At 43.5% G+C, this 230,686-nt stretch carries 203 protein-coding genes, 1 tRNA gene and 3 riboswitches (1 of these 207 running past the window's edge); of the genes, 94 read left to right on the forward strand and 110 right to left on the reverse strand.

Features of this window, described 5'->3' with window-relative positions; genetic code table 11:
• The 6 genes from ABD894_RS01415 to ABD894_RS01440 all read left to right on the forward strand — a co-directional run.
• On the forward strand, positions 1–279 hold the 3' portion of the coding sequence (locus ABD894_RS01415) for a cupin domain-containing protein (RefSeq protein ID WP_345209189.1). The gene continues 72 nt to the left of window position 1, outside the view; only the last 279 of its 351 coding nucleotides appear in the window; the start codon falls outside the window, past its left edge; its stop codon occupies positions 277–279.
• 29 nt (positions 280–308) lie between these two features.
• Entirely contained in the window at positions 309–1,346 is a 1,038-nt protein-coding gene (argC, locus tag ABD894_RS01420; RefSeq protein ID WP_345209190.1) for an N-acetyl-gamma-glutamyl-phosphate reductase, read from the forward strand.
• 73 nt (positions 1,347–1,419) lie between these two features.
• Positions 1,420–1,776 (forward strand): four helix bundle protein, encoded by a 357-nt coding sequence (locus ABD894_RS01425; protein WP_345209191.1) that lies wholly within the window; start codon positions 1,420–1,422, stop codon positions 1,774–1,776.
• A gap of 42 nt (positions 1,777–1,818) precedes the next feature.
• Positions 1,819–2,946, forward strand: coding sequence for an aspartate aminotransferase family protein (locus tag ABD894_RS01430; protein ID WP_345209192.1), 1,128 nt, complete (start codon positions 1,819–1,821; stop codon positions 2,944–2,946).
• Positions 2,947–3,031: 85 nt separating this feature from the next.
• A complete protein-coding gene (locus ABD894_RS01435; RefSeq protein ID WP_345209193.1) occupies positions 3,032–3,979 on the forward strand; it encodes an N-acetylornithine carbamoyltransferase in 948 nt (315 codons plus the stop codon).
• A gap of 1 nt (position 3,980) precedes the next feature.
• A complete protein-coding gene (locus tag ABD894_RS01440; protein ID WP_345209194.1) occupies positions 3,981–4,595 on the forward strand; it encodes an FMN-binding negative transcriptional regulator in 615 nt (204 codons plus the stop codon).
• Positions 4,596–4,598: 3 nt separating this feature from the next.
• On the opposite strand, the gene ABD894_RS01445 is transcribed toward ABD894_RS01440, so the two are convergent.
• Together ABD894_RS01445 and ABD894_RS01450 are read right to left on the reverse strand one after the other, a co-directional pair.
• On the reverse strand, positions 4,599–5,843 hold the full coding sequence (locus ABD894_RS01445) for a cation:proton antiporter (protein ID WP_345209195.1): 1,245 nt from the start codon (positions 5,841–5,843) through the stop codon (positions 4,599–4,601).
• A 25-nt stretch (positions 5,844–5,868) separates the two neighbouring features.
• Positions 5,869–7,173, reverse strand: a complete 1,305-nt coding sequence (locus ABD894_RS01450) for an NAD(P)/FAD-dependent oxidoreductase (RefSeq protein ID WP_345209196.1) — start codon at positions 7,171–7,173, stop codon at positions 5,869–5,871.
• Between the two features lie 154 nt (positions 7,174–7,327).
• Between ABD894_RS01450 and argB the strand changes: the two genes are divergently transcribed.
• Together argB and proC are read left to right on the forward strand one after the other, a co-directional pair.
• Positions 7,328–8,164: an acetylglutamate kinase gene (gene argB, locus ABD894_RS01455; protein ID WP_345209197.1), complete on the forward strand. Its 837-nt coding sequence runs from the start codon at positions 7,328–7,330 to the stop codon at positions 8,162–8,164.
• Positions 8,161–8,982, forward strand: a complete 822-nt coding sequence (proC, locus tag ABD894_RS01460) for a pyrroline-5-carboxylate reductase (protein WP_345209198.1) — start codon at positions 8,161–8,163, stop codon at positions 8,980–8,982. Before argB ends, proC begins: the two co-directional genes overlap by 4 nt.
• Positions 8,983–9,106: 124 nt before the next feature.
• On the opposite strand, the gene gpmA is transcribed toward proC, so the two are convergent.
• Entirely contained in the window at positions 9,107–9,796 is a 690-nt protein-coding gene (gpmA, locus tag ABD894_RS01465; RefSeq protein WP_345209199.1) for a 2,3-diphosphoglycerate-dependent phosphoglycerate mutase, read from the reverse strand.
• Positions 9,797–9,902: 106 nt separating this feature from the next.
• Between gpmA and ABD894_RS01470 the strand changes: the two genes are divergently transcribed.
• Together ABD894_RS01470 and ABD894_RS01475 are read left to right on the forward strand one after the other, a co-directional pair.
• Positions 9,903–10,496: an acetate uptake transporter gene (locus tag ABD894_RS01470; protein WP_345209200.1), complete on the forward strand. Its 594-nt coding sequence runs from the start codon at positions 9,903–9,905 to the stop codon at positions 10,494–10,496.
• A gap of 23 nt (positions 10,497–10,519) precedes the next feature.
• Positions 10,520–10,903 carry an SRPBCC domain-containing protein gene (locus ABD894_RS01475; protein ID WP_345209201.1) on the forward strand — a complete coding sequence of 128 codons (384 nt, stop codon included), beginning with the start codon at positions 10,520–10,522 and terminating at the stop codon, positions 10,901–10,903.
• Between the two features lie 67 nt (positions 10,904–10,970).
• On the opposite strand, the gene ABD894_RS01480 is transcribed toward ABD894_RS01475, so the two are convergent.
• The 5 genes from ABD894_RS01480 to ABD894_RS01500 all read right to left on the reverse strand — a co-directional run bounded on the left by ABD894_RS01480 (position 10,971) and on the right by ABD894_RS01500 (position 16,128).
• Complete coding sequence (locus ABD894_RS01480) at positions 10,971–11,960, reverse strand: hypothetical protein (protein WP_345209202.1); 990 nt, start codon at positions 11,958–11,960, stop codon at positions 10,971–10,973.
• Positions 11,961–12,020: 60 nt separating this feature from the next.
• Entirely contained in the window at positions 12,021–14,177 is a 2,157-nt protein-coding gene (locus ABD894_RS01485) for a peptidase associated/transthyretin-like domain-containing protein (protein WP_345209203.1), read from the reverse strand.
• An 11-nt stretch (positions 14,178–14,188) separates the two neighbouring features.
• Positions 14,189–15,175, reverse strand: coding sequence for a FecR family protein (locus tag ABD894_RS01490; protein ID WP_345209204.1), 987 nt, complete (start codon positions 15,173–15,175; stop codon positions 14,189–14,191).
• Positions 15,172–15,753: an RNA polymerase sigma-70 factor gene (locus ABD894_RS01495; RefSeq protein WP_345209205.1), complete on the reverse strand. Its 582-nt coding sequence runs from the start codon at positions 15,751–15,753 to the stop codon at positions 15,172–15,174. Before ABD894_RS01495 ends, ABD894_RS01490 begins: the two co-directional genes overlap by 4 nt.
• 168 nt (positions 15,754–15,921) lie before the next feature.
• A complete protein-coding gene (locus ABD894_RS01500; RefSeq protein WP_345209206.1) occupies positions 15,922–16,128 on the reverse strand; it encodes a hypothetical protein in 207 nt (68 codons plus the stop codon).
• Positions 16,129–16,328: 200 nt separating this feature from the next.
• Here ABD894_RS01500 and ABD894_RS01505 point away from each other — a divergent pair, with 200 nt between their 5' ends.
• From ABD894_RS01505 to ABD894_RS01520, 4 genes are read left to right on the forward strand one after another with little or no spacing between them, the layout of a single operon-like run.
• The gene (locus ABD894_RS01505; protein ID WP_345209207.1) at positions 16,329–16,817 is read left to right on the forward strand and encodes a DUF4442 domain-containing protein; all 489 of its coding nucleotides are present in this window, start codon (positions 16,329–16,331) and stop codon (positions 16,815–16,817) included.
• A complete protein-coding gene (locus tag ABD894_RS01510; RefSeq protein WP_345209208.1) occupies positions 16,814–17,269 on the forward strand; it encodes a GNAT family N-acetyltransferase in 456 nt (151 codons plus the stop codon). Before ABD894_RS01505 ends, ABD894_RS01510 begins: the two co-directional genes overlap by 4 nt.
• A gap of 5 nt (positions 17,270–17,274) precedes the next feature.
• Positions 17,275–17,907, forward strand: a complete 633-nt coding sequence (locus tag ABD894_RS01515; protein WP_345209209.1) for an AlbA family DNA-binding domain-containing protein — start codon at positions 17,275–17,277, stop codon at positions 17,905–17,907.
• Positions 17,908–17,959: 52 nt separating this feature from the next.
• The gene (locus ABD894_RS01520) at positions 17,960–19,309 is read left to right on the forward strand and encodes an MATE family efflux transporter (RefSeq protein WP_345209210.1); all 1,350 of its coding nucleotides are present in this window, start codon (positions 17,960–17,962) and stop codon (positions 19,307–19,309) included.
• 11 nt (positions 19,310–19,320) lie between these two features.
• Here the strand turns inward: ABD894_RS01520 and ABD894_RS01525 are convergent, their stop codons facing one another.
• From ABD894_RS01525 to ABD894_RS01550, 6 genes are read right to left on the reverse strand one after another with little or no spacing between them, the layout of a single operon-like run.
• Positions 19,321–20,223: a histone deacetylase family protein gene (locus tag ABD894_RS01525; RefSeq protein WP_345209211.1), complete on the reverse strand. Its 903-nt coding sequence runs from the start codon at positions 20,221–20,223 to the stop codon at positions 19,321–19,323.
• On the reverse strand, positions 20,223–21,077 hold the full coding sequence (locus ABD894_RS01530) for a bestrophin family protein (protein WP_345209212.1): 855 nt from the start codon (positions 21,075–21,077) through the stop codon (positions 20,223–20,225). Before ABD894_RS01530 ends, ABD894_RS01525 begins: the two co-directional genes overlap by 1 nt.
• A gap of 13 nt (positions 21,078–21,090) precedes the next feature.
• On the reverse strand, positions 21,091–22,371 hold the full coding sequence (kynU, locus tag ABD894_RS01535; RefSeq protein WP_345209213.1) for a kynureninase: 1,281 nt from the start codon (positions 22,369–22,371) through the stop codon (positions 21,091–21,093).
• A gap of 44 nt (positions 22,372–22,415) precedes the next feature.
• Positions 22,416–23,018, reverse strand: a complete 603-nt coding sequence (locus tag ABD894_RS01540; protein WP_345209214.1) for a DNA-3-methyladenine glycosylase — start codon at positions 23,016–23,018, stop codon at positions 22,416–22,418.
• The gene (locus tag ABD894_RS01545) at positions 23,019–23,663 is read right to left on the reverse strand and encodes an alpha/beta hydrolase (protein WP_345209215.1); all 645 of its coding nucleotides are present in this window, start codon (positions 23,661–23,663) and stop codon (positions 23,019–23,021) included.
• The gene (locus tag ABD894_RS01550; protein ID WP_345209216.1) at positions 23,663–24,139 is read right to left on the reverse strand and encodes a GAF domain-containing protein; all 477 of its coding nucleotides are present in this window, start codon (positions 24,137–24,139) and stop codon (positions 23,663–23,665) included. The genes ABD894_RS01545 and ABD894_RS01550 overlap by 1 nt, the downstream gene beginning before the upstream one ends.
• A gap of 72 nt (positions 24,140–24,211) precedes the next feature.
• On the opposite strand from ABD894_RS01550, the gene ABD894_RS01555 reads away from it, so the two are divergent.
• Positions 24,212–24,910, forward strand: a complete 699-nt coding sequence (locus tag ABD894_RS01555) for a DUF3291 domain-containing protein (protein ID WP_345209217.1) — start codon at positions 24,212–24,214, stop codon at positions 24,908–24,910.
• 9 nt (positions 24,911–24,919) lie between these two features.
• Entirely contained in the window at positions 24,920–25,168 is a 249-nt protein-coding gene (locus tag ABD894_RS01560; protein ID WP_345209218.1) for a hypothetical protein, read from the forward strand.
• A gap of 156 nt (positions 25,169–25,324) precedes the next feature.
• On the opposite strand, the gene ABD894_RS01565 is transcribed toward ABD894_RS01560, so the two are convergent.
• The 4 genes from ABD894_RS01565 to ABD894_RS01580 form a co-directional block, all read right to left on the reverse strand.
• The gene (locus ABD894_RS01565; protein ID WP_345209219.1) at positions 25,325–26,029 is read right to left on the reverse strand and encodes an SIR2 family NAD-dependent protein deacylase; all 705 of its coding nucleotides are present in this window, start codon (positions 26,027–26,029) and stop codon (positions 25,325–25,327) included.
• Between the two features lie 78 nt (positions 26,030–26,107).
• A complete protein-coding gene (locus ABD894_RS01570) occupies positions 26,108–26,680 on the reverse strand; it encodes a DUF6580 family putative transport protein (RefSeq protein ID WP_345209220.1) in 573 nt (190 codons plus the stop codon).
• A gap of 59 nt (positions 26,681–26,739) precedes the next feature.
• Entirely contained in the window at positions 26,740–27,813 is a 1,074-nt protein-coding gene (locus tag ABD894_RS01575; RefSeq protein ID WP_345209221.1) for a DUF5074 domain-containing protein, read from the reverse strand.
• A gap of 14 nt (positions 27,814–27,827) precedes the next feature.
• Positions 27,828–29,840, reverse strand: coding sequence for a TonB-dependent receptor plug domain-containing protein (locus tag ABD894_RS01580; RefSeq protein ID WP_345209222.1), 2,013 nt, complete (start codon positions 29,838–29,840; stop codon positions 27,828–27,830).
• A gap of 92 nt (positions 29,841–29,932) precedes the next feature.
• A riboswitch (cobalamin riboswitch) is annotated at positions 29,933–30,138 on the reverse strand.
• Positions 30,139–30,270: 132 nt separating this feature from the next.
• On the opposite strand from ABD894_RS01580, the gene ABD894_RS01585 reads away from it, so the two are divergent.
• Both ABD894_RS01585 and ABD894_RS01590 read left to right on the forward strand, forming a co-directional pair.
• Complete coding sequence (locus ABD894_RS01585; protein ID WP_345209223.1) at positions 30,271–30,717, forward strand: DUF1572 family protein; 447 nt, start codon at positions 30,271–30,273, stop codon at positions 30,715–30,717.
• A 106-nt stretch (positions 30,718–30,823) separates the two neighbouring features.
• The gene (locus ABD894_RS01590; RefSeq protein ID WP_345209224.1) at positions 30,824–31,573 is read left to right on the forward strand and encodes an SRPBCC family protein; all 750 of its coding nucleotides are present in this window, start codon (positions 30,824–30,826) and stop codon (positions 31,571–31,573) included.
• A 53-nt stretch (positions 31,574–31,626) separates the two neighbouring features.
• Here ABD894_RS01590 and ABD894_RS01595 read toward each other — a convergent pair whose 3' ends face one another.
• The 5 genes from ABD894_RS01595 to thrS all read right to left on the reverse strand — a co-directional run bounded on the left by ABD894_RS01595 (position 31,627) and on the right by thrS (position 35,819).
• Complete coding sequence (locus ABD894_RS01595; RefSeq protein ID WP_345209225.1) at positions 31,627–32,295, reverse strand: response regulator transcription factor; 669 nt, start codon at positions 32,293–32,295, stop codon at positions 31,627–31,629.
• A gap of 272 nt (positions 32,296–32,567) precedes the next feature.
• On the reverse strand, positions 32,568–32,912 hold the full coding sequence (rplT, locus tag ABD894_RS01600) for a 50S ribosomal protein L20 (RefSeq protein WP_345209226.1): 345 nt from the start codon (positions 32,910–32,912) through the stop codon (positions 32,568–32,570).
• A gap of 77 nt (positions 32,913–32,989) precedes the next feature.
• Positions 32,990–33,190, reverse strand: a complete 201-nt coding sequence (rpmI, locus tag ABD894_RS01605; protein ID WP_114003955.1) for a 50S ribosomal protein L35 — start codon at positions 33,188–33,190, stop codon at positions 32,990–32,992.
• Positions 33,191–33,325: 135 nt separating this feature from the next.
• Positions 33,326–33,892 (reverse strand): translation initiation factor IF-3, encoded by a 567-nt coding sequence (gene infC, locus ABD894_RS01610; protein ID WP_345209227.1) that lies wholly within the window; start codon positions 33,890–33,892, stop codon positions 33,326–33,328.
• 1 nt (position 33,893) lies between these two features.
• Positions 33,894–35,819 (reverse strand): threonine--tRNA ligase, encoded by a 1,926-nt coding sequence (gene thrS, locus ABD894_RS01615; RefSeq protein WP_345209228.1) that lies wholly within the window; start codon positions 35,817–35,819, stop codon positions 33,894–33,896.
• Positions 35,820–36,159: 340 nt separating this feature from the next.
• Here thrS and ABD894_RS01620 point away from each other — a divergent pair, with 340 nt between their 5' ends.
• Positions 36,160–38,484, forward strand: a complete 2,325-nt coding sequence (locus tag ABD894_RS01620; RefSeq protein ID WP_345209229.1) for a GH92 family glycosyl hydrolase — start codon at positions 36,160–36,162, stop codon at positions 38,482–38,484.
• Between the two features lie 157 nt (positions 38,485–38,641).
• Here the strand turns inward: ABD894_RS01620 and msrA are convergent, their stop codons facing one another.
• The 4 genes from msrA to ABD894_RS01640 all read right to left on the reverse strand — a co-directional run bounded on the left by msrA (position 38,642) and on the right by ABD894_RS01640 (position 41,921).
• Positions 38,642–39,133 (reverse strand): peptide-methionine (S)-S-oxide reductase MsrA, encoded by a 492-nt coding sequence (gene msrA / locus ABD894_RS01625; protein WP_345209230.1) that lies wholly within the window; start codon positions 39,131–39,133, stop codon positions 38,642–38,644.
• Between the two features lie 158 nt (positions 39,134–39,291).
• The gene (locus ABD894_RS01630) at positions 39,292–39,729 is read right to left on the reverse strand and encodes a c-type cytochrome (protein ID WP_345209231.1); all 438 of its coding nucleotides are present in this window, start codon (positions 39,727–39,729) and stop codon (positions 39,292–39,294) included.
• A 59-nt stretch (positions 39,730–39,788) separates the two neighbouring features.
• Complete coding sequence (locus ABD894_RS01635; protein ID WP_345209232.1) at positions 39,789–40,673, reverse strand: SDR family NAD(P)-dependent oxidoreductase; 885 nt, start codon at positions 40,671–40,673, stop codon at positions 39,789–39,791.
• Between the two features lie 162 nt (positions 40,674–40,835).
• Entirely contained in the window at positions 40,836–41,921 is a 1,086-nt protein-coding gene (locus tag ABD894_RS01640) for a DNA topoisomerase IB (protein ID WP_345209233.1), read from the reverse strand.
• 76 nt (positions 41,922–41,997) lie between these two features.
• Here ABD894_RS01640 and ABD894_RS01645 point away from each other — a divergent pair, with 76 nt between their 5' ends.
• Both ABD894_RS01645 and ABD894_RS01650 read left to right on the forward strand, forming a co-directional pair.
• A complete protein-coding gene (locus ABD894_RS01645) occupies positions 41,998–42,579 on the forward strand; it encodes a hypothetical protein (RefSeq protein WP_345209234.1) in 582 nt (193 codons plus the stop codon).
• Positions 42,580–42,675: 96 nt separating this feature from the next.
• Positions 42,676–43,680 (forward strand): aldo/keto reductase, encoded by a 1,005-nt coding sequence (locus tag ABD894_RS01650; protein ID WP_345209235.1) that lies wholly within the window; start codon positions 42,676–42,678, stop codon positions 43,678–43,680.
• Between the two features lie 103 nt (positions 43,681–43,783).
• On the opposite strand, the gene ABD894_RS01655 is transcribed toward ABD894_RS01650, so the two are convergent.
• A complete protein-coding gene (locus tag ABD894_RS01655) occupies positions 43,784–44,800 on the reverse strand; it encodes a threonine aldolase family protein (RefSeq protein WP_345209236.1) in 1,017 nt (338 codons plus the stop codon).
• A 171-nt stretch (positions 44,801–44,971) separates the two neighbouring features.
• Here ABD894_RS01655 and ABD894_RS01660 point away from each other — a divergent pair, with 171 nt between their 5' ends.
• On the forward strand, positions 44,972–45,655 hold the full coding sequence (locus ABD894_RS01660) for a hypothetical protein (RefSeq protein ID WP_345209237.1): 684 nt from the start codon (positions 44,972–44,974) through the stop codon (positions 45,653–45,655).
• A gap of 548 nt (positions 45,656–46,203) precedes the next feature.
• Here the strand turns inward: ABD894_RS01660 and ABD894_RS01665 are convergent.
• The 9 genes from ABD894_RS01665 to ABD894_RS01705 form a co-directional block, all read right to left on the reverse strand.
• A complete protein-coding gene (locus ABD894_RS01665) occupies positions 46,204–47,178 on the reverse strand; it encodes a polyprenyl synthetase family protein (protein WP_345209238.1) in 975 nt (324 codons plus the stop codon).
• Positions 47,179–47,198: 20 nt separating this feature from the next.
• Positions 47,199–49,337, reverse strand: coding sequence for a ribonuclease R (gene rnr / locus ABD894_RS01670; protein WP_345209239.1), 2,139 nt, complete (start codon positions 49,335–49,337; stop codon positions 47,199–47,201).
• A 127-nt stretch (positions 49,338–49,464) separates the two neighbouring features.
• Positions 49,465–51,162 (reverse strand): ABC transporter ATP-binding protein, encoded by a 1,698-nt coding sequence (locus ABD894_RS01675; protein WP_425562917.1) that lies wholly within the window; start codon positions 51,160–51,162, stop codon positions 49,465–49,467.
• On the reverse strand, positions 51,162–51,869 hold the full coding sequence (locus ABD894_RS01680) for a 3'-5' exonuclease (protein WP_345209240.1): 708 nt from the start codon (positions 51,867–51,869) through the stop codon (positions 51,162–51,164). Before ABD894_RS01680 ends, ABD894_RS01675 begins: the two co-directional genes overlap by 1 nt.
• Positions 51,870–51,920: 51 nt before the next feature.
• Positions 51,921–54,317, reverse strand: coding sequence for a penicillin-binding protein 1C (gene pbpC / locus ABD894_RS01685; RefSeq protein ID WP_345209241.1), 2,397 nt, complete (start codon positions 54,315–54,317; stop codon positions 51,921–51,923).
• A gap of 35 nt (positions 54,318–54,352) precedes the next feature.
• Positions 54,353–54,475: a hypothetical protein gene (locus ABD894_RS01690; RefSeq protein WP_345209242.1), complete on the reverse strand. Its 123-nt coding sequence runs from the start codon at positions 54,473–54,475 to the stop codon at positions 54,353–54,355.
• Between the two features lie 30 nt (positions 54,476–54,505).
• Positions 54,506–55,147: a C40 family peptidase gene (locus ABD894_RS01695; protein ID WP_345209243.1), complete on the reverse strand. Its 642-nt coding sequence runs from the start codon at positions 55,145–55,147 to the stop codon at positions 54,506–54,508.
• A 75-nt stretch (positions 55,148–55,222) separates the two neighbouring features.
• The gene (gene mutS, locus ABD894_RS01700) at positions 55,223–57,832 is read right to left on the reverse strand and encodes a DNA mismatch repair protein MutS (RefSeq protein ID WP_345209244.1); all 2,610 of its coding nucleotides are present in this window, start codon (positions 57,830–57,832) and stop codon (positions 55,223–55,225) included.
• Between the two features lie 260 nt (positions 57,833–58,092).
• Positions 58,093–59,307, reverse strand: coding sequence for a BaiN/RdsA family NAD(P)/FAD-dependent oxidoreductase (locus ABD894_RS01705; RefSeq protein WP_345209245.1), 1,215 nt, complete (start codon positions 59,305–59,307; stop codon positions 58,093–58,095).
• Here ABD894_RS01705 and ABD894_RS01710 point away from each other — a divergent pair.
• A complete protein-coding gene (locus tag ABD894_RS01710; protein WP_345209246.1) occupies positions 59,306–59,929 on the forward strand; it encodes an NADH-quinone oxidoreductase subunit A in 624 nt (207 codons plus the stop codon). The two genes, ABD894_RS01705 and ABD894_RS01710, sit on opposite strands and share 2 nt — an antisense overlap.
• Positions 59,919–60,401 carry an NADH-quinone oxidoreductase subunit B gene (locus ABD894_RS01715; RefSeq protein ID WP_345209247.1) on the forward strand — a complete coding sequence of 161 codons (483 nt, stop codon included), beginning with the start codon at positions 59,919–59,921 and terminating at the stop codon, positions 60,399–60,401. Before ABD894_RS01710 ends, ABD894_RS01715 begins: the two co-directional genes overlap by 11 nt.
• A 31-nt stretch (positions 60,402–60,432) precedes the next feature.
• On the opposite strand, the gene ABD894_RS01720 is transcribed toward ABD894_RS01715, so the two are convergent.
• Both ABD894_RS01720 and ABD894_RS01725 read right to left on the reverse strand, forming a co-directional pair.
• Positions 60,433–61,038: a hypothetical protein gene (locus ABD894_RS01720; RefSeq protein ID WP_345209248.1), complete on the reverse strand. Its 606-nt coding sequence runs from the start codon at positions 61,036–61,038 to the stop codon at positions 60,433–60,435.
• Between the two features lie 88 nt (positions 61,039–61,126).
• On the reverse strand, positions 61,127–62,587 hold the full coding sequence (locus tag ABD894_RS01725) for an NADP-dependent isocitrate dehydrogenase (protein ID WP_345209249.1): 1,461 nt from the start codon (positions 62,585–62,587) through the stop codon (positions 61,127–61,129).
• Positions 62,588–62,712: 125 nt separating this feature from the next.
• Here ABD894_RS01725 and ABD894_RS01730 point away from each other — a divergent pair, with 125 nt between their 5' ends.
• Together ABD894_RS01730 and purE are read left to right on the forward strand one after the other, a co-directional pair.
• Positions 62,713–63,852 carry a 5-(carboxyamino)imidazole ribonucleotide synthase gene (locus tag ABD894_RS01730; RefSeq protein ID WP_345209250.1) on the forward strand — a complete coding sequence of 380 codons (1,140 nt, stop codon included), beginning with the start codon at positions 62,713–62,715 and terminating at the stop codon, positions 63,850–63,852.
• Positions 63,853–63,987: 135 nt separating this feature from the next.
• Positions 63,988–64,482, forward strand: coding sequence for a 5-(carboxyamino)imidazole ribonucleotide mutase (purE, locus tag ABD894_RS01735; RefSeq protein WP_345209251.1), 495 nt, complete (start codon positions 63,988–63,990; stop codon positions 64,480–64,482).
• A gap of 96 nt (positions 64,483–64,578) precedes the next feature.
• On the opposite strand, the gene ABD894_RS01740 is transcribed toward purE, so the two are convergent.
• On the reverse strand, positions 64,579–65,088 hold the full coding sequence (locus tag ABD894_RS01740) for a YqgE/AlgH family protein (protein ID WP_345209252.1): 510 nt from the start codon (positions 65,086–65,088) through the stop codon (positions 64,579–64,581).
• Between the two features lie 164 nt (positions 65,089–65,252).
• Between ABD894_RS01740 and pdxH the strand changes: the two genes are divergently transcribed.
• From pdxH to ABD894_RS01760, 4 genes are all read left to right on the forward strand, one after another.
• Positions 65,253–65,900 carry a pyridoxamine 5'-phosphate oxidase gene (pdxH, locus tag ABD894_RS01745; RefSeq protein WP_345209253.1) on the forward strand — a complete coding sequence of 216 codons (648 nt, stop codon included), beginning with the start codon at positions 65,253–65,255 and terminating at the stop codon, positions 65,898–65,900.
• A complete protein-coding gene (locus ABD894_RS01750; protein ID WP_345209254.1) occupies positions 65,897–66,394 on the forward strand; it encodes an NADH-quinone oxidoreductase subunit C in 498 nt (165 codons plus the stop codon). The genes pdxH and ABD894_RS01750 overlap by 4 nt, the downstream gene beginning before the upstream one ends.
• 224 nt (positions 66,395–66,618) lie before the next feature.
• The gene (locus tag ABD894_RS01755; RefSeq protein WP_345209590.1) at positions 66,619–67,743 is read left to right on the forward strand and encodes an NADH-quinone oxidoreductase subunit D; all 1,125 of its coding nucleotides are present in this window, start codon (positions 66,619–66,621) and stop codon (positions 67,741–67,743) included.
• Positions 67,744–67,773: 30 nt separating this feature from the next.
• Entirely contained in the window at positions 67,774–68,640 is an 867-nt protein-coding gene (locus ABD894_RS01760) for a hypothetical protein (protein ID WP_345209255.1), read from the forward strand.
• A gap of 268 nt (positions 68,641–68,908) precedes the next feature.
• On the opposite strand, the gene xylA is transcribed toward ABD894_RS01760, so the two are convergent.
• Positions 68,909–70,237: a xylose isomerase gene (gene xylA / locus ABD894_RS01765; protein ID WP_345209256.1), complete on the reverse strand. Its 1,329-nt coding sequence runs from the start codon at positions 70,235–70,237 to the stop codon at positions 68,909–68,911.
• Between the two features lie 34 nt (positions 70,238–70,271).
• A complete protein-coding gene (locus ABD894_RS01770; protein ID WP_345209257.1) occupies positions 70,272–71,768 on the reverse strand; it encodes a xylulokinase in 1,497 nt (498 codons plus the stop codon).
• Positions 71,769–71,874: 106 nt separating this feature from the next.
• Here ABD894_RS01770 and ABD894_RS01775 point away from each other — a divergent pair, with 106 nt between their 5' ends.
• Positions 71,875–72,912 (forward strand): LacI family DNA-binding transcriptional regulator, encoded by a 1,038-nt coding sequence (locus ABD894_RS01775; RefSeq protein ID WP_345209258.1) that lies wholly within the window; start codon positions 71,875–71,877, stop codon positions 72,910–72,912.
• Here the strand turns inward: ABD894_RS01775 and ABD894_RS01780 are convergent.
• Positions 72,905–73,798 (reverse strand): SMP-30/gluconolactonase/LRE family protein, encoded by an 894-nt coding sequence (locus ABD894_RS01780; RefSeq protein ID WP_345209259.1) that lies wholly within the window; start codon positions 73,796–73,798, stop codon positions 72,905–72,907. The genes ABD894_RS01775 and ABD894_RS01780 overlap by 8 nt on opposite strands.
• A gap of 10 nt (positions 73,799–73,808) precedes the next feature.
• Positions 73,809–75,287 carry an alpha-L-fucosidase gene (locus tag ABD894_RS01785; protein WP_345209260.1) on the reverse strand — a complete coding sequence of 493 codons (1,479 nt, stop codon included), beginning with the start codon at positions 75,285–75,287 and terminating at the stop codon, positions 73,809–73,811.
• A 77-nt stretch (positions 75,288–75,364) separates the two neighbouring features.
• On the opposite strand from ABD894_RS01785, the gene ABD894_RS01790 reads away from it, so the two are divergent.
• Positions 75,365–76,570 (forward strand): DUF763 domain-containing protein, encoded by a 1,206-nt coding sequence (locus tag ABD894_RS01790; RefSeq protein ID WP_345209261.1) that lies wholly within the window; start codon positions 75,365–75,367, stop codon positions 76,568–76,570.
• On the opposite strand, the gene ABD894_RS01795 is transcribed toward ABD894_RS01790, so the two are convergent.
• Together ABD894_RS01795 and ABD894_RS01800 are read right to left on the reverse strand one after the other, a co-directional pair.
• Positions 76,562–77,092 carry a DUF4142 domain-containing protein gene (locus ABD894_RS01795; RefSeq protein WP_345209262.1) on the reverse strand — a complete coding sequence of 177 codons (531 nt, stop codon included), beginning with the start codon at positions 77,090–77,092 and terminating at the stop codon, positions 76,562–76,564. The genes ABD894_RS01790 and ABD894_RS01795 overlap by 9 nt on opposite strands.
• Before the next feature lie 100 nt (positions 77,093–77,192).
• Entirely contained in the window at positions 77,193–79,769 is a 2,577-nt protein-coding gene (locus ABD894_RS01800) for a phosphoenolpyruvate carboxylase (protein WP_345209263.1), read from the reverse strand.
• A 197-nt stretch (positions 79,770–79,966) separates the two neighbouring features.
• Between ABD894_RS01800 and ABD894_RS01805 the strand changes: the two genes are divergently transcribed.
• Positions 79,967–82,111, forward strand: coding sequence for an FUSC family protein (locus ABD894_RS01805; RefSeq protein WP_345209264.1), 2,145 nt, complete (start codon positions 79,967–79,969; stop codon positions 82,109–82,111).
• Here ABD894_RS01805 and ABD894_RS01810 read toward each other — a convergent pair.
• Positions 82,103–83,452, reverse strand: coding sequence for a PhoH family protein (locus ABD894_RS01810; protein WP_345209265.1), 1,350 nt, complete (start codon positions 83,450–83,452; stop codon positions 82,103–82,105). The two genes, ABD894_RS01805 and ABD894_RS01810, sit on opposite strands and share 9 nt — an antisense overlap.
• Positions 83,453–83,674: 222 nt before the next feature.
• Between ABD894_RS01810 and ABD894_RS01815 the strand changes: the two genes are divergently transcribed.
• On the forward strand, positions 83,675–84,538 hold the full coding sequence (locus ABD894_RS01815) for a 3-keto-disaccharide hydrolase (protein ID WP_345209266.1): 864 nt from the start codon (positions 83,675–83,677) through the stop codon (positions 84,536–84,538).
• Between the two features lie 80 nt (positions 84,539–84,618).
• On the opposite strand, the gene ABD894_RS01820 is transcribed toward ABD894_RS01815, so the two are convergent.
• The 3 genes from ABD894_RS01820 to ABD894_RS01830 all read right to left on the reverse strand — a co-directional run bounded on the left by ABD894_RS01820 (position 84,619) and on the right by ABD894_RS01830 (position 87,010).
• The gene (locus tag ABD894_RS01820) at positions 84,619–85,743 is read right to left on the reverse strand and encodes a M20 family metallo-hydrolase (protein ID WP_345209267.1); all 1,125 of its coding nucleotides are present in this window, start codon (positions 85,741–85,743) and stop codon (positions 84,619–84,621) included.
• Between the two features lie 11 nt (positions 85,744–85,754).
• Positions 85,755–86,300 carry a GNAT family N-acetyltransferase gene (locus ABD894_RS01825; protein WP_345209268.1) on the reverse strand — a complete coding sequence of 182 codons (546 nt, stop codon included), beginning with the start codon at positions 86,298–86,300 and terminating at the stop codon, positions 85,755–85,757.
• A 212-nt stretch (positions 86,301–86,512) separates the two neighbouring features.
• Positions 86,513–87,010, reverse strand: a complete 498-nt coding sequence (locus ABD894_RS01830; protein ID WP_345209269.1) for a hypothetical protein — start codon at positions 87,008–87,010, stop codon at positions 86,513–86,515.
• A 316-nt stretch (positions 87,011–87,326) separates the two neighbouring features.
• Here ABD894_RS01830 and ABD894_RS01835 point away from each other — a divergent pair, with 316 nt between their 5' ends.
• Genes ABD894_RS01835 through ABD894_RS01845 form a run of 3 tightly spaced genes read left to right on the forward strand, consistent with a single transcriptional unit; the run spans position 87,327 to position 89,286 of the window.
• On the forward strand, positions 87,327–87,734 hold the full coding sequence (locus ABD894_RS01835; protein WP_345209270.1) for a ribosomal maturation YjgA family protein: 408 nt from the start codon (positions 87,327–87,329) through the stop codon (positions 87,732–87,734).
• Positions 87,722–88,480, forward strand: coding sequence for an oxygenase MpaB family protein (locus tag ABD894_RS01840; RefSeq protein WP_345209271.1), 759 nt, complete (start codon positions 87,722–87,724; stop codon positions 88,478–88,480). Before ABD894_RS01835 ends, ABD894_RS01840 begins: the two co-directional genes overlap by 13 nt.
• Entirely contained in the window at positions 88,477–89,286 is an 810-nt protein-coding gene (locus tag ABD894_RS01845) for a DUF817 domain-containing protein (protein WP_345209272.1), read from the forward strand. Before ABD894_RS01840 ends, ABD894_RS01845 begins: the two co-directional genes overlap by 4 nt.
• A 3-nt stretch (positions 89,287–89,289) precedes the next feature.
• Here the strand turns inward: ABD894_RS01845 and ABD894_RS01850 are convergent, their stop codons facing one another.
• The gene (locus ABD894_RS01850; protein WP_345209273.1) at positions 89,290–89,433 is read right to left on the reverse strand and encodes a hypothetical protein; all 144 of its coding nucleotides are present in this window, start codon (positions 89,431–89,433) and stop codon (positions 89,290–89,292) included.
• A gap of 150 nt (positions 89,434–89,583) precedes the next feature.
• On the opposite strand from ABD894_RS01850, the gene ppnP reads away from it, so the two are divergent.
• A complete protein-coding gene (gene ppnP / locus ABD894_RS01855) occupies positions 89,584–89,865 on the forward strand; it encodes a pyrimidine/purine nucleoside phosphorylase (protein ID WP_345209274.1) in 282 nt (93 codons plus the stop codon).
• A gap of 55 nt (positions 89,866–89,920) precedes the next feature.
• On the opposite strand, the gene ABD894_RS01860 is transcribed toward ppnP, so the two are convergent.
• Positions 89,921–90,715: an SDR family NAD(P)-dependent oxidoreductase gene (locus tag ABD894_RS01860; protein WP_345209275.1), complete on the reverse strand. Its 795-nt coding sequence runs from the start codon at positions 90,713–90,715 to the stop codon at positions 89,921–89,923.
• A 173-nt stretch (positions 90,716–90,888) separates the two neighbouring features.
• Complete coding sequence (locus ABD894_RS01865; RefSeq protein WP_345209276.1) at positions 90,889–91,365, reverse strand: hypothetical protein; 477 nt, start codon at positions 91,363–91,365, stop codon at positions 90,889–90,891.
• 178 nt (positions 91,366–91,543) lie between these two features.
• Here ABD894_RS01865 and ABD894_RS01870 point away from each other — a divergent pair, with 178 nt between their 5' ends.
• Positions 91,544–91,972 (forward strand): hypothetical protein, encoded by a 429-nt coding sequence (locus ABD894_RS01870; RefSeq protein WP_345209277.1) that lies wholly within the window; start codon positions 91,544–91,546, stop codon positions 91,970–91,972.
• A gap of 255 nt (positions 91,973–92,227) precedes the next feature.
• A complete protein-coding gene (locus ABD894_RS01875) occupies positions 92,228–92,452 on the forward strand; it encodes a hypothetical protein (RefSeq protein ID WP_345209278.1) in 225 nt (74 codons plus the stop codon).
• Between the two features lie 815 nt (positions 92,453–93,267).
• On the opposite strand, the gene ABD894_RS01880 is transcribed toward ABD894_RS01875, so the two are convergent.
• The 3 genes from ABD894_RS01880 to proS all read right to left on the reverse strand — a co-directional run bounded on the left by ABD894_RS01880 (position 93,268) and on the right by proS (position 96,934).
• Entirely contained in the window at positions 93,268–94,083 is an 816-nt protein-coding gene (locus tag ABD894_RS01880) for a TIGR02757 family protein (RefSeq protein WP_345209279.1), read from the reverse strand.
• Between the two features lie 100 nt (positions 94,084–94,183).
• On the reverse strand, positions 94,184–95,323 hold the full coding sequence (locus tag ABD894_RS01885; protein ID WP_345209280.1) for a cystathionine gamma-synthase: 1,140 nt from the start codon (positions 95,321–95,323) through the stop codon (positions 94,184–94,186).
• Between the two features lie 138 nt (positions 95,324–95,461).
• Positions 95,462–96,934, reverse strand: a complete 1,473-nt coding sequence (proS, locus tag ABD894_RS01890) for a proline--tRNA ligase (protein WP_345209281.1) — start codon at positions 96,932–96,934, stop codon at positions 95,462–95,464.
• A gap of 103 nt (positions 96,935–97,037) precedes the next feature.
• Here proS and ABD894_RS01895 point away from each other — a divergent pair, with 103 nt between their 5' ends.
• The 12 genes from ABD894_RS01895 to ABD894_RS01950 all read left to right on the forward strand — a co-directional run bounded on the left by ABD894_RS01895 (position 97,038) and on the right by ABD894_RS01950 (position 111,822).
• Entirely contained in the window at positions 97,038–97,958 is a 921-nt protein-coding gene (locus tag ABD894_RS01895) for a hypothetical protein (RefSeq protein WP_345209282.1), read from the forward strand.
• 30 nt (positions 97,959–97,988) lie between these two features.
• On the forward strand, positions 97,989–99,467 hold the full coding sequence (locus ABD894_RS01900) for an OmpP1/FadL family transporter (protein WP_345209283.1): 1,479 nt from the start codon (positions 97,989–97,991) through the stop codon (positions 99,465–99,467).
• Between the two features lie 131 nt (positions 99,468–99,598).
• Positions 99,599–99,815, forward strand: a riboswitch (cobalamin riboswitch).
• Positions 99,816–99,989: 174 nt separating this feature from the next.
• The gene (gene metE / locus ABD894_RS01905) at positions 99,990–102,296 is read left to right on the forward strand and encodes a 5-methyltetrahydropteroyltriglutamate--homocysteine S-methyltransferase (protein ID WP_345209284.1); all 2,307 of its coding nucleotides are present in this window, start codon (positions 99,990–99,992) and stop codon (positions 102,294–102,296) included.
• A 50-nt stretch (positions 102,297–102,346) separates the two neighbouring features.
• A complete protein-coding gene (locus tag ABD894_RS01910) occupies positions 102,347–102,730 on the forward strand; it encodes an acyl-CoA thioesterase (RefSeq protein WP_345209285.1) in 384 nt (127 codons plus the stop codon).
• A gap of 82 nt (positions 102,731–102,812) precedes the next feature.
• Complete coding sequence (locus ABD894_RS01915) at positions 102,813–103,652, forward strand: MOSC domain-containing protein (RefSeq protein ID WP_345209286.1); 840 nt, start codon at positions 102,813–102,815, stop codon at positions 103,650–103,652.
• A 102-nt stretch (positions 103,653–103,754) separates the two neighbouring features.
• On the forward strand, positions 103,755–104,192 hold the full coding sequence (locus ABD894_RS01920; RefSeq protein WP_345209287.1) for an RrF2 family transcriptional regulator: 438 nt from the start codon (positions 103,755–103,757) through the stop codon (positions 104,190–104,192).
• Between the two features lie 246 nt (positions 104,193–104,438).
• Positions 104,439–106,529 carry a nitrite reductase gene (locus ABD894_RS01925; RefSeq protein ID WP_345209288.1) on the forward strand — a complete coding sequence of 697 codons (2,091 nt, stop codon included), beginning with the start codon at positions 104,439–104,441 and terminating at the stop codon, positions 106,527–106,529.
• Positions 106,529–107,311, forward strand: coding sequence for a uroporphyrinogen-III C-methyltransferase (gene cobA, locus ABD894_RS01930; RefSeq protein WP_345209289.1), 783 nt, complete (start codon positions 106,529–106,531; stop codon positions 107,309–107,311). The genes ABD894_RS01925 and cobA overlap by 1 nt, the downstream gene beginning before the upstream one ends.
• A complete protein-coding gene (locus ABD894_RS01935; RefSeq protein WP_345209290.1) occupies positions 107,295–108,806 on the forward strand; it encodes a TSUP family transporter in 1,512 nt (503 codons plus the stop codon). Before cobA ends, ABD894_RS01935 begins: the two co-directional genes overlap by 17 nt.
• Before the next feature lie 4 nt (positions 108,807–108,810).
• The gene (locus ABD894_RS01940) at positions 108,811–109,515 is read left to right on the forward strand and encodes a phosphoadenylyl-sulfate reductase (RefSeq protein ID WP_345209291.1); all 705 of its coding nucleotides are present in this window, start codon (positions 108,811–108,813) and stop codon (positions 109,513–109,515) included.
• A gap of 7 nt (positions 109,516–109,522) precedes the next feature.
• Positions 109,523–110,431, forward strand: a complete 909-nt coding sequence (gene cysD, locus ABD894_RS01945) for a sulfate adenylyltransferase subunit CysD (RefSeq protein WP_345209292.1) — start codon at positions 109,523–109,525, stop codon at positions 110,429–110,431.
• Positions 110,432–110,571: 140 nt separating this feature from the next.
• Complete coding sequence (locus ABD894_RS01950; protein WP_345209293.1) at positions 110,572–111,822, forward strand: sulfate adenylyltransferase subunit 1; 1,251 nt, start codon at positions 110,572–110,574, stop codon at positions 111,820–111,822.
• 280 nt (positions 111,823–112,102) lie between these two features.
• On the opposite strand, the gene ABD894_RS01955 is transcribed toward ABD894_RS01950, so the two are convergent.
• The 5 genes from ABD894_RS01955 to ABD894_RS01975 all read right to left on the reverse strand — a co-directional run bounded on the left by ABD894_RS01955 (position 112,103) and on the right by ABD894_RS01975 (position 115,990).
• Entirely contained in the window at positions 112,103–112,561 is a 459-nt protein-coding gene (locus tag ABD894_RS01955; protein WP_345209294.1) for a hypothetical protein, read from the reverse strand.
• Positions 112,562–112,846: 285 nt separating this feature from the next.
• Positions 112,847–113,596: a menaquinone biosynthetic enzyme MqnA/MqnD family protein gene (locus tag ABD894_RS01960; protein WP_345209295.1), complete on the reverse strand. Its 750-nt coding sequence runs from the start codon at positions 113,594–113,596 to the stop codon at positions 112,847–112,849.
• Positions 113,597–113,607: 11 nt separating this feature from the next.
• Positions 113,608–114,228 carry a histidine phosphatase family protein gene (locus ABD894_RS01965; protein WP_345209296.1) on the reverse strand — a complete coding sequence of 207 codons (621 nt, stop codon included), beginning with the start codon at positions 114,226–114,228 and terminating at the stop codon, positions 113,608–113,610.
• A 95-nt stretch (positions 114,229–114,323) separates the two neighbouring features.
• Complete coding sequence (mqnE, locus tag ABD894_RS01970) at positions 114,324–115,517, reverse strand: aminofutalosine synthase MqnE (RefSeq protein WP_345209297.1); 1,194 nt, start codon at positions 115,515–115,517, stop codon at positions 114,324–114,326.
• A gap of 59 nt (positions 115,518–115,576) precedes the next feature.
• On the reverse strand, positions 115,577–115,990 hold the full coding sequence (locus ABD894_RS01975) for a hypothetical protein (RefSeq protein ID WP_345209298.1): 414 nt from the start codon (positions 115,988–115,990) through the stop codon (positions 115,577–115,579).
• A 110-nt stretch (positions 115,991–116,100) separates the two neighbouring features.
• Between ABD894_RS01975 and ABD894_RS01980 the strand changes: the two genes are divergently transcribed.
• The 4 genes from ABD894_RS01980 to ABD894_RS01995 all read left to right on the forward strand — a co-directional run bounded on the left by ABD894_RS01980 (position 116,101) and on the right by ABD894_RS01995 (position 121,360).
• On the forward strand, positions 116,101–117,222 hold the full coding sequence (locus ABD894_RS01980) for a trans-sulfuration enzyme family protein (RefSeq protein ID WP_345209299.1): 1,122 nt from the start codon (positions 116,101–116,103) through the stop codon (positions 117,220–117,222).
• Between the two features lie 106 nt (positions 117,223–117,328).
• A riboswitch (SAM riboswitch) is annotated at positions 117,329–117,439 on the forward strand.
• A 238-nt stretch (positions 117,440–117,677) separates the two neighbouring features.
• Positions 117,678–119,003 (forward strand): O-acetylhomoserine aminocarboxypropyltransferase/cysteine synthase family protein, encoded by a 1,326-nt coding sequence (locus ABD894_RS01985; protein WP_345209300.1) that lies wholly within the window; start codon positions 117,678–117,680, stop codon positions 119,001–119,003.
• A 66-nt stretch (positions 119,004–119,069) separates the two neighbouring features.
• A complete protein-coding gene (locus ABD894_RS01990; protein ID WP_345209301.1) occupies positions 119,070–120,125 on the forward strand; it encodes a homoserine O-acetyltransferase family protein in 1,056 nt (351 codons plus the stop codon).
• A complete protein-coding gene (locus tag ABD894_RS01995) occupies positions 120,125–121,360 on the forward strand; it encodes a homoserine dehydrogenase (protein ID WP_345209302.1) in 1,236 nt (411 codons plus the stop codon). The genes ABD894_RS01990 and ABD894_RS01995 overlap by 1 nt, the downstream gene beginning before the upstream one ends.
• An 82-nt stretch (positions 121,361–121,442) precedes the next feature.
• On the opposite strand, the gene ABD894_RS02000 is transcribed toward ABD894_RS01995, so the two are convergent.
• The 3 genes from ABD894_RS02000 to ABD894_RS02010 are packed head-to-tail and all read right to left on the reverse strand — an operon-like array spanning position 121,443 to position 126,963.
• Positions 121,443–122,882, reverse strand: coding sequence for a dihydrolipoamide acetyltransferase family protein (locus ABD894_RS02000; protein WP_345209303.1), 1,440 nt, complete (start codon positions 122,880–122,882; stop codon positions 121,443–121,445).
• Positions 122,883–122,934: 52 nt separating this feature from the next.
• Complete coding sequence (locus tag ABD894_RS02005) at positions 122,935–124,176, reverse strand: competence/damage-inducible protein A (protein ID WP_345209304.1); 1,242 nt, start codon at positions 124,174–124,176, stop codon at positions 122,935–122,937.
• Between the two features lie 3 nt (positions 124,177–124,179).
• The gene (locus ABD894_RS02010) at positions 124,180–126,963 is read right to left on the reverse strand and encodes a putative LPS assembly protein LptD (RefSeq protein WP_345209305.1); all 2,784 of its coding nucleotides are present in this window, start codon (positions 126,961–126,963) and stop codon (positions 124,180–124,182) included.
• Positions 126,964–127,061: 98 nt separating this feature from the next.
• Between ABD894_RS02010 and ABD894_RS02015 the strand changes: the two genes are divergently transcribed.
• A complete protein-coding gene (locus ABD894_RS02015) occupies positions 127,062–127,964 on the forward strand; it encodes an N-acetylmuramoyl-L-alanine amidase family protein (RefSeq protein ID WP_345209306.1) in 903 nt (300 codons plus the stop codon).
• A 34-nt stretch (positions 127,965–127,998) separates the two neighbouring features.
• Positions 127,999–128,940 (forward strand): MlaD family protein, encoded by a 942-nt coding sequence (locus ABD894_RS02020; RefSeq protein WP_345209307.1) that lies wholly within the window; start codon positions 127,999–128,001, stop codon positions 128,938–128,940.
• A 110-nt stretch (positions 128,941–129,050) separates the two neighbouring features.
• Here ABD894_RS02020 and ABD894_RS02025 read toward each other — a convergent pair whose 3' ends face one another.
• The 4 genes from ABD894_RS02025 to ABD894_RS02040 all read right to left on the reverse strand — a co-directional run bounded on the left by ABD894_RS02025 (position 129,051) and on the right by ABD894_RS02040 (position 132,408).
• Positions 129,051–129,968 (reverse strand): ribonuclease Z, encoded by a 918-nt coding sequence (locus ABD894_RS02025; protein WP_345209308.1) that lies wholly within the window; start codon positions 129,966–129,968, stop codon positions 129,051–129,053.
• A 21-nt stretch (positions 129,969–129,989) separates the two neighbouring features.
• Positions 129,990–130,367 carry an STAS domain-containing protein gene (locus ABD894_RS02030; RefSeq protein ID WP_345209309.1) on the reverse strand — a complete coding sequence of 126 codons (378 nt, stop codon included), beginning with the start codon at positions 130,365–130,367 and terminating at the stop codon, positions 129,990–129,992.
• 52 nt (positions 130,368–130,419) lie between these two features.
• On the reverse strand, positions 130,420–131,364 hold the full coding sequence (locus ABD894_RS02035) for a phosphoribosylaminoimidazolesuccinocarboxamide synthase (protein ID WP_345209310.1): 945 nt from the start codon (positions 131,362–131,364) through the stop codon (positions 130,420–130,422).
• A gap of 84 nt (positions 131,365–131,448) precedes the next feature.
• On the reverse strand, positions 131,449–132,408 hold the full coding sequence (locus ABD894_RS02040; protein WP_345209311.1) for a PhoH family protein: 960 nt from the start codon (positions 132,406–132,408) through the stop codon (positions 131,449–131,451).
• Between the two features lie 99 nt (positions 132,409–132,507).
• Here ABD894_RS02040 and ABD894_RS02045 point away from each other — a divergent pair, with 99 nt between their 5' ends.
• Both ABD894_RS02045 and ABD894_RS02050 read left to right on the forward strand, forming a co-directional pair.
• Positions 132,508–133,290, forward strand: coding sequence for an SAM hydrolase/SAM-dependent halogenase family protein (locus ABD894_RS02045; protein ID WP_345209312.1), 783 nt, complete (start codon positions 132,508–132,510; stop codon positions 133,288–133,290).
• A 110-nt stretch (positions 133,291–133,400) separates the two neighbouring features.
• Positions 133,401–134,798: an MBL fold metallo-hydrolase gene (locus tag ABD894_RS02050; protein WP_345209313.1), complete on the forward strand. Its 1,398-nt coding sequence runs from the start codon at positions 133,401–133,403 to the stop codon at positions 134,796–134,798.
• A gap of 151 nt (positions 134,799–134,949) precedes the next feature.
• Here ABD894_RS02050 and ABD894_RS02055 read toward each other — a convergent pair whose 3' ends face one another.
• From ABD894_RS02055 to ABD894_RS02090, 8 genes are all read right to left on the reverse strand, one after another.
• Entirely contained in the window at positions 134,950–135,903 is a 954-nt protein-coding gene (locus ABD894_RS02055) for a D-2-hydroxyacid dehydrogenase (RefSeq protein WP_345209314.1), read from the reverse strand.
• Between the two features lie 114 nt (positions 135,904–136,017).
• Entirely contained in the window at positions 136,018–137,085 is a 1,068-nt protein-coding gene (gene serC, locus ABD894_RS02060) for a 3-phosphoserine/phosphohydroxythreonine transaminase (protein ID WP_345209315.1), read from the reverse strand.
• A gap of 162 nt (positions 137,086–137,247) precedes the next feature.
• Positions 137,248–137,916, reverse strand: coding sequence for a ribulose-phosphate 3-epimerase (gene rpe / locus ABD894_RS02065; RefSeq protein ID WP_345209316.1), 669 nt, complete (start codon positions 137,914–137,916; stop codon positions 137,248–137,250).
• A gap of 111 nt (positions 137,917–138,027) precedes the next feature.
• On the reverse strand, positions 138,028–138,300 hold the full coding sequence (locus ABD894_RS02070) for a hypothetical protein (RefSeq protein ID WP_345209317.1): 273 nt from the start codon (positions 138,298–138,300) through the stop codon (positions 138,028–138,030).
• A gap of 178 nt (positions 138,301–138,478) precedes the next feature.
• A complete protein-coding gene (locus ABD894_RS02075; protein WP_345209318.1) occupies positions 138,479–140,605 on the reverse strand; it encodes a polyribonucleotide nucleotidyltransferase in 2,127 nt (708 codons plus the stop codon).
• A gap of 130 nt (positions 140,606–140,735) precedes the next feature.
• The gene (gene rpsO / locus ABD894_RS02080) at positions 140,736–141,014 is read right to left on the reverse strand and encodes a 30S ribosomal protein S15 (protein ID WP_345209319.1); all 279 of its coding nucleotides are present in this window, start codon (positions 141,012–141,014) and stop codon (positions 140,736–140,738) included.
• 127 nt (positions 141,015–141,141) lie between these two features.
• Complete coding sequence (locus ABD894_RS02085; RefSeq protein ID WP_345209320.1) at positions 141,142–142,545, reverse strand: sulfatase-like hydrolase/transferase; 1,404 nt, start codon at positions 142,543–142,545, stop codon at positions 141,142–141,144.
• A 118-nt stretch (positions 142,546–142,663) separates the two neighbouring features.
• Positions 142,664–143,617, reverse strand: a complete 954-nt coding sequence (locus ABD894_RS02090; RefSeq protein ID WP_345209321.1) for an adenylyltransferase/cytidyltransferase family protein — start codon at positions 143,615–143,617, stop codon at positions 142,664–142,666.
• 74 nt (positions 143,618–143,691) lie between these two features.
• Here ABD894_RS02090 and ABD894_RS02095 point away from each other — a divergent pair, with 74 nt between their 5' ends.
• Positions 143,692–144,111 carry an acyl-CoA thioesterase gene (locus ABD894_RS02095; protein ID WP_345209322.1) on the forward strand — a complete coding sequence of 140 codons (420 nt, stop codon included), beginning with the start codon at positions 143,692–143,694 and terminating at the stop codon, positions 144,109–144,111.
• Between the two features lie 153 nt (positions 144,112–144,264).
• Here the strand turns inward: ABD894_RS02095 and ABD894_RS02100 are convergent, their stop codons facing one another.
• Complete coding sequence (locus ABD894_RS02100) at positions 144,265–145,248, reverse strand: D-alanine--D-alanine ligase (protein WP_345209323.1); 984 nt, start codon at positions 145,246–145,248, stop codon at positions 144,265–144,267.
• Positions 145,249–145,410: 162 nt separating this feature from the next.
• On the opposite strand from ABD894_RS02100, the gene ABD894_RS02105 reads away from it, so the two are divergent.
• The 7 genes from ABD894_RS02105 to ABD894_RS02135 all read left to right on the forward strand — a co-directional run bounded on the left by ABD894_RS02105 (position 145,411) and on the right by ABD894_RS02135 (position 149,902).
• The gene (locus ABD894_RS02105) at positions 145,411–146,208 is read left to right on the forward strand and encodes a PASTA domain-containing protein (protein ID WP_345209324.1); all 798 of its coding nucleotides are present in this window, start codon (positions 145,411–145,413) and stop codon (positions 146,206–146,208) included.
• A complete protein-coding gene (locus ABD894_RS02110) occupies positions 146,195–146,494 on the forward strand; it encodes a rhodanese-like domain-containing protein (RefSeq protein WP_345209325.1) in 300 nt (99 codons plus the stop codon). Before ABD894_RS02105 ends, ABD894_RS02110 begins: the two co-directional genes overlap by 14 nt.
• A gap of 15 nt (positions 146,495–146,509) precedes the next feature.
• Positions 146,510–147,565, forward strand: coding sequence for an endolytic transglycosylase MltG (mltG, locus tag ABD894_RS02115; protein ID WP_345209326.1), 1,056 nt, complete (start codon positions 146,510–146,512; stop codon positions 147,563–147,565).
• Positions 147,565–147,972 (forward strand): acyl-CoA thioesterase, encoded by a 408-nt coding sequence (locus tag ABD894_RS02120; RefSeq protein ID WP_345209327.1) that lies wholly within the window; start codon positions 147,565–147,567, stop codon positions 147,970–147,972. Before mltG ends, ABD894_RS02120 begins: the two co-directional genes overlap by 1 nt.
• A gap of 11 nt (positions 147,973–147,983) precedes the next feature.
• A complete protein-coding gene (locus ABD894_RS02125; RefSeq protein ID WP_345209328.1) occupies positions 147,984–148,964 on the forward strand; it encodes a YihY/virulence factor BrkB family protein in 981 nt (326 codons plus the stop codon).
• A 97-nt stretch (positions 148,965–149,061) separates the two neighbouring features.
• Positions 149,062–149,146 (forward strand) — tRNA-Ser (locus ABD894_RS02130).
• 258 nt (positions 149,147–149,404) lie between these two features.
• Positions 149,405–149,902 (forward strand): Arm DNA-binding domain-containing protein, encoded by a 498-nt coding sequence (locus tag ABD894_RS02135; RefSeq protein ID WP_345209329.1) that lies wholly within the window; start codon positions 149,405–149,407, stop codon positions 149,900–149,902.
• A gap of 49 nt (positions 149,903–149,951) precedes the next feature.
• On the opposite strand, the gene ABD894_RS02140 is transcribed toward ABD894_RS02135, so the two are convergent.
• Entirely contained in the window at positions 149,952–152,042 is a 2,091-nt protein-coding gene (locus ABD894_RS02140) for a hybrid sensor histidine kinase/response regulator transcription factor (RefSeq protein WP_345209330.1), read from the reverse strand.
• Positions 151,967–154,051: a ligand-binding sensor domain-containing protein gene (locus ABD894_RS02145; RefSeq protein ID WP_345209331.1), complete on the reverse strand. Its 2,085-nt coding sequence runs from the start codon at positions 154,049–154,051 to the stop codon at positions 151,967–151,969. The genes ABD894_RS02140 and ABD894_RS02145 overlap by 76 nt, the downstream gene beginning before the upstream one ends.
• Positions 154,052–154,242: 191 nt before the next feature.
• On the opposite strand from ABD894_RS02145, the gene ABD894_RS02150 reads away from it, so the two are divergent.
• The 4 genes from ABD894_RS02150 (at position 154,243) to ABD894_RS02165 (ending at position 157,523) form a co-directional block, all read left to right on the forward strand.
• Positions 154,243–154,950, forward strand: coding sequence for a hypothetical protein (locus ABD894_RS02150; protein ID WP_345209332.1), 708 nt, complete (start codon positions 154,243–154,245; stop codon positions 154,948–154,950).
• A 212-nt stretch (positions 154,951–155,162) separates the two neighbouring features.
• Positions 155,163–155,759 (forward strand): GNAT family N-acetyltransferase, encoded by a 597-nt coding sequence (locus tag ABD894_RS02155; protein WP_345209333.1) that lies wholly within the window; start codon positions 155,163–155,165, stop codon positions 155,757–155,759.
• A 107-nt stretch (positions 155,760–155,866) separates the two neighbouring features.
• Positions 155,867–156,853 carry a DarT ssDNA thymidine ADP-ribosyltransferase family protein gene (locus ABD894_RS02160; protein ID WP_345209591.1) on the forward strand — a complete coding sequence of 329 codons (987 nt, stop codon included), beginning with the start codon at positions 155,867–155,869 and terminating at the stop codon, positions 156,851–156,853.
• Positions 156,834–157,523 carry a macro domain-containing protein gene (locus ABD894_RS02165; protein ID WP_345209334.1) on the forward strand — a complete coding sequence of 230 codons (690 nt, stop codon included), beginning with the start codon at positions 156,834–156,836 and terminating at the stop codon, positions 157,521–157,523. Before ABD894_RS02160 ends, ABD894_RS02165 begins: the two co-directional genes overlap by 20 nt.
• Positions 157,524–157,834: 311 nt before the next feature.
• Here ABD894_RS02165 and ABD894_RS02170 read toward each other — a convergent pair whose 3' ends face one another.
• Positions 157,835–158,167, reverse strand: a complete 333-nt coding sequence (locus ABD894_RS02170; RefSeq protein ID WP_345209335.1) for a hypothetical protein — start codon at positions 158,165–158,167, stop codon at positions 157,835–157,837.
• A gap of 145 nt (positions 158,168–158,312) precedes the next feature.
• Positions 158,313–158,645, reverse strand: a complete 333-nt coding sequence (locus ABD894_RS02175) for a hypothetical protein (RefSeq protein ID WP_345209336.1) — start codon at positions 158,643–158,645, stop codon at positions 158,313–158,315.
• 578 nt (positions 158,646–159,223) lie between these two features.
• Between ABD894_RS02175 and ABD894_RS02180 the strand changes: the two genes are divergently transcribed.
• The 3 genes from ABD894_RS02180 to ABD894_RS02190 all read left to right on the forward strand — a co-directional run bounded on the left by ABD894_RS02180 (position 159,224) and on the right by ABD894_RS02190 (position 167,430).
• Positions 159,224–161,281, forward strand: coding sequence for an AAA family ATPase (locus tag ABD894_RS02180; protein WP_345209337.1), 2,058 nt, complete (start codon positions 159,224–159,226; stop codon positions 161,279–161,281).
• A 793-nt stretch (positions 161,282–162,074) separates the two neighbouring features.
• Positions 162,075–163,682 carry an ATP-binding protein gene (locus tag ABD894_RS02185; protein ID WP_345209338.1) on the forward strand — a complete coding sequence of 536 codons (1,608 nt, stop codon included), beginning with the start codon at positions 162,075–162,077 and terminating at the stop codon, positions 163,680–163,682.
• Between the two features lie 55 nt (positions 163,683–163,737).
• Positions 163,738–167,430, forward strand: coding sequence for an ATP-binding protein (locus tag ABD894_RS02190; RefSeq protein WP_345209339.1), 3,693 nt, complete (start codon positions 163,738–163,740; stop codon positions 167,428–167,430).
• A gap of 119 nt (positions 167,431–167,549) precedes the next feature.
• On the opposite strand, the gene ABD894_RS02195 is transcribed toward ABD894_RS02190, so the two are convergent.
• From ABD894_RS02195 to ABD894_RS02205, 3 genes are all read right to left on the reverse strand, one after another.
• Positions 167,550–168,005 (reverse strand): ferritin-like domain-containing protein, encoded by a 456-nt coding sequence (locus ABD894_RS02195; RefSeq protein ID WP_345209340.1) that lies wholly within the window; start codon positions 168,003–168,005, stop codon positions 167,550–167,552.
• 245 nt (positions 168,006–168,250) lie between these two features.
• Positions 168,251–168,646 carry an ester cyclase gene (locus ABD894_RS02200; RefSeq protein WP_345209341.1) on the reverse strand — a complete coding sequence of 132 codons (396 nt, stop codon included), beginning with the start codon at positions 168,644–168,646 and terminating at the stop codon, positions 168,251–168,253.
• Between the two features lie 24 nt (positions 168,647–168,670).
• Positions 168,671–169,570: an alpha/beta fold hydrolase gene (locus ABD894_RS02205; RefSeq protein WP_345209342.1), complete on the reverse strand. Its 900-nt coding sequence runs from the start codon at positions 169,568–169,570 to the stop codon at positions 168,671–168,673.
• 22 nt (positions 169,571–169,592) lie between these two features.
• On the opposite strand from ABD894_RS02205, the gene ABD894_RS02210 reads away from it, so the two are divergent.
• Complete coding sequence (locus ABD894_RS02210; RefSeq protein WP_345209343.1) at positions 169,593–169,811, forward strand: hypothetical protein; 219 nt, start codon at positions 169,593–169,595, stop codon at positions 169,809–169,811.
• Positions 169,812–169,822: 11 nt separating this feature from the next.
• Here ABD894_RS02210 and ABD894_RS02215 read toward each other — a convergent pair whose 3' ends face one another.
• A complete protein-coding gene (locus tag ABD894_RS02215) occupies positions 169,823–171,376 on the reverse strand; it encodes a TonB-dependent receptor (protein ID WP_345209344.1) in 1,554 nt (517 codons plus the stop codon).
• A 23-nt stretch (positions 171,377–171,399) separates the two neighbouring features.
• On the opposite strand from ABD894_RS02215, the gene ABD894_RS02220 reads away from it, so the two are divergent.
• The 3 genes from ABD894_RS02220 to ABD894_RS02230 all read left to right on the forward strand — a co-directional run bounded on the left by ABD894_RS02220 (position 171,400) and on the right by ABD894_RS02230 (position 173,469).
• Positions 171,400–171,525, forward strand: a complete 126-nt coding sequence (locus ABD894_RS02220; protein WP_345209345.1) for a hypothetical protein — start codon at positions 171,400–171,402, stop codon at positions 171,523–171,525.
• 85 nt (positions 171,526–171,610) lie between these two features.
• Positions 171,611–172,702: a sensor histidine kinase gene (locus ABD894_RS02225; protein WP_345209346.1), complete on the forward strand. Its 1,092-nt coding sequence runs from the start codon at positions 171,611–171,613 to the stop codon at positions 172,700–172,702.
• Complete coding sequence (locus ABD894_RS02230) at positions 172,699–173,469, forward strand: LytR/AlgR family response regulator transcription factor (protein ID WP_345209347.1); 771 nt, start codon at positions 172,699–172,701, stop codon at positions 173,467–173,469. Before ABD894_RS02225 ends, ABD894_RS02230 begins: the two co-directional genes overlap by 4 nt.
• A 534-nt stretch (positions 173,470–174,003) precedes the next feature.
• Here ABD894_RS02230 and ABD894_RS02235 read toward each other — a convergent pair.
• The 5 genes from ABD894_RS02235 to ABD894_RS02255 all read right to left on the reverse strand — a co-directional run bounded on the left by ABD894_RS02235 (position 174,004) and on the right by ABD894_RS02255 (position 182,652).
• On the reverse strand, positions 174,004–174,918 hold the full coding sequence (locus ABD894_RS02235; RefSeq protein WP_345209348.1) for a helix-turn-helix domain-containing protein: 915 nt from the start codon (positions 174,916–174,918) through the stop codon (positions 174,004–174,006).
• Between the two features lie 70 nt (positions 174,919–174,988).
• Entirely contained in the window at positions 174,989–175,789 is an 801-nt protein-coding gene (locus ABD894_RS02240) for an SDR family oxidoreductase (RefSeq protein WP_345209349.1), read from the reverse strand.
• Positions 175,790–176,399: 610 nt separating this feature from the next.
• On the reverse strand, positions 176,400–178,298 hold the full coding sequence (locus tag ABD894_RS02245) for a CocE/NonD family hydrolase (RefSeq protein WP_345209350.1): 1,899 nt from the start codon (positions 178,296–178,298) through the stop codon (positions 176,400–176,402).
• A gap of 3 nt (positions 178,299–178,301) precedes the next feature.
• Entirely contained in the window at positions 178,302–179,654 is a 1,353-nt protein-coding gene (locus ABD894_RS02250; RefSeq protein WP_345209351.1) for a RagB/SusD family nutrient uptake outer membrane protein, read from the reverse strand.
• Positions 179,655–179,688: 34 nt separating this feature from the next.
• A complete protein-coding gene (locus ABD894_RS02255) occupies positions 179,689–182,652 on the reverse strand; it encodes a SusC/RagA family TonB-linked outer membrane protein (protein WP_345209352.1) in 2,964 nt (987 codons plus the stop codon).
• A 394-nt stretch (positions 182,653–183,046) separates the two neighbouring features.
• Between ABD894_RS02255 and ABD894_RS02260 the strand changes: the two genes are divergently transcribed.
• From ABD894_RS02260 to metQ, 5 genes are all read left to right on the forward strand, one after another.
• Positions 183,047–185,203: a S9 family peptidase gene (locus tag ABD894_RS02260; RefSeq protein WP_345209353.1), complete on the forward strand. Its 2,157-nt coding sequence runs from the start codon at positions 183,047–183,049 to the stop codon at positions 185,201–185,203.
• A 1-nt stretch (position 185,204) separates the two neighbouring features.
• Positions 185,205–186,332 carry an N-methyl-L-tryptophan oxidase gene (solA, locus tag ABD894_RS02265; protein ID WP_345209354.1) on the forward strand — a complete coding sequence of 376 codons (1,128 nt, stop codon included), beginning with the start codon at positions 185,205–185,207 and terminating at the stop codon, positions 186,330–186,332.
• 107 nt (positions 186,333–186,439) lie between these two features.
• Positions 186,440–187,471, forward strand: coding sequence for a methionine ABC transporter ATP-binding protein MetN (metN, locus tag ABD894_RS02270; RefSeq protein WP_345209355.1), 1,032 nt, complete (start codon positions 186,440–186,442; stop codon positions 187,469–187,471).
• Positions 187,464–188,120 (forward strand): methionine ABC transporter permease MetI, encoded by a 657-nt coding sequence (gene metI / locus ABD894_RS02275; RefSeq protein ID WP_345209356.1) that lies wholly within the window; start codon positions 187,464–187,466, stop codon positions 188,118–188,120. Before metN ends, metI begins: the two co-directional genes overlap by 8 nt.
• Before the next feature lie 21 nt (positions 188,121–188,141).
• Entirely contained in the window at positions 188,142–188,960 is an 819-nt protein-coding gene (gene metQ / locus ABD894_RS02280; RefSeq protein ID WP_345209357.1) for a methionine ABC transporter substrate-binding lipoprotein MetQ, read from the forward strand.
• A gap of 118 nt (positions 188,961–189,078) precedes the next feature.
• Here metQ and ABD894_RS02285 read toward each other — a convergent pair whose 3' ends face one another.
• A complete protein-coding gene (locus ABD894_RS02285; protein WP_345209358.1) occupies positions 189,079–189,258 on the reverse strand; it encodes a DUF3606 domain-containing protein in 180 nt (59 codons plus the stop codon).
• 177 nt (positions 189,259–189,435) lie between these two features.
• On the opposite strand from ABD894_RS02285, the gene ABD894_RS02290 reads away from it, so the two are divergent.
• Together ABD894_RS02290 and ABD894_RS02295 are read left to right on the forward strand one after the other, a co-directional pair.
• Entirely contained in the window at positions 189,436–189,837 is a 402-nt protein-coding gene (locus ABD894_RS02290; protein WP_345209359.1) for a PIG-L family deacetylase, read from the forward strand.
• 125 nt (positions 189,838–189,962) lie between these two features.
• Positions 189,963–190,310: a hypothetical protein gene (locus tag ABD894_RS02295; RefSeq protein WP_345209360.1), complete on the forward strand. Its 348-nt coding sequence runs from the start codon at positions 189,963–189,965 to the stop codon at positions 190,308–190,310.
• A gap of 38 nt (positions 190,311–190,348) precedes the next feature.
• On the opposite strand, the gene ABD894_RS02300 is transcribed toward ABD894_RS02295, so the two are convergent.
• Positions 190,349–190,717: a winged helix-turn-helix transcriptional regulator gene (locus ABD894_RS02300; protein ID WP_345209361.1), complete on the reverse strand. Its 369-nt coding sequence runs from the start codon at positions 190,715–190,717 to the stop codon at positions 190,349–190,351.
• Positions 190,718–190,809: 92 nt separating this feature from the next.
• On the opposite strand from ABD894_RS02300, the gene ABD894_RS02305 reads away from it, so the two are divergent.
• Positions 190,810–191,898, forward strand: a complete 1,089-nt coding sequence (locus ABD894_RS02305; RefSeq protein ID WP_345209362.1) for a quinone oxidoreductase family protein — start codon at positions 190,810–190,812, stop codon at positions 191,896–191,898.
• 201 nt (positions 191,899–192,099) lie between these two features.
• Positions 192,100–194,196 carry an LruC domain-containing protein gene (locus tag ABD894_RS02310; protein WP_345209363.1) on the forward strand — a complete coding sequence of 699 codons (2,097 nt, stop codon included), beginning with the start codon at positions 192,100–192,102 and terminating at the stop codon, positions 194,194–194,196.
• A 342-nt stretch (positions 194,197–194,538) separates the two neighbouring features.
• On the opposite strand, the gene ABD894_RS02315 is transcribed toward ABD894_RS02310, so the two are convergent.
• Positions 194,539–195,405 carry a DUF808 domain-containing protein gene (locus ABD894_RS02315; RefSeq protein WP_345209364.1) on the reverse strand — a complete coding sequence of 289 codons (867 nt, stop codon included), beginning with the start codon at positions 195,403–195,405 and terminating at the stop codon, positions 194,539–194,541.
• A gap of 197 nt (positions 195,406–195,602) precedes the next feature.
• Between ABD894_RS02315 and ABD894_RS02320 the strand changes: the two genes are divergently transcribed.
• Positions 195,603–196,100 carry a hypothetical protein gene (locus ABD894_RS02320; protein ID WP_345209365.1) on the forward strand — a complete coding sequence of 166 codons (498 nt, stop codon included), beginning with the start codon at positions 195,603–195,605 and terminating at the stop codon, positions 196,098–196,100.
• Positions 196,101–196,113: 13 nt separating this feature from the next.
• Here ABD894_RS02320 and treY read toward each other — a convergent pair whose 3' ends face one another.
• The 16 genes from treY to ABD894_RS02400 all read right to left on the reverse strand — a co-directional run bounded on the left by treY (position 196,114) and on the right by ABD894_RS02400 (position 220,591).
• Complete coding sequence (gene treY / locus ABD894_RS02325) at positions 196,114–200,328, reverse strand: malto-oligosyltrehalose synthase (protein WP_345209366.1); 4,215 nt, start codon at positions 200,326–200,328, stop codon at positions 196,114–196,116.
• Positions 200,321–202,168, reverse strand: a complete 1,848-nt coding sequence (gene treZ / locus ABD894_RS02330; RefSeq protein ID WP_345209367.1) for a malto-oligosyltrehalose trehalohydrolase — start codon at positions 202,166–202,168, stop codon at positions 200,321–200,323. Before treZ ends, treY begins: the two co-directional genes overlap by 8 nt.
• A complete protein-coding gene (gene glgX, locus ABD894_RS02335) occupies positions 202,152–204,293 on the reverse strand; it encodes a glycogen debranching protein GlgX (protein WP_345209368.1) in 2,142 nt (713 codons plus the stop codon). The genes treZ and glgX overlap by 17 nt, the downstream gene beginning before the upstream one ends.
• Before the next feature lie 129 nt (positions 204,294–204,422).
• A complete protein-coding gene (locus tag ABD894_RS02340) occupies positions 204,423–205,109 on the reverse strand; it encodes a sulfite exporter TauE/SafE family protein (RefSeq protein ID WP_345209369.1) in 687 nt (228 codons plus the stop codon).
• The gene (locus ABD894_RS02345; RefSeq protein WP_345209370.1) at positions 205,106–205,534 is read right to left on the reverse strand and encodes a FixH family protein; all 429 of its coding nucleotides are present in this window, start codon (positions 205,532–205,534) and stop codon (positions 205,106–205,108) included. Before ABD894_RS02345 ends, ABD894_RS02340 begins: the two co-directional genes overlap by 4 nt.
• Positions 205,531–206,931 carry a cytochrome c oxidase accessory protein CcoG gene (ccoG, locus tag ABD894_RS02350; protein WP_345209371.1) on the reverse strand — a complete coding sequence of 467 codons (1,401 nt, stop codon included), beginning with the start codon at positions 206,929–206,931 and terminating at the stop codon, positions 205,531–205,533. The genes ABD894_RS02345 and ccoG overlap by 4 nt, the downstream gene beginning before the upstream one ends.
• 1 nt (position 206,932) lies before the next feature.
• Positions 206,933–207,841, reverse strand: coding sequence for a cbb3-type cytochrome c oxidase N-terminal domain-containing protein (locus tag ABD894_RS02355; protein ID WP_345209372.1), 909 nt, complete (start codon positions 207,839–207,841; stop codon positions 206,933–206,935).
• Complete coding sequence (locus ABD894_RS02360) at positions 207,838–208,026, reverse strand: hypothetical protein (protein WP_345209373.1); 189 nt, start codon at positions 208,024–208,026, stop codon at positions 207,838–207,840. Before ABD894_RS02360 ends, ABD894_RS02355 begins: the two co-directional genes overlap by 4 nt.
• Before the next feature lie 5 nt (positions 208,027–208,031).
• Positions 208,032–210,161, reverse strand: coding sequence for a cytochrome-c oxidase, cbb3-type subunit I (gene ccoN / locus ABD894_RS02365; RefSeq protein WP_345209374.1), 2,130 nt, complete (start codon positions 210,159–210,161; stop codon positions 208,032–208,034).
• A gap of 93 nt (positions 210,162–210,254) precedes the next feature.
• Entirely contained in the window at positions 210,255–210,416 is a 162-nt protein-coding gene (gene ccoS / locus ABD894_RS02370; RefSeq protein WP_345209375.1) for a cbb3-type cytochrome oxidase assembly protein CcoS, read from the reverse strand.
• On the reverse strand, positions 210,413–212,797 hold the full coding sequence (locus ABD894_RS02375) for a heavy metal translocating P-type ATPase (RefSeq protein ID WP_345209376.1): 2,385 nt from the start codon (positions 212,795–212,797) through the stop codon (positions 210,413–210,415). Before ABD894_RS02375 ends, ccoS begins: the two co-directional genes overlap by 4 nt.
• Positions 212,798–213,077: 280 nt before the next feature.
• Positions 213,078–213,962, reverse strand: coding sequence for a metallophosphoesterase family protein (locus tag ABD894_RS02380; protein ID WP_345209377.1), 885 nt, complete (start codon positions 213,960–213,962; stop codon positions 213,078–213,080).
• An 18-nt stretch (positions 213,963–213,980) separates the two neighbouring features.
• Entirely contained in the window at positions 213,981–214,259 is a 279-nt protein-coding gene (locus ABD894_RS02385) for a CBU_0592 family membrane protein (RefSeq protein WP_345209378.1), read from the reverse strand.
• Positions 214,260–214,272: 13 nt separating this feature from the next.
• A complete protein-coding gene (locus tag ABD894_RS02390) occupies positions 214,273–215,502 on the reverse strand; it encodes an alkaline phosphatase family protein (RefSeq protein WP_345209379.1) in 1,230 nt (409 codons plus the stop codon).
• 23 nt (positions 215,503–215,525) lie between these two features.
• Positions 215,526–217,343 carry a RagB/SusD family nutrient uptake outer membrane protein gene (locus ABD894_RS02395; RefSeq protein WP_345209380.1) on the reverse strand — a complete coding sequence of 606 codons (1,818 nt, stop codon included), beginning with the start codon at positions 217,341–217,343 and terminating at the stop codon, positions 215,526–215,528.
• A 14-nt stretch (positions 217,344–217,357) separates the two neighbouring features.
• Entirely contained in the window at positions 217,358–220,591 is a 3,234-nt protein-coding gene (locus ABD894_RS02400; RefSeq protein WP_345209381.1) for a SusC/RagA family TonB-linked outer membrane protein, read from the reverse strand.
• A 136-nt stretch (positions 220,592–220,727) separates the two neighbouring features.
• On the opposite strand from ABD894_RS02400, the gene ABD894_RS02405 reads away from it, so the two are divergent.
• The 5 genes from ABD894_RS02405 to ABD894_RS02425 all read left to right on the forward strand — a co-directional run bounded on the left by ABD894_RS02405 (position 220,728) and on the right by ABD894_RS02425 (position 228,143).
• Positions 220,728–221,333, forward strand: a complete 606-nt coding sequence (locus ABD894_RS02405) for a TetR family transcriptional regulator (RefSeq protein WP_345209382.1) — start codon at positions 220,728–220,730, stop codon at positions 221,331–221,333.
• Positions 221,334–221,414: 81 nt separating this feature from the next.
• Positions 221,415–222,017 carry an RNA polymerase sigma factor gene (locus ABD894_RS02410; RefSeq protein WP_345209383.1) on the forward strand — a complete coding sequence of 201 codons (603 nt, stop codon included), beginning with the start codon at positions 221,415–221,417 and terminating at the stop codon, positions 222,015–222,017.
• A 70-nt stretch (positions 222,018–222,087) separates the two neighbouring features.
• Complete coding sequence (locus ABD894_RS02415; RefSeq protein ID WP_345209384.1) at positions 222,088–223,044, forward strand: FecR family protein; 957 nt, start codon at positions 222,088–222,090, stop codon at positions 223,042–223,044.
• A 192-nt stretch (positions 223,045–223,236) separates the two neighbouring features.
• A complete protein-coding gene (locus ABD894_RS02420) occupies positions 223,237–226,485 on the forward strand; it encodes a SusC/RagA family TonB-linked outer membrane protein (RefSeq protein WP_345209385.1) in 3,249 nt (1,082 codons plus the stop codon).
• A 32-nt stretch (positions 226,486–226,517) separates the two neighbouring features.
• The gene (locus ABD894_RS02425; RefSeq protein ID WP_345209386.1) at positions 226,518–228,143 is read left to right on the forward strand and encodes a RagB/SusD family nutrient uptake outer membrane protein; all 1,626 of its coding nucleotides are present in this window, start codon (positions 226,518–226,520) and stop codon (positions 228,141–228,143) included.
• Positions 228,144–228,204: 61 nt separating this feature from the next.
• Here ABD894_RS02425 and ABD894_RS02430 read toward each other — a convergent pair whose 3' ends face one another.
• Complete coding sequence (locus ABD894_RS02430) at positions 228,205–230,583, reverse strand: ABC transporter permease (RefSeq protein WP_345209387.1); 2,379 nt, start codon at positions 230,581–230,583, stop codon at positions 228,205–228,207.
• Positions 230,584–230,686 lie beyond the last annotated feature (103 nt).

Here is a 230,686-nt window from a genome sequence, read left to right on the forward strand (position 1 = left end):
ACATTCATAGAAACGGATGCCCTGTCTGTTAAGCAGGAACTGATGCCGCCTGATACAGCCGAACAATTGCACTATCATGAAAAGGCCAAACAGGTGTTTTTTATACTGAAAGGGCGTGCCACATTTATAATTGACGGCGTAGAGCATTTGTTACGTGAGCAGCAAGGTATAGAGATACAGCCGCTGCAAAAGCACTACATAAGTAACAAAGGCGAAAACGACCTTGAGTTCATTTTGTACTCCTATCCAACTACAAAGAATGACAGAATAACCCCCTAACCCCCTGAAGGGGGAATTACAAATACGTCATGAGCGAGATAAATAAAAATATTGATATAAACCCAACTCCCCCTTCAGGGGGTTGGGGGGTAATAAAAGCAGGTATTGTAGGCGGTGCCGGGTATACCGGCGGCGAAATGCTGCGGATCCTGATCAATCACCCTAATGTTGAAATTGCTTTTGTACATAGCAACAGCAACGCGGGTAATTATATTTACGAGGTACACACCGATCTGTTTGGTGATACCGATCTGAAATTCGCGGCCGAGCTATCAAACGAGATCGATGTGCTGTTTTTATGTGTTGGCCATGGCGACGCGAAGAAATTTTTAGCTGCCAACCCGATACCCGATACTATCAGGATCATCGATCTTAGCCAGGATTTCAGGTTGAATCAAAATGCCGAATTCGGTAGCAAAAAGTTTGTCTACGGTTTGCCCGAGCTAAACCGTGATGCCATCAAACAAGCGCAAAACATAGCCAATCCGGGTTGTTTTGCAACTTGTTTACAATTGGGTATGCTGCCATTAGCTTCAAAAGGCTTACTGACTGCCGAAGTAAATATTACTGCTACCACAGGTTCTACCGGCGCTGGCCAAAGTTTATCCCAAACATCGCACTTTACATGGCGTAATGATAACCTGTCTGTGTACAAGGCCTTTGATCATCAGCACCTGAACGAGATCGGCGAATCGCTAAAGCAATTACAGGGTGACGGCGTGGGCGCAATTAACTTTATCCCTTATCGTGGCGATTATACCCGTGGCATCATCGCTTCTATTTATACCGATAGCGATTTAACTGAAGAGGAAGCATTGGCATTGTATACAGCGTATTACGAAGAGCACCCGTTCACGCATGTAACCAATCGTAATATCGATCTGAAACAGATTGTGAATACCAATAAGTGTTTTTTACAAGTAAAGAAACACGGGAATAAATTATTGATAATAAGCATTATGGACAATTTACTTAAAGGCGCGTCGGGCCAGGCAGTTCAAAACATGAACTTGCTTTTTGGTCTGGATGAACGCGCCGGCTTACGATTAAAAGCAACCGCGTTCTAAGCGGAAAGCTTAAAGCGGAAAGTCTAAAGCTTTCGAGCATTTAGGAAAAAGAAATTCAATACGCTAAACGCTAATGAGAGATTATAAGAAACTACAGGTATGGAACAAGTCGCATGAACTTAACCTATTCGTTTACAAGTACCTGTTACCCAAACTGCCTAAAAATGAGCAGTTCGATCTTACCAGTCAAACAAAGAGAGCAGCGTATTCGATTCCTTTGAATATTGTAGAAGGCAGTGGAAGAAATACAGAAAAGGATTTCGCACATTTTTTAGACATAGCTTTAGGTTCTGTTCACGAATTAGAATACTGTTGCCTATTATGTAAAGACTTGAGTTATATAGAAATTGAATTATATAGCTTAGTAAATCAACAACTTAACGAAGTAAAAGCCATGTTAATCGGCTTAATCAAAATATTGCGAAAATAGAAGCTTTCAGCTTTAGACTTTTCGCTTTTAGCTTACAAAGAAATGAACTTATTCGACGTATATCCTATCAATAATATAAATATAGTTAAAGGTGTAGGCAGCCTTGTTTATGATGACAAGGGCACTGAATACCTTGACCTGTATGGTGGCCATGCGGTTATATCAATTGGTCATACCAATCCGCATTATGTGGCGCGTTTGGAGAAACAATTGCATCAGATTGGTTTCTACTCAAATTCCATCGAGATCCCTTTACAAAAAGAACTGGCCGAAAAACTGGGCCATGTTTCGGGTAAAGAGGATTATCAGTTGTTCCTGTGTAATTCGGGTGCCGAAGCTAATGAGAATGCCCTTAAACTGGCTTCTTTTTATAATGGTAAAAAGAAAATTATCGCTTTCAAAAAAGCATTCCACGGTCGTACTTCGTTGGCGGTTGCCGCTACCGACAACCCTAAAATTGTCGCTCCGGTAAACGAAACCGATAACGTGATATTTTTACCTTGGTGCGATGAAGCAGCTTTAGAACAGGCTTTTGCCGAAAACGAAATTTCATCGGTAATTATTGAAGGCATACAGGGCGTAGGCGGTATACAGGTAGCTACCGAAAGCTTTCTGCAAAAAATACGCACTTTGTGCGACGAGCATAACGCGGTTTACATTGCCGATTCGGTACAGTGTGGTTATGGCCGTACCGGTAAATTCTTCTCGCATGATTTTGCCGGTGTTAATGCCGATATATATACTATGGCTAAAGGCATGGGTAATGGCTTCCCTATTGGTGGGATCATTATTGCGCCAAAAATAAAACCTGCTTACGGAATGCTGGGTACTACCTTCGGTGGTAACCACTTAGCCTGCGCGGCAGGTTTAGCGGTGCTGGAAGAGATTGAAAGCAATAATCTGATGCAAAACGCGGCCGAAGTTGGCGCTTACTTGATCAGCGAGTTAAAGAAATTTGAGCAGGTAAAAGAAGTTAGGGGCCGTGGTCTGATGATCGGTATTGAACTGCCCGAAGAACTGGCCAACGTGCGTAAGGACCTGCTATTCAAACACCATATATTTACGGGCGAAGCTAAGCCAAACGTGATCAGGTTGTTGCCTGCTTTAAATTTGACAAAAGCGCATGCCGATAGATTTTTGGAAGCGTTTAAATTAACATTAGCCCCCTAACCCCCTGAAGGGGGAACTTAATGGGCGTATTATAAAACATATTTAAATTATCGCCTCCCCTTCAGGGGAGGTTTGGAGGGGTTATATGAAACTATTTTCTTCTGTACACGATGTTACTGATATTAACGCGCTGGTTGCCGAAGCTTTAAAGCTGAAGCAAGATCCGTACGCGCATCAGCATTTGGGTAAAAACAAAACGCTGGGCCTGGTTTTTCTTAACCCAAGCTTGCGTACCCGTATGAGCACCCAAAAGGCAGGCCTTAATTTAGGTATGAACGTAATGGTGCTTAACATTGATAAAGAAGGCTGGGCCCTTGAACTACAGGATGGCGCTATAATGAACGGCACAACCGTTGAGCATATCCGCGAAGCGGCAGCCGTAATGGGTCAGTATGCCGATATTATAGGCGTGCGCTCATTCCCTGGCCTTAAAGATCGTGAGGAAGATTATAGTGAAGCCATATTCAACAAATTCGTTAAGTTCTGCGGTGTTCCGGTGGTAAGTCTTGAATCGGCTACACGTCACCCGCTGCAAAGCCTGGCCGATTTAGTGACCATTCAGGAATTAAAAACTACAGCCCGCCCTAAAGTAGTGCTTACCTGGGCGCCGCATATTAAAGCGCTTCCGCAGGCTGTACCTAATTCTTTTGCCGAATGGATGTGCAAGGCTGATGTCGACTTTACCATCGCCCATCCGGAAGGTTACGCTTTAAGTAGCGATTTTACCAGCGGTGCTACTATTACCCACAACCAGGATGAAGCATTGAAAGATGCCGATTTTATATATGTAAAAAATTGGTCGGCTTATGAGCCTTACGGGCAAATTACCGGTGGCAATGAAGACTGGATGCTAACCAACGAAAAATTAGCGCCAACCAACAATGCCAAGGTAATGCATTGCCTGCCTGTTCGCCGTAACCTGGAACTGTCTGACGAAATACTCGACGGACCAAACTCTATTGTGGTGCACGAAGCAGGTAACCGTGTTTGGGCAGCGCAAGCGGTGTTGAAACAAATGCTGGAAAGCTTATAATATGTACACGCCGGCAAACAATCGTATTGATAATCTAAACGAAGCTGTAATGTTTATGCAGCGTTACAGCTTCGCTACTATAATTAACGTGATTGATGGCAAACCTGAAGCTACACATCTCCCATTTTTAATTGAGCAGCGTGATGGTAAGATCACACTGTCCTCACATTTCGCTAAGGCAAACCCGCAGGCCAAAGCGATTGATGGCAGCGAAGTACTGGTGATATTTACCGAACCACATGCTTATATTTCGCCATCGCATTACGAAAAAGAAACCAACGTGCCTACGTGGAATTATTTGGCTGTACATGCTTATGGTAAAGCAAAAGAATTGGCAGAAGTCGCCGATAAATTCAGATTACTGGCCCATACCATCAACCAGTATGAAGCAGCCTACATGCAACAATGGGAAAGTCTGCCGGATATCTATCGCGATGGTTTGATAAAAGGGATAACAGCTTTTGAGATTGAAGTAACAAACCTTCAGGCTAAAAAGAAACTGAGCCAGAATAAAACCGAATTGGAGCGTAACAATATCATCAACGCGCTAAAAAATAGCGCAGATACCAATGAGCGTGATATTGCAGCTTACATGCAAGCCCTCGATAAAAAGTGATCGCTATTTATCTTTACGGTACGAGGCATTGATCACCTTGTTTAAGGTAAGCCCCTGCACAATAATAGAGAAGATCACCACAAAATAACAAGCCGATAAGATGAGGTACCGATATTTTGATTCGGGTAGTGAAAGTGCCAATGCTATTGAAATCCCTCCCCTTACTCCTGCCCAGGTTAAAATATTAATGGTACCATAGTTGATATTCAGCGTGCGCCTTAACAGTGTTACCGGCAATAAAATACTCAACCATCGCGATAGCAAAATAATACAGATGGCCAATATACCGGTAAGCCAATAGTTATTAATGTAGGGTACCACGATCATCTGCAAGCCTATCATCACAAACAATATGGTATTAAGCATTTCGTCGATCAGCTCCCAAAATTTTTCTAAAGCCTCGTGCGAATGCTCTTTGTTATCCCTGTTGATAGAACGGTTACCCGCAAATAATCCCGCCGTAACTACTGATAATGGAATTGACAAATGCAGAAATGACGCTACCAATGAATTGGTAAGTACTAACGCCAACGATACCAGTACGATGGTTTGAAAATCGGTGATAGATCTCATTAATCGATATGCCAGGTAGCCTGTAAATGCCCCCAAAGCAATCCCCCCAAATACTTCCTGTGCAAACAAAACAGCCGTTTTAGCTACATCAATATTATCTACACCGGCATTTACTACTTCAAGTATCACGATGAAAAGCAACAGGCCGATCCCGTCGTTAAACAAAGATTCGCCCGAAATAATGGTTTCTAAATGCTGCGGCAAGTTTGAACCTTTTATAATGGCCGATACCGCCACCGGGTCTGTTGGTGAAACCAACGCGCCGAACAAAAAGCAATAAACAAGCGGTAGCCTGATATCGAAAAAGCCGGTGATCCAGTAAAAAAGAAAACCGAATATAGTAGTAGAGAGGATAACACCCAGCGTACTTAATATAAATACCGGCCGCATGGCCTTTTTCAACTTATTGGTATCCAGATTAAACGCGCTGGCAACCAACAGAAAACCCAGCATTACATTGAGTACCGTACGCGAAAAGTTGATGCTTTTTGCCAATGCCGTCAGGTGCTTAGCCATACCGGGGTTGGTATTATTGATAACAATAATGGCTACCGACCCTAAAATAGCAATACTGATTACCCCTATGGTACCCGGCAACTTAATAAAGCGGGCATTGATATAGGAATAAACGGCGCTCAAAATAACGAGCAATGCTATTATTACAAAAAGATCCATATTGGTTTATATTGACAGCCTGATGCTACTTTGCAACCGGCTCTGTCATCATGGTTTTAATATTAAAAAATCGAATAATCAAGCGGTTATCGCTATTACGGCTAAAATAACCTATCGACCAGTTCAAGAATACGATGGCCTTATTGGTGAATCCGGCTAACGACATAACGTGCACCACCATCCACAGCAGCCAGGCAAAAAAGCCCTGAAAACGCATTTTACCAATGTCTGCCACAGCCTTATTAAGGCCAATGGTAGCCATAGTGCCCTTATCAGTATATTTAAAAGGCACAACAGCCTCGCCATTGATAATACGGACAAGGTTTTTAGCCAACTGCTGCCCTTGCTGTACTGCAACCGGCGCGACACCGGGATAACCATTCGGCGCGAGCGGAGTTACCATTGATGAGACATCGCCAATGGCGAATATATTTTGAAAGCCTTTTACTTTGCTAAACTCATCCGTTTCAATACGGTAGCCACTACTGATGATCTCTTTGGGTATGCCTTCGGGTACTTCGCCCATTACACCGGCCGTCCAAAATACGTTGCGTGTTTTTAACGTAGTACCGTCGTTTATGGAGAGTGTAAGGCCATCATAACCCAGCACCCTGATACCGTTAGATACGTGAACGTGCATATCCGTCAAAAATCTTTTTGCCGCGGCTGATGCCTGCTCCGTCATGGCGGCAATAAGGCGAGGCTTACTTTCTATCAGGTAAACCTTCATCTCATCATTATCCAACTTCGGAAAATCTTTATGTAAAATATACTTACGAAAATCAGCTAATGCACCTGAAAGCTCTACACCCGTAGGGCCGCCGCCTACTATAACAAAAGTGAGCAATGCCCGGCGTTCTTCGGCATCAGTAGTAATGTTCGCTGTTTCGAGGTTTTGAAGGATGAGGCTGCGCAGGTTCAACGCTTCAGGAACATTCTTCATCGGCATGGTACAGCTCTCCAATTCCTTATTGCCAAAGAAGTTGGTATTTGAGCCTGTGGCTATTACCAGGTAATCATATTTAATATCGCCCGTACTGGTGATAACCGTATTGTTTTCCGCATCTATCTTTTGTACTTCGGTAAGCCTGAAGCTGAAGTTCTTTTGCCCGGTGAAGATCCGCCGGATCGGGAAGCCAACGGAATCGGCCTCTAATGTACCGGTAGCTACCTGGTATAGCAGCGGCTGAAAGGTATGATAGTTATGCTTATCGAGCATTAAAACCTCAACAGGTGCTGATTTTAAACGCTTTGCAACCTGTATGCCGCCAAAGCCGCCGCCTATAATAACCACAAGTGGTTTGGCGGTAGTATTTTCGTTGCTCATCATATGTTATAATAGACAACTAATTAAGTGCTTTTTTGTTGAGCCAGTGTTTAAAAATTGTAATTTAATAACGATTTAACACCGTAATATTAAATAAATGCCGCTTATTTGCTAATTTTGAATCATATTTATCAAAAACAGGGCGTTAATTCACCAAATGGGCATTGATAAGAAGTATTTAAAGACTACTAACAAGGTGAATAAACTATATATTATTAAAATTGGCGGCAATGTGATAGATAATTCTGAAAATTTGCATAATTTTCTTCAGGATTTTAGCTCACTTGACGGCCACAAGATTTTGGTACACGGGGGCGGAAAAGTAGCCACCCAGCTTTCGGCCACATTAGGCATTGAAGCAAAATTAGTTGACGGCAGGCGCATTACAGATATTGAAACGTTACGTGTGGTAACCATGGTTTATGGTGGACTGATCAACAAGAACATTGTGGCCCAGCTACAGCGTTTTGGCACTAACGCGATAGGCTTAACAGGTGCCGACGGGAATTTTATCCGCACTAAGAAACGCCCCGTTAAAACTATTGATTACGGTTTTGTTGGTGATATAGATGAAAATTCTATTAACCCGGAAAACATACAGCGATTGCTTGAGGCAGGCTTTACCCCCGCTTTTTGCGCGATAACCCACGATGGCGAAGGGCAGTTATTAAATACCAATGCCGATACCATTGCTTCGGCCCTTGCGGTATCGTTATCAAAACTGTACGAAACCACGCTGATATACTGCTTTGAGAAAAAAGGCGTTTTGCACGATATAAATGATGAGGAATCGGTAATACGAGATATCGATCCGAAGCGTTATGAAGAATTGAAAAAACAGGAAATTATACACAGCGGCATGCTGCCAAAACTGGATAACGCTTTTACGGCAATTGCCTGCGGCGTTAAATCGGTGATCATTGGCCGGTCTGACGATTTGGGAAATATTAAGGGACAACAACCATTTGGGACACGCTTAAGCAACAATATATGAATGCACAGCAAAACATTGCCATTTTAGGCAGCGGTAATATAGGTTTATCATTAGCAAAGGGATTAGTGGCGGCTAATATATGTAAGCCCAATCAGGTTATACTTACCCGCAGAAACGTTGCTGCGCTTGATGAGTATGCCGAGCAGGGTTATCAAACCACCTCTGTAAACACAAAGGCAGTTAAAAAGGCTGATATTGTTGTACTGGCAGTTTTGCCGCAGCAGCTTAACAAACTGCTCGATGAAATTAAGCCTGTAATAAAATCAGAAAAACAACTGCTGGTATCGGTTATATCGGGTGTTAGCTGCGAGGATATTCGCAAACATTTAGAGGTAAATGTACAGGTGATAAGGGCCATGCCTAATACCGCTATAGCTATTGGGCAATCGATGACATGTATTGCTACTGATAACGGTACACAGAAGAACATCAACTTAGTAAGATCATTATTTGATACGGTAGGTGTAAGTATACAGATCAATGAAGAACTCATGACATCGGCCACCGCGCTTTGCGCCTGTGGTATCGCGTTCTTCCTGCGTTCTATCCGTGCGGCATCGCAAGGCGGTACCGAGATCGGCTTCCATGCGCACGATGCATTGCGTATGGCCGCGCAAACTGCTAAAGGCGCAGCAGATCTTCTACTGCAACTATCATCGCACCCCGAACAGGAAATTGATAAGGTAACTTCACCAAAAGGCTGTACCATAGCAGGTTTGAACGAAATGGAACATAATGGCTTTAGTTCGGCTATGATAAAAGGTATTAAATTTTCGGCCCAAAAAGCCGGGGAATTGTATCCGAACGACGAGGCGTAAACGCATATTAGCTTAGACAACTTTTAAAAAGTTGTCTAAGCTTTTTCAATATAGATTGTCGACTCACATTACGAAGAAGATTTCTCTTCGTACCTCATCGAAATGACAATGTGGGTGCAATGTATTATTCCAGGTAATAATGTCTGATGGTATTCAGTCCCTCATCCAGTTCATAAATCCAGGGTGTAGCTGTAGGGATATCGAGATTAGTCACATCCTCATCACTAAGCAGATCCATATATTTTATAAGTGCCCGCAGGCTGTTACCATGCGCGCAGATGATCACTTTTTGGTTTTGGCGCATGGCCTTCACAATCACTTCACTCCAAAAGGGTAATACCCTCTCCATGGTTTCGCTAAGGTTTTCGGTAACGGGTATTTCGCGCTGGGTAAGGTCTTTGTAGCGGATGTCGTGACCGGGATAGCATTCGTCATCGTGTGTTACTTCAGGCGGATGCTCGTTGGGGTCGCGCCGCCATTTGTGCACCTGCTCCTCGCCGTATTTAGCTATAGTTTCATCTTTGTTCAATCCTTGTAAGGCACCATAAAACCGTTCGTTCAAACGCCATGATTTGGTTACGGGGATCCAAAGGTGATCCAACTCTTCCAGCACAAAGTGCAATGTTTTTATTGATCGTTTTAATACCGATGTAAAGCCGGCATCAAAGTTATAACCATGCTTATCTAACAGCTTACCAGCCCTGCTGGCCTGTTCAAATCCTTCGGGCGATAGGTCAACATCTGTCCAACCGGTAAAGCGGTTCTCCTGGTTCCAAACACTTTCGCCATGCCGTAGTAATACTAATTTCTGCATATATAAATGGTTAACGCCAAATGTTGTAGCGGGTTTTTAAATTTACTTGTAATTTGTTTTTAAAAAAATTTACATTGCAGGTAAATCCAATTAAACCAAAACAATTATGACTGTAGTTACTACTCCCGTTCTGGTATCGGACGGCATCGCTAACCCTGCTCCTCTCGGTTTGTGTGCCTTCGGCATGACCACCGTACTGCTCAACATCCACAACGCCGGTTTCTTCGAACTTAACTCCATGATACTGGCCATGGGCCTTTTTTATGGCGGATTGGCGCAGGTGATTGCCGGAATTATAGAAGCTAAAAAGAACAACACATTCGGCTTAACGGCCTTTACGTCTTACGGTTTCTTTTGGTTATCGTTAGTTGGCCTGATACTGTTACCCAAATGGGGATTGGCCGAAAAAACATCAGAAGGTGCCATGTGCGCTTACCTCGGCATCTGGGGGTTATTTACGCTGTTTCTGTTTTTCGGTACGCTGCGTTTAAACCGTGCTTTGCAATTTGTATTTGGTTCGCTGGTTATATTGTTTGGTTTGCTGGTGGCAGGCGATGCTACCGGGAACAAAGCAATCACGCATTTAGCCGGATATGAAGGTATCATCTGCGGAGCATCGGCCATTTATACCGGCATTGCCAATGTGCTGAACGAGGTATACGGCAAAACAGTTTTACCTATAGGGCCTGTGGCTAAGTAAAATATTTGCGCTAAATTGCACCCGTGAAAGATTACAAAAAATATTATATAATACCGGCCACGCCCGAAGAGATCTACATGGCGCTTACCAACCCGGTTACCATACAATTATGGACAGGTGACCCGGCCGAAATGTCAACCGAACCCGGATCGGAATTTTCATTGTGGGAAGGCAGCATTGTAGGTAAGAATATCGAATTTGAGCCCAACAAAAAGGTAGTTCAGCAATGGTATTTTGACGGCCAAACCGAAGAATCAATAGTGACCATTAAATTACACGATGATAAACACGGCACTTCTGTTGAGTTAAGGCATACCAACATTCCCGATGAAGCTTATGAAGATATAACCGACGGCTGGGATAATGTATATTTTGGCAGCCTTGAAGATTTCTTTGACGTTAACTAAGTTCAATATACTTTCAATCAACAAAAAAGCAGCGCTCAACACGCTGCTTTTTTGTTTCGGTATGTAATTAAAGCTTTAGGAGATAACGTAAACGAAGCGCAAGCACATCAGCGATGTTATGACCGCTATAGGCCTCGTACTTAATACCGGCATCAATACCGTTTTTAAATTGCAAGCCTATTGATGGCGAATAAACAAACTGACTGCCGCCTTTGGTAGCAAAGCCTATACCCGCCTCTCCGCCTACATAGAATTTTTTACCGGCAAATAACCTTAACCCGGCTTTCAGCGGGATAACGTTGCTTGTGGTAGTATCGGTACGGAAACTGTAGGCAACAGTCGACTGATCAACATAGTAATTAGGATAGGTAGAAAAATAGTGTGTGATACCACCGGATAATGACGCGTCAAGGTTGCTGGTTAAACGATGATGCAGGCTTAGTTCGCCACCAAGGGTAAAGCCATTGGAACCTTCGGTTGTTTGTCCGGGCGATACTGCTAAACCTAACAGCCAGCCTTCGGGAGCATCAGCTTTTTTATGTACACTTAGCTTTTTCAAACTAAAGCCATAAGCTATGCACAGGGCAAGCGTTCTGGTGATACTGCTACGGGTATAATCCTCATATTTAACACTCATATCGAGCCCGTTACTAAACGTTAAACCTACCGATGGCGACCATAAGAACGAGTTCCCCCATTGCTCAAACCCAAAACCAACACCGGCCTCGCCGCCTACATATAATTTATTGGCCACAAAGTACTTGATACCGGCCTTAACAGGGATTACATTGTATGGGCTGCCATATTGGTTAAAGCCAGTAAAATGATCTTTCTCAAAAAAGTGGGTGAATCCGGCGGTTAGCGTACCCGATACGCGGTTGTTAAAATCTCTTTGCAGCCTGATATCGCCGCCTAAAGTATATTGAAAAGGATCTTTAGTGGCCAAACCCGGATCGACACCGAAACCGATACGCCATTTGCTTTGCGCGTTAACCGACAGCGAGCCAAATAGTAATATAGATGCTGCTGCTGCCTTGATAAATGTATTTTTTAACATAGTGATATATTTTTGCAGGTATGACAACAACATTACGCCTCGCCCCTACGCCCCAATATTTTAATTTAATTTAAGGCGATAGCCCAATCTCAAACCGAACTGTTTGATGCCTGCAAAGCGTACATAATCTTCAAACTTGATACCTGTTTCCAGACCGTTATTGAAGCGGTACCCCATGGAAATAGCGTAGAGTGCCGATTTTTTGATACCTGTACCTTCTTCTGTAAAATTACCATCGCCGGAAGTGGCACGGTGCAAGGCAGGATAACCTATGCCGAATGCCATCCCCAGTTCACCACCGAAGAACCAGTGTTTGCCCGAATAGCTGCGGATACCCGCCTTAACCGGTATCGCCTTAAAATCATTTATAAATATCTGATCCGAAGCCCCGTTAGGAATACCGGAATAAAACGTTTCAATATGATCGGCACTGTGGTAGGTGTAACCTACGGTAAATGTACCAGCGCTGTGGCTGCCCAAATCACGTTGAAGGAACAGTTCTGTTCCGTATACATTCTTGTATGGCCTATCCCAGCCGATACCACCGGTAAATGCCGTACCTAAATACCAGAACCGGGAGTTGTCAGTCTTAGTTTTTTCTTCCTGCTTGCTGAATGTAGAGTTAAAGGCTATACCGGCTTCCCAGCTTATCCATCGTTTCACGGGATTACGACCATAATATTCAAGAGGCACCCTGAACCGTGTTTGGTAACCCGGCTGACTGCCCGTATAAGAATATTTATTGTAGGTTGGTCCGGCAAAAAGGCTTACATGTTTTGATAGTTGCATGTTGAGCAGCAATTTCCCCTGCGCCCACCTGTCATCCCACGCCCCGGTATTGGCAAACTGGTAATCGGCTTCGGCAGATAAGTAAACGGACGGACTAAACATAAAATCGTGGCCTACACCCAAACCGAATGAATACATTTTATTATTGCCAGAGATGTTTACACCCGTTAGCAAGGTGCTGTAGAAAGCATGCGTACCCGTTTTTAAGGAAATATTGGTATTAGTAAGAGTATTGGCAGATAAGCTCACTTTATAAAAGCCGTTGCGGATAATATTCAGCAAACCAATGCTGATGCCCTCGGAAGTATCTGCGCTGTTTACCAATCCTATCTGTACGCCTTTCAATTTGTGAGCATCATTACGCAGGGTAGTTAATTGCAAACCGTATACAGGGCCCTCGCTCCTGTTTATAAACCCTGCTACCTGCACACCTTTAACCGTATCCAGCACCTGGTTATTTACACCCGCCAATTGCAAACCATTTAGCGTACCGCCTACTAAATTGAAGATGCCTGCCATTTGTAAATAACGGCTATCGCGCTTGTTAATGTTGAATAAACCACCTACCTCCAATCCGTTTACCCCGGCGGTATAGCCTCCAACCAAATTCACCGAAAACTTATTTACCACCTGCGGACTAAACATGCCATGCGAACTCAAACCGGGTGTAAGTGACACCTGAAATGGCCGGTGAGCAAAAAAATCGGGAATGTTTAAACTTTGGATCATTTGCCGGGTGGAGATAAACAGCCTGCCCAATCCGGTGCGTTCCACCCTGTTGCCTTTATCTGCGGCACTGTAATAATCGGCCAAACGGTTGCGCTGGCTAACAGATATAGTTTGTAAAAAGGTGATAGAAGTATCTTTGTATGATCTTTTACTTGCGGTAATACTGATGGTTTGAGGGTTGCCCGCCCTGAATTTAAGCCTGAAATAACCGTGCTCATCCGTTAATGCCGATACCAGTTGCTGCTTTTCGTACACGCTGGCATTCATTAAACGCTCACCATTACGCTCGTCGACCACAAAACCACTTACCGAATAGGTATTGTCATCATTGGTCATATCGGTATTAATGAGCGATAATCTCGGCAAGGCCGGAGTAATTATAATGTAGCCGTTTTGTTCGGCATATTCGTATTTCTGGTTAAACAGCAGCCGTAATACCTCAATTACCAATTTATTATTGGCATTGATTGTCACAAGGCTATCCTTTCGCAAAATTTCGCCGTTGTAAGAAAAATAGAAGCCACCCTGTTTGCTGATTTCGTTAAGCACGACGGCCAATTTTTCGTGGTTTGCGTTGATCGAAACCGGCTTACTCAATAAATATTGGGCTTGTACCCGGTTACTTATAACAAGTGATAACAGTATAAAAGTAAATAGCAGCCTAACCTTTTTTGATGAACGTAGTAAAGTAAAATTCATTTAACAGGCAGCTATTTAAGTATGATCTGGTTATTCTTCTTTTCCACAGTGATGTTAAACGTACGGGTGATCACCTTCAACACGCTATCTAATGGTTCATTTTTGAATGTGGTGTTCAGCGGCAGGTTCCTCAACTCCTTACGGCCAATAATGATGCGGCTATCGTAAGCCTCATTCAATACCTCCACTATGCGCCATAAGGGTGTATCATCAGCAACAAATTCCTTGCTCCTGTAATAATTATATAGCTGATCGGTATTTTTCTGTTTTACCAATTCCTTTTCCAGTTTCTTTACCACCGCTTTTTCGCCGGGTTTAAGCGAGAGCATTTTACCGCTGTTGCTTACCTCTACTATTCCGGTTTCTACAATTACCTCAATATTGCTGTTCCTATTTTTCACGTTGAACGATGTACCTACCACCTTAATAACGGTACCGCTGCTGTTAATTATAAATGGTTTACTTTTATCGGGGGTAATACTAAAAAAGGCCTCGCCCCTCACCAGCGTAACCTTTCGTTTGTTTCCGCTAAAGGTTTCGGGGTATTGCAATAAGCTGTTTTTGTTAAGGGTGATAACAGAACCGTCGGACAAGGTATCTATCCTGACCGCCTTATCGGTAGCGAAGTCCACATCTTTGGCAGGGTTTTTATTTATCATATACAACCACACGCCCCCTGCAAAGGCCAGCAATACGGCAGCTATACGTAACCAGTTATAACTGCGCGGCAGTATTACTTCTTTACCCTTATCGGCTTTTTGTATGGCTATTTTTTGCTTCAGCCTGCCTAAAGATTCCTGGGCATCTGCCTGCCCGGTAAATTTGAGTTTATCGCTTGCCTCCCATACCTGTGCAAATTGCATGTAGTGTCGCTCATTGGCGGCATCATCTTTGCGCCATTCGGTTACCTGTGCCACTTGTTCGGCTGATGCTTCGCCCAACAGGCAACTGATCAGCAGATCGTCGTTCATTTCCATGTTTTCAGCGTTTAAATTCATCGCATCATATTTATTAGTATCCACAATAAAAAAGGCAGGTAATCTGCCAATTGCAGCCTTAGCCTTTTCAGTGCCTTGTTCATCTGGTTTTCTACCGTTTTGGTGCTTATGCCCAATTTGGCGGCTATCTCTGCATATTTAAGTTCTTCAAAACGCCGCATCTGGAATATGGTACGGCATTGCTCGGGCAGTTCGTTAATGGCTTTTAACAGCCGCTGTTCCAGTTCGCGGTACTGTAAACCACCCGATGTATTTTCGCTTTGATTATCCATTTCGTAACCGGCATGGTTTAAATAGCTTTGTTTTACCTTTTGGTGCTTGATATAATTAAGGCACTCATTATGCACCGAGCGATACAGGTATGCTTTTAGCGAAGTGTGGATGCTGATGGGATCTTTACGTTCCAATAGCTTCAAAAAAACATCATGCACCATTTCATCAGCCAAAGCACCATCATTAAGCATGGTATAGGCATAATGATGCAGCGCCGTATAATGATCAAGGTAGATACTGTCGAAATCGGCGCTATCGGCATTGAGCTGTAATTGAAATGCTGTATGTATATTATCTGTTTGCAAACCCGTAAGGCTTTAAATGTAATAATTAACCTTAATATACACAGCAGACAACCTGAGGTGCATGTCCCCCCACGCTGAAATCAATTTTTTTTTTGAAGCTACGATAAAACAAAAAAGGCCTGGCCAGCATAATGCTGACCAGGCCTTTTTATGTTAGTGCAAAAGAGATTACATTTTTTTAGTAGTATCTGTTGCAGCGGGGCTATCAGGTGTTTTGGTTGTGTCAGATTTTGCAGTAGTATCAGTTGTAGTTACAGCTGCTGAATCTGCTGCTGAAGTGTCTGAACTGCTTGCTTTTTCTTGTGAACTGCATCCTGTTACAATAGCACCGATCATGGTCGTCGCTAATGCTAATGTTAAAATGTGCTTTTTCATAAAGTATCAGATTAAATGTTTATCAATTTCTATTAATTATCACAACAACGCTGCCAAAACTTTATTGTTTAAACTTTTTTGCAGAAAAATGTAAATCGTACAAAAATAAATGCCTTTATCATAACCTTTTATACAGATTGGCACCTTGTAACCAAATTTTTAACTATCCATATATTTCCAATTTTATATATTTATACATTATGAGGGTAAGCGAAAACAGGCTAAAATGGATCATGCGCTTGTATCCGCCTATGCTGTTTCAGCGTATTTGGGTTGTAAAGTTCGAGCCCGGTTTCAGGGGGGTAACGGTTCGTGTTAAGAAGAGCTTTCTGAATAAAAACTACAACAAATCAATTTTTGGCGGCACCATATTTTCGGCTGCCGACCCATTTTACCCGGTACTTTTTCACCAGATATTCAGTAATAAAGGCTATCGGATCATCGTTTGGTTAAAGGCTTGCGATATCAGGTATATTAAACCGGCACGCACCACACTTAGCTTTACCATTCAGCTAAGCGACAACGATATAACCGAGGCCGAAAACAATTTAAACCGTATTGGCAAAAACGTAAAGGCCTACCCCATTGAAATGATTGACGAGAACGGTATTTTGTGCGCTTCGTTGTTAAGCGAAGTGTATATGCGCAATCTCGATTATGTTGACAACAAACAAACGGCCGCTGTATGACTGTGTTTATGAATGATGATGCCTTTCTGAAAAAGGGCTATACCATATCAACCGATAAAGAATTAATTGATATTGATACCGTTTATAATTATCTTGACAAGGAATCATATTGGGCAAAAGGTATCCCGCGTGAAAAACTGCTAAGGGCCATTGAACACTCCCTGTGCTTCGGCATTTATCATAATGGCAGGCAGGCGGGCTTTGCAAGGGTGGTTACCGACGAGGCTACGTTCGCGTATTTATGCGATGTATTTGTATTGAACGAGCACCGCAAACAAGGGCTTTCGAAATGGCTGGTACAAACAATTATGAACTGGCCCGGTTTACAAGGTTTGAGAAGATGGTCGTTAGCGACATCAGATGCCCATGGTTTGTACAGCCAGTTTGGCTTTACACCAATTAACAACCCCGAAAGATGGATGGGGATTTTTACACCTTACACTAAAGATTAAGCGCAGTGAACAGAGCAATTATAAAAAAGCTGATTTTTGAAGGAGAAGGTGTATCGTTAGATTTTAAAAAGACAATTACCCGTTACGAAAAAATAGCCAAAACCATGGTATCCTTCGCCAATAACAAGGGCGGTATGCTGCTGGTTGGCGTTGCAGATAATGGTACTATACTGGGCGTAAAATCTGAAGAGGAAGAAAAGTTTATGCTCACCAAGGCTGCGCACTTTTATTGCCGCCCCGCGCTCGACCCTGTTTTTGAAGAAGTTTATATTGACGACAAAGTTGTTTTAGTGGCCGAAATACCACCCAGCAACGATAAACCCCACTACGCCCTTGCCGAAGACGGTAAATGGTGGGTATACATCAGGGTGAAGGATAAAAGCGTATTGGCCAGCAAAATTGTGGTTGACGTGCTTAAACGATCGGCTGATGATACGGGGGTATTGATAGAATACTCGTCAAAAGAAAAAGCATTGCTGGAGTATCTCGAAAAAATGCAGCGCATCACCGTAAAACAGCTTTGTGATCTGCTGAATATCGGTCGCCGAAGGGCGCAGCGTATACTGGTTGACCTGGTGCTTTCGGGCGTGATACTGGTGCACACCACCGAGAAGGAAGAATTTTATACTGCCTGCTAAGCCTTCGTTCTCTCCCGTTTTCCTATTTTTGCGACCTTAATTTGTCGCGATCATGAAACGTATCTACTTAAAATATAAACCCCATTACCGCGACACGTTAACCTTAGCCACGCCTGTTATTATTTCGCAGGTGGGGCATATAGCCGTGCAGGTGTCGGATAGTATTATGGTTGGCCATTTCGCGGGCACCGTATCGCTGGCAGCCGTTTCTTTGGTAGGTAGTTTGTTTATATTACCCATGCTGATTGGCCTGGGTATTTCTTATGGATTGACACCGCTCATCTCTCAAGAGAACGGCCGCGGCAATTATGAAGAATGCGGCAGATTGTTATCAAACAGCTTTTTCCTGAACATACTTACAAGCATCATACTTTTCCTGGCCATGTATTTTGGCTCGGTTTACGTACTCGATCATCTTAATCAATCGCCCGAAGTGGTAAAGCAGGCCAAGCCCTTTTTTATTCTGATGGGTTTTTCAATCATCCCGCTATTAGTATTTAATACCTTTAAGCAATTTGCCGAAGGCTTAGGCTTTACCAAACAGGCCATGATGATATCGATATGGGGTAACGTGATCAACATTTGCCTCGGCATTATTTTCATTAAGGGTTATTTTGGCATCCCGCCGATGGGTATAAAAGGCGTAGGCTATAGTACGCTGATAGATCGCTGCCTGATGGCCGTTGCCATGTCGATCTACGTTTTCCGGTCGAAAAACTTTAAGAAATACCTCGTTAGTTTTGCATTTGCGCAGATTGATAAGATAAGGAGAATAAAGATCTTAAAGATAGGGATACCTGTTGCTTTGCAAGGCACTTTTGAATTAAGCGCATTCAGCGGGGCCAACATAATGATAGGTACTATAAGTGCCACTCACCAAGCCGCACATCAGGTGGCCATTAATATGGCAGCCATAACATTCATGATAGCCAGTGGTTTATCATCTGCATCAGCTATAAAATCGGGTAATAACTTTGGCGCAAAAGATCATACCAATCTGCGCTATTCGGCACTATCAAGTTACCATATCGTCATCGCTTTCATGACTTGCACCGCGCTCGTTTTTATCGTCGCGCATAATTGGTTGCCTTGGATCATCACCTCAGATGCCCAGGTAGTGGCCATAGCGGGTCAATTATTGATCATCGCGGCCGTATTTCAAATATTCGATGGCGTGCAGGTGGTTGGGCTTGGCGTATTGCGGGGTATGGGCGATGTTAATGTGCCCACCATCATCACCTTTATATCCTACTGGTTAATAGGTTTGCCAATTGGCTATTATATGGGGATCATCCTCGACTTAGGCGCACAAGGCGTTTGGTATGGCCTGGTATGTGGATTGGCGGCAGCCGCGATAATGCTATATATCCGGTTTAATAAGATCAGTAATAAATTGCTGTAATCCACTGTATTTTAAAAGAATATATCAGCAGCAGCTTTATAAGTGTTGCAATGTGCTTCAACAATATCTTTGATGTTTGGCGAATACCCACCGCCCATGCTTACCTGTACCGGGATATTGTTTTGATGGCATTGCTGTAACACGAACTCGTCGCGCGCTCGGCAGCCTTCGCGGGTTAAGGAGAGTTTACCCAGTTTATCGGTAGCCAAAACATCTACCCCCGAAAGGTAAAATATAAAATCGGGCTGTTGCTGCGCGATCAATTTGGGAAGCGTTTGATAGAGCGTATTCAAAAATTCCTCATCACCCGTATCATCCGGAAACGGAATATCCAGATCGGAAATCTCTTTGCGGTAAGGAAAATTATTGGCTCCGTGAGTGGAAAAGGTAAATACCCGCGGCTCATTTTCAAAGATCTGCGCAGTGCCATTCCCCTGGTGTACATCTAAATCAATTATTAAGATAGATTTAGTTAAATTATTATTTAATAAATAGTTAGCAGCGATAGCCTGATCGTTCAGCAAGCAAAAACCTTCGCCCCAATTACTGCCCGCGTGGTGCGTACCACCGGCAACGTTAAAGGCTACGCCATGTTCAAAAGCATAATGGCAACCATCAATAGTGCCCTTTGCAATACGTATTTCGCGCTCCACCAATTTAGGCGACAATGGGAACCCCGTCCGCCGGATCTCTTTTGCTGAAAGGGTTTGATCACGCAGCTGCTCCCAGTAATGCTTGTCGTGCGTCCATAAGATAATCTCCTCATCTAAGGGCTCCGGCGAAAACAGGTTATCCTCAGTGATCACACCTTCGTGCAGTAGCTGTGCCGGGATCAACTCGTATTTCAGCATCGGGAAGCGATGCCCTTCGGGCAAGGGGTGCGCATAGATAGGGTCATAAGCTATCTTCAGCATCAGGACAGGATTTCGCCTACGTGTTTATCGATATTCTCGCAGATGTTATCAAGTGGCAAATCATTGGCATCATGGCCGAAGGGGTCTTCGATTTCCTCGGCAATCAACTCGATACTGGCAAATACGAATAACACAAAGGCGATAACAGGCACAATAAAATACTTCAGTTCAAAGGCCCATGCAAACGGCAGGGTCATGATATAACTGAAGATAAACTTTTTGATGAACACACTGTATGAGAACGGAATAGGTGTCTTTTTAATACGCTCGCATCCACCACAAATATCTGTAAAAGAAGTCATTTCAGTATTTAAGCTCAATAACTGCTCCATATTGATCTGCCCTTCTTTATTGAGGCGATAGATATCCTTCATCATAGCAGAAGCTATCTGGTTAGGTACATGCTGTGAGGGATTTATATGAACGAACTCCTGATCTTCCGGGTGATATTTGTCACGCAGATGATCTCGTAGCACGCGAGCATAAAGTGGGATCAAGTACCTGAAGTAGGCGATCTCCATTTCACCAACAAGGTATTTTAGCTTAATAGCGAAGTTGCGGCTGTTATTGGTAAGGCTCCCCCAAAGCTTGCGCCCTTCCCACCAGCGATCATAAGCCGAATTAATACGAAAAGCCAGCAGCAAGGAAAACACAAAACCTATGGTTTGATGAATATAGATGATCTTGGTAATGATACTGGTTTTAGGCAGCTCGAAATAATCGATCAGCAAAAAGGTAACAATGGCCGAATAAGCGCCAACGGCCGTCATCAGCGGAAAAAGTTCGCGAAGGGTTTCGGCCTTGTGAAACCTGAATACAAATGAGAACCACTCTCTCGGGTTATAGTAAACCATATTTATTTAGCAATTATAAGCCCGCTGCGCTACTTAAGTGCCGGGCGGCGTTAAACACATCAACAAAAGAATTATAAAGCGGTACGGGGCTTAATCTGATCGCATTGGGTTCGCGCCAGTCGCCGATTATGCCGTTTTGGGTAAGGTAATTAAAAATCGCCTTTCCATCACGCTTGCAAATCAGCGATAGCTGACTGCCCCTGTCGGCAATAGTTTCAGGCGTGATGATCTTGAAAACCTCTTCGCCCTGCTCATCATTAACCGCTTTTATCAAAAACTCCAGGTAAGCCGTCAGAGCATCTCCTTTTACGCGAAGGGCATCAATACCTCCCGCCCGCTCAAAAACATCGAGAGAAGCCTTATAAAGCGCCAATAACAGGATGGGACTGGTACTCACCTGCCAGCCTTCGGCACCAACTGCCGGATCAAAGCCCGGGGCCATCAGGAATCTCTTATCCTCACGGTATCCCCACCAGCCTGTAAAGCGATTGAGCGACGTATCGTTAAAGTGCTTTTCGTGCACAAAAATCCCGCTTATACCACCAGGACCGGCATTCATGTACTTATACGAACACCAACAGGCAAAATCAACATCCCAATCGTGCAGCTTAACAGCCACATTGCCCGCAGCATGTGCCAGGTCAATGCCGACATAAGCACCGGCCGCATGTCCCGCCTTGGTGATAGCTTCAATATCGAAGTACTGGCCGGTATAATAATTTATGCCGCCGAAGAGGACCAATGCCAGCTCATCCTTATTTTCTTCTATCGTTTTCAGGATATCTTCTGTACATAAAGTATACTCACCCTCACGTGGAAAGATCTCAATAACAGCGTCCGCCGGAACATAACCATGAAACTTCACCTGGCTTTCAACCGCGTACTGATCTGACGGAAAAGCACCGCCTTCCATAATGATTTTAAACTTATTAGCAGTTGGCTTATAAAAACTTACCATCAGTAAATGAAGATTTACTGTAAGTGAATTCATGATAGAAACCTCAGAGATTTTGGCGCCTACAATAGGTGCCGCCAGCGCCGCTACTTGCTTATGATAACTCAACCAGGGCGCATCGCCATCAAACCATCCTTCTACCGCGAGGTTTTGCCAGGAGCTAAGTTGCTCCGCGATGTATTTTTGTGCCGATACCGGTTGCAGGCCAAGCGAATTGCCGCAAAGATAAATAGCATCCTTACCGGCATGCTGCGGTATTAAAAACTCTTTACGAAAGTGTTTAAGCGAGTCCTGCTCGTCCAGTTGCAGGGCAAATTCAAGCGTGTTCTGAAAATCCATTGGTCAATTATACAAAAAAGCTGTTCCAATGCCTGCGCTTTGTATTATTTATTGGGTTTACTTACATAAACATCGCCTTTTACAAAAAAGCGATACGGCAGCAAGGCATCATCCCCGGCATAGTCGACCCCAACCCGAGGACAGACCTTCACTTGCTCATCTTCAAAAAGCAGCCCCCTGTCTTCGACCCAAAGCGTATCGCTCAACATGCTCACCCCATTAATTTGCCTGGAGATACCCATTGCCTTAGCCACCGAACCCGGCCCGGCGGTAATATTAGGTTTCGCTACGGCCATTTTACGCCGTGCCTGCATTACCTCGATACCCTCCGTTGGGTGCACCGCGCGAATGAGAACCGCATGCGGCACACCTTCTGCACCGGTTACAATGTTAAACATCTCGTGAATGCCATAGCAAAGGTAAACATAAGCAATGCCGCCATGCTCAAACATGGTTTGGGTACGCGGTGTTTTCTTATTGCCAAAGGCGTGTGATGCTTTATCGCCTGCGCCATTATAAGCTTCTGTTTCAACAATGTAACCACCTGTAATTACACCATCAATACAAGTATACAGGTACTTACCCAATAACTTGCGGGCAATGTCAACCACATCGTTACCGGTATAAAAAGATGCTGGGAGTTTCATTTAATTTAGAATATTTTTTAGCCAAAGATTGATCTCGTCGGCTTTATCAAAAATCATGATATGCGTTCCGCCCTCAACAATGTACGCGCCTTTAATGCGCTTATAATCGAACACGGTATCCTTATTGCCCGTAATATGATACAGATTTTCGGGAATGGTTCTGTTTGTCCATTTTAGAATAGCCTCCATGGCCCACTTGGCAAATACCGGCGAGGTGTTCTTTAGCATATCCTGAAACAGCCATGCTTCATCCGCAGACATTTTACCAAACAGCGGCTTTACCATAAATCCCATCGAGGTAAATACTTTGCCGGGGATGGCGCGGTTCAGAGGCACCCTTCTGAATACCGGGAAATACCAAGGCGCTTCATCAACCGACTTGATACTGGAGATCAATATCACTTTATCCAGCTTTACTTGCTTGGCGATTTCAACCGCCAGCATCCCTCCTAACGAATTACCAATCACTATAGAATTATCAGTGATATTGTAATGACTGATAAGCTTTTGTGCATAGCTTTCTAAACTATCGCTTAAATCAGGTAATAACCAATTTACGTAGACAACCTCGTACTCTTCAATATGGATATTCTTGTAGATCCTGCTGTCGGCACCCAAGCCGGGGATAAGAAATACACAGCTCATCAGAACTTGACCAAGGCAACAATCTGCTCCAGGTACTTAGCATCCGTTTCATCAAATTGTGCCAGCTCTTCGCTGTCGACATCAAGCACAGCTACGACTTCGTTGTTATGAAATATAGGCACGACCACTTCCGACCTCGAAAGTGAACTGCAAGCAATATGCCCCGGGAACTCTTCCACATCCGGAACCACTAAAGTTTTAGCTTGGGCCCATGACGCGCCGCAAACGCCCCTGCCTTTAGCAATGCGTGTACAGGCTACCGGTCCCTGGAAAGGGCCCAATACCAATTCGCCATTTTTAACAAGGTAAAAACCTACCCAAAACCATTTGAACTGCTCTTTTAAAGCCGCGGTTACATTGGCCAGGTTTGCCACTAAATCTTCTTCTCCGTATAATAAACCGGTTATTTGCGGTATCAGGGAAAGGTATTGTTCTTCTTTGTCTATAGAGGTAATTATTTTCAGATCTTCTGCCATGTAACAAATGTAAGTATGTGCCATTAAAAGTAAATAAGGCAAATCTCATATTTAATCTTTTATTTCGTGCTGATGATCGTTAGTCTCACCATTGTTCGATATAAAAAAGCCTTTGTGCCTTTCGCGCTGCTGGCTATGGCCTTGCACAGGCTACCACTGGCGTTGCAACATGGCTGCTCCTTTTGGAAACTACTGGGCACCGGCCGCAATGGCACCTTCGACCTTGAACCAGACTGGCGGCAATGGGGCTTGTTGGCCACCTGGGATAGCCGCGAAGACTTTAATACCTTTTACAAAAGCTCCTTCATATCCGGCTGGTGGAGGCTGTTCGGTACCGAAATATGGACTGTACTATGCACACCCATACAAAGTCACGGCAAATGGGATGGCAAACAGCCCTTTGGTAAACCCGAAAGCAATGCAAACTACATTGGCCCTATCTGTGTACTTACCCGCGCTACTATCAGGTTTAAAAGGCTAAAAAACTTTTGGTCGCATGTGGATGAAGTAGCGAGCCTGATGAGCAAAGCACCAGGCTATATTACCTCCGTAGGTATTGGCGAAGCCCCTGTTTACCGGCAGGCCACCTTTTCGATATGGAGCAGCGAAGAAGCCATGAAAAGCTTTGCCTATAAAAGCAAGGAACATGCCGAGGTCATCAAAAAAACCCGCCAGGAAGACTGGTACAGTGAAGAACTTTTTGCCCGCTTTAAACCCATCGCCAGTTTTGGCACCATAAACGGACACGATCCTTTAGAGAACATTATATAAAAAATCGACATGAGAATTATTGCAGAATTACCCCACCCCGAATTTAAAATATCCATCCTTTCCATGAATCAAAAGTTCATTGTAAAAATTGAGCAGGGCCTTTTAGAACAAACCTACAAGATAGCCGAAATGGACTTAACAGATGGCGTGAACAGTGTATTTGAAATATTGGATGAAGACTTTTTAAAAACTATTGCCGCTCGCTTTACCGAAATGCGCAAGGATTATAAAGAAGCATACTATCGGTATAATTACTAAAGATATATTTTATAAGTAATTGAAAAATTGATTACTTATAAAAATAATATTTAGCGAACAGAATTTTATTTGGCACTGATTTTAAGTTCCAAAACGTTGTAAACAAGAAATGCCTTGCGGTTTCGCAAGGCATTTCTTGTTTAGAGTAAATTCTGATCATACAGAATTTAAAGGATCAACACCCAGCAACTGATCTACCAAAAGCGGCACGCCCACGGTTGCGTTCTTTTCTATTTGCACTACATTTTTGAGGTGCCCTACTCCCGGTATTTTCGGGTCGACAATTATTTTGGCTACATCCTTGGGTACGTAATTGATGAGACCTGCTGCCGGGTAAACAGCCAGTGAAGTACCTATCAAAATAAAGATATCGGCAGCGGTACATATTTTCGCCGCTTCTTCAATCATTGGCACATCTTCACCAAACCATACCACGTGGGCACGCAATTGCGAGCCTAATTCGCAAAGCTCTCCCATCTTCAATTCCCAGCCATCAATAGGATAAGTAAGCTTTGAATCGATGCTGCTTTGCGACCGGGTGATGATGCCATGCAGGTGTACTACATTGGTTGAACCGGCGCGCTGGTGCAGGTCATCTATATTTTGGGTGATGATAGTAACCTTATATTTCTCTTCCAGCCTGGCCAGCGCATAATGGGCTGCATTGGGCAATGCCGCTAATACCGATTTACGGCGTTCATTATAAAAATCCTGCACCATTACCGGGTTCCAGTCCCAGGCTTCGGGCGTGGCTACGTCCTGTATATTGTATCCCTCCCAAAGGCCGTCGCTATCCCTGAATGTTTTTAAACCGCTTTCGGCGCTGATGCCTGCACCGGTAAGGATCACTATGTTTTTCATATTGCCAAGTTAAATATTAGCCACAAAAAAAGCGACCGCTTCGTGGGGCGGTCGCTTCAAAAATATCATTTACAAATTTTATAAAGCCAACTCGCGCGGACTACGCAGGTATTCGAACTTGCTCTTCGCTATTTCAAAGCCGCCATACAATATCGCCCCAAAAACGAAATCGCCCAGCAGCATATTGCGTTGAAAAGGTATCGCGTTGTATAAAGAAGTAGCATATCCGCCTAAAGTATTAGGGTACATACCCGGAATTAACCATGGCAAGTCGGTCAGCAACCAAAATACAATTACAGATGCCAAAGAAGCCAGGCTTACATTTACTACACTTGCCTTTTTAATTAAGGTGCCAATAAACACCATAATAGCAAAACTCAAATACACCCAAAACGAATAAGAGTAATCTATCTCAAGCCTTGATGAATACAGGTAGTTGATCACCGTATCGCTTATAAAAAGCGTGGTTAAGGGCACTAAATAGGCTTTCCACTTATCGGTAAAGTATGTACCGCCAAATAGGGCTATGGCACCTACCGGAGTAAAATTGCTTAAAAAAGGCACCTGATAAGTAACAAAGCGCATGGCTGCTGCACCTAATATCATTAATATTAATACCGTATTACGGGCATTCATTTTTTGTACCGACATGTTAAAAGAATATTAAGCGAAATTACTCATTTATACTTTAAATAGAAAACAGCCGGCCACTACTTATTTATGAACAATATTTTACCGGGGCTTATGCCAACCTCTAACGTATATTCCTTTTTACCATCCTTAGTAAAGGCAAATACCTCGCCCGCGCTGCTGTAATCTTTTGCATCGGTAATAAATACCTCGCCGGTTTGCTTGTCTGCCTCTATAGCATAAGGGGCAACTATAGCGGTGCCATCGGTAACAAAGTTATCGGTCACTATTGCTTCCGTTTTCACATTGTATACTTTTATTTTGCCGTCGCCGCCAATAATGTAGGCTAAGTCGCCATTTATGGTTATTACATTTCCATAACCAACACTTGTTTCAACAGTTGAGGTTACATTATCAGCAGCACTACTGATGCGTGTGAACGATGGTGAAACATCAATATAATTACCCATCGATATTACATACACATCGCCGTAAGCATCCGCAATTACACTTACAGGGTTAATGGGTACTTCTATCTTCTTTGTTTCGGTAAGCGTATTTAAGTCAATAACCGACACTGTTTTATCATAATTGGGGAAACTGTATCCGCCGGAATTGGCTACGTATAATTTATTGTTACTGATAGCCATCTGTTCGGGGTTGCGGCCTACCGCTATGTATTTTTCAATAGTGAGCGTAGCGGTATCAACTACAGCCACATTACCATCTGAACAGGTTACAAAAGCTTTATTTTTATTAAAAACGATGTAACGCACTTCACGTGCAGCGCCCTTATCCTCAAATTTGATCTGTTTTATTGATTTGGCATTTTTAGGATTAACCACTTCTACCGTGCCCGAGCGGTTTACCACAATATACATTTTAGCGCCATAGGTGGCCATATCGTTAGGGGTATTACCTATTGCCCGGCCGTTGGCATCGTTAAATATATCTGCCGATAAATTCTTTTGCGTATAGTCATAATAACTCAATGAACCCTTACCATCGCTACCGCCCTGATTTAAAATATACACCCCGGCACGTTCCGCCGTTGGCTGATCGGGCACCACATCATTCTTCCCTTTTCGGCATGATGATAGTGCGCTTAACAACGCTATAGAAATAAGTAAGTAATTGATCTTCAAATTTTTCATGTTATTTATATGAATTAAATTGTTAATTGAAACGTAAGCCTGAACGACCGCCCCGGCATTGGATAATACTTTATAACCGAATAGTTTTTGTTAAATAAATTATTGGCTTCGGCAGATAAGGATACCGGTAATTTGCCATAAGTAAAATTATACACTACCGATGCATCACTGATATTGTAAGCAGGTATCATGTATTCGGGAATGTTATTACTGGTATACCTTACCGACGAAAATGTGTGATTATAATATACTCCCAGCTTATTATACAACACTCCCGCATTTGCCGAAAGTAAATGTTTTGGTGTATACGGAATTTGATCGAGATAGATACGCTCAGACGGATTGGTTACGTTTTGAGCACGTTGATAGGTATACGCAACCGAGAAAATACCCTTGCAATTTTGCGCGAGGTTTAGCTGACTTTTAAGGTTAACATCCAGTCCTTTGATATCCACCTTGCCCAAATTGATCACCGCCGGTATTTCGGCCGAACGCCCCGGCAGGTAAATGATCTTATCTGTTATATTGTTGTAATAAGCATCGGCAGTAAAGGTTACATAATCAATCAGGCTGTTCACCACCTTACTATACGTAAAACCAAAGTTGTACTGGTTGGTGTATTCGGGCTTGATGACCCTGGGTAGCGTAGTGTAATAATATTCTTCGGAGAAAGTAGGGTTACGGAATATCCGTTTATAAAATGCCCTCAATTGCAGGTTTTGCTTATTAAAGGGTTGTACCGATAACATCACCGTTGGCAAAAAAGCCGACCGCGATGGCGGAGCCTTGCCTTCCTTAACCGATTGACCGATGTAGCGGTGCAACACATTGCCCTGCAAATGCCACTTACCTAACGTTACATCAGTAGCCAATACATTGTATAACTGCAATTGAGTTGGAAAGGCATAGGCATAAACGTCCGATTTAAGATCGGCCACAGATCCATCCGAGGAATAGGAAACTTCCCACTCCGGCAATATCCGGTATGCTAATGATACCGACTGGTAAATTTCACGCTGCGTGTAGTGTTCGCTTAACTCGCCTTTGGTATTCACAAAAGAAGTATCGAGGTAATGCTGATAACCACGTGAAGCTTTTGTGTTTAACAACAAATGAAAGCCATTGGTAAAAACACGCTCGTACCCCGCCTGTACAAATACATCCTCGTTACGCAAACGCTGATACGAGTTGTTTACGTAATAGATAAACGCGCCGGGCAAACCGCGTTCGCTATTATAATAATTGAACTGGATATGGAAACGGTTGCTGTCTGATTTTGCCCAATACAAAGCGCCGTCAACTTGATGTATGGCTATATCGCTGTTTTTACGAATTGCCAAAGTATCTGAAGCATCATCATCAACCTTAAACTTATAACGCCCGTTGGCTTTTTGATAGTAGCTGTTAACAATGAACGACCAGTCATCACTTATCCGCTGCTGCCACTGTAAGTAAGGATTGATCAACCCGAAACTCCCTCCTTTTAATCCCAACTGTACCTGGTAGGGTTTATCGACAGATAACCCTGGTCTTACCGTTTTAATGCTCAACACACTCGCCGAAGCGAAAGCGCGGGCAGTCATGCAAATTTCAGGTGGCTGGGCATTGTACAAGGCTATTTCCTGTACGTTATTCAGGTTGAATTTACCGAGGTCTATTTGTCCGTTTTGCGCATCGGTAAGTTGAACGCCATCGTACAGCACAGCAGTGTGATTAGCACCCATGCTCCGTACCGATACTGTTTTTAAGCCGCCTATACCCCCATAATCGCGCACATTTACTCCTGCAAAATTGCGTACGGCATCGGCAACGTTAAAGGCACTGTACCTTTTAAAGTCGGCAGCGGTTACCTGCTGCGCCGGGCTAAATGTTTGTACTTTGGGCGCCGCGGATGAATTGATCTTTACTTCCTTTAGATTTTTAGTGGTATCTGTTTGCGCGTAACTATCGGCACCGTACAATACCAGTAACAGGGCTACCCATTTAGATAACCGTATTTGTTTACAGATATACACCGTGCTTTTCAATTGGCGACAAATTTATTATGGGGATAAAAAATAGCAGGTACAGGCTTTAAAAGCCGCTACGCGCATTCAAGCTTCAATCCCCGAAAGCTTCGAATAAGTATTGTGCTATGGCAGGTCTTCTGACTATGCTCCTCTTTTACCCGGCCTTCCCGTTTGCTTACAAACAGTGACCATATTTGAACAGGGCAATAATTTAACGGAGCTTACAGCTGCGGGACAGTTACAGATTTACACTGTATTCCCTTTTAATTTAGCATGCAAATGTGCGCATGCCAAAACCAAAGCATTTGTAAAAGTACAATATGCATTGGTAAATCAATATTGTTTACTAAAAATCACGTAAAGTTTAAATTGCAATACCAACAGTAAGATAGAAAATAACAATCTTGCATTGTTATTAGTTAACTAAAACAAGCCATATAATAGATATATGATAAAAGACACGCTGAAAAAATTGTTCATCCGCGACCTTGAAAAGCTAAAGCAAGAGATAGAGGCTTACCAAAATGAGGACAAGATATGGTATATTGAAAAGAGTATATTAAATACTGCCGGTAACCTTTGTTTGCATTTGGTTGGTAACCTAAACACTTACATAGGCGCGGAATTTGGCAAAACGGGTTATGTGAGGAACCGTGTGGATGAATTTGCGCTGAAAGATGTGCCGCGCGCGGAACTGGTGGATAAGGTAGAACAAACGATCATCATGATTGCGAATACCTTCGAGATGATCTCGGAAGAGCAATTGAATGAAAAATATCCGGCCGAGATACATTTAAAAGACGTTTCGACCGAATACTTTTTTGTTCACCTGGCTATGCATTTAGGCTACCACTTAGGGCAGATAAACTACCATCGCCGCTTATTGGATAATTGATTATCAATATGCTTTACTTTATAAGTAAGGTTATATTATTTTCATTTAAAGAAAACCCATCGCCTTGTATGCTGTTTTAATTATATACTACCTAAAGTAACAAATTATGACAACGACAGCACTAACAGTAACCGACCGTTACAAAGGCCCATCAACCGATGAACCTATAAATTTGAACTGGCCCGAGCGATATATATCCATCGCAAGTGGTATAAAACTGGGTCTTTCGGGTTTTAAAAACCTATTTAAATCGCCATTTTCAAGTATCTTGAAAATTGGTGCAGGCGGCTACCTGTTAACCCGTGGTGTTACAGGCCATTGCGAATTATATACCAAAATTGGCAAAACCACTACTGATGATGCCGTGAACATCAATATACGTTCATCGTTTACAGTAGCCAAGCCTCGTTATGAGGTATACGATTTTTGGCGTAAGCTGGATAATCTGCCGCTATTTATGAAACACCTTGAAAGTGTTGAAGTGCTGGACGACAAACGTTCGCACTGGGTGTTGAAATTACCAACCAATGTGGCCCGCGTTAGCTGGGATGCTGAAATTGTTAAAGATGAGCCGGGTTATATGATCGGCTGGAGCTCGTTGCCCGATTCAATTATTGATAACGCAGGCAAGGTTCGTTTCCGTGATACTGAAGATGGCGGCACACTGGTTGATGTGGTTATATCATACCAACCACCGGCAGGCGGCTTTGGCGCAAGTATAGCCCATGTATTAAACCCTGTATTTAAGAACATGGTAAATACCGATGTACAAAACTTTAAACAGTATATGGATATCGATAACGAACCCCGCACTATTAATGGTGAGGGCGAAGAAACATTTATAGTGATCTCGTAATAAAGAATATCATCATATCAAAAAGCATGGGCGTTAATACGTTCATGCTTTTTTTATATTAAATCAAAAGCCCGCGCGTATTCTGCAAACTCCATTACATTTGATATCCCCAGTTTTATTTTAATATTACGGCGATGAGTTTGAACGGTTTCTGCCGATATAAATAGCTCATCGGCAATTTCGGGTGATGATTTGCCGGTAGCTACCAGTTTCAATACTGTTTTTTCGCGTTTACCCAGCGTTGAAAAAGCCTCAAGGTTGCGGCGAAGAAACAGGTTTTCGTTCAATATCTTCTCGGCCTTGGCTTCCACATACTTCATACGTTCAATAGGCACCGCTGTTGTAATGGTTAAAGTGGGATTACCGGCTTCGTCCCACATAAAGATACGGGTGGAGGTGATATGCCATGTCCAATCAGTTTTTCCCTGTAATTTTACCTGCTGAAAATAGGAAAAGCTATCTTCGGTACTGTTATTACGAAGCAAAGCATCCATTTTAGGTAACAAACCTTCCATGTATTCCATATTAAAGAAACGAGGATAGTAGCCCGCTCCCATTTCCTGCAATTCAAGCAAGGTAACGCCTAATAGTTTAAGTCCGTTACTGGTCATGTAAACAAGGTTGAACTCGCCTATTTGGTGAATCATTACTACACAGGGCATTAACTCGGCATAAGGAGCAAAATCATCAATTTTGCTCAGCGCATCTGGGTTTAGATTCATTATTTAGGGGCTAATATGATCTACTATTCTAAATATGAATAATAAAATGCATTTGTTGATACAAGCTACTACTGAAAATAACTTAACTACTGATTATCAGTTATTTATTTTTCAGCATAAACACTAACAAATTATTAAAGGCACAATAGTATGAGAATAAAACTCATAACAGAATATTGATTATTAATATTTTGGAAGATTAAAAAGCCAAATACCCTTAAAACAGAAAAACCCGCTTGTGGGCGGGTTCTTCTTTAAATAATATGCTGATATTATTTTACTGCATCAACGATAGCTTTGAAAGCATCAGGGTTGTTCATCGCTAAATCAGCTAATACCTTACGGTTCAAACCAATTTCTTTAGCGGCTAATTTACCTATTAATTGAGAGTAAGAAATACCGTGTTGACGGGCACCTGCGTTGATACGTTGTATCCAAAGGGCTCTGAATTCTCTTTTCTTGGTTTTACGGTCGCGGTAAGCATACTGTAAACCTTTTTCAACTGTGTTTTTAGCAACGGTATATACCTTGCTACGAGAACCCCAATAACCTTTGGCGAGGTTCATGATTTTTTTTCGGCGTCTTCTCGACGCTACTGCGTTTACTGAACGTGGCATCTTTTGATGTTTTTGGTAGTGAGTGCCCCTTTACGGTGATCTTTAATACTCTAATACCTGGTTAAAAATTTGTTTAATTACTTACCGATACAAAGCATACGCTTTACGTTACCGGTGTCAGCATCAGATACTAAGCTGGTCTGACCTAAGTTACGCTTACGTTTAGTTGACATCTTGGTTAAGATGTGGCTTTTGTATGCGTTTTTTCTTGCAATTTTACCTGTTCCAGTAAGCTTGAAGCGCTTTTTAGCACTGGAATTGGTTTTCATTTTTGGCATAACTATTATTTATTTGTGTTTAGACGTTTTCGCAACGTTTTATTTTTATTCCGAATATCAAATTTTCGATCTCGAACTTATTTCATTTTTACCATCAGTACATCTGCATATCCACGCATCTGCACATCAAGCAATTTACTTTTTACCACCTTTAGGGGCAACGGTTAAAAACATCCGTTTACCTTCCAATTTAGGTAATTGCTCTACTTTACCTACTTCTTCAAGCGCCTGTGCAAATTTAAGCAGTAGTATTTCGCCTTGCTCTTTGTATACAATGGCACGGCCTTTAAAGTGTACGTAAGCCCTCACCTTTTCGTTGGCTTCCAAAAACTTAATGGCATGCTTCAGTTTAAACTCAAAGTCATGGTCATCAGTATTCGGTCCGAACCTGATCTCCTTGATAACCGTTTGCTTGGCATTGCTTTTAATCTCCTTCAGCTTTTTCTTCTGTTCGTAAATGAACTTATTGTAGTCAGTTACTTTACAAACCGGAGGTACAGCATTAGGTGATATCTCCACCAGGTCTAATTCCTGCTCGGCAGCAATTGCCAGCGCATCCCTTAGTGAGAATATACCTTGCTCAACGTTGTCGCCTACAAGGCGTACTTCCGGAGCTTTGATGAATTGATTGATGTTATGTTCGGCTTCCTTTTTCTTAAAGGGAGGCCTGGGTCCTCTGTTATAAGGTCTGTTTAATGCCAAGTTATACTGTTATTTCTTTAGTTATCTGTTGTTTAAAATCCTCAATGCTCATGCTTCCTAAATCACCTTTTCCATGCCTACGAACCGAAACCACACCTTCTGCGGCCTCTTTTTCGCCAACTATGAGCATATAAGGGATCTTTTTAACCTCAGCGTCACGAATTTTTCTTCCTATTTTTTCGTCCCTGAAGTCAATTAGCCCGCAAATATCGGAATCTTTTAACACATCAGAAAGTTTTTTTGCATATTCTTCGTATTTTTCTGATATCGGCAAAATGATATACTGTTCCGGCGATAACCATAGCGGGAAATTACCTGCACAATGCTCAATCAATACGGCCACAAAACGCTCTAAAGAACCAAACGGCGCACGGTGTATCATCACCGGGCGGTGCTTCATATTATCGCTGCCTGTATACTCCAGCTCAAAGCGCTCGGGCAGGTTATAATCTACCTGGATAGTACCCAGTTGCCATTTACGGCCAAGGGCATCTTTCACCATAAAGTCAAGCTTCGGTCCGTAAAACGCGGCTTCACCTGTTTCTACCACAGTAGGTAAACCTTTTTCAGCAGCGGCTTCAATAATAGCCGATTCAGCTAATGCCCAGTTTTCGTCAGTACCTATATATTTAGCTTTATTTTCCGGGTCGCGTAATGATACCTGCGCGGTATAATCATCAAAACCCAACGCGCCAAATACGTATAATACAAGATCGATCACCTTTTTAAACTCTTCTTTTACCTGATCGGGACGGCAAAATAAGTGCGCGTCATCTTGTGTAAAGCCGCGTACCCTTGTTAAGCCGTGTAGCTCACCGCTTTGTTCGTAACGGTAAACAGTACCGAACTCTGCAAAACGAACCGGAAGATCTTTATAGGAACGTGGTTTTGTTTTATAGATCTCGCAGTGGTGCGGGCAGTTCATCGGTTTCAGGAAGAACTCCTCTCCTTCCTGCGGAGTTTTTATCGGCTGGAACGAATCGGCACCATATTTTTCATAGTGACCTGATGTTACATACAAGTTTTTATGACCGATATGCGGAGTAATTACCTGCTCGTAACCGGCTTTTGACTGTGCTTTTTGTAAAAAGTTAACCAGTTTTTCGCGCAGGGCGGCACCTTTAGGCAACCACAATGGCAAGCCCATGCCTACTTTTTCTGAAAAAGCGAACAACTCCAGTTCTTTACCCAACTTACGATGGTCGCGTTTTTTAGCTTCCTCCAGTAAATGCAGATATTCTGTAAGTTCGCTGGCTTTAGTAAAAGTAACACCATAAATACGGGTTAACTGTTTACGGCTTTCATCGCCGCGCCAGTATGCCCCCGCAACGCTCATCAGCTTTACAGCCTTTACAAAACCGGTATTAGGTATATGCGGACCACGGCACAGATCGGTAAAGTTACCTTGCGAATAGAAGGTAATTGAACCATCGGGCAGGTCTTTGATCAGGTCGAGCTTGTACTCATCATCCTTTTCGGTGAAGTACTCAATAGCATCGGCTTTGCTAACCGGTTTACGAATAAACTCCGATTTGGCCTTTGCCAGCTCGATCATCTTATCCTCGATCTTTTTAAATTCTTCGGATGAAAATTCACGGTCGCCAAAGTCAACATCGTAATAAAAGCCGGTTTCAATAGCCGGACCGATACCGAATTTAGTACCCGGATAAAGGGCTTCAAGCGCCTCGGCCATTAAGTGGGCCGATGAATGCCAAAAGGTAGATTTGCCTTGCGCATCGTTCCAGGTAAGCAGCTTTACTGCGCTATCCTTTTCAATGGGCCTGCTGGCATCCCAAACCTGGCCGTCAACTTCGGCTGCTAATACGTTACGTGCTAAACCTTCGGAGATCGACTGCGCGATCTGCATGGAAGAGATTCCCTTGTCGTACTGACGAACGGAACCATCAGGAAGTGTAATGTTAATCATCTACAACTATGATTTATTGTTTAAAATGTATTACTTATAGTAGATCGCCTACTAATGCGATCTGTAAAATTATCCTGCAAAAATAGGAATTTATTTGGGATGAACGATGTTTTTTAACCGCTGAGATAACGGAGTTTTACGCAGAGTGTATGACTTGAGTAGAATTGTGAGCCTTTTGATAGCATTAATTCATATAATAAATGCAAATTATATAATCTCTGCGTACTCCGCGCAAAATACTCTGTTTCCTCTGCGGTGAAACCCATCTTAAAAAAATATCAAAACCCCTTTTAAATGTACATACATATATACTATATTGCATCGCCAAATAATCTATCTTATGAACCAAACACTCAAATGTATCGTCGCATTGCTGTGGAGTATTACGGTGATGCCTGCCATGGCGCAGCAAAAAGAACCCGTTGATTATGCCGACCCGCTACTGGGTACATCCGAATCGCGCTGGATGCTGAATCCGGGTGCTACCATGCCCTTTGGTATGGTGCAGCTTAGTCCGGATAACCAGGGCGGTGTATGGAAAGGCGGTTATGAGTACACCCTTGGTAACGTAGGCGGCTTCAGCCATATCCACTCGTGGACAATGGCCGGGCTTTCGGTAATGCCAACTGTTGGTCCGCTTAACGTAGTACAAGGACCGGCAGATGGCGCCACTACGGGCTGGACGACCGGTTACCGCTCGCGGGTTGATAAAGCTACCGAAGTGGCCACTCCCGGTTACTACGCGGTTACCTTATTAAATGGCAACATCCGCACAGAAATTACAGCTACTACCCGCGCGGGTTTTTTCAGGCTCACCTACCCTGAAGCGCAGGACGCGCATATTTTGTTCGATCTGGATATCCCTGCCGAATACGCTTACGAGATACTCGATGCTAAAATAACCAAGGTGACCGATAAGGAAATTGAAGGTTACTCAAAGCAGAAAACAGGCTTTAATGAATATACTGTACATTTTGTAGCCCGGTTTAATAAACCCATGAAAAGCTTTGGTGGCTGGCAAGGCAAGGATGTAAAAAGCAACATCAGCGATATTGCCGGTAAAGGCCATATTGGCGCTTATGCCGATTTTGATGCAGCCAAAGGCGAAGTGATTATGCTGCAAACAGGTATTTCATTGGTAAGTATTGAGCAAGCTCGAATGAACCTCGAAACGGAAATGAATCCCTTTAACTGGGATTTCGACGCGGTGCGCAAACATGGCCGCGATACCTGGAACTCCTTATTAAGTAAAATAAAGGTAGAAGGCGGTACAGACATAAACATGAAAAAGTTTTACAGCAACCTTTACCGCTCCTATTGCGCACGCACTACCTGGAGCGATGTTAACGGTAAATATGTTGATGTGTGCGAAAATGTAAGACAGCTGAAAGACCCGCAATCGCCGGTATATGGCTCGGATGCGCTGTGGAACACTTTTTGGAACCTTAACCAATTATGGACGCTGGTAAACCCAGATCTGGCTGATAACTGGGTGAAATCACTTTTAGAGATATATAAATATGGCGGTTGGCTGCCCAAGGGCCCGGCCGGGATAGAGTATTCGGGCATTATGGAAGCATCGCACGAGATACCCTTAATAGTGAGCGCCTATATGAAAGGCATTCGTAATTATAATGCCGATACCGCTTTTAAGGCAATGCTGCATAACCAAACGGTAGAAGGCATTAACCACCCTTGCGGAGGCTTCGCAGGCAATAAATTTTTGAATGCTTATATGAAACTGGGCTTTGTTCCTGATGAACTCGGGCAAGTTTCAAACACACTTGAATATGCTTACGATGACTGGTGTGTAGCCCAAATGGCCAAAGCATTGGGGCACGATAAGGAGTACAAAACCTTTATAAAACGTGCCGCAAACTATAATAATGTGTTTGATAAGGAAACCAAGTACATCCGCATGAAACACAAGGACGGTACATGGGTAAAGGATTGGACCCCTTATTGCTGTACCTCATTTGATAAGTCGGGTTATTTGGAAGGTAACGCTTGGCAGTATACCTTTTTCAACCCGCACGACGTGCAGCAGATCATTAATTTAGTAGGCAAGGATGAGTTTAATAACCGCCTGAATGAGGGTTTTGAAAAATCATCTAAATTTAACTTTAATGCCGATGCCGACATTTACGACAGGGTGCCGATTAACCACGGCAACCAACCCAATATGCAGGCGGCTTACCTGTTCAACTATTCGGGCAAGCCATGGCTTACACAAAAATGGGCACGCGAGATCATGAATAAATATTATGGCGATAGCCCCTATTACGGCTGGCTGGGCGATGAGGATGAAGGCCAGATGGGTGCATGGTATGTAATGAGCGCGATGGGTTTGTTTGAAACCAATGGCGGCGCTTCGATAAAACCATTCTATGAAATTGGCAGCCCGCTCTTTGCCAAAACCGTTATCATGCTTGATCCGGCTTATTATTCAGGCAAAACGTTCACTATTGAAGCCCCAAATGTATCTGATACTAACCGCTACATACAATCGGCCACGCTGGATGGCAAGCCGCTGAACAAACCCTGGTTCTACCATTCCGAACTGGTTGACGGCGGCAAATTGGTATTAACCATGGGCCCGCAACCTAACCCGAGCTGGGGCAGCAAACCTGAAGATGCACCTCCGTCGATGAGTAAGCGGAAGTGAAGCTTTGTTCTACTGTTTTTTACCGCTGAGATGCAGAGTTAATACGCAGAGTACGGAGAGATACAAATTATATAGAAACCTCCCTGTACTCTGCGATTCAACTCAATATCCTCTGCGGTTAAATTCTGCAGAATAAGATCACTTATACTGATCTTTATTAACTCAACTTCCAATCAGGCCTTTCAAAGTGGCAGGTGTAGCCATAAGGATTTTTCTGAAGGTAATCCTGGTGTTCTGCTTCGGCGTTCCAGAAATCGGTAGCCGGTACAACCTCGGTTACTATTTTACCGGGCCATTTGCCCGATGCTTCCATCTCTGCAATTAATGTATTGCCTGTTTCGCGTTGCGCTTCATCAAAATAGAATATGGCCGAACGGTACGATGTGCCTATATCATTACCCTGCCTGTTGCGTGTTGTAGGATCGTGAATTTGGAAGAAATATTCCAATAATCCTCGGTAAGATAAAACAGAAGGATCAAATACGATCTCTATACCTTCCGCGTGTGTTCCGTGATTGCGGTAAGTCGCGTTAGCAACATCGCCACCGGTGTAACCAACCACAGTTGAAATAACACCCGGCTGATGTCTGAATAGTTCTTCTACTCCCCAAAAACAACCACCAGCTAAAATAGCTTTTTCAGTACTCATATATATTTTTTCTTAGTATTATAAAGGTAAGCAATAACCATGCAAATGGTGTCAAATACGTGTCATTGCATAGCGACGCTCACACTTCTGAGTTCCCATTTTTGACTTAAACAGTAAAGGCACAATTTCTTGTGCCTTTATAATAAAACTGGTTTCGATTAATGCTTTTCTTCCACGTGGGCTTTTTTAGGCTCGGGGTGCTCGGTGCCCTGGTGGCAACTGTTACAGTTTACACCGGTTTCGGCTATCATACCTAACGAATCTTTTTTGGCCGCGAAATATTTTTTATTAAGCATGGCTGTCATTTTAAACATTTTACGAGCCATTTCTTTTTCGGGCTTGGCATCACTTGCCCAATCCATTTTTTTAGTTTCCTCGTTACGGGTGTGGCAAAAACCGCAGCGTACACCCAGCGCGTGCTCCCACTCTTCCATTACCTCGTGCATGGCATCCTCTGAAATATTTTTCGGCAGCACTTTCAGGTTCTTAAACTTCTTCTCTTCAGGTTCAGGGGCTGATTTAAGCGAAGCCATTGACGACAAAACAACGGCACATGATAAACCAATTGTGGCAAACGTTTTTTTATTAAATAACATATTTGGGGATTAATGAAGTAAATATAAATATCCCTTTCAAAATGTTTACAAAAGGCTGACTATTTTTCTGCTTGTTTCACTAATGTTACAGAAAGCAATTTATCGTAAGCCTTCTGACTAAGGTTCCACAACGCTTCGCGAGCAGCAACATCATTGGCCATAGCCGACGTTTTTGCCACACGACATTTATTAAAGTACTGCCCGCTTTTAGTATGTAAACCATTTTGCGTGGCAAGGTAAATGGTAGTTAGAGCACCTTTTTCTGCCGATATCATAAACGGGCGAACCAGTGTCATCAGCAGTTTCATAAAACCGGTGACACCTTTCCAGCTAATGCCATCCCAAAAATTACTTTTAACTACACCGGGGTGCAGCGCGAATGAGGTGATACCCTTGCCGCCGAATTTTTCGGCAAGTGATTTTGTGAAAAATATATTGTACAGCTTAGCATTGGCATAAGCATGCATTGATGAATACTTTTTAATCCCGTGCAGTTCATCAAAGGCCGGTCGCCCTATTTTATGCCCTTCCGAACTTACGTTGATCACACGGGCTTGTCCGCGTTCTAACAAGGGCAACAAGGCATTGGTCAGTACAAAATGACCTAAATGATTAGCAGCGAAGGTCAACTCATAACCATCCGTACTTAACCCGAATTCCGCAAAAATACCACCAGCATTATTGATCAGCACATTGATAGCAAACAGCTTACTCTTTAAAGTTTCAGCTGCTTTGTATACACTTTGCAGATCGGTCAGATTACAATATACCACATAAATTTCGTGGTTGCCCGTTTCGACTGTTAGCTGTTTAACCAACATCTCCCCTTTGGCAACATCCCTCACCAACAGGTATAAGGCGTGCTTCTTTTTAGCCAAAGCAATGGCCGTTTCTTTACCTATACCCGAAGTTGCCCCTGTTATTACCGTAGTGATTGCAGCCATCAGCTTTAATTAGTGAATTATTGAATGAGTGATGTAGTGAGTGGTGAGTTGTTAGTTGCAAGTGATTAATCGACGACCAAATTAGCTAAACAATAATCATTAATTAGTTATATATGAAAAAACTCTGAGTAATGACCATTGACCTAATGACCAATGACCATCTCAGCTCGCTTCGGCCAGCTTTTCATTTTCGAGGATACTGATGAGCGCTTTTTCGGCTGTGTTAAGCTCTGATGCTTTTACATCCTTAGTTTCATCCAGGTCTTTAATGTATTTAAATATGTGGCCTTCTTCGTAACTTTTTATCACCGTAGGGTGCACATAGTATTTTTTACAAACGGTACGGGTATTACCTAAATTAAGGGCAACTTCATCCAGCACGCTCACTATCTTTTTACGGCATTCGGTTATGGTTTCAAATTCCCCGGCTGCCTTAAAGGCATACAGGGCACTCACACTGCCTGCCCAGGTACGAAAATCTTTCGCGGTAAAATCTTCACCGGTTATTTCTTTTAAGTAGTTATTGATATCGCCCGAACCTATGGTACAGCGTTCGTTAGCATCATTATAAAACTGGAATAATTCTTTCCCCGGTATATCGCGGCATTGTTTTACCAAACGGGCCAGCTTTTTACTATGGAGAGCTATTTTTTGGTATACGCCTTTTTTACCTTTAAACTCAAACTTCATATCGGAGCCTTCAATTTTCACATGCTTATCCTGCAAGGTGGTTAAGCCGAATGAACCATACAGCTTTTTATACGATTCATTACCTACACGTATGCTGGTTAACTCCATTAAGCGTACTACCAATGCAACCACTTTCGGAAAATCGAGGTTACGGCGCAGCAAATCCTTATCAACCTGTTCGCGTATGGCAGGGAGGTGCGATGCGAAGGTTTGCAACCGGTGATATTTTGATTGATTACGGATCTTGTTCCAATCGGCATGGTAGCGGTATTGTTTTCGACCTGCTACATCTATACCGGTAAATTGCAGGTGCCCGTTCTCATAAGGTGAGATCCAAACATTGGTGTAAGCCGGCGGAATCACCAGTTTGGTAAAGCGGGTTACCAGTTCTTTATCCTTTACCAGTTTGCCTTCGGCATCGTAAAAGCTCCAGCCTTTTCCAGCTTTTTTACGGGTATAACCGGGTGTGGTATCGGCCACATAGCGCAGCCCAACCGCTTTGGCTGTTGATTTAGGATCGCGGCCAATCTTCTCAAGTTTTTTTAATAATCGGTTCATTGTAATTATTACAATAGCACAACCACCATTAATGTTTTAATGCCGCTATATTAGCAATACAATAAAAGTATTTATTATGGGCTTAGATATCTCGATCAACGTAAACAACCCCGAAGAAATATTTGATACCACTTATTACGACCCCGAAGAACGCAACTTTTACCAGCATGGTTTAAGCCGTACATTCTGCAATTTTATTTCGCGCAGGGATGTGATCAGCGGCGAGCCGGAGCTCGATCAGATAGGCAGGCTTACCGATATTGATATTACGCCGATATACGATATGAACAATTATGGCGATGACGAGCAATTGCAGTTCATGCTAAGCCATACTGAAACCGACGAAGAACGTAAACAGATCATCGACGATAACACAGCCAACCGCGAAAAGTTAAAAGGGAATATTAGCTCAATGCTTTTGCTTATCAATAACCTGATAGAGAAGCTTTCGCCCATTAAAAACCTGCCGGAATTATTACAGCAACAACCCGGCAACCCTGATACGCTGAACCATAATGCCTACTTTGCTAATTTTGACAAAGACACAGGCGATGGCTATATAGACAATAACCTGGGGCAAGACTTTCGCAATTTCCGCCGGTTTTTGATCTACGCTAAAAATAATGGCACCAAAACCGTGTATTTTACTTACGGATAAAACGTCTCTCATTACTTTGAATGTTTACCCTTTGCTGACCATAGCGTTTAAACAATTGATAAACTTTGGTTATTCATTTACAAAAACCACATATTTATGAAATACAATCTTTTAGGTAACACCGGCTTGCTGGTATCTGAAATTTGTTTCGGCACCATGACCTTTGGCGGTACCGGTTATTGGGAAGCCATAGGTAAAATTCAGCAACAGGAAGTTAACGACCTCATGAAAACCGTAATTGATTCGGGGATCAACTTTATTGATACGGCCAACATTTATTCGTTTGGCGAATCAGAAACTTTGCTTGGCCAATCTATCAAAGACATTGGTATTGCCCGTAACGAGCTGGTGATAGCTACCAAAGTACGCGGAAAAATGAGCGAGAAACTGAACGATACCGGTCTTTCCCGCTATCATATATTTAACTCGGTTGATGAAAGCCTGAAGCGTTTGCAACTCGACCATATCGATCTGCTATACGTACATGGCGTTGACCTGCGTACCCCTATTGAAGAAACCATGCGTGCGCTTAACGATGTTGTACAAACAGGAAAGGTACGTTACATTGCTGTTTGTAACTGGCCCGCCTGGATGGTGATGAAAGCTGCCGGAATAGCCGAACGTAATGGCTGGAACAAGTTTGTAGGCTTGCAATATTTCTATTCGTTATCAGGCCGGGATATTGAACGTGAAATACTTCCGCTGGCTGCCGATCAAAACCTGGCCGTGTTACCATGGAGTCCTTTAGCAGGAGGGTTCCTATCGGGCAAATACACCCGCGATGGTGATAAATCGGGCTCACGCCGTGATGCTTTCGATTTCCCTCCTATCAATAAAGACCGGGCTTATGATATTATTGATGTAATTACCGCGGTAGGTAAAGAGCACAACGCCTCACCGGCACAAATTGCTTTGGCCTGGGTACGCTTGCAAAAAGGTATAACCAGCACTATTATCGGCGCGAAAAACATCGATCAGCTAAAGGATAACCTTAAATCTGTTGAGTTGGAATTAACCGCCGAACAGCTTCAAAAAATTGAAGAGGTAAGCGCCTTGCCAAAAGAATATCCGGGCTGGATGGTTGAAAGGCAAAATAGTTGATTTTAAAATCCGAAAGTCAGCTTAAGTCGGTAAGTCCGAAAGTTTTTGTCAAATCTTTTAAAAAGCTTCCGGACTTACGCCAACTTTCGGACTTCCGACTTCCTCAAATATCCCTCAAAACGTCCACCACATACTCCACTCCTTGCGGATGCACATCCAGATGGGTTACGAAACGAATGCGGTGCTTATCGGTGCTCATGGCGTGTATGCCTTTCTCCTTTAGCGAAGTAAGCACCTGTTCGGCAGGTTGCACGGTATCAAACAATACGATATTGGTTTCGGTAGGCATTACTCCTGTTACCCATTCCAGTTTGGATAATTCATCGGCAAGTATCTGCGCATGTGCATGATCTATCTTCAGTCGCTCCACATGATGGTCGAGCGCATAGATACCTGCGGCTGCCAAAAAGCCCGCCTGGCGCATGCCTCCGCCTAATACTTTACGGATACGGCGCGCGTACTTTATCGTTTCTTTATCGGCCAGTAAAACCGAACCTACCGGCGCACCCAGTCCTTTTGAAAGACATACCGATACACCGTTAAAATACTTACCATAATCAATAGCCGCATCGCCCGTGTGGGCTAAGGCATTAAAAATACGGGCACCATCCAAGTGTAGCTTAAGGCCTTTCTGTGAGCAGAGTTGCGCTATGGGTTTGATATGATTGAGCGTGTAACAGCTACCCCCGCCCTTGTTTACCGTGTTTTCCAGCACTACTAAACTGGTATGCGGAAAGTGGATGTTTTCTGCGTTGATCTCCGGTTCTATCATTTCGGCCGTTAATATCCCGCGGTAGCCGTTCAGCAAACGCGTGGATACGCCCGAGTTAAAAGCAATGCCGCCGCCCTCATAACGGTACACATGCGCGGTTTGGTCGGCAATAAGTTCGTCGAGCGGTTGGGTAAAACATTTAATAGCGATCTGGTTGGTCATGGTGCCCGACGGACAGAAGATACCGGCTTCCATACCGAATATGGCGGCAGCGTTTTGTTCCAGTTCGTTTATAGTTTCATCCTCACCAAAAACATCGTCACCCACACGGGCGCTCATCATGGCATCGAGCATACCGGGTGTAGGCTTAGTTACGGTATCGCTGCGGAGATCGACAGTTAATTGCATGTTTTTAATTTTAGTAGTATTTTAAGGCACAAATCTAATTTTTATTGGCTTACATAAAATGGTACGTTGCTTTATCCATGTAACAATTTTAGCCAAACCATTTTTAAATAATGCCCTCAATCAGCGTAATAAAAAGAGCATATTTGTGTTTAACTATATTATTTGAATAAAGTGAAAAAAGCAATTCTATCATTTATAAGCATTTGTTTTGTACTAACGGCTACAGCCCAAAAATGGCAGCCGGGTGTATTTACCGATATTAAAGGCAATACCGAAACCGGTTTTATCCGCCCTAATCCGTCGGGTAAAGGCCCTGTTAAGGATGAAGGCTTTATCGAGTTCAAAAAGGATGAAAAAATGAACCCTATTAAATTAAGCGCGGGTGAACTGCGCTCGTTTATGGTGGGTAAGGATAGCTTTGTTGTTGCCCATGCCCCAAAAAACGAAAGCTGGGGAAGCAAAGAACTTGATTTTGTAAAGGTAGTACTCAACGAAGAGGTTAAACTATACCTGGGCAGAGGTAGCAGCGGTGGCGGAGGATTTCGTCCCGGACTTTCAGGTGGCATTGGTGGAGGTAGCGGCGGCTACGGAGGTGGCGTAGGCGGCGGCGTAGGCATATCATTTGGCGGTAATGGCGGCGGCGGTAAAGGCAAGGCCACTTATTACTTTGGCGCTAACACATCCGAACTGGTACAACTCACCCCAAATAACTTTATCGATATTATGAGCGACATTATGGGCGATGAACCCGAAGTGGTCGACAGGATACACGAGAACAAGTTCAACATTAACAATATTGAAAAATTGATAGCCTATTTTAAAGCCGTAAAGGCAGAACATGCCGCACAACAATAAATATTTTAGAATATATAAGTGCCTATAAATATTTATCGGCAAATTAAGCGAATGCGGGGTGTGAAACAACCTCTCATTTCTTTTTGGCAGGCTCATCAACTGGCTTTCAAAAGTTTAACACTAAAAGCAGATATTTACTATCCATAATTTACCAGTCAAAACACACCAAAAACTGCTTGCAAACCGTGTTTTCACCCATTTTTAACCGTTAAAACTATTTTAAAAACAGGTATTTCTACGTGGTTTTTTATGGGGTAGGCCCCCTACCTTTACTGCCGTGGTAATACCTAAACCCATCACGTAAGCGCTTTTTATTTCTACCCTTTAAAAGCATTACTATATCTCTATCCGTGGCCAGTGCTTGAGCCGCGGATGGAGTATAGTTAAAATCGTGAAGCCTTTACTAACCAATTATATATACCTTGCCTGCTATACAATAACATATTGAACAGCAAGTTTGGACAAATTAAACAGCAGCCAATATCATCATTCCTTAGATCCCCTTGGAATGTGTCTTACTAAAGACTTAAAGATAATCGTGAAAAACCTCAATAATCCCTCACCATCAAACCATCTGCAAAATTGTGCAGGTATTGTTTGCGATCCTCAGGCAATGTGATAGCATCCAATGCCTTGAAGGCTATTTCGGCGTAGGTATTCATGGCCGTTTCGGCATGTTGCCTTACTTGTATGCTGTTGTATAAAGCCGTTACGGCAGCTACCTTTTCGGTTGTATTAAAGCCGGTAGCAGCTATCCACTGTAGTAATTGTTGCTTTTGGTCGCTATCGGCCAGTTCGAGGGCTTTTAAAAGCAGGTAAGTTTTTTTATTGGAAATGATGTCTCCACCTACTTGTTTGCCAAATTTTTCCGGGTCGCCGTACACATCCAAAATGTCATCCTGTAGCTGGAAAGCTACACCCAGATTTACACCAAACTGGTAAAGTTTTTCGGCATTTTCCTGGTCGGCCCCTCCTATCAGCGCGCCAATTTTTAGCGCGCCGCCAAGCAGTACGGCGGTTTTAAGACGGATCATGTTCAGGTATTCATCTATACTCACCCGATCATCCTGCTCAAAGTTCATATCAAACTGCTGCCCTTCGCACACGCCCTGTGCCGTTTCGTTAAAAATATCGAGAACAGACCGCAGTATATTATCCTGCACCAGCATCATCAGCTTGTTGGCTTCTACCATCATTACATCGCCGGAGAGTATGGCGATATTGGTATTCCACTTTTCGTGCACGGTAACATTGCCACGGCGTAATGGTGCATTGTCCATAATATCATCGTGCATCAGCGTAAAATTATGAAAAACCTCAATGGCCAATGCCGGTTTTACGGCCGCTTCCACATCGCCGCCAAACAAGTCACAGGCCATCAGCAGCAAAGCCGGGCGCAGGCGCTTGCCGCCTAATGATAAGATATACCTTATCGGTTCGTAGAGTTCCGCGGGCTGATCGGGATAGTTAAGCTGATTAACGCCATCGATGATCAGGTCCTGCAGTTCGTTAAGTTTTTTCATATTACGCCCTGCAAATATAGTTACTCCTGTACTAACGAGAAATCTATTTGCTTTTTGGTAAGGTCAACGTTTTTTACACGTATTTGAACTTCATCGCCCAGTTGATATACCTTCTTTTTACGCTGACCAATTATGGCGTAGTTCTTTTCATCCAAAGTGTAAAAATCATCGCTGATATCGCGCAGGCGTATCATACCCTCGCACTTATTCTCGATGATCTCAACATACATTCCCCACTCGGTTAAGCCCGATATTACACCGCTAAAGATATTGCCAACCTGATTCTGCAGGTATTCGGCCTGTTTGTATTTAACAGATGAACGTTCGGCATCGGCAGCCTTTTTTTCCATTTGGGAGCTGTGCTCGCACATTTTTTCGTAATGCTCGGCATTGGCCGATTGTCCTCCGTTTAAATAATGGAACAGTAAACGGTGAACCATCACATCAGGGTAACGGCGGATGGGTGAAGTAAAGTGGGTGTAATGATCAAAAGCCAGGCCATAATGACTGGTGCCTTTTGTGGTATAAATAGCTTTTGCCATTGAGCGTATAGCCAGCTGGGTAAGCACGTTTTGTTCTTTTTTACCCTCCACATCATTCATCAGGTAATTGAGTGAACGGGCAGTGTCTTTGTCAGATTTTGTACTGATCTTATACCCAAACCTTGCGGCGAACTGCGCGAAGTTGGCCAGTGAATCAGGCTTAGGCGAATCGTGCACGCGGTATACAAAGGTATATTTATGCTTGCCCTTGCCCATTTTACTTACATGCTCGGCCACCTTACGGTTAGCCAGCAACATAAAGTCTTCGATTAATTTGTGGGCGTCCTTACGCTCTTTTACATAAACGCCTACTGGCTTGCCTTGCTCATCCAGCTTAAATTTAACTTCGGTAGTTTCAAAGCTGATGGCGCCGTTTTTGAATTTACGGTCGCGCAGTACATGGGCCAGTTCGTTTAGTTTTAATATTTCGGCGCTGTATTCGCCTTCCTGTGCTTCAATAATCTCCTGTACTTCTTCATAGGTAAAGCGCCTGTCGGAATGGATCACCGTTTTACCATACCATTCATTCACGATATTGGCGTTGTTATCCAGCTCAAATACAGCCGCAAAACACAGTTTATCTTCTTTAGGGCGAAGCGAGCATAAGCCGTTCGACAATCTTTCCGGTAGCATCGGTATCACCCTATCAACCAGGTAAACAGATGTACCACGTTCAAAAGCCTCCTTATCCAATGCTGAATCGGGGATAATGTAATGCGCTACGTCGGCAATGTGTACGCCGACTTCGTAATTGCCGTTATCCAATAATTTGTAGGACAAGGCATCGTCAAAATCCTTCGCGTCAAATGGGTCGATTGTAAAAGTTAACACATCGCGAAAATCACGGCGTTTAGCAATTTCTTCCGGACTAATTATATCCGGGATCTGCTCTGCATCGTGCTCCACCTCTGCCGGGAACGATAACGGGAAACCATACTCGGCCAATATGGCGTTCATTTCGGTATCGTTTTCACCCTGGGCACCCAATATGTTCTTGATGCGGCCAATCGGGTTTTTGGCATCTGTAGGCCAATCTGTTATTTCGGCTACAGCCTTTATCCCATTTTTAGCACCGTTAAGTTCGGTAAGCGGGATGAAAATATCATGCAGCATCTTACGATCATCAGGTATAAAGAAAGCATACCTTTCAGATAGCTTTACAATACCGGTAAACTCCATTTTTCGGCGTTGCAATATCTCTATTACCTCGCCTTCTTTGCTTCGGCCTTTATTTTTGGCGTATACATAAACCTTTACACGGTCGCCATGCAAGGCGGTGCGCAGTTTACGTGGGGCCACGAAAATGTCGGTTTCGTGTTCATCATCAGTCACAATAAACGCCGAACCGTCGGCCGTCATATCTACTCTGCCCTCAACAAACGTTTTAAGTTCGAGCAGCTGGAATTTTCCGGGAGAGATTTGTTTTAGTACCTCTTTCTTGGCTTCGTCTTTTAATATTTCGAGGATGATGTCACGTGCTTCGGTATCGCGTACGTTTAATTTGGCCGAAACCTGTTTATAGTTGAGCGGCGTATTGCCGTTTTGTTCAAATATGCCAAGCACTAACTGGGTTAGCACCGTTTTTATAGAAGAGTTGTTGTTTTTCTTTTTAGACATTTATAGTATGGTATAATAACAAAGGTATATAATTAAACACCAAAAAGCGGATTGTGTTCTAAGCCCTTGTTTTCAAAGTATTATTAAAATTTATTTTATTATATGAGGATTGAAGGCTATTTCTTAATTATTTAGGTATAGCTGCTATCAGCCCTTTGGTGTAAGCTTGCTGCGGGTTATTGTAAATGTCATCGGGATAGCCCATCTCTACAATTTCGCCTTTGTTCATTACCATCATACGGTCGGATATGTGCTTGATCACCGCCAGATCATGCGATATAAAAATGTAGGTAAGGTTAAACTCCTGCTGTAATTCACGCAGTAAATTAAGCACTTGTGCCTGTACCGATACATCCAGTGCCGAAATAGATTCATCGCAGATGATAAACTTAGGTTGCAATACCAGCGCCCTCGCGATAACGATACGCTGCCTTTGCCCGCCCGAAAATTCATGAGGGTAACGATTAAAATGTTCGGGCAGTAAGCTTACCCGCTCAAGCAGATCAAGCACCTTTTGTTTACGCAGGGTATCATTACAATACAGTTTATGCACCTGCAAAGGTTCCATTAACGATTGACCGATGGTTAGTTGCGGATTAAGAGACGAATACGGATCCTGAAAGATGATCTGAATATCGCGGCGCATCCGGCGCATATCGTTAACGTTGAGCTTTCGCAGATCGGTATTTTCAAAGTTGATATTGCCCGATGTTGGTTCTATCAACCTTAATGTTGTTCGGCCCAAAGTTGTTTTGCCACAGCCGGATTCGCCCACCAGTCCCAGGGTTTCACCCGGAAACACTTCAAAGTTAACCTGATTAACGGCTTTTACCACCGCTTTTGATGAACCGAACAGCCCCTTGCTTACCGGGAACCATGTACTTAGTTGATTAACTTTTAGTATAGGTGCACGGTCGTAAAGTTTTTTGCGGCGTTTATCTATCTCTTTATCCGTATAGGCATATCGTTCCCGGATACTTTCTATAGATAAGTTATTATCTGTATTAAAAAAATCGGCTACAACGGGTAGTTTCTTTAACCGGTAATCGGGCGATGGGCGACAGGCCAGTAAACCTTTGGTATATGGATGCTGCGGATCATCAAACAGGTCGTTTACATTGGCTTCTTCTACCACATCCCCCTTATACATTACCAGTACCCGATCGGCAATTTGCCTAATCACACCCAGATCATGCGAAATGAAGATGAGGCTCATGTTGCGCTCAGCCTTTAGCTTTAACAGTAACTCAATAATGGTTTTTTGCACGGTTACATCAAGCGCGGTGGTTGGCTCATCAGCAATAAGCAGATCGGGGTTGCAGGATAGGGCCATGGCGATCATAACACGCTGCTTTTGTCCGCCTGATATTTGGTGAGGATAACTCTCAAATATCGCTTCCGGCCGCGGCAGTTGCACCTCATTAAACAATTTTATGGCTTGTTCTTTCGCGTCTGCCTTACTCACTTTCAGGTGCTGAACAATGGCTTCGGTAACCTGGTAACCACAGGTAAGCACCGGGTTAAGCGAGGTCATGGGCTCCTGGAAGATCATGGCCATACGGTTGCCACGAATTTCGCGCATCTCCTCTTCCGATAAACTGCATATCGCTTTACCGTCTAAAGTAACATTACCGCTTATCTGCGCCTGCTTTACATCCAGTAAACGCATCAGCGCCAGCGAGGTAACCGATTTACCCGAACCGGATTCACCTACTATACCGATGGTTTCGCCCTTGTTTAAATTAAATGACACGCCTTTTACCGCTTCAAAAAAGCCGTTTTGGGTTTTAAACCGGATACGCAGATCATTTACCTCCAGCATCATCAACCAACTATGGTAATATTTTCATCGGGAATGAGCTCTTCGCCCCTGTACCGCCTAAGTAATTGCGCGGTGGCTACCACATCTTTTTGGCAGTAAGTGCATATCCGTTCTAATTGGTTATCGTTCCAGTAAACGGAACCTACCTGACTGCCGTCGATATCATCTTTGGGTGTGGGGATATCAAATATGGCGGTAAGCAGGCTTAATGAAGTATAGTTTTTATAATCGCCGAACTTCCAAAGTTCCATAGTATCCAAATGGTTGATCTCCCATGGCTTTTTACCGGAAATTTCCAGTTGCTGCGGATGTTTAATGCCGTTTACCAGCATGCGGCGACATATATACGGAAAATCAAACTCGCGGCCGTTGTGTGCGCAAAGCACCAGGTTAGGCGGCTGCCCTGCCAATAATCTTGCAAAATCAATCAGCAGCTCGCGTTCATCATGCCCCGAAAAGGATTTTACTCGCAAGCCCGGCTTTTGTCCGCCTGTAAAAATACCAACCGATATACAAATGATCTTACCAAATTCGGCCCATATACCGGCACGCTCGTAAAAGGCTTCAGCAGTTTCTTCTTTACGCTGGTTTACCGTTTTGGCATCCCAAAGTTTTTGAAAATGAGGCGGAACCTGGTCAAAACTGCTGTATTGCGGTACCGTTTCAATATCAAGCACCATTATATTATACAGGTCGTACTGTTCGAGCATGGGCAGAATAATAGTTTATATGAGTACCAAGATAAGCATTATGCACATGTTTTATTTATCCTTATCCAGCACCTCAAAATTTATGACAGTGGTATTGCCGTTGCCATCAACCAGTGTAAGCTTATGTTTACCCGGCACAGGGTTAAGCGCCATCTGATGAAAATCCAGACTTTCGCCTGCATACTTATCATCGAGGTGCCAAAATATTTTAACGCCTTTTAGCCTGTGCGCGGCATTGCATATCATTCTTCCGCGTGTACCATCGGCCTCTAAAGGCACGTAAATTTTAGCGCCTTCTTTAGGGTAGATCACCTCCATCGGGTTGGCATTCTCCTGCGCGCAATCTGCACGGAAGGGTGGCAGCACATGATATTCATAGCTGCGGGCCTTGTAATAATATTCCATCGACGGCGGCAGTATAAACCAATTTTTGTTGACTATCCGTTCGGGTGGTTCACAATCTGATGTTACCTGCCATTTACCATCGGCAGAAAGGTGCACCAGCTGATGCCATGGGCATACCCTGGCTTTTGTGCCATTTTTAGGTACCCACATTTCTTCGGGATGATCGCAATATGGCCCGGCACGATAACCGCTTTCGCGGCACACCTTTATCTTAACCATTTCGCCTACCGGCATTTCAAACCAATCGCGAACGGCAGGTAATAACCTGAAAATATCGAACAGCACCGGCGCGGCGGTATTGATGCCTGTTAAACCCGGGCGACCCTCACCATCGGTATTGCCTACCCATACCCCTACCACGTATTTTGGGGTAATGCCTATAGCCCAGCCATCACGGAAGCCAAAGCTGGTCCCCGTTTTCCAGGCCACCCGTTGAGACGAGCTGAACTGTTGCCAAAGCAACTCTTCGCCGGGGCGCATCACTTCTTCCATGGCTTGCAGGGTATAATAGATAGAACCGGCATCCAGTAAGCCTGCTTTTTCCAGTTCAGATTTTTGCTTGGCTGAACGTGTGTATACTGGTCGGTGCAGATCGGCAGGATCATATTTACCATTGTACTTGGTATAATGGTTCAGCACCCGCGCCATATCGGCGTAAGCGCCGGTAAGTTCCCAAAGGGTATTTTCTCCCCCGCCGAGAATTAACGAAAGACCATAATGATCGGCAGGTTGATTTAGGGTGGTGATACCCGCCCGGTGCAGAAAATCGTAAAAGCGTTCGTATTTGTATTGCTGCAACATTTTTACAGCCGGCACATTCAATGACCGCGACAAGGCTTTTGAGGCCGGCACTGCGCCGTCATAACCGAGGTCGAAATTTTCGGGATGATAACCTGCTATCTGCGTGGGCACATCGGGTATCAAACTATTGGGCAATATAAAGCCATCGTGCAGCATGGCGGCATATAGCAAAGGCTTAAGCGTACTCCCCGGACTGCGCGGCGCATTTACCACATTTACATCGCTCTCCAATTGTACATCTCCGGGATGAAAAACATTACCGGCGTAGGCCAGCGCGGCGCCTGTTTCTACATCAAGTACTACGGCAGCTATGTTATTAATATCATTGGCTTTTAACACCTGGTGATGACGTTCCATAATTTCAACCACCTGTTGTTGCAGGGTAGCTTTTATAGTGGTGGTTATCCGGGTATCGCCGGTTTGTTTCTTGTTTTTGTGCGCCTGCCTGAATACCTGTAATAAATGTGGTGCCTCCTGCGGCAAGGCCATCGGTTTATCGGGTACAGGTTCCAGTTTGGCTAATTCGGCAGTGGTGCTGTCGATGATGCCTTCCTTTCGCATCTTATCCAGCAGACGGTTACGCTTCCTTAATAGGATCTGCCTGTTCCTGCCGGGATGAACCAACGATGGTGAATTGGGCAGCACAGCCATGGCCGCCATTTCGCCCCAGGAGAGCTTATCCGGGCTACGGCCAAAATACCGCCAAGATGCGGCATCCAGCCCGATCACGTTACTGCCAAAAGGCGCGTTGCTGGTGTATAAGGCCAGTATCTCTTTTTTGCTGTACCCAGCCTCCAAACGGAGTGCCATAAAAATTTCTTTGAGCTTGTTCCAAACGGTACGTTTATGATGAGTTGCCAGCCTGATCACCTGCATGGTAAGGGTACTGCCACCGCTGGTTACATGCCCTGCACTGATGCTATGTTTAACCGCGCGCCCCAAAGCCAAAACATCAACTCCCGGATGGTATTCAAAGCGCTTATCCTCAAAAGCGATAATACATTGCTTAAACCTCTCCGGAACATTTTCATTATAAGGAAAGCGCCATTGCCCGTCTGACGCAATGGACGCTCCTAAAAGCTGACCCTGATCATCGTCGATAACATAGGAGGTCGGACTGTTGAATAAGGGTTTGGGCAGGCAAAAAATAAACAGCAATACAATCGCCAGCAATACCGAAAGCTTAACAAGGCTTTTGGGCTTTTTAAGCCAGTTGGTTATGCGTTTTAAGCGTGGATGCATGGAGAGCGACAGATCATCAACTCAAAGCTATGAAATCAACTAAATATTGCTATCCCTAATATAATACCTACCACCATAATTACGTACAGCATGATTTCGGTACCGGCGAAGCGTTTGTATTTGGTCCAGAATGAGTAATCTTCTTTTTCTTTTGGCATGGGGTAAATTTACAAATAATTAGCTATCGCTTATCTGCCGCTGCTTTGTTCTTCGCTATCGCCTTCTAAAATGATAGAACCGCCGCGTGAAAAATACTTATATAATGATGGGTCGTGCAGTTTTACGATGATTACCCCACGGCGGGTACTGGCATGCACCACATAGCCGTTTTGCAGGTACACACCTACGTGGCTGAACTGTTTACCGTCGAAATCGAAGAAAACGAGGTCGCCTTCTTTTAACTCTTCTTCGTATTTACGTTTGATGAAATTGATCTGCAAATTAGTTGAGCGCGGCATATTGGCAATGTCGTATACCTGCTGCTCCAGGTTATATACAAAACCAGAGCAATCTACCCCATCTTTACCCAAACCACCGAAACGGTAAGGTGTACCCATCCATTCTTCAATAAAATTATATAACCTACCGTTTTTAATGTCGTTCTTCTTCACCCCCATTAGCGTAGAATATTTGGTAGCGATCTCCTTATCGGGAGTCTCCATAATATACGGACCACGTTTTTTAACTGTTGGGGCGGTTGGTTCAGCTGTTTGTCCGTTGCCATTACGGGCAATTGGCCGCTGTGTTTTCTTCATGCTGCTGCATGAGGCCATTAGCGTGGCAATTGCTACTGATAGTAATAAAAGTTTCGGGTTGATAGGTAATTTCATCTGACTATGTTAAACGTTTCATTACAGTACGTTAGTTTATCGTTGAGTGATACAAACCCGATACATTGTTTATTATCAGCTTTTTACCACTCTTTGTATCTCATCCAGCTTCATCAGCGCCTCTACCGGGGTAAGCGTATTTACATCAAGGTTGTTCAGGGTGTCGCGTATTTTCACTAACACAGGGTCATCTATCGAGAACATCTGCATTTGAACCGCCTGTTTCTGCACCTTGCGGATACTCTCCTTGATATGTTCACCACCGGTACGTTCGTTCTCCAGTTTCTTCAATATCTCATTGGCCCGGCTTAATACCTTTGGCGGCATACCGGCCAGTTTGGCCACGTGGATACCAAAGCTGTGTTCGCTGCCTCCCGGTACCAGTTTACGCAGAAAGATGATCTGCTGACCAACCTCTTTTACCGAAACATTGAAGTTTTTAACACGTGTAAATGAATTACTTAACTCATTCAATTCATGGTAGTGGGTAGCAAACAATGTTTTTGCCCTGGCAGATGGATGGTTGTGCAAATATTCGGCAATTGACCATGCTATGGAGATACCATCGTAAGTTGATGTACCACGACCGATCTCATCCAGCAGGATCAAACTTCTGTCCGAAAGGTTATTGAGGATACTGGCCGTTTCGTTCATCTCCACCATAAAGGTCGACTCGCCCGACGACAGGTTATCCGAAGCGCCTACCCTTGTAAATATCTTATCTACCAAACCAATAGTAGCGGCTTTGGCCGGCACAAAACAGCCCATCTGTGCCATAAGCACAATCAGACCGGTTTGTCTTAACAAAGCCGATTTACCCGCCATGTTGGGGCCGGTAATAATGATGATCTGCTGCGTATCCGAATCGAGGTATACATCATTTGTGATATAGTCCTCACCTATCGGCAAATTCTTTTCAATTACCGGGTGGCGGCCGCCTTTTATATCCAGCATGCGGCTCTCATCCATTTTAGGCTTAACATAATGGTTACGGATAGAGATATGCGCGAAGTTCAGCAGGACATCTAAACGGGCCACCAGTTGGGCGTTAAGCTGTATCGGCTTAATATATTCGGCAAGCGAATAAAGCAGGTCGTTGTATAATTGCGTTTCAAGCGCCAGTATCTTTTCTTCGGCACCCAAAATTTGTTCTTCGTATTCCTTAAGTTCTGGGGTAATGTAGCGCTCGGCATTTACAAGCGTTTGCTTACGGATCCATTCGGTTGGTACCTTATCGCGGTGCGAGTGGGTAACTTCGAGGTAATAACCAAACACGTTATTGAAGGATACTTTCAGGGATGGTATCCCGGTAATCTCCGCTTCGCGGCGTTGAATTTCCAGCAAATACCCTTTACCACCGAAAGCTATCTTGCGTAAACGGTCAAGCTCTTCGTTAATCCCCTCGCTCATAACCGAACCTTTTACCAGCATTACCGGGGGCTCGGGGTTCAGTTCGCGCTCTATCCGCTCGCACATGATAGTGCATGGGTTAAGCTGTGAGCCAATGGCCTGTAAGGGCAAACTTTCAGATGTTTCGCTGATCTTTTTGATCTCACTGATAGCGATCAATGCTTTTTTAAGCTGGCAAACCTCACGCGGATTGGCCTTTTGTAAACCGATCTTTGAGATCAGCCTTTCCAGGTCGCCAATACGACGGATATTTTCCTGTAAAGTTTCGCGTAGTTCTTGTTGCTCTATGAGGTATTCAACCACATTAAGGCGGTCATTTATCGGTTTGATCTCCTTTAGTGGCATCACTATCCAACGGCGCAGCAAACGCGCCCCCATGGGCGAACAGGTATTATCCAGCACATCAACCAATGTAAGGGCGTTTTCGTTAGCCGAGCCCACCAGTTCGAGGTTGCGGATGCTGAAACGGTCGAGCCACAGGTAACGGTCTTCCTCAATACGACCGATGGCCGAAATATGCTGAAGGTTACGGTGCTCGGTTTCGTTTAAATAATGCAAGGCTACACCCGATGCAATGATGCCCAGCGGCAGTTTATCAATACCAAAACCTTTTAATGATTTTACACCGAAGTGTTTCAATAAGGTTTCCTGCGCGTAATCGCCGCTGTAAGGCCATTCGTCAAGGGTATAGGTATAAAAGCGGTCGCCGTAGCTGTCCTTAAAATCACTCTGACGGCTTTTGGGGTATATCACTTCGCTCGGCGCAAAGCTTTGCAGCAGCTTATCAATATAATCGGTATTACCCTGCGCAGTTAAGAACTCGCCGGTTGATATATCTACCAGTGCAATGCCCACCGTATTTTTTTCAAAATAGAGTGATGCGAGGTAGTTGTTACTTTTTTGTTGTAATATATTATCGCTGGTGGCTACGCCGGGGGTAACCAGTTCGGTAACTCCGCGTTTTACAATGGTTTTGGTAGTTTTCGGGTCTTCCAGCTGATCACAAATAGCCACACGCTGACCAGCCCGTACCAGTTTTGGCAGGTAGGTTTCGAGCGAATGGTGCGGAAAGCCAGCCAGTTCGATATGTGTTGCAGCGCCATTGGCTCTGCGGGTAAGTACAATGCCCAATATACCCGATGCCTTTACAGCATCTTCGCCAAAGGTTTCATAAAAATCACCTACGCGGAACAATAGCAAAGCGCCCGGGTACTTCGCCTTTATAGCGTTGTACTGCTGCATCAGGGGTGTTTCTTTCGTAGTATCTTTTGCCAATGTTGTGCCGAATTTTAATCGGTAAAGTTAATTTCTTAGCGTGGTTTTATAAGCTATGTTGAAAAAAGTTTGTTTGTTGGTAAATAGAAAGGTAATTCAAAAGTTAAAATTCAAAAATCAAAAAAAGCTCCAACCATTCGCGAACATTCTCTTTCACTAATTACCATATAAAAGTGTTTAAACTTAAAAACACTGAAACCCCGAAACCGAAACCTCAAACCTAATTTCCTCCCACACAACTTACAACTCACAACCCACAACTATAAGCTTTGCGCAATAACAAAACCGCATGCCCATGCCCATTGAAAATTGTAGCCACCAAGCCAGCCGGTTACGTCAACGCATTCGCCGCCGAAATACAGGCCGGGTAGTTTTTTAGCTTCCAGTGTTTTGGAGGATAGTTCATCGGTTGATACACCGCCGCGCATTACTTCGGCTTTATCGTACCCCTTGTCCCCTGCCGGTTTCACCCGAAACTCGTGGATCAGCTGGCTGATCGCTTCTATATCCGCTTTGCTTAACGATGCAAGGTTCTTTTCAACCGGTAAATGGTCGCTTAGCGCTTCGGCAAATTTGCGGGTATACAGCGTAGCCAGCAGGCTAAGCAGCATCTTTTTACCGTTTACTTCCCGCTCCTGCTGAATTAGATCTTCTATGTTTTTATCGGGCAGCAGGTCAAGGTAAATGTATTCGCCCGGTTTCCAGTAGGATGATATTTGCAGAATGGCGGGTCCGCTCAATCCCCAATGCGTAAAGAGTATATTTTCTTCAAAACTGATCCTGTCGTTCCATACCCTGCAAAAAATGCTGCTGCCTGATAGCTGCTCGTACCAGGGCTGATCCTTACCCGTTATGGTAAGCGGTACCAGTGCCGGGGCGGTTTCGGTGATCGCCATGCCAAATTTGCGGCCCACACGCAGACCGAAATCGGTAGCGCCCATTTTTTGTACGGGTAAGCCACCTGAAGCAATTACCACCTTGGCAGTATTGATCTGTTGTTCGCGGCCATTACGTTCGTAGGTTATGGTAAAGCCATCGCCGGTTTGGTCAATGCCTTTTACTTCGGTATCGCACCAAATTTCCTGTTCCATATCATGGCACAAGTCGGTAAATACCTTTACAATATCTTTGGCCTTATCGCTCACCGGGAACAATTGGCCGAGCGTTTTCTCCTTACCAGTTACACCGTAGGTTTCAAAAAAACTGATGGTATCCTCCACCGTCCACTGGGCAAAGGCTGATTTACAAAAGTGTTCGTTCTGCGAAATAAACTGCTGTGCCGAGGCATACAGGTTGGTATAATTGCACCTGCCGCCGCCGCTAATCAGTATTTTAGCACCAACGCGATCGGCCTTTTCCATTATTAAAGTACGCTTGCCTAAAAAGCCTGCTTGTACGGCACACATTAGTCCGCAAGCGCCGCCGCCAATAATTATAGCGTCAAAGTCTGTTTGTTTTGTTAAATTTGCTGTCATGCACGAGGTTTCGCAAATATCTGAATTTGGAAAGATACTCATATTTTTAATAGTAGGTATTTTAGCCGTTGGCGGCACCTTCTTTTTAAGCCGCTTAATTGCCCCACGCAACCCTAATGCCGAAAAGCTAACTTCCTATGAATGTGGCGAAGAGCCTACCGGAAATGCCTGGATGCCCTTTAACGGACGCTTTTATGTGATCGCGTTAATATTTTTACTTTTCGATGTAGAGATGGTATTCGTGTTTCCATGGGCCACGGTTTTTGGTAGTCACGAGCTGCTGGCTGTTGATGCCCGCTGGGGATGGTTTTCGCTGGCAGAGATGTTTATATTTTTAGGCATACTGATATTAGGCCTGGCCTATGTATGGTTAAAAGGCGACCTCGACTGGATAAAATCAAAACCGGTAGTACCTACGGTAGATGTAGCCATACCTGCAAGCCTTTACGACCGGATAAACCTGGAGCAGGGTTCATTTAAGGTACGGGTATTCACAACAGAAAACACATTGCCCGAACCTGAAAAAGCTGCCGTTACCGCCACCCCTGTTGCCGAAGCAGCTACCGCTGTAAAGAAACCTATGTTTAAACCAACCTTTAAAAAGCCCGCAAATGACGCCTGATTTGACTAATGAAAGCGGTGGTGTAGTGATTACCAAAATGAACGACCTGCTTAACTGGGCGCGTTTATCATCATTATGGCCGTTAAGTTTTGGTATAGCCTGCTGCGCTATTGAAATGATGGGCTCTATGGCATCAACTTATGATCTCGATCGTTTCGGCGTGTTCCCGCGTCCATCGGCCCGCCAGGCAGATGTGATCATTATTGCAGGTACGGTTACTTTTAAAATGGCCGAACGCATCAAGCGGTTATACGAGCAAATGCCCGATCCTAAGTATGTGATCAGCATGGGTTCATGTTCAAACTGCGGCGGCCCCTATTGGCAGCACGGTTATCATGTGGTGAAGGGGGTTGACAGGGTGATACCGGTTGACGTATATGTACAAGGCTGCCCTCCACGCCCCGAAGCATTGATAGGCGCTATTTTAGAACTGCAAAAGAAAATTGCCGGAGAAAGTTTGATAAAGGCTTAATGAACTTTCGATTTAGAGTCGATGTTCTATATTAAGCGTTAGATACCGATTTGTAAAATTCCACTATACTCTTCACCAGCGATTGTAAAACAATGGCGTTCCAGTCGTTAGCGAAACTACAGCTTTTGTTAACGCGGTAGTTTTTACGATCATATATCATAAAATAGGCACGGTAATTACTGATGGCGATATCCACCCAGGCTATATTGTGTTTCTTATCCAATATAATACCATCGGCAGTAAACATCACCCCCGCTATTTCAAAAGCCTGCTGAATGTTAACCAGTTCTATATAGTAGTTAAGGATATTGGCGAAATAATACGTCCATAGCTTATCAAAAATATCTATCCATAAACGGTAGTAGGTTTTATTTTTGATACCGTAAACGGAGTTGAGTTTAATGCGGTGTACCTTATCGTTATACTCCTTTAGTTCGATGTAATATTGTCTGCCAATGGCAAAAATATAGCCGCGGGTTAAGTAAGTGCCGTAGCGTATGGCAGCGATATTCTCTGCCGGAATATTTACAGGATTGTTGAAACCGGAAAGTTTTTCAATAGAAAGCCCCTCAACAGAAAAGATGATCTTTTTGTTGATCTTGTTTTCCAGTAAAAACGGTAATTCAACTACGTCCATTTTTTATAAAGTTACAAGAAAAAGTTGCCCGTATCTTTAATAAAGGCAACTTTTTATTTTTCATTTTATTATATCAAAGCGCAAATAATTATTGCCCTTGGGCCAGCGAATAGCCCGGTTTTCCATCAAAAACCATCAATAACTCTACAGAACACACTTTTATAGCATCTGATAGTTCGGCGGCTATACCAAGCACATCTCTTTGGCTAAGTTCAACGCCATCAGTTTTTTCATAACGTATCCTGAATTCGTTTACCAGTTCTGTATAAATTGAGCCTGTTGGCCAAACCTGTGTGCCCCGGTTTGAGATCATGATCAGCTTAAACTTATCGTTCAGTTTAGTCTTGGCCACTTCGGCAATTTCGTTGGGTTGCAAGGTTGATTCTACGAAAATATCTACACCCTGTATCTCCTGTTTTGTTACGGGAGCAATAACGGTCAACTTGTTTTTTTCAGGCCTGGTTATCGTATTCGCTTTAGGCTCAATATCAACCTGCGCTTGTACGCTGCCCTTTGCCGGCTGTTTACCCAAATTGGCAATTATCGCGTTAGCAAAACCTTCGGTATTCACTGACGTAGTTGAGCGGTCGCCGAAATCACCTGTGTGAATGCCTTGTTCAAGTGTATACAGCAGCGCGTTTTCAATATTAGCCGCATGAGCTGTTAAGCCTAAATACCGCAGCATAGAAATACCTGAAAGCAATAAGGCAGTAGGATTGGCAATGCCTTTACCTGCAATATCCGGCGCGGTACCATGTACAGCCTCAAAGATGGAAATGTTATCGCCAATGTTAGCTGACGGTGCAAAGCCCAGGCCGCCAACTAAACCGGCACAAAGATCTGACACGATATCGCCCTGTAAATTAGTTAATACCACTACCTCGAACATTTCGGGGTGTGATACCAGCTTCATACAAAGATCATCCACTATGATATCATAAGCCTCTATTTCAGGATAATCTTTAGCTACTTCATAAAACGTTTCCAGGAAAATACCGTCGGTAAGTTTCATGATATTGGCCTTATGGCCGCATGCTACTTTTTTGTAGCCTTTTCGGCGGGCCATTTCAAACGCGTAACGTATTACCTGCGCCGAACCCGGGCGGGTAATAATACGGCGACCAACAGCTACGTCATTAGTCAGCATGTGCTCAATACCGCCGTAGGTATCCTCAATATTTTCGCGTACAATGGTGAGGTTTATTTGTGTGCCTGCTTTTGAAAAAACAGTTTCCACGCCGTTCAGCGTTCTAAAATCGCGCTGATTAGCGTAAGTATTCCAAACTTTGCGTGCAGTAACATTGATACTTTTTACGCCCTTGCCTTTCGGGGTTTCCATGGGGCCTTTGAAAAGCAAGCCTAAATTTTCGATGGTTTCTTTCGCTTTTTCGGTCATCCCGGTAGAATGCCCGGCATCAAAGTAAGATTTGCCCATCTCTACAAACTCGTATTCGAGCGGTACATGATCAGCTTCAAAAATATTAAGTACTGATGCCATTATCTCCGGCCCTATTCCATCGCCATTGGCTACTGCTATTTTGGTCTTCATCAAAAAAATATCTAATAATTAGTAAAACGCTGCAAAATTAGGGCTTTTAAATAGCCCTATTGAAGTTGAACAGTAAAATTGATGTATGGTTTTTGTCAGATTTAGAGTAAACTTGTAACCTGATAATGAAGGCATTTTACGGAGATTTGAAATTAGGTATTTTAGGCGGCGGCCAGTTAGGCCGTATGCTAATACAACAAGCTATAAACTACAACGTTACGGTGAAGGTTTTAGACCCCGACCGCAGCGCGCCATGCCGCAAATTGTGCGAAGAATTTGTAGTAGGATCGTTAAGCGATTACGAAACAGTTTACAATTTTGGGAAGAAAGTAGACCTGCTTACCATTGAAATTGAAAAGGTAAATGTTGACGCGCTGGAGCAACTGGAACGCGAAGGCGTTATGGTTTACCCGCAATCCAGAGTGATCAGACTGATACAGGATAAAGGTTTGCAAAAGCAATTCTTTAAAGAAAATAATATCCCAACGGCCGAGTTCCAGGTGATTTCATCTCCCGAGCAATTAAGGCAAAGCCATATCCCCTTCCCGTATATACAAAAGCTGCGCAGGGATGGTTACGATGGTAAGGGCGTTTATCGTGTAAACAACGAAGCCGACCTGGCAGGTGCTTTTACCGAACCAAGCCTGGTGGAGCGTTTAATTGACTTTGAAAAGGAAATAGCGGTAATTGTAGCCCGTAACGAAAGCGGCGAGGTTAAAACCTTCCCGCTGGTTGAAATGGAGTTTAATCCGCAGGCTAATCTGGTAGAATTCCTGATAGCGCCTTCTACCCTAAGTTTCGAGATACAGCAGGAAGCCGAACAGATAGCTAAAAAAATAGCGGAAGACCTTAAAATAGTAGGCTTACTGGCTGTGGAGATGTTTTTGGATAAGAGCGGCAAAATACTGGTGAACGAGCTGGCTCCACGCCCGCACAACAGCGGCCACCAAAGCATTGAGGGTAATACCGTATCGCAATTTGAGCAGCATTTAAGGGCGATATTCAATCAGCCATTAGGTGATACCGCCTGCCTGCACAATGCCATTATGATAAACGTACTGGGCGAACCAGGCCACGAAGGCCCTGCAATTTACCAGGGGATAGAAAAGGTGCTAAAATGCCCGGGTGTATACATACATCTTTATGGCAAGGCCTTAACCAAACCGTTCCGTAAAATGGGCCACGTAACCATTGTTGACGTTGACAGGGAAAAAGCTATTGAAAAAGCAAGATATGTGCAGAATACTTTAAAGGTGATCAGTTAAACTACTACAATGCCCCCTGTCATTGCGAGGTACGAAGCAATCGCGAATTAGAAGTTCAAGATTCAAGTCGTTGATTGCATAGTCCGCGATTGCTTCGTACCTCGCAATGACAAAGAATAACATAAATAGGATAAAATGAGCCAACCACAAATAGGAATAATAATGGGTAGCAAATCAGATCTGCATGTAATGCAGGATGCTGCCGATGTACTTAAAGAATTAGGTGTTGATTACGAAATTACTGTTGTATCGGCGCACCGTACGCCCGATCGCATGTTTACTTATGCGAGGGAAGCTGCCGGTCGTGGTATAAAAGTAATTATTGCCGGTGCAGGCGGCGCGGCGCATTTACCGGGTATGGTAGCCTCTTTAACCCATTTACCTGTTATTGGCGTTCCTGTAAAATCAAACAACTCCATTGATGGCTGGGATTCTATCTTATCTATATTGCAAATGCCTAACGGTATCCCTGTTGCTACCGTGGCTTTAAACGCGGCAAAAAACGCTGGCATATTAGCCGCACAGATCATCGCGACAGCAGATGAAAACATAACTAAAAACCTGATAGCCTTTAAAGAAAGCTTAGCCCAAAAGGTAGAAGAATCTGCAAGGGAAATGGAAGGTTTGTAGTTAGTTGTAGGTTGTATGTTGCGAGTTGTGAGTATTTGCAAATTGTATAACACTCTTTTCACACCACACAATTCGCAACTTACAACTCATAACAACTCAATTCAAAGAAGGGTTTTCCGGGAAATTGGCTATGTGGGCGTAGCGGTTGCCCAAGCTGATCACTACTTCGCGCCAAATGTTGTGGTCGTTATTGGCGAAAACAAGATCGCTGTTGAAACGATTGGCTACAATCCAGGTATCTTCCGTTAGTTCATCGTCCAGTTGGCCGGGTGTCCAGCCTGAATAGCCCGCAAAGAATTTTATCTCGTTCTCCCTGAGCTGGTAATTTGATATAAGATCTTTCACCACTTCAAAATCTCCACCCCAAAAAATATTATCCCATATTTCTATCCCTCCCGGAATTTTCTCCGGACAGCGGTGTATAAAATGCAGCGTATTTTTAGCAACAGGACCACCATCGTAAACCGGGATTTCGGAATACGAAGTATCAGGCAAAACATCGCCCAGCAAAAGTTCGCTCTGGTGGTTTAACACAAAACCCATCGCCCCTTCTTCTGAATATTCGGTAAGTAATATTACCGACCTTTTAAAATTCGGGTCCATCATAAAGGGCTCCGAAATAAGTAATCGGCCCGCAGCCGCTGATATTGAATTAAGCATAAGGTTACATTTACTTATACATTACTTAACAAACATCGTAATAATATGTTCACACACTAAATTACGATTTAACAATATGTACGGTATAATTAATTTGTAAGTTTGCATAAATGGATAAAGATACATTACAAAATTTAAGGCAGGAATATAGTTCGGCTACGTTGATCGAAGACCAAACATCGCCTAACCCTATAAAGCAGTTCGATAAATGGCTTAACGAAGCCGTTGAAGCACAGATACATGAACCTAATGCCATGACCCTGGCTACCGCTACACACGATGGCCGGCCGTCGGCACGTATTGTATTGTTAAAAGGGTTCGACCAAAATGGTTTTAACTTTTTCACCAACTACCTGAGCCGTAAAGGCAAAGAGATCACCAAAAACCCGCTGGGTTCACTGGTTTTCTTTTGGGGCGAACTGGAACGCCAGGTGCGCATTGAGGGCACCATTGAGAAACTAAGCAAAGAAGAATCAGAAAAATATTTTCATTCACGCCCTAAAGGTAGCCAGATAGGTGCTTTGGCATCGCCACAAAGCCAGGAAATTGATGGGCGCCAGGAGCTTGAAGCCAAATGGCAGCAACTGGAAATCGAATACGAAGGTAAAGATGTACCTAAACCATCGTATTGGGGAGGTTACGTGTTAAAACCACGCTTGATTGAGTTTTGGCAAGGCAGACCAAGCCGCCTGCACGACCGTTTGGTTTACAAAAAAATTGACAATAAAACCTGGAAGAAAGTTCGTTTGGCACCATGAGTTTTGATGATATTAAACTACTGCTTACCGAAAAGTTTGGCACCGATGTAATTATTGGTGAAGAGCGTACCGGTTTGCAGCCCGCCCTGCTGATAGCACCCGATCATATAGTTGAGGTATGCGCCGAATTGCGCAACAACCCGAAAACTTATTTCGATTTCCTGTCATGCCTGAGCGGGGTTGATTACGGTGTGGAAGCAGGTAGGTTTGGCGTAGTATATCACTTATCATCAATACCTTATAAGCTTCAATTAACACTAAAGATAAGCGTTGAGAATGACCGTAACAGCGAAGAACTGCCTACCTTTAAAAGTGTATCACCGGTATACCGCACAGCCGACTGGCATGAACGCGAGGCTTATGATATGTTAGGAATCTTTTTTGAAGATCACCCCGATTTAAGACGGATTTTATTGCCCGATGACTGGGAAGGTTTTCCGTTACGAAAGGATTATAAAGCAGCGGAATATTATAAGGGAATAAAAATAGATTGATGAGTGAGTGTTTCGGCCCGCTCGTCATTGCGGGAACGAAGCAATCTCTACATATACAGAGCGAATAAGCATAGTTTAAAGATTGCTTCGTTCCTCGCAATGACGAAATATATTACATAAAGACTACCCAATAACAATACTCGAAATTGAATATCACAAATACCAAATACGAGGAAGCATTAGAACGATACCATCAAAAGATAGCCAACGCGGCTACTGAAGATATGGTGCTGAATATGGGGCCGCAACACCCGTCTACACACGGCGTATTGCGATTAGAGTTGATCACCGATGGCGAGATCATTAAGGAAGTGATACCGCATTTAGGTTACCTGCACCGTTGTTTTGAAAAACATGCCGAATCGTTAACCTATCAGCAAACCATTCCGTTTACCGACAGGATGGATTACCTGGCATCTATGAACAACAGCCACATTTGGGTAATGGGCGTTGAGCGGATGATGGGGATTGATAAGGATATTCCTAAACGTATTGAGTATATAAGGGTGTTGGTATGCGAGCTGAACCGCATCGCGTCGCACCTGATAGCCATTGGTACTTATGGTATTGATATTGGTGCCTTCACCCCTTTCCTATGGTGTTTTCGCGACAGGGAGCACATTATGGGCATGCTGGAATGGGTGTCGGGCTCGCGCATGTTATATAATTATATTTGGGTGGGCGGCTTGTTTTATGACCTGCCGGTTGGTTTTGAAGAACGCTGCCGCGAGTTCATCGAATACTTTAAGCCAAAAATGGTTGAGCTGAACCAGCTACTAACCGATAACCAGATCTTTATTGCCCGTACCGCCAATGTAGGTGTGTTACCGCTTGATGTAGCCATTAACTACGGTTGCTCTGGGCCAATGCTGCGTGGGTCGGGTTTAAAATACGATTTGCGCCGGGTGGATAATTATTCGGTTTACCCCGAAATAGATTTTGATATACCTGCCGGAAAAGGCGAAATGGGTACCGTTGGCGATTGCTGGGATCGTTACAAGGTACGGGTGGACGAGATAGAGCAGTCGGTAAAGATTATCGAACAATGCCTTGATCGCCTGCAAAAAGAATTAAAACGTACACCAGAGTTTGATCCGCGTGCCAAAATGCCGCGTAAAATAACGCCTAAAGCGCAGGATTTTTATATCCGCGGTGAAGGTGCTAAAGGTGAACTCGGCTTCTACTTTATGGCTGATGGCCGTACCGAAGTGCCGTTCCGGGCCAAATCGCGCGGGCCAAGCTTTAACAACCTTTCTGTACTGCCCGAAATATCAAAAGGTGTAATGATAGCCGATCTGATTGCCATTATAGGTTCTATTGATTTTGTATTGGGCGAGGTAGACAGGTAACATCAAAATTTTAATATCAATTAAGCCAACATGAATAAAACCGCTTTAGTAACTATTGTTTGCGGCGATACCTACCAGGAAAAATGGAACAGGTATTGTAAAAAGAGCTGGGTTGATTATGCTAAAAAATACAATTACGATCTGGTTGTTTTTGACACACCGCTTGATGAAAGCGACCGGGCCAAATCAAGATCAATAGCTTGGCAAAAATGTTTGGTATTGGATCAGCCGCAGGTAAAACAATACGAACGAGCCATTTGGGTTGACAGCGATATTATCATAAATACCGAGCTTGCTCCCGAAATAACAAACGGTATCCCTATAGATAAAATTGGCGCCACCAATGAATACGCCTTTTACACCGAAGAGAACTATTCATTTTTGTACGAAAGGTATATTAAACAATGGGTAAAAAATGGATCAAATGCCATTGTAAACAAAACCCCAAACCAATATTACAGAACATTTGGTATTGAAACCGATGTAAATGAGGTGGTGCAAACCGGTGTAATGGTTTTAAGTCCGCTGCACCATAACGAGCTGCTTAAACACGTTTACTACAATTACGAGGATAAAGGCGCCAGCGACTGGAATTATGAGATGAGGCCCCTTTCGTACGAAATTGTAAAGAATGACCTTCATTATTTTATAAACGGGCGTTTCAACTTTTTGTACAACAATTTTAAAAACCTGTTTTACGCCCATCTGCTCGAAACCAAGCCCCCCATCTTTAAAAAGAAAACGCTATACCATAAGTTGCTGAACAAGCTAACCAAACGCGCCAACTTTAAAATGCAGGAACAACTTGCCGTGCAAAATGCGTTCGATAATGCTTACTTTCTGCACTTTGCGGGTTGCATACATGATTTGCAGTACACTAACCTCGACCTTGATTAGTGGGATTAAACCATGATTTGGAGGATTGATCGGGGATTCTTGAGATTAATTTGACCTTGATTAGTGGGATTAAGCCATGATTAAGAGGATTGATCGGGGATTCGTAGGATTAATTCGACGGAACTTGAAATGATGATTGAGAGGATTGATCAGATTCACCGGGTTATATTTTCAGTGGGATTTCTTTTATTTACAGGCAATAAAAAAAGCCTTACAAAGTTTCAATACTTTGTAAGGCCGGATATGAATGTTTAGGTTTAAACCGAAATTATATGTACCTGTTGATCAGGTTCTCTAAATATTCTTGTTTACCGCTTAGCGTTTGAGGTTCGCCGTTGCTTACAGCGTACTGGCGTAAGTCTTCTAAAGATAGTTTACCATCTTCAAAATCTTTACCCGCACCGGCATCGTAAGACGCGTAACGTTCGCTGCGAATTTTGTTATAGTCTGATTTTTGAAGGATGTTATCAGCGATAACCAAAGCCCTTGCAAAGGTATCCACGCCACCAACATGCGCGTAGAACAGATCGGCAGGATCGGTTGAGTTACGGCGTATCTTGGCATCAAAGTTAATACCACCGCCCTGTAAGCCACCGGCTTTCAAAATGATCAGCATTGATTCGGTAACTTCATTAATATCGTTCGGGAACTGATCGGTATCCCAGCCGTTTTGGGTATCGCCACGGTTGGCATCAATCGAACCTAATAAACCGGCATCGGCTGCTACCTGCAATTCGTGCTGGAAGGTATGACCAGCCAGTGTAGCATGGTTCACTTCAAGGTTCAGTTTAAAATCGCTGATCAGGTCGTATTTCTGTAAGAAACCTAATACCGTAGCCGCGTCATAATCATACTGATGTTTAGTAGGCTCGCAAGGCTTAGGCTCAATAAAGAAAGTACCTTTAAAGCCTTGTTTGCGGGCATAATCTTTAGCGGTATGTAAAAACTTAGCCAGGTGCTCTTGTTCGCGTTTCATGTCGGTATTTAATAACGACATGTAACCTTCCCTTCCACCCCAGAACACATAATTTTCACCACCCAGTGCGATGGTAGCATCTAAAGCAGATTTAACCTGTGCCGCGCCATGCGCCAGTACATGAAAATCAGGATTGGTAGCGGCACCGTTCATATATCTGCGGTGGCTGAACAAGTTTGCAGTTCCCCAAAGTAATTTTACACCGCTGGCAGCTTGCTTTTGCTTGGCATATTCAACCAGCGCGTTCAGGCGGCGATCGTTCTCATTAATATCGTTGGTGTAATCAACCACATCAACATCATGAAAGCAGTAGTATGGTAAATTTAACTTGGTGATAAATTCAAAAGCGGCATCCATTTTATCTTTGGCACGCTCTACAGCATCGGCTTTCGCGTCCCATGGAAAAATATGGGTTGGGCCACCGAACGGATCGGCCCCGTTACCGCAGAATGAATGCCAGTAAGCTACCGCGAAACGCAAATGCTCTTTCATGGTTTTGCCGGCAATTACCCTATCGGCATCATACCACCTGTAAGCTAAAGGATTATCAGATTGTAAGCCCTCATACTTGATCTGCCCGATCCCGCTAAAAAATTCCTTATCTCCAGTTAAAACGCTCATGTAATTAATTGTTGGTTTATGAATATTAATTGATTTAAATAAGTATCTGTTGTTCAACCTGTAATTGCCTGTTAAGTAAAGCTTTCCACTCGTGGTAAACAGGTTCTAATTGTTTGGTATTGGGTTCGATCACCTCAATAGGATGCATATTGCTGAAGGCCTCTGCAGGTGATGTGAAAATACCTGCACCTATGCCCGCGCCCAATGCCGCGCCTACACTGCCATCATTTTTATAAAGTTCTACAGGTACGCCGGTAACATTCACAAAAGATTCGGCAAAGAGGTTACTTAAAAACAAATTGCTTTTACCTGCACGTATCACGGTTGGGTTCATCCCGTTCTCGCGCATAATATCAAGCCCGTAACGGAAAGCGCAGGCTATACCCTCCTGTACAGCCCTGAATATATGCCCGCGTGTATGCAGGTTAAGGTCGATATGATGCAGATGCGTGCCGATAAGCTTATTATTAAGCATTCTCTCCGCGCCATTACCAAAAGGGAGTATACGTAAGCCGTCGCTGCCCAAAGGGGCTTGTGAGGCCTCTGTGTTCATTTGCAGGTAACTCACACTGCTGCCAAATAAGGTTTTAACCCAGCGGTATAAACTACCTGTACCATTAATGCAAAGCAAAACGCCTAAACGTTGCAGATCATGCGCATAGTTTACGTGGGCAAAGGTGTTCACGCGCGATTCAGGGTCATAAGCTAACTGATCGCTCACGCCATAGATCACGCCCGATGTTCCGGCTGTCGCGGCCACCTCTCCCGGATTTAACACGTTTAACGAAAGCGCGTTATTTGGCTGATCGCCTGCCTTGTATGCCACAGGTATGCCCTGTTTTAGGCCCAACTTTTCGGCTAATGATGCCAGCAGGTATCCATGTGCCGAAAAAACAGGTTTTACAGGCGGGATAATATTGCTGTCGAAGCCGAAATAATTAAGCACATCTTCAGATATACCATTGGTTTTAAAATCAAAAAAGATGCCTTCTGACAATGCCGATTCGGAGGTGGTGATCTCCCCTGTAAGTTTCATAGCTATATAATCGCCCGGCAGCATGATCTTGTCTACCTGCGCGTATATTTCAGGCTCATTCTCTTTTACCCAGGCCAGCTTTGCCGCTGTAAAATTGCCGGGCGAATTAAGCAAATGCAATAAGCTTTTTTCGTGGCCAATGGCATCAAATGCTTTATTGCCTATTTCAACCGCACGGCTATCGCACCATATAATGCTGTTACGTAATAATTCCTGGTTCTTATCTACCATTACCAGGCCGTGCATTTGGTAAGCTATACCAATGGCAGCAATATCGAACGGATTGTATTTGCCCGATGCCTGGCATATTGAAAGAGCCTGTTGTGCCTGCTCCCACCACATTTCCGGATCCTGCTCGGCCCAGCCCGGCTGAAGCGAAATAATAGGCGATTCTTCTTCAGGATATTGGGCAGATACGATCATTTTTTGTGAATCGGCATCAACTACGCAAACTTTTACAGATGAAGTACCTATATCTATACCCAATAACAGCATGGCCTTTATTTGAATTATTTTTTAATTATTACTTTGCAACGAATTTAGAGTAAAATCTGAACAATGCAATCGATTGCATAAAATTTTTTTTATACATAGATAATTTATGAAACCGAAAAAACGGACAACGATATATGATATTGCTGAAAAACTGAACCTTACAGCATCTTCTGTATCAAGGGCTTTGAATAATAGCAGCAATGTAAACGAAGACACCAAGAAGCTGATATTAAAAACCGCCGCCGAAATGAACTATAAACGCAATGTGCTGGCCTCAAACCTGCGCAAAGGCGAATCAAAGACCATCGGTGTGGTTGTGCCGCGTATAAACCAAAACTTCTTTTCGAATGTGATTGCGGGTATTGAAGAAATGACCTACGCCAAAAACTTCAACCTCATCATCTGCCAATCTAACGAATCGCATGAAAAGGAGATCAAATGTGTTAACGCGCTGATCAACCAGCATGTCGACTGCATTATTATATCGGTAGCTGCCGAAGGCAACGATTATACGCACCTTAAAAACGTGATTGACCACGGCATCCAGCTCATCCAGTTCGACCGTGTGGTAGAAGATATCGATACCCTGAAAATAATTAACGATAACGAACTGGCCACGCTTGAGGCAATTACCCACCTGATTACAGAGGGATACAAACGCATTGCGTTGCTGGAAGGTCCGCAGAACCTCGATATATTTAAACAACGTAAAACAGGTTACCTGAAAGCTTTGGCTCAACATAACTTGCCAATAGTTGAAGAGCTGATTATTGAAAATGCCTGGACGAAGGAGCTTGGCGCTGAAGCAACCCGCAAACTGCTAAGCCTGCCCGAACCACCTGACGCCATCTTCGCCTCTACTTCAGATTTTTCGGCACTGGGTGTATTGGAGGTAGCTACTTCGATGAATTTCAAAGTACCGGGCGAATTAGGGATCTTGGGATATGCCAATGAACCGTTTACCGAACTCACCAGCCCATCAATAACCACTATAGATCAGTTTACGCACCACATGGGCAAAACCATCGCTACGCTGTACTTCCAGGAAACACAAACTAAGGATACCACTATAGTGCCTCGTACTATCAGCATTAAGCCGAAGCTGATCATCAGGGCATCTACCTCAAAAAGCCAGGTTATTTAAGCCCGCGTACTTGCATTTGCAGGGTGTAGATGGCTTTTGAGGCGGTGATAAACAATATATCATGGTTTTTACCACTGAAACATACATTGCCTGTCCATGGTTCAGGGATATCTATGTGCGCCAGTTTTTTGCCTTCGGGATTGTAAATAGTTACGCCTTTGCCCGATACATATATATTGCCCTTAACGTCAAGCGTCATCCCGTCCGACTGATGATTGGCGATGAATTTACGATCTGTAAGGCTGCCATCCTTAGTGATAGTGTAACGATAGATCTTGCTGTCGCCAATGTCACCAACATAAAGGTATTTGCCATCCGGCGAACCGATAATACCATTTGGCTGCTTTATTTTATCGTCGGCCACTATTGGCTTATCCGAGCCTTTGGGTACGTAGTAAACCTTTTGTCCTTCAACATCGGGTTGCTTACGAGTCCAATAATCACGCTGGTAGTATGGATCGGTAAAGTAAATACCGCCTGAAGGTGATTGCCATACATCATTAGGGCCGTTCAACAGTTTGCCATCCAAATCTTTAACCAATACTTTCACCTTGCCATCCGGGCCTACCGACCATAACTGGTTATGTTCATCGGCACAAACCAGTAAGTCGCCTTTTTTATTGAAGAACATACCATTTGCCCTGCCCGAGTTTTCCATAAACAGGCTTAGCTTGCCATCAGTACTGTATTTCCAGATCTTGTTATTCGGCTGATCGGTAAAAAACACATCGCCTTGTTTATTGGATGTGGGGCCTTCGGTAAAGGCGAAATCTTTAGATACCAGTTTTGCTTTCAGCAGGGTATCATACAATGGTTTTTCTTGTGCCGATACCTTGCCGGTAAAGGCCAGCAGACAGGCAATAGCAAAGGTGTATGTTCTTCTCATTTTTCAGGTTTTAGTTGGTAGCTTCTTTATATAATCCAAAATCGCTTAAGGCGATACACACCGGCGATTTGGTAATGCGTAATCTCACTTTAGCAGTGGTAACGGCTTCAGGTAAACGAATCAACCGGTTACCGCCAATGCTTGTCGCTGTGGCTACTTGTTTCCATTCGCCGTTGGTGTAAGCATCAATAGCCACCTCCTCAATACGCTGCCCCAATTTAATGTTTTCGCGTAAACGGATAACGTTAAATGTTTTATTTTGGTGCAAGTCCATTACCAGTTCGGCAGTGTTTACTTTATCATCGGTAGCCCAGTAGCTGTAGCGGCTGTTATCAAACAAAAATTGCGGCCCGAATTTAGCCTTGTTCCCTCCCCTTACATTACTGGCTTTTAGCGTAGCTCCTTTAGCCAAATTAACTGCGAAGGTATTTTTTAATATGTTGCCGAACTGTGTTAATGAGCGCACATCGTTATCGTGCAATAAGCCTCTTTTATCCGGAGATAAACCAAGATCGAGCCCAGCACCGCGGCCAACACTTTTGTAATATAACGATAGCAAGGTATCCGGCGATTTCACTTTATCATCCTGATCCTGGTGGTAGAACCATCCCGGGCGCAACGGAACATCGCATTCGGCAGGCATCCAGTATTTACCATCGCGGTGGCCTGCTGTACCTTCATAATCTTTTACAAAGCCATTGCCGGGCGTTTTACCTTCTTCGGGCGCATGCGGCGTGTAGGTTTCCCAGCTGGTTTCGGCGGCAAAACCGCTTTCGTTACCTACCCAGCGTACATCAGGACCAACATCTCCAAATATTACTGCGCCGGGTTGCAATTTACGGGCTATCCCCCAGGTAACAGGCCAGCCATAATAAGTAGAACGGTCAATTTTGCGGGCTTCGCGTGCGCCGCCATAATAGCCATCGCCGCCATTAGCGCCATCGTGCCAGGTGATAAATAACGAACCGTAGCGGGTATATAATTCTTCTAATTGTTTACGGTATACATTGGTAACATATTCCGGTTTGCCGTAAAGCGCGTTGTTCCTGTCCCATGGTGAGCAGTACACGCCCATTTTAATACCTAATTCATCACAAACTTTTCTGTATTCGGCCACCATATCGCCTTTGCCATTCTTCCATGGGCTTTGGGTGATGTTATGCGAAGTTGTTTTGGTAGGCCAAAGACAAAAACCATCATGATGCTTTGCCACCACGATAATGCCTTTAAAACCACCCGCCTTTGCCGCGCCCACAATTTGTTTAGCATCAAAATTTGTTGGATCAATGATCTTAGGGTCTTCATCGCCAAAAGCCCATTCCTTATTGGTATAGGTAGCAGCGCCAAAATGGATAATACAATACATTTCGGTTTCCTGCCAGTTTAACTGTGCCGGTGTTGGCAATGGTCCGTATGGTTTTGGCGGAGCCTGGCAATTAGCCGTTAGGGTACCTACAGTAAGCAGTGCCGCTAATAAGATATTTTTCATGCTGTGGTTAATAGTTCGCTAATATAATGAAGCATTTAATATTTGCCGCCCATTTAATTATTACTAAATTTGTTAGCATGAAGCGTTCCGGCAATGCCGACCTCCCCTTACATTATGGCTATGTACCCACCTGGCTTGCCGAGCGTATGGCTAAGCTTGGCCTTGCCATAGTTGAAAATATTATTGCCGATTATGGTACCGAAGATGTACTGCGCCGTTTAAGCGACCCTTTTTGGTTTCAGAGTTTGGGCGCGGTAATGGGCATGGACTGGCATTCGTCGGGCATTACCACATCGGTAATGGGCGCGTTAAAACGTGCGGTTAATCCGCATAGTAAAGAGCTGGGCATTTACATTTGCGGCGGCAAGGGCAAGCAATCCACCCAAACCCCTGCCGAGCTGCTTAAGGTGTGCGAAACCACCGGTCTTAATGGTGAACATTTGGTTAGGTGCAGCAAACTTAGCGCAAAGGTTGATAATACCGCCGTGCAGGATGGCTTTCAGCTTTATACCCATAATTTTATTTTAAGTAATACCGGGCAATGGACAGTGATACAGCAAGGTATGAGTGCCAATAGTAAAACCGCAAGGCGCTATCACTGGCATTCGGAAGCGCTTAATTCATTTGTGAACGATCCGCATACTTCTATATACGGGCAAAACAGCGGCTACATCCTTAATATGGCCGATAAACAGGCCGAAGGTTCGCGCAATGGCGTAATGGCGATAGCTGCCGAAAAGCCGGAACAAATGCTCCGCGAGATCAGTCATTTGGTTATGCCTGATCACCATGATGTACGTGCAAGGGATGTGGATATGAAACGACTGGGTGCCGTACTATGGCTGGCGCACGAAAAGCAACCGAAAGATTTTGAAGACTTGCTATTGTTGCAGGGCCTCGGTCCGCGTACGCTGCAATCGCTTGCCCTGGTAAGTGAGGTGATACACGGCACGCCATCCCGGTTTAAGGATCCGGCGAGGTTTTCCTTTGCGCATGGCGGTAAAGATGGCCATCCCTTCCCGGTGCCAACCAAGGTGTATGACGAAACTATCGGCGTACTTCAAAAAGCCGTTTATCGTTCCAAATTGGGCAATAACGACAAGAACGAGGCTATAAAAAAGCTATCGCAAATTGCTGAACGTGCCGAACGCGATTTTACGCCTGTTGAAACCAATTTTGAAAAAGTGATTGAAAAGGAAAGAGCCGATTCGTGTAAATATGGAGGCCGCACGGTATTTGGTAAGGCACAGCCACCTGTACAGCAACAATTAAAGTTATTTTAAGGATGCCACTATCGCTTTAGCCGAATCAAGGTGCATTTTGATTACGGGCAGATTGCTTTTAGCGAATTTGCTTAGAGCTGTATTTTTAAGCTGGCTCCCCTCCTGAAAAGTGTGGATGATTTTTTCGTGCTCATTAGCCATCATTTCAAGATAGGCATGGTCAAATTCAGCGCCGCTTAGTTTACTTAGATCGGCAATGGTTTGCTGGTGATCGGTATTAATACTGTCAACAGCAGGTGCCTGTAGGTCTGATTGTATTTTTTTGAGCTCGTCCCCCGCCTTGGTATGATCGTCGATCATCATTTGGGCAAACTTAATTACCCTTGAATTTTGCGATTGTTCTTTGGCAACATTGGCGGCTTCAACTTCTGTCATCCCGCTTTCGAGGCCATCTTTTATAAAGACCGACTCACGACTCCCCAATGTAGTTTGATCGTTATAATTCTTCCCTCTTCTTTCATCGCATGCCTGTAATAACATCAGTGCCGCTATCGCGACCGCCACACAGTTGATCTTTCTCATTTGTTAATCTAAAGCTAATAGTTGGTTAACAAATATAATATTGTACGGTTTACAAAACCATTACAAATTGTAATATTTATTAACCAACTACCAAATTAGATTAGGCCAGGTTACGGCCGGCATTAACAATACCGTATACCGTTCTGATCACCAATTTGTTATAAATATCCGTCAGCTCCGGATTGTTGTTCGCGTTTAACAATTGCAGCGCGTAATGCTGTATAATTACCAATGGCAATACAATTTTTTCGCGGATTGCAATTGAACGACGGTCTACAGGGTATTCCTGCATCAATACATCGGTACCGGTAAGTTCAAGCAGCATGGCTTTAGTAAGGTCGAACTCGTTTTTAAGTTTTGTCCAAAACTCACCGTATTTTTTATCTTCGGCCAAATAAGCGGTAACCCTGAAATCCGATTTCGACATCGACATCATGCAGTTATCCAGCATGGTGCGGAAAAATCCTGAACCTTTGTAAAGCTCTTTAATTTCGTCCCAATTGCCGCTATCCTTCATTCCTTTCAGCGCCGTACCCACACCATAAAAACCCGGGATACTTTGTTTTAACTGGCTCCAGGCGGTAACAAAGCTGATAGCGCGTAAATCTTCCAGTTTTAACGGCGCACCGGCATTCCGTTTTGTTGGGCGGCTGCTGATATTCACCATTGAAAGTAACTTCAGCGGACTGAAATTTTCCAAATATTCAACAAACAATGGGTCTTCGCGAAGCGCCATAAAAGCGCTGTAGCTTTCGTTTGCCATTGTAGAGATCATGTCCTTATGCTTCTTATCCAACAAATCATGCTGGTTAGGATGCAGGGCCGATATGATTCCCGCGTGGATCAACTGCTCGGTATTGAACCTTGCCGTTTCAACAGAACCGTATTGTGAACTAACAGTTTGCCCCTGTATGGTCAGTTGGATATGATCGTTAGCGATTTCGCTACCCATTGACGAATAGAAACGGTGAGTTTTACCACCACCACGTGCCGGCGGGCCGCCACGGCCATCAAAGAACGCCAAACGGATGCCATATTTACGGGCCATAGTAGTTAATTCTACCTTGGCTTTGTATATAGACCAGTTGGCCATTAAATAACCGCCATCTTTAGTACTATCAGAAAAGCCCAGCATAATAGCCTGGAAATTGCCACGATGTTTCAAATGCTCTTTGTAAAACGGATGGGTATATAATTTTTCCATTACATCGGCAGCATGCTTTAAGTCATTTACCGTTTCAAATAATGGCATAAAATCAACTGTAAGGCTATCCTTCTCCCAACCGCTCCATAAAAACAGATCGATCAGTTGTACAATATCAGATGCCTGCTGGCAGTTGCTGATAATAAAACGCTGGCATGCCTTTTCACCATTGCTATGCTGAATTTTTTTCATCAGCCTGATGGTGTTCAGGGTATCTTTTGTAAGATCATCGGCATTATCGGGGCAAATAAAATCGGCCTCGTTAAATTTGATGCTCTTTAATTTTTTAGCTTCATCCAAATCATGGTAGTCAGCAGCAATAGCCGATTCCTTGATCTGCTCGGATGCAAACTGGAACACGCTGCGTAAAACGCGGCTGTCCTGCCTTATATCCAGCGTAGCAAAGTAGCAACCAAACAAGCGTACCTTACGGATCATCCCTTCTACAATATCAACAAACAAACTATCATGATCAGTGATCAAAGTTTGGTGGATAGATTGCAGTAGGCTCAATAATTCTTCCTGTACATCGTGCGGTTCCCTTTGCGGGTTGAAGGCGTTTTGGTACAGCAGTTTTTCGAGGTTATCAAGTGTTTTACCAAAGCCCCTGAAAGTGATACGGCGTTTCAGCACCCTGAAATCGCGGTAGTAGCACCTGAACAAGATCTGCCTCAAAAAGCTGGCTACCGATTTAGTGGTTTCCGTAGTTACGTTAGGGTTACCATCCCTGTCACCACCCGGCCAAAAACCAAGCTCCAGTATTTGGTGCAGGTTATCAATATCAAACTCTTCTTCAAGCGTGGTTTGTATCCCGGCAAAGGCATGGTAAAATATATTCTCCAAAAACCAAACAAGGCTAACAGCCTCATCTACAGGTGTTGGTGAGGTTTTATTAAAGAAAGGCGTTTTACCTAATTGCTGTAATAATTCATCAATGGTATTGATATCGTTAAGCTTCAGGGCTTCGATCAGGTCCGTCATGATACCTAAAACCGTACCCGGATAAAACTGTGTAGGGTGAGCGGTAAGTACCAGGCGCAACGAAAAATCCTTCAGCTTTTCGCTGATCTCTTTACGGGATTGATCGTTCAGCGTAGCTTGTTGTAACAAGCTTTGCAGCGTACCGGCATCAGCAGCACGACCAATTTTACCGAATGATGAATCTTCAATAGCATCAAACAAAACCACCTGGCGTTCTATATACTGTATAAAACGGAACATGCGGTTAATTTGCTCCTGGTGATCAATACCCGGAACATGCTTTTTGAAAAAAGTTTCGATAATTTCGGTAGGCGAAAGCTGCTGGGTAGCCCCCTGCTCGCAATGCGACGCGAAGAACGGCAACAGGATACCTGTATCTTTTACCTGGTAAAACGGGAGTGTTTGAAACAAACTGTTATACAACTCAAATCGGGCAACAACCTCGTTATTAAAGGTTGCTTCTCTTTGGCTGAGCTTTAACGATGCAGACATATTATAGTGGTTGAGGTAAAAATATCGGGGTGTATAATTTACACAACAATAAACGCCGTGAATTTAATTAAAATAAGCACTTATTTGTATAATTATTAATATTAATTGGTTATTAATGCCATTTTTTATTGCAAAACATATCGGCCAATTAAATTGTCTAAATTTGCACAGATAAAATTTCAACCATTTATAAATTAATGATCAGTAATCCACGGGAAATAAAAAGCTTCTTCTACAGCCAGTATTTTTCTGACGGTTTGCGCATTACGGCCGGTATATTACTACCCTCACTTATCGCCGAGTATTTTGATAAGTTTGAGATAGGTGTTACCCTATCGCTGGGGGCGCTGTGTATGTGCGTAATAGATAATCCGGGGCCGGTAATACATAAGCGTAACGCCATGGCCGTTGGTAACCTTTGCGTATTTATTGTAGCCGCTATCACTGGTTTTGCAAGGCTCAATATATTTACCCTCGGGCTCGAAATTACCGTGTTCTCTTTCCTGTTCTCGCTATTTATCGTTTACGGCAACAGGGCGGCATCGGTAGGTACGGCTTCTTTACTTTCTATGATATTTATGATGAGTAAGGAGATAGCCCCCAACGAGGTAATGCTTTTTAGCGGAACCATACTGGCCGGTGGTATATGGTATATGCTGTTTAGCCTCACCTTTTTCGGCATACGCCCTTACCGTGCGGCGCAACAGATATTGGGTGAAAGCATCACCGAAATAGCCCGCTTTTTACGTATTAAGGCCGATTTTTATAATGTTGATATAGATATTGATAATAATTATCGTAAGCTGGTATCGCAGCAGGTACAGGTAAGTCACCAGCAGGATAATGTAAGGGAGATATTATTTAAAAGCCGCCTGATGGTACGCGAATCAACCAACGCGAGCCGCATACTGGTGCTCACTTTCGTTGATCTGGTGGATATGTTTGAGCAGATCATGGCTACTCATTACGATTATGGCCATATCCGCGAAAAATTTAAAGATACCGGCGTACTGAACGATATTGACAAACTGTTGCATAAAATGGCCGATGAGGTGGATAATATCGCCTTCATGGTATTATCAAACATTCGCTACAAACGGTTAACGGATTTTAACCCCGACCTGGAAAATCTCAAATTAAAGATAGACGAGATCAGCACGCATAACCTCGTGCTTAAAAAGATCCTGATCAATCTGCGCGATCTTAACCAAAAGATAGTGAACATCCATAACTATTACATGTCTACCTCATCAAAGCTATTGTTTGAGAAACAGGGCAACGTAGAGTATTCAAAGTTTGTAACTCACCAGGACTTCGCGGCACACATCTTCTTCGATAACTTTACCTGGAACTCGGCGGCGTTCCGGCATGCTTTGCGGGTGGCTTTGGTATGTTTGGTGGGTTTTATTACAGCTAAATTTATTTCCCTCGGGCACCATAGCTACTGGGTGTTGCTTACTATTATAGTAATATTAAAACCCGGTTTCAGCCTTTCCAAGCAACGCAATTTTCAGCGTTTAATTGGTACTATAGTGGGTGGAGTGATCGGGGTGATTTTATTGATCTTCATCCACAATTCTGTAGCGCTGTTCATCATCATGACGGCCCTGATGATAGGTACCTACAGCTTTGTACGGCTCAACTATGTTACCAGTGTAATCTTCATGACGCCGTTCGTGCTTATTCTGTTTAAGTTTTTAGGGGTAGGCGGATACAACATAGTGCAGGAACGAGTGATAGATACGATCATCGGTTCATCCATCGCATTGATAGCCAGCTATTTTATATTTCCATCGTGGGAGTTTGAGCAGATAAAGGAGAACTTACGCAATGTTATTTCTGCCAATACCAATTACCTGATCAAGATCGGCGGAAGTATCGCCGGTAAAATGGTGGATACTACCGAATACAAACTGGCGCGTAAAGAAGTGTTTGTAGAATCGGCCAACTTATCGGCAGCCTTTGAGCGCATGACATCTGAACCGAAAAGCAAACAGCGTAATATAAAAGACGTGCATAAGTTTGTGGTGCTTAATCATATCCTGTCGTCATACATCGCTACCATGGCAGCAGCCATTATTGGTAAACGGCTGGATAAACCGCATCCGGATGCTATAAAATCGCTTAAAAAGAGTGTGGCCCTGCTTAACGACAGCAGCAAACGCCTGAACGGCGAAACCGCTGAACTAAAGCTGGAAAAAAACGCCGAAGAACCGGCAGCCTTACCTGCAATAGAAAAAGTGGAACTGAATGCCGATGACAAACTGCTGAAAGAGCAGCTCGATTTCATCAACAAAATAAGCAACGATATTGTAAAGGTTACCGAGAATATTTTAAAGTAACTCCGTAGCCAGATTTGCCAGTTCGCTTCGCTCCCCTTTTTGCAGCGTGATGTGCGCGTATAACGGATGGTTCTTGGCCTTATCTATCAGGTACGAAAGCCCGTTACTTTCAGCATCAAGGTATGGGGTATCAATCTGGTAAATATCACCGGTAAACACAAATTTGCTGTTTTCACCTGCCCGCGATATAATGGTTTTCACCTCGTGTGGGGTAAGATTTTGCGCTTCGTCAACAATAAAAAAGATCTTGCTTAAAGTACGCCCGCGTATAAAAGCCAGCGGTGTAATGGTTATTTTATCGTTACTTACCAGTTCGTCTATCTTGGCCTGCATTTTATCGTCGCCCACAAACTGATCTTTGATGAATTTAAGGTTATCCCATATCGGCGCCATGTATGGGTCTATCTTTGACTTTACATCGCCGGGCAAAAAGCCGATGTCCTTGTTGCTCAAAGGCACAATGGGGCGGGTAACAAATATCTGGCGGTAGTATTTACGCTGCTCCAGCGCGCTGGCCAATGCGAGCAGGGTTTTACCGGTACCTGCATTCCCTTGTATGGTAACCAGTTTAATATCCGGGTGCAGCAGGGCATGTATGGCAAAGGCCTGCTCGGGGTTTCGTGGTTGAATATTTAGTACCGGCTGATCAATTACCTTTTCTAATTGCGAGCTATGGCCATTATAAAAAGCCGATACCGACGACTTTTTGCCGTTCAATATATAAAAGTGGTTATTGTTATAATTATGCCGGTCGTCTTCAATAACGGTAACGGCATCCTGCTTGTTAAGCTGCCCAATGAACTTTTCGGTGATCTTGTTCAGTTCGGTTTTACCGGTGTACAGCTCGTCAACGTTTTTAACCTTGCCTGTTTCGTAATCTTCGGCATTGATGCTTAACGATTTGGCCTTAAGGCGAAGGCAAATATCTTTCGATACCAGGATCACCCTCCTGTCGGGATATTCCTCCTGTAAGCTTATAGCAGCGTTGAGGATACGGTGGTCGGTTTTATCAGAATCAAAGATCAGCTCGGCATCGGTGCTGATCTTGTTGTACATGATTACCTTAAAGCTGCCTTTGCTTTTGCCGTTAAGGGGTGTCCACTTATTGATCAGGTTATTTTTAGACAGATCATCGATAAGACGCAGAAAGCTTCGGGCCTCAAAATTACGGGTATCGTTCCCCGATTTTTTGTTATCCAGTTCTTCCAATACCTGCACCGGTATAGCCACATCGTGCTCCTGGAAATTTTGAAAAGCGTTATGATCATACAAGATCACGGAAGTATCTAAAACGAATATCTTCTTCTTCCCGTTTCCCTTATTCTTGCCATCCTTACTCATATCCGACTAAATTAATTAATTAACTATCAGAAAAGCAAGTTTTAAATAGTTGATTTTTAGTAAAGCAGTGAGGAAAAAGGCTGATTGAGTATAAAACGAAGGATAGATATCACAAAACAGATAACGCTTTTGACTCCCATCCATATTGTTAAATTAATACAACATTTTGGTAAAATAACAATACTGCTACGGCGTAATTTACGGCTATCTAAAAGCCCGATCATGAAAGCCATTTTTACCTGTACTTTATGCCTTGTTTGTTTGCTGTGCACTTCGTTTGTTACCGATACCGGCTGGACTCACCTGCTTGATAAGAACCTAAGCAAATGGGGTATGTACCTTTCGTACCGACACAAATTAGGTTACAAAGGTGAAGTACCTAAAGATGCAAAGGGATCGCCATTAAAACCGATTGGCTACAACAAAAACGAAGCAAAGGTGTTTACCGTAACCGAAGTAAATGGCGAACCTGTTTTGCGGATCAGCGGGGAAATATATGGCTGTGTTTATACTAAACAGGAGTTTTCAAACTATCATCTCAAACTAATGGTTAAGTGGGGCGATAAAAAATGGGTGCCACGCCTTAATGAACCTAAAGATTCGGGCGTGATATACCACTCGCAGGGTCCGGCCGGTGTTGACTACTGGCATGCCTGGATGCTTGGACAGGAGCTACAGGTAATGGAAGCTGGTTGCGGCGATTACTGGTGCATAGCTTCTTCGGCAGCTAAAATAAGAACCTTGAATACGGCGGCAAAAAAAGATACGCTGGTTTACTCGCCAAAGGGTAAAATAACCATTATGGGTTCGGGCAATAACTTTGTGCAGCAAAGCCACAATTACGAAAAACCATCAGGCCAGTGGAATTTGATAGAGCTGATTTGTTTTGGCGATAAAAGCATTCATATTGTTAACGGCCATGTGGTAATGGCTATCAGCGGATCTACCTACAAAGACGGCGATCAATTAAAGCCACTGGTTAAGGGCAAGCTACAATTACAAAGCGAAGCCGCAGAAGTATTTTACAAACAGGTAATGATAAAACCTATTGATAAAGTACCGGCACAATACACCGCTTACTTTTAATAAGGATACCAGTCGCCCGCGGGTTCCGGGGCGACTGATGGAAAGCATGGTTAACCCTAACTTATCTTTCTGTATCCGTATTATTTTTCAGGATTATTTACCAGGCAAAGCAGCATGGTTTCCAGCAGTTGGATATAAATTTCTATCCCCTCACGAATCTCATCAATATATATAAACTCGTCCGGCATGTGTGAACGGCACGAATCGCCGGGGCCTATCTTTACCGATGGTACATCCAGCCAGCCCTGATCTGAACTGGTGGGCGACACATAGGTTTTACGTCCCAACAGGACGCCGGCACGCACGATAGGATGCGTTCTGTCGATATTGCTGGGTTTTAAAATACCTGGTCGTGGTGTAATACCGCAATGGGTGTGCTGGCGTATAGTACTCAGCACTTCTTCCACCGTATAGCAATCGCTCAGGCGCACATCCACTGTAAACCTGCACTCGTGCGGAATAATGTTGTGCTGGATGCCTGCATGTAGTTCGGTAACCGTCATCCGTACCGGCCCCAAAAAAGCCGCCTGTTTCGGGAACTTGTAGGTAGAAAACCATTGCACATCGGCCAGTGCTTTGTACAAAGCGTTATCACCTTCGTTACGGGCGGCATGCCCGGCTATACCGTGTGTGGCGCAGTCAAGCACCATGCAACCCATTTCGGCGGTGGCGAGGTGCATTTGGGTAGGCTCGCCTACTATGGCAAAATCAATATGGCCAATGTGAGGCAAAACAGCCTTTAAACCATTCGGCCCGGAGCTTTCTTCTTCGGCAGTAGCGGCAAAGCACAGGTTATAAGACAGGTGCTCGTGATGATAAAAATGCAGAAACACCGCCATTAACGATACCAGGCAGCCACCTGCATCATTACTGCCCAAGCCGTACAGGCGGCCATCAATAATTTCGGACTTAAAGGCATCACGGGTATACCCTTCATTGGGCATCACGGTATCATGGTGCGAATTGAGCAGAATGGTAGGTTTGGCCTCGTCGTAATATTCATTATACGCCCATATATTATTGTGCAGGCGGGTAGTTGCTACACCTTTGCTATTCAAAAAATACCGTATCAGCGCGGCGGTATCATGCTCTTGTCCGCTTAATGATGGTGTGGCTATCAGTTGTTGAAGCAGCTCAAGCGCGTTGTGATATAAAAGCTCGGTATCAGCTACACCGGCAATTTGTTCATTTGTTTGAGTATACATTTTGGTAAGGTTTAGTTATGTGATGGGTTAAATAACATGGCGGTGCACAGGCAATTGCATTTATGCTTACCGGTGAGCACATCGTAGTTTACACAGCTTTTACAGCCTTCCCAAAAATGTTCGTCGTGGGTTATCTGGTCGTAGGTTACAGGTTCAAAGCCGAGGCGGGTATTCATTTTCATAATGGCCAGTCCGGAAGTGATAGAGAAGATATCCGCTGCCGGATATTGCTCACGCGAAAGTTTGAATACCAAATCTTTAATAGCCGAAGCCACGCCGTTATTACGGTATTCCGGTGATACGATCAAGCCGCTGTTGGATACGAATTTACCATCATCCCAAACCTCGTAATAAGAAAACCCGGCCCAGCAGCCGCTCGCCGATACAGCTATTACAGCCTTACCGGCATCCATTTTTTCGATAATAGAGGCTATTGATCTTTTTGAGATACCCGAACCACGCGCTATTGCCGAGCGCTCGGTTTCTTCGGATATGATACCGGCATAAATATGATCTGAAGGGTTGGCCGGCCTTACAATTATCTGTTCATCTTCCATTGCTTTAATAAATTAACCGCTGTTAAATTTTAGCGGCATGGTTTATAGCGCAACAGCTAAAAGAATGCCCGTGTATCAGGCTTCAATGCAACAAGCTATATTACAGCACATAAGCAAATAGCGATGGTTTTAGCAGCACAATAGCTACCTAAAAACCATATCAAAATGGAAGACTATTTTATCGAAATGAGAGGGGGTGATACGGATGCGGCCTATTGCATTACTTCGTCGGCCTTGTCAAATTGTAGCTTTTGCTCATAGGTAAGCTCCATGGCATCCAGCACATTGGCCTTGCTTGGTCGTATGTATAAAAAATAGAGTATGATTACGCCCGATACAATAATATACAAAAAGTTACCGGTTAATAAATAAGCTACTATACTCAATAACGAAGGCCCTTCGAGCAGCGCTAAACGTATAATTAAAGCTGTTTGATAGTTAAGCGCTTTCTTTTTTAAATCTCCATCGGCACCGGCAGCTAATTGTTTATTGTATAAATAACTACTGATAAAGAATAAACTTGTAGTCATAACCGGCACAATTATTAAAAAGATCTCGCTGGTATCGGTAATATTAATAGCGGTGCTTTGAGTAAGGAACAAGCATACAGCTATAAAAAGTACCTGGCCTAATGCAAGTGCCAAATGTATTATGGTCACACTTTGTATAAAGTTTTTCGGTGTTTGCGGTAAAGGTTGGGTTTGACGCATTTCATTTGATTATAATAGCCTAATCTACATAAATTAATTCAGCTGGCTCTATTAGGTTTTACGCTATAATTCCACTCATCTGGGCTTGGCTTCGCTCGGCCAACTTCTCTGCTTCGTAAAAAAGTTTCTTGAGGATTTCGGCTTTTGCTTTAACCTTTCAGCTTTAACCTTCTCAGTCATTCCGGGCTTTTCACTGCAAATCCTTAACGAATTACGCCCTGCACACGCTCAACCATCATTATAAATTACCACTACCCTATTGTACATCTCAATAAAATTCATTTACTTTGAAATACAAAGTACTTTCAATTAAACAATGTTAAAATTCAATATCAATTATTTCATCCTCGCATTGCTGCTTTTCGCGGCAGAAGTGCTTATCGCCATTTACGCGCATGATACGATCATTCGTCCTTATGGTGGCGACCTATTAGTAGTGATACTCATTTATTGTATTGTTAAGGCTTTTGTAAATGCGCCGGTATGGCCCACCACCCTTGGTACACTGGCATTTGCCTATGCAGTTGAGGTTTCGCAATATTTTAAACTAGCCGTACACCTGGGGCTTGGGCACTCAAAAACAGCCATGCTGCTCATAGGCAGCGCGTTTGCCTGGGGCGATATGCTGGCTTACACGCTGGGCATCATCATAGTTTTACTGGCAGAATATGCTGTAGCTAAATATTCATTATACTTTAAATCAGCTAAAATATGGACTTTGTAAATAAGGATTCTATCGTACGTAAAATTTGGGGCAACAGCGATACTGTGCTGTTCATATTTGCCGGTGCTTCAGCCGAATTCGCGCTGAATAAGGCGGTAGATTGGCTATATTTTACCGGTCGCCTTCCTGCCGATCCTTTGGACAGGCTGTTCTCTACCGTAGTGTACTCACAACAGATCATCTTTTCGGGTGAAGGCGAAGCATTGCGGGCCATCGACAAAATAACGGCTATACACAAAGGCGTAGAACAAGCCCGCGGCGCTTCTATACCCGACTGGGCATACCGCGACGTATTATTTATGCTGATAGATTACTCTATCAGAGCTTATGAACTACTATACAATAAACTCAGCACTAACGAAAAGGCAGAGATATTCGACGTTTTTTACCGTGTTGGTCACCGAATGGGTATTAACGGCTTACCGCAGGATTATGCGCAATGGCTTACCATGCGCCACTACCATTTGCTCAAAAATTTCCAGCAAAGCCATTTCACTACAGATCTTTTCGCGCAGTATAAGAAACACCTCGGTACACCTCGCTACCTCATATTAAAGCAGGTACAGCAACTGGTAATTCCATCAAAAATAAAAACCCTATTAGGGCAAAAACCGGTATTGTGGCTTAAGCCCTTCATTTTCGGGTACAAGCTAACACGCCTATTCAGGATCGAACGTGTTTTTAAGAACGCCTTGCTTCCATCGGCCTATAAGGTACAGGTACAACAATTAGATATGGCATTATGATCAGTCTGCATTTATCAAACAGAATGGCCGTGAAGGAGTTTGCACGCAAACTATTTCACTTCGGCTTACAACAGGCGTTGTCGTGCCTGTTCCCGGTATTGGTTTTCGTTATGCTCGCGCTATCGCATTTGTTCGCGGGTATTATTCCACGATATGATTTTATGCTGATTGCCTGCGTATCCATCCAGGTAGTACTTTATCTCACCAAAATTGAAACACGTGATGAAGTGGTGGTGATCTGTATTTTTCACCTGCTGGGCTTACTGATGGAACTGTTTAAGGTACACTACGGCTCGTGGCAATACCCAGAACATGCCTATACTAAAATTGCGGGTGTGCCCTTGTACAGTGGCTTTATGTACGCCAGCGTTGCCAGTTATATGTGCCAGGCATGGCGAAGATTAAAGCTCAATATTCATCACTGGCCAAATCATTATACCGCTATGGTGTTAGGCGCTCTTATTTATATCAACTTTTTCACCAATCACTTTATACCCGATGTACGGTATGTGATAGGTGTATTTATAATTTATTTTTTCAGGAAAGCGATAGTGAAATTCACGGTAGACGGGCGGCAGTTCAGTATGCCGGTAATTGTTTCCTTTTTACTCATCGGCTTTTTTATTTGGCTGGCCGAAAACATGGCTACCCTGCTGGGCGCCTGGCAATACGCCTACCAGCACAAAGGCTGGAAAATGGTGAACTACCAAAAGATCAGCTCGTGGGAGTTTTTAGTTATAGTAAGTTTTATTATTGTAGCCGAACTGAAACTGTTTAAGAACACTGCAAAGCAGTCGGACAGATAAATACTACTGATATTTGCCGGGTATAATTGTAACCAGTTCAACAAAAATGTAAACACCGCAGGCAACCAGCATTAATGCAATACCCAGCGGAATAAGTAAATAAAAGTTAAAATCATTAAATGAGTGATGGTGTGAGGCGGCTTTCATGGCGTAAGCGTTTTTGGTTGTACTAATATACGAAATACTGTAAATCAAAACATCCACGCAGTTTGTTCTGTTTATACAGTGATGACGATGGCCGGTTATTTTTAAAGCCGAATAAATTTCACATCTTCACCACCCAAATAAAAAAGAAACATGATAGACGTAAACCAATATTTTGATGGCGCAGTAAAATCACTGGGCTACACATCTGCCGAAGGCAAAACCACTGTAGGCGTAATGGAACCGGGCGAATACGAATTCGGCACATCGCAACACGAAACCATGACTGTATTAGAAGGCGAATTACACATTTTGCTACCCCATGGCGAGGCATTCCAATCGTACACTAACGGACAAACTTTTGAGGTAGAAGCTAATGTTACTTTTAAAGTAAAGGCTTCTTTACAAACCTCTTACCTGTGTAAATACAGATAACGATATAGCACATCGCCGGATATTTTCAACAATAAGCCGGCGATGTGTTTTTATATTATATGATCAGTTTAACAACACCACCATCGGCACGAAGAGAAGAACCATTGGTAGCTGCCGACACAGGGCTGGCTACGTAAACCACCAGGTTAGCTATCTCTTCCACATCGGCAAAGCGCTGTATCAATGATGTTGGCCGCATGGTTTTAAAAAACTCTTCTTCGGCCTGTGCAAAGGTAATACCCTTATCATTTGCCAGCTGACTCACAAATTCATCAACCCCTTCAGATTTTGTTGGCCCTGGCAATACCGAGTTTACAGTTACATTAGTGCCTTTAGTTAGTTCGGCCAAACCACGGCTTATAGCCAATTGTGTGGTTTTAGTAGATCCGTAATGGATCATCTCTTCAGGTATATTGATAGCCGATTCGCTGGAGATAAAAATGATACGGCCCCAGTTTTTTGCCAGCATTTTAGGTAAAAAATGGCGCGATAAGCGTATGCCGCTCAACACATTCACCTCGTAAAAACGCAGCCAGTCCTCATCGGTTATATCCACAAATGCTTTAGGCTCGAAAATACCGGCATTATTTACCAGTATATCTACCTCGCCCAACTGTTCGGTTAAATGCTTCACTTCTTCGGCCTTTGAAAAATCGGCCGGAAAGCCGCTTACCCGGGCGCCGGGCACTTCTTCCTGTAGCCTGATAACGGCGTTGTCAACGCGTTCCTGGCTGCGACCATTAATAATAACGCTTGCACCTTCCTGTAATAATTTTTTTGCTATGGCAAAGCCGATGCCTTGTGTAGAGCCGCTTACAAAAGCGGTTTTTCCGGTGAGTTGTAAATCCATTTTTTTATAAGTGTTAGGATGTTGTTTTTCGTGAACAAATAACGTGATTGTTATAGTAGTGTTTGTTCGCCAAAGGTCATAAACGTGTTATACTAAAGTCATTAACCGCTGTTTACAAAAAGAGGCCTTATCTTAATATCAAATAAAGCCCCTTTTGTAATACTATGCAATGGTTATTGCTTGCAATTCACCTTTTCAAAGTTGATGCTGTAAGCTGCTTTAGCATCGGTTTGCAGCCTGCCTGTTTTTTTATTAGCTGTAAAAGGTTTTTGTACTAACCTGTCGCCCGGAAAATCAAATTCAACGGCCATGGTATCTTTAGTTCCTTCCTGGCTGTAAGTCCATATAGCTTTAATGGTATTACCATCCTGTGTGCCTTCTATGGTACCTTTACGGCTGTCCTTTTCACTGGGGATCCAGTTCATTTGCCCGGTTATTTTGTCGCCGTCAATTATTAAGTGCACAAAGGTGGTATCCTGCTGCCTTGTTCCCTCGGTATGTAAAAAGCAAATATGCCCCGGAGACGACTTAGTTGCTACATCGGTTTGACCGCTATCAGCACCTGCGGTATCATTATTATAATTTTTTTGTTTGGATGTACATGCGGCAAAGGCCAGCGCCAGCAATATAAATGATACTTTGGTTTTCATGTTATAAGTTATAATCGTTTGATTGATATACAAAGAAGCGTTAAAAAAGTTTAACGTTAACAATGTTTTTTGAGTACGTTGAATTTGTTACTATGACACATTTTTTAAGGTATTGTTACCGGCATTGGCACGGTTATAGCTTTAGGTTAATTATAATAACAATAAAGAAACAAACACCATGAAAAAAGTAAGTTTAATGATATTAGCAGTGGGTACAGCCTTCGCGTTTGAATATGCAACTGCTAACGGAGCAACAGAAAATAAAGTAATTTTTAACAGGGATAATGTAAGTGCACAGGATACGGTGCCTGCAAAATCAAAAACGAAACAGGTTAAACCTGCTAGCAAGGAGACTACTCCTACTACACAACCTGTAACGCCGCCGGTAACACCAACCCCGGCTACCGACCCGATAAACAATCCGGCTACGCCAACAACGAGCCCTACAAGTCCGGCTACGTCGCCTGCAACATCGCCGACTACTAACCCGGCAACACCGGCGCCTACAACCAGCCCTACGAGCCCAACCACGCCGCCGTCAACAACACCGACTACGCCTACTACTTCACCTACAACACCAACCTCTCCAACTACACCGAGGGGATAATTATATAGCTTATACTAAGACCTGTGTGCTAAGCACAGGTCTTTTAACTGTGCAAAAGTGGGTGATTTAACGGTAGGTTAAAGCGTGTTTATCTCATAAATGGAGAAAAAATGTGAAAAATGGTCATTTTGTGCATAAATAATACTGAAATAATAGTGGCTACTATTCGTTAGTTAGCTACAATCGTTTATGTTTGCTAAAACAAACATTGCCCGAAAGGGGTTTACTTAACAAAAACAATACAAAAATCTAATTATGGCAACAGCTAACAAAGAAGAAACAGCGGGAATCACCGCCTATTCTGTAAAAACAAAAACTAAAAATGTACCAATTGTTGATCCGGTAATCGACGTAAAATCGGGCAGGTACATTGCAACAGGTAAAGATAAAGATGGTAACAACCTGGCTGCAATTTTAGGTAAAGCAAAAGCTGAAGAGCATATCAAAAATGGTAACGCTAAAAAAGGTTCAGGCTGGTAAACAAAAGGCCTGATAAAAAAACGCCGGTAAGCAATTACCGGCGTTTTTTTATTTACTATATTTTTTGAAGTCACTATCCGCCTAACCTATTTCACTCAAAAACCTCCTCTTATTGCCTATCACTGTAATAAAACATAAATAATCATTAATTAATAAGTAAGCATTATCACGGGCAATAAAGATAATTGCGAAGAGTGAGTACAAAAAAATATTTGTCTGTAATATTTATAAAACGTTTTAGCTATGGCTTAAAAATAAAGACATACTCATCAGAATATGTCTTATTAGGTTTGCAATTGGTATTGTGTTGTAAATATAACCATTTAAGTTTCACAAATACAATAGCTTACAAAAAATAATTTACACTAAGCCAAACATGCGGTTAAACAACTGGTATATACAAATCTCAACTACTCCTTATTTTATTCCGGCTCGCCTCCACTCCTTTTCGTCGCGGCAACTCAATTAGGTAAAAGTTAAATCAGTTTCTTAAAGGCTGTTTGTTAATATAGTATCAGCCTGATCATTTTAAATATTAAAAATAAAGGCATATACCGGGGGTGGTACATGCCTTATATAGGTTTATTATTGGTTAGATAATATGTAAATATATAAAACTGTTATCATTTTACACAATAACATGACAGTAAATAGTTTTTAACATTATTTAACGTTAATTTAACACATAAAAAACACCTGTAAATAAGTATCAATAAAGTATTATAATAAATACAGTTTTAACACTTAATTAAGCAAAGGTTAAGGCAGATAAATTATCAGCCATACAAAGCAGGGTATACAAAGCCGGGAAAATATTAAAACTTTTCCTCTATCCCTAATCCGAACAAAGCGAAATCATACTTTACGGGATCGGCAGGGTCAAGCTCGCGGAGGCGGGCGGTTAATTCAACAGCGGTTTGCCAGTCGGTTTGTTTGCGGGTGATGAGCATCAGCTTGCGCGCCACACGGTCAACATGCACGTCGCATGGGCATATCAGTTCCGAAGGTTTAATGCGGTTCCAGATCCCGAAATCAACACCGTTATCATCCTTACGCACCATCCAACGCAAAAACATATTAAGGCGTTTGCAGGTGGATTTCTGCGAGGGCGACGATACATGCTTTTTAGTGCGATGAGGAAAATCGGGCAGCGAAAAAAAGTACGAGCGAAAATAATTGAGGTAAGCCTCTACTCCCCCATTTGCAGAATTAACGGCCATACTATTCGGACTGCTCAACAACTCCCCCTTCAGGGGGCCGGGGGGTATAAACGCGTCTTCCAGCGATTTATAATTACTGTAATGATACCTGAAAAATGATATAAAATACAGCGTATCTATGTCGTTAAAAGTACGATGCTTGAAACTAAGCAGCTTTTTAAGATCGAGATCCTCATGATTCATGATAAAATCATAAGGTGCGCCGTTCATCAGCGCGATCAGTTCCCTGCACTTCTTTATGATAGTAACCCTTTGGCCCCAGGCCAGTGTAGCAGCCCAAAAGCCCATGATCTCGATATCCTGCTTTTTAGTAAACAAATGCGGTATACAAACCGGATCATTAGTAATAAAATCGGGGCGGTTGTATTGCGCTACTTTTGAATCGAAGAATACTTTGAGATTATCTATCATGCAACACTATTTAAACATTATTGCGAGGTACAAAGCCGCGTCGTAGTAACACATACGACGAGATTGCTTCGTACCTCGCAATGACACAAATATTATAAGCTTAGGCCAAAGCTTGTTTTAAATCATCCAGCAGATCGTCAATATCCTCCACTCCTACGCTTAAGCGCAGCAAGCTATCCACCACGCCAACTTTTTCGCGGACCTCTTTAGGGATAGAGCCATGTGTCATGGTGGCCGGGTGATTGATCAGCGATTCTACACCGCCTAATGATTCGGCCAATGAGAATACTTTAAATGAACCGGCTATCCTGAAGGTGTCTTCTAATGTAGCATCTTTAAGGGTGATGGAGATCATGCCGCCAAAATCGCGCATTTGCTTTTTAGCCACTTCGTGCCCCGGAGCATCTTCAAAACCGGGCCAATATATTTTTGCCACACGCGGATGATCTTTCAAAAATTCGGCAACCTTACGGCCGTTCTCACAATGCGCTTTCATGCGCAGGTGCAGGGTTTTTATACCTCGCAATACCAAAAAGCTGTCCATAGGGCCGGGTGTAGCGCCACAGGCATTATAAATGAACCATAGTTTTTTATACAGTTCTTCATCGTTCAGCATTAACGCGCCCATTACCACATCACTGTGACCACCGATATATTTGGTCACCGAATGCATTACAATATCAGCGCCAAGGTCGATAGGGTTTTGCAGGTATGGCGATGCGAATGTATTATCAACCACCAGTTTCACATTCTTCTCTTTGGCTATGTTAGCTACCGCTTCAATGTCAACGATTTGCATGGTTGGGTTGGTTGGCGTTTCCACCCATATCATTTTGGTATTTTCGTTCACATAGTTCCTTACATTTTCAGGATCAGCAAAGCTGATGAAATGGAACTTGATACCATAGTTAGCAAATATTTTGGTAAAAATGCGGTATGAACCACCATACAGATCATCGCCGGTAATTACCTCATCGCCGGGTTGCAGTAACTTCATTACCGCATCAGTAGCACCCATACCGCTCGAAAATGCCAAACCGAACTTCGCGTTCTCCAATGCTGCAAGACAATCTTCAAGCGCTTTGCGGGTAGGGTTAGTACCACGCGAGTATTCATAACCCTTATTATCGCCCGGCGTTTTTTGCCAGTAGGTAGATGTTTGGTATATAGGCGTCATGATAGCGCCTGTAGTTGGATCGGGCTCCTGCCCTGCGTGTATTGCTTTAGTTGCGAATTTCATTCTTTAGTATGTTGTAAGTTGTGTGTTGTAAGTTGTATGTTAACCACAAAGCTGTAAGCACATAATGTAATTGCCGGCAATGTATTACCTCTCCAATTCCATTACTTACAACTTACAACATACAACCCACAACTCGTATTAATAAGCTCTTGCGAAAAGTACCCTCTGTGTTGACGGATTACCTGTTAAAATACACTTTCCGTCTTCCAGTTTATTATCTAAGGGGATACAACGTATAGTAGCCTTGGTTTCGTCTTTTATGCGTTGCTCTGTTTCCGGCGTACCATCCCAGTGCGCCGACAGGAAGCCCGGTTTTTCGTCTAACAGGCGTTTAAACTCATCGTAAGTATCAACCTCGGTGATATTCTCCGCACGGAAATCAAATGCCTTTTTGTAGATATTGGCCTGAATTTCTTCCAGCAATTGCTCTATATGGCCGGCCAAACCTTCCTGGTTAACCGTTTCTTTGGTTTTGTTATCCCTGCGGGCAAGTTCTACCGTACCGTTCTGCATATCGCGGCTGCCGATAGCTACGCGCAACGGCACACCCTTTAATTCGTACTCGGCAAACTTTGCACCCGGGCGATGGGTGTCGCGTTTATCGAACTTAACTGAAATGCCTTTGCTTTTTAACTCTTTACTTAAAGCATCAACATAAGCGGTAATGTTTTCCAGTTCTTCGTCGTGCTTGTAAATAGGCACAACAACTACCTGTATAGGTGCCAGTTTTGGAGGCAACACCAAACCCGCGTCATCAGAGTGCGCCATAATTAACGCGCCAATTAAACGGGTTGATACCCCCCATGAGGTAGCCCAAACGTAATCGAGCTTATTTTCTTTACTGGTGAATTTAACATCGAAAGCTTTGGCAAAATTTTGCCCTAAAAAGTGCGATGTACCGGCCTGCAACGCTTTACCATCCTGCATTAAAGCTTCAATACAGTAAGTATCTAAAGCGCCTGCAAAACGTTCGTTAGCGGTTTTGCGACCTTTAACCACCGGTACTGCCATCCAATTTTCAGCGAAATCGGCATATACACCCAGCATTTGCTCGGTTTCGGCTATCGCTTCTTCGGCTGTCGCGTGGGCGGTATGCCCTTCCTGCCATAAAAATTCGCTGGTGCGTAAAAACATACGTGTTCGCATTTCCCAGCGCATTACGTTGGCCCATTGGTTCACCAAAATAGGCAAATCGCGGTACGATTGTATCCAGCCACGATAGGTATTCCAGATGATGGTTTCGGATGTTGGACGAATAATTAATTCTTCTTCCAATTTTGCATCCTCATCTACAACAATTTGTCCGTTCTCATCGTTCTTTAAGCGATAATGAGTAACAACCGCGCATTCCTTGGCAAAGCCCTCTACGTGACTGGCTTCCTTTGAAAAAAACGATTTGGGTATTAATAACGGGAAGTAAGCATTGCTGTGTCCTGTATCTTTGAACATCTTATCCAGTACGGCCTGCATATTTTCCCAAATGGAGTATCCATAAGGTTTAATGATCATACAGCCCCGCACAGGTGAATATTCAGCAAGATCAGCTTTAATTACTAACTCGTTAAACCATTGCGAATAATCTTCGTCTTTACTAATAATACCTTTACTCATTTTTATATTTGGAATAGAATTTGACCTTACTATTATTATATAGTGCCGTCAAATTTATAAATTTATCGGTTATTTGGGTTCGAACATTTTACTAAACATATCAATGAAACGTAATATTACGAGAGGAATCATGTTAATTGGCGCTATAGCGCTGAGTTCCTGTGCTACTACAAAGCTTGCATCAAACCAAAGCGACGGCGACGATGTGTATAATACGCAAGCTAAAGCGGGCAACGCGCCGGTATATGCCGAGCGACCTGTTTATCGTGATGAGGGTGATAACGGCGACGGGGATGGCGTAGGTTACGCTACCGATGGTTACCAGGATGATTATTATGCTACCGACGACGAATATTACTATTACGACGATTACGCCTCGCGTATAAACCGTTTCAACTACTACTCTCCTTTCGGTTACTATGATAACCTGTATTATGGTTACGGACCGTTTAACAGCGCGTTTGGATACGGCGGTTACGGTTATGGCGGAGGCTTTGGCCTTGGTTATGGCTACGGATACGGCGGCTGGGGATGGAACCTTGGCTTGGGCTACGGTGGTTTTGGTTATGGTGGTTATCCTTACGGATACGGCTATGGCGGTTTAGGCTATTCATACTGGGGTACAGGCTACGGCGGTTATCCATATTGGGGCATCTACTCTGCTTATCGCAATTCGGGTACTCCCCGCCCATCACGCGGTACAGGCAGACCGGGCACCGCTTTAGCCAATGGCCGGCCAAATGCAGCAGGTTATGGCCGTACCGATAACAACTACTACCCTAACAGGCCAAACAGGCTTAGCGGAACCGGTAGCAATGGTACAGCTACAAGCCGCCCAAGCGCAACCAATGGCAGAAACCCAAATACCGATGCACGTGTAACACGCCCTACCAGGGAAACACCAAGCTATCAACCGCAGGTTGAGCGTTCTGCTCCGGCACCATCAAGCAATTCAGGCGGTGGTTCACGAGGCGGCGGTGGCAGCAGTGGCGGTGGTGGCGGCGGACGCCCGGTTAGACCATAATTTAATCTAAAGCTTCTTCACACTATATTTATGAAAATCAGATATATATTAAGCATGATCGCTATAGTAGCGATCTCCAAAAATAGCTATGCCCAATATTCGCAGGATGCTATCCGTTTTTCGCAAACATTAAACGGGTCAACCGCGCGCATAAAGGCAATTGGTGGTGCTGGTACTGCGATAGGCGGCGATTTAAGTTCGGTAAGCGGCAACCCTGCCGGTTTAGGTTTCTTTACCAAATCAGAGATCAGCCTTACGCCTGAATATGACATGCAAAAAACCAAGGCGACGTATTTAGGCAGTACCATGGCGGATAAGAAAAATACAGGGAACCTTAACAATGTTGCCGCGGTATTTTATTCGCGCCTTAATAATAGTAATGCCGATAAAACCAAAGGTTGGCTCAGCGTTAACTTTGGTTTAGGCTACGCCCGTACTAATGATTTTTACGAGAACGTAAGCTACGGTGCTAATAACAACGCCAGCTCAATAAGTGATTATTACGCTAACAGGGCCAATAACAGCGCTGATGACTTGTTAGGCGATTGGGCGTACAGACAAAAACTGATAGATCTTTATTCGGTAGGCGCTAATAGTTCTGAATACCGCAGTAATGTTATTGCCGGTGGCAACAATAATGTAATGCAGAATGGAACGATAACCCGTACGGGCAGTCAATCGGAGTTTAACCTGGCTTTGGGTGCTAACTACAGTAACAAATTGTACATTGGCGGTGCTATTGGTATTGCCAGCATCAGGTATAACTCAACCACCAGCTTTATTGAAAACGGCGATGTTTCCTTACTTGAAAACGGCAACGACGTAAACCACAATTTCACTTCGGTATTTACACAAGATCAATATACTAAAGGAACAGGCGTTAACCTGAAATTAGGTATGATCTATAAACCGGTTGAAGCTGTAAGGTTAGGTTTTAACTTCACATCACCAACCTGGTATAACATGCAGGATTCTTACGCCGAGCGTTTAGATACCCGCATAATAGGTTCAAATACTTTCCAGGACGGTGAAAATTATCCTTTAGAATACGATTTCCGTACGCCATTAAAAGTAGCCGGTGGTTTAGCCGTGTTTATAAAACAATTCGGTTTTATATCGGGCGATGTGGAGTATGTTGATTATTCATCGGCCAAGTTGATGAGTAACGACAGCTACAACAGTACCGATGATAATAATAACATTAAGAGTTTATATAAAGGTACTGTTAACGCGCACGTTGGTGCTGAAGCACGTTTAAGCAGTTTTGCTTATCTGCGTGGCGGTTATGGCGTACAAGGCAACCCTAACAGGGGCGATTTTGGTTCGTCAATTAAAACAGCTTCAGGCGGTATAGGTTTCCGTTCGGGTCCTTATTCTGTTGATGCCACCTACGCGCATATCACAGGTTCACAAACCATATATCCTTACGAAATTGGCGATGCAAGCCCTGCGTCATTCTTGAAAAAGACTAACGATAACTTATATCTCACTTTATCGTACAGGTTCTAAAATACTTATAACTAACTATTTAAAGGCTCGCTGTGTACTACAGCGGGCCTTTTTTGTAAGTACTTACCTATTCGCTATTGATTGGTAAAAGCTAAACGGATATATTTGCCACGAAACGTTCTTTACAAGAAAAATCTTCCAGCAACAGAGGTTACCGGTTAATTCCGGTATTAAAAAGGAACCGTGTGTAAATCACGGGCTGTCGCGCAACTGTAAGTTTTAACGGGTTTGGGCTTATACCCTATCCCCGTAATTGTTAAATACTATGTCACTGTTTGCCCCTGCGCAAATGGGAAGGCCTTTAATAATAAAACAAGCCAGGATACTTGCCACTGCTGTAAAAAAGACAATGCTTTCGCGATTGAAGCTTAGTCAACGGACTTACCCGGAACCTTTATGGCGCCCAACAATTGGGGTGCTGTATGCTGCCGTGTAGCCGTTTCTATCCCAAATTACCGAAAGCATACCGAAAACGTAAGGAGCATTAAAATCAATTTAATGTTTAACTAAAGTTTTATGCGTATGCTCAAAAACAACCTCGGCTACCCACGTATGGGCAGCCACCGACAACTCAAAAAAGCCTGCGAGCAGTATTGGTCAGGCAAAATTGATCAGAAAGAACTTAACCTGGTAGCACGCAAGATCAGGGAAGAAAACTGGCAATTACAGCTTAATTCGGGTATCGACCTGGTACCTTCTAACGATTTTAGCTATTACGATCAGGTGCTTGATATGAGCCTGCTGCTTGGCGCGATACCAACACGGTATACACCTGTGCTATCGTCCGTTTCTAACAACAACGAGCTCGACCTGTACTTTGCTATGGCACGTGGTTATCAAAAAGACGGGCTGGATATTACCGCCATGGAAATGACCAAGTGGTTTGATACCAATTACCATTACATTGTACCCGAGTTTACGGCCGATCAACAATTCAAGGTATTTTCAGAGAAAATTTATGCCGAATACAACCATGCCCGCCAAATTGCAGGCAAGGCGGCTAAACCTGTTCTGTTAGGCCCGGTATCGTACCTGTTGGCGGGTAAAGAAAAAGAAAGCGGCTTTGAAAAGATCGACCTGATCAAAAAATTGGTACCCGTGTATGTTGAGGTAATTAACCAGCTAAAAAGCTATGGCGCTACATGGATACAACTGGATGAGCCTTTTCTTTCGTTAGATTTAAGCAAGAAAGAAAAAGAGGCTTACGTATACGCTTACCAAGAAATTGCCAAACAATGCAATGGCGTCAAACTCTTAGTAGCCACTTATTTTGAAGGCCTGCTTGATAATACCCAGCTTGCCGTTAACCTGCCTGTCGATGCCCTGCATATCGACCTGGTAAGGGCTCCGCAACAACTGGAAGAAGTATTGGCCCTGGTGCCCGATAACCTGATACTATCATTAGGTGTGGTTGACGGACGTAATGTTTGGAAAAACAATTATACCCAATCGCTGGTGCTGATTAACCGGGCTGTTGAGGCCATTGGTGCCGACAGGGTGATGGTAGCGCCATCGTGCTCGTTATTACACACGCCTTTCGATCTTGACCAGGAAACCGAGATCCACCCGGAAATTAAAAACTGGATGGCCTTTGCCAAACAAAAACTACACGAAGTGCAGGAACTGCACCAGATAGCCAACGGCAATACCGAACTGTTAACTGCTAATCAGCAGACTATAGCGGCACGTCAAAAATCTACCTTAATACACAAAACTATCGTGAAAGATCGTGTGGCGGCTATTACTGATAGCGATGCCGAGCGTAAAAGCGCGTTCCCGGTACGTCAGCAATTGCAGCAGCAGCGTTTTAAACTCCCACTCTTCCCTACAACTACCATTGGATCGTTTCCCCAAACTGATGATATCCGTCAGCTGAGGGCAAAACTAAAAAAACAGGAGATAACCGCTGAACAATATGATGCTGCCATTGAACAGGCCACAATTGCCGCCATACGCTGGCAGGAAGAAATTGGCCTTGACGTACTGGTACACGGCGAATTTGAACGTAACGACATGGTAGAATACTTTGGCGAAAGACTGGATGGTTTTCTGTTCACCAAGAATGGCTGGGTACAAAGCTACGGCAGCAGGTGCGTTAAGCCGCCGGTTATTTATGGCGATGTTAGTCGCCCCGAAGATATGACCGTGCGCTGGAGCAGCTTTGCCCAACAGCAAACCGACAGGTTGATGAAAGGCATGCTTACAGGCCCTATCACCATTTTGCAATGGTCGTTCGTGCGTGATGATCAGCCGCGTTCGGTAACAACCAATCAAATTGCTTTAGCCATTCGCGATGAAGTGGTGGCGCTTGAAAAAGCAGGCATAGGCGTAATACAAATTGACGAACCCGCAGTGCGCGAAGGTTTGCCACTGCGCAAAGCCGACTGGCCTGCCTACCTTGATTGGGCTATCCGCGCGTTCCGCATTTCGGCGAGTGGCGTGCAGGACGAAACGCAGATCCATACCCACATGTGTTACAGCGAGTTTAACGACATTATCACCAATATTGCTGCCATGGATGCCGACGTGATAACAATAGAAACCTCACGCTCGCAAATGGAACTGCTGAACGCTTTTTCAAACTTTGAGTATCCTAACGAAATTGGTCCGGGTGTATATGATATACATTCGCCAAGGGTGCCTACAATTGATGAAATGGTAAGCCTGCTTGAAAAAGCGGCTAAGCTGTTACCTGTACAAAACCTATGGGTAAACCCCGATTGCGGCCTCAAAACCCGCAAATGGCCCGAAACCCAACAGGCGCTTAAAAACATGGTTGACGCGGCCAAACAGGCCCGCGAAAAAACCACACAGCCCGAAACTGTTTAATTTTACAATACCGTGCACCTCAAGTGCACGGTATTTTTACCTTTGCGCCCATGGATATTGAAGAAAGAATACAACAATCAGAAACAAGAATATTTAAAGCAGTTTTCCCTAATACAACCAACCATTACGATACCTTATTTGGCGGCATGGCCATGCAACTGATGGACGAGGTAGCTTTTATAGCCGCAACACGCTTCAGTCGCCGCAGAGTGGTTACCGTATCTTCAGACCGTATCGACTTCAACAAATCCATCCCGGCAGGTACCATTATTGAATTGGTAGCCCGTGTAATACATGTAGGTAATACCAGTTTAAAGGTATCGGTAGATATTTATATTGAAGAAATGTATTCAGAGTTTCGCGAGAAAGCCATCACCGGCACGTTTACCCTTGTGGCGGTTGATGAGCATAAGAATCCGGTAAAGGTGATATAAATCGTCAACTTAAGGCTAATGAACGCTAATAAAAACAATTGTGTTTGATATTTTTACATCTTAAACAATTCCAACACGAACAATGCTTAGCATAAGCGCCATATACACTTACCCTATCAAGTCGTTAGGCGGAATTTCACTCGACAACTCCGTGGTGACAGATCGCGGCCTGGAGCATGATCGCCGCTGGATGCTGGTAGATGCCAATAACCGCTTTGTATCGCAACGTGAGTTTCATCAAATGGCTTTATTGGGTGTAAGTATTGAGGATACAGGCTTGCGCGTTACCCACAAAACCACAGGAGAAAACGTTTTTATCCCTTTTGTTCCTGTAGTTAACGAAAGCTGCGAAGTAACCGTTTGGGATGATACCTGTAGCGCTGTTTATGTAAGTGATGAAGTTGACGCCTGGTTTAGTAAAGTATTGGAGATAAGCTGCCGCCTGGTTTACATGCCCGATGACAGCCACCGCAAAACCGACGAAAAATACACCAGCGATGGCGAGATCACTTCTTTTTCCGATGGCTACCCTTTCCTGCTCATCGGCCAGGCATCGCTTGATGACCTGAACAGCCGGATTGATGAAGCATTGCCGATGGATCGCTTTCGGCCTAACATCGTATTTACTGGTGGGGCTCCTTATCATGAGGATATATTGAAAAGCTTTGACATTAATGGCATCAACTTTTTTGGTGTAAAGCTTTGTGCCCGCTGCGTAATGACCACCATTAACCAAAACACTGCCGAAAAAGGCAAACAACCGCTAAAGGCATTAGCCGGTTATCGTAATAAAAATAAAAAAATACTCTTCGGCCAAAACATCGTACACAAAGGTACAGGCGCTATCGGCGTAGGCGACACGCTCGAAAATATCACCCTGCATAATGAAGAACGTTTTCTGGTAAACGCATCCCCGGCATAACCGCATATAAAACAAACTGACAGGATATTGAGTTTTCTTTATACTTTTTAGTCTATGTAGTACGTATTCTTTATATATCTTTGCAAATTGTATCTTTAGACGATGCTATCGAAAAAAACAAAGTACGCTATTAAAGCATTAGTTATCCTGGGTAAGAACATGGATAAGCCACCAATGCAAATATCAAAAATTGCAGAGGAGGAAAAAATACCGAAAAAGTTTCTGGAACAAATACTGCTCGACCTGCGCAACGCGGGCTTTTTGTATAGCAAAAAGGGAGCCGGTGGCGGGTATAGTCTTAACAAAGACCCGAAAGATATTTACTTAGTAAGCATAATGCGTATTACCGATGGCCCTATCGCTATGGTACCCTGCGCCAGCCTTAACTTTTATCACAAATGCGATGAATGCCACCAGGAAACTACCTGCGGCATACGCGATGTGTTTATTGAGGTGCGCGATGCTACGCTGAAAGTGCTTTCGGAAACCAGTATTGCCGATGTTATTTCGAGAGAGACAACGCTGATAGACAAGATCTAAGCACAGCTATTGATATGGGACAATCTCATATCAATGCAATTTTGAAATATATACTACAATTTCGGTGTAGTATATATATATTTGTAACATTAGATGGCCTTAAATGAAACAAAATATTGCAATATGATGCTGTGGTGCTGTACTGCACATGGCAATTTATGGCTGTAAGTATATAAGATAATAATATATGCCCCTTCAGCCTTACGCGGAAGGGGCTTTTTTATAATAAATAAAACCACCATTATTATGCAAAGCTTCAGAACAGAACTGGAGAACCCCATTGTTGAAAATGATATTATCGATCTTGAGCGGAAGATAAGGTTGTTCAGGGAGGGTAAGATACATGATGAAAAGTTCAGAAGTTTACGTCTTGCGAGAGGTGTTTACGGCCAGCGGCAGCCCGGCGTGCAAATGGTGCGCATTAAACTGCCTTTTGGTAAAATAACTTTTAAGCAGATATTAACCATTGCTGATATATCCGACGAGTATGGCAGCAGCAACCTGCACCTTACCACACGTCAGGATATCCAGATCCATTACGTTAGCCTCGATCGTACACCCGAGCTTTGGGCACGTTTAGAGCGCGATGATATTACCCTGCGCGAAGCCTGCGGTAATACCGTACGTAACGTAACCTCCTCACCTACTTCAGGCATCGACCCTAACGAACCGTTTGACGTTTCGCCTTACGCGCACGCTACATTTGAATATTTTTTGCGTAATCCAATCTGCCAGGAAATGGGCCGTAAATTCAAAATGTCGTTCTCGGCCAATGATGATGATACAGCTTACTCTTACATCCACGATTTAGGTTTCATCCCGAAAATAAACGCCGCCGGCGAAAGAGGCTTTAAAGTGATGTTAGGTGGTGGTTTAGGCGCACAACCCCTGCTGGCTAACATTGTAGAAGAGTTTTTGCCCGAAGATCAGATGATCCCTTACATAGAGTCGATCATCCGTGTATTCGACCGCCATGGTGAGCGTAACAACCGTAACAAAGCCCGTTTAAAATATCTTGTACAAAAACTTGGTTTAGATGAAGTGCTGCGTTTGGCTAAAGAAGAACGCACAGCCTTAAAGGTAAAATCATATACCGTTAACCGCGACGCGCTTGCTGAACCGGCGTTGCCTATAACTGCCAATTATCCGGAAGTTAGCATCAGCAATCCGCTGCGTTACGAGCAATGGCTGGCTACCAACGTTTTCGAGCAAAAGCAAAAAGGCTTTTACGGTGTATACGTTAAAGTGCCTATCGGCGATATTTCTACAGAGATTGCCCGCAAATTGGTTGATGTGTTGAGGCCCTTAGTTGCCGATGAGATCCGCATCACCCAAAACCAGGGCTTACTATTAAAATATGTACGTAAAGAGGCATTGCCTGCACTTTACGAAGGTTTAACTTCTATTGATCTTTCTGCACCGGGTTTTGATAGTGTGGCCGATGTTACCACCTGCCCCGGTACTGATACCTGTAACTTAGGTATATCGAACAGTATGACCATGGCTAAAGTGCTCGAAAATGTAATTTACACCGAGTATGAAGACCTGATCTATAACCGTGATATCAAAATAAAAATAAGCGGATGCATGAACTCATGCGGTCAGCATGGTTTGGCGCATATTGGCTTGCATGGGAGTTCGCTTAAAGCCGGTACACGGGTATTGCCATCAGTACAGGTAATGCTGGGTGGCGGTACGGTAGGTAACGGTGTAGGCCGCGCTGCCGAACGCGTGGTAAAAGTACCTGCAAAAAGGGCTACTCACGTTTTAAGATCAGTATTGGATGATTATAAAACCAACTCCATTGCCGATGAGGTTTTCCATAACTATTATGACAGACAGGGTAAAGACTATTTCTATCGTCTGCTTAAACCACTGGCCGACCTGACTACCCTTACCGATGAAGAATTTGTTGACTGGGGCCACGAAGAAACATTTGTTACCGCCATTGGCGTGGGCGAGTGTGCCGGTGTGGTGATTGACCTGGTAGCTACCTTGCTATACGAATCGGAAGAGAAACTGGGCTGGGCTAACGACGCTTACAAACGTGGCGCCTGGGCCGATGCTATCTATCACGGATACAGCGTATTCGTAAGTTCGGCTAAAGCTTTATTGCTTGATAAAGGCGTTAACAGCAGCACACAGGCAGGTGTAATTAAAGAGTTTGACGCGCAATACGTATCAACCGGAGAATTTGAATTGAACGGTTCTTTTACCGATCTTGTATTACAGATCAATAAAAACGAACCTACTGAAGAGTTTGCCACTGAGTACCTAGCTATGGCTACCGAATTTTTAAATACCAGCAAAGAGAGAAGAGAGGCATTGGTAAAATAATGAGCAATACTACTAACCACCAAAATAAGATCAGCAGGATCACCTTAGTTGGCGCAGGCCCCGGCGATACCGATCTGATCACCCTTAAAGGCATTAAAGCGTTACAAGCAGCTGATGTTGTTTTGTATGATGCTTTAGTTAACGAAGAATTACTGGCCTTTGCCCCTGCCGATGCTGTAAAAGTATACGTAGGCAAACGCTCCGGCGATCATACTTATTCGCAAAGCGTGGTTAACCAGCTAATGGTTGATTACGCTATCAATTACGGCCACGTGGTTCGCCTTAAAGGCGGCGACCCATTTGTATTTGGCCGTGGGTTTGAAGAACTGGAATTTGCTGCCGAAAATAATATCCCGGCGCAGGTAATTCCGGGTGTGTCAAGCTCAATTGGCGTACCTGAATTGCAGGGTATCCCCGTTACCCATCGTGGTAAAAGCGAAAGCTTTTGGGTAGTTACAGGCACCACCGCCAATGGTAAAATATCTGCCGACCTGATTGATGCCGCCAAAAGCAAGGCTACCGTGGTAGTACTGATGGGCATTCATAAACTGGCCGAAATTACCGAGATATTCAAGGCTGAAGGTAAAAACAACCTACCCGCGGCAGTGATACAAAGCGGAACAACCGTTAACGAAAAAATAGTTGTAGGCGTGGTTGATACCATTGTTGATATGGCGAAGGAAAACAACATTACCTCACCGGCGCTTATTGTTTTTGGAGAAGTAGTATCCCTGCATCCTCAATTTCAACCTATCAAAGCATTATATGACACTCTTGCCTAAAGATAATATTAACCCTGTTCAATTGAATGAGGCAGAGGGCAATCAGTTGTTCCCTGTTTTTATCAAGCTGAATAATTTGCATACCGTACTTATTGGTGCCGGTAAGGTTGGTTTAGAAAAACTGACCACCGTACTTAATAACAGTCCGTTTGCAAAGGTTACTGTTATTGCCAAAGAGATATTGCCCGAGGTACATCAACTGGCTGCCGAATACGGCAAGGTGATCATCATTAATAAAACATTTGACGAGTACGATCTTGACGGTGCCGATATTGTAATAGCCGCCACTAACGATAACGACTTAAATACCTACATCAGGCAGGCCGCGCGTGACCGTAAGCTCCTGATCAATATTGCCGATAAACCCGAGTTGTGCGATTTCTATTTAGGCTCGGTAGTGAAAAAAGGCGACCTTAAAATTGCTATATCAACCAACGGAAAATCGCCTACGGTAGCCAAGCGCATCAAGGAATATCTGAATAAAGAAATACCTGATGAGATAGATATTACTTTGCAGCAAATGAACGAGTTAAGAAATTCACTTAACGGAGATTTTGCATCTAAAGTACAGCAACTTAACGAAGCTACGGCGGTGCTTACCGAAAGAAAAGCGCCCGCGCCCAATAAACTATATCTACGCTGGCTTATCTGGCTAACGTCGGTATCGTGCATCACTATCGCGTTGCTTTCATTATGGTTTAAAGAGCCGGCATTTCAATTATATTTACGGGAGCTTGACCCGGTATTTTATTACTTCCTGGTAGCCGGTTTTATATTTTCGATGATAGATGGTGCTATCGGCATGTCGTACGGGGTTACTTCAACTACCTTTTCATTGTCAATGGGGATACCACCCGCATCGGCGAGTATGGCCGTTCACCTGTCCGAAGTGATGAGCAATGGCATAGCCGGCTGGATGCATTACCGCATGGGCAATGTAAACTGGAAGCTATTCAAGTTACTTTTAATACCCGGTATAATTGGCGCTGTTACAGGTGCTTATCTGCTTTCATCTTTAGAGCATTACAGCCAGTATTCAAAGCCATTCGTATCATTATACACCCTTATTTTGGGTGGCGTTATATTATCCAAGGCGTTTAACAATAAGCCTAAAAAATCGGCGGATAAGATAAAAAAGATCGGGTTGTTAGGTTTAGGCGGTGGATTTATTGACGCGGTTGGCGGCGGTGGCTGGGGCTCTATCGTATTATCAAGCCTTATAGCAGGCGGCCGCAACCCGAGGTTTTCATTAGGCACGGTAAAACTATCAAGGTTTTTTATAGCATTGATGAGTTCTTTAACATTCGTTACCATGCTGAAGAATGCGCATTGGGATGCAGTTGCAGGCCTTATTATAGGCAGCGCGCTGGCATCACCTATTGCGGCACGTATCTCAAATAAAATATCTACAAAAGTAATTATGGTTTCAGTTGGTATCATTGTAATATTGATCAGCCTGAAAAGCATTGTTACCTTTATAACAAAAGTGATTTAATACAATGAGTGAATTAGCTCAGAATATAAAACAACAAGTGGGCAACCTTGACCCGGTAGAGGCTTTAAGGCTTTTGGCCGAAAGATTTCCGGGTGAAATAGTATTTTCAACCAGCTTCGGCTGGGAAGATCAGGTGATCACCCACATGATATTTACCAATAACCTGCCCATTAAAATATTTACGCTTGAAACCGGCAGGCTATTCCCCGAAACTTATTATGTTTGGAACCGCACCATGGAAATGTACGGCAAACCAATACACGCTTATTACCCTAAGCACGAATTGGTAGAAGAAATGGTAAATACCAAAGGCCCAAACAGTTTTTACGAGTCGGTTGATAACCGTAAGGAATGCTGCGGGATCCGCAAAATTGAACCTTTAAAGCGCGCATTGGCCGGTAACAACTGCTGGGTAACCGGTATCCGGGCCGATCAATCGGCCAACCGTCAGTTTATGGATAATGTGGAGTGGGATGAACAGAACCAACTGGTGAAGTACCACCCTATTTACAGCTGGACACTTGACGACGTAAAAGAATATATAAAGAAATACAACGTACCATATAATACATTGCATGACAGGGGTTTCCCCAGCATTGGCTGTTTGCCTTGCACCAGGGCAGTACAGGAAGGCGAGGATTTTCGCGCCGGACGCTGGTGGTGGGAAGATCAATCAAAGAAAGAGTGCGGCCTGCATGCAGTAAAATAAAAAACGAATGAGTAATAACAACCACCTTAATTATTTAGACGAACTTGAAGCAGAAGCTATTTACATTCTGCGGGAAGTAGCCGGGCAATTTGAAAAGCCCGCCCTGCTTTTCTCGGGCGGTAAAGATTCTATCACCCTGGTGCGCCTTGCCGAAAAAGCATTCCGTCCGGGTAAATTCCCTTTTCCGCTGGTACATATTGATACCGGCCACAACTTTATTGAAACTATTGAGTACCGCGACAAAATGGTAGCCCGCCTTGGCGAAAAGCTGATTGTTGGCCACGTACAGGATTCTATTGATGAAGGCAAAGTAGTTGAACAAAAAGGAAAAAACGCCAGTCGCAACGCATTGCAAACAGTAACCCTGCTTGATACCATTGCCAAACATCAGTTTGATGCCTGCATTGGCGGTGCACGCCGTGATGAGGAAAAGGCCCGAGCAAAAGAACGGATCTTTTCGGTACGTGATGAATTTGGTCAGTGGGACCCTAAACGCCAGCGCCCCGAATTATGGAACCTATACAACGGCAAAATACATAAAGGCGAAAACGTAAGGGTTTTCCCGATCAGTAACTGGACAGAACTTGACGTGTGGAATTATATCCGCCGCGAAAATATTGAACTCCCTTCTATTTACTTCGCGCATGAGCGTGAAACCATTATCCGCAACGGACAACTAATGGCAGCGTCTCCCTTTTTAAATATGGACGAAGAGGACATTATTGAGCGCCGCAACGTACGTTTCCGTACCGTGGGCGACATGACCTGTACTGCCGCTGTTGCTTCACATGCTTATCATATCGACGACATTATCAACGAGATAAGCGAATCAAAAATCAGTGAGCGTGGCGCACGTATGGACGACAAAGTATCAGAAGCAGCTATGGAAGACCGTAAGAAAGGAGGTTATTTCTAAATTCGAATGTTCAGTTTTATAATGTGCAGATGTGCGAATATGCAGATGTGCAGATGATAAGAACAATAAAGGGAAAATTCGAGATCGAACATCCGATATTCGAAATAATAACCACATTCGAAATATGAAATAAAAATATTATGGATATATTAAAATTTATAACCGCCGGTAGTGTTGACGATGGCAAGAGCACACTTATTGGTCGTTTACTTTATGATAGCGGCGCTATTTTAGCCGACCAGTTAGAGGCCCTGCATTCATCAAACCGCAAAAACGACGACGGCAGCATTGACCTTGCTATATTAACCGACGGCCTTAAAGCCGAACGTGAGCAAGGCATTACTATAGACGTAGCATACAAATACTTTAATACCGATAAGCGTAAGTTCATCATTGCTGATGCCCCCGGCCATATACAGTATACCCGTAACATGGTTACTGGCGCTTCAAATGCCGATTTGGCCATCATCCTGATCGACGCGCGTAAAGGTGTGATCGAACAAACTATCCGTCACTCCTACCTGGTATCGTTATTAGGCATGCCACAGGTTGCCGTAACCATTAATAAAATGGATATGGTTGATTACAGCGAAGAGGTTTACAACGGCATTGTTAAAGATTACCTTGAACTGGCCGCTAAAGTGAACCTCGAAAATGTAAAGTTCATCCCGGTAAGCGCACTTAAGGGAGACAACATAGTAACCAAATCAACCAATATGGATTGGTACGAAGATGAAAGCCTGCTTGATTACCTGGAGAATGTAGAGATAAAGGTAGATATTACTACCTCACATGCCCGTTTGCCTGTTCAATGGGTTATTCGCCCGCAAACAGAAGAGCTGCATGATTATCGTGGATATGCCGGCCGTGTATTAAGCGGTTCATTCCATGTGAATGATAAGGTGACCGTTTTGCCATCGGGCTTTAGCAGTACGATATCTAAAATTGAGGTATTGGACAGCGAACCCGCAGCTGCTACAACAGGTATGTCGGTTACGATACACCTGAACGACGAGATTGACATTAGCCGTGGCGACCTGTTAGTGAATAGCAGCCAGCAACCACAGGTATCTCAATTAATTGAGGCCGACCTTTGCTGGATGGATACCCGCGCGCTTGATACCTCACATACCTATTTTATACAACACAACAGCAAAGTAACCCGTTGCCGCATACAAGAGGTACTGCACAAAATAAATATCAATACACTCGAAAAACAATACGACGAAGATTTTAAGCTGAACGATATTGGCCGAATCATCATAAAAACAGCAGATCCGCTTGCATTTGATCTTTACCAGGATAACAAAGCCAATGGCGGCGCTATATTGGTAGATAATCGCACCAACCTAACCGTGGGCGCGCTAATGCTAAGAGCTAACGCTGATTAAGAAAACAACCGCGTCCATTGAGAGTTTTAATTCTTTTTGGACTTTGAAAATAAAATGACGGTGGCTTACAACCACTCTCCACTGTCATGCTGAGGAACGAAGCATCTATCGCAGATAAGCATAGCGAAGAAGATTCTTCACTACGTTCAGAATGACAGTTTTTTTTAACACGTCATGGGTAGATACGAAGCAATGACGCGATTTTGATTAACCGTCAAAAACAAAAAAGGCTGTCACCAATTGGTGACAGCCTTTTTGCTGTAATTTTATGAGGTTGTTATTATCTTACTTGTTTGAAGAAATAAACTGCTGAAGTTGGGCTAACCCTAACTAACAATTCTTCTTTGTCATTTTTCAGATCAACAAAATGCTCGGTTGATTCGTCGTTGCTCATTTCAATAACTGAACTTACTACGTAACCTTTGTATTTGTTAGCAATTTCTTTTTGTGCCCTTGCAGATACTTTTTTATACTCAACAGCTTGAGTAGTACCTAAAAAGTCGCCTTGTAAGTTGTAGAAAGCAGTCTTTTTAACGCCATCAACTACAAACTCAGCTTTTTGGCAATTTGAGTTTACAGTCCATTTTACATTTTTAGCATCGCTAAAGTCAGCATTGAACTGGTTTAATACAGCGTAAGAAACTTCGTCTTCTTTGTCTGCGACTTTTGTTTTATCGGCAGCATATACACCTGTTACTAATAGTCCGATGATTGCTGGTATAATTAATAATTTTTTCATTGTCTTAAATTTTAAATCCATAACAAAGATAAGGCAACGTTATCAATAACGTAAATAAAATTGAATTTTTATAAAAATATCATAACACAATGGATTTAATTTTAAATTTTGAAAAATATTTCAATTTACATAGTGTATTTTTTACAATATCGTAAAAAAACGAGGGTTTACTTATTGTATTTTATACACTAAGTAAACCCTCTTATGTAACAAACTGAATATAAATAACCGTTTTAGCAACATAACTATTGATAATTACAAAAAGTAACTATCAATAGTATCTAATTACTTATCAAGTTGTTTTATATAATTATGGAAAAGGTGCAGCGCCCGCTCCTTATTATCAGTAAGTTCGAAGTCAATCTTATGCATCAGGTAATCCTCCACATCAAAATCATCGCGTTTGGGCATTTCTTTAAATAGTTCGGCCCTGTTATCCAAACCAAACTTCAGCGCCTGGTTAAACTCGTCCATAAAATCCTTCGGTATATTTTTGTTGGCAACCCAGGCAGCAAATACGAATGGTAATCCGCTAAAATTCAGCCATTCTTCGGCAAGGTCATATACATAAGGGTATTGCTCTTTTTTACCAAAGGTTCTGTCCCCTATTTGTACAAAGGCTGTGTTAGCATCGGTTGATGTGGTATAATCCGCGGCACTGGTAACCAGTTCCGGGTTTACCTTCCAGTGATTTTTTAACAGCACACGGGCCAGGTTATTTGATGAACGCGATTCGGGATCGAGCTGTAAGGTTTTAATATCCTTAGCCTCGCAATTACTGAATATAAATACCGAATTAACGGCTCCATTAGCGCCAATGCAATAATCGGATACGATATTCCATACAGGCAGGCTTAAAATAGCGGCTACAGGTATAAGGCCAATATCGGCCTCGTCGTCAATAAGCTTTTGGGCACAGTCCGACGGCATATCCAAACTCAAATCAATTTTGTTGAGGATGTTGGAATGTTCTATACCGTAAATAAAGGGTTTGGTGTTAGTGTAACTAACTGCAGAAATTCTGATCTTTTTCACAAATACTTAGTTCAGGAAGCCTTCAGGTGCTTCGCATTATTAAAATCGACGATCTCATATTTATCGCCGTCAAATACTACCTTATATAATACAAGGTTTTGGTGCGGGAAATTATCCATCTCGGTAAGCGGACGGCCGGTAAGCAAACACAGCAGCAAACGCATAGCGCGGCCGTGCATACATATCAGCACTGTTTTTTCTTCGGGATGGCTCATGATGGTTTTAATGGCTTCTTCCTGGCGTAGTTTAACGTCGTTGGGGCTTTCGCCGCCTTCAAATTTCACGTCGAGGTTTCCGTCCATCCAGTTGCGCATCAAATCTAAAAATGCGACTTTGTTTTCGGGAGTGCTTGGTTTACCTTCCAGTACACCCCATGCCAGCTCATCTAAACCGGAAAGTTTTTCGTAAGGCAAACCCAGGTCGATAAACTTTTGGATACTTTGCTGGGTACGCTTAAGTTCAGAAATGTAGATCTTATCAAAGGCTACATCTTTATAGGCATCAAAAAATTGCTCAGCCTGGTGGCGGCCTTCTTCGTTAAGGTCGGTGTTCATACCCCGGCCCTGTACAATTCCCCGTTTATTAAGATCAGTTTGTCCATGGCGGACAATATATAGTGTTTTTAGTATCATTCCTTTTTTGGGGTTAAAGCTGAAAGGTTAAAGGATAAAGGTGTTGAATGAAACCTTTCGCTTTTACCTTTAAGCTTTAGCCTTTCAGCTTTAACCTAATTAACCACCGGTAACTTATAAAACCTCGGCTTGGCTTCTTCGGCAAACTGAAAATCGTTGTAGTCGGTAACTACATTATATAAGGTATCGCGTTCTATTGGGTAGCGGCCGACATTCTTTATCAGCTCAACCACTTCTTTGGTACTCATGCCAGGAGTCTGCTCTTCGGCACCTGCCATTGAATAGATCTTGGTAGTATCGTCGAGTGTACCGTCAATATCATCTACCCCAAAGTTTAACGAGAGCTGTGCCGTAGTGCGGCTGATCATGGCCCAATAGGCTTTAATATGATCGAAATTATCCAAATAAATGCGCGCGATAGCGTAATTACGCAAGTCTTCAATCACGGTTGATTCGGGCACATCCGACATCTGGTTATCCTTATTACGGAATTTCAGCGGAATAAAAGTTTGGAAACCACCTGTTCTATCCTGCAATTGGCGCAGACGTTCCATGTGGTCAACCCGGTGCCGGTATTTTTCGATGTGACCATACAACATGGTAGCATTCGAGCGCATGCCCAGTTTATGCCACTCTTCGTGTATTTGCAGCCATTGGTCGGCAGTACATTTATCTTTAGCTATTTGATCGCGAATTTCTTCATGAAAAATTTCGGCACCACCACCCGGCATTGATTCCAGCCCGGCATCCTTCATCAGAGCCATCCCAGTGGCGTAGTCAATTTTAGCTTTCTTAAATATATAGTGATATTCAACAGGTGTTAAAGCCTTTACATGCAGATCGGGACGGTGTTCTTTAATGCGCCTGAACAATTCGGCATAAAAAGGAACATCGTACTGCGGTAACACACCACCTACAATGTGCACCTCGGTAACAGGCTCATTATCGTATTTTTTTACGATGTCGAGCATCTCTTCCATGGTATATTCCCAACCATCGGCACGTTGTTTCAGCAACCTCGAATACGAGCAGAACTTGCAATCGTACACGCAAAGATTGGTTGGTTCGATATGGAAATTACGGTTAAAATATGTTTTATCGCCGTGCTTTTCTTCGCGAATGTAGTTGGCGAGAGTACCTAAATAGCCCAGTTCGCCTTTTTCATATAATAAAACACCTTCATCAAAGGTGATACGCTGGTGGTTGAGTACCTTTTGAGCAATGTGTTTTAAATCAGCAGATAAGCTTGGGTCCTGTAATAGTACTTGTAAATTATTGTCAGCTGCCATCTAAAAAACTTTACAGCAAAAATACGTAATTGCTGCATCAGAATATCACAGGCGTGTAACTATTTATCCTTTACGTACTGTACAGCGAAGCCGTCATTAACGTTATCGGCCAAAACAAGCGTATCATTTTTAGCTTTTACTATCACCTGATCTAAGCCACCGTTCTGATATTTAATGATATAAGCCGGATCTTCAGAAAAAATAGTTTTATCCTTGCTAAGCGTAAATGCCGATTGGTTTGTAAGCGAATCGTTACGATAAAAAGTAGCCGTATTATTCCGTTTAAACTCAACCGAAGAACGGTAACCTTCAGATTGCGGCGTAATAGTTCTGCCCGCAAAGCCTCCCGTTGATTGCACCCATTTCCACTTACCGTACAGCTTATCGGTGCTGATATTGCCTGCTGTTTTCAAATCTTCTTTATTGCATGATACCGCGCAGATCACCAATATGGAGCATACTAAACTTTTCATAAAAATGGGGTTGTAACGTTGGGGTTGTAAACTTATTACGGTAAAATTATTGCGAACGCTACAATCAAATAAATTAATGTTGCTTAATTTGGGGCATAATTTTCTGCCTTATGAATATCGAAACCATAGCCATACACGCCGGCAACCATAACGACCCGACCACGAAAGCGGTGATACAGCCCATCATCATGTCGACCACATTTGAACGTGGCGAAGATGGCGGTTATCCGGGAGGTTATATATACAGCCGTTCGTCTAATCCCAACCGGAGCGCTTTAGAGCAGGTGCTTGCTCAACTGGAGGGCGGTATTGAGGCAGCAGCGTTTTCATCGGGCAATGCAGCGGGCATGGCGGTATTCCAATCGTTACCTGCGGGCACACATATCATATTACCTGATGATATGTACCATGGTTTACGCAACCAAATCAAAAACTTGTTTGCAGGTATACTGGAGTTCGATTTTATTGATGTGAACGATACCGAATTACTACAACAGCATATAAAACCCAATACCGGTGTAATATGGATAGAAACCCCATCGAACCCGTTATTGAAGCTTACCGATATTAAAAAGGCAGTTGCAATAGCTCATGCCAAAGGTATTAAAGTAGTGTGCGATAATACTTTCGCCACACCTGTATGCCAGCAGCCTATCGCGTTAGGGGCCGATTTGGTAATGCACTCGGCTACCAAATACTTCGGCGGCCACAGCGACCTGATGGGCGGCGCCTTAATTGCCGCCGAAAAAAGCGACTGGTGGTTAAAGATCCGCCAGGTACAGGAAATGGGTGGCGCTATCCCCTCGCCTATGGATTGCTATTATTTAGTACGAAGTATCAAAACACTGCCTTACCGTGTGCGCGGCCATGTAAACAACGCGCAGCTATTAGCCCAGTTTTTAGAAGATCATCCGAAGGTAGAACGTGTAATGTATCCGGGCTTGCCATCGCACCCGCAGCATGATATAGCTAAGGCGCAAATGCTGAGCTTTGGCGGGATGCTGTCTTTTTGCATAAAAGGCAGTGAAGATGATACCCGTAAGGTAGTAAATAGTGTAAAGCTGTTTACACAGGCCACCAGCCTGGGTGGTGTTGAAAGCCTGATAGAGCACCGTGCATCGGTAGAAGGGCTCGACACCAAAACGCCCCGAAACCTGCTTAGGGTATCAGTAGGTTTAGAGCATATTGATGACCTTATTGCCGACCTTAAAGCGGCTTTTAACAGTTTTTAAGCATAAATAAAAATAAAATTTGGAGATAAGTATTCAATTAACATATCTTTGAAACATTATTTGGTAGCAAATATTAAGATCATTGTTCCGCCAACCGGCGAATTTTGGTTTATAAAGAAGTGGCGAGAGATCAGGCTCAACAACCCACTGGCAACCCTTCAATTTGAAGAAGGTGCCAATTCCTGGCCCGGAGAATGGATCCCGGGGAATATAAATTAACCACCATGAAAAGTTTAGTACAAGTCAAAGAAAGTAAGATACAACAGGTTACCCCAACCGGCAATTCATTTGCTATTTGTATTTGTATGTGTTGCTGCTGTTGATTCAGTAACACGTTCCCATTTTCATTTTCCTGAAAAATACGCGTGTTGCTCCTGTCGGGATGCTATTATCCTGCTTTGCGCACACGGTAAAACAAACTGATCATTTACAAACAATTAAAATCTTAACATATCATGTCTACTACAAATTTAAAATTCGAAACACTACAATTACACGCAGGTCAGGAAGCAGATGCAACAACAGGTTCACGCGCTGTACCTTTATACCAAACTACTTCATATGTTTTTAACAGTGCCGAGCATGGCGCTAACCTGTTCGCACTGAAAGAGTTTGGCAATATCTACTCCCGCATAATGAACCCCACTACCGATGTTTTTGAAAAACGGGTAGCAGCCTTAGAAGGTGGTGTAGCGGCATTAGCAACGGCATCCGGCCAGGCAGCGCAGTTTTTGGCCTTAAATAATATTTTACAGCTTGGAGATAACTTTGTTACCTCACCATTTTTATACGGCGGCACTTATAACCAGTTTAAAGTAGCCTTTAAACGCATTGGTATCGATGTACGTTTTGCCAAAGATGATACTGCCGAAAACATAGAAGCACTTATCGACGATAAAACAAAAGCCATTTACCTCGAAACCATTGGTAATCCGGGCTTTAACATCCCTGATTTTGAAAAGATTGCCGCTGTAGCACAAAAACACGACCTGCCTTTAATAGTAGATAATACTTTCGGCGCTGCCGGATATTTGTTCCGTCCGCTGGAGCATGGCGCGCATGTGGTAGTACAATCGGCTACTAAATGGATAGGCGGCCATGGTACAAGCATTGGCGGTGTAATAGTTGATGGCGGTAATTATAACTGGGCCAATGGCAAATATCCTCAATTCACCGAACCGGCCGAAGGTTATCATGGTTTAGTATTTGGCGATGTATTCGGTATTGGCGGTCCGTTTGGTAATATCCAATTTATTATACGTGCCCGTGTAGAAGGCCTGCGCGATTTCGGTCCGTCGCAATCCCCATTCAATTCTTGGTTATTGGTTCAGGGATTAGAAACCCTGTCGTTACGCGTACAACGCCATATTGATAATGCGCTCGAACTGGCCAAATGGCTGGAACAGCATCCTTTGGTAGCCAAAGTAAACTATCCGGGTTTGGCATCATCACCGTATAACGCGCTGGCTAAAAAGTATTTAAAAAACGGATTTGGCGCAGTACTGTCATTTGAGGTAAAAGGCGATAAAGAAAACGCCGGTGCAATAATTGACAGCCTAAAACTGGTGAGTCATGTGGCAAACGTAGGCGACGCGAAAACGCTGATCATACAGCCATCGGCTACTACGCATCAGCAATTGAGCGATGAAGAGCAGCTTTCTGCCGGCGTTACGCCTACCCTGTTACGCGTAGCGGTTGGTATTGAACATATTGATGATATTAAAGGCGATTTTGAACAAGCCTTCAATAAAATAAAACAACCCGAAGCCGAATTGGTGTAAACCATTTAGCACGGGCTATACAAATTAAAAAGTCCCTTCCGTTGGGGAGGGACTTAAATAATATATATGAACACAGAAGTATTTAAGTACACTAAAACATTTACACTTGAGTCGGGCAGCGAGTTGCATGATCTTGAAATAGGTTTTAACACCTACGGCAAGCTGAACAAAAACAAGGATAATGTGGTTTGGGTGTGCCATGCGTTGACTGCCAATTCGGACGTGCTTGATTGGTGGCAGGGTTTATTCGGTAAGGATAACTATTTTAATCCCGAAGAACATTTTATTGTGTGTGCCAATATTTTGGGTTCGCCTTATGGTACTACTAATCCGCTAAGTACAAACCCGGTTACCGGGCAGCCTTATTATTTGGCATTTCCGCAATTTACCATAAGGGATATTGTTAAGGCGCATCAGCTACTGGCTGATTATTTGAATATCGAAGATATCCATATCCTTATCGGTGGTTCATTAGGTGGCCAGCAATCGTTAGAATGGTCAATTATTGAGCCTGAGCGTATTAAAAATCTGATACTTATCGCTACAAATGCCCGTCATTCATCATGGGGTATTGCTTTTAATGAGTCGCAAAGGCTTGCCCTTACTGCCGACCGTACTTTCTACAACAACTCACCCGAAGGCGGCGCTAAAGGTTTAAAAGCAGCGCGCAGCATTGCCTTAATATCTTACCGTGGTTATAAAACCTACAATGTAACCCAGCAGGAAGATGACGACAACAGAACCGACAACTACAAGGCATCAAGCTATCAAAGTTACCAGGGCGAAAAACTGGTGAACCGCTTTAACGCATACAGCTACTGGTATTTAACCAAGGTGATGGATTCGCATAATGCAGGCCGCGGCCGTAACGGCGTTGAAAAAGCGTTGAGCCTTATCAAAGCCAAAACATTGGTGATCGGCATAAAATCAGACGTGCTGTTCCCGGTAGAAGAACAACAATACCTTTTCCAGCATATCCCGAAGGCATCATTCTCTGAATTTGATTCGCTTTACGGGCACGATGGATTTTTAATTGAAACAGAAGCTTTAACAAATATTATCACCTCTTTCTTTAAAACAGATGTTAAGGGAAAGATTATTGAATTGCAACGAATTGCGTAATGAGTAAGAAACTAACTATTGGATTATTTGGATTTGGAGTTGTTGGACAAGGATTGTATGATATCATCAAGACAAAGAATTTAAACCTGGAGATCGTTAAGATCGCTATAAAAAACCCGGACAAACAACGTTCGCTGCCTTCTACCCTCTTCACTACTGATAAGGATGAACTGCTGAACAACCCGGAGATAAATATCATCATCGAGCTGATCAATGATACCGAAGCTGCTTATGAGATTGTATCTACCGCGCTTAAATCGGGTAAAAACGTGGTATCGGCCAGTAAAAAAATGATCGCTACTTATTTGAAAGAACTGATTGATCTTCAGCACGAATACGGCACATCATTGTTATACGAAGGTTCGGTTTGTGGAAGTATCCCTATCATCCGTAATCTCGAAGAGTATTATGATAATGAATTGCTGCACTCGGTAAGCGGTATTTTCAATGGTTCGTCCAACTATATCCTGTCAAAAGGTTACTTAGACGGGCTGGATTATGACAGCGCGTTGAAACAAGCGCAAGATCTGGGCTTTGCCGAAACCGACCCGACATCTGACGTTGGTGGTTTTGATGCTAAATACAAAGCGGTTATCGCGGCAGCCCATGCTTATGGTGTGGTTGTAAACCCCGATGATGTATTGAACATCGGTATACAAACCCTATCGGCCAATGATGTACAGTATACCCGCGAAAAGAGATTAAAAGTAAAACTGGTGCCGGTAATTAAAGAGCTGGATAAAGGCCACGTTGCCTTATTCGTGTTGCCGAAATTTGTAGGCGAAAGCGAGTTTTTGTACAACGTAGAGTACGAATACAACGGCGTAGTGGTACAGGCGGCCTTTGCCGATCAGCAGTTCTTCTTCGGTAAGGGAGCCGGTGGTCACCCAACGGGTGCTGCCGTACTGTCGGACATTACCGCGCTGCGTTATGATTACCATTACGAATACAAGAAAGCCAAAGAAAAGGGCAATCTTAAATTCACCAATGATATTGAGCTGAACATCTACTTACGTTACGAAAATGATAGTTTGGTAGAAGCGCTGAACTTCGAACACATTCACGAACGCTATGTATCAGATACTTATAAGTATATTGTAGGAAAAGTTAATTTGCAAAATCTGATCGATAACCAATACCGTATATTGGAAGAGAGGGCATTCGTTGCCTTCGCCGATCAGCTAACAGGGGTCAGCTTAGCTACGGCATCAAAACAAGCAGCCGAATTATTTTAGTAGGTAATACGGTTGTAACTAAAAAAGAAAAGCTTCCTCCCGGAAGCTTTTCTTTTTTTATAGCGTTTTATAAATTATCTGTTCACAATTCGCGGTTCACATCCCAGTTTTCCAGGTAATCGGCCACGCGTCGCACAAACGAACCTCCCAGCATTCCATCAACCACACGGTGATCATAAGATAATGACAGGAACATCATTTGCCTGATACCTATGGTATCGCCCTGCGGTGTTTCAATTACGGCCGGTTTCTTTTTAATAGTACCTACCGCTAAAATGGCTACCTGCGGCTGGTTAATGATAGGCGTGCCCATCACGTTACCAAACGAGCCCACGTTAGTAATGGTAAACGTACCATCCTTAATATCATCGGGCTGTAGTTTATTGGCACGCGCACGTGCAGCTAAATCATTAACGGCCTTGGTGATTCCTACTAAGTTTAAACCGTCGGCTTTTTTAATAACCGGCACAATAAGGTTACCGCTTGGCAGTGCTGTAGCCATGCTTATATTGATATCCCGTTTTTTGATGATCTGGTTACCGTTTACAGATATATTGATCATCGGGAAATCTTTTATCGCTTTTACCACCGCCTCAATAAATATCGGGGTGAAGGTTATTTTTTCGTTCTCGCGTTTTTCAAACTTGCCCTTTATCCTATCGCGCCATTGAACCAGGTTGGTTACATCGGCTTCAACAAACGAGGTAACATGCGGCGAGGTTTGCACACTCATCACCATGTGGTCGGCAATCAGTTTACGCATCCTGTCCATTTCAATGATCTCATCTCCGCCGGATACTGATACAGCTGGTGCCGGTGTCGGCAGTGGTATTGAAACCGGTGCAGGTGGTGGCGTAACAGGCGGGTTAAATTCAGCAACTGGTGTTACCGGCTGAGCCGTTTCCTGTTGAGGCGCTTCGTACACAGTCTGAGTCCTGCGGCCGCTGTTAATATAAGCGATCAGGTCGTCTTTAGTCAAACGTCCGTCGGCACCATTACCGGGTATACTGTCCAGTTCAGCTAAACCAATTCCTTCGGTAGCGGCAATGCTTTTCACCAATGGCGAATAGAACCTAGCCGTATCTTTAAAGTTCTGCGGGGCAGCGACAGGCGGCGGTGTCAGCAATTCAGTACCCGGAATATTTACTTCAGGTTCAAATTGCTGGGTTATCACAGGTTGTGTCGTTTCAACAACAGGTGCCTGGTAAGCGGTATCGTTTGTGTAATTGTTATTTATTTGCTCGGGCTGCTGCTGATAGTCATTCGATGGTTCATCAGCGCCTTCGGTTTCAATAATGGCTATAGTATCGCCTACCTGCACAACATCGTCCTGCTGAAATAATAGCTCAACCAGTTTGCCTGACACGGGTGATGGCACCTCTGAATCAACCTTATCTGTAGCAATTTCAACTACTGTATCGTCAGCTTCAATAAAATCTCCAGGAGATTTTACCCATTTTATTATAGTTGCCTCCGCAACACTTTCACCCATTTTAGGTAGTAAAAGTTGATATTTCGCCATATATGATATACAGTTGGTAGGTCAAAAATAAGTATTTGCGCACTATTACGCACTATTTGTTCAGTAAACTATTTAATAAGCCCAGCGCGCTTATGGCCGAACGCTCTATTACCTGCTTCCTTTTATTGTTAAAATTGAACAGCTTTACTATAGTTTGTTGTGCTGATGCCACTGCTATCCAAACCGTACCTACAGGTTTTTCAAGCGTGCCGCCATCAGGGCCGGCTATACCGGTAACCGCTATGGCATAGTCAGATTTAAAGTTGCGCAATGCGCCTTCAACCATCTCGGTGGCGGTTTCTTTACTTACCGCGCCATATTGTACAATGGTTTGATGCTCAACGCCCAGTATACTTTCTTTCAAATCGTTTGAGTACGAAACGGTACCGCCCAAAAACACCCTTGATGAACCGGGATGTTGCGTAAACAGGTGCGAAATATATCCGCCCGTACAGCTCTCGGCTATTGATAACGTAAGGCCTTTAGCGGCCATATTGTTCATGATAGCCTGTTCCAGCGTAATATCTTCAGTAGCCGCTACCACATTGCCTACGCGCTCAATTATTTTCGAGGCATATTCTTCTATTTTTTCTCGTAGTAAAGACTCCTCTACTTCGCCATATCCGCTTAAACGCAACCTTACCATACCCAGTTTGGGCAAATAGGCCAGCTTAATATATGGCGGCAGGGCATCTTCAATATCGGCAATGCGTTCGGCTAAAAAGGATTCCCCCTCGCCTACCGTTAAAATGGTTTTATGGATGATGACCGGCAATTGCGCTACCGACTTTATTTTCGGCAACACCTGCTCTTCCATCATATACATCATCTCAAAGGGTACGCCCGGCATCGATACATATATTTTGCCGTTTTTGTTGAACCACATACCCGGTGCGGTACCGTTTTTATTAAGTATCACCTCGCAGTTTTCGGGCACCAGGGCTTGCTGTTTATTAACCTCCAGCAAAGGGCGGTTATAGCGTTTGAAAATACTGGTCACATTTTCCAGCGCTTCGGCATTTTCTACCATGCCTACACCAAAGTATTCGGCCAGTGTTTTTTTGGTGATATCATCTTTTGTGGGGCCGAGGCCTCCGGTTATAAAAACAATATCGGCCCTGCCTGTTGCTTCTTTTAGCGCGTTAAGGATATGCTGCTTGTCATCCGATACAGACGAGATCTGTTTCACCCTGATGCCAATGGCATTAAGTTCCTGCGCCATCCACGCCGAATTGGTATCAACAATTTGGCCGATAAGTATTTCGTCGCCTATTGTTATAATTTCTGCTAACATAGTTTAATAGCCTCCAAAATACTGGTTAGCGCTGTAGTCACTACGCTTAGTCAGTTTGAGGTCTTGCAATATAGATGATTTTACCTTGATAGTTACGTTATACGACTTGAAATACCCAAACGGCAGCCATTGTACCGAAAGATCCCAGCAATGCAGGTCGCGGTAAATAGCGAACGATGTGGCACTACTCAGCTTCATGGCATTCAAATCGTAGTTGGTGGAGTATTGTACCTTCCATTTGGGCGTTAAGCTAAAGTCACCGCTCATTTGAATGGTATTGGTAGTGGTTTTTAATACACCGCTGTTCTGATACTGAAAATTGTAGCTGAACGACACATTCCACGGAATATTAAAATCGATGTAAGCCGATGGATCGCTGTTGATGTAGGCCAGTTTTTGTGCCTGTTCAGGCGTCATGTTCTGTATCGTATTCGCGTCAGTCTGCTTCCTTTTCGGATTGATAGATGTTGAGTTTAAGCTACCGCTCATGGAGAAACCAAAGCTTTCCAGTTTCGGAAATTTGCCATCCTGCCAGGTAAAACGGTTACGCTCGCGCGAATAACGGGTGATAGCACCGTTGCTGATAGAATCTCGCACATCCACCACATAAGGGTTAAGCAAACCGTTAAAGCTTACGTTCACCTTTTGATTCAGGAAAGCGGTGTGGCCCGAGAAACTGATCTTCGACAAACGCATTGAATCGGCCGCGAAGTTATAAAAGGTAGAGAACGATAAACCTTGTAATATCTGGATCTTCCGGGGAGTATTCGAGGTATCGGTAGCGCTCGGTCTTAGTTTTGCTTCGATCGTATTATCAACGTTGAAACCTATGCCCGCCTGCCGGCCTGCTGATGGCCCGCCGTAAATAGACTGCTCAAATATAGAGTATGTTTGCGCCGTAGCTGTATATGGTAACGAAGCGTTACTTACCGCCGTACGATAATAACCATAGCCCGGTGACGAGAAATCAGGCTTGTAACTGAAACTAAGATTTGGCGTCATTACGTGCCTTATCGCTGATATTTTACCTTTAAAGTTAGCCTGGCTGTATACTTTGGTTGAGAAACCGGCGCTCAGGTTATACTCACCCGATCTTGCGAAACCGCTTACCGTATCAATAGTAGCTACGTTTGAACCTACGTTGGTGTTGTTCCTGTCGTAACTTTTGCGAATGGTTTGCAGATACCAGCGCTCGTTATAGTTGGCTGATGTACTAAATTGGAAAAACTTAAGTACGTTCAAACTCAAACCAATAGGTATTTGATGTTGGAAACCATTTTGCAAACGTTTGGTTAATGTTTGCTTGGTAAACAGATCGGCCTCAGGGATATCGTTCAATTTATTAGTTGCCTGAAAAGAGTAACCTACCGTAATTTTTTGGTACCACTTCGCTTCACCTACCCTGTCTTTACTATCCAGCGGACTAAGGGTAGACATGTTGAAAGCCACTGTAGGTAGATCCAGCGTTACACGTTTACGGGTAATATCCTGGCTATGGCTTAAGCTCACGTTTAAGTTGAAAGGCGTACCCGCCCATACTTTACCATAAGCGATACTCGAACGGAAGTTATTTTGGGTTAACTGCTGTAAATTATAACCCTGACTGGCACCGTTATTAATAAAGTTACTTGATGTACCCGCGTTTACCGATGCACTGAATGTACTTCCCGGATGCGCGTTCGGATCCTGGCTGTGTGTCCAGGCGATGTTAAAATCTTTCGCGGCAGGGTCGCCCGGTAAGCCTATATTGTGCGAACCGTAGCTTAATGTAAGGTTACCCTGGTATTTATAACGTTTCAGGTAACGGCCTGCACCGCTCAACTCGTATGATCCTCTTGAATAAAATGAACCATTAAAGGTCATGTCCAGATAATCGTTAAAGGCGATATAGTAACCGAGGTTACGCAGGAAGAAACCGTAACGCTGATCTTCACCAAAAGTAGGCAATATCACACCCGACGAGCGCGTATTGGGCTTAGGGAAGAAACCGAACGGGATAGCCAAGGGTAACGGCACATTCGCGATCTCCAGGTATGCCGGGCCTGATATGATCTTATTTTTTTCGCCGATACCTTTGGTAATTACTATACCAAAGTGTGTTTCGGGATAAGGCAGATCGCAGGTACTGAAAAGTACATTGCGGTAAGCTACTTCAGTTTCGTTCAGCTTTTTTGCCTGCCCGCCCGAAATAAAGTTACCATCCTGCTCTGATGCCGGGTTATAAATCTTACCCTTTTTGCTTTTCATATTAAACCGCAACGAATCCGAATACAGGGGCTTATCATTCTTTTGTTTAGATATAGGCCTGCCCTGGTAACGGTGCGTACGCGGGTTAATGCTACCGGCTGCAAAAATGGTATTGTTCTTATTGTCTACACGTATATAATCGGCATCCAGCTCAAAATCTTCATAAGTTACCCGGGCACGGCCATACAGGTACATGATGTTCTTTTCTTTATCAAAAATGGTTGAATCTTCGGCAGTCGCTTTTACTTCCGATTTTAAACCATCGGGGTCGTTTACTGTCGTATCTTCACCACCGGGCTGTAATGTACCTGCACCCGGTATTAAGGTACTTTTTTTAGTGCTATCACGTTTAGTGGTATCCTTCGGGATGGTATCTTTTTTGGTGCCATTGTTTTTTACAACAGGTTTGGGAGCTGCTTTTTTAATTCCCCGCATCAATTTTCGGTCTTGTGCCGAATTTGGGTCGAGTTTTATAATAGTATCTCTTAATAGTTTATGTTTGCTGTTTCCGCTCTTGTTTCCGGCAGCTATCACATTCACTATTAAAACAATTGCGAGCAGAAAAAATAGACTAACGAATTTCAAAATTGATTATGAATAGTATTTTTGCAGATATAGTTAAACAGCGCTCAAACATAATGAAAAATAAAACATTGAAAAGATTGAATTATTACTTCCCCCTGCTACTTATTTTATTTACACTTTCTTCTTTTCAAAATGATGATGGTAAACCAAAAAGAGACACTGTTCAAACGTCAGGTTTTAAAATAAAAACTATTGTTGTTGATGCCGGCCACGGCGGCCACGATCCCGGCGCCTTTGGTTCCCATTCCAATGAAAAGACTGTAACGCTTGCTTTGGCATTAAAATTACAAAAAGCCATAGAAAAAGATTTAAAAGATGTAAACGTGATCATGACACGTACCGACGACAACTTTATTGAGTTGCACAGACGGTCGGACATCGCCAACAAAAACCAGGGACAGTTATTTATTTCTCTTCACTGTAACTCTTTGGCCGGCCGTCGCGTTACTGAAGTAACCGGCTACAAAAAAGGCAAGAAAGGTAAAAAGATACCTATATATAAAACAGTTTCGGTTCCTAACCGTTCAGGAAAAGGAGCTATGATACTGGTATACGGTTCGCGCAGGGTTGGCGCACAAGAAGAGGCCTTACGTGAAAACGCCGTTATTTATGCTGAAAAGGATTACAAAGATAACTACGCTGGTTACGATCCGGAAAACCCGGCTTCGGTTATCCTTTTGAATACCTTCAGGGATAAGTACCGTAAACAAAGTATCAGATTGGCTACTTTAATTGATAATGAGTTTACCGATACTGATGGTCGTGTAAGCGCGGGCGTTAAAGAACAGGTTGTACTGGTGCTTGACCACACTGCCATGCCGGCCGTACTGGTTGAAACCGGGTTTATCAATAACCCTGACGATGAGGCTTATTTAACTTCAGAAGAAGGACAAAACGAAATTGTAGCATCAGTGCTGCAAGCGATTAAGAATTATAAAAAACAGGTTGAAAATTAAAATTTAACACATATTCATCTAAACATACACTACCTTGAAAATAACTAACGAAACCAAAATAGGCGCCTTTACGGCAATAGGTATCACTATCCTGATATTGGGATACAGCTATCTTAACGGAAACGACGTATTTTCCGGGTCGAACAAATTTTATTCGATATATAAAAGTGTAGAAGGATTAACCGTATCAAAACCGGTACTGGTTAACGGATACCAGATCGGTCGTGTTTCGGGTATGGAATTGCAGCCGGATGGCCGTACCATTGTCGAGTTTAAAATTGACCCTAAATATGATATCCCATCAAACACACTTGCTCAATTGCAAAGTACCGATCTTTTAGGCGGTAAAGCCATCATATTTGAGCTGGGTAACAGCAAAATAATGGCCGAAGATAAAGATACCCTTCGTGCAGATATACAAGGCAGCTTGGCAGAAAGCCTGCAACCTATCCAAAAAAAGGTAGAACAGCTGATCGTAAAGATCGATTCATCATTAGGTTCTATCAACCGTATTATGAATCCTCAGTTTGAAAAAAATGTTGACCGCAGCTTTATGAGCATTGCTAACTCACTGCAAACTTTAGAGGGTACTACTAAAAAGATAGACGCGTTGGTAGGTTCGCAATCGGGTCATATCAATACGGTGATGCTTAACGCTGCTACAGTATCCAGCAATTTAAAAGCAACCGCGGCACATTTCGATGGCATCGCTACCAATCTCGAAAAATTCAGTGGTGATCTGGCTAATTCAAATATTAAGAATACGCTGGCTAATGCCGATAAGATGGTGGCCGACCTGCAAGCTACTACCAGCAGAATCAACAGCCGCCAAGGTTCATTAGGTTTATTACTGAACGACACCACCATATATAAAAACCTTAGTGATGCCTCGTTAAACCTGAACAACCTGTTTATCGATCTTAAAGCACATCCTAAACGCTATGTAAGCTTCTCGATATTCGGCGGGAAAGATTGATCTGGTAGCTGATTAGGAATAAAAAACGCGCCATTGTGAAGTAACTACTTACAATGGCGCGTTTTTTATAATTAATAAGTTGTAGCTTCTTTAAAGCCTACACCGATACCTCAATCCCCGATAATAAAAGTTTTACCTTCAATAGCCAATTCCGTTTCTGGGAAAACACTCTGAGCTTCTTCAAGTAACTCATTTAAGCTCTTGTACCTTGCCGAAAAATGCCCGATGAGTAATCGCTGGGCTTGTGTTATTACTGCTATCTCACCAGCCTGTAAGGCGGTGGTGTGGTGTGTTTGTAAGGCCCTGTCGTGCATATTATGCAAAAAGGTGGCCTCATGGTATAGTAACGTCGCGCCTTTTATCTGCTCAAAATAGTTTGGGTTGTACATCGTATCCGAACAATAAGCATACGTTTTAGGCTCGTCGGGAGCTGTAGTGAGTTCTTCGTTGGCATACACCTTTCCATCGGGCGCAGTATAATCACCGCCCTTTTTAAGTGCGCTAAAATATGGCACTGGTATTTGCAGCTGGTCTATCCTATCCTTAATAAGCTTACGCAAACGTTTTTTTTGCCTGAAGATAAAACCGGTACAAGGTATACGGTGATCGAGCGGGATAGTTTCTACAATAATATCCTGGTTGTCCAATATAACTTCGGCCTTGGTGGCATCGGTAGCCCGAAAATCAATTTCGTATTGAATAACCGTTTCAGAGTACTTTAATTGCAGGTTGATGATCTCCATCAACGGCGCTGGTCCATATAGCTTAAGCGGCTTTATACGGCCGTTTAAGTGCAATGATGAAAGTAAGCCTACTAAACCAAGATAATGATCGCCATGTAAATGGCTGATGAAAATATGATCGATGCGGCTCGCTTTTACATCAAAGCGTAACATTTGCTGTTGAGTACCCTCGCCGCAGTCAATCAGATAGTAATGATCGTTAATATTTAACGCCTGTGAGGTTGGGTTCCTGTTGTATATAGGCGTTGCAGAACTGCTTCCAAGTATCGTTACATCAAATCTCATACCCGGAAAACAGTTACAATATTATTTTAGTTCTCTTTTTAATTCTTTTTCTATTTCTTCCATAAAGATAAGGTCGATAGCTTCTTCAGTTGTAGGTACAACGGTAAGCACATTATCTAATTGCGAAATAGTAACCAGGCGCGAAACCGAATCGTTTAAACCGGCAAGGATAAATAAACCCTCGGCGTTTTTGCATAAACGGTGACCAACCAACAGGCTGCTTAAGCCCGATGAATCGGCAAACTTAACCTGCGAAAGATCGAGCACTATGTTTCTCTGGCCTTCGGTATTGATGAGGATCAGCTCTGATTTAAGCTGAGGGGTAACCAATGAATTTAACTTATTTTCATTCAGCTTCACCAATATATACTTCTCGTGTTTGTCAACAGTAAATTTCATTGTTGTATAATTAAAAAGCTAATATAATTTTTTTTTGTGTTTAAAGAGAATTTTATAATTGCTCAAGCGCGGTTTTTACACCATGCTCTACCCTGTTCAATACATTATCATTTTCTGGCTTTACAAATTTATCGCCGGTGATTTGCTCGTAAAGCTCAATATACCTTTCCGATATCGACAGCACTTTTTCTTCTGTCATCTCCGGTACGGTTTGTCCATCCTTCCCCTGGAAGCCGTTTTCTATAAGCCATTTACGCACAAATTCCTTTGAAAGCTGTTTTTGCGGCTCATTATTGTTTTGGCGTTCCTCAAATCCTTCACTATAAAAGTATCTCGACGAATCGGGCGTATGGATCTCATCAATCAGGTAAATGGTTCCATCGGCTTTGCCAAATTCATATTTGGTATCCACCAGTATCAGCCCCTGTTTAGCAGCAATTTCCGTACCGCGTTTAAATAATGCCTGGGTATATTTTTCAAGCAGGGCATAATCTTCGGCAGATACGATGCCTTTAGCCAGTATGTCTTCTTTAGAAATGTCCTCGTCGTGGCCCACAGAAGCCTTTGTAGTAGGCGTTATGATAGGCTCGGGCAGTTTATCATTTTCTTTTAAACCCTCGGGCAATGCAACACCGCAAACCGAACGCCTGCCTGCACTGTATTCGCGCCATGCGTGTCCTGCTAAGTAGCCACGTATCACCATCTCTACCTTAAACGGCTCGCAAATACGGCCAATGGTAACACTCGGATCGGGCACAGTAACTACCCAGTTGGGTACAATATCGGCAGTTGCCTGCAAAAACTTGGCGGCTATCTGGTTTAAAACTTGTCCTTTATATGGAATTGGCTCCGGCAGTACCACATCAAATGCTGATATGCGATCGGTAACCACCATGGCCAGGTATTTATTATTTATAGTGTAAACGTCACGTACTTTCCCCTTATAAAATGCTGTTTGCCCCGGAAAGTTAAAATGTGTTTCTTTTATTGCGTTCATTTAGTTGAGTTGTATGTTGAAGGTTGTAAGTTGTGTGTAAACTCAAAAATACCTGCAACACACAACTTACAACTCACAACAAAATTACTGTATATCTCCGTAAGCTTCTAATATGCGTCTTACTAATTTGTGCCTTACTACGTCTTCGCCGCTCAGGTAAATTATGCCGATGCCCTTTATGTCGTTCAATATCCTTAACGCGGTGTGTAAGCCTGATTGTTGTTTTTTGGGAAGATCTATCTGGGTTACGTCGCCGGTTACGATGAACTTGGCTGTAGGGCCCATACGGGTAAGGAACATCTTCAATTGCATATCGGTAGCGTTTTGGGCCTCATCCAATATCACAAAGCAATTATCCAGCGTACGGCCACGCATAAATGCCAGCGGGGCAATTTCAATAGTACGGTTCTCCAGGTATAGTTTCAGCTTTTCGGCCGGTATCATATCGTCGAGCGCGTCGTATAACGGGCGCAGGTACGGGTCTATCTTTTCTTTCAGGTCGCCCGGTAAAAAACCCAGGTTCTCCCCTGCTTCAACCGCCGGGCGGGTTAGTATGATGCGCTTGATCTCTTTGTTCTTGAGCGCCCTTACCGCCAGTGCAACCGCGGTATAAGTTTTACCGGTACCGGCGGGGCCAATGGCGAACAGTACGTCGTCTTTAGCAATGCTATCAACCATACGGCGCTGATTGGCGGTACGCGCCTTCACCATTATACCGTTAGGGCCAAACACAATTACCTCTCCCATGTTTCCTTTATCAGGAGACGAATCGGCAGCCGGCGCAGCAGATGCTTTTGCACCCATAATACGCTCAATATCAGTTACGCTAAGGCTTTCGTACTTCTCTAAATGCTGTACTAAAACATTGAACTTATCCTGAAACAGTAATATCTCATGCTCATCGCCCAATACCTTAACCTCACTACCCCGCGCAACAATTTTCAGTTTTGGATACTGCTTTTTAATGATCTCAAAATGATCATTATTAGGCCCCCACAGCACCGCCGGGTTAACATTTTCTATGGATAATTTAAGTTCGTTCAATATAAATTGATTTTTAGTATCCGAAATTTATGAATTAAAAATTGATATTTGTAGCCTTAATAGCTACTACAAGATTAGCAATAAATATTTAAAAAATTAATGGCAATAATAACTTTAACTACTGACCTGGGCGATAAAGACATTTATCAGGCTGCCCTTAAAGGTAGTATATTGAAATTATTACCCACAGTAAATATAGTTGACATCACCAACAGTGTTTCGGCCTTCAATATACAGCAGGCAGCGTTCATTTTAAAAAATAGTTATCACTATTTTCCGGATGAAACCGTGCACCTCATTGGGATTGATACCGTGTACAACACCTTTACAAAATACCTGGCCATTAAATACAAGAACCACTATTTTGTGGGTGCCGATAATGGTATATTCTCGCTGATGTTTGACGAGGAGCCGGAGGACATATTTGAGATCAACATTATGCAGGATCTTAAATTTCTGCATTTTCCGCTGGCAGATATTTTTGTTAAGGCGGCCTGCCACCTGGCCAAAGGCGACGATATTGAGGAGATTGGTTTAAGGGTAAGTGGTATTGAAAAGAAAATGAACCTGCAACCCGTGGTTGAAAAAAACCTCATTAAGGGCGCGGTGATCTATGTAGATTCTTTTCAGAATGTGATAACCAATATAACCAAGGACTTTTTTAACCGTATACAGCAAGGCAGGCGGTTTACGTTGTACTTTAAGCGCAACGAAACCATTAACCACCTCAGCTGGCATTACAATGAGGTGCCCGAGGGCGAAAAACTTTGCCTGTTTGGTATAAGCGATCATTTAGAGATTGCCATAAACAAGGGCAATGCCAGCGGCCTGCTGGGATTAAACTTAGGCGACAGTGTGATCATTGACTTTGAAGCACTTTAAACAACAAGTTTTATTTACGCAGTAATACAGCTTAATATGTTTTTACATATATTGAGCTAACATTGCATAACGCTATGGTCTGCTGGACTATGGGCTATAGACGATAAAGAATGAAATTAACTATACATGGAGCAGCCCGGCAAGTAACCGGGAGCATGCATTTGCTGGAGATTGGACAATACAAAATATTAGTTGATTGCGGCCTCGATTACGAAAAAGACCGCAGCATTCAAAGCAACGAAAACTTTCCGTTCAGGCCCGAAGAAATTGACGTGGTGATACTTACCCACGCCCATATTGACCATTCGGGCAACTTGCCAACCCTGGTGCGCCTGGGTTTTCAGGGACAGATATTGTGCACCCCGCCCACAGCCGATTTGACCGAGCTGCTGTTGATGGATTCGGTAAGTATATTTATGCATAAGGCTAATAAAGGTCGCAAACATGGCAAAGGCAAGGGAAAGTTTAATAGTGGCGCGCAGCCACTATACCTGCAAAAGCATGTAATGGATACTGTTGAGCGTTTTATCACCATTAACTTTAACCGTCCGTTCAGGTTGAATGGCGATATCGAACTGACCTTTGTACCCGTTGGACACCTGTTGGGCGCGGCTGCGGCAGTACTTAAGATCAACGATCACGGCGAGGAAAAAACCATAGCTTTTACAGGCGACATCGGTCGTAAGAATTACCCGGTACTCAATGATCCTGAGCAACTTCCGGCGGTTAATTACATCGTTTCTGAAGCTACTTATGGCGGCAGGTATCACACAAAAGACAAAAGCGTTGAGGATACCCTGATTGAAACTATTGAAAAAGCCTGCATTAAAGAACAAGGCCGTTTGATCATCCCGGCGTTTAGCATTGGGCGTACACAATCACTGGTATTCGCGCTAAATAAAATCTTCACCAGCGGCAAGTTACCTGCTGTAAAAGTGTTTGTTGACAGCCCTATGGCGGTAATGGCAACGGGGATCTTCAGAAAGTACCATAACCTCGTAAACGAAGAGGCACAGGAATTCTACAATAAAAAAGGCGATGAGTTTGACTTTGATAACCTTACTTATGTAGAAACTCTGAAAGACAGCAGACAGGTATCCAACTATTTCGAGCCTTGCATTATCATATCATCGGCAGGTATGCTGGAGGGTGGCCGTATACAAGATCATCTTTTTTATAATATTCAAAATTATTACTGCACTATCCTGTTCATCGGTTACTGTGCTAAGGGAACACTGGGCCACCGTTTATTGCGCGGCGATCCTATCGTGCATATTAAAGATCGCGAACTTGCCGTTTATGCCACCATTAAACAAACCGATGTACTTAGCGCGCATGGCGACCATGATGACCTCATTAATAACATCAAACACCAGGATAAATCAATACTGAAAAATGTGTTTTTGGTGCATGGCGAAACCGGCAGCATGGAAGCCCTTTCCGAAAGCCTCACAGCAGATGGCTACAATGTTACCATCCCCGAAAAGGATGTGGCTTATGAACTATAAAACAGTTACGAATTTTTCGAATTAAACCGAATTGCACTAAACTTACCTTAGGATATATCATTAAAAAAGGGACTAATTAAAGCGTCTTTAAAACCGCTATAATTAGTCCCTTTTAATTTGTAATTCTTCTTAATCCGAAGAATTAGTGTACTTATGCTTTTGTAAAATGATCGATGATCAAGTTGGCAAGCTCCACGCCTATTCTTTCCTGTGCCTCGTTAGTGGCTGCGCCAATGTGCGGGGTTAAAGAAATTTTAGGGTGGCTTAATATATCCTGACGAGGAGTTGGCTCGTTCTCGAAAACATCCAGTGCAGCGAAAGCTACTTTACCGCTATCTAAAGCTTCAATTAAAGCGCTTTCGTCGATAAGGTTACCGCGTGAGCAGTTTACCAAACCAACACCTTTTTTCAACAGTTCAATTTCGGCAGCGCCAATTAATGGTTTGTCAACAAATGGTGTGTGCAGTGAAATAAAATCAGATTGTTTTAAAACCTCTTCGAATGATGCAGTTTTAACGGTAACGTTAACTTTGGTGCCACCGCCTAATACAATTTCCACTTCAGGGTTGAACGGGAAAAGATCATAAGCGATAACTTCCATACCTACGCCAATGGCAATTTTTGCCACCTCACGACCGATACGGCCAAAACCAAGGATACCTAAAGTTTTGCCACGAAGCTCAACACCTTTAGCGTAAGCCTTTTTCAATCCGTTAAAGTTGGTTGCGCCTTCAACCGGGGTTTTGCGGTTACTATCGTACAAGAAACGAACACCGCCATACAAATGGCCAAATACCAGTTCGGCAACTGATAATGATGAAGATGCCGGGGTATTATATACCGCTACACCTTTTTCTTTAGCGTAGTCTACATCAATATTATCAACGCCTACACCGCCACGGCCAACCAGTTTAAGGTTTGGTGTAGCGTCAATTAACGCCTTGCGCACTTTGGTAGCGCTGCGTACAGTAATGGCATCATATTCGTTTAAACGTGCAGGTAACTCTTCCTGCGGTACGTTGTTGGTATCTACTACAAAACCGGCTGCCTCTAAAAGCGCTTTACCCGCCGGGTCAATACCGTCATTAGCTAATATTTTAATCATGATGGGTTATATTACCCCCCAGCCCCCTGAAGGGGGAGCTTAAAATGCATCCCTTCAAAGTGCCGGGGTTTGAATTTATATTTTTTTCCATTCCCCCTTCAGGGGGTTAGGGGGTTATTTATTCTTTTCAGCAAATTCCTGCATTGTTTCTATCAGCACGTGTACGCTGGTAATTGGCAACGCGTTGTAAATTGAGGCACGGAAACCGCCTACGCTTCTGTGGCCTTTTAAGCCAACGATACCTTTTTCGTCGCAAAGTTTCAGGAATGGTTTTTCGTGCTCAGGATTTTCGGCCACAAAGCAAACATTCATGTGCGAACGATCTTCCGGAACGGCAACTGCTTTAAACAGCGGGTTGCGGTCAATCTCGGTATATAATGCTTTTGATTTAGCCAGGTTATCTTTTTCAATAGCCTCAACGCCACCTTTAGCTTTAAGCCAGTTAAGTGTTAACATAGATACGTATATAGCAAACACCGGCGGCGTATTGTACATTGAACCACCTTCAATTTGTGTTTGGTAGTTAAACATAGCCGGTATTTTACGATCAACCTTGCCTAAAATATCATCCTTAACAATTACCAGGGTAACACCTGCCGGGCCCATATTTTTTTGAGCGCCCGCGTAGATCAAACCAAAATCGGCCACGTTAACCTTGCGGCTGAAAATATCTGACGACATATCGCACACCAACGGTACCGGTGATGACGGAAACTGTTGTAATTGCGTACCGTAAATGGTATTGTTTGATGTAATGTGTAAGTAAGCCGCATCAGCAGGTACTTCAAAATCTTTAGGGATGTAAGTAAAGTTGCTCTCTTTTGAGGTAGCAACCACATCAACAGTACCAAAGTATTTAGCTTCTTTTAATGCTTTGTTAGCCCATACGCCCGATTCTACATAGGCGGCTTTACCACCTTCAGGCAACAGGTTATAAGGCACCATAGCAAACTGGGTGCTTGCACCGCCTTGTAAAAACAATACCGAATAACCCGATGGCACTTCAAACAGTTCTTTCACCAAGCTTACTGCCTCATCTAACACTGCCTCAAATTCAGCCGACCTGTGCGATATTTCAAGTAATGATAGCCCTGTTCCGTTAAAATTAATTACCGCCGCTGCGGCTTGTTTTAAAACTTCCTGTGGTAAAATGCCCGGACCGGCACCGAAATTATGTTTCATATATTTAGCGAGTTGTGACCCTTGGGGATCACCTGTTTACAATTATCTGTTAGACGCGCCGAAGTTAATAAATTTGACAAAGTATGTAGACTTTATTTGCTTTTTTTTGAACTCCCGGCATCTGTTTTAACAGATCAGAATTAATGGTAAGTGTTTGGTCAGTTACGCCTTATACAGGCTGTGTGCGTGCTTTAATGCTGATATCGTTCCGGCCGGGCTGGCCGACGAAAATACTGCACTGCCTGCTACCAGGGCATTAGCACCGGCCTCAATCAACGTTGCTGCGTTGGTTTCATCAACACCACCATCAATTTCAATATATAAATTGGGGTTGCGCTCATTGGCCAGCTGTTTAAGCTGTTTTATTTTTTTATATGTATTCGCGATGAATTTTTGACCGCCAAAGCCGGGATTAACCGACATGATCAATACCAGATCAAGATCGGTAATAATATCTTCCAGTAAGGCTACCGGCGTATGCGGGTTTAAAGCCACTCCTGCCCTGCAACCCAGCTCCTTTATAGCCTGTATGGTACGATGCAAATGCGGGCAAGCTTCGTAATGCACGGTAATACTATCGGCGCCGGCTTGTTTAAACGCTTTAAGATAACGGTCGGGATCGGTGATCATTAAATGCACGTCAAGCGGCTTTTGGGCATGCTTTTTTACCGCGCTGATCACCGGGAAACCAAAAGAAATATTGGGTACAAATAACCCGTCCATCACGTCAACATGAAACCAGTCGGCCTCACTGCTGTTTACCATTTCTATATCCCGTTGCAGGTTAGCAAAATCGGCAGCTAATATTGATGGCGCAATTACGTGATTCATGCCCCAAATATAATAATTACTTAAAACGGATAAGTAAATACTTCAGAAGTATGATAAAAACAAGTATAAAATGAGGAAAAATAACACGTTATTAACATTTGCCGCGCAGTGCTAATCGCAATTGAGCAGCAAATCGTAATATTTTTTCATCAACACGGTATCATAGTTCACTAGGGAGTTGTAAGCCTCTGATACCAGCTCATTAAGAATTGACGAGCCAAGCTGGCCCGCTCCGTTAGGGATGGAGTCGTAATATTTTATTAAATCTTTCACCCTTATAATTTCATAAAGCAACAGTTGCACTAAATCCGTATGTGAGCCGGATTGCAAGCCATGCGTATTGCTGTTCAAAAAGTCTAAAGGATCAATCGGGGTAGATGTCATTTTTCAATATAGGATCGGACTAAATATATCTATGCTTTACTTACACATACAATCAATTTCATAATAAGTTTAAACAACCATTATTTGTTTCAATTTTGTTACAAAACATGCAAAAAAAGTCATTACAATCAAAAACCCTCTATAGGGAGGGTTTTTGAATTGAAAATAACATGAATGCTTATTTAGCCGATTCCGGTTTTGGAAGTAATGCTTTACGCGATAACTTAAGTTTACCTTGTTTATCAATATCAAGCAATTTAACACGCACTTCGTCGCCCACCTGGAATATTCCGTCCATAGTTTCAAAACGTTTGTGGTCAATTTCTGATATGTGCAGCAAACCATCTTTACCCGGCATAATTTCAACAAATGCACCGAAAGGCATAATTGATTTTACTTTACCTTCGTATATTTCACCTACTTCAGGTTTTGAAGCGATGTTTTTGATACGGGTTACCGCTTTATCAATAGACTCTTTGTTGTCGGCAAATATTTGAACTACACCCTGGTTGCCAACTTCCTCGATAGAGATAGTAGCACCGGTTTCGCGTTGCATTTCCTGGATAATTTTACCACCGGGACCGATAACCGCGCCAATGTATTCTTTATCTATACGGATAGTGATGATACGCGGAGCGTGTGGTTTGTAGTCTTCACGTGGTGCTTCAATGGTTTTCGCCATTTCGCCCAAAATGTGCAAACGGCCTTCTTTTGCCTGGTCTAAAGCTTTTGTTAAAACTTCATAAGAAAGACCATTGATCTTCAAGTCCATTTGGCAGGCAACAATACCGTTAGCGGTACCTGTTACTTTAAAGTCCATATCACCCAGGTGATCTTCATCACCCAAAATATCAGAAAGGATAGCGTATTTAGTACCCATTTCGTTGGTGATCAATCCCATCGCGATACCTGATACCGGCGATTTGATCTTAATACCAGCATCCATCAACGCCAATGTACCGGCACAAACCGTAGCCATTGATGATGAACCGTTTGATTCAAGGATATCAGATACTACACGGATAGTGTAAGGATTTTCATCTTCAGCAGGTAATACTTGCTTTAATGAACGCATTGCTAAGTTACCATGGCCAATTTCACGACGACCTGCTCCCCTGTTAGGGCGAACCTCACCGGTTGAGAAACCAGGGAAATTGTAGTGCAATAAGAATTTTTGGTAACCGTTGATGAACGCGCCATCAATCATTTGCTCATCATCTTTAGCACCTAAAGTAACGGTGGTTAATGATTGGGTTTCGCCACGTGTAAATACTGCCGAACCATGTGCTGATGGCAAGTAACCAACTTCACTCCATATCGGGCGGATCTGTGTAGTGGTACGACCGTCAAGGCGTTTGCCTTCGTCTAATACCAGGTTACGGATCGCGTCGTACTCCACATCGTGGTAGTATTTTTTAGCAAGGCCTTTGGTGATATCATCAATTTCGCCTAAAGTAGCGATGTAAGTATCACGAACTTCTTTAAACTTAGCAGAACGTTCATCTTTTGCAGATGCCGAAGAAGCAATAGCGTAAACCTGCTCATAAGTAGCAGCGTAAATAGCTTTCTTTAAATCTTCGTTGCTATGCTCGTGACTGTAAGTACGTTTTTCGGTTTTACCTAACTCGATAGCTAATTCTCTTTGCGCGAACACTTGCAGCTTAATAGCTTCGTGAGCAAATTTAATTGCTTCAACCAGTTCGGCTTCCTGTATTTCTTTCGCTTCACCTTCAACCATGTTGATGTCAAACTCAGAACCGGCAACAATAAACTCTAACGAAGCGTTAGCTAACTGGCTTAAAGTTGGGTTAATTACTAACTGACCATCAATTTTGGCAACACGCACTTCAGATATCGGGCCGTTGAAAGGAATATCTGAAACAGCTAACGCAGCTGAAGCGGCCAAACCTGCAAGACAGTCAGGCATAATATCTTTATCGGCAGATATTAAAGAGATCATCACCTGCGTGTCGGCATGATAATCTTCGGGGAATAACGGACGTAAAGCGCGGTCAACCAAACGAGAGATCAAAACCTCATAGTCTGATAAACGTGCCTCGCGGCGTAAAAAGCCACCCGGTATACGACCGGTAGCAGCGTATTTTTCCTGATAGTCAACAGAAAGCGGCAGGAAATCTACCCCTTCTTTTGCTTCAGGCGACGATACTACAGTAGCTAACAACATGGTATCACCCTGTTTAATTACTACCGAGCCATCGGCTTGTTTGGCCAGTTTTCCGGTTTCGATCTCAATGGTGCGGCCGTCACCTAAATCAATAACCTTTTTAATTACGTTGTAACTCATTTTGTTTTTGTTGTGATGCGCTTTTCATCTTTAGAACGCACCGATTTATATTGTGTATAAAAACTTGTTTACAAAAGTAAAAAAGCCATCCGCCTTTGGCGAACGGCTTTCTATTAAAACCCTTTAATAATTACTTGATGATATCCCTTAGCTGTAAAGCTTTGATGATAGCACGGTATCTTGTAATATCTTTTTTAAACAGGTAAGCCAACAGTGCGCGGCGTTTACCTACTAATTTTTGCAGTGATAACTGGGTTGAAAAATCATGCTTGTTTTTTTTCAGGTGACCGGTTAGGTGTGCAATACGTGTTGTGAACAATGCAACCTGTCCTTCAGCTGAACCGGTATCGGTAGCACCTTTACCGTGCTTTGCGAAAATTTCTTCTTTCGCTTCTTTACTTAAATACATTACTTGAATAATACTAAAGCGTTAACTATTTTTGTTAATTGTGGCGCAAAGATAATGATTAAAACCATCATATCAAATAATTATCAGCGCCGCCACACTTTTAAATCTGCTTTGCAAATAGCCCCTTTTATTGCAGTTTAGGCAACGCGGTCCACCAGGTGCTCAACTTGGTTTTTAACTTTCCGGCTACTTCGGGTTGGTTTGATATAACGTTATTAGTCTCGTTCTTATCGGCAACAATATCATATAGTTCGGCGCTGCTGCCATCGTGGTTCATTAACAGCTTCCACCGGCCGGCTCTTATGCCCAATGCCGGGCTTCTGTCTTTACCATTAGGATACCTGAAAGCAACTTCATTACGACCATACTCCCAATACATATCCTTTGCCCGCGATGACGGTTTACCAAGAAACACTCCGCTCCTGTCCTCGCCGTCGCCTTTGTATTGGGCAGGCAATTTCACACCCGCCATTTTTGTAAGTGAAGGTAGCAGATCGGTGGAACTAACGACCGATCGCTCATCGGCAACTCCGGGCTTAATATGCCCCGGCCAGTATATTATAAAGGGCATACGTGTACCGCCTTCATACAACGAAAGTTTTGAGCCACGCAAGCCACCGGCCCTGCTCCCCTTAAAACTCGGCAGCGGCCCGTTATCACTGGTAAAAATAATGATGGTATTTTTATCGGCCCCTATTTCTTTCAAGCCATCTATAAGCCTGCCTATTTGCACATCATATTCTTTTAATACGAGCTTAAAGGCCGCTTCCTCTTCAGGGTTCATCGGGTATTTGCCGGTGTATTCGGTTTCCTTACGCGGTACCCAGGGGGTATGCACATCATCGGGCCAAAGGTTTACAAAGCAGGGTTGCCCCTTATGTTTTTGAATAAAGGCCAATGTTTTATCAACAAAGTATTTGCTGCGATCCCAGCGTTTAATACTGTCCTTATCGCTCCATATCCAGTTGGTGGCCGTTATCAGCGGGTCAGGATCCGGACTTTCGTAAGTACTTGCATGTTCGTCGAAACCATATTGCTCAAAGCCCGGCGCATCGCGCACATCGCGCCCGCCGCCTAAATGCCATTTACCGAAATGCCCGGTTACATAGCCCGCATCTTTAAAGATCCGTGCCATAGTGGGCGCCTTCGGATCGAGGTAATCGGCCTGCTGGGCATTTTTATTATGCTTTTTATTGTCGAGATAGGTAGAAAAATTCCAGCGGCCCGGGTACATACCGGTTATCATAGCCGCCCGAGATGGCGAACAGATAGGCGCGGCGCTGTAATAGCTGGTAAGCATCATGCCGCTTTGGGCCAACCGGTTTATATTGGGTGTAGGCACAAATTTGCCGCCGAAACAACCTATATCGCTAAAACCCATATCATCGGTTAAAATAATAATGATATTGGGCTTGGTACTTATTGTTGACGTAACAGGCTTGTTGCCAGATAGTAAAACAAATGCAAGGCAACCTATTATTATAAAGGCTACAGCGGAAACCAGCCCGGCAAAACGTGTTTTATTGATCATAGGGTGACTATAATTGATGCAAGGATAAAGTTAGGGATTGATAACCGCCCCGCAAACCGTTTCGCGGCAAGGCTGTAAAACAATTCCGTTACAATTACGCAGGCAGCCACCTTAACACTTACAGCAGATACTCGCCTGCCTTGCCATATTTTTCGAGCTGACGTATACCGGTGCTTGAAATATGCTCAAATTCCATGTCGCAAAATATAGCGGTTACGCTTATTTTATTGTCGCTCAATTCCTGCAAATAGCGGTATTGGTTGAGTTCGTATTGAAGATCGGAACCATTGCGCAAACCACGGATCACGGTAACATCGTAATCCAGCGTATCAATAAAATCAGTGAGCAAACCTTCGTACGATGCCATTTGACGATATTTTAAAGCCTCGGGCAGATCACGCGTAACAGCATCCTTACCCGGATTAACACCACGTGCTATGATCACCTTATCAAATATGCGCTCGGCCTTTTGCAATATATTATAATGCCCTTTATGAAAAGGATTAAAACTCCCCGGATACACGGCTACCGACGGGCGGAAAGCTTTTACATAATCTATCAGGGTATCTAAAGCCGGATTGTTAACCTGTAAGCGTAACTCTTCCAGCACCTCTACCCTCTTTTGCCTGTAAATACTATAGTCAACAAACTGAAACTCTTTAAATATCTGTCGCTCGTAAACCATCAGTTTGCTGAATGGCTGTCTTAATATATTCAGATCGGCTTCGCTGAAAATACGCGACAATTCGCTTTTGGGCTGATGCGTTTTAGTATCGATAATAATTTCGGTAACGGTATCTTTAAGCACCTGATCGCCATGAAAAACTTCGTTGAAGTATTTGGCCGAATCTTCCTCATTTGTTGCCGAACGCGGGTCGTAAATAATATCGTGAAATACTGTAGCCAGCAGCAAGGCATCGTTATCGCCAAGGTTATTGTTCTGCAGTTGCTGGTAAATATCATCCAGATGCTCCAATGTATGATAAAAACGGTGCGGTTCGCGGTAGTAATCAAACAACCCGGCAGATAAGCCTAATTCCTGTAATCGTTCTGTTTTATCAGTAATTATCATAGATGCTTAATTTACGTTGTAATTTTACAAACAAAATTGATACTAAACAGTACGTAGCATAGTAAATATATAAAATGACACAACCCGCCTATAAAACTTTTGAAACCGAGCTCCGTGTTCGTCCGGATGATATAGATATGTTTCAGCACGTGCATAACAGCAAGTATTTCGACTATGTGCTTGCCGCCCGCTACGACCAGATGGACAAGGGTTACGGCATGCCCATGGAAACCTTTATGGCGCAAGGCTATGGTTGGGTAGTGCGCACCGCCCATGTTGATTATAAACGCGCCCTAACCATGGGCGATTACTTTATAGTAAAAACCGGCATCGATACCATTAACGAAAAGTTTTGCCGCGTAAACTTCACCATCACCATAAAAGCAACGGGCAAAGTAAGCTGCGATGGCTGGTTTGATTTTGTAATGGTAGATATTAAAAGTGGCAAAGGCGTTGAAATACCCGCCGATGTGGTTACCCACTACCAAATGTAAACGCATAAAAAAGGCTTACGAAGCAAACCCCGTAAGCCTTAATTTTATGCATTCACCCCTGACTACTGACTACTGACTACTCCCAATCGGCCACTCACTCACTCACTCACTCACTCACTCACTCACTCACTCACTCACTCACTAAATGACGCATTACATCGCGCCTTCAATCAGCATACCGTAAAACTCTCCCAGGTTCATGCCTATGGCACGCACCTGCTGCGGGATCAAACTATTGGCCGATTGACCCGGCGTGGTATTCACCTCTATAAAGTAGAAATCTTCAGTACCTTCCAGCAAAATAAAATCAATACGTACCATCCCTTTGCAATTCAGGCGAACAAATACTTCGGTAACTATAGCGGCAATAGCCTCATTCTTTTCGGCAGAAATGTCGGCCGGGGTAACCTCGTTGGTAACTCCGGGCGTGTATTTAGCTTCGTAATCAAAAAAATCTTTCGAGCTGATGATCTCGGTAGCAGGCAACACGGTGATCTTCCCTTTTAATCGCGCTATACCTATACTAAACTCACGGCCTTTAATAAATTCCTCAACCAGTATCTGATCATCTTCATGAAAAGCTTTTTCTAAGGCTTCGGGCAAGCCGGCCGCATTATAAACTTTACTCATACCTACACTGCTGCCACCATTATTAGGCTTTACAAACAACGGGAACTTAAGCGTTGCGGCAATGGTAGCTACATCGTGCGCGTCGTTTTTAAACAATTTTATTGAGCGCGCGGTATGCAAGCCATGTATCCCATTTACAATAGCCTTGGTGTAGGCCTTGTTCATGGAGATGGCAGACGTTGTAGCATCGCAGGTATTATAAGGTATATTGAGCATATCAAAGTAGCCTTGCAGCTTACCATCTTCGCCGGGAGTACCGTGTATGGTGATAAAAGCGAAGTCGAATTTTATCTTTTCGCCGTTAAGCGTAAGGCTAAAATCGTTCTTATCAATATCTACCGGGCCTGTGGCGGTTTCGTATAACCAGCGGTTTTTATCTACCAAAATGGTATAAACCTTATATTTAGTGGCATCTAAACTATCAGCTATGTTTTTAGCGCTGTTTATAGATACCTCATACTCACCGGTGTATCCGCCTGCAAGCAGTGCAATGTTCTTAGTTGTCATATCGGCTCAAATATATTTTTTTGATCTATTAATAGCTAATAAATGGTTTTGTAAGTTTATATAATTGTGCAGAAACCCTGCATAGTGGAAATTTCAATTTCGGAATTTGGAATAATCAACCTATGTTTGATAGCTGATTGCTTTACCCCTGTATAAATAAAGATGAGTAAATTTTGGGCTTACTTAAAATCGAGTTCATTTCGTAATACTATCCTGCTGGCCATTGCTTCGGTACTGGCTGTCACTCTTATAGCGTTTTTTAGCTTAAGTTATTACACACGCCATGGTTCGGGCATACCTGTACCTAAACTGAAAGGTTTAAAAATAGACCAGGCGATAAACATACTCGAATCGCAGGGTTTTGGTTATAAAATTGATTCGGTTTACATTGCCGATCAACCTCCCGGAACGGTAATAGAGCAAGACCCGGATGCCGAAACCAACGTAAAAGAGAACCGGATCATATACCTTACCGTAGTAACTACACAGGCACCGACCGTGAGTCTGCCCGATTTGGAGCAGAGCAATTTCCGCGAAGCGGTGGCTACCCTTGGCAACTACGGACTTAAACTGGGCGATACCAGCTACCGATCTGACATAGCGCTCGACCATGTACTTGAAGTACGTATGGGCGGCCGTACCATTACAGCCGGCACCAAAATACCTAAAGGCTCATTAATTGACCTAGTACTGGGCGATGGCGCGGGCGCAAGCGAAGTTGATATCCCCGACTTGGTTAACCAGGACCTTGACGCGGCACGATTCGCTATCAAAGGCGCGGGGCTTTCATTAGGTACGGTTACCTACCAGGGCACTATAACCGACTCATCAAACGTTGTAGTAGTTGCACAACAACCCATGAAGACAGACTCAACCAGCAAAACCAGCATTGGTACACGTATAAACGTTACGGTATCGCAAGGCGCTGCTGTACCTGCTACGCCCGATGAATCAAATTAATGCTACCGAACTGATAAGCCGTCTTCAAAAAGGCGAAAGCTTAACTATAATTGATGTTCGCGAGAAAATTGAGTTTCACACCTACAATATCGGCGGTGTAAACATCCCCGTATCTGCCATTGGCGATGAGATTGATGAACTCGACCTCAACAAAAGCGACGAAATAATTGTTATCTGCAAAGCAGGCATCAGAAGCCGCACCGCGCAGGCGATATTGGAGCAGCAGGGCTATCAGCATGTACGCAACTTAACCGGCGGATTATTAGCTATTCAAAAATTACAATAATTACTTTACCATAAAATGGATCAGCAGCAAAAACCTACCTCAGGCAGATTCAAGAAATTTATTATTGCCCTGGTGGTGATATTTATTTTAGCGCTGGGCGCAACCGGCCTGTTCTACTACCTCAGATTTTTTGGCCCCAACGTAACCGACAAGCAACAATACCTTTATATACGCACCGGCGCCACTTATGAGGATGTGTACCAAACCATACGCGAACAGGGCATTGTTAAAGATACCACCACATTTAACTGGTCGGCAATAAATATGAAATACATTGGCCGTGTAAAACCGGGCAAGTACCGCCTGCAAAGCGGCATGAGCAACCGCAGGCTGATCAATATGCTGGCATCGGGCTCGCAGGAGCCGGTTGACCTTACTTTTAAAAATCTTCGCTTAAAAGAGCAGTTCGCGGGCTTTGTATCGAAAAAGATAGAACCGGATTCATTAAAGATCATCAGTCTGCTTGATTCAACACAGTTTGTAGCACAGTATGGCTTTACGCCGGAGAATGTTTATACCATGTTCCTGCCGGATTCGTACCAACTGTACTGGAATACATCTGCCGAAAAATTCTTCGACAAGATGCGCCAGCATTACGATAAGTTTTGGACAGCCGAGCGCAAAGCCAAAGCAGCTACTATTAACCTTAGCCCGATACAGGTATCTATATTGGCCTCAATTGTAGATGCCGAAGCTTTGCACGACGATGAGATGCCTGCCATAGCCGGGTTATACCTTAACCGTTTAAGAATAGGCCGTAAATTACAGGCCGACCCTACCGTAATTTTTGCCGTTGGCGATTTTACTATTAAGCGGGTACTTAACCGCTACCTGGTTACAAACTCGCCATACAATACTTATTTATATACAGGCCTGCCTCCCGGCCCTATCATGATGCCTTCGGTTAATGCGGTAAAAGCAGTACTTGATTACCAGAAAAGCGATTATATTTATATGTGTGCCAAAGAGGATTTTTCCGGCTATCATAATTTCGCGGTTACCGAAGCCGAGCATTTAGTGAACGCGCGCAAATTTCAGCAGGCCCTTAACGAAAGAAACATCAAAAGATAATGTTTGAAAACTCAACCAAAATACGCGTACGTTACGGAGAAACCGACCAGATGGGTTATGTTTATTACGGTAATTACGCTGAGTTTTTTGAAGTAGGCCGGGTTGATATGCTGCGCAGCATAGGCATGACCTATCGCGCCATGGAAGAGTCGGGCATTATGATGCCTGTGCTGGAAATGAAGTGCAAATACCTGAAACCAGCCCTCTACGATGAAGAAATTACCATTAAAGTAATTATGGAAAAAATGCCGGGAGTGAAAATCCACTTCAGGTATGAATTGTATAATGAGCAGCAGGAACTTATACATATTGGCGAAACCTTGCTGGCCTTTATCAACATGAAAACTAACCGCCCCTGCCTTGCCCCAAACGAATTTATAGAAAAGATGAAGCCATTTTTTGAGTAGCTTTGGCTTAAATGAAATGGCTGCACCGCTTCTTATCAAAATTTAAATTCTACCAGTATTTTATCGACTGGACGAAGACCGTGATCATACCGGGCTTTCGTCCGCTGCCGCTGTACACCGTAGTAGTGTTCTTTATATTGGAGTTGCAAGAACGTTCGTTAGGCAACCGTGCATCGTCATTAGCTTATAGTTTTATGCTGGCCGTATTCCCGGCTATCATCTTTTTGTTTACGCTTATAGCCTATATACCGGTAGATGGTTTTCAGAAGCAGTTCCTGTCGCTGGTGATGTTAATATTGCCTCACGATGCTTACATGGCCTTTCGGCATACCATAGATGACATAGTAAAGAACCAAAACGGCAAATTACTGTCTTTGGGTTTTATATCTGCACTTTATTTTGCCACCAACGGTATTAGTAACCTGATGCGGGCTTTCAACAAATCGTCGCTTATATTAGAAACCCGTACCTGGCTTAAACGTCGATGGATAGCCTTGTTATTAACCGTAGTTATCAGTTTTGCCATGTTGCTTGCCATTGTGATTATGATGGCCGGGCAAACAGTAATCAGTTTTTTACAAGATCATATTTACAGTAAGAGTCATTTTTGGGTATACGTTATTGCGTTATCACGGTGGATCATCGTGGTGGTTATCTTCTTCGTCGCGCTATCCATACTGTACCGTTACGGGCCCGCCCATAAACAAAAGTGGAAATTCATCAACCCGGGCTCGGTACTGGCTACCTTTTTGGCGGTGCTTACCTCTATCGGGTTTACGTATTATATCAACAACTTTTCATCTTATAACAAAGTTTACGGCTCAATAGGCACCCTCATTGTGGTGATGTTATGGATGTATATTAACTCGCTTGTTATCCTCATCGGTTTCGAATTAAATGCCAGTGTTGACCTTTCCAAGCGGAATATTAAGATAGAAAAACCACGCTTCAACAGCTTCAGGAACCAAACAGCAGGCAAAAGCATAAATTAAACATCTGTTAATCAGAATTTTAAATACGAAAACAATTATTTAAAAAAAAGTTAACATCAAATTTGCCAATTCGCCCCGGATTTGTACTTTTGTCCCCGGAGAGTTGGCAGAGTGGTCGATTGCGGCAGTCTTGAAAACTGTTGACTGTAACAGGTCCTGGGGTTCGAATCCCTAACTCTCCGCTGATTACATTAACAAATTTCTAAAAAGCCCCTTAATTTTACAATTAAGGGGCTTTTTCTTTTACATACCTACCAAAACTCGCAAATAATCGCAAAATTCTATTGCGTCATTCGTAGCGTCTTTTCAAAATCGGACAAAAAAACAAAAAGACGCTACGAATTGCTTGTAACTATTTGAATTACAGAATGTTCGCGGCACGCGCATCTTGTAGAAAGAATGGTTGAAACGTAATTTTGTTTAACTTTTATTCATGTTTTATGTTAGAAAAAACGTTTGGGCTATTGTTCTTTTTAAAGCAACCCCAAAAAAAAGAAGAAGATAACAGGTTCATCTACGTGAAAATCACCGTCGATGGCAAGGCGGTCGAACTATCTACAAAGCGCAGGTGTGAACAATCGCGGTGGAACGCCCATGCGGGCCGTGCGAATAGGACAAAAGAAGCCTCAAAAGAATTAAACCAGTTTCTTAATTGCTTTGAACAGCAGGTATTCCATGTAAAACGCACGCTGAACTATTCTGACAGCGCCATATCAGCACAGGTTATTAAAGATATATTGACCGGCAACATTGAAAAACCGAAAAAGATCCTGGAGATTTTCCAGCAGCATAATGATCAGATGAAGGCACTGGAAGGTATTGATTTTGCTGCCGGTACCATTGACCGTTATCATGTATCGCTGGAACATACCCGCGCTTTCATCAAATGGATGTATAAAGCAGATGATAAACCGATCAAGGTCAATAACGGTGCATAATTCGAACCATTTTGTGGATGAATTGATGTAGATTGGGAGTTTTCCGAAGCTATTCTTCCTTATTGCGCCACTGTTGTGGGGGCATGCCATACTCTAATTTAAATACCCTAGCAAAATAACCGGGGTCATTAAAGCCACAATCCACAGCAATAGCAGCAATACTATTAGCAGGGTCTAATAATAATTCTTTTGCTTTATGAAGGCGAATAATACGAATGAATTTATTTGGCGAATAACCAGTAAGTGCATCTAATTTACGATGCAGTTGAGAATGACTCATAAACACCAAGTTACATAATTGCTCTATCGTAAAATTAGGGTTTGTTATATTTTTTTCTATTGCCTCCCTAACTTTAATCACGAATTCATTCTCTATCTTTTTAACGTCTATAATTTCATTAGAAATAACTATTTCTTTAGATAAATGACCATTTAGGCCCGCTTTTTTTAGGTAATAGCGTTGCAAACTTTGGCGAAGCTCTAATATTTTTTTAATCCGTATCAATAATTCTTCTTGATGAAATGGTTTCTCGAGATAAGCATCCACACCTTGCTGTAATCCTTCTATTTTACTTTCAATGTTAGCTTTTGCCGTGAGCATGATGATTGGAATGTGACTGGTATACTCATCTTTACGTAACTGGCCAACAAGTTCAAAGCCGTCCACAAAAGGCATCATCACATCGGTAATAATTAAATCGGGGATCAACTCTTTTGCAATTTCCAAACCCTCCCTTCCATCTTGCCCCACCGCTAAACGGTAATCAACTAAGCAAGACGCCGTATAAGCAACTACATCTGCATTATCTTCTACAAGCAAAATCAATGGCTTGTCCTTTTTTTGTGTTTCATCAGCAGGTAGCATAACAACAGGAACATAAGACTGTACTTGTTGTGCAATGATGACTGGAAAAGGTAAAGTAGGCTCCAAAGTTTTTTCCAAAGGGATACTTATGGTAAACTCACTTCCTTTATGTGCGCCCACTGGCGGACTTTTAACCGTAATTTCTCCCTCCATCAATTTCACTAGTTCCTTGGTTAGGGAAAGGCCGATGCCAGTACCTTCAGCATTACGCGTAAGGCTATTGTCTAATTGGTAAAACCGGTCAAACACATTGTGAATCTGAGTTTCTGGTATCCCGATACCAGTATCTTTTACCTTAATTACCAACATTACCTGCTGTTCATTTTGGGAGATGCTATTTTGATTTACGATAATATAAATATTCCCTTTTTCGGGCGTAAATTTTAATGCGTTCGATAAGAGGTTTGTGATCATCTGGCGGATCTTTTCTGCATCATAGGCCACGCTTAAGGCATCAATCTCTGTTAAAAAATGTAATTGTTTATGCTGACTTTCCGCCAAAGAATGAAACGATTCAACAATATAACGCAAGAAATTGATAATGTCGCCACTGGTTAATTGCAGCTGCATCTTTCCAGTTTCTAATTTAGACAAATCGAGCATTTCGTTTACCAAATTCAATAGATTTTGACCGTTGCGCACAATCATTTCCATTCCATTTTTTAAATGCTCTTCTGGCTTGCTGATTATTTGATTTGCCATACCCAGTATCACCGTTAGTGGTGTACGGAATTCGTGGGTGATATTGGTATAGAGCTGTGTTTTCATGGTATCCAATTCTTTAATGCGCTTGGCCTCTACCTGTTCAAATGCCAATTGCGATTTTAATTTTGCCCTGTTTACTTTAAAGTTTAAATACCTCTTAATTCCTAAAATAAGTAATAAAAAATAAACGGAATATGCCCACCAGCTTAACCACCAAGGAGGCAATACCTGTATTTTTAATTCGGCGATATGGCTACTCCATACCCCTTGGCTATTACTGCCTTGAACCTTAAAAGTGTAATGACCGGCAGGTAGGTGCAAATAAGTTGCGCTACGCCGTGTACCACTTTCTACCCATTCTTTATCGATACCCATCATTTGGTAGCGGTATTTGTTCCGCTGCGGTGCTATAAAATCAAGTGCAGAGAACTCTAGCGTAATAATATCTTGTAAATAACTCAAGGTAATCGCCTTTGTATTTTCAATGGTTTCTTTCAAAACCTCTGTTTGATCGCCAGGTGTGAGTATTTTATTTCCAATCTGGATACCCGTAATAAATACATTGGGCATAAAGGTGGCCGCAAGAACTTTTTAGGATTAAAAATATTAATCCCATTTACCCCACCAAATACAAGATCACCGTTAGATAATTTTGCTAATGCATTGGTATTAAATTCATCTGCCTGTAAGCCATCGCTGGTACTAAACACTCTAAAAACAGCTTGTTCATTTTTTTTTGCGGCTAGCATACAGAATAATCCATTGTTGGTACTACCCCAAATATTACCCGCTTTATCGGCCATTATGCCATATACTACATCATTGGGTAATCCCTGTTTGTTGGTATAATAAATAAAGTTTCCGGTCGATTTCTGCATCCGGTTTAAGCCCCCACCTTTAGTGCTTATCCATAAATAATCGGGATGAATAGGATCATCCATAAACCAAGAAACATAATTATAGCTAAGCGACTTACTGTTTCCAGGGATATTCTTATACCATTTTACCTGTGGTGGTGCTGCTCCTTCTTCAAATTTTAATCTCGCAAAACCATGTTCGGTACCCAACCAGAATATCCCCTGTCTGTCTTCATAAAAAGCATTAGTTTGGACAAGAGCTGATGTGCCGGTATATTGCCTAATGTTGATATCAAACTTTGATAAATTACCACTTATTGGATCAATCTTTGCTATTGTACCATTAGCGCCGCAAAGCCAGATACCACCCTTACTATCTTCCATTATCGGCTGCAATTGTTCGGTTTCTGTTGGATCTACCGGTTTGTGGTAGGTAGCCATTAATTTCAAGCCTGCACTATATCGGAACAATTGACCATAGCCATTCCAGTATAACCAGTAGTCGCCATTTTTTGCCTGCAATACTTCGGTATACTCGCTCACCAAAGATTTAACCGGGCTAAGCTGTTCTTCTCCTGCCGCATTGAGTAATTTAACTCCCCTCCATCCCTGTACATAGATCCTGTCATTAGGCCAAACCGTTAGCCGCCGTATGCTTATATTGGGCAGTATCGGGCTGAAACGATCATTTCGGATACGGTATTTATAAATGCCATGCCCCATTGTGCCAACCCATAGCACACCCGAACGGTCGAGCAACAGGCACTTGATGTTTTGATCTTTAACAGCCGTTCCAAAATCGCGGGCATATATGCCATTCATGCTTTGGCCGGCTTTTATTCCATTAAAATCATAAAAATTGCAGCCCCATGCGCCTGGCTTAATGGGAAAATGGTTGCCTATCATCAATGTACCATTGCCTCCATTAACGATGCTATTGGGCTGTAATCGCCCTGTGGCATCAATTAATTCTTCACTGATAGCTGGTATCTTATGTATATTTAAACCCCGACTAAATTTTGCTGAGAAAAATTTACCTGTTTTCTCAATAAGGCTCGTAAAATGTTTTCCATCGTATAAAAGCTCAAAACCGAGTGTAGTAGGGTTGAAGATATAAATGCTAAAATCTGTAAAACTCACCCAAATAAGTCCTTTGTTGTCTTTCCCTATGGTGAAAACGGTGCGATTTTCCGGTGTCTGTAATAAAGTTATGCTTGGTTTATCATTAACAGGCAATGAAACTATGCTCAGGCTGCCTCCCTGCGGGTACAACAATATCCTGCCATCAGGTAGTTCGGTCATGGCAGCTTCGATACGGTTACTGGATAGCCCGGCAGGATCGCCTGGTTTTTGCATGATCCGCAAAAAGTGGCCTGTGTTTTTATGGTACACACTTACGCCACCGTCGTAAGTACCTATCCATAGCCTGCCTTTACTATCTTCCAGCAAATTGCTGATGGCATTGCTGCTGATGGAGTTGGGATCCTGTAAATCGGTGGTAAAAGTTTTAAAGGTATAGCCGTCGTACCTGTTGAGACCACCTTTGGTAGCTATCCAGATAAAACCTTCCCGGTCTTGCAACATATCGTTAATGAGCCCTTGAGAAAGACCTTGCGCAGTAGATATGGCCTCAAAACTAGCATTTGTTTGTGCAACAATAGGACTGCTGAGTACAAAAACTAACAGGAACAAAAAGGCAGAAAGACGTTGAGGCGTAGACATTTACTGATAAAGATAATTTCCTTAGTCTAGAAATACCTACTATTTTATCATTTTAATTAAGAATGCTGAATTTGTCCTGATGATGCACAATTTATCCTGTTAAAAGCCGAGATTTTACTATTAAACGCAGAGAAATTCCTCACAAAAAGTGCATTTAGATCGGAATTTTGAGTGTATAAACTTATTTGTGAATGAACACTATTACTCCTAAAATACGCTTTGATAAATCTGGCTATTATTTTATTGGCCTAATGGCATTGGCCTTTGCAGGTTTTTGGAAATCATATTTTTCAAAGTTTTTTAATGGCACTAACGACTATAACTTCTATTTCCACTTTCATGCTACAATGATGGTGTTATGGGTAGTTATACTCATTGTACAACCCATACTTATCCGTAAAAAGAAACTGCACATTCACCGCATTATCGGCAAGCTTACCTATGTGTTAATGCCATTAATGCTTGTATCGGTATTACTGATATTGAATAGTGGAATGAGAACAGCACCTTCGAATGAAATTATTTTCGCCAGGGTACTTTTTCCTGTAAGGGACTTCTTTTTCCTACTTGTTTTTTTTAGCATAGGTGTAATCTATCGACGTAATATACAGGTGCATGCAAGGGCGATGATTATCACAGGTATTGTATTTATAGAACCCGCATTATTTAGGCTTTTGGGAAGATTATTAGGTCAGGCGGGTGCTTTGATAGGCATTTTTCTAATCTTATCCCTGTTGGTTACCTTAATGATTAAAGAAAGAAAGCAAAAAAGTGGAAGGTGGCTGTTTCCTGCTTTTTTCATTGTCGATGTGATCGTATACCTGATATTAATTCTTCAGGTTCCGTTGTCATTTCTGGATCCTGTTGTAAGATGGTTTGCAGCTTTGCCACTTACTTAATTACACTAATAATTATGACTAACAAATTTACTTTAACCATCCGTTTCCTAGCGACATTGTTTTCGCTTTTGCTCAAACTTACATTACCAATGTGATTGTAACGGATGTTGAAAAACCAAAATTGCTACCAAATCAAAAAGGTGTATTTCGTTAATTAATAAGTTAGCTGCAAGGCTACCAAAGACAGCGAACAACTTAAACATATTCAAGAAATGGACAAAAGCGAAAAAGTAATAACAAGAACGGTCGTAATTCCTGACGACTTAGAAGCCGTTAAAAAATTATGGTTTGACTATTTAGTTTGGGGAAACGACAACATGCAAGAACTCTATAGTGTGCATCCTCATCATCCTAAAGAAACGGTTGAACAAGACTTACAGCAGATTAATAAGTTTCAGCCACCTTACGGACAACTTTTTCTATCTATTTATGAAGATAAAGTATGTGGACTTGGAAGTCTAAAAAAAATCAATCCTGAAATCGGCGAAATAAAACGAATGTTTGTTGACCCAACTTTTAGACAAATTGGGGCTGGACAAGCTATCCTTGAAGAACTTTTAGTTGAAGCAAAAAAAGTTGGTTACAAGAAAGTTCGACTTGACAGTCCTAAGTTTATGAAAGCAGCTCACTCATTATATAGAAGCTTTGGTTTTCGTGACATTGAAGCATATCCAGAAATGGAAATCCCAGCAGAGTTTAAGGACTATTTATTGTTTATGGAATTAGATTTAACTGACGACAATAAAGCTGGCTTGAAGAATTTTCCGGAAGATGGGACTGGATCCTTCTCTCAGAAAACTATTCCGTAACGAGGGATGGTGAAACAGCGGCGTTCCTGAATTCGATCTTTGCAAATGACCACCAGCTTGAGTTCCGCCGTAGGATCCATTCTCAGTATTCGCGATGGAAGGGGTACATTTATCACTTTGCCCACCTCACCAATGCGGCAGACATCATTCGATCAGGCAAAATCCTGAGCAGGCACAAAGCAGAAGTGTTGAAGAACGGTTTTTCAAATGCTGCCGGAAACGTCGTTGCGCGCCGCGATGAAGCTCATAATTATGCGAGATTCTATTTCCGGCCACAAACTCCAACGCAATTCTACAACGAAATGCTTGGAATGAATGAATCAGACCCTTATTACCAGCGTGCTTTATTACTCGGCTCTCCGAAGTGCCCTGTTCCGGTATTCTTCAGATTTCCGCTTTCAGAGGTGTTGGATACCAATGCCGGCAGATGTAATGTCAGCGATGGCAATATGCAGACAAACTGGGCGCAGGTTTTCCCCATCGGTCCTGAGCTGTTTCAAAATTTCGATTTCAACTTCCTTTACAAGACTTTTGAAGACATACTACAATTAACAAAAACCGAAGTTAGTAATTACGACCGGGCTTACTTCCGTCAGATCCTTAACGGCTTCCTTCAGCGATTACAATCAGCTTCGCAACAAGAGTTTCTTGTAAAAGACTACTTCGAATTAGAGAAAATTGCGGGAATTGAGATCATTGTTCCTAACGAGAATGCCCGGCGGGCATTGATACAAATGATCGGCAGTGATCATATATTTGCTGAACGTATACAGATAGACAATGGGTGGCTGAACATCTTTCATTATAAAAATGCAGCGGTCAACTTTGACGGGGAGCAGCTTACTTTCAAAACAACTTATAGCCGGCCGCATGAACTGATCTTTGAGTCGCAATCCGCAGGTGAAACTGAAATTACCGATGGCTTTCCATTGAAACAAAGTTCACAACAGGTGACAGCAATGAAACATATCAGTTTGCGATTGAAACCAAATATCCCATTCACATTAAAATTCCGTGATGAAAAAAGACAGGAATGGGTGATATTTGAAAACCAAAATCCCCAAATAGCAATCTATGGCGATCACATTTATTAAAGGCAACCTGTTTAATTCTAAAGCTCAAACAATTGTTAACACCGTTAATTGTGTCGGAGTAATGGGTAAAGGAATTGCGCTTGTCTTTAAACTAAGGTATCCGCAATTGTTCGCTGCCTATCAGAAGGCTTGTAAATCCGGGGATATACAAATCGGGTATCCATGGCTTTACAAGGATCAACCGGGGATACCATGGGTGTTGAATTTCCCTACAAAAGATCACTGGAAATACCCCAGTAAGCCAGAGTTTATTGAAAAAGGGTTAAAAGCCTTTGTAACAAATTACGAAGAACAGGGAATCACTTCAATTGCTTTTCCGATGCTCGGAACTCACAATGGAGGACTTGATACAGAATTAGTGAAGAACATGATGATCTCGTTTCTCGGATCTTGTCCCATACCGGTCGAAGTTTACGAATTCGATCCTAATCAACCTGACGACCTTTTCGAACGCTTTAAGGCACAGTGGCTTAGTTTGTCTCCGACAATAATTAAATCACATACCGGCATCAGAAATCAGGCACAGATCGACGCGGTATACAGGGCATTGAACTCCGGGCCGATACAGTCGCTGATCGGACTTATCGAGGCAAGAGGTGTTGGGATGGTAACGATGGAGAAATGCTTCCGATTTGTGATGGATTACCGGCAAAACACGCTTTTCGATTAAAACGAAAAAGCAAATCGTTACATTTTCAATCTTGATCTTTCCTCACCCTGATCATTTTGCTGGGCCTTTGCTTGTTTTTCCAGATTTTCAGCGATGACCACCAGCAGAAAGGTTTCCTGTAATTGCCGGATCCCGGCTTTCAGGTCCTCCCTGATCGGAGGATCCTCTAAAAAGGCTTCATCACTGAAGCCAGCCTACCGCGCAGCACCTAAATAATTTATTATCAGATAATTATGCAGTTCCACCAGAACCACATTTTCCGGTATTCGGTCAGGCCTTCATCAAGGTGATGCACGATACGCTGTTTGATATCATAAAAGAAAAGGTAATCCTCCCCTTCTTTTGATAGGGTCAAATCGTCTATATCTATCCGGTTCCAGGGCATCGGTTTGCCTGAGCTCCTTTAAGCGCCAGTCTATCGTAAAGTCCGTGCCGTTGATGTCGATGTGGGGAAGTTTCCCTGCTCGCCTGGCGGCTTGCAGGGAAACCTGTGACAGTGGTTGAGGCTTCATATTTTCCTTTCTTTTATCTTCTGCCTGCCGCTGTTCAATCAGATCGCCCAGGAAGCACATGGCTATGAATTTATTTTCGGTTGCGTACAGCTCTTCCTGCCCACGATGGTTCTGGCTGAAAAAATTATCCATTTCCGTTACTGTCTCTTTATCCCATTTTTCGAATGCCGCCCTTGCAGCTTTAAAATTTTTATGTTCCGCAAACCGGAGTACCACACCGTTTGAATGCGATCCAAATAAAACCTGAAGATCTGGTGGTCATTTGCCCACCAATGCATCACCATGTCATCAGTTTAAAAGTAACAGCAATGGTGAGCGACCGCCAAAGACATCCGTAGGTTTGTTCACTGATAGTAACTTCCGATAATTCACCAATCAGCCATATGCCCCCAACAGCCCGATGCTCCAGGAAGCTGAACTTGGAATTGGAGTTCGGTGCCAGACGGCTGACAATATTGCTAACTAGCTGGTAATAGGGATCCGGGTATTCCACTGGCTTACCCTTCTGCTGCTGCCGGATTTTAGCAAAAGCCTTATAGTAATAGTCATGAATGAGTATAGCTATGCCATCCGGGTTTTTGTCAAAGGCAAAATATAAGATATCTGACAAAGCTTTGAAATATTCAAAGTCTCCGTCTTCTTTCTTCTCTATAAAATATTTAACGATTCGGGCTGATGTGTAATAGATCAGTATTTTTCATATAAACAGCAGGAAAGTTAAAATTAATAAGGTAGTTACCAGCAATAAGCCATAACCGGTTAGCCTAACAAGCCAGGAGATCCCGCTCAAAAAGACAGATAAGTTAATCACCGCGTATATACCGATCAGGCACAGTGCAGTTACGAGAAAGATTCTGAAAAACAAGTACTCCAGCTCTTTTTTTGAAAAGGTCAACGATGACGATAGATGCGTACTTTTCATCCAGCGTCGCGATCACCTAAGTAATATTGGATAGGCTACGCTTACCAGTCCGATAACAAAATGAATACAAAGATCAGGTATGCTCATGACAAGGTGATTCCGCTTAGTTAAAATTAATCATTTTCAGGTTAATGGCAAATCTGCCTATCCCTCATCGGATCTAGTCTAAAAGACAGGTCATTGAAATAAACCATATTTTTAGGCGGGAAAAAAATATCTTTGAATAATGTCCTGATAGGCTGATAGCAAGGCAAAAACCAAAAACCATGAACTTTATCCGTTTAAGCGATCATAATACTCCGCCGGAGTTTTTTAAGGATAATTTACCTTTAGTCTTTTTGGGAGCGGTGCAGCATATCAATGTCATCGTAGGTGCCAATAACTCCAGGAAAAGCCGCTTTCTTAGGCATATTATACAACAGGAGCATAAAATAGTCATCAGCTACGATGGCGACCTTAATCAGCTTTATTGGCAGGGGAAAAGACTGATGCTAAAGCCAGAGGATGGGCCGAAAGAAATATGGCGGGACACTTGGTTGGCTATCCGGATAGATAACCTGGATGATAAGAGTGAACGTGAAAAAAGCATAAAAACCTTCTTTCATAGGAAAGCAGGACAAAACCAGATTGATGCGACATCTTTACGTGCGAATTTGGATGAATTAGTCTCCTCCCTATCCAATATGGCCGTGCCGGACAATTTCAAGTCCTTCTATGATTTACTGGATAATTTCCTTGCTGTCCTGACGATGAGCGTAGAGGTATATGAAAATATCAAAGACTTTGAGGGAAGAAATAAGTATAGTAACCAGCGCAGTACTTTTCAAAGGCATATCGATGCCAGCTTTCCGGGAATCAATCCTGGTGACACGGTACCATATTGGCAGGAGCGGCTGAGGCTGTTAGAAGAAATTCTCCAATTTGCTGGTGAGCTGAAAAAAATATCCGTAGGTCCGACCCATCCCCACGTGAATTACCTGCCGGTATTGCGCACGGCGCGAAAACTGGAGGTAAATGCTGATAATATCTTTGAAATAACTTTACGCAAGCAGTACAAAATTAGCGAAGATTCAAAGCTTACAATTGAAACCGGACTCAATCTTTATGATAAGGTGGGGCTTGCGAGGAACGGTTCGCGTTCAGAAATTCAGAACTTTCATGCCTTCGAGCAATTTATCGGCGACACTTTTTTTCAGGGTAAAACGGTACACATTGTTGCCCGCCGGGCTACTAGTGCTGATAGCCAACACATACACATCAGTCTGCCGGATGAGAGGGAAGACGTAACCATTCAAGAACTTGGAGATGGGATACAAGGTGTAATTGCCTTGCTGTTCCCGATTTTTACGGCACAGGAAGGCAGTTGGATTCTGATCGATGAACCTGAAAATCACTTGCATCCAGGGTTCCAGCTTATTTTTATCCAAGCTCTTGCGGCTAACCCTTTGCTTATCGCAAAGAAGCTCACCTATTTTATAAACACACATTCCAACCATATCTTGTCCGAATCTCTTTTAAGTAAGGGCGGGTTAGAGGTTTTTGTATTCAATCGCAAAGACAAGGATTCATCAAACGTCAGGTCTATCAACGGCCATGAACACAGTACGCTTGAAATGCTTGGGGTGCTTAATACGTCTGTACTGATCAGTAATTGTACGGTTTGGGTTGAAGGTATTACGGACAGGCTTTATCTCCGAGCATTTTTAAATGCTTACCTGGAATCCCTTTCTCACGACAAACACCGGCCACACGAGGGATTGAACTACAGCTTCGTAGAATATGGCGGTAAAAACCTGAGCCACTATGATTTTGAAGGCAACGTCACTGAAAACCACGAGCTTCTTCAGGAAATCAACTCCGTATTTATTAACGCCAATGTGTTTCTATTAGCTGATCATGACGGCAATGATGAAAAACACAAAGCCTACGAAGCTGTAAAACGCCCTAATTTTGTATATCAGCATACTGTACTGCCCGAGATTGAAAATCTGATTCCAACGCAAATCTGGAAGGACTATTTATTAAACGAACTGAATTGTGATGCGAAAACTGTTGCGCTCATAGGGTCTATCGAAAACGTAAAACAAAAACTCGGGGCTTATTTTAAACTTCTCCTCACGAAAAAAGGAAAGCCCATCGCTATTGAAAAAATACAAGGCGGCGGTACACTTGCCTATACCTATAAAAAAGGAATAGCCGATTATGTTTACCGTAATGTTATCTCTGGCGAAATCAAGTGGGAACAGCTTTCCACTTCGCCAATTTTAAAAGAAATAACGGAGAAACTTTACCATTTCATAGAAAGCAAAAATATTCCAGCATGAGACACTAACAGTAGATACTATTAACGCCAGCTATCAGCTTTCTTAAAAGTGCAATTATAAAAGGTAACGTAAAATTTTAATGATAATATAGTTGAAAATCATATGAAATAAAAAAAATACTGTATATTTAAAACAACAATTAGAGTCATTTGCTATTGCGCTATTCGTAGAGTAAAGGACCTTTGAAAATGTAAATTACTGATTATTAACACATAAGAGTGAAGGTTCACAAACCTAACTCTCCGCTGATAAGGATTCCTTCAAAATCTGACGAAAGTTGCTTTGAAAAGAGCAACCTTTTTCGTTGATAACTTTTTTCAGTAACAATTTCTTTAGCCCTTCCAACTATCAGAAAGAATTGAGGATATTAAAATTGCATCATTTATAAATTGAACTTGGTATAAGTATAGTTCACATGTTAAAAGGATCTAAAATGGCGGGTAGTTGTTTGGAAAATTCGTTTTTAAAAGAGCCTATACAATGTGCGCTGGACTACGCTTTCGGAAGATAGGCCTTTAAATATAAAGGCAGGATCATATTCAATTTAAGGAACGGCGCTTTACGGTATATTAAATAGTGTTATGGCCGTACAAAACTAAAAGCGTTAACTCCATTAAAAATGAGTCTTAAGCTATCGTTGATTATTTTTGAAAATCCAGACCCCCACAGCTTAAGTTCACAAGGCACCGGTTATCAGCAGGCATTACATTTCATTCTGACTTATTTAAAGTAAGAATGAAGATTTTACTTAATGCATCTTTTTTGGTTACTTAGTGTTTAACAAGTACCAGCCATGATCAACAGCTACCCGATAGATATAATTCCTGAAAATGATAATGAGCGGGTTGCGGTATTAGCGCGGTACGAAATATTCAACACGGCTGAAGAACCCGGTTTCGACAGTATTTGCAAACTGGCGCGAACGATGTTCAATATGCCCGTTTCGCATATCTCTTTCCTGGATGCAACGCATGAAGCGGTCAAGGCATCAGCGGGTTTACCGCCCATGCCTTTGATTAACCGGGGGGAAAGCCTTTGTGCCCTCTCCGTGCTTGATACGGAAGTAACGGTGATCGATGATGCGCTTCAGGAACCTTTACTGGTGAATAATCCGGCGGTACACGGTGATTTCGGTCTTAGATTTTATGCAGGTGCTCCGCTGACCACGCCGGATCACTATGTGATCGGGACGCTTTGCCTTGTGGACAGGGTGCCCCGTAGCTTATCTGCACATGAACGCAGGATGCTCAAAGAACTTGCTGCCGTTGTGATGGAACAAGTGGAACTCCGTCTCGCTAATCGTCGTCAGGATTCGGTTCAGCGAACGACCAACGAACAACTGGCCGGAAGCGAAAAGCGCCTGCAAGGCATATTGGATACCATGGCGGAAGGTGTCGGAATAACAGATAAAAACGGCCGGTTGACCTACGCGAACACCATGGCGCAAAAGATATTGGGCTTGACGGAAGACGAGATCAGGATCCGAACGTATCATGATCCTAAGTGGCAGAACCTTCGTGTTGACGGCAGCCTGCTTCCCGATGACGAACATCCGATGGCAGTGATGATGCGCACCGGGCAACCGGTATATGATATGGAAATTGGCGTACAGCCGCCAGACCGGGAGCGATTCTATATCAGTATAAATGCGGCGCCGATCTTTGATGAAGACGGGCAATTAAGTGGCGGCATCGGCACTTTTATGGATGTTACCCGCCGCCGTAAGCTGATCAACCGGCAGGATGAATTCATCAGTGTGGTGAGCCATGAACTCAAAACACCGTTAACAGGCTTAAAAGGCGCCTTGCAATTATTAGAAAGAGCGGCTGATAAACCTAATCCATTGCAGCCGAAACTGTTAGAACAGGCTAACCGGAGCATCAACAAGATCACGAGACTGATAGAAGACCTGCTGAACTTTTCGCGTGTTGCCGAGGGGCAACTTCGTCTCAGCAAAAGTGTATTTTCGGTAGTTGAACTGATCCGGGAAGCTTCTCAGTTTTTACGTCTGTCAGCCCATTTTAATTTAATGATCGAAGGCGACGAAAAGCTCCTGGTAGAAGCAGACCGTGACCGGGTGGAACAGGTAATGATCAATCTGTTTAACAATGCTTTTAAATATGCGCCGAAAAGCAAGCAGATACACGCAAAAGTCGAAAATTATGCCGGTGAAATCAGAGTATCCGTAGCTGATAATGGGCCGGGAATGACGGAAGAACAGCAGTCCCATGTTTTCGAACGCTATTACCAGGGGGAAAGGTTGCAAAATACGGGGCTTGGTTTGGGGCTATATATTTCCGCCGAGATCATAAAACGTCATGGTGGTCAAATAGGCGTGATCAGTAAACCTGGCGAAGGGAGTACATTTTGGTTCACCTTGCCGAATAACTTACTGCAATAGCGGCATTACGCACAGCTATCAAAATACATATCTTTACAGCCATTGAATTTAAGCGATGTTAACAGAGGTGACTGAAAGTACCGAACAATTTTTATCAGGCGGAGGCGAAATGGGCAAGCTGATCCGTACCATGGACTGGTCAAAAACAGCCTTAGGCCCGGTGGAAAGCTGGCCGCAAAGTTTACGTACTTCGGTGAGTCTTTGCCTCTCCTCGACATTCCCCATATTGATAGCCTGGGGGCCGGAAACGATTCAAATTTACAACGACAGCTACCGACCTATCTGCGGCGAGATGCACCCCCGCTCTATGGGTATGAATTTCCGCGTCTGCTGGGAATCGGCACTGGAAGTGGTTGGTGATAAATTCACCAGGGGGCAGCAGGGTGAAGGCACTTACATTACCGACCAGCGGATGTTCCTGGAGCGTTACGGTTACCTCGAAGAAGCATGGATGACGTTTTCTTTTGCCCCAATCCGTGATGAAACCGGTGGTGTTGGTGGGATCTTCCACCCGATCACTGAAACAACAGAGAAGATGCTGGCGGGCAGGCGTACTCAGGTGTTAAAGGATCTCGGTGCCGTAATCAGCAAAGCCAAATCAGTGACCGAAATAGCCGACCTGACCAACGCGCAGTACGAAAGCTATCAGTTAGATGTGCCTTTTATGCTGTTTTACGAGCTATCGGGTACAGGAGCTCAATTGGTAAGTTCCGCAGGCGTTACCAACGCTGCCGCTTTAGCACCGCCGGTTATAACCATTGGTGATCATCAATGGCCCCTGCAACAAGTGATAGCTTCGGGGGAACTGCTAACGGTGGAAGATCTCCGGGCATTATTTGGTGATTTCCGCAGTGGCCCGTATGAGGTAGCGCCACATACGGCCATGATATTGCCGGTGAGGATTTCGGGACAACAAGATCTTTTTGGGTTTATCATTGCCGGGGTTAGTGCCTGCCGGGCTTTAGACGAGGCATACCTCAACTTTTATGATCAGCTTGAGAGCACCTTTAATACAGCAATTTCCAACGTTTATGCCTACGAGCAGGAACAAAAACGGGCGGAAGCGTTGGCCGAGATAGACCGCTCTAAAACGGCATTTTTCAGTAATGTAAGCCATGAGTTCAGAACACCATTAACCCTGATGCTTGGCCCTTTGGAGGACCTGCTGCAAGCAGAACCTGAGGGACATAAGAAAGCGCAGATCGAGGCGACTCACCGTAACGCAATGCGTTTGCTGAAACTGGTCAATAACCTGTTAGATTACAGCCGTGTTGAGGCGGGACGCATTCAGGCTGCCTACCAGATACTCGACCTGGCAGAGCTGACCACCGATCTGGCCAGCAGCTTCCGCTCTATTATTGAAAAAGCAGGCATGGCGTTACTGGTGAAATGTGATACGTTGACCAGCGACTTTTACGCCGACCGCCAGATGTGGGAAAAGATCGTTCTGAATTTACTATCCAATGCTTTTAAATATACGCTGGAAGGAACCATTTCAGTAGACCTGAAGCAGGAAGGTGATTTTGCGTTCCTGCGCGTAACAGATACGGGTGTCGGTATTCCCGAAAAAGAATTGCCACATATGTTCGAACGCTTTCATCGTGTAGAAAACTCTGCAGGCCGCACCCACGAAGGTTCCGGTATCGGGCTATCGTTGGTACATGAACTGGTACAGCTTCATGGTGGCGAGATCAATGTGACCAGCATAGAAGGCCGGGGAAGTACATTTACGGTAAAGATCCCATCGGGAAAGGCGCACTTACCGGAAACACAGGTGGTGGCATCTACCCGTGAAACCGAAATAAGTGCAGTAACTGCGCCTTTTATTCGTGAAGCGTACAGCCTGTTACAAGATGAAGCCAAGGGAAACAATGAAGAAGTTACTCAAAGATCCAGTGATATCGTAAGCACCCGTGATCATACCGTCAGTTTAGAAACCAATATCCTTATTGTTGACGATAACGGCGATATGCGGGCCTATCTTAAACGACTGCTGGAACCTTATTTTACAGTAAATACGGCACCGAATGGCCTCGACGCTTTAAAACGGATCAGGCAGAGCCGGCCCTCATTGGTATTGAGCGATATGATGATGCCCGTAATGGATGGAAAAGAACTATTAAATCATATCCGGAACGACGAAGACCTGTACAGCCTACCCGTGATCTTCTTATCAGCGCGTGCCGGAGAGGAAGCCAGGATTGATGGGTTAGAAGCCGGTGCCGACGATTACCTGGTAAAGCCTTTCTCTGCTGCGGAATTACTGACCAAGGTGCGTGCCCAAATCAATATTAGTAAAGCCCGTGGTTATGCCGAAGAGCAACTGCGAAACTTGTTGACTGAAGCACCGGTAGCGATGTCTATTTACCGCGGCCCCCACCATGTGATCGAACTGGCTAACGACCGCATGTTAAACTATTGGGGACGGTCAAAAGAAGATACCTTAAGACGACCATTATTCGAGGCCATTCCCGAATTAACACAGCAAGGTTTTAAAGAAATATTAGATCATGTTTATCAAACCGGCGAACGCTTCGTGTCAGGTGAAATACCATTAACCTTACATCGCTTTGGTAAGGACGAATCGATATACGTCAATTTAACCATTGAAGCGCTCAAGGACGAAAATCAACTGATCAACGGCTTGATCACCGTGGCCGCCGATGTAACAGAGCAGGTGACCGCCCGTTTGGAACTGGAAAAAGTGAGCGATACTTTACGTTTAGCCATGGATTCGTCCGGTATGGGTATATACCGGATCACGGTAGCAACAGACCTGCTGGAAGTATCTCCGCGCGGACGGGTAATTCATGCTATACCGCCTGATGAGGTTCTTACTTATGAGCAGACATTGGCTGTGGTAGTACCCGAACACCGCGAACGTTTCAGCCAGGCTATCTCCAGAGCCATCAATGAAAATATCAGCTATAGTGAAGATTACCAGATACAGCCTTTTGACGGCAGCAAGAGAAGATGGCTCAACTCCACCGGTAAGGCCGAGCTTGATGAAAAAGGAAACGTCATTTCTGTTGTAGGGACACTATTCGACATCACAGAATCCAAGGAGGATGAGATCCGTAAAAATGATTTTATTGGTATGGTTAGCCATGAGCTGAAAACACCGCTTACTTCGCTTAGCGGATTTACGCAACTCGGTTTAAGGCATGCCCGTAAAAATGAGGACCAGTTTAATTCATCATTATTTGAACGCGCATCGAACCAGGTTCGTAAGATGAACAGTCTTATTAACGGATTTTTAAATGTTTCCCGTTTAGAATCCGGTAAGATACACCTGGATCTGACCAGCTTCCGACTGGATGAACTCATCCGGGAAATTGTTAACGAAATTAGTCTTACGGCCGGCGGCCAGGAATTCGAGGTGAATTCGGAAGAAATTACGATCGATGCCGACCATGACAAGATAGGCACGGTATTAACAAATCTTTTAGGCAACGCGGTAAAATATGCCAAAGATAAAAAGGTGACCATAAGTGTTATCAAATCGCATGACAGCGTTTCTGTTAGTGTAAAAGATGAAGGTATCGGCATAAACGAATCAGAATTGCCTAAGTTATTTGATCGTTATTACCGGGTGGAAGGTAATGCTGCGCAAAACGTGTCCGGTTTCGGCATCGGCTTATATTTAAGTTCAGAAATCATCATACGTCATGGCGGTAAAATGTGGGCGGAAAGTACCATGGGACAGGGAGCGACATTTTATTTCACAATACCGGCAATTGGGTCATGAAGAACTTATTGCCATAAACACCAGTAACATAACGCTGTTCTGCTTTTATATTTTTTAAAATTTTCAATACTAAAAAGGCCGCTTTGTGCAAGCGGCCTTTCTGTAATAATTAAGTTAACTTACGCTTTCGCTGCGTCACGCAGGGCCTTGATCTGGTCATGCGCTGCATTGATCTCCGAAGCCTGATTTCTAACGATCTCCAAGGCTTCAACAGGCAATTCACCATCAGTGAGTGCATTTTGGTAAGCTTTTTTGATCGCGTCTTCTCCGCGTTCCGCTTCCGACAAAATACCGGCACGGTCGCTGCCACCAAAAAGAGCCTTTACGTCAATCCAGGCACGGTGCAGTGTACCACCAACACTGTTGCCGGTTTCCACTTCTTCGGCAGAACCGACAATAGCTGCCAATTCCTGGCCATTCTTACGGCTTTGTTCCGCATAACCTTGAAAAACCGCTTTCAAGTCGATATTTTCGTCTTTGATATCTGCGATTGCTTTTTCAAAACCGGCTACGCGGTCATTATTAATTTCGATCAGGTCGTTCAATACGCCTGTTGCATTTGCTGTAGTTGCCATAGTATTTCTTGTTGTTCAATGATAGGCTATGCGTACACCGAATACCGTGCCAAATAAGGAGATTGTTGAAATGCTTAACTTAAAATTAATGAAACAAGATTGACTGTACCGAGAAAATAATACTCCTAAAATATCCTGGCAGCTTTAAAAAAGATTCCTGTTGTACAACTTATAAAAAAGAGTGTACGAAAAGAAAGACGAAAGAACTAACTGTACCTAATTGTGGAAAGTTCTGCTAAAAAGGACTAAGAGGTCTTATTAACCATTTGCTTTCTGATCGCGTCAATATCCAACAGGGAAAAGACGGCACTGATCTTGCCGCCGCTTAATTGGTAAAAAACGTTTTCTGAAAATGTGATGCGGTTACCATTAGGCTGAAATCCCATGAATTCACCGGCCGGAGTGCAGTCGAAATGCAAGCGACACGCGATCGTATCTTCACCAGTAACCAGCAATTCGATATGGTAAAAAAGATCCGGTATGGCTTTTCGTTCCTGTAAACGGCTTTTTATGTAGTCGTCAAGTGTAATTTCCCGGCCGTTATAAGCAAGTTCATTCGCTACAAAAGCCGAAAGGCCCGCCAGGTTACCGCTGTTTAAGCAATTAATATAACGACGGTAGAAAGCCTCGTTTGTTTGCATAGCTCGTATTTTAGTATGGGTGTATTATGGCAGCCAGTCATGTAATTTTAAAACCGCGCCGGCAAATTGCGGCGGCGCTTCCTGAGGGATATTATGCCCGGCACTTGTAATGATGTGTTCATGTCGTCCGCTAAACCACCGGGCATGATCTGCTGTCCCGCCGGGCTTCAGCGGGTCGGCAGTCCCATCGATCGTGACCGTGGGCACCCTGATCGCCGGCTTTTGTGCCAGCCTGTCTTCCAGGTGTTGCAGGGCAGGATCGCCGGTTTCCTTACCGTGCATAAAACGATAGCAATGAATGACGATATCCACGAAGTCCGGATTGTCAAAGGCCGCGGCCGTCCGGGCATAGACCTTTTCGTCAAAATTCCAGTTGGGCGACCATTCCTGCCAAAGCAGCCGGCCGATCTCGTAACGGTTGCTGACCAGGCATTCACGGCCGCGCTCAGACTGGAAAAGATGCTGGTACCAGCAGACCTTTTCCAGTGAGGGTGACAAAGCATGCCTTTGCTGCTGAACGTCGATGATATCATAACCGGCATACGACACCAAACCACTGATCTTGTCGGGCCAAAGCGCGGCCGCCGTGCAGGATGCGTTTCCACCCCAATCAAAACCCCCAAGTATGGGCCGATTTAGGCCAAGCGCCTCAGCAAATTCGATAATATCCAGGGCTCGGATAGCCTGCTGCGCGTTACGTGCAGTGTTTTCAGACAGGAACCTTGTCTGTCCGAATCCCCTGGTAAAAGGTGTATATACTTTTGCTCCGGCTGCGACGAGGTATGGTGCCACCTGATCGAAGGCCCGGGCGTCGTAAGGGAAGCCATGGCACAAGATCACTGGCCAGCCATCAGCAGCACCATATTCCATGTAGGCGATCGCCAGGGTCTGCGTGTTAACGATTTTTACGAATGAGTCATCCATAAGCAATAAACGTTTATAACCGGTGGAATTGTTTGCAAATAGTTTTGCCTGCCGGCATTTCTTTAAACCTGTTCGATATGATTTGGAAAGAACATTGCCACTTGACGGCGCGCTAAAAAACAAGCACGTCATTTACTATTTTCAACCGGCTTCTTTATCTGAGCCATTGACGGCAGAACGGCAGGCGATCGCTAAAATGACGATCACACATATTGCCATAATGGAATGTGTTGCCATATAAAGCATCATTAGCTATTTCATGATACTGACGGGTAATATATCCGACAGGGATGCGCCGCCGTATGACTTAATAGAAGCACCCTTGCTATATTCAAACATTGCTACAGGGGTCAACTCCTTGCCCGGTATGCCACCATAAGTATACACAGGAGCGGTTTGAGCTGCAAAGGCATTAAAATACGAGAGACGAGCGCCATACTGGGCAGACAGTTTTTCGCTGAATTTATGGGTGTTGCTGATGTAAAAGCCCAACTCGTTAGCGGATTGTTTGGCTGATGCGGTCGTATTGAAAAGTGAACTATCTGTCAGTGGTGTTTGTATACCTGGACTGACCTTATATTGAATAGCAGATAACCCGAACGACAAGTTTAGTTTTTCATTTTTCCGGTAGGTCCAGTCCGTTTTTAACTGGTACTGATCAATATGTTGTTTATTGATAAATGATTCCGGCTCCTGTAAAACGCTCAGGTCGCTTTGATACCTGCTGAACAGTACTGTGGTTTTTGCGGACAGCGTTTGTGAAAACTCGTGTACTTGTGTTATCGCGGCGTTGGCATTACTATAACCCAGCTTGAAATCCTTACTCATACCCAGTCTGTCATTGCCATAATAACCGGCAATACTGATGCGGTCTTTCGTGCCGATCCGGTAATCGGCTTTAGCATTAAAATCCTGAAAATAGGCCACCGTAGAATTGGTATTTGGGTTGCTTGATAGTTTCAGGAATAGATCGGCATACGTTCTGCGCCCGGCCAAAAACACCGTCCCTTTATTTTTGAGGATAGGAAAACCCGCAGCCACTCTTGCTGATACAGTTCCGATACCTCCGGAAACAGCTAAGGAGTCGGCATTCCCGTTTTTTAACTGAATATCCATCACCGAAGATAACCTGCCACCATACTCGGACGTGATACCTCCTTTGATCAGCTTGACATCCTGCACTACTTCCGGGTTAAAAACAGAGAATAATCCAAATAAATGCGATGTATTAAATACCGGGGCGCCATCCATCAGTACAAGGTTCTGATCGATATTTCCGCCGCGTACGTTAAAACCGCTTGAACCTTCGCCAACAGAGCTTACGCCGGGCAATGTCAGCACGCTTCTGACCACATCTACTTCGCCGAACAGGGCGGGCATTCTTTTCAGGATCGCGATACTTATAGACTGTGCACCCATTTCCATATTCCTGACCGGACTTGATTTTCCCTGCGCCCGCACAACTACCTCCTGCAAGCCTGTGCCACCGGTCTTTAATACGAGGCTCAATTGCTGGTCAGCGGTTATGTTGAGCTGCTGGTTTATGGATTGAAACCCGACATAGGTACACAGGATGTTGTAGCGGCCTTTGGATAAACGGAACTTAAATTGGCCGTTGACATCCGTAGAACTACTTAAGGACTTTTGCACGCCACCAGGCATCGGATCGATCCGCACGGTCACTCCGATGAGAATTTGCCCTGAGGTATCGCGTACGATGCCGGAAACTGCAAAGTCGCTGTTTTGTGCAAGGACGTGCTGGCAACCCAGGAGCAGGAATAAAATTAAGAAGTGTTTTTGATTCATGATATCGTTTGTTGACGATACAAATGAGCGATATACGGGGTAACAGATCATCTGCTATCGTATCGAAACGCCCCGGCAGCGAGATGAAATGGAAAAAAATCAATCTGAACAGATTCCCTATGGACAGGTACGGACAAAACTTGCCTTGACGGCTTCAATGTGTAAATCGGGCGGTCTGTAATAAAGAATGGAAGCTTGGGCCGAAAACCGTGATTTTTTTTACGCAATTTACTGATGTTTGTATCACAGCGCTGCGCTAAACTAATAAATTTGATACTGCCGGCATATATAGGTAAAACAGCAATGAATGACAAATGGATCCACATCATAGGGATGCCGGTGGTGACGATGATATTAATAGCGTTCGGAGATGTTAATCCGCTACGGCTTAGTCAGGAGATGTTAGCCATCAAAGTGATCAAGAGCCTGTTTTTCGTGCTGTGTTATTGGGAGAGCAACCGCATGCTGTTTATGTACATGCGTACCCGCTATCCGGATTTGGGTGATACCTCCAAACGGGTCACATGGCATTTGCTGGTATTCGTGGTCTACGTAGTTATTGCCGGCTTTGTTTTTACCTATATTAATATGAGCCTGCCGCAAAATAAACCCGAATCTTTTTGGAGAGAATATCGCGATGTGTTGGAAAAAAGCCTGCTTTTACTTGGATTGGTCACCGCGGTATATGAATGTGCCTACTATTTCAGGTTATATGAAAAAAGCCAGTTCGAGTCTGAGCGTTTGAAAAAAGAAGCCCTTATATCACAGGTAGAATTGCTGAAGGACCAGATCAGCCCCCATTTTCTTTTTAACAGCCTTAATGCTTTGATATCCATGGTTCCGGAGGACCCTCAGCTTGCCGTAATTTTCATACAGAAATTATCTAATGTATACCGGCACGTACTGAGCTACAATGGGAAAAATGTGATCGACCTGCAAACCGAGAAAGATTTTCTGGATGATTTTATTTTCCTGCACCAAATCCGTTTCAGTGCCAACCTGATCGTCGAATTCAAGTTACCCGATCAATTGGATCAGCTAAAGGTTATCCCATTTACATTGCAAATGCTGGTGGAAAATGCGATCAAACATAACATCATTTCAAACCGCAAGCCGCTGACCATTTGTATCCGTGTTCATAAAAAAGTCATTACGGTGAGCAATAACCTTCAGAAAAAAACGTCCGGCGTTGAATCAACGAACACAGGCCTGAAGAATATAGTGAACCGGTATGAACTGCTCACAGGTAAACCGGTACATATCACAACTACAGCCAACGAGTTCAGCGTGGCACTTCCCCTGATTTATGCTAACGAAGATCTATGAAAATACTTTTAATTGAAGACGAAGCCCTGGCCGCCAAAAGGCTTAGCACGCTGATCGGGAATTATGACCCCGACATCGTCATTCTGAGTACGATAGATAGTGTTGAAGATGCCGTGATCTGGCTCAATAACAACCCGCCACCAGACCTGATCTTTATGGATATCATGCTGGCTGATGGTCAGTCATTCGAGATCTTTGAACAGTCGGAAGTTAAAACACCTGTGATATTTACCACGGCGTTCGATGAATTTGCGATCAAGGCATTCAAGGTAAACAGTATTGATTACCTGTTGAAACCAGTTGAGCCTCATCTGCTGGAAATGGCTATGAAAAAGTATAAAAGTTTAATGCCACAGCCCGAAAATTTCAGAGCGATCATGGAATCGTTACTGATCGGCACCGCAAGGGACAAACCAAATGAACCATTTTATAAAAATCGTTTTTTGGTTAAACAGGGGGATAAGTTCATACCCATCGCTATTAAGGATGTCGCTTATTTCAGTTTTGAGGATAAACTTTCCTTTTTAAATACATTCAGCAATAAACGATACATGCTGGACCATACACTTGACGAATTAGATAAAATGCTTGATCCTGAATTGTTTTTTCGATTAAACCGCCAGCACATCGCCTGCTTTGCGGCGATCAAAACAGTTCACAATTATTTTCACGGGAAATTAAAGGTATATGTGTCGCCGGAAGTCGCTGCCGGAATCATTGTCAGCAAGAGCCGGGCTAATTTATTCAAACAGTGGTTGAACCGATAAACTGAGCGAGCAACAAGGGGGAATTGCCAACGGCAACCTCCGGAAGGCAGCCGTCATGATGACATCAAAAAACAATCTCAAAGTACTGTTCATAAGTTCAGCTTGGTCAGCCATTCTGCGGTTTCAGGATTGCGATGGTCAAAAAACACACTCTTGCCGGTGTCATTGCGATATGTCTTTGAGCAGCCAGCGCGAATCCCTTGGATCAGCGACGAAAAAGCTGGCCATCGCGGCGCCCAATTGTTTGATGTATTGCTTTTTCATTTTGGTCCTGACTTTTTGCCGGGTTAACAAAGCAATACACCAATTATCCAGGCATACTGAGATTTTGATTGGCGAAGATTTAATCAGGTTAAGGTAAAATGGAATAATGTCATTTTGGGCAGATCATATAAGAGGTGCTCCAAATAATAAATCTATCCAAAATCTCTTCACCCTTACAGCAGAGTAATATTCAATAGAACAGCGGGTTGGCATTTCAAGGTACCAGCTTTATATTTACCATGTTGCTACAACATAATTATATCACCATCTCTAATTATAGCTTGCCCGGAACTCCAGTGGTGAGAGGTTGGTTTTAGACTTGAACAATTTGCTGAACGATTGCGGATGCTCAAAGCCCAGCTGAAAAGCGATCTCGCCAACAGTGAGATCGCTGATAGTCAGTATCTCTTTAGCTTTTTCGATAACTTTGAGATGAATATGCTGCTGTGTATTATGCCCGGTTAGTGCCCTAAGCATATCGCCGAGATATTTGGGTGAAATGTTCAGTTCGCCGGCAAGGTATTGTACCGATGGCAAACCTTTCATGAGCGCGGTTTTATCCCTAAAGTAATTATCCAGCAGCGTATCGAGCCTTTCCAGTAAAATGTTGTTGATGGGCTTCCGGGTGATAAACTGGCGCTTGTAAAATCGCTGGCTGTAATTCAATAATAGCTCGATCTGAGAGATCAGCACATCCTGGGTAATATCATCAATGGCTGTTTCCAGTTCGTCGCTTATGTTTTTACCAATAGCGCTGATAACGGCCCTTTCCTTTCCCGAAAGGTGAAGAGTTTCGTTCACCGAGTAGGCAAAAAAGCCGTAGGTTTTAATTTTAGCGTCAAGCGGGTACTGGCGCAGAAAGTCAGGATGAATAAGAAGTGTAAAGCCCGAACCCGCGGCAGCCGATTCTACAGGTTTTAGCGGTTGGCCCGGCGCGGTAAAGAACATACCACCCTCCTTAAAATCGTAAATGGTTTGCCCGTATTTCATCCGGCAGCCCGAAACCTCGTTATAAGTAATACAGTAAAAGTTCATCACAAAGGGATCGGCCAGCATTTCGGCAGTAACTTCTACTTTAGAAAAGTCGAGCAGGCTGATCAGCGGGTGTAAAGGTTGCGGCAGGCCAAATACGCGTTGCAACTCGCTGATCGTATTAAACACCCTTACTTTATTTTTCAACTCCATAATACTCATGTAAATTACTGCCGGTAAATATGGTTAAAGATATTTACCGGCAATGTAAAATTTGGCTGCCTTACAAGGCATCAAACATTTGTTTTATCGTTACACGGAATGCCTCATCGCCTTCTGCCAAACGTTGCGCGTAAAGGTTTTTGGCATCGTCTCCGCAAACATAGCGCAGGGTATTTTTGCCGTCGGTAGCGGCCTCGTAAACCACCTCGGCAATTTGCTCCGGGGTTGAAATATACTCCGCCCCTGTCATGATCTTTGTAAACTTGTTCATGAGGGTTTCGTATGCCGGGTGCCCTACAAATACCGCACGACTGCCAATATCGGTAGCCACCATACCGGGTTCTATGGTTTTAATGCCTATCCCCTGCTCATTCAATTCGTAGGATAAGCTCTCGCTCCAACCCTCTATTGCCCATTTACTGGCATCGTACATTGAACTAACCGGAAAACCCATTAAGCCCGCAGAAGAACCATTGGTGATAAAGAGGCCCGACTTTTTCTCGCGGAAATAAGGAATAAATGCCTGCGTAACACGGATCACTCCCAGGAAGTTGGTTTCCATCTGCGCGACTATCTGTTCATCTGTATTGGCTTCTAAAGGGCCAAGCAACACGTAACCAGCATTGTTAAACACCACATCTATGTCATCCAATTCAAGCGCTTTTTGAGTAGTTTCCCTAATCTGCGCCAAGTTAGTTACATCCAACGGCAGTAAAGTCACATTTTCCAGCAGGTTGAGTTCCTGTTCATTTTCCGGCTTGCGCATAGTAGCAATTACGTTCCACCCTTTATCTGCAAATAGTTTAGCAGTAGCCTTACCGATACCTGATGAGGCGCCGGTAATAAAAATTGTTTTTGTCATTTCCTTTTTGTGATATTTTGAAATGCAAATTTGCGCGAACGTTGCCGCTCCCTTGTGCCGAAAGCGGAGCAACTTGTAGCCAAAATGATAAGTAGGATCAATAGTTTTTAAGATCGTTGTCCAAGATAAACAAGCTAATACTCATACTGCCCGGATATTATAATGCCATAGAAGCCAATTTGGTTAACAGAGATAACGCAAACAGCAATATCCGCAAGTGCGGAGCTAATACGAAGCTATGGATAACACGTCAGAGAATGAAGAGCACAGTGCGGGCGCTAAACTAATCCGTTTTCACAAGGCCCCACTTTAAATGTATATACAGGAGACTGTAACACTTCCGCGTTTCATCATCAATGGTTGCCTGATGAAGTTTGTATTGAAAGCGAAGCTATCTCAAAGGAAACAGAAAACAACCTGACAGGAAAAGGATACAAGTTTATCCCACGGGTACCCATGGCCGCGTTGACGCGATATTAGTAAAGCCGGAAGGTTACTATGGCAGTGCAGATACGCACGCAGATGATACCAGTTCGGTGTATTGAACATAATGATCCAATAGCTTGACACTATTGGATCATTTGATTTAAGACATCTGCTTTCGGATACTTTATTTTTGAAGTACCGGTATAATAAGGGAAGAGTGATGGCTGCCTGACAAATAAATTCTCTGGGTGGCCTTTTTAAAATCAGATTCTGAAGCATGATAAATATCCAGGAATTGTTGCGGGTTACGATCAACAAGCGGGAACCACGAGCTTTGTACCTGTACCATGATCTTGTGTCCTTTCAGAAAGGTATGCGAAACATCCTGTAACTCAAACTTAACTTCGGTTACCTGTCCGGATACAAGCGGCTCCGGTTGTGTCAGGCTTTTCCTGAATTTCGCCCTGATCACATCGGCACGCACCAGTTGCTGAAATTCACTTAGTTTGATATTGGCCGGTGTGTTCTTGTTGTTTGATAAGGTATCCGGGTATACGTCTATCAGCTTCACTACAAAATCGGCATCGGTACCTGTTGAAGAAACAAACAGGTCTGCAATGATTGGGCCGGTAAGCGTAACATTACTATCCAGCACCGGTGTATGATATACCAGCACATCCTGCCTGGTGGCCGCGAAACGCTGATCTTCTATCATGTATTCCCTGCCGGGACTTGTACGGATCTCCGCGGTGAAAGGAACCGGCTTTTTAGGGTCGCTGGTGTATTCGTCATAAATATCAGCAACGCCCGAACCACCGTTAAACGTAAGTACATTACCTGCTGATAAGTACAAATTCTTATAATCTACCCCTGCCGGCGGCCATTGCGCATAACTTTTCCATTTGTTCGATCCGGTTTCAAAAATTGTAGCTGCAGCTAATTTTGACTTACCGTCCTCTTTAAGCTGGTGGTGAAAAAAAGGAAATTCAATGCTATCGCGATAAAAAACAGACGTAGCTGCGCCAAATTCTACATAACCGAGCGAACTGCCATCACCTCTTGCCCAGCCGCCATGCGCCCAGGGCCCCATCACCAGGTGGTTATCAGGGTTTTTGTTTTTTTCGTCGATAGATTTAAATGTTTTCAACGGCCCGTAAAGATCTTCCGCATCAAACCATCCCCCAACGGTTAGCACAGCGGGCTTCACATTTTTAAGATGTGGTAAAGGTGTACGGCTTTGCCAAAAACTATCGTAAGTTCCGTGGGCCATAAAATCTTTCCAAACTGGGATGGAGTCTTTATAATATTTATCATTCAGGTCTTTAAATGTACCGTTGCGAAGAAAAAACTGATAACCATCCTGTGTACCTATATCCAAACGTTTAGGTCCTTTTGTAGTGGGAACCGGTCTTACCTGTCCAAAAGATGAAAAGAAAAGGAAGTTGCCCAAAAAGAATGCACCGTTATGCGTAATATCGTCACCAACAAACCAATCGGTAACCGGCGCCTGCGGCGATACCGCTTTTAGTGCCGGGTGCCCGCTTAAAATGGTAGCGGTAGCATAAAAGCCGGGGTACGATATTCCCCAGGCCCCTACCCGTCCGTTATTGTTTGGGATATTGCGGAGCAGCCATTCGATAGTATCATAAGTATCGCTGCTTTCGTCGATCTCCAGTTTACCCTTCTTCGAGGGGTTAAACGGGCGGGTATCCACAAACTGGCCTTCTGAATTCCATTTTCCGCGCACGTCCTGGTAAACAAAGATATAACCATCTCTTATAAACGCGCTTGACGGACCAAGGCTTGTTCTATATTCAGTAGCGCCATAAGGCGCTACTGAATAAGGTGTACGGTTTAATATAAAAGGATACTTATGCGCATTATCTTTCGGGATATAAATTGACGTAAACAGTTTAACGCCATCGCGCATGGGTATCAATTTCTCTACTTTGAGGTAGTGTTCATGAATGTACAGCGAATCTTCCTTGTTTACACTCCTTACCTGTGCTAATGATGATGAAACCCCGGCCACGGCAAGTAAGATCAACAAGACCCATTTCCGCTTTTTTGATGATGTATTCATATCCTATTTATTAAAATCATCCCAATTAATTTCACTGGTTGGCCTTTCCAACTGGGTAAACACGGCTCCGGCATCCAGTGCAACCGGTACTTCACTTAGCCTGTCGTATCTTCTCAAATCAAACCAGCGGTGACCGGCCGGTTCAAACCAAAGCGAATAACGGCGTTGAAATAAAATTTCAGTGATCAGGGCGTTCAGGTTTTTCTGCCCGGTATAGGGTTGCAACCCGGCTGATGCACGTATTACATCTATCGCTTTTACCGCGTTATCAAACTGTGCTAATTGAGCAGATGCTTCCGCATAGATGAGCACCAGCTCTTCATTACGGATATATTTGATTGGCGCGGTATTGGTTGCCCAGCGGTTATCCTGATACTGGCTGGACAGCGGTACAGCACCAACTGTATTGATGAGCGGTGTAGTACGTGTAAATACCTTTTTCTTAACCCGCAAATCGCCCGGTAAAGCCTCTGATACAAAGGAAGGGTGTACAACAGGCAAATTGCTTAGGTTAGCGTTCAGCACATAAAAAAACGGGTTAAACGATTCCGGAGGGGCGCCATAAACATGAGCCGGGCCCAAATCAAGATCAGCTGTTAAACTGAAAAAGGACAGGTTTAGCGCATCAAGGGCACCCTGCCAGTTTTTTTGGTATATAGCTGTACGTGCCGCTAATGCCCGGTTAACTTTCGCCAATCCTGCCGGTGTATTAAAAGCGGCATAGCCCGATGACAATTTAAATGGAAGTGTTGCACCCGCCTTTGTCAGATCTGAATAGCCTTCGCTAAGTACTTTTTGAATAGCGGTCAGCGCTTCTTCATAGCTTACAAACGGCCCTGGGTTAAGTTCATCGCTTACATCAATCCTTATTCCGTTTTTGTATTGCGAGTTGGCAGGCACAAGGTATTGATAGCCCTGTATAGTTTTCGCAAAACCGGTGTAAGCCAGTTTTTGTTCTGCTGTAACCGATGATGTATTATTGATAGAGCTGATCAAAACATTCGCCTGTTTAATAGCCTGGTAAGGACTTGTATAAATACTCCCCGTACCAAAGAAAGCCGCATCGGGTTTTTTACCTCCCTGTCCAAGCCAGTATTGTATATTACGCGAATCGTTAGAGTTAAAATACCATACATCACGCGCAAACGTGCCGAATACATTTTGGGCAGCAGATACATAATCTTTACTTCGCGATTCAAGCCCTGTAACCAGATTTTGCAGTTGCCGCTGCGACGCGTTATTGGTTACACTGGTGATGGAAGGGTTATTAGGGTCGGGGATACTTTCAAGTTTGCAACCTGATGCAAGCAATATTGCCGGGATGATATATTGTGCTATGATTAGTTTATTTTTCATGTTTTTTATAATTAAAGTTCAAAAAAGCAGCTCGTTAAAAATCAATTCTTACGTTGAACAGTAAACGTTTTGATGACGGATAGTTAAAAAGATCTGATCCGGTATTGATGGCATTGGTACCAAAGCTGGATACTTCAGGGTCATAGCCCTTGTATTTGGTTACCGTAAACAAGTTGGTTGCCGAAAAACCAAAACGAACCTGGTCTACAGCGTTTTTAAACAGGCGGCTAACAAATTGCTTAGGTACGGTATAGCTGATAGCGGCTTCGCGCAAACGCAGATACCCGGCATCCTGCACATACTGGCCGGCATTACCGCTTTGGCGTTGCAAACCGTTAACCACACCGTTACCGTCGCTATCCTCATTCCAGTCTTTACTTGTACCACCATTATCGGTGTTATACAGGGTAATGTTCAGCACATCTCCGCCTTTTTTCCAATCCAGCAAGGTTGAGAAAGTGAATCCGTTAAGGAAAGAGATACTATTGGTCCACGAAGTTTGAAAATCAGCCTGTGAGTTACCGTAAATGGTATAATTACCGGGCGTAATTTGCGGTGTACCCACAATGGTAGTTGGTGAATAACCTTCTTTGATGAGGTACGTACCGTATGATGGCCCGTAGATACCGGTGGTGTAAGAAGGTACATTGAGTTTAGTGATCTTGCTGGTATTTTTCCAGAACAAGAGTTTACTTGTCCATGTAAAATTCTTATTGGATACAGGCACTCCTGTCAGCGCGAACTCAACACCATGGTTAACCAGGTCGGCCGCGTTCACTTTCTTTGAAGTAATACCTGTTGACCCGGCAAGTGTAAGGGTTTGGATCAGGTCGGTAACCTTTTTATTGTAATAGGTTCCCTCTAATACCAGGCGATCTTTAAAGAAGCCGATATCGGCACCAAGCTCCAGTTCACCCGCGCGTTCCGGCTTAATATCAGGGTTACCCGCGGTAGATGAAACGATAGATCCCTGGTTACCGCCTGTTACTACCGGGGTTAATGAAGTATAAATATCACCGTATGATGGCAGCCCGCCGGTTTGGCCGTAAGCCGCGCGCAATTTCAATTGGCTGATGGTTTGAAGCTTCCAGAATTCAAACTTAGTAAGGTTTAATGCTACCGAAGCTTTTGGAAAGGCATAGAATTTATTGGCACGGCCGTTCAGTGTTGATTTATCAAAACGGATACCTACAGTAGTAATCAATTTATCATCAAAGTTGATCTCCTCCTGTGCTACAGCGCCAAAATCTTTTACTTTTTGGGTATTTTGTTGCAGGATAGACTGAATTAAAGCCTGCGGAATAGCCGTTTGCCCTGCTACAAGCCCTGTACCTCTGTTCAACACCACATCTGACTGGGTTTGCAACGCTACAGCACCTACCTGTGAAGTAAAGTGTATTTTGTTAACCTGTTGCCCATAGATCAGGAAGCCCTGCAAGTTGGTATTGATATCTGTTTGTTTACCCAATATGATATCGCCGGGATTGCTCAGGCTTCGCTGCATTTGCAGGTTATCCGGGAAGTATTGTTTGGAGTTACTGGTTAAATAATCAATACCACCCTGCAACGCGATTTTCAAAGAGGTCTTATCATTCTGAATCAGGTTGATATTCAGGTTTGCAGCTTGTATAAAACGATTGATCTTTGAATTATTGATCGCCTTGTCACGCAGTTCCAGCGGATTTTCATTTTCAGAATAAGGATTATCCGGGTAGATTCCATTAACCGGCCTCGGGTTATAATAATTTGGCAGGTAACCAATAATATAACCGATAGAAGCGCCGGAGATATTTTCATTCCCGGTAAAACCACGATCACTGGTACTGTTCAAATAGTTGGAATTAACTGAAAAATTAACCCATTTGCTTAATTTATGATCAAGGTTAAGGCGGATAGACTTGCGGTTAAAACCGGTGTATTTAATAATGCCGCCCTCGTCTGACAGGCTTCCGCCTACATAAAACTTGGTATTTTCGTTACCGCCCGATACGGTCAGGTTAGAATTAGTAATGAGCGGCGTTTCACCGTACAGTAAACGTTCAAAATCAGTAACGCCGCCGCTGGCCAGCACATCCCTGTATAGCTGTAGTTCCTGCGCTTGGCTGCTTTCAGGATAAAACGTTTTGATCTTTGCTTCATCCCATGGCGCGCTGCCTACAAATTTCCGGATCTTTGAAAACCCGAGATCCTGGCTAATGCTGACCTTTGTTTTGCCAGCCCTGCCTTTTTTGGTAGTAATGATAATTACACCGGCATTGGCGCGTGTACCGTAAATAGCCGAGGCCGATGACCCTTTTAATATTTCAATGTTTTCAATATCATCCGGGTTAATATCGGCTAACCGGTTTGATGCATCATCTTCTCCGGAACCGCCTGCAGCGGTTAGCGTAGCCCTACCTGTACGCAGCACACTATTGTTAAGGTATACACCATCAATAATATATAATGGCTGCGATGCGCCTTGCAATGAACTGATACCTCTCAACTGCACAGATAAGCCTCCACCCGGTGCACCGCTATTGGCCCTGATGTTAGCGCCTGGTACTTTACCATACAAAGCCTTGTCAACTGTTTGCGGCGGGGTTGTTCCGGTAAGTTCTTTCCCCGATATGGTGGTTACCGCATTTGCCAGGTTAGAGCGTTTTATTGTAGAGGCCAAACCCGTTACTACAACTTCATCTAACCCGGTAATATTGGTTTGCAGAGATATAGCCAGTGGTTTTTCATTCCTTACTACAACTTCTTTGGGTAAGTAGCCAATAAAGGAGAACACCAGTATAGCATTGGCGGGTGCATTGAGCTTGAATTTACCGTCGAAATCGGTTACGGTAGCCCCAGTTTTAACATTTTTGACGAATACGGTAACTCCCGGAAGAGGTTGATTGTCGTCATTTGACTTCACCTGACCGGTGACAGTGATATCCTGTGCCTGCACAAAGCCCGGCAGGAGGACAATAAAAAAAAGCAGCGTTAAAAAGCCGTGTAATTGTCGCTTCATGAAAATTTTAAATTAAGTGATGAAATGGTTGCCGGCAATGCATACTTATCCCAACCGGTCGCTGAACCGGCATTGCATGCTCAAAAGCATTCGCGGTAAAACCGCAAGGGAAGGAAATTAATTGACGGTGTTAAGAACCTGTTTTAGAAAGACTTTTTGCAGCGACAACAACGGGCGTTGATGTGTGCTTTAACATTTTCAATGGCCTTGTGGCCGTTAGCAGCCGAACCATTGCATACGATGGAAGTAAATTGTAATAACATGTGGGTAAATTTGAATAATGGCCAAATATAGTAATCACAAATTAATAATCTACTAAATCTATAGAATTTATAGATTATAATTACTTTTGTGCCGTCAGATCCTTAATGATCTATTGATTTACCCTATTATAATGAGCTACCCCTTACAAAAAAGCCCTGCCAAAGAGCAGCGTTTATTAAAGCGTTTAATACGCGCGATAAGTGATTCAAACCCTTATTTATCGAAATTCATTAATAAATTACACTATGTGTTGCTCCCGGCCGTATTGCTATCCGCGTATAGTAACGCGAATGCCCAAGCTAAACAAACCCACGCCGACAGTTTATTGCTGTTACGCGAAAAAGTTTCGGCTTTTCTTAAGCAGCAATCCGGCTACAGGTATGTTTACCAGGTGGCATTAAGTCCCGATGGCAAAACTATCGTATATAATGTAGGCGGGCCTGAGGCTGGTACAAAAGGCATTTTTGCCGCTCCCTTAAAAAAACCGGATCAGGCTGTTCGTATTACGGCCTCGCCGGAATTTAAATGGAGCAATGATAATGACCCTACCTGGTCAGCGGATGGTAAGCATATCGCGTTCCTATCCGACGAGGCTAAAAAAGGACAGCCGCAGCTTTACGTAAGCAGTATTAGTAATGGCAAGTTTGGAAAGGCCGAATCTTATTCTAACCTAAACGGTTACGTTTCGCATCCGTCCTGGTCGCCTGATAATAACAAGATCAGCCTGCTGTATGTAAATAACGCCACGCGGGCACCATCGCCTGTCGCGGCAAAAAGTAAAGCGGTTGGCGTAATCGACTCTTTAGGCAATCAGGATGTTCAGCAGCTCATCGTGATCGATCTTCAAAAGAAACAAACCTTAGAACTCTCCCCTTCAGGTTTGTATGTATTTGAGTATGATTGGTCGCCCGATAGTAAAAGTTTGGTCTATACGGCATCTCTGCCGCCCGGCGACGATAACTGGTACATAGCCAAATTATATAGCCAGCAGCTGACCTCGCCAAAGGCAGAAGTCATCTACCAGCCTTCAAAACAGATCGCGCTGCCACGCTGGTCGCTGGATGGTAAACACATCGCTTTCATTGAAGGACTGATGAGCGACCAGGGAATAAACAGCGGCGAGATATTCACTATCAATACCAGTGGCCCTGCCGGCCTTAAAAACCGTACGCCTGACAGCAAGTCGACCCCTACATGGTTAAAATGGCAAAAGGACGGCAGCATACTATTCACCGAACACTCATCGGGGTCATCTGTTATCAGCCTATTGGATCTTTCGACCGATAAAATAAAGAGATTATGGCAAACTGAAGATGCCATACACGCGGGAAGAGAAGGGATGAGTATTTCTGTTGCAGGCCCGACCTCTGCTCCCACCAACGCTTTGATCCGCTCATCGTGGAATAAATTACCTGATATTTGGGCGGGTAGCTTCAAGCAGCAAGCACAACTCACCTATTTCAATAAAGATATTACTATACCACAACTACGGGTAGAAAACGTAGAATGGGCGAATGACGGTTTTCACGTACAGGGCTGGCTCCAATACCCGGAAAACTACAACCCGGCTTTAAAATATCCTTTACTGGTTAATGCACATGGCGGCCCGGCTGGCGTGGGTAAACCAAGCTTCAACACAGGTATTTATTCGCAACTGGGTTATTTCGTATTTTTCCCTAACCCCCGGGGCAGTTTGGGCCAGGGCGCAAAATTTACAGAAGCTAACCGCAGGGATTGGGGTTATGGTGACTTGCGGGACATTATCAGCGGTGTAGATGCAGTACGCAAAAAAGTAAATGTAGATAATGATCGTGTAGGTTTATTTGGCTGGAGTTATGGTGGCTCTACAGCGATGTTCGCGGTTACTCAAACCAACCGCTTCCGCGCGGTGGTAGCCGGTGCCGGCGCGGCAGACTGGCTGAGCTATTATGGCCAAAATTCAATTGACCAGTGGATGAAGCCTTACTTCGGCGCTTCACCTTATGACGATCCGGATGCCTATGCACGCAGTTCGGCAATGACTTTTATAAAGAAAGCTAAAACGCCAACCCTTATATTAGTAGGCGAACTCGACGGCGAATCGCCGCCTGCACAATCTTTTCAGTTTTGGCACGCCTTAAAAGAATTAGGTACCCCTACGCAACTGGTGGTTTACCCGGACGAAGGGCACAGCTTTTTTAAACAGGAAGATCGTGTAGATGTTATTGTTCGTACGGTGGAATGGTTTAAAAAATTTATGCCGGCACCGGAATCAGCAAACCGGGTAACTGAAAAAGCAGGGAAATAATATGTCGCAAACATTTGATGTGATCGTACTGGGGCTTGGTGCCGCAGGCAGTTCAGCATTGTATCACTTATCAAAAACCGGTAAAAAGGTTTGCGGTATCGATCAGTTCTCCCCGCCGCATACTTTTGGTTCATCGCATGGGCAAAGCCGTATTATCAGGCAGGCTTATCATGAAAATCCAAAGTATGTTCCGTTGGTAAAGCAGGCTTATGATTATTGGGCCGAGCTGGAAAAAGAATCGGGCCGTCAACTTTTTAAACAAACAGGCGGCATTATGCTTGGACATCGTGATGCCGGTGTTGTTAAAGGTGCCGAATTGAGTGCCCAAACTCATAATATACCTTACGAATACCTGGACAGCCATACGATAAACCAACGCTACCCGGCTTTTAAACCGGGTGAGGCAACCGTAGGTATTTTAGAGAAAACAGCCGGAATACTATTTCCTGAAGATTGTATAGAGGCCAATCTTAACCTTGCAGCCAAAAACCAGGCGGAGATCCGGCTTAATGAAAAGGTGATTTCTATTAACCCCCATGAGCATAGTGTGGAGATTGTAACTGCCAAAGGCCGGTATACCACGGATAAACTTGTTGTAAGTGCCGGGGCATGGTTAACTGAATTATTACCCGAACCGCACCTGCCGCTTACTGTTGAGCGGCAGGTACTTTACTGGTTTAAAAACAGCGATTCATCACCATCAAGGCCCGTGTTAAATGAACTCCCGGTGTATATATGGGAATACACGCCCGGAAAGATATTTTATGGCTTTCCTGATCTTGGAGATGGCATAAAGGTGGCACATCACCATGCGGGCGAACCCACTACTCCTCACACCCTAACCAAACAAGTGCGCGAAGATGAAGTACAGGCCATGAGCGAAGTGATTGGCCGGTATTTTAACATTAACCCTGTATTTAATTATGCTACTACTTGCATGTACACCAACACACCCGACGAAAACTTTATTATAGATCATCACCCCAATTACAAACATATAATAGTTGCCAGCCCATGTTCGGGCCACGGTTTCAAATTTGCGAGTGTAACCGGTAAAATACTAAGTGACATGGCACTGGATAAAAAACCCGAAGCTGATATCTCCATGTTCAGTATCCATCGTTTTTAAACATTTATGTGAGTGTATTGTAAAAAGCAGGATAACGCCGCGTTGTCACCGGAACAAAGTCTACCCATCCGGTAGATTTTATTTATACTTGCACCTGAAATTTAATAATGATCGAACTAAAAAACATAACGAAAACCTTTCATCAAAAAAACAGGACGGTTACCGCTATTGCTGACGTATCGCTAACGGTTAACCGTGGGAAAATTTTTGGTGTTATAGGCGCTTCGGGAGCGGGTAAAAGCACGCTGATACGTTGTGTAAATCTGCTGGAAAGGCCATCATCCGGTGAAGTTATCGTTGATGGTGAAAACCTGCTCGGCATGTCCCCTGCTCAACTGGCTACCGCCCGCAGGCAAATCGGGATGATATTTCAGCATTTCAACCTGCTATCGTCCCGAACCGTTTCTCAAAACATCGCCTTCCCGCTTGAACTGGCCAATACCCCTAAGGCGGAAATAAAGCAAAGGGTTGCAGACCTGCTGGCCTTGGTTGGCCTGGCAGATAAACAGCATGACTATCCGGCCAGCCTTTCGGGCGGGCAAAAGCAGCGGGTAGCCATTGCACGCACCCTTGCCAGTAACCCCAAAGTATTGCTGTGCGACGAAGCTACCAGCGCGCTCGATCCGGAAACTACGACAGCTATACTTCGCTTACTGAAGGATATTAACCAGCGGCTCAATATCACCATTTTACTGATCACTCACGAAATGAATGTGGTAAAAACCATTTGCGACGAGGTGGCCATTATTAGCGATGGCAAACTTATAGAACAAGGAACCGTCGCCGATATATTTTCGCACCCACAAACTGACCTGGCTAAAAAATTCATTTCTTCATCGCTGGAATTAGAAATACCGGCAGCATTTAAAAAACGACTGGTTGCTGATAATGGCCCCGGCAGGCATCCGCTGATAAAACTTGAATTTAACGGACAATCTGTTGATGATGCTGTGCTTTCTGAAACGGCCAAAGTTTTTGGTGTTGATTGCAACATCATCAGCGCGCGTATCGAATATGCGGGCAGTGTAAAATTCGGTGTAATGCTTATCGAGGCTTACAGTACACCTGAAAACACGGCCGAGATAATCGATTTTTTTGAGCGCAAGCAGATTAAAACACAATTATTAGGCTATGTCTGAATCAATGATATCGCTCTTGATACAGGGCACGCTCGAAACTATTTTGATGACCTTTGCATCCGGTTTTTTTGGCTTCCTTTTGGGCTTGCCTACCGGTGTATTACTTTTTATGACGCGTAAAGGCGAACCATTACAAAACCGCCCGCTAAACCAGGTGATCTCTGTTATAGTTAACATTTTCCGTTCAATACCATTTATCATACTCATTGTTTGGATGATTCCCTTTACCCGGGCACTTGCAGGTACTTCCATTGGTGTGCAGGCCGCTATTGTGCCGCTAAGTATAGGCGCAGCGCCATTTATTGCAAGGATAGTAGAAAACAGCCTGCTCGAAATACCTCATGGCCTGATAGAAGCGGCGCGGGTAATGGGTGCAAAACCCATACAGATCATCCTAAAAGTATTATTGCCTGAAGCCCTGCCCTCCATCATCAACGGAGCTACTATTACGCTCATTACGCTTGTAGGCTATTCGGCCATGGGTGGCGCGGTTGGCGCCGGCGGATTGGGGCAAATTGGCTACCAGTACGGCTACGTGGGTTACGATGTAGTGGTGATGAACAGTGTATTACTGCTATTAGTGGCACTGGTATTCATTATTCAATTTTCGGGTAACCGCCTGTCTAAAAGTGTAGATCACAGAAAATAAAAAAAACTTATTCATTACAATATGCACATTAAACACACAACCATACTTTCTGTAATATTAGCCACGGTGATAGCTATAAGTGGCTGCGGAAAGAAAACGAAAAAGAGTGACCCTAACCACATTATTGTAGGGGTTGAATCCGGGCCTGAATTTCAAATAGCACAGGCCGCCCAAAAAGTAGCTAAAGAAAAATACGGACTGGATGTAGAACTGATTACCTTCAACGATTACGTAATGCCCAATGAGGCCCTGCACCAGGGAGACATTGACGTAAATGCCTATCAGAACAAGCCCTATCTTGATGTGCAAGCCAAACAACGTGGCTACAAATTCGCTATTGTGGGTAATACCTTTGTTTACCCCCTTGCCGGCTATTCAAAAAAAATAAAAAAACTCGACGAGCTGAAAGATGAAAGTACCATCATTATCCCTAACGACCCTACCAACAGCGGGCGTGCCTTGCTTTTATTGCAGCAAGCCGGCCTTATTAAACTGGCAGATGGTGTAGGCCTGTTTCCAAAGCTTACCGATGTTACGGTTAATACCAAAAAGATAAAAATAATAGAAATGGAAGCCCCCCAATTGCCGCGTGCTTTGGACGACCAAAACGTAACGATAGCTATTATTAACGCCACCTTTGCCACACCGGTTGGGCTCAACGCCTTGCGCGACGGTTTGTTTGTAGAAGACAAAAGCTCACCTTATGTAAACGCGGTAGTATCACGCGAGGATAATAAGGACGAAGAAAAGGTGAAGAAATTTGTGAAAGCTTACCAATCTGAAGAAGTGAACCAGGCCGCCGTTAAAGCCTTCAACGGCGGAGCGATAAAAGGATGGTAGTGCCGCAATAACAACCGTTAAAACAAAATAACCCGGCATAGCCGGGTTATCCTTCTGTTAGCACAAAGAACCATCACCTGTACAAAAATTTTCAGCGTTTAATATTCAATTGTTGAACCTACCTGTTTCTTAGCCAGGCCTCAACATTTTCCACTTCGCTCCCTACAGCATTGAGGGCCGCCTTTAATTTCACCCGGGTAGTATTAAACCTGTTTGTCCAGTATTCTACATCCTCATTTCTATTAAGATTAATGATATTTCTATCTGTAGTGGCGGTATGATATCGTCTTTCCTCCATAGTTTAACCTATCGTAACCTTCGGCATTAAAAAGATATAAAACTACTAATTCTATAGATTTTATAGATTTATTTTGATTCATGAAGCAATACAGGTAAATTTGTTATTAATGAGATTAAGATACATTGACAGGGACGTCTCTCACCGCAGTCGGATACCGGTAAACAGGCTTAAAGGATGATCTCTGCCATTTTTAAATATACTTTATCATCACTATTCTTTTTTTGCATCACTTCTTTAATATATGCAAACCCAGGGTCGCCGCGTGTGCTTGTGGTTATAGCCCACCCCGATGATGAAAGCGAATTATCCGTAACGCTTTACAAGATAGCAAAAGAACAGCATGGCACGGTTGATCTGTATGTGATAACCAATGGCGAAGCAGGCTTTAGGTATTCAGCATTGGCTGCCGCCTATTACAACTGTAAACTGATGAACGCCGTTGAAGCCAAAAAGAGGCTGCCTGCCATACGAAGACAGGAACTCCGGGAAGCTGGTAAAGTGCTCGGTATATCGCACACTTATTTCGGGCATCAGCCTGGGAGCCGTTGGATACAAGCTGGAATGTTCCACATGTAAAAAAACAGCTGACACGTTTATTAAAACGTAATCATTACGATTATATCTTTTGCCTGTTACCGCAACCCCAAACACATGCAGGGCATAAAGCCGCAACACTGCTGGCACTTCAAGCGGTTGCGGAAATGCCGGAAGCCGACCGTCCGGTTATACTTGGAGCCACCCTCCGCAATAAATCCGATAATGTACAAACATTCGAATGGCTGAAAAATTACGAATACTCCCGGGCCGTATCTTCCCTACCCGAACTTTCGACTGACAGGACAGTAACTTTTGGTTTCCAAAACAAGATCAATTACAAGGTGATTGCCAACTGGGAACTTGCCGCGCACAAAAGCCAGGGCGCTACACAAATGACTATGAGTAAGGGCGATCTCGAAGAGTTTTGGTATTTCAAACTGAACGGACCAAAAGGCCGTTTGCCTGCCGCAAAGTTGTTTGATAAACTTAAAGAGCCATGGCTTGAAAATTAACTAAAAGTGCGAAACAGCGCATCATATTTCAGTCTTTGTCAACGTTTAATTTGAGCGCGGTGGTCTAAGCCCCATTGTACGAGATTTTCTGAAAGCGGTAAAACGTTAAGACCGTAAGGGGTGATCCGGTATTCAACAGTAACCGGCTTAGTATTGACAACCGATCTGGACACGAGTAAGTTCAATTCAAGGTCTTTTAATTCTTTGGCTAACATTTTAGCTGATAGTCCCTCAATTTCCCGCTGAATTTTTTTGAAGTTATTTTTTTCTTCCAAACGGTTACTCAAATAACGTAATAGCATCAGTTTCCATTTGCCGCCCAATATTTCAAGGCTATCGCGCATCGCGATTAATTCCTGCTTACAAGTGGCTTCCTGCCTGTTTCCGTCTATATCAATAGTGCCCATGATGATAGTTTCCTGTAGGTTACCGGTTACCCCGGGTTAACTCATACCAAAAATAAAAAATTAGCACAGAACTTTGATACAGCAAAAATAATATGAAGGCAATAATTTTAAACGCATTTGGCGATACCAATAACTTTACCGAAAGAACAGATCTCCCGCTGCCTGTACCCGGAGATAATGATGTATTGATAAGAATTATAGCGGCAGGTTTTAACCCGATAGATTACCAAATGCGACAGGGAAAGAGTGAAAAGAAACACATGAAATCACCAATACTGGGCCGGGAGTTTTCAGGTATAGTTGTGAAGACCGGCAAAGATGCGCGGAAATTCAAAAAAGGGATGGCTGTTTTTGCTGCATCTGGAAGCATGGGATCAAATGGTACGTACGCAGAATATATCAGCGTTCCGGAAAATATCTTAGCCACAAAACCGCCTAATCTCACATTTGAAGAAGCCGCAGCAGTACCATTAGCTAATCTTACCGCTATGCAAACCTATAAACGTTTAAAGCCGCAGCAAAATGACACATTCTTTGTAAGCGGTGCCGCTGGCGGCGTTGGCCTGGCGCTTATCAAAATTTTGCTATATAAAGGTTTCCGTAATGTTGTGGTTACAGCAGGCAATGATGAAAGCCGAAACCAACTGATTGCCGCAGGCGTACCCGCCGAACGAATAATTGATTACCGCGTAAATGATATAGCGGCGAAGATCGTAATTGCCAATAATCAATCTTTATTTGATCATTGCATTGATATTGTAGGTGGAGAGCTTTCCGAATTGTGTGCTCAATTACTGATAACCAATGGTACATATGCAGATATTACAGCACACTCAACTGCCAATGCAAGAGAAACACTTTTTGGTAAAGGCGCAACAGTCTTGAATATTTCCAATTATGCATACGCACTAAAAGGGGAAACAGGTTACTATGGCAATAATTTACAGGAGATATCAACTTTATTAGAAAAAGGAGTTTTAAGTCCCCCGCACGTAAATCTCGTTGGTGAACTTAGTGTAATAACAGTTAAACACGCGCATTATATTTTAGAAAACAATTTGACCAAAGGCAAAAAGCTGGTAATGCAAATTCAAACTGTATCTGTTTGGGTAAGCGTTTTGTCAAAAATATTTTTTTCTCAATTCTTCGAATTGTATAAGCATTTCCATCTGGTTAAATAATAATAATTATGCAACTAATATTTATAATTAACATTACATGGGCCAACTTTTTGTGGAATAAATTCCCGCCTGTGGGATATTATTCCGCTTTCATAAATGCCCTGTCTTTTTAATTGCCTTTACAAAAGCCTGAGAAAGCATTTTAAAAAAAAGGCATTGGTTTTGTTATAATGGGGCGAACATAAATCGCTATCACATCTGATGAAAAAAATTATTCATGGCCTATTCCTGGTCGGCCTTACCGCATTGGTTGCCTGTAAGAAAAACATAACTGATCCCGGCAATAGCACTCCCGAAATATCATCTAACAAAATCGCGCCTGAACGATTTAATTTTGCTACTTCGCGTGAGGTAAGTTTTAATTTAACACTCAAAGCTACAAACGGCGCTCCATTAAAAGGCATTATAGTAAGCGTTTACAACCCTTCAAATACAGCGGCAAACGCGGCTATATTTAAAGGAGTAACAGATGTTGAAGGTAAACTCTCAGCCAAGATAAGCGTTGCCAGTTCAGTTAATAAAATAATAATTGATCCGGCATATGTGGGTTTATTGCGTTATGCCCATGCCAATATTAACAGCAATAGCGTAACAGCCCTTTTGGGCGGCCCTACCGTGTTCGGCGGCGATATTGTACCTGACGCTGTTGCAAATGGCACGACAAGTGGTCGCTCGGTTTTAAATATGGCATCAACCGGTACTATATTCACTTACCCGTCTCCGTATTCATCAACTGCTGACGCGGTGTTAAATACTACTTCAAACCCTCTATACTACGGTGTTCCAAAATACCTTGAGCCTACGCCAGATGAAATTGACCCATCGTTACTAACTTTTGTAAACGCATCGGTACCTGAAGGAAAAACTGTGCCTGAAAATCACCCGAAATATCTATCAAACAGCGCGCCTTCTACGCTACGGATCACTACGAAATCAGATATATGGATCACCTTTGTATCTGACGGGGCAGCTAATTATAACAGCCTTGCCTTTTATACTTACGAAACCGGCAAGGCACCAAAAAGCGAGCTGGATATTAAAAACGCCACCTTAATATTCCCCAATGCATCATCACTTGGCGGCGGCGGTGGGTTAAGGCCGGGCGACAGGGTTAAAATAGGAACTTTTGATGCCGGTACATCCATCGGATTTATTTTGTTAAGTAACTCGTGGACGGGTAGCGGGATAAATACCGAGGTTACAAAATATTACTCGGAAACGAGTTTAAATCCGGAAACTGATGACAATAAGAAAAGACACAGCGTTGTTTTATATGATGGTATACATAATCTTACCATGGTTGGCTTTGAGGATGTAAGCAGGCAAACCGGTGATAATGATTTTAATGACCTGGTTTTCTATGCCAGATCAAACCCGGCATCCGGCATAGCTACTACCGGTATGCCTGAAATTGACAGAGGTAATGATTATGATGGCGATGGCGTTCCTGATTCAATAGACGAATATCCTTATAATCCTGAATGGGCTTATACGATGGATTATCCTTCAGCAAATACCTGGTGTACACTGGCATTTGAGGATAACTGGCCCGAAAAAGGTGATTATGACATGAACGATCTGGTTTTAAATTACAGGTACCATTATACAATGAGCTCAAAAAACCGTGCAAGCATGATAGATTGTATTTATTCAATTGTTGCTGTAGGTGCCTCGTTTAAGAATGGGTTTGGCATACAATTTAACGTTCCGGCAGAAAATGTTGGAGAAGTTGCCGGATTTAAAAATAATAGCAAATATTATCAAGTAACAGGCACCGGGGTTGAATCGGGCCAAAGTAAAGCGGTAGTTATTCCGTTTGATAATACGGATGACATCATTACCAACCCGGATAAATCTTATTTTATCAATACAAAAACTGACAAATACAAAACACCAAACAACTATAGCAGGAGAATATCTACTTATTTTTACGTAGCACCTGATTATGCTTTGGTAGCTCCTGACAAAATTAACCCTTTCCTGTTCAGTAACGGAAGGCGCGATCATGAAGTGCATTTACCGGGCTTTCCACCAACGGATAAGGCTAATCTAAAACTGTTTGGCGCAGCTGATGATTCCTCAGTGCCAGCTGTCGGTAAATACTATGTATCAAAAGAAAACTGGCCCTGGGCAATAAACTTTTCAAGCCAGTTTACCTACCCGGTTGAAGGCGTTAAAATAAGCGATGCCTATACGCATTTTCTGAACTGGGCCGGTACAGGAGGTTTAAGTTATTCTGATTGGTACAGCAATTCCATACCAGGCTATCGTAACAACATTAACTTATATTTGAAGTAGTTGCCTTGTTAATTATAGTGCTGTCATGAGTGGCGTTCTTAAGCACCGTTTTAAATATTCTCAAAAATTCAAATGAGTTTCAAGTAATTCTGCCCCTTTAAAAATAGAAAGAGCTCCTGTTAAGCAGGAACTCTTTTCAAACCAATTATAAACCTAATAAGAGAAGACAAATTATCATTTTTTTATCTACAAAGGTATTTTCTAATGCCCTTGTGAATAAAACATGATCAAATATATCATATTTAAAACAAATGAATTATTAATTTGCGATGTACGAAAAGAATGCACAAAATGGATAAGATCTATCCAGTTACGAGGAACCCTACATCAACTAATTAAAGCTTAATTTTTAAACAAGGAAATCACTTTACCGCCACCTTGTAAAATACCTACCACTATTAATCCCGCAATTAAGCCCAGCCCCAGTTCTTTAAGTGTTGCCGGTAAATCGGGGAATAAATGATGCAAATATTCAATATTATGGGCAAAAATACCACCGGCTACCAAGATGAGTGCAATTGTGCCCACTATACTTAACAGCTTAATAATAACAGGTAATGCCTTAACCAATATTTGGCCCACAGATGTAAGCAAGCCTTTATCATTTGATTTTTTGATCAACCGGTAACCCGCATCATCCATGCGTACAATTAGCGCTACTATACCGTAAACGCCTACCGTTGCAAGGAAAGCGACTGCCGAAACAGTTATGATCTGAATAGTAAGATTTTGTTCTGTTACCGCGCCCAATGCAATAATTACAATTTCTGCCGAAAGAATAAAGTCGGTAGTTATGGCTGATTTAATTTTCTCCTTTTCAGCCTCTTCGCCTTTCTGCTCATGGGTCTCTATTAGATGTTCTGCTTTTTTTGAACGATGGAAAAGATATTCTACTATTTTTTCGGCCCCTTCGTAAGCCAAATAAAATCCACCCAATACTAAGATGATCTTAATTGCGGCCGGTAAAAACACATTTAACAATAACGCGATGGGAACTATGATCAGCTTGTTTAGTAAAGAGCCCTTTGTTATGGCCCACAGCACGGGTAACTCCCGTGAAGATAAAAACCCGGTCGCTTTTTCGGCATTTACAGCCAAGTCGTCGCCCAATATGCCTGCTGTTTTACGCGTGGCTATTTTGGTAGTCATGGCTACATCGTCCATCAAGGCTCCTATATCATCCAAAATTGCAAAGAAACCTGATGCCATATTTTATGTATTTGTTACGCCTGTAAATATACAGGTAAACCCCAACTTAGTTTACCGGATGAGTGAATAAAAGCTTGCTCTAATGGAATTAGGGCACTTTACGGGCATGTTACCATTTAGTTAAAAACACTTTTCTGTTTTGTAGTATTTTAATTATTAGTAGCTTTAAATGTTCATTTTCCTATTTGAATTAACCTATGAAAAAATTCCTTATCATTTGCATTGTATTGTTTATTGCCGGCGTAGGCTGTAAAAAAGAAAACGTTGGCGGTACCGGTCTTTGTGCCTGTTCGCCGGTAATTGGCCCTGATCTCCGTTTAGTTATTAAAAACAGTGCCGGTGATGACCTGCTCAACGAAAATACAAGCGGCGCGTATACTACTGATAAAATTGAGTTTTACAGGAAAGATGCTTCCGGAAAAATAACGCCCCTAACTTTTTCAATAAGAGCACCATTTGCCTATGGCAACCAGGAATTTGCTTACAATACAATATCTGTACCTGTAGATTTTCTTCAACAGAAAGCCGGACAGCCCATTTATCTTAAATTGGGTGATAAAAATGTATACGAATTGAACGCAGCATTAAATAAACAGAAAAACGACGTGGAAAAATTACTAATAGGCGATACCACTGCGGAGAGAGACAGCAGTGAGGTTTCAAAACTCTCCCCCATATTTTACTTAACCGAGTAATTTCATTCTACTACTAAAGCCTGTTAAACAGCTTAGCCCAATCATACAGCTTTTTTTCCTGCTTGTTCAATAGCCCAGGCTGTAAACGCCATTGCCAGTTATTGGTTACCGATGCGGGTACGTTCATCCTGGCAGTTTCATCAAGGCCCAATACATCCTGAATGGGTACAATAGCTATTTTAGCCACTGATGAATAGGCCAGCCTGATGAGCGCTTCGTGAACATTTTTCTTATTCACTTTGAAATTCACGTATTGGCTCAACTGCTTTTTAGCCGTTTTACCGGCATCTTTACGGTACCAGCCAGGGGTGGTATTATTATCGTGCGTACCAGTATATACCACAAAATTGGATGTATAATTATGAGGGATATAGGGTGATGCCGCTATGTTATCACCAAAAGCGAATTGCAGCACTTTCATGCCGGGCATGTCAAATTCATCGCGTAATTGGTAAACAGTATCGTCAATATCACCCAGGTCTTCGGCTATAAAAGATAGATCGCCAAGCTGTTGTTTTAATATATGGAAGAAGTCGCTCCCCGGGCTGGGCTGCCATTTTCCGTTGATGGCGGTTTGCTCTGTCGCGGGCACTTCCCAATAGGCGGCAAAAGCACGGAAATGATCGAGCCGCAGCAGATCGTACAACTCCATATTTTTACGGATACGTTGCACCCACCAGGCGTAATGCTGATCTTTTAGCTTGTCCCAGCGAAATACAGGCATCCCCCATAATTGGCCGTCGGCATTAAAATAATCGGGTGGTACACCGGCTACCATTTTCATGTTACCTGCCTCATCCAAACTGAATAGCTCCGGGTTGGCCCATACATCCGCCGAATCATAACTTACATAAAATGGCAGGTCGCCGAATAAACTGATGCCTAAATGAGCGCAGTGGTCTTTTAGTTCGTGCCATTGTTTAAAAAACAAAAATTGCAGCCACTTGTGGCGGTCTATATTATCGGCATGGTTGCGGCTGAACCGCTTTAAGGCTTTGGCATCGCGACCGGCGTATTCTTCGGGCCATTTGTTCCAAGTGTCGCCGCCATAGCTTTGCTTTAGCTCAACGTATAAGGCAAAATCATCCAGCCAAACGGCTTCCTTTTTACAAAAATCTGTGAACTCCTGTTGCAAGGCGGTAATGCCCATGGTTTTAAAATTTGACCACGCGGTATGGAATAAACTCGTTTTTAATTGTTCCGCTTTTTTATAATCAACTTTACTGGTTGATGGCAAGCGGTACTTATCAAGCTCTTTTACGCTAAGCAAGCCTACATCAGCCAGCCATTCGGGACTGATCAATAAGGTATTACCGGCCATGCCTGAAAACGAACTATAGGGCGAATAGCCATTATCCGCACCGGTAGGTGTTACCGGTAATAACTGCCAGTATTTTTGCCCGGCACTGCTTAAAAAATTCGCGAATTGTTTTGCTGTGCTGCCAATATCGCCAACACCAAAATCAGACGGTAACGAGGTAACAGACATTAAAATACCCGCCCCACGGTTATTAGCCGGTTGTTTTAATTTTAATATGGCAAGCGGCAGAGTTGTAAAGATCTCCTTAACGGCAAGCGCTCCCTCTGTTTGCCCGGCTGCTGCAGTAAGCAGATCCTCGAAATTTGACGGCGCATCATATGGTAAAACGACCCGGGTATTAGCCCAATCAATCTGTGGTATTTCCTTTTGCTGCTCCTTACATAATTCTGCAATATGCAGCGGAGCGGCTACAACATACCATTGCTGTTGATAGCGCCTTGCAAAAGCCAGTATGTTCTTATTGTACTTGCCTTTTACCTTTAGCGGGATGTATGAGGCCTTTGCAAAATGTTCGGGGTTAGCCTTTCGCTCTTTTAGTAATACCTGCGTGAGCCACAGCTTAATTTGCGCGTTATAACGCTGGTGCCACAATTGTGCCGGTAAACCTGTATGCGCTGTTGATTGCAGATCATCCAGCAATTCCTTATTTAAATCATAGTCGACAGGCCTACGGTTATCCGGGTCGACCAGGCTTAAATCCCAGCGCTCGCAACCCTGGTAAACATCGGGTACGCCCGGCGACGTAAATTTGAGCAGCACCTGTGCCAGCGAATTGATGATACCCAAATCGCTCACTTTTTTGTGGAAGGGCTCAAAGCTTTTCCAAAACGCGCCGTCTTTATTTAACAAGGCGGCGGCAAAGTTTTTTGTGGCTTTTTCATAGGCCGTATCTGGCTTGGCCCAATCCGAATGCTGCTTGGCTTCGCGTAATGCCTTTTCCAGGTATTCGACTAAACGCCCTGTAAAATCATCACTATTTTCGCCCGGCATGGGGTAAGCGCCTGTCAGTGTTTGATAAATGAGGTATTCATCATTGGCATCGGGCGCGTTATTTTGCTTTAGGCCGGCGTTTATTTGCTGCCATTCCTGCACTTTGGCTATCCATTCATCAGCCATATCGGTGAGTACATTCAGCCTCGCACGTACATCTTCGCCGCGCTTGGTATCATGGGTTGAGGTGGAATTGAGCGAAAGCGGCCATTGCCGCTGCCCCATCTCCATCGTTTCATGAAAAGCCTTTACCAGTTTGCCGAAAGCATCGGGCGCGTCGCCAACTTCATTATGGCCTGTAAACCGGTTGTAGGTGTACATCAGCGTATCTTCTACCCCTTTCGCCATCAAAGGGCCACTAAGCTGCATGCATCGCCTGTAAAATTGCGACACATTATTATTGAATATAGCATTGCCCTCTGTCGGCTTTTGCAGCAGAACAAACTTCAGCACTTCAATACCAGGCGATAAGTTAGGGTGGTGAGCTACGGACTGCTTTAAAACTGCCTCTACCGCTTTTGCCTCCTTTTTGCTTAGCGGAAAACCATTACCATAATAACGGTAAACCGGGCAATGCACCAAAAAAGCGCCGATAGCCTGTTTCATCAATTCCGGCGGTACGCCTTGTAGTTCCTTGCCTTCCGCAAGCTTCAGATCGAAAAAATACCGGGTTAAATTATCCAGTTCACCGGCCATGTGATGGTTAAGTATGTATGCTTTCTTCTCCCATATCTGTTGCTGAACAGGCACATTAGTGCCTACCAATTTATCGTAGTAAGTGCTGAAGATCTTTTCGTTGTCTTTGTTGGTGAACAGGTTGTTTACATCGGCCAGGTATTCATATCCCGTAGTGCCTTGCACGGGCCAGTTTACCGGCATCTGTTCGCCGTCTTCCAGTATCTTCTCTATTACGATATACACATCCGGACCAACTAATTGCCTTAATTTATTCAGATAAGCCGTAGGATCATACAAGCCGTCGATATGATCAACCCGCAGGCCTTGGAACACGCCCTCGTTCAGCAGGCTTTTGATGAACTGGTGGTAATGCTCAAACACTTTTTCATCCTGAATATTGAGGCATATCAACCCGTTCACCGTAAAAAACCTACGGAAGTTAATAGTGTGATCTGTTTCGGCCCAACTGCATAAGCGGTACAATTGCTCGTCGGCCAGTTTGCGCAGCTTGGGTTTGTCCTTATTAATGGTTTGAATGGAATCGTCCAGATAATCTGTAACCGAACCATCATTATGAGCTGCGGATAATTGCGATAATGCCTCATCCCATAACTGGTTATAAGTACCCGGCTCTGTTTCTTTTACAACCTGCTCTATTATTGCTATCAGTTGTTTTATTGCATCGGGTTTATCCCTTTTTGCTTTTAATACCGATAAATAAGATGCCGGGTTAAGCGGATAAGCGCTGTCAAAATAACTAAGTGATAATCGTCCATTGGCTACAGCAAGTTGGAGGTCGCCTTTTTTTATCACATCCGCTAACGACGAACCTAAAAAGGGCACCATTATTTTACCTTCAAATAATGCCGATGTGCCTGCCATATCAAAGAAATTGGCATAGGCCGACATTGCCCCACGCTCAAGCACGTCGTTCAGCCACGCATTATTGGGATGAAAAGCCATGTGATTGGGCACAATATCCTGCAGCCAGTTAATACCTGCCGCCTTTAACTTTTTGCTAAGGGCTCTCAGCTGCTTTAGCGTACCAATTTCGGGGCTGATGCGGTGCGGATTCACAATATCATAGCCATGCGTACTACCCGGCGTAGCCTCAAAAACCGGCGAAGCGTACAAGGTGCTTATGCCCAGCTTTTGCAGGTATGGGATAATACGCTCAAGATCATTAAAAGTAAAACCTTTATGAAACTGTATACGATAGGTAGCAACAGGATTAAACATGATTACTGGTATAAATAATTATCGATTCAGGTTGTAATGTTACCGCGCTTTCGTTGTTTGGCAGGTTAGCCACTTTAGCCGGGCCATTCCATGCAGGCGCGGCGCTATCGAGCAATAAACGCCATTCTTTATCACCATTAGGCAATTGCAGTTGCTGCACTGATTTCGAAAAATTCATCAGGCAATACACGTCCTCGTTCCCGTGCCAACGATGCAATAACAGTGTGTTATTTTTAGGCTGAGCTTCTACCTCTAAATTTTCGCGGTTAAGTTGGTATAGTGCCGGGTGCGATTTACGCAAAGCGATAAGCGCCTTGTAGTAATTGAACATTACCTGGTGATGCCCCTTATGGCTAAGTGGCCATTGAAGTTTAGAGCGATTAAAGGTATCTTCCGCTTGCGGATCGGGTGCCTCACCTTCGGCATGGAAAGCTTTGAATTCTTCCTTCCGGCCTTTTCTTACCGCTTCAACCAAATCCTTATCGGTATGGCTTACAAAATACAGGAAAGGGTTTGACTCGCTCCACTCCTCGCCCATAAACAACATGGGTAAGTACGGACTAACCATAACTGCCGCCGCCATCAGTTTTTGCATTTCAAAACTAACCAGCTTACTGGTACGCTCGCCCAGCATGCGGTTGCCCACATGATCGTGATTTTGCGAGAACACGATAAATTGCTCCCCCGGATTGTGCTCTACCTTAGCACCAAATGTTTTTAAACGATGCGGCGAGTAAACACCATCGTACACGTACGCGCCTTTATAGGATTTCGCCAAATGTTCAATACCGTTAAAGTCCGAATAGTAACCGGTACGTTCTTCGCCGGCTGTTACCCGCAGCGCGTGGTGAAACTCATCTATCCATTGGGCATCCATACCGTACCCCTGCTTTGCCAAAGGGTTAATGAACTTATGATCATTCAGATCAAGCTCTACGATCAGGTAATGCTGCCTGCCCGATGCTGCTATCAGCACATCAACCTGTTCCTTTATCTCTTGCAGAATATGTTTGGTGCTCAAATCTTTTATGGCGTGCACCGCATCCAAACGCAAGGCATCGATATGAAAATCCCGAAACCACATCAGTACGTTCTCAATAAAATATTGCCTTACGGCATCGCACCAGGCATCATCAAAATTGATGGCATTGCCCCAGGGCGTGTTATATTTTTCGGTAAAGTATGGGCCGTATTCATTAAAGTAATTCCCCTCCGGTCCCATATGGTTATACACCACATCGAGCACTACGGCCAAACCTTTATTATGGCAGGCATTCACCAAATGGCGTAAACCATCGGCACCGCCATAGCTGTTTTGTACCGCGTACGGAAATACCCCGTCGTATCCCCAGTTACGCTCACCCGGAAACTGGGCTACCGGCATTAGTTCAATAGCGGTTACGCCTAATTCAACCAAGTGGTCAAGCTTTTTCTCAATGGCTGCAAAAGTACCTTCGGGGGTAAAGGTGCCGGTATGCAGTTCATAAAAGATATAATCGTTCAGCGGTAAATTTTGCCATGCGTTATCCGTCCAACTAAAATTTTTGAGATTGAGGGCTTGCGATACGCCGTGCACACCATCAGGTTGCGAAAGTGATGCAGAGTCGGGCAGTTCCTTTTCACCGTCGAGTATAAACTGATAACTATCACCGGGGTTTAACTTTTTGGTAGTCAACTCCCAGTAACCGTATTCCGTTTTTTTCAGCCGAATACGGTCTTTTCCTTCAATTTTTAGTTCTACAGTTTTAGCCGCGGGCGACCAAAGCAAAACTTCGGCTTCGCCTGCCGAATTAAAATTAACACCTATTGATCTGTATGCCGGGTTAATCTTTTGTTTCATTGTGTGCAAAATGATGCTTTAACAATACTACCGAACGCCCTTCAACACGTATCACCTCTTCGGCTTTATGGGTTTCTTCGGTAAAATCGCCCACGCTGGTATCCATTATCTTTTTCCAGATCTTACCGTATTTTGCTTCAGGTAGTTTGTAGTCGATAGGTTCGTGAGAGGCATTGAAAATAATGTAAAAATCATCATCCAAAATACGTTCACCTTTAGGGCCAACCGAATGCAAACCTTTGCCGTTAAGGAAAACCGCCAGCGATTTTGCAAAATCATGGCTCCAGTTCTCTTCGGTCATTTCGGTCCCCTCGGGTAAAAACCAGGCGATATCTTCTAACCCGCGCCCCATAACAGGCTGCCCCTGGAACCAGCGGCGGCGGCGGAAAATAGGATGGTCTTTACGAAATTGGATCAGCTTTTTGGTAAACTCCAGCATCTCCTTATCAGCCGCGGCCCAGTTAAGCCACGAAATTTCATTATCCTGGCAATAAGCGTTGTTATTACCCTGCTGTGTGCGGCTCATTTCATCACCCGCTACTATCATCGGCACCCCTTGCGACAACAGCAACGTGGCAAAAAAGTTGCGCTTTTGCTGCTGCCTTAAGGCTATTACGGCTTCGTCATCCGTTTCGCCTTCGGCACCGCAATTCCACGAGCGGTTGTGGCTTTCGCCGTCGTTATTATCCTCGCCGTTGGCATCGTTATGCTTGTCGTTATAGCTTACCAAGTCGTGCAGGGTAAAACCATCGTGCGCGGTAATAAAATTGATGCTGGCCGTTGGGCGACGGTAATCATCCTGGTAAAGATCGGGGCTGCCGGTAAAGCGCTGCGCGAACTCGCCCAGCATGCTATCTGCACCACGCCAGTAATCGCGTATGCAATCGCGGTATTTACCGTTCCACTCCGCCCATCCCGGCGGAAACTTGCCAACCTGGTAACCACCCTCGCCAATATCCCAGGGTTCAGCAATCAGCTTTACCTGCGAAATAACGGGATCCTGGTGAATAATATCAAAGAACGCGCTCAATCGGTTTACCTCGTGCAGCTCACGCGCGAGCGTTGAGGCAAGGTCAAACCGGAAACCGTCCACATGCATTTCCGTTATCCAGTAGCGCAAGCTATCCATAATGTAACGTAACACATTAGGCAGCATGGCATTCAGCGTGTTACCGGTGCCGGTGTAATCCATGTAAAAGCGCTTATCATCTTCGGTAAGGCGATAGTAGGATGAATTGTCGACCCCTTTAAAAGAAAGCGTAGGGCCCATTTGGTTACCCTCGCCGGTATGGTTATATACCACGTCAAGTATCACCTCAATGCCTGCCTTATGCAGTTCTTTCACCATGTTTTTAAACTCAACCACCTGCTGCCCCTGTACCCCGCTTGATGAGTACCGTACATCGGGCGCGAAAAAGCCTATGGTATTGTATCCCCAATAGTTACGTAACCCTTTTTCTAACAGGCTGCGGTCGTTAACAAACTGGTGCACGGGCATCAGTTCGATAGCGGTGATACCCAGCTCCTTCAAATAATCAATAGCGGCAGGATGCGCCAGCGCGGCGTATGTACCCCTGATCTCCTCCGGAATTTCCGGGCAGGTCATGGTGAAACCGCGTACGTGTGCTTCGTAAATGATGGATTGATGGTATGGGGTGCGCGGCAACTGATCGTCGCCCCAGTCGAAAGCGTTATCTACCACTACCGATTTTGGAATATAATTCGCGCTGTCGCTTTCGCTGAAACTGAGGTCTTCTTCTTCGCTGCCTATCTCATACGCGAAAAGCGAATCGTGCCAGTCTATACTGCCGGCAATGGCCTTGGCGTAAGGATCCATCAATAACTTATTGCGATTAAAGCGATGCCCGTTAGATGGCTCGAAAGGCCCGTCTACACGGTAACCGTATAACTGGCCGGGTTTTATATCGGGCAGGTAAACGTGCCATACCTGGTGCGAACGTTCATATAATTGTATACAGGCGATCTCCTTGCTACTATCAGTCGAATCAAATAGGCAAAGTTCAACACCGGTCGCGTTATCCGCGTATAAAGTAAAATTAACGCCATTTCCGTCCCATGTAGAACCAAGCGGGTATGGCTTACCCGGATAAGTAGTGATTTTCATAGTTGCACTATAAAAGGAACAACTATTTATATTGTTTTGTAATTATTGGGTTAATAATAATGAATAATAAGCATGATTATTAAAATTACAGAACAGTGTTGTAGTAATCATCAAGCTTTAAAATACGAGTCAGCGGCATAAAGCCGGATCGGCAATTTCCGCAGGACTTATAAACGGTATATTCAGCGGAACACCGCGCAGCACAAACCATAAACCCAGGCAAAGCATAAAATACGGAACGGTTTTATTCAACCTGTTGCGTACTGTTACAGTAAGTAACCCCGCGCCGAGCGTGGCCGCCAGCATTAAAGGCAAAGTGCCAATACCGAACCAAAACATATATTGTACCGACGATATAACGGTTGACGTATTTACAGCGCCAATTAAAGCAAGGTATACAAAACCACATGGCAGCAACCCGTTGAGTATGCCTATATATAAATGACCGTTTTTTTGAGTAACAGCCCTAATGATAAACTTATTGATCAGTGACGGGAACCCGGATAACCTTTCAGTTTTTAAATAATGTAGGTTTAGCAGCTTTGAACATGCCAATCCTATAATAAGCACACCGCTTATAATGCTGATGCTTTGCTGCGCGCCAAACAGCCATAATTGCTTACCTATAATCCCGGTTATTAAGCCCAATAATGAGTAGCTTATGGTACGCCCTATTTGATAAATAAACTTATCCCACACCAATAACCACCGCGACCTGCCCGTAAAAGGTACGGCAAACGCGAGCGGACCGCACATGCCTACGCAATGCACGCTGCCAAATAAGCCTATAAAAAAAGCCACTTCATTGGTGCTCATGGCAGGTATACTTCTTTTTTATATAGATATTGATTGTTGTTGGCTGTCCATTCAAATGTTAATTGCCATTGCCCTGTTTTTAACCGAGTTAACGGGATGTGGGCTGTATTTTCGCTGTCAACATCCAGATCATACTTCTCATCCATATTACGGTCAGACGGTCGTGCGAACGTAACCTGCCCCTTTACAGGTGTTCTGAAATGGATGAGTGCTTCGGCTCCCTTAAATTCTATTACAGGTTGTGCTTTATCTTTTATTACCTGCTGTGCACGTTTGTAATCTTTATCATAGGCTAATCCCTTTTCGTAATATTGCTTATCGTAATCATCGGCAGGCTGGCTAAACATGGCTACAACCATTACTATTATGAATAGCATAAAGCAAACCATGCCTATTACTATTCCTTTACCCCAATTCATTTTCATTTGCTTCCCTCCCCGTTTACCGGACCTATAAATGTGGTACTGATACTTCCCGCATCTGTTTTATTCTGCATAATATGTAATGTGATATCGGTTTTAGCGCTGCGGATATTTGCTTCCGGTATCAGTAAAAAGAATACGATCTTACTTGTTTCCTCTTTCTTGAGTATCCCGGGTGCCTGTATATATTTGATCCTTACAGCCGGATCATCGGCCACCAATTCGATATGTTGATCTGCATTGGTTTTATTGGTAACCTCGGCATTGTAAAGGTTACTTATATACCCGCCGGGCTGTTCCTGATATAGCATCCCTGCCGAACGCATAATGGTTACATCAACAGGGTTTCGCTGCAATACGAAATAGGTTAATACCCCCAGTAAAACAACTATCACAGTACTATAGGCCGCCATACGTGTATTAAAGGTGGGCTTTTTGTTTTCCCTGATCATTTCTTCGGAATAGAAACCTACAAGGTTAAGCGGTTTATTAATTTTAGCCATCACCTGGTTACAGGCATCTATACAGGCAGTACAATTAATACATTCTAACTGTGTGCCGTTGCGTATATCAATACCGGTTGGGCAAACAGCCACGCATAGGTCGCAATCCACGCAGTCGCCTTTGGGTGAGGCTTCTGCTTCCTTTTTTGATAACTTGCCCCTTGGTTCGCCTCTTAAAAAGTTATAAGCGACGACAAGGGTATGCTTATCAGTTAATACACCCTGCAACCTGCCATAGGGACAAATAACAGTACATATGAGTTCACGCGCCTGGCTGTAAACAAGGTAAAACACCGCGGTAAAGATCCATATGCTGATAAAACCCGTCCAATGCAAACCAATCGGCTCGCTTACAATATTAATAAGCTGTTCGCTGCCAACAATATAGGCCAAAAACGTATTGGCTATCAGGAATGATACTATTATAAACAGCAAATGCTTCGCCCCTTTCTTTAATAGTTTTTCATTAGTCCACGGGCCTTCATCCAGCTTGCGGCGTTTTTGCGGCTGCCCTTCTATCCATATCTCTATCTTTCGAAAAACCATTTCCATAAAAATGGTTTGCGGGCAAATCCATCCGCAAAAAATACGGCCAAAGGCAATGGTGAACAATATGATACACACCATACCCACCAGCATTACCAATACAAAGAGTATGGAATCCTGCGGCCAAAAAACCTGCCCGAGCAAAACAAACCGCCTCTCCATAAAATTCAGCAATAACAAAGGATTGCCATTAATGCGGATGAAAGGCCCGGCAAAAAACAACAGCAGGTAAGCGTAACTAAGCCAGCTACGATAGTTATACAACTTGCCTTTGCGTACCAGCGGATATAACCACTTGCGACCGCCTGCGGCTGTTGTACTGGGTTGCCCGGTGATTGGTGTGCTTAACATTTTAATGGGTTACTACCATCGCCGTTTTAGCTGATGCGCCCTCATCATCACCTTCCTTATCGCCCTGCGGCTCTTTAGCATTTGCCGGATGAGTGCCGTATAACGATTTTATGTAGTTGGCTACGTCGGCAATTTGTTTGGGGGATAACTGTTTCTCCCATGTAGGCATCCCTTTTGCCTGCACGCCATATTTAATGGTTTTAAACAAGTCGGATATTTTACCGCCGTGCAGCCAATACTCATCGGTTAAATTGGGGCCAACCATCCCCTGTCCTTTATCACCGTGGCAGGCGGCGCAGTTTTGTTTAAAGATATTGCCGCCCTCTGTAAATACCGCTGCATCGGTTGATAGCTTTACCGTATTCTCGTCGACCCGGTTTGCCGATTTGGCCAGGTAGGCCTCTTTCTCTTTATTAGCGAGCGCTACCTCATTACGGTACTCCTCATCTTGCAGAGGGGCAAGTTCAAACACGTGGTAAACCAGCAAATAGGCTGCCGCCGCGATAATAGAGGTGTAAAATAAACCCATAAACCATGTTGGTGTAGGGTTATCCAGTTCCTGTATCCCATCGTAATCGTGCTCTATCAATATTGATTTTTCTTCGGATAATGGTTTGAGCGACAAAAGTTTTTCTACTATCGTTTTTTTCGGTTTCACCGGCAATGCCAATGTAGCCTCATTGCTTTCCAGTTCATCAGCAGTAACCGGGGCAAGTACCTTGGTAAGTACTTTAAAGGTGTGCAGCAACATCAGCATTGCGCCAAGTAGTAGCAGGAGTACCAATACGATAGCCCCGAATCCCCAGTAGTTCATCAGCTCACCGGTGGTAAGTTCCGCGGGAGCGTCGTCGGCAAACACGGGCTGTACTATAGCCATTAAAATTAATACCGCAGGAAAAAGCTTTTTCATAGACCTATCCTTTCCATTTCTGCCGCGCCATCGTTCAGGGGTAAATTGCTCATATAATTGACATGATTTCGTCGTACACGTATCAACAATATGGTCACCACAATAAAGAATACGAGGAACAAACCCAATGATGATATCAGGTAAACCTCGTTACCCTTTATATTTTCTGTAAATTGCTTAAACATGATGCTTAGTTATTATTGGCGGTTTTACTTGCTTTTATATCGATACCCATGCGTTGCAGGTAAGCTATCAGGGCGATGATCTCTTTGTCGCTTTTTACTTTTATTTTATCTTTCAACAGATTTAAGGCGATTGCCTGCGCCTGCGCATCCAATTCACGGTTCGCTATTTTTTCGTAACCGGCTTTATATGGTACGCCCAACTTGCGCATGGCATTTATTTTGGCAATGGTATTGGTAGTATCCAGTTGTTGAGTGATTAGCCAGTCGTAAGCAGGCATAATACTTCCCGGCGACATTAACCTTGGATCCATCAGGTGGTTGAAATGCCAGGCATCGCCGTACTTCCCTCCTTCACGGGCCAGATCTGGCCCGGTACGTTTTGATCCCCACAAGAACGGATGGTCGTATACAAACTCACCGGCTTTGCTGTAATCACCGTAGCGTTCCGTTTCTGAACGGAAAGGCCTCACCGTTTGCGAGTGGCAGTTAACACATCCTTCCCTGATGTAAATATCCCGGCCTTGTAATTCCAGCGGTGAATAGGGTTTAACGCTGGCAATGGTAGGCACGTTTGATGATATGGTAAATGTTGGGATGAGCTCAATAACACTGCCTATCAGGATAACAATGAGTGAGAACACCATCAGTTTTACAGGCCGGCGTTCTAAACGGCGGTGCCATTTTTCCTGGTGCTGGTCAACATGTAAAGACGCAAGCGGCATGGCTTCGGCACCTTCATTGGCCACTAATTTTCCCTGTGCCGCGGTACGCACCAAGTTATACGCCATAATAATAACCCCTGCAAGATACAACGCTCCACCAACCGAACGCATAACGTGCATAGGGATAATGCGCAGTGTGGTTTCTAAAAAGTTAGGGTATTTCAACATGCCCTCGGCGGTAAACTCCTTCAGCATCAAGCCTTGGGTAAACCCTGCCCAATACATAGGTACGGCGTAAAAAAGAATCCCCAGTGTACCTATCCAAAAATGGAACGCGGCCAGCTTTTTTGAGAACAGTTCGGTTCTGTAAATGCGTGGTATCAACCAATATAATATGGCAAAGGTTAGAAAGCCATTCCAGCCTAAAGCGCCAACGTGTACGTGTGCCACAATCCAATCGGTAAAGTGACCGATGGCATTTACCTGTTTAAGCGATAACATTGGCCCTTCAAACGTAGCCATACCGTACGCGGTAAGTCCTACTACCATAAACTTCAGCACTACATCATCACGAACTTTATCCCATGCCCCACGTAAAGTAAGCAGTCCGTTGATCATACCGCCCCAGCTTGGCGCTATCAGCATAATAGAGAATGCCACACCTAAAGATTGTGCCCAACCCGGCAATGAGGTATACAGCAAATGGTGCGGACCAGCCCATATATAGATGAATATCAGCGCCCAAAAGTGCAGTATACTTAGCTTATAAGAGTAGATGGGGCGGTTGGCCATCTTAGGCAAAAAGTAGTACATCATGCCCAGGTATGGTGTTGTTAAAAAGAACGCCACCGCGTTGTGCCCATACCACCATTGCACCAGGGCATCCTGCACACCGGCATATAAGTAATAGCTTTTAAAAGCCGAAATTGGCAACTCGAACGAGTTAACGATATGCAACACCGCTATGGTTACAAACGTGGCGATGTAAAACCAAATGGCAACATACAAATGTCGTTCGCGGCGTTTTATAATGGTACCGAACATGTTTACACCGAAAACCACCCATATCAACGTAATGGCGATATCTATGGGCCATTCCAGTTCGGCGTATTCGTGCGATGTGGTGATGCCTAAAGGTAATGTAAGTACAGCCGCCAGTATAATAAGCTGCCATCCCCAAAAGTGTACCTTACTTAACACATCGCTAAACATGCGGGCTTTTAGCAGCCTTTGCAGGGAATAATATACGCCCATAAATATGGCATTGCCCACAAAGGCGAATATTACGGCATTGGTGTGCAGCGGCCGGATACGGCCGAATGTTGTATACTGGTTACCCATGTTGGCCGCCGGATGGTAAAGCTGAATGGCCACCAGCAGGCCTACCGTCATACCGATAATGCCCCATACAACCGTGGCAATACCAAAATTGCGAACGATCTTATTGTCATAGTAAAATTTTTCGGGTTGCATATGTATTAATTAGTGCTTGTATTTAATGGTGTAAAATTATTGAGCCTGCCCTACCGGCAGAATGACAGCGGTTGGCTAAAAGGGTGAGATGAATCACTTTTTTAATTCATCGCCGGCCTCGTCATCCAGCAATATCCTTACCGACGGGGTATAAAGATCATCGTGTTGACCGCTGCGTTGCGCCCAGAAAAAAGTGCCCAAAAAAGCGAGCGCGAGCACGATACTGCACCCGATGAGGAAGTAAATAATGGTCATGATAGTTTTCTGTTTTTTGCTGCTAAATGTGTGGCAATGCTGGTGAATGATATAATGGTCGCCGTACTTAATGGCATCAGGATGGCCGCCGTTAAAGGCGATAGCTTGCCGGTAACCGCGTAGCTTAAACCAATAAAATTATAGGTAAGCGAAATGAAGAACGAGATGTAAATAATAGTGACCGTATCTTTAGAGAACTGCAAAAAGGCAGGCAGCTTACTCAATGAAGTACCATCTAAAATAGCATCGCTTCCCGGCGAAAAATTATTGACATTGTCGGTCACCGCCACACCCAGGTCGCTTTGTTTTAACGCGCCCGAATCATTGAGCCCGTCGCCTATCATCATTACCTTGTTCCCGCCATGTTGCAGCTGTTTAACAAAATCGAGCTTTTGCTGCGGCGATTTACCGAACTGCATATGCTCATCAGTAAAGTAAGGCAAAAGCTGGTTTCGCTCATGATCCTGGTCGCCTGATAAAAGAAATGTGTTGTACGCTGAACCTAATGAAGTTACATGCTTTAAACCATCACGATAGGTTTGCGTAAAACCGAAATAACCCAGGTATTCGCTGTTGATCATCAAATGTACCTGCGTGGTGCTTGCCATTTGAATGCTATACCCGCCCACTGCAAATTCTAAACTGCCTATACGGAGAACATCCTCACCTATTTGAGCTGATATACCCCTCCCTGCCGTTTCATGGTAAGCCGCGATAGGCATAACAGCCATTGCCCCCAAGTGCCTGCAAATTTGCCTGCTCAGGGGATGTCCCGAGTTATTGCATACATTATAGATCAGTTTTCGTTGGTAGGCAGATAGCGTGGCCACTTCGCTAATGGTATTATCGCCTGCTATGGTAATGGTGCCGGTTTTATCAAATACAAGCGTATTTATGCGGGCAAGTTGCTCAACAACGGCCGTATTCTTTAAATAAAACCGGTTACGATCAAACACCCCCAGCGCTGCCGACATGGTGAAGGGCGTACTCAGCGCGAGCGCGCATGGGCAGGCCACTATAAGCACGGCCGTAAATGCTGATAAGCCTCTTTGCCAGTTTGATCCTAACCAAAAAAAGAGCGAGCCGAAAGCTATGGTTAGCAGCACGATAGTAAAATACCGGCTTACCCTTTCGTTAAAGGTTTGCATGCGGTTATCCTGCTGCCGGGTAAAAGCTTCGTTATTCCATAATTGGGTAAGATAACTTTGCGATACCGGTTTAATCACCTCCAGCTCCAATGCCTCGCCTGCTTGCCTGCCCCCGGCGTAGATCACCTCGCCCAGGGTTTTATTTACAGGTATTGATTCGCCGGTTACAAAGCTGAAATCAATGCGTGCATTACCTTTCAGCAAAATCGCATCGGCAGGTATAATTTCGTTGTGACGGATGCGGATCCGTTGACCAATTTCGATATTGGAAAGCTGTATCGGTTTCTCAACACCATCCTCTATCACCTGAACGGCCACCGGGAAAAATGAACGGTAATCGCGCTCGAACGAAATATGGTAATAGGTTTTACGCTGCACAAACTTGCCAACCAACAGAAAAAACACCAGGCCGCAAAGGGTATCGGCAAAACCCGCGCCTTGTTTGGTAAGTATCTCTGCCACGGTGCGTATAAAAAGCATCGCGATACCCAAAGCCAGCGGAAAATCAATATTTAAAACCTTGCTACGCAGGCTTGTATAAGCCGATGTAAAATACTCGGCACCGCTGTAAAAGGTAACCGGTAATGCAAACAATATATTTAACCAGCCGAAGAGTTGCTTAAACGAATGCTCGTATTCAGATAAGCCCAGGTATTCGGGAAAACTCAACAGCATTACGTTGCCGAAGCAAAAGCCTGCCACGGCAATTTTTTGCACCAGTTTATCGCTCTGCCCGGTTTGCTGTTTTTTAACGATATCCTGTAGGCTGATCAGTGGCTCGTAACCAATATCAAACAGTAGTTCAACAACCTGCCTCAAAGAGATTTCAGCATTGGTGAAACGTATGTTAACCTGCTTTTTCAGGAAATCTATGCGGCTGTGGTAGATTGCCGGATTGATACGGTTAAGTTGTTCCAGCAACCAGATACACGAGCTGCAATGAATATGCGGTATATAAAAGGTGATGATGGTGACCTGCCCGTCGGTATAATCAATAAGGTCACCGATAATAGCGGGATCATCCAAATATTCAAATCGCTTGTCAAGACTTGCACGGTTGGCACCCGGATGATCGTTAAAATTGTAGTAACTGCACAGGCCGCTTTGCGATAATATCTGATAAACGCCCCTGCACCCGGCACAGCAAAATAGCTTTTCATCTATATGATAAGTATTGCCGTTGCAGTCGTTACCGCAATGGTAACAGCTTGTTTTTGTAATAGTATCTATCATGGATAAAATTTCTACTACAAAAATGCCCCGCAATTACCGTGTTTTAAATGACGACGGTAGCAGCTAAAAACTGACGGATATCACATTTAGGATATATGCATAAATCTTAAAATTGACGAAGGGTATCGCAATCACCATAGTGTTAACAGTATTGCTGCAACCCGTATCCATAAAAAAGGCCGTTGTAAATTCTTACAACGGCCCGTTCAATCAGTACTAAACTGATAATTTTTAATATTTGCTAATCGACTAAATATTTCAGAAAGTACTATTTATAAAATTATAGGGGTGTGTATTCGTTAGTAACTGTGCCGTCTTCAAACAAATGCAGTATAGCATAGCCCGGAGGTGTTTCCTGGTAGTAGTAAGCACCGGCAGATTCTTTATCGCCTTTGCCCCACCAAAAACCACTCATTGAACCATTACAGTAATAAGATACGCCATTGTAAGCAACCGTATCCTGCAAATGCTGATGGCCGCTTAAACAAACCTTCACCTTATCTTTATGCTGATAGAAAAGCGCCTTTAGCTCTTTATAATCGCCATGCTGACCGCCGCTCCATGCACAGGTTGATGATAATATTGGGTAGTGAGACATTAACAACGTTGGGGTTTTGGCGGGCAGCTTTTCAAGGTCGGCCTTTAGCCATGCCATTTGTTCCGCATCAAGCTTTGTGCCTGCGTTATTACCATCGAGTATAATAAAATGCCAACCTTTTTTATCGAAGCTATAATATCTGTTCGGCATTTTTAACCGCTTTGCCGCGTAATTTACACCATACATTTCGTCATTTGCCGATGGGGCTTTCCACCATGGATCATGATTGCCTATACAGCTGTAAACATCCAGGTTGGTTTTGGCAATAAAACGATCCCAAACTGCCCATTGTTCGGTAACCATATCGCGGGTAACGTTATCGTACGAGGCATCGAATATAGAATCGCCACCGTTCAATATAAAATCGATCGATTTATTTGATAGTGCCTTTGCGAGATAGTTATCAGCACGTGCGGGTACATCATCTTTACCGTGGATGTGTACATCGGTAATATGGGCAATGGTGAGTGCTGCTTTTTTGTTTGTATTAGGCTGCGCCGCCATTGCAGGCAAAGCCGAAGCTGCACCTATAGCAAGTGAGCTTTGAAGAAACTTTCTTCTTTCCATTTTTATGGTAGATTGTTGTTAATCCTGGTTTTCGGGTCTTCCTTTTTTAAACTGATCGGTATACATGCCATACATGGCGATAAGCGCCCAGGCAAAATTGATAAACGCTCCCGGGTAAGAAACATCATATAATGCACTGCCGCTAAGCAGCAAGCCGCCCAAAATATTACATAAATGAAAGGCGAACGAGGTAGAACGCCATTTCTTAATGATCAGTAAAAAGTAGGAAACCAGGTAAAATAATGCACCAAACCATCCGATACCATCAAAAAATGTTTTACCGAATAAGTGGTGCATTATTGTATTTAATTTATTTCGTTATCCATCTGTTCAGGGTGTTGTACTTACCTTCCAATACCACTTTATAGAAACCTGTAGCTGTTTCGCCGCTCAAATCTATATCAAATTTAGCTTGTTTCACAGGCACTTCGCCTATTAGTTTGTAATTATCTTGTTGCCCGGTTTTATTAAAATCGTTGGTAGTGGCAAGCCAAACCTTTACTGTACCCTCGGTATCTTCAGGTACCCAGGTAAGGCTTATCTTTCCATCGGCTTTTTTAGCAGTAGGTTTTGCCAGCGATACTTTACCGATCAGCGGTACGCCGTCTATCTCTTTTTGTTCATCGGCAGATAGCTTAACATCCAGGAAACGCGCGATGGTAGGCAGTATATCAACTACACTGGCCTGTGCCTGCTTCGCATATTTGTTCACAGGTTTAGCATTGGTTGCTATCCATGATGCACGTTCGCGGGCTGATTGACCACCATGATCTTTGCCTGTTTTGGCATCACGGCCATGATCTGTAGTAACGATGATTAGCCAGTCTTCACCTTTCTCTTTCTTTCTTAGTTTGATAGCATCCCATAGCTGGCCAATTCTTTTATCGGCCAGTTGCACTGCCTCGGTATATTTAGGGCTGTCGCCATACATGTGGCCCATGTCGTCGGTAAATTCCAAGTACACCCATGACAGGTCCGGTCCTTCCTCTTTAATATAACGCGCGGCTTCGTCAGTAACGGCCTGATCAATATCCGACATGAATTTACGGGCCTTATCATGCGGAAACTTTTTGGTATCCAGTTCAAGGCCATCAAAATGATGATCCAGCTTCAGGTTGCCTGTTTGCGCCAAACCCTCTCCTACCAACTTGGTACGGTTATCTTCCCAGCTCGAAAATACGGCTGTTTTTTTATCAGGATACTGGTTTTCAAAGAAGCGGAAAATAGTAGGATAATGATAATTAGGCGCTTTAATATCGTTATCAGGCACGTTATGCTTATTAAACCATACGCCTGTTAACACATTGTAATAACCCGGTGCCGAAATAGTTGGCGTTTGGTTATACTCATTCAGTTCGCCGCCCTGGTAGGCAGCAAGAAGCGCGCCCTCTTTGGCAATGGCATGCAAATTAGGTGTAGGCACTTTATCAAGCACATCTTTTGATACACCATCTATAATCACAAACACCGCTTTCTTCTGTTGCGCCATTCCCTGGTATGCAGCAGCCAAAAAGGCTACTGCTATAAATATTTTTTTCATTGTAGTGTGGTTTATATTTTTAATTACCAGCCAAATATTTGTTTCAGGTTAGGGTTAAGCTGTACCTGGCTTTGCGGCACAGGCCTGTAGTAATACTTCGGCTCCTGAAAGGTACCATTATCTGCAATAGTTTGAACTGTACCCGATGTTCCGTTTTTAAGAAAAACGCCTGCCGCCTCCTGGCCAACTATACCGGTACGGTAATAAATAAAATCTTTACCCAGTTCATTTTTCTCTTTTACAGCGGGTATTGATTCGCTGAACGGCAACAATATAATATCGGGTACACCATCGCCGGTAAGATCATGCTTGCCTAAACCCGAAAAGTAAATACCCTCCTGCTCTTTCTCCAATAATTTGCCCGCGTTCCAGCGCATTACATCATCAAAACGGTAACCTTCCAACGCAAGCTCAACACGTCTTTCGCGTCTTATCTCCAGCAAAAGTGCTTTTTGAGAGGAAGTTGCCGTAGGATATTTCGCACTTTGTACTGCATCTAAAGCAGGGCTTAGCGGCATGTGTACCATACCAACCCTGTCTCTAAGCAGGTTAATAGAAGCATCCAGATCAGCTTGCGTAAGTGTACCCAGCTCGGCTTTTGCTTCGGCATAAGTTAATAGTATTTCGGCATAACGTAATACGGGTACGTCAAGGTTTTGTTGTACAACGCTGTTAGGATCGTTAACAAAGCCTTTAATTTGGTGATAACCGCTGAAGCTTTTACCCAATTGCTGTACGTACAAACCACCGCCTTGCGAGTAGGTAGCAACGTTAAGCAATACAAAACCCGGATAAGCGTAAGTTTGGCTTAGTCTTGGATCGCGGTTTTCAAATTCTTTAACATACGGAAAGGTAGCATAACCAGCCTGTGCTGTGTAATATGAACCATCTTTCATCAAATAATCCTGCAACAAATCTTTTGATGGTGACACCTCGTAGTTACCAAACACGGTTTCGCTCCAATTGCTATTGCGTATACCGTTTTGGTTGTAGGTAGCCAATATCACCTCCGGATTGGTACTTAGGTCGCTTTGCACAAACAAATTCAAATAATCTTCACCGGGTTTTGATGTAGTATACAAACGATATTTGCCACCATCCATAATTTCTTTAGAAACGCTGGCGGCCAGTTCAAGATACTCATTAGCCGTACCGGCAAGGTTAAGTTCGGTATGATACTTTCTGTAAGTGCCCTCGTACAAGGCAAATTTAGCTTCGTATGCCTTAACTATCCAGCGGTTAACGCTGCCATCGGTAATTGAACCGGTTATTCCCGTTAAGTTTACGTGCTCAGCTGCGAAAGCCAGGTCTTCCATTATCTTATCTACTACAAACGCACGCGGGTCGCGGGCTTTCAATAGCAGTTCAGTATCATTAACATTCATGGTTTTGTCGTACCATGGCACATCAGAATATCTTTTTACTTTATCGATATAAAACTGAGCCCTGTAAAAACGAGCTATACCTTCGTAATGATTTGAAATATCTTCTGATAAAGCTGCTTTTTTAAAGTTTTCCAAAAAGTAGTTAGCGCTGCGCAGTTGTTCCCAGTTCCAGCCCGAAACAAGGGTTGATGCGCTTGGGGTACCCATCATCATGGTTTTTATTTCAACATTACCGGTTGTGCCCGAGTTATCCGTTGCCCTGTCATTATTATAAATACCTACCCCCTCAAAATTGTACAGGTTATTAAGGTAAAGTTGAAGGTCTTTTTCGTTATTGAAGAAATTACCATCGCCAATAGCGGTTTGCGATTGCCTGTCTAAAAAATCTTTCTTACAGGCCGATAAACTTACCGCGGCAACGGCCATTGCAATTATATATTTATTGATGTGTTTCATTTTGTATTGCTCAATTAAAAGTTAACATTTACACCTAATGAGTACCTTCTTTGCCAAGGGTAAGCGTAACCATTACCGTTGGTGTTTGTGTTTGATGCCGGGTTGATAACGTCGTTCACGTTAATCGCTTCCGGATCGTAGAATTTTTTAAGTGCCGACCACTCGTAGAGGTTCTCGCCGCTCACATAAAAACGCACGTTTGAAATATGCCATTTTTTGGTAATACTGTTTGGCAATGTATAGCCTATGGTAAGGTTTTTAAAGCGCAGGTAAGCTGCGTTAAGCATATAACCCGTTTGCGGTATAGCTAAACCTTTGGCATTACCTGTAGTAGTACCCAGGTTAATATCGGCAAGCCATGATTGCAGTATAGGATATTTGGCATTCAGGTTTTGATTAGCTAAGCCAGCCTGAATATAAGCTTGTGAATGCTTACCCATATCCACATCGCTATCATTATTAGGCCTGTAAAAATTAAGCAGGTGCTCGTAACCACCGGCATAAGGCTGTTGGTAAAAGCCCCAGTATAAATAATCGAGCGGGTAATAATCTCTTTTTGCAACACCCTGAAAGAACGCGCGGATATCAAAGCCTTTCCAGTTGGCATTCAAATCAATACCAAACTGGTAGCGTGGCGATGAGTTACCGATAACTGAAAGGTCCTTAGGATCATCTGCCGTAAGGCCGGTTTCAATTTTATGGTTGCCATCAAGGTCTTTATACTTAGGCCAGCCGTTAACAATTGATAACGCGTCCCACGGAATAATTGAGCTTTCATCCAAAGCATCTATTTGTGCCTGATTCTGGAACAAGCCATCGCTCTGCAAGCCCCATATTTCGCCCAGTTGCATGTTTTTGCGATAGGTACTAAAGCTATTGCTTGGGTTATCAAAACGGGTAATTTCCGAACGGCTATCGGCCAATACAAATCTCGCGCTGAACGATAGCGGATCTCTGCCTGTTTTAAACGTATTTTGGTAAGTAACTGAAAGCTCCCATCCACGGTTACGCAAATCAGTCGAGTTTTCAAGCGGTTCTGCCGCCCCTAAAACTGCCGGCATCTCTTTGCCCTTGTAAAGCATGCCTTTAGTATCACGTTGGTAAACGTCAAAAGCTATATTAATTTTATTGTTAAGCAAGCCTATGTCAGTACCAAAGTTTAATGTGGTAACTTTTTCCCAGGTATAGTTAGGGCTTATTAATGATGGCGGAGATATTACAATCGGTAACTGCCCGCCAATAAGGTATTGCGAAGTGGTTCTTGGTAAAGAAGCAACATAACCATAATCGCCAACCTGTTGGTTACCTAATGAACCATACGATGCACGCAGTTTGAAGTTGCTTACTGTAGAACGGATATTCTCCATAAACGATTCCTGATCTACACGCCATGCAGCTGATGCTGAAGGGAAGAAACCAAAACGTTTAATAGAGCCAAAACGTGAAGTACCATCATTCCGGCCATTTAGTTCAAATATATACCTGTCATTATAGATATAATTTAAACGGTAAAATAAGCCCCTGATAGCCCAGTCGCCTATTTCCTGATGAGCTGTAGTTATACCTGTTGCCAATTCAGTAGTAGGGTATCCTGCCGATATCAGATCGTTTACAACTACATCGTTATTCTCTCTGCGAGAATATTCCTGGTTATAACCGCCTAATACGGTTAGGTTATGTTTACCCCATTGTTGATTATAGGTAGCGTAAATATTAAATACGGTATAATCTTCAAAAGCGGTATATTTTCTTACGTAACTATTACCTTCTGTACGTACATCATTGGGCCCGAAACCTATTTTATAAGGCAAGCCATATTCATCGTAATTATCGGCACCACGGCGATAAGTGAAATCGGTATTAACTTTTAGTTTGTTTTTAAAGAATGATGCTTCGGCATTAAACTGGGTTTGCATACTGAAATATTTATCAGATGCTTTACCACCCTGTGTCATACGTGCGCCGGTACGGCCTACCGCGGTATTTGACCAGGTTCCGTCGGGATTAAAATCATAATCCGTAGGGAACAAATCGTATATACCCGCTATAGAATAGTTTGATGGGTTTGCACGTTTTGTAGTAGTTAAATACGTATTGTTACCTAATGATAACCACGGTGCTAACTGGTAATTAACCTTGCTGCGCAGGCTATAACGGTCAAAATAATCATCGGCTATTTTTAACACACCGTTTTGGCGGTTATAGTTGCCCGATAAATAATATTGAGTTTTACCCGATTTACCGCTAACCGATAATGCATGATCCTGTGAGTAAGTCTGATCGCTCAGGAAATATCTTGTCCAGTCGCGGTTACCCATGTACTCCCAAAGTTTGTTATCGGTTGGGTTTATCCTAACACCCGGTATCGACGGATTATCTGAACGTTCTTTAGCATACTGATAATACTGATCGCTGTAGTTTACGTTGTCCCATGGCGTGTTGTTGGTAGATAACTCCAGTAAACGTGAGTATATATACGGATCGGTTACCTTATCAGGCAACACGGTTGGTTTATTGAATGATGAGTTATGGGTATAACTTACGCTTGCGCCTTCCTGGGTACCGGTTTTAGTTTTGATGAGGATAACACCAAATGAGGCACGGGCACCATAAATGGCCGATGCCGAAGCATCTTTAATTACCGACATGGTTTCCACATCCTGCGGAGCCAGGCGGTTCAACTCTGCCGGGTCAGATGCCACACCATCAATTAATATCAGCGGATTACCACCGTTGATAGAGGTGATACCACGTATATTGATGTTTGCATTTGCGCCCGGTTCGCCCGAACCAAAAGTTACATTCAGGTTGGGTACAAGCCCTTGTAAACCCTGTGCCACGTTTGATATTGGGCGGCTCGCCAGTGCTTTGGCGCTTAACTGGTCAACCGCGCCCGATAGGTTAACCTTCTTTTGCGTACCGTAACCTACCACCACTACCTCGTTCAGCTCTGCGGCATCTTCTTTTAAAACAATGTCTACTGCCTTTCTGTCACCAACTGTAACTTCTTGTTTAATGAAGCCCAGATAGGTAAATACCAATGTGGCATCGGCACCTGATGCTGTAAAGGTGTAATTTCCGTTAGCGTCGGTTTGTGTGCCCGTGGTTTTTCCTTTCTCCACTACGGATACGCCGGTAAGCGTTTCACCCTTACTATCCTTAACTGTTCCGGTAACCTTTTGCTGTGCGAAGAGGTTTTGGGAAAGCAGTAAAAAACAGGTGAATAAACTAATGTAAAGTGTTTTCATGTCAGCTTTTTATTTTCTGCAAAAGAAGTTAGCCCATGTTAAGCCTGCATAAAATGTTCATTAAATAAACTGAACATTCAGTAAATTTATTTTTTTAATGTTTTCTTCGCATCAAAATTCTATTTTTAAAGAAATTATGGGACGAAAAAGCCTGAAGGAAGATCAGCAGAAAAAGATTGTTGAGGCATTTTATGAAGTGGCAAAAAGAGAGGGTATCGAAAATACCTCTTTCGGTAAAGTTGCCAAAGAACTTGATATGCACCCGAGTTTGGTGGTACATTACTTTTCATCAAAAGAAGAAATGCTGCTGGGGCTCATCGAGTTTATCATGATCAGTTACCGTAATATCTATCAATCGGAAAGCGAAAACCCGAACGCGCTGGAAAAACTGGTAGACGTACTTAATAATATCTTCTCCAGAAAGTGGAACAACTATATCGACGATAGCATATTTTACAATTGCTTCGCGCTCATCTTCCGGAACGATCAGATCAAACACCAGTTTCGTGAACTGCACCTTTTGTTACGCACCTGGCTGCAAAACCTCATACAAGCATGTGTAGAGCAAAAGCAACTGGAATGCGATGATCCGGCAATAGCCGCCGACCTGATCTTTGTAGTATCAGATGGCGCGTACTATTATTTAAGTATGATAGATGATGTAGAGGCTTATAATATCCACATGGGCCGCTATAAACGGCAGGCTTTTAAAATACTCGACCTGGAGCACCTGATCATTTAAAAGCATGTTTCGGTTAAGTTTACATATATATAACATAGCACTAAAGGGCTAACTGTTTATCTTTGCGCGAAATTTGGATACATGGAGACAGCTTTACCCATTGCAGAAGCCGAGCTGTTAGAGGGGCTGAAGACTGACCGGCCGGGCGCGTTTGAGGATCTGTTTAACAAATATTGGAAAGATCTTTACGAAAGCGCGTATTACCGGCTTAAAGATCAGTCGGAAGCGGAAGATATAGTTCAGGATATTTTTACCAGCGTTTGGCAGCGTCGCCACAGCCTTGAAATTACCACTACGTTAAAGGGCTATCTGCATACCGCGCTAAAATACAACATCATTAAACTGGCCAGTTCGGCAAGCCTGCACCAGGAGGCTGTTGAGCACCTGTTGCACCGTATGGAAGATATGGAAGGCACCATACTTGATGTGCTGATAGCCGAAGATGTAAAGCTTACCCTTGAAGAGGCCGTGCGATCGTTCCCCGAGAACATGAAAAAAATATTTTCCCTGCGTGCAGAAAATTTTTCGGTAGCTGAAATTGCCGAAGCGCTGGGCCTGTCCAAACAAACGGTAAAAAACAATAACACCGAGGCGCTGAGGCGTTTAAAGGTGATCATGATGGAAAAGCACCCCGACATCAACAAATCTTTTTATGTGCTTTTGCTCTTGTTAATGAAAAGTTAACATAAACAAAACAATTTCTTGAAGTACTATCGGGCCTTTTGCCGCACTATGCAGGTGTAAAAGGACAATAGTGCAACATTCAGTATTTAAAAAACTTCTAAAAAAATACCATAGCGATACCGCCACTCCGGCCGAACGCTACATTGTAGATACCTGGTACAACTCGTTTGATGAGAACGGCAAAGTACCCGGCACCCTTACCGATGATGAGGCTGAAGCCACACGCTTAAGGCTGTTTCATAAAATAATACCGGTACCGGTATTACGCCCATGGTACAGGCGGGCATGGTTACAGGCTGCCGCTGCTATAATTATAGTACCAACTTTGGCAGTGCTTATTTATATGCAAGGCCGTCAGTCTGCCCTGCCAAAGCAAACCGCGTTTGAAGATATCGCTTTTAACACCGATGCCAAACAGGTAAAAAAGATAACGCTGCAAGATAGTACCACCGTATGGCTCAACGCCAACTCGAACCTGCGCATTAAGGGCGATTACGGCAATAAGAGCCGCAGGTTACAACTAAAGGGCGAAGCCTATTTTGATGTAAAGCACGATACGCTGCGCCCTTTCATTATCAGTGTGGAAGAGCTCAGCATTAAAGACCTCGGCACAACCTTTAACGTAAAGGCTTATAAAAAGCTTAATAATATTAAAGTATCGGTTAATTCAGGTAAGGTAGAGGTAAGTACTCCATCGCGCGTTATAGCGCAATTGATGCCTGGCAAGGCGCTTAGCTACAATTTAAAAACAGGCCAATTCACCATAACAGATATAAAAATTACCGGTACCAGCTCATGGACCGAAGGAAAAACCGTACTGGCAAGGGCCGGCTTTGACGAATTACAGCAAGAACTGCTGAACATGTACGGCATCAAGCTTAACAGTACTGATGAAAAAGTAAAATCATTCAAATACAATCTCACCCTGCGCAGCTCGCAAACCAAAGATGATGTATTGGATATAATTACCACCATGTTAAACAAAAAGCACAAAAAGGAGGGCCCGGATGGCGTAATCATCTATTAAACACAAACACCCGGGTTACTGCACAGAGCAGCTACCAGGGTGTAAAAATTGCCGGTAGTGTAATAGTTTGGTCGCTGTACACTATCCGGTTAGCAAATGATATCAATCTAATTACTAACAATTCAAATTTATGAAAGCCAATGCATTACTGCAACAGGTGGCTGCATATTATTTGAATGAAACAAATTTTAAATGAAACACAAAAAACTGCTATTGCAGAAGTTTATGCGTATAACATTGCTTGTCGGCGTAACTATTATCGCAGCCTCCCAGTTCCTGATGGCGGGAGTATCAAGCGGGCAATTGCTTCAAAAGCGAATTGACCTGTCTTACAATAAAACCAGTTTGTATAACCTGATTGAGGATATACAGCAAAAAAACAATATCGACTTTGCTTTTACCGATCATCTTAATTTAGATAAGATAAAAGTGAGCGATGTACATTTTACAAAAACATCCATACAACAAATATTAACCGAGCTATTGATGCCCCACCGCATCACCTTTCACGAAAAGGCGGGCGTAATTACCCTGGCGGCATTACCTGCGCCGGGCCGCATCACAGGGCGTATTGTTGATAATACCGGCGAAACACTTATTGGCGCTACCGTAAAAATTGTAGAGCTTAACCAAAGTGTTAGCACCGATGCACAAGGTATTTTCAGCATCGCTATCGCGCCGGGTACTTACACTGTTGAGGTAAGCTATATATCGTACGCTACCCAGCGCAAGGCAAATATTGTGGTAGAAGAAAACGGAACCGCTACGGTAAACTTCACCCTCGAAGCCGAAATGGGCAAACTCAACGAGGTGGTTGTAGTAGGTTACGGCACCCAAAATCGCAGGGAAGTAACATCGGCAATTGCAACCGTAAAAGCCGAAGACTTTAACAAAGGCTCGGCACGTTCACCGCTGGAATTGATACAAGGTAAAGTAGCCGGTTTAAATATCATCAAAACACAAGGTAACAATCCTAACGCGGGTACTTCTATTCAGTTAAGAGGCGTAACCTCGCTTAGTGGTACCACTACCCCACTCATTGTAATTGATGGTATACCTGGCGGTAACCTTGATCTGTTGCAGCAGGATGATATCGAATCGTTTGACGTATTGAAGGATGGTTCGGCAGCGGCCATATACGGTACACGCGGTAACCCGGGTGTTATATTGATCACTACTAAAAAAGGTAGCGCAGGCGCGCCTAAGTATGATTATAACACCTATTTCCAGCGTGATTATGTTGACAAGAAACCCGACTTTCTTTCGGCAGCGACTTTCAGACAGAAAATAGCAGACGGCGTAATAGCACCGGCCAATGATCTTGGCGCATCTACCGATCTGTATAATGAACTAATTAACAAAGACAACCTGAGCCAGTACCATAACTTCGCTGCATCCGGTGGTTCTGATAAGGCAAACTACAGAACATCTTTTTATTATAATGATTTTGAAGGTATAGCAAAAAACAATGGCCGTGAACAATTTGGCGGCAGGTTAAATGTTAATCAAAAAGGCCTGAAAGATAAATTGACCATGCAAGTTAACGTAGTGGCCAACTTTAACAAAGCTAACTTGTTAGGTGGCGGCAGCGGCGATTTTGAACAAGCAGTTTCATGGAACCCTACAGCACCTCTCACCAACCCCGACGGCACTTATTATGTATTGCAAGACAGGTATAATCCTATTTCGCGTTTTGCTAACCGTATTGACGAGCGCCAGCAACAAACATTTTCGGGCGATGGCAGACTAAACCTTGAGCTGATCAAAAATCTGAATATTTCAATGTTTGGTTCATACACACGCGACAATTATAACAATCGCTACTACCGCTCAATGCAAGATTATGACCAGCGTATACTAAGCGACTACAAGGGAACAGCTTATGCCAGCAAAGAGAACGTATTAACGTGGACAAAAACTTTTGAGCCAACTATCAGCTACAAAAAATTCATCACTAACGATCACATGGTGAGCGGTGTGGTTGGTTATAGCTATCAGTACAGCACTTTCGAACGTTTTAACGTTAACAACAGCGGCTTTACTACTGATGGTTTCCTTGACTGGAATTTGGGTGCGGGGAATGCCATAACTAATACAGGTTTACCACGCCCCGGCATTGGTAGTTTTAAAGATGACAACACGCTTATCGCGTTTTTTGGCCGTGTAAATTATGCTTTTAAAGACAGGTATTTTGCGCAGTTCATCCTTCGTCGCGAGGGGTCATCAAGGTTTGGTGCTAATAACAAATGGGGCAATTTCCCGGCAGCATCGGTAGGTTGGACAATAAGCGAGGAAAGCTTTTTAAAAGATATTAAAGCGATCAGCAGCCTGAAACTGCGTGTAGGTTATGGTGTTACAGGTAACCAGGGCATTCCAAACTATCAATCATTAATTACGCTAAGTACCGGTGGTTTATATCCGCAAAATGGTGTTTACTACCAAACTTACGGTGCATCACGTAACCCTAACCCGGATCTTCGCTGGGAGAGAAAAGCAGAATGGAACTTTGGCTTGGATTATGCTTTGTTAGATAACCGTATCAGCGGTGCTATTGACGTATACAGCCGCACTACTAAAGATTTATTATATAACTATACCGCGCAACAACCATCATACGTGTTGGCAAACTTGTATACCAACGTGGGTACGTTAAAAAACAACGGTATTGAAATATTGATAAGCGCGGTAGCTGTTAAAAAGAATGATTTTCAATGGAGTATCGACCTTACTGCCAACTCACAGTTCAATAAACTGGCCAAATTATCAAACGAAACTTTCAAGGCCAACTGGTTAAACTTCTCTGATATTCCTAACCCGGGTGCAATGGGGCCGGCTATCCGTTTGGAAGAAGGCGGTAAAGTGGGCAACTTTTATGGTAAACGCTTTGCCGGTTTTAGTGATGATGGCAAATGGCTGTTCTACAAAGCTGATGGTTCAAAAGCGCCGGCTTCGCAGATAAACGAAAACGACAAGACCATTATTGGTAATGGCGTGCCTAAATATGTTATGGGCTTAAACCAAACCTTCCGTTACAAAAACTTCGACCTTAATATTTTAATGAGAGGTAAATTCGGGTTTGATATTCTTAACCTGAAAGAGATTTTCTACGGTAATAAAAATTACTTACCTAACAACATCTTTAACAGTGCTTTTGGCAGACATGCACAGCTGAAGGATGACCCGCAATACTCTGATTACTATATTGAAAAAGGCGATTTCGTAAAGCTTGATAACGTAACGTTGGGTTATACTTTCAAGCTAAAATCATCATACCTGCGTAATATGCGCCTGTTTGTAACCGGCCGTAATATCCTTACCGTAACAGGCTACAAAGGCCTTGATCCGGAATTGCAGGATACAGGCTTTGATACCGGTGTGGATTCAAGGGGCTTTTATCCGCGTACCCGTTCATGGACAGCCGGTTTCAGCATCGGATTTTAATTTTTTAACGCACAATTTTCTTAAGTAACATAATGAAACTACATATCAGAAAAACCGGTTATATTTTGAGCGTGATCGCCCTGTTGGGTGTGGCCAGCTCTTGTACCAAACTGGATGAAACAATATACAGCGATTTGTATAAAGACAATTTTTATAAAAGTAAAACCGAAGTAATGCAGGCCGCCTTGCGCCCCATGACGCACCTGCAATCGTGGATTGCCCCTATCCGGGGCGATGGTTATTATTACCACGCCGAGCTATCATCAGATCAGCTGGCCTGGCCGCAAAAAGGCCGTCACGCTTATGATAACGGTGACCACATCAGGCAGCATTACCACACCTGGACAGATAATGAAGGCCGTATGCGTAACGCATGGGCAGGTATGTGGACCGGCGTAGGCTATTGCAACGCTGCTATTACCGATATTGAAAAACTGAACTATCAATCGATAGGCATGACCGAGGCAGAGGTAAAAACCGTATTAGCCGAACTGCACGTATTAAGGGCTTTCCACTACATGAAGCTGGTTGATCTTTGGGGTAATATACCAATTGTAACCAAAGTGGCTGATCCGCTGAACCCGCCTACCGCGCCGCGTAAAGAGGTGTTCGCGTTTATTAAAAGTGAACTGGAAACTTTTGTACCGCAATTGCAGCCTTATGCCGAGCCATTGATAGGCCGTATTGGGCAAACAGCTGGTTACGCTATGCTAGCCGACCTGTACCTTAATGCCGAAAAATGGGCAGGTACACCAATGTGGGACGAGTGTATTGCCGCATGCGATAAAATTATGGGCGGTACAGCCGGTGGTTTGGGCGGCGCGCCAAAACTGGCACCTAACCTGTTGCAAACATTTGCCAACACCAACCGCACCGCTCCTGAGGCATTATTTCAATACGCTTACAGTTTAAAAGGTGGCTTCGTGTGGGATTGGATTATCCTGATGGGTTTCGCTAACATGAGTCCCGCTCTTGATGTGGGTTATGTTGGTAACAACGCCTACGTGGTAACCCCGCCTGCATTTAACGCTTATGCCGAAAATGACCTGCGTAAAAAAGAATGGTTCCTGTTCGGTCCGCAATATAAATACGGCACTACCGAACCTATTTTAGGTACCGAAGAATATAATAACAAGCCTTTCATTTACGTAAACACTATCAGACGTGAAAGCGAAGGCGACCTTACCAGCGAAGGCGGCATGACCAAAGGTGAAGAGAACAGCGGCGCCCGTTTCAACAAATACAAAACCGGCCGCTTAAATGATCCTAACTATCGCGAAAATAACTTTATGATCTACCGGTTAACCGAGATCTATTTTGATAAAGCCGAAGCCATTATGCGCAAAAACGGTGGCCAGGCAACTGCCGAAGCCGTAGCCTTAATAAATGAAAGCCGCAAAAGGGCCTTTACCGATGCAGACTGGACTAACGCCGCTTACACTACCAGCACCCTTACTATGGACGAATTACTGGCCGAACGTGGCCGCGAGTTTATATTTGAAGGTAAACGCCGTACCGATATTATCCGTTTCGGAAAATTTATCAAAGGCACCTGGTGGGATCATACTGCCACTAACGACCCGAATAAGGAAATTTATCCTATACCGTCGACTCAGTTGGCCAACAACCCAAATCTTAAACAAAACCCGGGTTATTAATTAACCGGAAAATTAACGAAAGCCGCCTGTCGTAATTGATCAGGCGGCTTTTTTTTTGTTGTTATATTTTCAGTTTAATCGCCGGATTGAACCTTACTGCCCTTATCACCTGCAAGCAAACCGTAATAAAAACTATGGCGACCGAAATGAGTAACGCAATTAAAAACGGACTAACAGAAAGATGCACCCTGTAAGCAAAGGTTGCCAGCCATTTATTAGCGATAAGTAAAGATACAGGCCAGGCTATTACGTTAGCAATAAGTACAATGTAAAAGAAAGGCTTGCTCAAGGTGGTCATTAGTTGTTCGCCGGTTGCACCGAATACCTTCCGTATGGCTACTTCCTTCATCCGCACACGAATGGAATGCGCCGCCGAAGCGAAAAAGCCTAACGAAGCAATGAAGATGGCCAATATTGAAAAACAGGTAAGTACCGATTGCAATTGCTCCTGCTTTACAAAAAGCTGCCCGTATAATTCATCCAAAAAATGATAATTGAAGTTATCGCCGTCGAGTTTGTTAATATCACTCCATTGGCTGTTCAGGTTTTTCAGCATCGCGGGTATCGTATTGTTTTCGGCGCTTATCATTATTTGTGTTTCTGATACTGCCCCCTTATCATTCATTACATAAATGGTTGGCTGTATATTTTCTTCAAAGCCATAAGCCTTTACATCTTTAATTACCCCGATAATCCGGTAATCGCCGTTACGGCCTTTTACCATTTTACCAAGCGGCTGCTCCAATCCCATTACCTTGGCGGCGGCTTCATTAATTACAGCATTAACAGAATCTGCCGGGAAAGTAGCCGAAAAAACATGGCCTTCTTTTACACCAATATTCAGCGTTTCAAAATACTCATAATCAACACCAATGGTATTCATAGCAAGTGCCTTGCTCTGTACAACATAATCAAACGATGCAGGGACTATCCCTCCCGGTACATTGGAAGCAACGGTAACATTCTTTACACCCGGTATAGCTTTTATGCGGTTACGTACAGATTCGAACTTTTTAGGGTCGTTAAACAACGCGAGATTATCAATGTACACAACCTGCTTGGCCGTAAAACCTGTATCCTCGGTTTTCATATACTTAACCTGGCGATTAATAACAATCAGCGTTATAATAAAAACAATGGCGAATGTGAACTGAAGCACCGTTATGGCGCTGCGCATCCAGGAAAGCTTGCCGCCATTGGTAAGCTGGTTTCCACGTAACACATCGGCAGGTTTAAAACCCGCCATAATCATGGCCGGGTAAATACCGGCGAGCATTGTAAGCACTATTAGGGTAACCAATAGTTGGGCTATTACCGTGTAATTAATGCCCGATAGCAGCAGGTTTACAGCCAGCAACTCATTAAAGTAAGGCAAGCCAATGATAACTATGCCGAAAGCGACTGCCAGGGCGATAATGCACTGGATAAATATTTCTAACAAAAACTGAATCGCTATTTGTCTTTTAATGATTCCGTTAACCTTTTTTATACCCACTTCTTTCGAGCGTTTGTAAGCCTGCGAGATATAAAGGTTAGTGAAATTAACACCGGTTACAATCAATATAACAATGGCCAGTATGATAAGTCCGTTTACAATTTGGTTGTTTACATGCGAGCCATAATGTGGTTTTAGGTGCAGGTTTTTCAAGGGATCCAAATAGATAGCTGCTCCGGGGCGGCTTAATGCTTCGCGGGCTACCTGGCTGGTATCGGCCATGGCGGCGGTTTTGTATATTTTGTCTATCTTTTTTGAAAGCAGTGCAATATCGGTATTAGGCTTTACCAGTAAATACGTTTGATAGATCTGCGTGGCATAGCTTTGATCTTTCCCCTGTGTGATATCCTGCGCGAAACCGATGCAATCATAATTAAGATTGGTATTGCCGGGTACATCTTCGGTTACCCCCGCAACAGGCATCGGCATGCCCGATCTCGACATCATGTTCACCGTTTTATTTTGAATAACCTTATCACCGGGGAAGAGCGCGGCAGCTGTCTTTTTCGACAATAGTACTGTTGGTGTTGGATTATTGGCATCAAGGTTAAACCCCTTAGGTTTCACCCCCAGTATTTTAGCAATGGAATAATCGGCTCCAAGCCATTTTTTGATCATGAACCTTCCCGACGAGGTATAGAACGGGATTTGGAATAAGGCGGTATTGGTTCTGCCTGTTTCCTCAACTTCCGGGCACTGGTTTTTTATTTCCGCCGCCAAAAGCCCCGGTGTATACGGCGATGGCCCGTTTGGCATTTCGCGTTCTACTAAAAAAACACGGTCGGCGTTTTTATTCCATTGGTCGTAACCGGTTTCATTATCAACATACAGCGTAACAAAAACAAACGCGGCCAACCCAAGGGCTAAGCCCGTAATATTTAAAAGATTATACCATTTACCATTCAGAAAAGTACGCAGCGCTATCTTGAAGTCAGTTATATTCATGGTATTGTTTAAGTAAGGTTAGCCGGATAAATGCCCGGTCAGTATGTTATCATACATTTTCGACATATTTTATGCCACTAATTAAACTATTAACAATCAAATA

The organism is Mucilaginibacter gynuensis, assembly GCF_039541195.1.
Lineage (GTDB): Bacteria > Bacteroidota > Bacteroidia > Sphingobacteriales > Sphingobacteriaceae > Mucilaginibacter > Mucilaginibacter gynuensis.

Excerpts from the sequence above, each read along its gene's own strand:
- argC (WP_345209190.1), top strand. The coding sequence starts at position 309 with ATGAGCGAGATAAATAAAAATATTGATATAAACCCAACTCCCCCTTCA.
- ABD894_RS01425 (WP_345209191.1), top strand. The coding sequence starts at position 1,420 with ATGAGAGATTATAAGAAACTACAGGTATGGAACAAGTCGCATGAACTT.
- ABD894_RS01430 (WP_345209192.1), top strand. The coding sequence starts at position 1,819 with ATGAACTTATTCGACGTATATCCTATCAATAATATAAATATAGTTAAA.
- ABD894_RS01435 (WP_345209193.1), top strand. The coding sequence starts at position 3,032 with ATGAAACTATTTTCTTCTGTACACGATGTTACTGATATTAACGCGCTG.
- ABD894_RS01440 (WP_345209194.1), top strand. The coding sequence starts at position 3,981 with ATGTACACGCCGGCAAACAATCGTATTGATAATCTAAACGAAGCTGTA.
- ABD894_RS01445 (WP_345209195.1), bottom strand. The coding sequence starts at position 5,843 with ATGGATCTTTTTGTAATAATAGCATTGCTCGTTATTTTGAGCGCCGTT.
- ABD894_RS01450 (WP_345209196.1), bottom strand. The coding sequence starts at position 7,173 with ATGATGAGCAACGAAAATACTACCGCCAAACCACTTGTGGTTATTATA.
- argB (WP_345209197.1), top strand. The coding sequence starts at position 7,328 with ATGGGCATTGATAAGAAGTATTTAAAGACTACTAACAAGGTGAATAAA.
- proC (WP_345209198.1), top strand. The coding sequence starts at position 8,161 with ATGAATGCACAGCAAAACATTGCCATTTTAGGCAGCGGTAATATAGGT.
- gpmA (WP_345209199.1), bottom strand. The coding sequence starts at position 9,796 with ATGCAGAAATTAGTATTACTACGGCATGGCGAAAGTGTTTGGAACCAG.
- ABD894_RS01470 (WP_345209200.1), top strand. The coding sequence starts at position 9,903 with ATGACTGTAGTTACTACTCCCGTTCTGGTATCGGACGGCATCGCTAAC.
- ABD894_RS01480 (WP_345209202.1), bottom strand. The coding sequence starts at position 11,960 with ATGTTAAAAAATACATTTATCAAGGCAGCAGCAGCATCTATATTACTA.
- ABD894_RS01485 (WP_345209203.1), bottom strand. The coding sequence starts at position 14,177 with ATGAATTTTACTTTACTACGTTCATCAAAAAAGGTTAGGCTGCTATTT.
- ABD894_RS01490 (WP_345209204.1), bottom strand. The coding sequence starts at position 15,175 with ATGAATTTAAACGCTGAAAACATGGAAATGAACGACGATCTGCTGATC.
- ABD894_RS01500 (WP_345209206.1), bottom strand. The coding sequence starts at position 16,128 with ATGAAAAAGCACATTTTAACATTAGCATTAGCGACGACCATGATCGGT.
- ABD894_RS01505 (WP_345209207.1), top strand. The coding sequence starts at position 16,329 with ATGAGGGTAAGCGAAAACAGGCTAAAATGGATCATGCGCTTGTATCCG.
- ABD894_RS01510 (WP_345209208.1), top strand. The coding sequence starts at position 16,814 with ATGACTGTGTTTATGAATGATGATGCCTTTCTGAAAAAGGGCTATACC.
- ABD894_RS01520 (WP_345209210.1), top strand. The coding sequence starts at position 17,960 with ATGAAACGTATCTACTTAAAATATAAACCCCATTACCGCGACACGTTA.
- ABD894_RS01525 (WP_345209211.1), bottom strand. The coding sequence starts at position 20,223 with ATGCTGAAGATAGCTTATGACCCTATCTATGCGCACCCCTTGCCCGAA.
- ABD894_RS01530 (WP_345209212.1), bottom strand. The coding sequence starts at position 21,077 with ATGGTTTACTATAACCCGAGAGAGTGGTTCTCATTTGTATTCAGGTTT.
- kynU (WP_345209213.1), bottom strand. The coding sequence starts at position 22,371 with ATGGATTTTCAGAACACGCTTGAATTTGCCCTGCAACTGGACGAGCAG.
- ABD894_RS01540 (WP_345209214.1), bottom strand. The coding sequence starts at position 23,018 with ATGAAACTCCCAGCATCTTTTTATACCGGTAACGATGTGGTTGACATT.
- ABD894_RS01545 (WP_345209215.1), bottom strand. The coding sequence starts at position 23,663 with ATGAGCTGTGTATTTCTTATCCCCGGCTTGGGTGCCGACAGCAGGATC.
- ABD894_RS01550 (WP_345209216.1), bottom strand. The coding sequence starts at position 24,139 with ATGGCAGAAGATCTGAAAATAATTACCTCTATAGACAAAGAAGAACAA.
- ABD894_RS01555 (WP_345209217.1), top strand. The coding sequence starts at position 24,212 with ATGATCGTTAGTCTCACCATTGTTCGATATAAAAAAGCCTTTGTGCCT.
- ABD894_RS01560 (WP_345209218.1), top strand. The coding sequence starts at position 24,920 with ATGAGAATTATTGCAGAATTACCCCACCCCGAATTTAAAATATCCATC.
- ABD894_RS01565 (WP_345209219.1), bottom strand. The coding sequence starts at position 26,029 with ATGAAAAACATAGTGATCCTTACCGGTGCAGGCATCAGCGCCGAAAGC.
- ABD894_RS01570 (WP_345209220.1), bottom strand. The coding sequence starts at position 26,680 with ATGTCGGTACAAAAAATGAATGCCCGTAATACGGTATTAATATTAATG.
- ABD894_RS01575 (WP_345209221.1), bottom strand. The coding sequence starts at position 27,813 with ATGAAAAATTTGAAGATCAATTACTTACTTATTTCTATAGCGTTGTTA.
- ABD894_RS01585 (WP_345209223.1), top strand. The coding sequence starts at position 30,271 with ATGATAAAAGACACGCTGAAAAAATTGTTCATCCGCGACCTTGAAAAG.
- ABD894_RS01590 (WP_345209224.1), top strand. The coding sequence starts at position 30,824 with ATGACAACGACAGCACTAACAGTAACCGACCGTTACAAAGGCCCATCA.
- ABD894_RS01595 (WP_345209225.1), bottom strand. The coding sequence starts at position 32,295 with ATGAATCTAAACCCAGATGCGCTGAGCAAAATTGATGATTTTGCTCCT.
- rplT (WP_345209226.1), bottom strand. The coding sequence starts at position 32,912 with ATGCCACGTTCAGTAAACGCAGTAGCGTCGAGAAGACGCCGAAAAAAA.
- rpmI (WP_114003955.1), bottom strand. The coding sequence starts at position 33,190 with ATGCCAAAAATGAAAACCAATTCCAGTGCTAAAAAGCGCTTCAAGCTT.
- thrS (WP_345209228.1), bottom strand. The coding sequence starts at position 35,819 with ATGATTAACATTACACTTCCTGATGGTTCCGTTCGTCAGTACGACAAG.
- ABD894_RS01620 (WP_345209229.1), top strand. The coding sequence starts at position 36,160 with ATGAACCAAACACTCAAATGTATCGTCGCATTGCTGTGGAGTATTACG.
- msrA (WP_345209230.1), bottom strand. The coding sequence starts at position 39,133 with ATGAGTACTGAAAAAGCTATTTTAGCTGGTGGTTGTTTTTGGGGAGTA.
- ABD894_RS01630 (WP_345209231.1), bottom strand. The coding sequence starts at position 39,729 with ATGTTATTTAATAAAAAAACGTTTGCCACAATTGGTTTATCATGTGCC.
- ABD894_RS01635 (WP_345209232.1), bottom strand. The coding sequence starts at position 40,673 with ATGGCTGCAATCACTACGGTAATAACAGGGGCAACTTCGGGTATAGGT.
- ABD894_RS01640 (WP_345209233.1), bottom strand. The coding sequence starts at position 41,921 with ATGAACCGATTATTAAAAAAACTTGAGAAGATTGGCCGCGATCCTAAA.
- ABD894_RS01645 (WP_345209234.1), top strand. The coding sequence starts at position 41,998 with ATGGGCTTAGATATCTCGATCAACGTAAACAACCCCGAAGAAATATTT.
- ABD894_RS01650 (WP_345209235.1), top strand. The coding sequence starts at position 42,676 with ATGAAATACAATCTTTTAGGTAACACCGGCTTGCTGGTATCTGAAATT.
- ABD894_RS01655 (WP_345209236.1), bottom strand. The coding sequence starts at position 44,800 with ATGCAATTAACTGTCGATCTCCGCAGCGATACCGTAACTAAGCCTACA.
- ABD894_RS01665 (WP_345209238.1), bottom strand. The coding sequence starts at position 47,178 with ATGAAAAAACTTAACGAACTGCAGGACCTGATCATCGATGGCGTTAAT.
- rnr (WP_345209239.1), bottom strand. The coding sequence starts at position 49,337 with ATGTCTAAAAAGAAAAACAACAACTCTTCTATAAAAACGGTGCTAACC.
- ABD894_RS01675 (WP_425562917.1), bottom strand. The coding sequence starts at position 51,162 with ATGATGCTGGAGGTAAATGATCTGCGTATCCGGTTTAAAACCCAAAAC.
- ABD894_RS01680 (WP_345209240.1), bottom strand. The coding sequence starts at position 51,869 with ATGCTCGAACAGTACGACCTGTATAATATAATGGTGCTTGATATTGAA.
- pbpC (WP_345209241.1), bottom strand. The coding sequence starts at position 54,317 with ATGCATCCACGCTTAAAACGCATAACCAACTGGCTTAAAAAGCCCAAA.
- ABD894_RS01690 (WP_345209242.1), bottom strand. The coding sequence starts at position 54,475 with ATGCCAAAAGAAAAAGAAGATTACTCATTCTGGACCAAATACAAACGC.
- ABD894_RS01695 (WP_345209243.1), bottom strand. The coding sequence starts at position 55,147 with ATGAAATTACCTATCAACCCGAAACTTTTATTACTATCAGTAGCAATT.
- ABD894_RS01710 (WP_345209246.1), top strand. The coding sequence starts at position 59,306 with ATGCACGAGGTTTCGCAAATATCTGAATTTGGAAAGATACTCATATTT.
- ABD894_RS01705 (WP_345209245.1), bottom strand. The coding sequence starts at position 59,307 with ATGACAGCAAATTTAACAAAACAAACAGACTTTGACGCTATAATTATT.
- ABD894_RS01715 (WP_345209247.1), top strand. The coding sequence starts at position 59,919 with ATGACGCCTGATTTGACTAATGAAAGCGGTGGTGTAGTGATTACCAAA.
- ABD894_RS01720 (WP_345209248.1), bottom strand. The coding sequence starts at position 61,038 with ATGGACGTAGTTGAATTACCGTTTTTACTGGAAAACAAGATCAACAAA.
- ABD894_RS01725 (WP_345209249.1), bottom strand. The coding sequence starts at position 62,587 with ATGAAGACCAAAATAGCAGTAGCCAATGGCGATGGAATAGGGCCGGAG.
- ABD894_RS01730 (WP_345209250.1), top strand. The coding sequence starts at position 62,713 with ATGAAGGCATTTTACGGAGATTTGAAATTAGGTATTTTAGGCGGCGGC.
- purE (WP_345209251.1), top strand. The coding sequence starts at position 63,988 with ATGAGCCAACCACAAATAGGAATAATAATGGGTAGCAAATCAGATCTG.
- ABD894_RS01740 (WP_345209252.1), bottom strand. The coding sequence starts at position 65,088 with ATGATGGACCCGAATTTTAAAAGGTCGGTAATATTACTTACCGAATAT.
- pdxH (WP_345209253.1), top strand. The coding sequence starts at position 65,253 with ATGGATAAAGATACATTACAAAATTTAAGGCAGGAATATAGTTCGGCT.
- ABD894_RS01750 (WP_345209254.1), top strand. The coding sequence starts at position 65,897 with ATGAGTTTTGATGATATTAAACTACTGCTTACCGAAAAGTTTGGCACC.
- ABD894_RS01755 (WP_345209590.1), top strand. The coding sequence starts at position 66,619 with ATGGTGCTGAATATGGGGCCGCAACACCCGTCTACACACGGCGTATTG.
- ABD894_RS01760 (WP_345209255.1), top strand. The coding sequence starts at position 67,774 with ATGAATAAAACCGCTTTAGTAACTATTGTTTGCGGCGATACCTACCAG.
- xylA (WP_345209256.1), bottom strand. The coding sequence starts at position 70,237 with ATGAGCGTTTTAACTGGAGATAAGGAATTTTTTAGCGGGATCGGGCAG.
- ABD894_RS01770 (WP_345209257.1), bottom strand. The coding sequence starts at position 71,768 with ATGCTGTTATTGGGTATAGATATAGGTACTTCATCTGTAAAAGTTTGC.
- ABD894_RS01775 (WP_345209258.1), top strand. The coding sequence starts at position 71,875 with ATGAAACCGAAAAAACGGACAACGATATATGATATTGCTGAAAAACTG.
- ABD894_RS01780 (WP_345209259.1), bottom strand. The coding sequence starts at position 73,798 with ATGAGAAGAACATACACCTTTGCTATTGCCTGTCTGCTGGCCTTTACC.
- ABD894_RS01785 (WP_345209260.1), bottom strand. The coding sequence starts at position 75,287 with ATGAAAAATATCTTATTAGCGGCACTGCTTACTGTAGGTACCCTAACG.
- ABD894_RS01790 (WP_345209261.1), top strand. The coding sequence starts at position 75,365 with ATGAAGCGTTCCGGCAATGCCGACCTCCCCTTACATTATGGCTATGTA.
- ABD894_RS01795 (WP_345209262.1), bottom strand. The coding sequence starts at position 77,092 with ATGAGAAAGATCAACTGTGTGGCGGTCGCGATAGCGGCACTGATGTTA.
- ABD894_RS01800 (WP_345209263.1), bottom strand. The coding sequence starts at position 79,769 with ATGTCTGCATCGTTAAAGCTCAGCCAAAGAGAAGCAACCTTTAATAAC.
- ABD894_RS01805 (WP_345209264.1), top strand. The coding sequence starts at position 79,967 with ATGATCAGTAATCCACGGGAAATAAAAAGCTTCTTCTACAGCCAGTAT.
- ABD894_RS01810 (WP_345209265.1), bottom strand. The coding sequence starts at position 83,452 with ATGAGTAAGGATGGCAAGAATAAGGGAAACGGGAAGAAGAAGATATTC.
- ABD894_RS01815 (WP_345209266.1), top strand. The coding sequence starts at position 83,675 with ATGAAAGCCATTTTTACCTGTACTTTATGCCTTGTTTGTTTGCTGTGC.
- ABD894_RS01820 (WP_345209267.1), bottom strand. The coding sequence starts at position 85,743 with ATGTATACTCAAACAAATGAACAAATTGCCGGTGTAGCTGATACCGAG.
- ABD894_RS01825 (WP_345209268.1), bottom strand. The coding sequence starts at position 86,300 with ATGGAAGATGAACAGATAATTGTAAGGCCGGCCAACCCTTCAGATCAT.
- ABD894_RS01830 (WP_345209269.1), bottom strand. The coding sequence starts at position 87,010 with ATGCGTCAAACCCAACCTTTACCGCAAACACCGAAAAACTTTATACAA.
- ABD894_RS01835 (WP_345209270.1), top strand. The coding sequence starts at position 87,327 with ATGTTAAAATTCAATATCAATTATTTCATCCTCGCATTGCTGCTTTTC.
- ABD894_RS01840 (WP_345209271.1), top strand. The coding sequence starts at position 87,722 with ATGGACTTTGTAAATAAGGATTCTATCGTACGTAAAATTTGGGGCAAC.
- ABD894_RS01845 (WP_345209272.1), top strand. The coding sequence starts at position 88,477 with ATGATCAGTCTGCATTTATCAAACAGAATGGCCGTGAAGGAGTTTGCA.
- ABD894_RS01850 (WP_345209273.1), bottom strand. The coding sequence starts at position 89,433 with ATGAAAGCCGCCTCACACCATCACTCATTTAATGATTTTAACTTTTAT.
- ppnP (WP_345209274.1), top strand. The coding sequence starts at position 89,584 with ATGATAGACGTAAACCAATATTTTGATGGCGCAGTAAAATCACTGGGC.
- ABD894_RS01860 (WP_345209275.1), bottom strand. The coding sequence starts at position 90,715 with ATGGATTTACAACTCACCGGAAAAACCGCTTTTGTAAGCGGCTCTACA.
- ABD894_RS01865 (WP_345209276.1), bottom strand. The coding sequence starts at position 91,365 with ATGAAAACCAAAGTATCATTTATATTGCTGGCGCTGGCCTTTGCCGCA.
- ABD894_RS01870 (WP_345209277.1), top strand. The coding sequence starts at position 91,544 with ATGAAAAAAGTAAGTTTAATGATATTAGCAGTGGGTACAGCCTTCGCG.
- ABD894_RS01875 (WP_345209278.1), top strand. The coding sequence starts at position 92,228 with ATGGCAACAGCTAACAAAGAAGAAACAGCGGGAATCACCGCCTATTCT.
- ABD894_RS01880 (WP_345209279.1), bottom strand. The coding sequence starts at position 94,083 with ATGATAGATAATCTCAAAGTATTCTTCGATTCAAAAGTAGCGCAATAC.
- ABD894_RS01885 (WP_345209280.1), bottom strand. The coding sequence starts at position 95,323 with ATGAAATTCGCAACTAAAGCAATACACGCAGGGCAGGAGCCCGATCCA.
- proS (WP_345209281.1), bottom strand. The coding sequence starts at position 96,934 with ATGAGTAAAGGTATTATTAGTAAAGACGAAGATTATTCGCAATGGTTT.
- ABD894_RS01895 (WP_345209282.1), top strand. The coding sequence starts at position 97,038 with ATGAAACGTAATATTACGAGAGGAATCATGTTAATTGGCGCTATAGCG.
- ABD894_RS01900 (WP_345209283.1), top strand. The coding sequence starts at position 97,989 with ATGAAAATCAGATATATATTAAGCATGATCGCTATAGTAGCGATCTCC.
- metE (WP_345209284.1), top strand. The coding sequence starts at position 99,990 with ATGCTCAAAAACAACCTCGGCTACCCACGTATGGGCAGCCACCGACAA.
- ABD894_RS01910 (WP_345209285.1), top strand. The coding sequence starts at position 102,347 with ATGGATATTGAAGAAAGAATACAACAATCAGAAACAAGAATATTTAAA.
- ABD894_RS01915 (WP_345209286.1), top strand. The coding sequence starts at position 102,813 with ATGCTTAGCATAAGCGCCATATACACTTACCCTATCAAGTCGTTAGGC.
- ABD894_RS01920 (WP_345209287.1), top strand. The coding sequence starts at position 103,755 with ATGCTATCGAAAAAAACAAAGTACGCTATTAAAGCATTAGTTATCCTG.
- ABD894_RS01925 (WP_345209288.1), top strand. The coding sequence starts at position 104,439 with ATGCAAAGCTTCAGAACAGAACTGGAGAACCCCATTGTTGAAAATGAT.
- cobA (WP_345209289.1), top strand. The coding sequence starts at position 106,529 with ATGAGCAATACTACTAACCACCAAAATAAGATCAGCAGGATCACCTTA.
- ABD894_RS01935 (WP_345209290.1), top strand. The coding sequence starts at position 107,295 with ATGACACTCTTGCCTAAAGATAATATTAACCCTGTTCAATTGAATGAG.
- ABD894_RS01940 (WP_345209291.1), top strand. The coding sequence starts at position 108,811 with ATGAGTGAATTAGCTCAGAATATAAAACAACAAGTGGGCAACCTTGAC.
- cysD (WP_345209292.1), top strand. The coding sequence starts at position 109,523 with ATGAGTAATAACAACCACCTTAATTATTTAGACGAACTTGAAGCAGAA.
- ABD894_RS01950 (WP_345209293.1), top strand. The coding sequence starts at position 110,572 with ATGGATATATTAAAATTTATAACCGCCGGTAGTGTTGACGATGGCAAG.
- ABD894_RS01955 (WP_345209294.1), bottom strand. The coding sequence starts at position 112,561 with ATGAAAAAATTATTAATTATACCAGCAATCATCGGACTATTAGTAACA.
- ABD894_RS01965 (WP_345209296.1), bottom strand. The coding sequence starts at position 114,228 with ATGATACTAAAAACACTATATATTGTCCGCCATGGACAAACTGATCTT.
- mqnE (WP_345209297.1), bottom strand. The coding sequence starts at position 115,517 with ATGGCAGCTGACAATAATTTACAAGTACTATTACAGGACCCAAGCTTA.
- ABD894_RS01975 (WP_345209298.1), bottom strand. The coding sequence starts at position 115,990 with ATGAAAAGTTTAGTATGCTCCATATTGGTGATCTGCGCGGTATCATGC.
- ABD894_RS01980 (WP_345209299.1), top strand. The coding sequence starts at position 116,101 with ATGAATATCGAAACCATAGCCATACACGCCGGCAACCATAACGACCCG.
- ABD894_RS01985 (WP_345209300.1), top strand. The coding sequence starts at position 117,678 with ATGTCTACTACAAATTTAAAATTCGAAACACTACAATTACACGCAGGT.
- ABD894_RS01990 (WP_345209301.1), top strand. The coding sequence starts at position 119,070 with ATGAACACAGAAGTATTTAAGTACACTAAAACATTTACACTTGAGTCG.
- ABD894_RS01995 (WP_345209302.1), top strand. The coding sequence starts at position 120,125 with ATGAGTAAGAAACTAACTATTGGATTATTTGGATTTGGAGTTGTTGGA.
- ABD894_RS02000 (WP_345209303.1), bottom strand. The coding sequence starts at position 122,882 with ATGGCGAAATATCAACTTTTACTACCTAAAATGGGTGAAAGTGTTGCG.
- ABD894_RS02005 (WP_345209304.1), bottom strand. The coding sequence starts at position 124,176 with ATGTTAGCAGAAATTATAACAATAGGCGACGAAATACTTATCGGCCAA.
- ABD894_RS02015 (WP_345209306.1), top strand. The coding sequence starts at position 127,062 with ATGAAAAATAAAACATTGAAAAGATTGAATTATTACTTCCCCCTGCTA.
- ABD894_RS02025 (WP_345209308.1), bottom strand. The coding sequence starts at position 129,968 with ATGAGATTTGATGTAACGATACTTGGAAGCAGTTCTGCAACGCCTATA.
- ABD894_RS02030 (WP_345209309.1), bottom strand. The coding sequence starts at position 130,367 with ATGAAATTTACTGTTGACAAACACGAGAAGTATATATTGGTGAAGCTG.
- ABD894_RS02035 (WP_345209310.1), bottom strand. The coding sequence starts at position 131,364 with ATGAACGCAATAAAAGAAACACATTTTAACTTTCCGGGGCAAACAGCA.
- ABD894_RS02045 (WP_345209312.1), top strand. The coding sequence starts at position 132,508 with ATGGCAATAATAACTTTAACTACTGACCTGGGCGATAAAGACATTTAT.
- ABD894_RS02050 (WP_345209313.1), top strand. The coding sequence starts at position 133,401 with ATGAAATTAACTATACATGGAGCAGCCCGGCAAGTAACCGGGAGCATG.
- ABD894_RS02055 (WP_345209314.1), bottom strand. The coding sequence starts at position 135,903 with ATGATTAAAATATTAGCTAATGACGGTATTGACCCGGCGGGTAAAGCG.
- serC (WP_345209315.1), bottom strand. The coding sequence starts at position 137,085 with ATGAAACATAATTTCGGTGCCGGTCCGGGCATTTTACCACAGGAAGTT.
- rpe (WP_345209316.1), bottom strand. The coding sequence starts at position 137,916 with ATGAATCACGTAATTGCGCCATCAATATTAGCTGCCGATTTTGCTAAC.
- ABD894_RS02070 (WP_345209317.1), bottom strand. The coding sequence starts at position 138,300 with ATGACATCTACCCCGATTGATCCTTTAGACTTTTTGAACAGCAATACG.
- ABD894_RS02075 (WP_345209318.1), bottom strand. The coding sequence starts at position 140,605 with ATGAGTTACAACGTAATTAAAAAGGTTATTGATTTAGGTGACGGCCGC.
- rpsO (WP_345209319.1), bottom strand. The coding sequence starts at position 141,014 with ATGTATTTAAGTAAAGAAGCGAAAGAAGAAATTTTCGCAAAGCACGGT.
- ABD894_RS02085 (WP_345209320.1), bottom strand. The coding sequence starts at position 142,545 with ATGATCAATAAAACACGTTTTGCCGGGCTGGTTTCCGCTGTAGCCTTT.
- ABD894_RS02090 (WP_345209321.1), bottom strand. The coding sequence starts at position 143,617 with ATGATAATTACTGATAAAACAGAACGATTACAGGAATTAGGCTTATCT.
- ABD894_RS02095 (WP_345209322.1), top strand. The coding sequence starts at position 143,692 with ATGACACAACCCGCCTATAAAACTTTTGAAACCGAGCTCCGTGTTCGT.
- ABD894_RS02100 (WP_345209323.1), bottom strand. The coding sequence starts at position 145,248 with ATGACAACTAAGAACATTGCACTGCTTGCAGGCGGATACACCGGTGAG.
- ABD894_RS02105 (WP_345209324.1), top strand. The coding sequence starts at position 145,411 with ATGAGTAAATTTTGGGCTTACTTAAAATCGAGTTCATTTCGTAATACT.
- ABD894_RS02110 (WP_345209325.1), top strand. The coding sequence starts at position 146,195 with ATGAATCAAATTAATGCTACCGAACTGATAAGCCGTCTTCAAAAAGGC.
- mltG (WP_345209326.1), top strand. The coding sequence starts at position 146,510 with ATGGATCAGCAGCAAAAACCTACCTCAGGCAGATTCAAGAAATTTATT.
- ABD894_RS02120 (WP_345209327.1), top strand. The coding sequence starts at position 147,565 with ATGTTTGAAAACTCAACCAAAATACGCGTACGTTACGGAGAAACCGAC.
- ABD894_RS02125 (WP_345209328.1), top strand. The coding sequence starts at position 147,984 with ATGAAATGGCTGCACCGCTTCTTATCAAAATTTAAATTCTACCAGTAT.
- ABD894_RS02135 (WP_345209329.1), top strand. The coding sequence starts at position 149,405 with ATGTTAGAAAAAACGTTTGGGCTATTGTTCTTTTTAAAGCAACCCCAA.
- ABD894_RS02140 (WP_345209330.1), bottom strand. The coding sequence starts at position 152,042 with ATGCCCAATGTATTTATTACGGGTATCCAGATTGGAAATAAAATACTC.
- ABD894_RS02145 (WP_345209331.1), bottom strand. The coding sequence starts at position 154,051 with ATGTCTACGCCTCAACGTCTTTCTGCCTTTTTGTTCCTGTTAGTTTTT.
- ABD894_RS02150 (WP_345209332.1), top strand. The coding sequence starts at position 154,243 with ATGAACACTATTACTCCTAAAATACGCTTTGATAAATCTGGCTATTAT.
- ABD894_RS02155 (WP_345209333.1), top strand. The coding sequence starts at position 155,163 with ATGGACAAAAGCGAAAAAGTAATAACAAGAACGGTCGTAATTCCTGAC.
- ABD894_RS02165 (WP_345209334.1), top strand. The coding sequence starts at position 156,834 with ATGGCGATCACATTTATTAAAGGCAACCTGTTTAATTCTAAAGCTCAA.
- ABD894_RS02170 (WP_345209335.1), bottom strand. The coding sequence starts at position 158,167 with ATGGATAATTTTTTCAGCCAGAACCATCGTGGGCAGGAAGAGCTGTAC.
- ABD894_RS02180 (WP_345209337.1), top strand. The coding sequence starts at position 159,224 with ATGAACTTTATCCGTTTAAGCGATCATAATACTCCGCCGGAGTTTTTT.
- ABD894_RS02185 (WP_345209338.1), top strand. The coding sequence starts at position 162,075 with ATGATCAACAGCTACCCGATAGATATAATTCCTGAAAATGATAATGAG.
- ABD894_RS02190 (WP_345209339.1), top strand. The coding sequence starts at position 163,738 with ATGTTAACAGAGGTGACTGAAAGTACCGAACAATTTTTATCAGGCGGA.
- ABD894_RS02195 (WP_345209340.1), bottom strand. The coding sequence starts at position 168,005 with ATGGCAACTACAGCAAATGCAACAGGCGTATTGAACGACCTGATCGAA.
- ABD894_RS02200 (WP_345209341.1), bottom strand. The coding sequence starts at position 168,646 with ATGCAAACAAACGAGGCTTTCTACCGTCGTTATATTAATTGCTTAAAC.
- ABD894_RS02205 (WP_345209342.1), bottom strand. The coding sequence starts at position 169,570 with ATGGATGACTCATTCGTAAAAATCGTTAACACGCAGACCCTGGCGATC.
- ABD894_RS02215 (WP_345209344.1), bottom strand. The coding sequence starts at position 171,376 with ATGAATCAAAAACACTTCTTAATTTTATTCCTGCTCCTGGGTTGCCAG.
- ABD894_RS02220 (WP_345209345.1), top strand. The coding sequence starts at position 171,400 with ATGAGCGATATACGGGGTAACAGATCATCTGCTATCGTATCGAAACGC.
- ABD894_RS02225 (WP_345209346.1), top strand. The coding sequence starts at position 171,611 with ATGTTTGTATCACAGCGCTGCGCTAAACTAATAAATTTGATACTGCCG.
- ABD894_RS02230 (WP_345209347.1), top strand. The coding sequence starts at position 172,699 with ATGAAAATACTTTTAATTGAAGACGAAGCCCTGGCCGCCAAAAGGCTT.
- ABD894_RS02235 (WP_345209348.1), bottom strand. The coding sequence starts at position 174,918 with ATGGAGTTGAAAAATAAAGTAAGGGTGTTTAATACGATCAGCGAGTTG.
- ABD894_RS02240 (WP_345209349.1), bottom strand. The coding sequence starts at position 175,789 with ATGACAAAAACAATTTTTATTACCGGCGCCTCATCAGGTATCGGTAAG.
- ABD894_RS02245 (WP_345209350.1), bottom strand. The coding sequence starts at position 178,298 with ATGAATACATCATCAAAAAAGCGGAAATGGGTCTTGTTGATCTTACTT.
- ABD894_RS02250 (WP_345209351.1), bottom strand. The coding sequence starts at position 179,654 with ATGAAAAATAAACTAATCATAGCACAATATATCATCCCGGCAATATTG.
- ABD894_RS02255 (WP_345209352.1), bottom strand. The coding sequence starts at position 182,652 with ATGAAGCGACAATTACACGGCTTTTTAACGCTGCTTTTTTTTATTGTC.
- ABD894_RS02260 (WP_345209353.1), top strand. The coding sequence starts at position 183,047 with ATGAGCTACCCCTTACAAAAAAGCCCTGCCAAAGAGCAGCGTTTATTA.
- solA (WP_345209354.1), top strand. The coding sequence starts at position 185,205 with ATGTCGCAAACATTTGATGTGATCGTACTGGGGCTTGGTGCCGCAGGC.
- metN (WP_345209355.1), top strand. The coding sequence starts at position 186,440 with ATGATCGAACTAAAAAACATAACGAAAACCTTTCATCAAAAAAACAGG.
- metI (WP_345209356.1), top strand. The coding sequence starts at position 187,464 with ATGTCTGAATCAATGATATCGCTCTTGATACAGGGCACGCTCGAAACT.
- metQ (WP_345209357.1), top strand. The coding sequence starts at position 188,142 with ATGCACATTAAACACACAACCATACTTTCTGTAATATTAGCCACGGTG.
- ABD894_RS02285 (WP_345209358.1), bottom strand. The coding sequence starts at position 189,258 with ATGGAGGAAAGACGATATCATACCGCCACTACAGATAGAAATATCATT.
- ABD894_RS02290 (WP_345209359.1), top strand. The coding sequence starts at position 189,436 with ATGATCTCTGCCATTTTTAAATATACTTTATCATCACTATTCTTTTTT.
- ABD894_RS02295 (WP_345209360.1), top strand. The coding sequence starts at position 189,963 with ATGCCGGAAGCCGACCGTCCGGTTATACTTGGAGCCACCCTCCGCAAT.
- ABD894_RS02300 (WP_345209361.1), bottom strand. The coding sequence starts at position 190,717 with ATGGGCACTATTGATATAGACGGAAACAGGCAGGAAGCCACTTGTAAG.
- ABD894_RS02305 (WP_345209362.1), top strand. The coding sequence starts at position 190,810 with ATGAAGGCAATAATTTTAAACGCATTTGGCGATACCAATAACTTTACC.
- ABD894_RS02310 (WP_345209363.1), top strand. The coding sequence starts at position 192,100 with ATGAAAAAAATTATTCATGGCCTATTCCTGGTCGGCCTTACCGCATTG.
- ABD894_RS02315 (WP_345209364.1), bottom strand. The coding sequence starts at position 195,405 with ATGGCATCAGGTTTCTTTGCAATTTTGGATGATATAGGAGCCTTGATG.
- ABD894_RS02320 (WP_345209365.1), top strand. The coding sequence starts at position 195,603 with ATGAAAAAATTCCTTATCATTTGCATTGTATTGTTTATTGCCGGCGTA.
- treY (WP_345209366.1), bottom strand. The coding sequence starts at position 200,328 with ATGTTTAATCCTGTTGCTACCTATCGTATACAGTTTCATAAAGGTTTT.
- treZ (WP_345209367.1), bottom strand. The coding sequence starts at position 202,168 with ATGAAACAAAAGATTAACCCGGCATACAGATCAATAGGTGTTAATTTT.
- glgX (WP_345209368.1), bottom strand. The coding sequence starts at position 204,293 with ATGAAAATCACTACTTATCCGGGTAAGCCATACCCGCTTGGTTCTACA.
- ABD894_RS02340 (WP_345209369.1), bottom strand. The coding sequence starts at position 205,109 with ATGAGCACCAATGAAGTGGCTTTTTTTATAGGCTTATTTGGCAGCGTG.
- ABD894_RS02345 (WP_345209370.1), bottom strand. The coding sequence starts at position 205,534 with ATGAAAATGAATTGGGGTAAAGGAATAGTAATAGGCATGGTTTGCTTT.
- ccoG (WP_345209371.1), bottom strand. The coding sequence starts at position 206,931 with ATGTTAAGCACACCAATCACCGGGCAACCCAGTACAACAGCCGCAGGC.
- ABD894_RS02355 (WP_345209372.1), bottom strand. The coding sequence starts at position 207,841 with ATGAAAAAGCTTTTTCCTGCGGTATTAATTTTAATGGCTATAGTACAG.
- ABD894_RS02360 (WP_345209373.1), bottom strand. The coding sequence starts at position 208,026 with ATGTTTAAGCAATTTACAGAAAATATAAAGGGTAACGAGGTTTACCTG.
- ccoN (WP_345209374.1), bottom strand. The coding sequence starts at position 210,161 with ATGCAACCCGAAAAATTTTACTATGACAATAAGATCGTTCGCAATTTT.
- ccoS (WP_345209375.1), bottom strand. The coding sequence starts at position 210,416 with ATGACCATTATTTACTTCCTCATCGGGTGCAGTATCGTGCTCGCGCTC.
- ABD894_RS02375 (WP_345209376.1), bottom strand. The coding sequence starts at position 212,797 with ATGATAGATACTATTACAAAAACAAGCTGTTACCATTGCGGTAACGAC.
- ABD894_RS02380 (WP_345209377.1), bottom strand. The coding sequence starts at position 213,962 with ATGGAAAGAAGAAAGTTTCTTCAAAGCTCACTTGCTATAGGTGCAGCT.
- ABD894_RS02385 (WP_345209378.1), bottom strand. The coding sequence starts at position 214,259 with ATGCACCACTTATTCGGTAAAACATTTTTTGATGGTATCGGATGGTTT.
- ABD894_RS02390 (WP_345209379.1), bottom strand. The coding sequence starts at position 215,502 with ATGAAAAAAATATTTATAGCAGTAGCCTTTTTGGCTGCTGCATACCAG.
- ABD894_RS02395 (WP_345209380.1), bottom strand. The coding sequence starts at position 217,343 with ATGAAACACATCAATAAATATATAATTGCAATGGCCGTTGCCGCGGTA.
- ABD894_RS02400 (WP_345209381.1), bottom strand. The coding sequence starts at position 220,591 with ATGAAAACACTTTACATTAGTTTATTCACCTGTTTTTTACTGCTTTCC.
- ABD894_RS02405 (WP_345209382.1), top strand. The coding sequence starts at position 220,728 with ATGGGACGAAAAAGCCTGAAGGAAGATCAGCAGAAAAAGATTGTTGAG.
- ABD894_RS02410 (WP_345209383.1), top strand. The coding sequence starts at position 221,415 with ATGGAGACAGCTTTACCCATTGCAGAAGCCGAGCTGTTAGAGGGGCTG.
- ABD894_RS02420 (WP_345209385.1), top strand. The coding sequence starts at position 223,237 with ATGAAACACAAAAAACTGCTATTGCAGAAGTTTATGCGTATAACATTG.
- ABD894_RS02425 (WP_345209386.1), top strand. The coding sequence starts at position 226,518 with ATGAAACTACATATCAGAAAAACCGGTTATATTTTGAGCGTGATCGCC.
- ABD894_RS02430 (WP_345209387.1), bottom strand. The coding sequence starts at position 230,583 with ATGAATATAACTGACTTCAAGATAGCGCTGCGTACTTTTCTGAATGGT.